Here is a 223,522-nt window from a genome sequence, read left to right as displayed (position 1 = left end):
GCAGCCGGCAGTCGGGAAGGAGAGCACATGCACGAACCAGCATCCGAGAACCGCAGCAACCGCTCCCGTGCGTCGGGATCCCGCCCAGGGCCCGCGGCGATCGCCGCCGTCCTGGCGGTGGCCCTGGGCATCGCGACGATCCTCAGCCCCGCCGCGAACCTGCTCCTGCTCATCGGCTGCGCGGCGGCCTTCGGCGCGGGCGTTGGACTGCTCCTGGACCCGCCCCTGCGCGGCTCGCTGCCCAAGGACAGGGCGGCCCTGCGGATCCTGCTGGGTGTCACGGCCGCCGGCGCGCTGCTGGTGGTCCTGCTGCCGGTCCTGAGTCGCACCGGCCTCTGGTGAGACCCCGCTCCGATGCCTCACAGGGCATCGGAGCGGGAAGGGATCAGTCCAGCCCGATCCAGTCGGCCAGGGCCCGGGTGTCCTTGGCACTGGCATTGAAGCCCACGCGGCGGGCCTGCTCCACGATCGAGGCGTGCACGGCGCTGCGCATCACGTCCTTGCTCGGCTGATCATCGCCGGCCAGGTCGATGCCGGCATCGGTGCAGCCGCGGATCGCGTAGAGCAGGTCCTCGCGGGAGATCTGGTGATGCCCCAGCTGCTTGGCCCGCTGCTGGCACCACGTGGTGGCCTCCGAGAGGCTGAAGCTCTCCGCCGTGCGCGAGTACTCCTCCAGCACCGTGAACACGGCGTTCCACTGCTTGCGCGACAGCCGCGGCGCCTTGGCCACCGTGCAGAAGCGCCCCACGGGCTCCGGGACGCGCACCTGGTGCTGCGCCTTGGACTCCACGGACGAGTTCACCGTCTGGTCATCGCGGCGCCCGCCCGAGGAGCCGGAGCCCGTCTTGGCCGGGGCCTTGTGACGGGTGTCGTCCCAGACGCAGCGGTCGTCGAAGCGGGCGTGCGGCAGCCCGACCCGCTCCAGCGCCTTCTTGAAGGACCCGGCTCCGAACCACTTGCTGGCCTTGAGGCCGTCGCCGAGCTCCTCCAGCGCCAGCCGGGACAGATGCGTGTAGGTCAGCGGCGCGGTCGAGCGGCGGTAGGCCCGCGTCACGAAGGACCGGAAGTCCTCCCAGTCCGCGTCCTGCGACCGATCCTCGCCGGAATCCCTCGCCCCGCGCTCCGGGAGCAGGCGGGGCTCGTCGTCGTCCTCGTCGTCGTAGTCGTCCTCGAGGTCTTCGTCCTCGTCGAGCACTGCGGGGTCGTCGTCATCCCAGTCCTCGGAGTCATCGTCCGCCGGGGACTCCGCGTCCGCCTCCTCCTCGGCCTGCTCGGCGCCCTCCGTGGCAGCGAGCAGATCGAAGATGTCCTGCTCGTCGAGGTACTCGTCCGCCAGGGCCTCATAGGCGATCGCGGTCGAGCCGGTGGCGATCACGCAGGTGCGCAGATCGGCGGCGCGCAGGACCTGCAGCAGGGGCGTGAAGTCCGAGTCCGACGACGCCAGGACGAACTCCTCGAACAGGGCCCCCTGGTTCAGCGCGGCCATGACATCCACGACGATGCGGATGTCCGCGCCGTTCTTCGCCTGCTTGGTCAGCGCGGGGCAGTCCACGACCTCGATGCCGGCCTGGGTGAAGTACGGGCGGAAGGCATCGAAGCGGATGCGCTGCCCGGGCTCGGTGGGATGCGGGACGCTGCCGCCCGGGTTCAGGTAGCAGCGCAGCTGCAGCCAGCGCCGCGAGGGGGCGCCGTCCGGATGCGTCAGCCCCTCGATCCACACCTGCGGGCGCTCGGCGATGCGCACGGCGGCTTGCGGGTCGGAGCGCAGGAGGCCGCCGAAGAAGTTGTCGAAGTCGATGTACAGGGCAGAGCGGCGCTGGTCCACAGGTGCCTCCGGGGGGTTGGTCATCACTCAAGCACCCTACGCGTCAGGGGCGACGACGCAGGCCCTCATGACGGGCTCCCGGGCGGAAGGCGCAGCGACAGCGAGCGTGGCTCAGCCCAGCTTCCGCTTGACGTAGCTCTCGCGCACCATCTCCACGACCTCGACGGAGACGCTGCCTGCCGGCCCTTCCGGAACTGCCCCGGCGACCGCCTCGAGGATCGCCTCCGCGGTGCGCGTCCTCAGCTCCTGGCTGCGCCCGGGCAGGACCCGCAGCTGCACTGCCACGTAGCCCGTGCCGTCATGCGGGTGATCCACGGCGAAGTCCTCGAGCACGCGCGCCCGGGCCTTGGCGGAGGACATGTCGTACTCGCCGATCCCCTGCAGGGCGCCCAGCCCCGCCCGGATCAGCTCCTGGGCGTCATAGCCCGGTGCGGCGGCGATGTCTGCGGTGGTCTCGATGATCAGATGCGGCATGAGGTGAGCCTGCCACCGGGGCCCGGCGCCGCACCAGAGCTGCCGCGCCGGTGCGGCGCCCAGCAGGTGCTCAGCCGCGGCGGATCCAGGCGGTGGAGCGTCCGCTCAGGCGGCCGTCCTCCAGCGGGGCGCTGGTCAGCAGGACCTCACCCTGGGGCAGGTCCACCGACTCGGAGCCGAAGTTCGTCACGGACTCCCAGCCGCCGGGGCGCACGAGGTGCAGGACCTCGTCCGCGTCCAGGCCGCCCCACTCGAGCACCTCATCGCCCTGCAGCTGCCGGCGCAGGCTCAGCGCCTGCCGGTACAGCGACAGGAAGGACTCCGGCTGCTGCGCCTCCTGGGCGGCCGCATAGCGGGCGAACCACTCAGGCTGCGGAAGATGGGGCGGCCCGCCGAAGCCGTTGTGCGGCTGATCCGCATCCCACGGCAGCGGGACGCGGCAGCCGTCGCGGCCCTGGTCCACCCCGGGATTGCGGAAGAACGACGGGTCCTGGCGCTGGTGGTCCGCGATCTCCACGACCTCCTGCAGGCCGAGCTCCTCGCCCTGATAGAGGTAGGCGGAGCCGGGCAGCGCGAGCAGGAGCATGACGGCCGCACGCGCCCGACGCTCGCCGAGCTCCCGGTCGAGCAGCGGCATGCCGTCCTCGAGCAGCAGCCACTGCTGGGAGGCGACCTTGAGGTTCTCGCCGCCGGCGGAGTTGCGCGGGAACTCCCCCAGGGCCTGACGCAGCCCGCCGAGGTCCAGCCCGTAGCGGGTGGCGTGGCGGACGACGTCGTGGTTGGACAGCACCCAGGTGCTCGAGGCTCCCGAGCGAGCTGCCTCCGCGAGGTTCTTCCGGATGGCGCGGCGGAAATCGGAGGCGTCGAACGGGACCTCCAGCAGATCGAAGCTGAAGGCCTGGCCGAGCCCCTCCGAGCTGGCGTAGCGGGCCAGGCGGTCGGGATGGACCCAGGCTTCGGCCACGGCGGTGCGGGGAGGGTCGTACTCGTCGAAGACCTGGCGCCACTCGCGGTAGATCTCGTGGACCTCGTCGCGATCCCAGAAGGGATGTGCGCCCAGGGACTCGAACTCGTCCGGCAGCTCGGCGCTGGCCGGCAGCTGCTCGGGCAGGTCCTTGGCCAGCCCGTGGGCGACGTCGATCCGGAAGCCGTCCACCCCGCGGTCCGACCAGAAGCGCAGCGTGGTCAGGAACTCCTGGTGGACCTCCGGGTTGGACCAGTCGAAGTCCGGCTGCTCGCTGGCGAACAGGTGCAGGTACCACTGCCCCGGGGTGCCGTCCGGCTCGGTGACGCGCGTCCAGGCCGGGCCGCCGAAAATGGAGGTCCAGTCCGCCGGCGGCAGCTCGCCGTGCTCGCCTCGGCCCTCCCGGAAGATGTAGCGGGCGCGCTCGGGGCTGCCCGGCCCGGCGGCCAGCGCCTCCTGGAACCACACGTGCTGATCCGAGCTGTGGTTGGGCACGATGTCGACCACGACCTTGATCTGCCGCTCGTGCAGGGCCGCGACGAGCTCGTCGAAGTCCTCGAGGGTGCCCAGACGGGAGTCGACGTCGCGGTAGTCGGCGACGTCGTAGCCGCCGTCGGCCAGCTCCGAGGGATAGAACGGGCTCAGCCACACGGCATCCACTCCCAGGTCCCGCAGGTAGTCCGCGCGACGGGTCACGCCGCGCAGGTCCCCCAGGCCGTCGCCGTCGGCGTCCTGGAAGCTGCGCGGATAGACCTGGTAGACGACCGCCTGCCTCCACCAGTCCGGCGAGCTCCAGAGGGGGTTCGGCTGCGGTGCCTCGGAGGCGGGGATGCTCACAGGATCTCTCCTTCATGCAGGGGATGAACGCGGATGCGCTGAGGTCGGACGACGACGGAGCCCGACAGACGGACCCGACGCGCAATCCCACCAGGCTATCGACGCTCCACGACAGCCCGGGAACGGCGACGCGCACGGGCAGAGGAACATGCCCGGGAAACCATTGTGTGGCCCCCATCACCAAACGGGCCTACTCTGGGCCTCGGACCGACAGTCCGACGCCTCGAGGGTCCTGTGCCGCCATCAGCGCAGGTCACGGCGCTCTCGCGGGTGACGACAGGCACGATCTCATCGAAAGGCACCCCATGGCTCTCCAGTTCCCCGAGAAGAAGCATCTGCGTCTCGCGCCCCTGGGCCTCGTCCTGGCCGCCGGGCTCACGCTGTCCGCCTGCGGAGGTGGCGACGACGCCTCCTCCGACTCGTCCTCCTCCGACTCCAGCGCCTCGGAGTCCAGCTCGTCCGCCTCGGGCGGGGCGTCCGAGGGAGCGTCGGGCGGTGCCTCCGACGGCGCTTCGGGTGGTGCCTCCGCTGGCGCTTCCGCCGGTGCCGAGGGCGATGCCGCCGCCGGCGGGGCGGCAGGTGCTGAGGGCGGCGATGCCGCAGCCGGCGGTGAGGGTGCCGCTGGCGGCGATGCCGCAGCAGGTGCCGAGGGCGGCGACGCGGCTGCCGGTGCTGAGGGCGACGCCGCCGCCGGCGGTGCTGCTGGCGCCGAGGGCGGCGCAGGCGCTGAGGGCGGTGCCGCCTCGGGAGCGGTCGATCCGTACAACGGCGGCGTGCCGGAGTCCGTCGGCGTCGACCCGGGCGCGGCTCCGTCGATCCAGCCCGGCCCGTACACGGTCACCCAGGGCGACACCCTGGGCTACATCTCGACGCTGTCGGGCATCACGGTCGACGACATCGCGGCGGCCAACGGCCTCTCGAACGTCGACCAGCTCGAGGTCGGCCAGACGATCACCATCCCCGAGGCCGGCTGATCCCCAGCCGACTCGATCTACGGGCCTCCCTCTGACCAGAGGGAGGCCCGTCGTGCTGCGGGGGCGCAGAACCCGCGGCATCTCCTGGTCATCGCGGGTTCGGCCTGCCTACGGTTCAGGACATGAGCACTCACAGCACCACCCCGACCCCTACCGACACCGTCGACTGGGCCTTCGTGACCGAGGGCCCCTGCGCCGAGTGCGGCTTCGCCCCGGGACTGCGCGAGCTCTCCGCCGCCGAGACCCTTCGCGCCTCCGCCGCCTCGTGGCAGGAGACGATCGAGCGCGACGACGTCCGCGAGCGCCCGTCGGCTGAGGTCTGGTCCCCGCTGGAGTACGCCGCGCACACCCGCGATGTGGTGGGGCTGTTCCACGAGCGGATCTCGCTGCTGCTCGAGAAGGACGACCCGCGGTTCGGCTCCTGGGACGGGGAGCAGGTCGCCGTGGACTCCGACTACGGAGCCCAGGACCCGGCGGTCGTCGCCGCCGAGTACGCGCAGGCCGCCGATGAGACGGCCGCCCTGCTGGACGGCCTCGACGAGCAGCAGCTCACGCGCACGGGCTCACGGGCCGACGGCCGCGCCTTCACCGTGGCCGGGCTGATCGACTACCTCCTGCACGAGGTGCGCCATCACCTGCACGACGTCGGCATCCAGGCGCCTCGCGAGGGCGTCCAGGAGGCTGCGGCGGAGGCTGCTGAGCAGGCCCACGATCAGGACGCAGGAGCGTCGCAGTGACCGCGCCCCTGCGCGAGCTCGTGCGCGTCCTGCTGGACACCGGTACGCTCAGGCGCGCAGGCGCCTCCGTGCCCGAGCAGCCGCCCGTGGGCGGCTTCCGCACCGTCCCGGTCACCCTGGACTGAGGACGTTCCGGCGCCCGCGCCATCACCGGTGCCGCCGGTGCGCGCCCGTCGTCGTGGAACGAGGACCCCATGCCCTCCGTGCAGACCGATCTCTGGTTCGACACCCAGGCCCTCGAGGCCGCCGAGTACTGGACCTCCCTGGTCCCCGGCTCGCGGATCCTGGAGGTGTTCCACGACCACGGAGGCAACCCATTCACCGACGGCGAGGGTTCCGTGCTCTACGTCCAGTTCGAGCTCGGCGGCCAGCGCTACGGCGCCGTCAACGGAGGACCGCACTTCCAGCTCGACGAGTCCGTCTCCATCTCCCTGATGTGCGATGACCAGGCCGAGGTCGACCGGTACTGGGAGGAGCTGACCCGAGAGGGCAGCGAGTCCATGTGCGGGTGGTGCAAGGACCGCTACGGCATGAGCTGGCAGATCGTCCCGCGGGAGATGATGCGGCTGCAGGCCGACTCCGACCCGGTCGCCGCGCGGCGCTCCACGCAGGCCATGCTCGCCATGCGCCGACTGGATGTGCAGACGCTGCGCCGCATCGCGCTGCGCACCGAGGACCAGGACCGGATGCCCGCACCGGCCCCGGAGCAGGGCCGGGTGTCGAACCACATCGAGGGCGCGGTGCGCATCTCCGCCCCGGCGCACGAGGCCTGGGAGCTGATCTCGCGCCCGGGGTGGTGGGTCAACGACGGCCGGATCCGCGAGCACGAGATCACCTCGGACGGCGACCGCCACACGGTGACCGACCCCGTGCACGGCACCTTCGCGCTCACGGTCGAGGACAGGCTCGACGGCGAGTTCATCGCCTACCGCTGGGAGGGCTTCGAGGGCTCCGACGATCCTCGCACCCTCACGCAGTTCTGGGTCGATCCCCTGGACGACGGCTCGTGCATGGTCCGGATGCTGGAGTCCGGCTTCCGCGACGGCGGGGCCTCCGATGCCGCGCTGCGGCCGACCTACGACGACCAGGCAGGCGGCTGGTGCCTGGAGCTGCGAGCGCTGCGCTCGGCCCTCGACGGCTCCTGATCCCCGGCCGGCGCTGACGCGGCGTCGGCGCCCGGCAGCGCAGAGAGGCGGTCGGCCTCCGTCGCCGCCTCGTCGCCGGAGGACGGCCTCCGGTCGTCGGCGGACGTCGCAGGTGACGACGGCCGGACCTGCCAGTCCTGGCGAGTGCGCCGGGTCCGCCGAGCTGCGCGCAGCGCTCCCACGGCCACCGCGATGCCGATCAGCAGCGGCACCCACACCTTGGAGTACTCCAGCAGGAAGCCAGCCCACTCGGGCAGCTCGATGCTGGGCCAGGGGATCGACGGGAGGTCGATCTCCGGCCAGGGGAGGCGGGGCAGGCTGATCTGCGGCCACGGGATGCCGAGATCGGGCAGCAGCCGGCCCAGGAAGCTCCACACCGGATCGAGCAGACGGAGGATCAGCGGCAGCAGCACGATGCCCGCGATCGCCGCCCCCGCTCGCCCCATCCCCTCCATGAGCGGGTAGACCGCGCGCTTCCAGGGCGAGGCCTCCATGGCCGCCTGGCGACGTGCGGCCCACGATCCTTCCGGCGGTGCGAACTCGGCCACCTGGCTGCCGTCCTTGAAGCGGACGTGGGCGACCCGAGTCCCGCCGCCGACCGCCTTCACCACGATGCGGGGATCGGCGAACGAGAGCAGCAGGGACTTGGCCTCCGGGGCCGGCGCCTGGTCGGGCTGCTCGTCGGAGGATCCGGTGCGGGCGTCGTCGTCCTCCGGGTGCACGGCCACGCGATGCGAGCCGAGCTGCGAGGCCCGTGCAAGCACGCGGGTCCCGCGGAAGAACACGCAGCCCTTCTGCGGGCCCTCCATGTCGTCGCTGCGGAACTGCGGATCGACCTCGGTGAGCTGGGCACGATTGCCCACCGCCACGCTGAACGGCCCGAGCTGCGGGTGGTGCAGGCGCCAGATCTCCGGCTGAGGCCGCCCCGGCGCAGGCTGCACGACGTCCTGCGGGGCCTGAGCCCCCTCTTGGTTCTGCTGCTCGCTCGTCATGCTCCAGAAGCTACTGAGGACGACCATCTCCGGTCATCGGCCCCCGGGACGACTTCGGGCGCTCATCCTTCTGGAGGGGGCCTAGGCCTCTCTTCGCCGCGGATCATCAGCCCCCTGCCCGAATGCTCCTCGCCGTCCTACGCTGGGAGCATGGATCACAGCACCGGACAGCTCACCGACCAGGAGATCGCCGAGGCTCAGCTCGCCGACTGGAGCGTGGAGGACGGCGTGCTGCGCGCGTCGTTCGACACCGGCGACTTCCTCAGCGGCCTCAAGTTCGTCACCGCGCTGGCGGAGATCGCGGAGGAGGTCGGACATCACCCCGACGTCCTGCTGACCTACCCCTCCGTGCAGCTCTCGCTGATCAGCCACGACGTCGAGGCCATCACCCAGAAGGACGTCAACATGGCGCGGCGGCTCTCGGAGCTCGCCGCGCAGCTCGGCGTCTCCGCCGCCTGAGCGCGCGCGACCGCAGCACCACGCGGACCAGGGACCCCGCCGGATCGCACCGGCGGGGTCCCTGCGTCGTCTCAGCGCCCTGCGCTGTCCCAGAGTCCTGCGCGCCCAGGCCCCGGCCGCCTCAGGCGCCCAGCACGCGGATGGCCACCTGCACGCGGTTGGTGACCTCGAGCTTGGCGAAGATGCTGGCCACGTGCGTCTTGACCGTGGTGATCGACAGGAACATCTCCTCGGCGATCTCCGAGTTCGTCAGTCCCCGGGCCACGGCCTCGGCGATCTCGCGCTCCCGGGCGCTCAGGACGTCCAGGCCCGGCCCGGAGCCGACCTCGGGGCGGGATGCAGAGCCCTGCGGCGAGGGCTGCTCCCCGTCAGAGACGGACACGGAGCCCGGCCTCGCCTCTGGAGCGCCGAGCTGCCTGCCCTGCGCCGTGGCCACGGCGATCAGCCGCGAGAGCACCTGGGGAGAGACCGTGGAGCGGCCGGCGGCCGTCTCCTGGACGGCTTCCACGAGCTGGCGCGGCGGGGTGTCCTTGAGCATGAAGCCCAGCGCCCCGGCCTCGAGGGCGTCCAGGATGAACGAGTCGGTGTCGAAGGCCGTGAGCATCAGGACCTCGGGCGGCTGCGGCAGCGCGCGCACGAGCCGACATCCCTCGATCCCGTCGACACGGGGCATGCGGATGTCCATGAGGACCACGTCCGGGCCCAGCTGATCGGCGAGCTCGGCGGCCTCCGCACCGTCGGCGGCCTCGCCCACGACCTGGAGGTTCTCGGCGCCGTCGAGCAGCAGCTTCAGACCGGCACGCATGAGGGACTCGTCGTCGACCAGCAGGATGCGGACGGGATCGCTGTCTAGCTGCGGCATGGGATGCACGCCTCCAATCGGAACATGGTCTCGGTGCGCTCAGTGCTGATCGTCCCACCCAGACCGCGAGCGCGCTCGTCGAGTCCCACCAGGCCGAAGCCGCTGGGCTCCGGATGCGCGTCGGCGACCAGCGGATTGCTCACCGTCAGGGACACCGCCCCGGCGCGACGAGACCAGCGGACGGTCACCGGCGCACCGGGCGCGTGCTTGACCGCGTTGGTCAGCGCCTCCTGCAGGATCCGGTAGAGCGTGCGCGCCGCGGTGTCGGGCACGGCCTCGGCGTCGACGACCTCCTGGTCGACCACCTCGATCCGGGCTCCTGCCGCGCGGAAGTCCGCCAGCAGCTCGGGCAGCTGCCGCAGATCGGGCTCGGGCCGGGTGTCCCCGGGGTCGTCGCGCAGGATGTCGAGCACGGTGCGCAGCTCGGCCGACGCCGTCGCGGCCGTCTGCTGCACCAGTCGAGCGGTCGAGCGGACGGTGTCGCGGTCGAGGTCCTCGCGGTAGTCCAGCGCACCGGCGTACGTGCTGATCAGGGCCAGGCGGTGGGAGAGGGTGTCGTGCATCTCCCGAGCGATCCGGGTGCGCTCCTGCGCCCGGGACTGCTCCGCGCGGGCGTGCTCCTCGCGCACCAGGGCGGCCGCCTCCCGTCGGGCCGTCAGCGCCTCGACCTGCAGGGCCCGGATCCGGCGGCGGCGGGACCACCGGTACATGCCGATCAGCACAGGCACCAGGAGCATCACGGCCGAGACCCCGCACACCAGCAGGCCTTCGAACCACCCCTCGGCGGAGCCTTGGATGAAGTACCCGACGATGGTCGCGGCCACCGTGACGACGTAGACCAGCCCCGCCCACGACCGACGTCCCCGTGAGGAGATCGAGATCATGGTGAACAGCGAGGCAAGCCACGCCGAGGCCGAGAGGGACACGCACACGCCGATGATCAGGGCGGCGATCAGCGCCGAGCGGGGCTCGGGCCGGTCCACCAGCTCCGCCGGATCGACGGAGCCGTCCTCGAGCGCCTGCGCGTCGGTGAACCCGTGCCGCAGCGCCACGGGGACCAGTGCCACCGCGATCAGTCCCAGGACCACATCCAGGACCGAGAGCAGGACCACGGGCCGGCCCGGGCCGTACACGTCCAAGGGGTCCAGCGGATCGCCCTGGGTCAGCACCACGACCAGGATCAGCCCCCAGACCACCGGCCCGAGCAGGAAGGCGAGCAGCGTGAGGATCGCGGTGAACCACGGGCGCTGCAGCCTGCGCGGACTCCAGGGCTGACGGGGCGGCTCCGGCGCCGACGCAGCCCACGGGGCGGCGGTCTGGGACGTGGTGGCGGACATGGCTCTCAGCGTAGGAGCGCGCCGCGGCCGCGTCGCCGTCCGGAAGCATGAACGGGCCCTCATCCCATCCGACGAGATCCCGCCGCTCACGGCCCCAGCGAGCGGCATCACACCGGGAGCCTGAGCCCGTCGGTATACCGTGGAGCGCTCACCGGCCCTCTCGGGCCCCTCCCTCCACCGAAACTCGAGCTTCCCTATGCCCTCCTCCAGCCCGGCTTCCGAGCAGGCTCCCGATTCCGGCGACGCCGAGTACCCCCACGGCACTCACCCGGGGCTCGTCCCCGGCGTGGCCGTCGACGAGCAGCGGGTGCGCTACCGCACCGACAAGATCACCTTCGGGGTGGCCGGCGGCCTCATCGTCGCCTTCATCCTCTGGGGCGCGCTGTCCACCAAGAGCCTCACCTCCGCCTCGACCAGCGCCCTGAGCTTCACCGTCACCTACGGCGGCTGGATCTTCACGACCCTGGCGGCCGTCGTCCTGCTGTTCCTGCTGTTCGTGGGCTTCTCCCGCTTCGGGCGCATCCCGCTCGGCAAGGACGGCGAGCAGCCGGCCTACTCCATGCGCTCCTGGATCGCGATGCTCTTCGCGGCGGGCATGGGCGTGGGCCTGATCTTCTTCGGCGCCTACGAGCCTGTGACGTACTACATGACCCCGCCGCCGGGGCGTGCTGAGCCCGAGTCGCTGCAGGCCATGCACTCGGCGATGGCGCAGACGATCTTCCACTGGGGTCTGCAGGCCTGGGCGATCTACGCCATGGTCGGCGCGGCCATGGGCTACGCCGCCTACCGCCGCGGCCGTCCCCTGCTGATCTCGGCGATCTTCGGCCAGCGGGCACCGGGCAGCGTCTGGGGGCGGCTGATCGACGCCTTCGCCGTGATCGGCATCCTGTTCGCCACGGCCGCCTCGCTCGGGCTGGGCACCCTGCAGATCGGCCGCGGCGTGGAGGTCGTGGCGGGCATCGGCCCGGTGTCCAACGCCGTGCTGATCGGGATCATCGCCGTGCTCACCGCGTGCTTCCTGATCTCGGCCGTCTCCGGCATCGCCAAGGGCATCCGGCTGCTGTCGAACGTCAACATGATGCTGGCCGCAGCTGTCGCATTCTTCCTGTTCGTGGTCGGCCCCACGGTCTTCCTGCTGAACTTCATCCCCTCCGTGGTGGCCACGTACTTCGGCGAGATGTTCGACATGCTCTCGATGTCCGCCTCCAAGGGCCCCGACGCCGAGGAGTTCATGCGCTACTGGACCCTGTTCTACTGGGCCTGGTGGGTCTCGTGGGCGCCGTTCGTGGGCGCGTTCGTCGCGCAGATCTCGCGCGGGCGCACCCTGCGCCAGTACGTGACCGTGGTGCTGCTGGCCCCCACCGCCATCTGCGTGCTCGCCTTCTCGATCTTCGGCGGCACCGCCATCTGGCTGCAGCGCTCGGGCAACGACATCGCCGGAGCGGCCTCCCCCGAGGACATGCTCTTCCAGATGCTCGACGCCCTGCCGATGTCCCAGATCAGCTCGGTGGCCGTGATGATCCTGCTGGCGGTCTTCTTCATCACCTCGGCCGACTCGGCCTCCGTGGTCATGGCCTCGATGTCCCAGCGCGGCAACCCCGAGCCGACCAAGCCGGTCGTCGCCTTCTGGGCGCTGGCCCTGGCCGGCGTGGCCGCCGTGATGCTGGTCGTGGGCGGGGCCGATGCCCTGCAGGGGCTGCAGGACCTCGTCACGGTGGCGGCCCTGCCCTTCGCCGTGATCCTGCTGTGCATCATGCCGGCGTTCTTCCGGCTGCTGTCGACCGACCCCATGATGCTGCGCGTCCAGTACGCGCGGGTGGCGATCGACGACGCCATGCGCACGGGCATGTCCGAGCACGGCGACGACTTCGCCCTGGCCGTCAAGCACGAGACCGAGGGGTCCTCCGCCGGACGCGACTTCGACTCGACCTCCCCCGAGTACACCGAGTGGTACCGCCGCACCGACGAGAACGGCGAGCCGGCGGAGTACGACTATGAGAAGGACCGCTGGGCCGACGAGGCGACAGGCGAGATGTCGTCCGTGGAGGCTGCCGGCGAGTCCGGCTCCGAGGCCCCGTCCGGCACCGAGGCGGAACCCCGGGCCGACGAGCCCGCCCGCGGCAAGGCCCCCTGGACGCGCTGAGCGAGCGCATCCCGCACGACGACGCCGTCTGGTCGCCCTGCGCCGCGGCATTCATCGTCGAGGGGACCCATCGGACGCTTTCGTCGCCGAGGGGACGCAACTGACACCCTCCCAGGTGCAGGAAGGCGTCGGACGGGTCCCCTCAGCGCGTACGGGGTCAGCTACGTCCCCTCGGCGTTCCAGTTGACGCTCGACGACGCCCGCACCGCTTCAGCCGCGGGCGATGGCGACCGCCGAGCGGATGAGCGGGATCTGCAGCGGGACGCGCCCGATCGCGACGGCCTGAGCCGGCCACGGCTTGTCCCGCCAGTCCACGGCCATCTTGATGTTGCCCGGCCACACGCCCACGAGGAGCGCGGCCGACGCCGCACCGCCCAGCCGACGGGTCCGAGGTATAGCCAGCAGCCCGGCCACACCGAGCTCGGCGACGCCCGACCACACAGCCCACTGGCGAGGCGTCCCGGGCAGCGCCTCCGGGATGATGCTCTCGTAGACGCCGGGGACCGCCAGATGCAGCATGCCGGTCACGGCATACATGCGCGCCTGGCGGCGAGCCAGCGCGTCGGGCGACCTCCCCGCCGCCCTGGGGAGGGTCGTCACCGCAGTGGTCGACGCGGTGAGAGCCGAGGTCGCGGAGCTCCCGGCTCCCGACCTGCGAAGCCTGCGCATGGTGCATCGATGCTGGGCGAGCTGGCGCCGGCGCTCGGCACGGATCTGACGGGGCCGCAGAGAACTCATCATGCTTGCCATTCTGGCCCCGCACGGCGGCCGCCGTCGATCCGGCCGCTCAGCGGCTCCGCTGACATGCATCCCCTGCCGTGCGAGACCGGCGCCTCGGCATAGGCCTCAGCGCCCTCGGCTCCGAAGGGGCCGCGTCGGAGGAGAAGGTGACGTAGACGAGACGGGCATGGCTGCTGCCCTTCCGGTCGATTCCTGGATCGGGGTGAGGGCTGCCTCAGCGGCCCCAGGCCTCGCGCAGCACGCGCAGGGAGTCGATGGCACCCTCGGAGGTGGAGCCCACCGGAGCGACCATGATCTCGTCGGCGCTGGCGCGGGCCGCGAAGTCCTCCACGTACTGCTTGACCTGGGCGCCGTCGCCCACGGCCGTGTAGCGGATCATGTTGAGGATCTGCTGCCCGGCCGGGGAGTGCATGACCAGGTCGAGCTCCTCCTCGGAGAGCTTCCGGCCGCGTCCGGCCATCTGGCGCACGCGGGAGCGGCGGTACCACTCGAGCTCCTGCGCCGCGTCGTCCGGGTCGTCGCGACCCACGACGTTGACCGCGGCGATCACGTACGGCTCATCGAGCACCTCGGAGGGCTGGAACTGCGCGCGGTAGGCCTGCGTGGCCTGCTCGAGGGCCTCCGGGGCGAAGTGCGAGGCGAACGAGTACGGCAGGCCGTAGGCGGCGGCCAGGGTGGCGCCGAACATCGACGAGCCCAGGATGTAGAGCGGCACGTTCGTGCCGGCGCCGGGGACGGCGCGCAGGCCGGGGACCACGGACTCGTCGCGCAGGAAGGCCTGCAGCTCCTTGACGTCCTGCGGGAACTCCTCGGCGGCACGGGGGTCGCGGCGCATGGCGCGCACGGCGGCCTGATCGGTGCCGGGCGCGCGGCCCAGGCCCAGATCGATGCGCCCGGGGTGCAGCTCGGCGAGGGTGCCGAACTGCTCCGCGATGATCAGCGGAGCGTGGTTGGGCAGCATGACGCCGCCCGAGCCGAGCCGGATCGACTCGGTCTGAGCGGCGATGTGCGCGATCAGCACGGCCGGGGCAGCCGAGGCGATCGAGCTCATGTTGTGGTGCTCGGTGTACCAGACGCGCTCGTAGCCCAGCCGCTCGGCGGCCTGGGCGAGCTCGACGGACTCCTGGAAGGCCTCCCCCACGGTCTTTCCGCTGCGGACGGAGGCGAAGTCGAGGACGGACAGAGGAAGGGGCATGGCGCGGGCCTTTCGGGATCGCAGGTGCTTAGGTCTCTGACCCGTACAGCGGATCCCGGGCCCGCTTGATTCCCCGCCCCGTCCGCTCAGTCCTTGCGCGGACCGCCGTAGATCTCGTTCACGACGTCCTCGTAGGTCCGCAGCACCTGGGCACGCTTGAGCTTCAGCGACGGGGTGAGGGTGCCGTCGTTCTCCGAGAAGTCCGAGGACAGGATCCGGTGCTCCTTGATCTGCTCGGCGCGCGAGACCGCCTGGTTGGCCTTGTCGATGGACTTAGCGATCGCCGCGCGCACCTGGTCGTTCTGGCGGGCGTCGTCAAGGGACATCTCCGGATCCAGCCCGTGGGCCTCCAGCCAGCCGGGCAGCGCCTCCTCGTCCAGGGTGATCAGCGCGGCGATGAACGGGCGGTTGTCGCCCACGGCGATGCACTGCGAGACCAGCGTGTGCGCACGGATCTGGTCCTCCAGGACCACCGGGCTCACGTTCTTGCCGCCGGCGGTCACGATCAGCTCCTTGATGCGCCCGGTGATGCGCAGGTAGCCGTCGTCGTCGAGCTCGCCCAGGTCGCCGGTGCGGAACCAGCCGTCCTCGAAGGCCTCCTCGGTCTTCTCCGGGCTGTTCCAGTAGCCGCGCATCACGGCGATGCCCTTGGCCTGGACCTCGCCCATGTCCGAGATCCGCACCGCGTTGCCCGGCAGGGGACGCCCGACGCTGCCGATGCGCAGCGCGGTCGGGGTGTTCACGGTCTGCGGCGCGGTGGTCTCGGTGAGGCCGTAGCCCTCGAGCACCATCAGGCCGACGCCGTGGAAGAAGTGCGCCAGGCGCTCGCCCAGCGGGCCGCCGCCGGAGACCGCGTGCGTGACCTTCCCTCCCATGGCCTCGCGCAGCTTGGCGTAGACCAGGCGGTCGAAGATCGCGTGCTGGATCTTCAGCCCGAGCGGCACCTTCCCGGCCTGCTCGGCGCGCGACCAGGCGATCGAGACGGCCGCGGCGCGGTCGAAGATCTTCCCGCGGCCGCCGGCCTCCGCCTTCTGCTGGGCGGAGTTGTACACCTTCTCGAACACGCGCGGGACGACGAGCAGGAAGTCCGGGTGGAAGCTCTGCAGGTCCGGCAGCAGGTTCTTCATGTCCGCGGTGTAGGCCATGGTGCAGCCGCCGGCCACCGTGAGGATCGAGACGTAGCGGGCGAACACGTGGGCCAGCGGGAGGAACATGACCGTGCGACGCCCCTCCTGCACCACCTCGGGGATCGACAGCCTGGCAGCGTCCGCGAGCTCCACGAAGTTCCCGTGGGTGATCTCGCAGCCCTTGGGCTTCCCGGTGGTGCCGGAGGTGTAGATGATCGTGGCGAGATCGTCGAGGCCGGCGAGATCGCGGCGGCGCTCGATCTCCTCGTCCGGGACGTCCTTGCCCCCCTCGCGCAGGTGATCGAGCGCGCCCTCGTCGAAGCACCACACGCTGTGCACGGCAGAGAGGTCCTTGTCCTGGGCTGCCCGCTCGAACACGGCCTTGTGCTCCGGGGTCTCGACGACGAGCGCCGTGGCGCCCGAGTCCGCCAGGTTCCAGTGCAGCTGCGACGGCGCCGACGACTCGTACACCGGCACGGAGACCGCACCGGCGAACCAGATCGCGAAGTCGATGAGGCTCCACTCCAGGCGGTTGCGCGACATGAGCCCCACACGGTCCCCCGGCTCAATGCCGGCGGCCACCAGTCCCTTGGCCAGGGCGGTGACCTGCTCCACCACCTCGCTGGCCCGCAGATCGATCCACTGCTCACCCACGCGGTGGGAGTAGATCGCCGGATCGGAGGGCTTGCGCGCATTGCGCAGCAGCAGCTCCGTCACGTTCGTGTCTCGGGGGGTCTCTACAGCAGACGGAATGCTGATCTCGCGCACGGGGGCTCCTGGTGATAGGGGTCAGTGACTCTACGGTAGGCGACCGTGAGACAGGTCACAAAAAGGAGATCAACCCGGATGTGGTGCAGATCTCGTCAATTTGTTGAACAATCTGTACTGTGTCCTCCACTGACCCGGACTCCCCTCTGCGAAGGGCTCCACGCCGACGGTGAACCGCACCCCCGGCGCGCACAACCTGGGGCCGCACCACGCCGCCCCGCTGATCGTCTCGAGGCAGACCATGACCCAGCACCACCCCGAGCAGGCTCCCGTGCAGGACGCCGGCTCCACCGACGCGCAGACCCCCAAGGCCGCCCCCGGCATGGTCTCGAGTTCGTCCCGTCAGGCCATCCTGGGCGCCCTCTTCCTGATGGCCACCAGCGCCATCGGACCGGGCTTCATCACCCAGACCGCCAACTTCACCGTCCAGATGGGCGCGGCCTTCGCCTTCGCGATCCTGGTCTCGATCCTGGTGGACATCGCCGTGCAGCTGAACGTGTGGCGCGTCATCGGCGTCTCCGGGCTCAAGGCCCAGCAGCTCGGCAATGCGGTCCTGCCCGGCGTCGGCTGGCTCGTCGCCGCGCTCGTGGCGCTGGGCGGCCTGGTCTTCAACATCGGCAACACCGCCGGCGGCGGCCTGGGCATCAACGCCATGACCGGTCTGGACGCCAAGTGGGGCGGCCTCATCACCGCCGTCCTGGCCATCGCCGTGTTCCTGTCCAAGAAGGCCGGCATGGCCCTGGACAAGATCGTGATCGGCCTGGGCGTCGTGATGATCCTGGTGACCGGCTACGTGGCCGTCGTCTCGGACCCGCCCGTGGGCGAGGCCATGAAGAACATGGTCCTTCCCGAGCAGATCAGCTACGTCGTGATCGTCACCCTGATCGGCGGCACCATCGGCGGCTACATCACCTACGCCGGCGCACACCGCATGGTCGACTCCGGGATCACCGGCCCCGAGAACGCCAAGCGCATCTCGAACTCCTCCGTGCTCGGCATCATCATCACGGGCGTCATGCGCTTCCTGCTGTTCCTGGCCATCTTGGGCGTCGTGGCCGGGGGCGCGCAGCTCACGGGCGAGAACCTCGCCGCCCAGGCCTTCGAGCACGCCGCCGGCGAGATCGGGCTTCGCCTGTTCGGCCTGATCCTGTGGGCCGCCTCGATCTCCTCCGTGATCGGCGCCGCCTACACGTCGGTCTCGTTCCTCACCTCGGAGAAGACCTCCGGTCGCACCCGCAACATCCTCACGGTCGCGTTCATCGCCGTCTCCGCACTCGTGTTCCTGCTGCTGGGCCAGGCCCCGTCGACCCTGCTGATCGTGGCCGGTGCCGTGAACGGGCTGATCCTGCCGATCGGCTTCACGGTGATCATGATCGTGGCCTGGTTCCGCCGGGACCTGCTGCACGGCTACAGCTACCCCAAGTGGCTGGCCATCATCGGCGCCCTGGTGCTGATCCTGACCTACATCCTCGGCTGGAAGTCCCTGTCCGGCATCGCGGCCCTCTGGGCGTGACGCCTCTGGCATCCTGAAGACCATGACCCGCGCGACGGCAGGAGCTCCGATGAACGACGACACCCCCGTCTCCCAGCTGAGCCCTGCCGCCGCTCGGGAGCTGTTCCGCGCCGGGCGGGCCGTCCCCACCTCCGGGTGGTCGGACGGCTTCGCCCAGGCCAATCTCATCGCGGTGCCGCAGGACTGGGCGTACGACGTCCTGCTCTTCGCCCACCGCAACCCCAAGTCCTGCCCGCTGCTGGGCGTGCTCGAGGCCGGTCAGCTCAGCAGCGACCTGCTGCCCGGCGGCGACATCCGCACCGACATCCCGCGCTACACCGTCCACCGCGACGGCGAGCTCGTGGGCTCCCCCGCCGACGTCACCGAGCTGTGGCGCGATGACCTGGTGGCCTTCCTGATCGGGTGCAGCTTCACGTTCGAGGCCGCGCTGCTGGAGGCCGGGCTGCCGCTGGCGCATCAGGACCAGGGCGTGAACGTGCCGATGTACCGGACGTCGATCCCGGCCGGCTCCGCGGGCCGGCTGCACGGGCCCACCGTGGTCTCCATGCGGCCGCTGCCCGGATCCATGGTCGCCGACGCCGTGCGCATCACCTCGCGCTACCCGGCCGTGCACGGTGCGCCCCTGCACGTGGGCGATCCGGCCGCGATCGGCATCGAGGACCTCTCCCGTCCGGACTACGGCGACGCCGTGGAGATCCCCGACGGATGGCTGCCGGTCTTCTGGGCCTGCGGCGTCACGCCCCAGGCGGCGATCGCGGCCAGCGGCGTCCCCTTCGCGATCGGCCACGCGCCGGGGCACATGCTCATCACAGATGCCCCGAACGCGTCGTACCAGGTGCCGTGAGGCCGCGGATCAGTCGTCCGAGACCGTGACCTCCACCGGGATGTTGCCGCGCGTGGCATTGGAGTACGGGCAGACCTGATGCGCCGCATCGGCCAGCTCCTGCGCCTCGTCGTGCGGCATGCCCGGGATGACGACCTCGAGCTCGACCGCCAGGCCGAACCCCTCGCCCTCCTTGCCGATGGAGACCTTGGCGCCCACGGAGGAGTCGCCCAGGTCCTTGCCGCGCTGCCTGGCGGTGAGCTGCAGTGCGGAGTGGAAGCAGGCCGCGTAGCCCGCGGCGAAGAGCTGCTCCGGGTTGTTCCCGTCGCCGCTGCCCCCCATGGCCCGGGGCGAAGCCAGATCGAATTCCAGGCCTCCGTCGGGGACGGTCACGCTGCCGTCGCGTCCTGCTCCGGTGGCGAGTGCCTCGGTGGTGTACAGGGGATCCATGTCATCCTCCTCGCGATCCGCGACCGGCGTCTCCGGCACGCGGTGATCTCATCGTAGGACGCCCGTCAAGACGGGGGTGCATCGGCTGCGCGAGCACCTGCGAGCCGCGCGGCCAGGACGGGCCGGGCGAGCTCAGCGGGCCGAGGCGGCCTCGGGGGACTGCACCGGGACCTGCGCGGTGTCGAGCTCGCGGCGGAAGCGCCGCGAGCGCAGGCGCAGCAGGGCGAAGCTGCCCAGCAGCATCGTGAAGCCCAGGCTCGCCACGACCAGCCCGACCACTGTGGGGGCCGCCAGGCCGAGGCCCGCGGAGATCACCATGCCGCCCAGCAACGCGCCCAGCGCGTTCGCCACGTTGAACGCCGCGTGGTGCAGCGAGGCGCCCAGCATCTCGGAGGGGCCGGCGATGCGCATGAGCCAGGTCTGCATGGCCGGGCCCAGCGTCGCGTGGCCCATGTTGGTGAGGAAGAACGCGATGCTCAGCCCGACCGGGTCCGTCACCACGGAGACCATCAGCACCATGGCCGCGATGTAGAGCGGGAAGGCCACCAGCAGCGTCCTGTCCAGGGAGCGGTCCGTCGTGAAGCCGCCGATCGCGTTGCCGATGGTCATGCCCAGTCCGGCCACCGCCAGCAGCACGGGGATGAATCCGGCGCTCATGCCGGCGGCCTGCTGGCCGATGTCCGCGATGTAGCTGAACACGGCGAACGACCCGGCGAACCCCACCGCGGCGATCAGCATGACCACCCACAGCTGGACCCGGGAGAAGGCGCGCAGCTCGTCCTGGAACCGTCGGCCCTGCGGGGCGGGCTGGGACGGGATCGTGGTGGCCACCAGGACGGCGGTCAGCGCGAAGACCGCGGCGATCGTCAGGAAGGCCGCGCGCCATCCGGCCGCCTGCCCCAGAGCCGTGAGCATGGGCACGCCCACCAGATTGGCCAGGGTCAGCCCGGACAGGGCGACGGCCGCGCCCTTGCCCTGCGAACCGGGGCCCATGAGGGAGGCCGCCAGCAGCGAGGCCACCCCCAGGTAGGCGCCATGCGGCAGCCCTGCGATGAAGCGGGCCAGCAACGTCAGCTCGAAGCTCGGCATCAGCCCGGAGGCCAGGGTGGACACGCACAGCAGTCCCGCGAACACTACGATCAGGCGGGTGCGGCTCAGGCGCACGGCCAGCAGCGACAGCAGCGGGGCGCCGACCACCACGCCCAGCGCGTAGGCGGTGATGGCCCATCCGGCGCGGGCCACGCCCTGCTCCGGGTCCGAGGCCATCATCTCGGGCAGCAGCCCCTGGGCGATCTGCGGGAGCAGCCCCATGGAGACGAACTCGGCGGAGCCGATGCCGAAGCCTCCGAGGGCCAGGGCCATCAGCGCGATGCGGCGGCGCGTCGGCGACAGCACGGCGCCGCCCTGGGTCTCATGCACAGCGGTCACAGGACACCTCCCGGGATGATGGATCGATGAAGAACTGCATCACCGCGGCGGAGGCCTCACGCTCGCGGCAGAACCCTCAACGCTAGACCTCGGCTCGCTCTGCCTGTCAGGCCTACGGGGCCATCCGACCCGCGAGAAGCGTCACACGGCCGCGACGCCGGTCACTCGCAGGCGACCCCGTCGCCGTCGCCATCCATGCGCGGCGCATAGCCGGGCATGCCGCGGTACAGGGGTGCGGCACCGGCGGCCCGGGCCTCGGAGCAGTTCGCGAAGGCTGCACCCGATGCAGCGGGTGCCGGGGCAGGTTCCTGGGCGGGCGCCGGGACCGGTTCCGGCTCAGGGGCCGGCTCGGGTGCCGGGGCGGGCTGCGGTGCGCTCTCGGCGGGCGCCCGCGTCGAGCTCTGGTCCGACCCCGAACCGGACTCGGACGACGACTCCCCCTCGCAGTCCCGCAGCACCTCCGCCATCCGGTCGTGCTCGGGCTGGGTGACCCACAGGTCGTACTTGGCCTTCACATCGACCTGCCGCGCCACGTAGGGGCACCAGTAGGAGCGGTTCGGCGGCAGCCAGGTCGCGGCGTCACCGTCGCCCTTGGACTGGTTGGTCGGGCCGTCGACGGCCAGGAGGTTCAGCGGGTCGTTGGCGAAGACCAGCCGCTGCTGCTCGGACATCTGCTGGGCGCCCTTCTGCCAGGCATCGGACAGCGCCACCACGTGATCGATCTGCACCTCGGCGGAGGTGTCCATTCCCGCGGTGAAGTCGATCGCGGTGTCCGTGTAGGGGTCCTGCAGCAGACCGGAGGACACGGAGCAGCCGTCCTCGCGCTCGATGCCCGTGAGGTCGCGGGCCAGGATGTCATTGCGGGTGCTGCACCCGTTGCCGTCGACGTCGTGCCAGGTGGGACCGAAGAGATCGCGGCCATAGCCGGTCTTCGGCGCGCGGCCCTTGATGTCGAGGGTCTCCAGCACGGTCAGGGCCTCAGCGGAGTCGGAGGCGGCGCTGTCGTCGACGGGCGCGGGCGAGCTCTCGGGCTCCGAGGCTTGCGCCGACGTCTCGACCGCCTCGGGTGCCTCTGCTGCCTCGGACGACTCGGCCCCGCCAGGCTGCTGCGCCTCCGATGACGGGGCCTCCGGCGCCTGCGGTGCAGACGACGCCGAGGAGCCCGGCCGCGGATCTTCGGCCTCCTCGGAGGACGGGCCGACGATCAGCGCGATGACCACCAGAGCCACGAAGGCGAGGACCAGCAGGCCCAGGCAGCCGCCGCAGCCGATGCCGATCTTGGCGGGGGTCGTCATCCGGGAGCGCGCAGGGGTCACATCAGCCTCGTCGTCGGGGGTCGCGGGGAAGCCCCACAGCCTACTGATCAGCACCCTGCCGACGACGGCGCCGCGCGGGCCGCTGCGTGCCCTACCCTCTCCTGGTGTCCTACCTCGATGAGCTGGCCGAGCGGCCCGACGACCACGACGACAGCCCTCCCGACGGCAGCCGGTACCAGAGCCTCAAGCACGAAGCGGTGCGCGATTCCACGCGCGCGCTCCAGCAGCGCATCCGCTCCCGCTTCCCGGATCGCGGGCTGTGGGAGGTATGCGGCGAGCTCGCGGCGCTCGTGGACGAGGTCGGCTCGGAGGGCGGCATCAGCCGCCGTCGCATCCGGTTCGCCCGCTTCATGTCGCGGCTGCTGGTCGCGCTCATCGTCGTGTTCGTGACACTGACGATCGCGCTGGCCGCGGCCGACATCTGGGCCGATCCGGAGGCCATCAGCCCGATCGACTTCCTGCCGCTGCTGGAGACCGTCATCAACAACGCGGTGTTCGCGGGCCTGGCGGTGTTCTTCCTGATCGCCGTGCCGGAGCGGATGGAGCGGGCGCGCGTGATGCGGCTGCTGCACCGCCTGCGCTCCCTGGCCCACGTGATCGACATGCATCAGCTGACCAAGGTCCCCGAGCGCCTGGAGCGGGGCTCGCGCGCCGACGGCGGCCTGGATCTCAGCCGCGAGCAGCTGCGCCACTACCTGGACTACTGCACGGAGATGCTCTCGCTCGTGGGCAAGACCGCTGCCCTGTTCGCCGAGGATACGACGGACGGCGAGATCATCGACGGCGTGGAGGGCCTGGAGACCCTGACCTCCGACATGGCCCGCAAGGTCTGGCAGAAGATCGCGGTGCTGTGACCTGCGTGAACGGCTGGCACGCCGCGGACTTCACCCTGACTCGGCCGACTAGTTGTTCAGCCCCTGCCCCTCGTAGAAGGCTCCGCCCGCATTTCGCACCGCGTAGTAGTAGACATCGGCCACCCCGAGGCACGCGTTGCGGCGGATCGTCTCGGTGGGGTAGGCCCGGGTGCAGGGCGCCGTGAGCCCGGACAGGAACACCGTGTCGCAGTCCAATCGATCGACGAAGCTCGTGGACGAATAGCACCGATCGTGATCGTCGCAGGTGGGCTTGAAATCAGCGCGCCCCCACTGATCCGGTGAATAGCTGCAGCCGTTGGTCTCGTCGGTCGCCGCTGCCAGAGGAGCAGCGGAGGCCTGAGGTATAGCGGAAGTCTGAGCCAGGCGGAGGGATGATGACCCTCCGGTGAGCCGCACGATCTCCTGGATCTCCGCCTGACTCGAGATCGCGTCGAGCTCGACGATCTCCTGGGGCGTGAAGTTGCGCAGCAGGACGTCGTACTGCTTCTTGGTGATGTCCCCGCCCGTCGGCGACGCAGTGGATGCCGCCGTGGCCGCGGATGCTCCCGCCGCGGTCGATGCCAGCAGCATCACGGACGCAAGAAGAGTGATCGGTCGGCGCGCAACGGTCTTCATGGCATGCCCCCTCGGGGGAGATTATGAGCTCCCACTAGGGGATACAGTCTCAGACTGTAGCGCAGCTCACCACGCGCGGGCCCATCTCAGCGGCCGTAGTGGTAGCGGCACTGGGCTATCAGCACACGATCCTCGAGGACCTTGCAGACCAGTCGGTGCTCATCGGTGATCCGCCGCGACCAGAAGCCGCCGAAGTCGTGCTTGAGCGCTTCGGGCTTGCCGATGCCTTCATTGCTGTTGCGCTGGATGTCCTCGAGAAGCCTGTTGATGCGCTTGAGGACCTTCCGGTATGGCATCCAGGAGACGCCGGGCATTGGCGGGCAAGCGCATGAGGTACGCCGTCTCCCGCAAGGACTCGTAGTCCTCCAGCGAGAGGATGACGGCGGACTCGCGACCCGAGCGGGTGATCACGACACCCTCACGGTCATCCACGACAGAGTCCAGCACCTCGGCGTAGCGCTGGCGCGATTCGGAATAGGTCATCGTCTTCATTCGACCTCCCTGTACAAGAATTTGTACAGCCCGAGGGGCTCGCCGACGAGGGGTGCCTCAACCCTGTCCGACGGCGGCGCGCTGGCGGCGGGCGCCGGGGCGCCCCAGGAAGAGCCAGCCCAACGAGCCCAGCAGCGGCAGGGCGATCACGAGCAGGACCCACACGGCCTTCCGCTCGCCGGTGATGGCCGGCTGCAGGAAGAGCGGCCCCACAGCTCCAGGATCATGCCCCGGGAGTCCCGCAGGTATGCCCCGATCCGGTCGGTCGCCTCGGCATCGCGCTCCTGGGCCACGAGGTCCACGAGCGCCGCGTTGCGCTCGACCCACGGCTGGTGGAACGCCGGAGTGTCATCGAGCGTGTGGAAGAGCAGGCGCAGCTCGGACTGCACCCGCTTCATGAGCTCGAGCTGCCGGTGCGAGCCGGACAGCGAGACGACGGCCCGGTGGAAGGCGTCGTTGGCCTCGGCCATGGCGGCCACCTGCCCGGCGTTGCGGGCCCAGCGGCCGGTCTCCACGGCGGCGCTCATCTGCTCGACCGCACGATGACGAGTCCCCGCCTCCGGCCAGCGCAGAGCCGCCCCCTCGAGGGCCAGCCGGGCGCGGTAGAGCTGATGGACCGTGGCCTCATCCGGAAGGCATACGCGGATGCCGCGATGGCGCTCGCGCTCGACCAGGTGCTCCTGCTCGATCTCGTCGAAGGCTGCGCGCAGGGAGTTGCGGGAGATGCCCAGGACCGCCGCCAGCCGTTCCTCGGGCAGGCGGGCGCCCGGTCGCAGGAGGCCCGTGACCACGCCGCGGCGCAGCACCTCGGCTCCGCGCGCGACCGCGCCCCGACCCTCGTGCTCCGCGTCCACCGCATCGCGCACCGGCGCGAGCACGGTCATGTCGGGCAGCGGCGCCTTGCTCTCGATGGTCATGAGCTCATCGTGCCAGTCGGCGCCAGGATGACCTCCCGTGTCATGACGTGATGCGTCCGAGCACCTGACCGGCCGTCACGGCATCGCCCTCGGCCGCGCCCCGCTCGGACAGGGTGCCAGCGCACGGCGCAGCGACCTTCGACTCGGTCTTCATGACCTCGAGCACGAGCAGGTCGTCGCCGGCCTGGACCTGCGCACCCTCCTCCACGAGCCACTTCAGGACCGTGCCGCCCACACCGGCCTTGATCGCGCCGTCGTCGTCGGTCTCCGCAGAGCCCGCCGACGACGTCTGCCCACCGGACTCGAGCGCTGCGGCCAGCGCCTTGGGCACGCCCAGCATCACCCGGCGGCCGTCGATGTCCACACTGAACCGCGAGCGCCCCAGCTCGGCGGCGCGCAGGTAGTCGGCCGCGTAGCCGTCGTCGGCGCTGAGCCGCTCGGCGAACTCGTTCTCGATCCAGGCCGTGTGGACCGTGAAGTCCTCAGCGGTCTCGGCGGCGAACTCGGGGGCCTCGACCGCCGCGCGGTGGAACGGGACTGTGGTGGCCACGCCGTGGATGCGGATCTCGGCCAGGGCACGACGGGCCCGCCGCAGCGCGGCCTGCCGATCCGCGCCGTGCACGATCAGCTTGAGCAGCATCGAGTCGAAGGTCGTGGCGACCTCCTGACCGGCGCGCACGCCGGAGTCCAGGCGGATGCCGGGGCCGGTGGGGGCGTCGATCGCCTCGATGCGCCCGCCGCCGGGCAGGAAGCCGCGGCCCGGGTCCTCCGCGTTGATGCGGAACTCGAAGGCGTGGCCCTGCGGCTGGGCGCCCAAACCCTCGGGCAGGTGCCCGCCGTCGGCCACGAGCAGCTGCAACTGGACCAGGTCGGCGCCGTAGACCTCCTCGGTGATCGGATGCTCGACCTGCAGGCGCGTGTTGACCTCCAGGAAGGAGATCAGCCCGTCGCGGCCCACCAGGAACTCGGCGGTGCCCACCCCCACGTAACCGGCCTCGCGGCATATCTCGGCGGCGGCGGTGTGGATCCGCTCGCGCTGCTCGTCGCTCAGGAACGGCGCCGGGGCCTCCTCCACGAGCTTCTGGTGGCGGCGCTGCAGCGAGCAGTCGCGCGTGCCGAGCACGGCCACGCCGCCGTGGGAGTCGCAGACCACCTGAGCCTCGACGTGGCGCGGCTCGTCCAGGAAGCGCTCCACGAAGCACTCGGGGCGCCCGAACGCGCTCTGGGCCTCGCGGGCGGCCGAAGCGAAGGCGTCCTCGACCTCGGAGAGCTCGCGGACCACGCGCATGCCGCGCCCGCCGCCGCCGTGAGCGGCCTTGATGATCACGGGCAGCCCGTGCTCCTCGGCGAAGGCGGTGGCCTCAGCACCCGAGGTCACCGGGCCGTCGGTGCCCGGCACCAGCGGGGCCCCCACGGTGCGGGCGATGTCGCGAGCCTGGACCTTGTCGCCGAGCTTCTCGATGGTCTCGGGCTTCGGTCCGATCCAGGTCAGGCCGGCGTCGATGACTCCGCGGGCGAACGAGGCGTTCTCGGACAGGAACCCGTAGCCGGGGTGGACGGCGTCTGCACCGGCGCGCTGGGCGATCGCCAGGATCGCCTCCTGATCCAGGTAGGTCTCGGTCGGGCTGGTGCCCTCGAGCGCGTAGGCCTCGTCAGCCAGGTGGACGTGCGGGGCGTCGGCGTCGGGGTCGGCGTAGACGGCCACCGAGCTCAGGCCGGCCTCGGCGCAGGCGTGGATGATGCGCACGGCGATCTCGCCGCGGTTGGCGATCAGGACCTTCTGCACGATGGTCTCCTCAGTGGTTCTCGGCAGCAGGCGCTGCGACGGTGTCGGTGGAAGCGGTGGTGGTGGCGGGGTCGACGGCGATGAAGCGCACCGTCCTGCCGGGAGCGGCCTGGGCCATGAGGTCCAGATCGGCCTCGAGCACGCAGGCGATGACCGGGTAGCCGCCGGTCACAGGGTGGTCTCTCAGGAACACGACGGGCAGCCCGGAGGCCGGCACCTGGATGCTGCCGGGCACCGTCCCCTCACTGGGCAGCTCGCGCTCGATGCTGCGAGCCAGCTCCCGGCCCTCGAGTCGGGCGCCCACGCGATCGGAGGCCGCCGCGACGGCCCACTCCTGCTCCTGGAAGGACTCCAGGGCCTCAGATGTGAACCAGTCGTCGCGCGGGCCCAGGACAACGCGGACCTCCAGCGGCCCACTCGGCGGAGTCGGCTGGGCAACCGGAGCGCCGGCGACCTCGAGCGGCCAGTCCACGGCGGTGCCGGGGTCACGGCCCACGGCCAGGCGGTCGCCGTCGGACAGCGCCGCGGGGCCGAGCCCTGCGAGAGTGTCGGTCGCACCGCTGCCGATGACCGCGGGGACGTCGATGCCGCCGCGCACAGCCACATACACGCGCAGCCCGTCCGAGGGAGCTCCCACACGCAGCGTCTGGCCGTCTTTCAGCGCGAAGGGCAGGCCGGTGCGAGGACGCCAGCCCCGCTCGGGCGTCGGAGCGCTCACCGTCTGCTCGCCCGGCTCGGACTGCTCGATCGCAGACCTGTCAGCCGATTCCGACGTCGGCGCCGGCACGACCTCGAGCTCCACGGCAGCGCCGGTGACGGCCAGGACCTGATCGCCCGCAGCGCGCACGCTCAGACCGCCGAGCACGCTTTCCAGACATGCCGTATCCGGCATATTGCCGACCAGCCGGGCTGCTCGATCAGCGGCGGCACGGTCCAGAGCCCCGGAGGAGGAGATCCCCACGTCGGAGCGCCCCGGGCGACCGCGGTCCTGGATCAGCGCCTGCAGCCCGGCGGTCTCGACCACCAGGTGATGCGCGGGATCGACCTCGCTCGGCTCCGGGTCTGCGGCCGGCTGGATCTCCACGGCCTCACGCACCGCCCGGTACGTCAGGCGGTCGCCCGGGGCCAGCAGCGCCGGCGGATCCTGGTTCAGATCGACCATGGGTGTCGTCGTGCGCCCCAGCAGCTGCCAGCCGCCCGGGGAGCTGCGCGGGTAGACCGCCGAGAACTGCCCGGCCAGCGCCACCGAGCCGGCGGGCACGGCGGTGCGAGGCGAGCTGCGGCGCGGGATCTCGGGCGTGCCGCGCAAGGCATCGGGCAGCTGGAGGCCATCCACGGACTCCAGCGCTCGAGCGCAGTAGAGGAAGCCCGGAGCGAAGCCGGCGAACGCCGCGATCCAGGGCTCGGCAGTGTGCCACTCGATCAGCCCGTCGGCAGAGACGCCCAGGGATTCGGCCAGCTCGTGAAGGTCCTCGCCGTCGTAGACGACGTCCAGCGCGATCTCCCGGCCCGGCTGATCCGCCAGTGAGCCCCGGGGGATGCGTGCGAGCGCGGCCTCCAGCGCAGGACGGTCGCTCGTGCGGATCAGCACGGTCGAGGCGCCGCCCACCCCGCGGAAGCCCTGCTCGGACAGCGCGGCATGCACAGCCACGGCGTCGGCCAGGTCGGCGCACTCGATGAGCAGCGAGTGATCGGCGACCGGCAGGAGCCGCCGCTGCGGCACCTCGGACGACGCGCGGGACTCGCTCACGAGAGGAACGACCGCTGCTCGACGCCGGCCTCGGACAGCGCCGCCGAGACCTGCCGGGCGATCTCGAGAGCTCCGGGGGTGTCGCCGTGGACGCAGATCGATTCGGCATCCACGGAGATGGTGGAGCCGTCGATCGCGGTGACCGCGCGCTGGGTGGCCATCTGGACCACGCGGGCGGAGATCTCGGCCGGATCGTGCAGCACCGAGCCCTCCTCGCGGCGTGAGACCAGACGGCCCTCCGGCGTGTAGGCGCGGTCGGCGAAGGCCTCGCGCACCGTGGGGATGCCGGCGGCTGCGGCCTGGCGCTCGATCTCGGAGTCGGGCAGGACCAGGATCGGCAGCTCGTCGCCGAGCTCCGCGAGCGCCCGCACGACGGCTCCGGCATGGGCCTCGTGGTGGCCGATCGTGTTGTAGAGCGCGCCGTGGGGCTTCACGTAGCGGACCTGCGCGCCCACCGAGCGGGCGCAGGCCTGCAGGGCGCCGATCTGGTAGATCACCTGATCCGTGAGCTCCGAGGGCACCACATCGATGAAGCGGCGCCCGAAGCCTTTGAGGTCGTCGTAGCTGACGTGGGCGCCGATGGCCGCCCCGCGCTGCGAGGCGATGCGGCAGGTCTCGCGGGCGACCGACGGATCGCCTGCGTGGAAGCCGCAGGCCACGTTGGCGCTGGAGACGACCTCGAGGATCTCGGCTCCGTCCGGCATGGACCAGGAGGTCAGCGACTCCCCGCAGTCGGCGTTGAGATCGATCCGGGGCTGCCCGGAAGTGATGGCGCTCATGGAAGTCGGCCTCCTTGCTGTGGTTGGAACAGGATGGACCATTGAGGGCGATTGTTCAACAATCGAATGTGATGTTCGCTACTGCTGACGCTTCGTCACTATGATGGCGCAGATCACATACCCCACTGCATCGACCTGCTGAGAGTCGTCGCACCCAGGAGCAGCATGACCGAGCACCCCCGCCTCTCCGCCCCCCTGAGCATCGGGAGGCTGGAGCTTCCCCACCGCATCCTCATGGGCTCCATGCACACAGGTATGGAGGACGATCCCGAGCAGTTCCCCGAGCTCGCCGCGTACTTCGCCGAGCGCGCCCGCGGCGGAGCCGGCCTGATGATCACCGGCGGCTTCAGCCCCAACGGCGAAGGCCGCCTCACCCCCGGGGGCGGCCAGCTCTCGGATCCCGCCCAGGCGGCCCATCACCGGATCCTCACCGACGCCGTCCACGAGGCCGGCGGCCTGCTGGCCCTGCAGATCCTGCACGCGGGGCGCTACGCCTATCACCCGAAGGCGGTCTCCGCCTCGGCCACGCAGTCCCCCATCAGCCCGTTCCCCGCCCGAGAGCTGACCGACGAGCAGGTCCGGGCCGCGATCCAGGACTTCGCCCGCTGCGCCGTGCTCGCCCAGGAGGCCGGCTACGACGCCGTCGAGATCATGGGCTCGGAGGGCTACCTGCTCAACCAGTTCCTGGCCCAGCGCACGAATCAGCGCGAGGACGACTGGGGCGGCGACGCCCAGCGCCGTCGTCGCTTCCCGGTGGAGGTCGTCCGCGCGGTGCGCGCCGCGGCCCCGGGGCTGCCGATCATCTACCGGATCTCCCTGATGGACCTGGTCGACGGCGCCCAGGCTTGGGAGGACGTCGTCGCCCTGGCCCATGAGCTCGAGGACGCAGGCGTCGACGTCTTCAACACCGGCATCGGCTGGCACGAGGCCCGCGTGCCCACGATCGTCACGAGCGTCCCGCGCGCTGCCTTCACGGAGGCGACCGCCGCGCTGAAGGCCCAGGTCTCGGTGCCGGTCGCGGCGTCGAACCGCATCTCCATGCCGCAGGACGCGGAAGCGATCCTGGCCGAGGGCCAGGCCGATCTGGTGTCCATGGCGCGGCCCTTCCTGGCCGATCCCGCCTGGGTCCGCAAGGCTCTCGAGGGCCGCGAGGACCGGATCAACACGTGCATCGCCTGCAACCAGGCCTGCCTGGACCACACGTTCTCCCAGAAGCGGGCCTCCTGCCTGGTGAATCCGCGGGCGGGCCGGGAGACGACCCTGGTGCTCAAGCCCACGCGCACCGCGCAGCGGGTGGCCGTGATCGGCGCCGGCCCGGCAGGCCTGTCCACCGCGGTGGCCGCCGCCGAGCGCGGTCATCGGGTGGAGCTCTTCGAGGCCCAGGACCACCTGGGCGGGCAGTTCGCCCTGGCCCAGCGCATCCCCGGCAAGGAGGAGTTCGCCCAGACGCTGCGCTACTTCACCCAGCGGCTCGACGACCTGGGGGTGGAGGTCCGCACGGGGCACCGGGTGAGCGCCCAGGAGCTGATCGACGGCGGCTGGGACCACGTCATCCTGGCCACGGGTGTGGAGCCGCGGGTCCCCGAGATCGAGGGGCTCGAGCATCCGTCGGTCATCACCTATCCGGACCTGGTCAGCGGACGCCGCCAGGCCGGCGAGCGCGTGGCCGTGATCGGCGCCGGCGGCATCGGCGTGGACGTGTGCGAGTTCCTGACCCACGGCGGCCCGCAGCCCACGCCCGTGGAGGACTGGCAGAAGGAATGGGGCGTGGCTCCGCTCAGCGGCCCCGACGCCCAGATCGGCGGGCTGCGCAAGCCCGAGCCGGAGCCGTCGCCGCGCCAGGTGCACCTCATCCAGCGCCGCACGTCCTCGATCGGCAAGGACCTGGGCGTCACGACCGGCTGGGTCCACCGCGCGGCCCTGCGGGCACGCGGCGTCCACCAGATCACCGGCGCGCAGTACGTGCGCATCGACGACGACGGCCTGCATCTCACGGTGCCCGCCGAGGACTCGTCCGGCACCGATGCCGCCGACGCCCCGCGCGAGCCCCTGGTGCTGCCGGTCGACTCGGTGATCCTGTGCGCCGGTCAGGTCTCCCAGCGCGAGCTCGTGGAGCCCCTGGAGCACTCCGGCATCAGCCTGCACATCATCGGCGGAGCGGATGTGGCCGCCGAGCTCGACGCCAAGCGCGCGATCAAGCAGGGCGTGGAGGTCGCTGCGGCGCTGTGAGCGCCCGGCGTTCGGCAGGCACGAGCCGCGCCCTCTCGCCCGGCCGTGCTGCCAGCACACCATCGGAAAACCCCTGGAACTGCCAGGATGCTGGCAGCTCCATGGGCCTGAGGCGGTGCTGAATGAGGTTCAGCCGCGCCCGGTCGGCTCCGGAGTCTCGGTGCGGTCCTCGCGCCGCTCGTCCTGCGCATCGACCTCGGACAGCGAGAACGGGAAGTACTGCTCCAGGATGCGGGCGATGCCCTCGTCGTCGTTCGTGGCGGTGACGACATCGGCGGCCTCCTTGGCCTCCGGGATGCCGTTGCCCATGGCCACGCCCAGACCCGCCGCGGAGAGCATGGTGATGTCGTTGCCGTTGTCGCCGAAGGCCATGACGGCCTCCAGCGGGATGCCCTTGGCCGCGCAGTAGTCGGTGATCGCCGAGGACTTGTCCACGCCGCGGGCGGTGGCCTCGAAGTAGATCGGCGAGGAGAACGTGCACTCGGCGCGATCGGCGAAATCCCGGTCCAGCTCCTTCTGCAGTTCGAGCAGCTCGGGGCGCTCCCCGGTGAACAGCAGCTTGGTGGCCGGCTCCGGCAGATCGGCGACCTGCGGCAGCGGACGGATGCTCAGCGCGTTGCCCTCGGCCTCATGGCGGACCTGCGGGTGCTCGGGCTCCGAGGCGAAGAGCTCCTCCCCCAGCGGGATCATCACGATCAGGCCGCGCGAAAGCACGTGGTCGATGATCTCCTGCGCGGTCTGGGCGTCGATCTCCCGGCGGGCGATGACCTCCCCGGAGGCCTGGTCCACGATGATCGACCCATTCATGCCGGCCAGGATCAGATCCTCGCCGATCTCCAGCTTCTCGGCCAGCTGCTTCAGACCGGGGATCGGGCGGCCGGAGGCCAGCATGATCTGAGCGCCCGCCTCCCGGATGGCTTCCAGCCCCAGGCGGGTGCCGGGCTGGAGCTGGCGGTCGCTGCCCAGCAGGGTGCCGTCGATGTCGAAGGCGACGAGGCGGAAGGTCATTGGGGTCTCCTGTGCTGAGGCGGGCAAGCATTCCTGCCCCCCAGCATGCCAGCTCAGCGCCCGGGACGACGGGCCTTACAGCGGCGGCCAGGGGATCCGATATCCACCGGTCTCATCGAACGGCAGGTACGGCTCAGCCAGCAGCATCTGCACCCGCAGCTGCAGCGCCATCTGCTCGACCGGGAAGAGCAGGTCCTCGAGCTCGTCGGGCAGCTGCTCGGCCAGTGGAGCCAGGTCCTCGAGCAGCCCCTCCGGCACGGGCTCGCCGGCGAACTCCCAGATCACGGTGCGCAGCTTGTCCGGGGCCGAGAAGCACAGCCCCTGATCGATCCCCCAGATGCGGCCGTCGGCGCCGTGCAGGACGTGGCCGCCCTTGCGATCGGTGTTGTTGGCGATGACGTCGAAGACCGCCATCCGCCGCAGATCGTCGTGCGTCTCGGGATGGGAGTCGTAGAGCGTGAAGTAGTGCTCCTGCGGATCGTGGTCCACGAAGCGCTGGATCGACCCGGGGCCGAACGGCCCCTCCTCGCGCAGCACCGTGGTGGGGATCAGCCCCCAACCCAGGGCCTCGGACAGCACGTAGGCTGCCCGCTCCCGGCGGTAGATGCGCGGCGGGAAGTCGCGCAGGGGCTTCTCCCCCTCCTCCGCCTTGTAGACGCCGCGGACGGTGCGGCCGTCGTCGTCGGTCACGTCCACGAGCAGCGCGGAGTTGGAGGACTCGCGGAACAGGCCCACGAGCTCGATCTCCCCGTGCTGCAGGACGTGCTCGTCAGCGCTCATGGGAGGGGGATCAGTCCGAGAGCAGGTCGGACAGGAAGCCGTCGGTCGTGTTCATGCGCAGAACCGAAGGTGCCTGTCCCGGCATATATGAGATCGCCGAGACGGAGCAGGGGTCCACGGAGATGCGCTGGAAGTGATCCAGGTGGGAACCCAGCGCGTGGTTGAGCAGCACCTTGATCGGATCCGCGTGGGAGAAGCACACGACCGTCTGACCCGGGTGCCGGTCCCGGAGGCGCTGGATGCCCTCGACCATCCGATACTGCATTTCCGCGAAGCTCTCCCCATCCGGGAAGCGGAAGGTCGAAGGAGCCTGCTGCACGGCGTTCCACTCGGGCAGCTCTGCCAGGTGCTTGAGCTTCTCGCCGGTCCACTCGCCGAAGTCGCACTCGAGCAGGTCGGTCTGCGCCTCCGCAGTGAGGCCCGTGGCCTTCTCGATCGGCTCGGCGGTCTCTCGCGTGCGCTCCAGCGGGGAGGTGTACAGGGCGTCGACGCTCAGGCCCTGGAAGCGCTCGGCCAGCCGCTCGGCCTGGGCCAGGCCCTTCTCGGACAGGTGCAGCCCCGGTGCACGACCCGGCAGGACCTTTCCCGTGGTGGGGGTGAGTCCGTGGCGGACCAGCAGGATCAGCGTGGGGCGCTCGGCGGAGGTCTGGGAACTGTCGGTCTCGGTCTGTCTGTCGCTCACGCGCTCACCGTACCGCCCGCGGCCGACTGCGGAAGAGGGGCGGAGGCACCGAGTGCGCTCAGCGCGAAAGCACCCAGCCGGGTACTGCCAGGCCACTTGTGCTGTCGCGGTGCAAGGCTAGCGTGAAGGTGTGACCGATCACCCTGACATCAGCACCCTGGGCGAGCTGCGCGCCGCCGATCTCCCTGTCCGCACCCTGCGTGAGGAGCTGCGGGCCAACCTGCTCGACGCCCTGGCGGAGGACCGCGACCCCTGGCCCGGTCTGCACGGCCTGAGCCGCACGGTCCTGCCGCAGGTCGAGCGCGCCCTGATCGCCGGGCACGACATCGTCCTGCTCGGCGAGCGCGGACAGGGCAAGACCCGTCTGCTGCGCACCATGGTGGGCCTGCTGGACGAATGGTCCCCGGAGATCGAGGGCTCGGAGCTGCACGAGCACCCGCTGGATCCGATCACCGACGCCTCCCGGACCCGCATCGCCGCCGAGGGCGACTCCCTGCCCATCATCTGGCGACACCGCGACGAGCGCTACGTGGAGAAGCTGGCCACCCCGGACACGTCGGTCGCGGACCTCATCGGCGACGTCGACCCCGTGCGCGTGGCCGAGGGCCGCCGCCTGGGCGATCCGGAGACCATCCACTACGGCCTGATCCCCCGCGCCCACCGCGGCATCGTGGCCATCAACGAGCTTCCCGATCTGGCCGAGCGCATCCAGGTCGCCATGCTCAATGTCATGGAGGAGCGCGACGTCCAGATCCGCGGCTACGTCCTGCGCCTGCCCCTGGACGTGCTGGTCGTGGCCTCGGCCAACCCGGAGGACTACACCAACCGCGGGCGGATCATCACGCCGCTGCAGGACCGCTTCGGCGCGGAGATCCGCACCCACTACCCGATCGAGCTCGCGGACGAGATGGCCGTGATCTCGCAGGAGGCCGACCTGGTCGCCGAGGTCCCCGAGGCCCTGCTGGAGATCCTGGCGCGCTACACCCGGCTGCTGCGCGAGTCGCCGGCCGTGGATCAGCGCTCCGGAGTCTCGGCCCGCTTCTCGATCGCCGGTGCGGAGACCACGGCCGCGGCAGCCCTGCGCCGAGCCACGGTGTACCGGGAGGACGCCGCCGTCGCACGGCTCGTGGACATCGACGCCGCCGTGGACGTGCTGGCCGGCAAGATCGAGTTCGAGGCCGGGGAGGAGGGCCGCGAGCAGGCCGTCCTGGACCACCTGCTGCGCCGGGCCACCGCCGAGACCCTGGCGGCACGGCTGCGCGGAGTGGACCTGGATCCCCTGATCGAGGCCCTGGACGGGACCGTCACCGTGACCACCGGTGCGGACATCCCCGCCCACGAGCTGCTGGAGGAGCTGCCCGAGCTGCCGGAGGAGAGCCAGGACCTCTACGACCGGATCGCCCAGGCCTTCGGCGCCGAGTCCGCCGGCGAGCGCGCCGCGGCCGTCGAGCTGGCCCTCGAGTGGCTGTTCCTGGCGCAGAAGATCTCCAAGGACGCCGACGACGACGGCACCATCTACGGCTGAGCAAGGGCTCCCGGCGCCGCTGACCGGGTCCGCGCTCATCGTCCCTGCACCACGGAAAGAAGGTGCGCAGTGCCTGCGTATCGCAACAGCCGCTACGGCCGCTATCGCGGGGGACCCGATCCCCTGGCGCCGCCGCCGGACCTCACGGAGGCCCTGGACGCGATCGGCCGCGATGTCATGGAGGGGTACTCTCCGCAGGATGCCCTGCGCGAGTTCCTGCGCCGAGGCGGTCGCGGCCAGCGCGGCCTGGACGACCTCTCCCGGCGGGTGAACCAGCGCCGCCGCGAGCTGCTCGGCAAGCACAGCCTGGGCGGCACGCTCGATGAGGTGAAGAGCCTGCTCGAGCAGGCCGTGCGGCTGGAGCGCGAGCAGCTGCTGCGTGACGCCCGCATGGATCCCACGGACCGGCAGCTGCGGGAGATGCAGCTCGGTGCACTGCCGTCGTCCACGGCCGCGGCCGTGTCCGAGCTGGCGGACTACGACTGGGCCTCTCAGCAGGCACGGCAGACCTATGAGCAGATCAAGGACAAGCTCGGCCGCGAGGTGCTGGATCAGCGCTTCGCCGGCATGAAGCAGGCCCTGGAGGGCGCCACGGAGGAGGACCGCCAGGCGATCTCGCAGATGCTCGCCGATCTCAACGAGCTGCTGGCCAAGCACGCCCGCGGGGAGGACACCCCTGAGGACTTCGAGCAGTTCATGGAGGAGCACGGGGAGCACTTCCCGGAGGATCCGCAGGACATCGACGAGCTGATCGACGCCCTGGCCCAGCGCTCGGCGGCGGCCGCGCGCATGATGAACTCCATGACGCCGGAGCAGCGCCAGGAGCTCATGGAGCTGTCGGCCCAGGCCTTCGGCTCCCCGCAGCTCATGGAGCAGCTCTCTCAGCTCGACGCCAACCTCCAGGCCCTGCGCCCCGGCGAGGACTGGAGCGGCTCCGAGCGCTTCGAGGGCCAGGAGGGCCTGGGACTCGGCGACGGCACCGGGGTGCTGCAGGACATCGCGGACCTGGATGCCCTGGCCGATCAGCTCTCCCAGAGCCATCAGGGCGCGGCCCTGGATGACATCGACCTCGACGCCCTGGGCCGCCAGCTCGGGCAGGACGCCGCCGTGGATGCCCGCACGCTCAGCGAGCTCGAGAAGGCCCTGCGCGACTCCGGGCTGCTGCACCGCGGATCGGACGGCGCGCTGCGGCTCTCCCCGCGCGCGGTGCGCCAGCTCGGGCGGGCGCTGCTGCGCGACACCGCCGAGCAGCTCTCCGGCCGCCCCGGCTCACGGGACACCCGCCGCACCGGCGCCTCGGGAGAGCTCACCGGCTCCACTCGGGCCTGGCAGTTCGGGGACCTGGAGTCCTGGGATGTGACCCGCACGATCACCAACGCGATCCAGCGCACCGTCGGGGAGGGCGGCGATCCGTCCCGCGGCATGCGCCTGCGTGTGGAGGATGTCGAGGTCCAGGAGACCGAGGACCGCACTCAGGCGGCGGTGGCGCTGCTCGTGGACACGTCGTTCTCCATGGCAGCCGAGGGCCGGTGGCTGCCCATGAAGCAGACCGCCCTGGCCCTGCATCACCTGATCAGCACCCGGTTCCGGGGCGATTCCCTCGAACTGATCTCGTTCGGACGATGGGCCCGCACCCTGGACGAGAACGAGCTGACCGCCATGCCGCCGGTGCACGAGCAGGGCACCAATCTGCATCACGGCCTGCTGCTGGCGGGCAGGTTCTTCCGCCGGCACCCGTCGATGCAGCCGATCCTGCTGATCGTCACCGACGGTGAGCCCACCGCGCACCTGCTGCCCAGCGGCGACGCTCACTTCGACTGGCCCACCTCCACCCCCACGCTTCAGGCGACCGTCTCCGAGCTGGACCGCGTCACCCGCACCGGGGCGCACACCACGTTCTTCCAGCTCGGCGACGACCCCGGCCTGAGCCGCTTCCTCAACGCCATGGCCCGCCGGGCCGACGGCCGCGTGGTGGCCGTGGATCCCGAGGAGCTCGGCTCGGCGGTGCTGGACGAGTACCTCTCGTCCAAGGGCGGGGAATGAAGCGACGGAATATGTCGGGCTCGTCCTGTCTTGAACCGAACAGTTCCGTCCCGCCGCCGAGGAGGCCGCTCATGCCCGATCTGTTCGACCAGCTGACCCTGGGAGCTCTCGAGATCCCCAACCGCGTGGTCATGGCACCGCTGACCCGCCTGCGCGCTCAGGCCGACGGCACGCCGTCGGACCTGAACGTCGAGTACTACGCCCAGCGCGCCTCGGCGGGCCTGATCACCACGGAGGGCACCTTCCCCGCAGCCGTCGGGCGGTCCTACCCGGGCCAGGCCGGCATCGCCAACGACGCCCACGCCGCCGGGTGGAAGCGCGTGGCCGAGGCGGTGCATGCCGAGGGCGGGCGGCTGTCCATGCAGGTCATGCACGGTGGCCGCATCTCGCATCCGGAGATCAACGGCGGCGAGCAGCCCGTGGCCCCGAGCGCGATCGCCCCCGGCACCTCCCTGCACCTGCAGGACGGGCGCAAGGACGAGATCCCCGTGCCCCGCGAGCTGAGCACCGAGGAGCTGGCCGGTGTCCGCGACGAGTTCGCGGCCGCCGCACGCCGGGCCGTCGACGCCGGGGTGGATCTGATCGAGCTGCACAGCGCCAACGGCTATCTCCTGCACCAGTTCCTGGCTCCGGCGTCGAATCAGCGCACGGACCGGTACGGCGGGACGCCTGCGGCGCGGGCGTCGTTCGTGGCGGAGGTCGTGCGCGCCGTGGCCCAGGAGGTCGGAGCCGATCGCACTGCGATCCGCCTGTCCCCGGGCAACGGAGCGCAGGGCACGGCGGAGACCGACCCGCAGGAGACCGAGGCCACCTACCGCGCGCTGCTGCAGGAGATCGGCGGGCTGGGCCTGTCCTATGTCTCGCTGCTCGTGGCGGATCCGCAGGACCCCTCGGTCGCCCTGGTCCGCGAGCTGTTCGACGGCCCGCTCCTGCTGAACACCGGGTGGGCGGAGATCACCGATCTGGAGACTTCGCGCGCGATCGTGGACAGCGGCGCCGGCGATGCAGCCGTGGTGGGCCGCAGCATGATCGCCAACCCCGATCTGGTGCAGCGCTGGCGCGAGGGCCTGCCGGTCAACGAACCCGACCCTTCCACCTTCTACACGCACGACGCCGCCGGCTACACCGACTACCCGCTGGCCGTGAGCGGATCCGCCGCACCGGAAGGCCCCGCCATGACACGGCCCTGAGCCAACCACAACGGGGGTTCGCGCCGTCAGCGAACAGCCAGGTCAGGACCAGGTCCCGCACAGACAGTCAGGGTGCTGATGTTCTAGGCTCGAAGCATGACGAACAACGAGAAGCACGACCAGCTCACCTTCCAGAACCCCACGACCCGCTACGTGCAGATCGACCCGCCGGTGCAGTCCCAGGAGGCCCCCGGCCTGGACCGCGACCTGAATCCCCGCGCCGATCTGGGCGAGGAGACCTACCGCGGCACCGGGCGCCTGGAGGGCCGCACGGCCCTGATCACCGGCGGCGACTCCGGCATCGGCGCCGCCGTGGCGATCGCCTTCGCCCGCGAGGGAGCGAACGTGGCCATCAGCTACCTCCCGGAGGAGGAGCAGGACGCCCAGCACGTCAAGGAGGTCATCGAGGGCGCCGGCCGCAAGGCCCTGCTGCTGCCCGGCGACCTGCGCGACAAGGACTTCGCCCGCAAGCTGCCCGGCAAGGTCGCCGATGAGCTCGGCGCCCTGGACATCCTGGTCAACAACGCCGGGCGCCAGTACCACTGGGAGAGCCTCGAGGCGATCACGGACGAGCAGTTCGAGAACACCTTCGACATCAAGCTGTTCTCGATGTTCCGCGTCACGCAGGCGGCGCTGAACGTGATGCCGGCGGGCTCGTCGATCATCAACACCACCTCCGTGCAGGCCTACAAGCCCTCGGAGACCCTGGTGGACTACGCGTCCTCGAACGGCGCCATCAACGCCTTCACCCAGGCCCTGGCACAGCAGCTCGTCGAGCGCGGCATCCGCGTCAACGCCGTGGCTCCGGGCCCCATCTGGACGCCGCTGCAGGTCACGGACAACAAGAACGAGGAGCAGCTGACCTCGTTCGGCCGCCAGGCCACGATCGGGCGCGCCGGTCAGCCCACCGAGCTCGCCCCGGCCTACGTCTACCTGGCCTCCCCCGAGTCCAGCTACGTCACCGGCGACGTCCTCAACGTCAACGGCGGCTCGCCCGTCGCCTGATCGGCACACGCCACCGCACGACCACGCCGGGCCGGAGCCTCCCCAGGCTCCGGCCCGGCGTCCTACGCTGAGGAGCATGACCATCAAGGCACAGCGCATCACCGATTCGATCGCCCATCACGCCGAGGGCCCTGTCTGGTGGGCGGCCACCGGGCGCCTGAGGTTCGTGGACATGCTCCACGGGGCGATCATCGAGATCGACGACGGCGGCCACCAGCGCCTGGAGGTCCCCTCCCGCATCGCCTCGATGCTGCGCCCGCGGGTGGGCGGCGGCGCCGTCGTCGGGCTGGAGAACGGCATCGGCCTGGCCCGCCAGGAGGATCTCTCGGATCTCGAGCAGATCGTGACCCTGTTCGAGGACTCCGGGCTGCGCACGAACGAGGGCGGCTGCGATCCCCAGGGCCGGCTCTGGCTGGGCGACATGGCCTATGAGAAGACCGAGGGCGCCTCGAGCGTCTACCGCTGGGACGGGCCCGGCACCGAGCCGCAGACGGCCTGGGATGGCGCGACCATCGCCAACGGCATCGGCTGGAGCCCGGGCGGGGACCTCGCCTACTGGAACGACACCCCCACGGGACAGATCACGGTCTTCAACCACGACCCGGAGCGCGGACCCGTCGACCCCCGCGCCTTCGTGCGGATCCCGGAGGACGCGGGGCACCCCGACGGCCTCACCGTGGATGCCGAGGGCGGCATATGGACAGCGCTCAACGGCGGCAGCGCCGTGCACCGCTACTCCCCCGGGGGCGAGCTCACCGAGGTGATCGAGCTGCCCGTCCGCCAGATCACCGCCTGCACCTTCGGCGGCCCGGACCTGGACCGGCTGTTCATCACGACGTCGCGGGAGAACCTCCCCGATGACGAGGAGCCGGCGGCCGGATCGATCTACGCCGTCGAGCCGGGCGTGCGCGGCATGCAGCCGCTGGCCTTCGGAGGCTGAGCCGTGCAGATCCTGCGCAGAAGCCGCTCCAGGCGCGCACCGCGCCTGGCACCCCGGCTGCTGGCCACCGGCGCCGCCGTGACCGCCACGGCAGCGATCGGCTCGCTCGCCACGGGTCCGGCGGTGCGCTCCCCCGAGTACACCCAGCTGGACAAGCCCTCATGGCAGCCGCCGGGAGTCGCGTTCCCGATCGTATGGACGGGCCTCTACACGGTCATCGCGTGCACGTCGGCGCTGGCGCTGACGAACCTCGCCCGGCACCACGAGCGAGCGCAGGCCGATGAGCACGAGCTCGTGCCGCCGCAGCGGCCGCGGGTCCCCGCGCGGCGCTCCCGCCCGCTGTCCCGGCAGCTGAGTCGTCGCAGCGCCGGGCTGGGTCGATCCCTGGCCGTGAATCTCGCGCTGAACGCCGGCTGGTGCTGGACCTTCTTCCGGGCCCGCGAGTTCGAACTGGCCTCGGTGCACGCCGCCGTGCTGACCCTCAGCTGCGCAGACCTGAGCCGACGTGCGGGCTCCGCCCATCGAGGAGCGGGGGCAGCCCTGGTCCCCTACATCCTGTGGTGCGGCTTCGCAACGGCGCTGAGCACTTCGATCGCGAGGCGCAATCCCCGCCGGTGAGCCGCTCGATCGAAGAATTCTCTGCCGTCGGCACCTCACAGCCCCAGCACAGGTCCAGGCGAACCTCGCCACATGGGCCGCTCGTAGCTTCGTGATCAGACAGCCCGGCAGCAGCGCCGGGCGGACCCCGATCACGAAGGAGCAGCCGTGCTCTTCCTGCGCCGCAGCCGCGACACCGCTTCCCAGGACTCCGCCTCTCAGGAGCCCACTGCCGAGCCGCCCGCCGACAATGAGAACGACCCCCGGGTCGAGATGATCGACGGGCGACCCCACTACCAGGGGCGCCCGCTCAAGCGGCCCGAGGACGAGGTCCAGGACCAGGGGCTGTCCTTCGACCTGCAGACGCTCGTCTCCCGTCGCAGCGCGCTCTCGGCGCTGGGCCTGGGTGCCACCGCCTTCGGGCTGGCGGCCTGCGCGCCCACCTCGAGCTCCTCCTCGGCGTCCTCGTCGGCCTCCGCCACGAGCTCGGCGACCCCCACCAATGACGCCTCGATCGACGTGGCCTCCGAGATCCCCGATGAGACCGCCGGCCCCTACCCCGGCGACGGCTCGAACGGGCCCGACGTCCTGGAGGAGTCCGGCGTGGTGCGCAGCGACATCCGCTCGAGCTTCGGCACCGGCTCCGCCACGGCCGAGGGCATCCCCATGACCCTGGAGATGACCATCGTGAACATGACCGACAGCTACAAGCCCTGGGCCGGAGCTGCCGTCTACGTCTGGCACTGCGACCGCGATGGCCAGTATTCCATGTACTCCGAGGGCATCGAGGATGAGAACTACCTGCGCGGCGTGCAGATCGCCGACTCGAGCGGCAAGGTCACCTTCACCAGCATCTTCCCCGCCTGCTACACGGGTCGGTGGCCGCACATCCACTTCGAGGTCTTCCCTGACGAGGCCTCGATCACCGATCAGTCCAACGCGGCGTCGATCTCGCAGATCGCGATCCCGCAGGCCACCTGCGATGAGGCCTACGCGACCGCGGGCTACGAGTCCTCGGTGACCAACATGGCCTCGCTGTCCCTGGACACGGACAACGTGTTCAGCGACGACGGCGGCCAGACCCAGCTGGCGACCGTGACCGGTGATGCCAAGAGCGGGTACACCCTGTCGATCACCGTGGGCGTGGACACCAACACGGAGCCGTCGATGGGCGGGATGGGTGGCGGGGCCGGCGCCCCCGGCGCTGCACCTGCGGCCTGAGCCTCCGGCGAGGTCCCGCCCCATCGGCTCCCGCAGCCTCAGCTCATGGATTCCGAGATCGGCATACTGACTGGTCCCGGCTGGTTCTCGGCCAGCCAAGATGCCAGGGTCCGCAGCCGGGCCTCGGAGTCCGAGCCCTTCTCGGTGGAGTAGAGGAACAGCGTCTGATCCTCCGCGCCGGTGACCTCCAGGGCCTCGTAGTGCACATCGATGCGGCCCACGAGCTGAGCCAGCTGGGGATCGTCGGGGTGACGCCCGGCATCCAGGCGCAGGGTGCCGGCCATGGACGAGGCGACCTTCTCCCAGTCCACGTACTTCTCGCGAGCCTCGGGGTCCAGGAAGGCCCAGTGGATGAGGCTGCGCTGCCCGGGGGCGCGGGCGGGGGTGTCCGCCAGCAGGAAGGCGGTCAGCGAGTGCTTGAGGCGCTGCTGCTCCGCCGTGGGGGGCCCTGGCCCACTGGGGCAGTACCAGCGCCCGGGCCAGATCCTGCAGGTGGCGGGCGGCGGTGGGGTCCAGCTCGAGCGCCTCGGCCAGGGCGAGCTGCACCGATTCCGACGGCCGCTTGTGCCGGCCCTGCTCCAGGCGCGTGTAGTAGTCCGTGCTCACCCCTGCCCGCGCTGCGACCTCCTCGCGACGCAGACCGGGGACTCGCCGACGGGGCCCGTCGTCGTCGGGGGCCAGCGCAGCGCGCCGGGGGGCCGGCTCTGGTGGACTGAGCGGAATCCGTCCGCCGTCCAGCCACCGGGCAGTCCCATGTCGACGCGGCAGCGTGCTCCGGTCCTCGAGCGGCCCGACCTCTCCCCCGCCGGGCCTCGGCAGCTGCTGCGCGACCTCAGTCCCGAGTACGCGGTCAACGGCCTGATCGGCCTGATCTTCTCAGCCTCCGGGCCGATCACCGAGACGCTGGCCGTGGGCGCCTCCGGCGGGCTGTCGGATGAGCAGATCGCCTCCTGGGTCTTCGGCATCTTCCTCTCGGCGGGGCTGGCGACCATCTTCATGTCCCTGCTGTTCCGCCGCCCCTTCGGCTTCGCCTGGTCGATCCCGGGAACCGTGCTGCTGGGGCCGTCGCTGCAGCACCTGTCTTTCCCGGAGGTCGTGGGTGTGTTCTTCACCACGGGTGTCCTGGTCATGGGACTGGGCATGACCGGTGTGGTGCGCAGGGCCATGGCCGCGATCCCCATGCCGATCGTGATGGCCATGGTCGCGGTGATCTTCCTGCGCTTCGGCACGGACGTCGTGGACGCCTCCACCTCTGCCCCGGCGATCGCCCTGCCGATGGTCATCGTGTTCGTCCTGCTCACCGCGGTGCCCGCCCTCGGCAAGCGCATGCCCCGGTGCTGGGGACCCTGCTGATCGGGCTGGTCATGGTGGTCGCCACGGGCCAGTTCCGCTTCGAGGCCGACGGCCGCGTGCCGGCCCAGCCCGTCTTCACCGCGCCCGAGTTCACCCTGGGCGCCCAGCTCGAGCTGCTGGTGCCGCTGGCGATGACGGTGCTCGTGGTGCAGAACGGCCAGGGCATCGCCGTGCTGCGCCAGGCCGAGCACGACCCGCCCATCAACTCGCTCGCCGTGGCCTCCGGCGCCTTCTCGATCGTCAATGCGTCGGTCGGCGCGGTCTCCGCCTGCGTCACCGGCCCCACGAACGTGCTCCTGACGGCATCGGGGCAGAAGCAGCGGCAGTACACGGCGGCTGTCACCTACGGCGTGCTCTCGCTGGTCTTCGCCCTGTTCGCCCCGGTGTTCACGCGGTTCATGCTCGCCACCCCGGAGGCCTTCGTGCTGGCCCTGGGCGGCATCGCCATGATCAAGGCGCTGCAGGGGGCGTTCGTCACCGCGTTCTCCACGCGCTTCACGTTCGGCGCCCTGGTCACGTTCGTGGTGACGGTCTCCGGGCTGGACCTGTTCAACATCCACGCCGCGTTCTGGGGCACCCTCTTCGGCTACGTCGTCTCCCGCGTCCTGGAGCCCCAGGACCACCTGGGGCTCCACTGACCCGCCGCACCTGGGTTCCAGGCGCGGCCGGCCTCGTGTGAGATCACTGCGCGCCGGCTCGACTCACTCGCCGACCGAGGTCACTCGGCGTCGGCGTGGTATTCCACGGCGTCGTCGTGGAGCATCCACAGGTCCGGGCCGAAGATCTCGTAGCGGATCTGCTTGCCCGGGATGCCGGCGCCGATCAGGGCAGAGCGCGTCTCCTTCATGAAGTCCAGGCTGCCGCAGAGGTAGACCTCCGCACCCGCGTCAACGCCCTGGGCACCGAAGTCGGCACGGCCGATGTGGTCGGCCTCGCCCTCCTCGACCGTCCAGCGCTCGAAACGCGCCTCCGGCAGCTTCTCGATGAGGGCCTTCTGCTCCTCGAGCAGCGGCGCCGCCGCGTCCGAGGAGTCCACGCGGAACGCGGTGACCTGGCGCTGCGATCCCTCGGCGACCAGACGGTCCAGGAACGCGACCATGGGCGTGACGCCGATGCCCGAGGAGATAAGAACGAGCGGGGCGGTGGAGCCGGTGAGGACCACGTCGCCGTACGGGTTCGACAGCTTGACCGTGGAGCCGACCTCCATGGCGGTCACGACCGGCGAGACCTCCCCGTCCATGTCCTGCTTGACGGCCAGGCGGCGCTGACGGGGGCTGTCGACCGGGATCAGCGTGAACTGCCGGGACTGCTCGATGCCCTCGGGCAGCCGCACCTTGATCGAGACGTACTGCCCGGCCACCGCATCGGTCATGGGGGTGTCGTCGGCGGGCTCGTAGGTGAGGACATAGGTGCCCTCCGAGGTCTCGCGCTTGTCCACGAGGGTGAACTCGTTGAACACGTTGTCGTTGGCCTGCTCGGAGTACAGGCCCTTCTCGAGCTTGATGAGGGCATCGGCCATGAGCCAGTAGACCTCGGTCCAGGCCGCGGCGATCTCGGGGGTCAGGGCAGCGCCCAAGTCATCGGCGATCGCGCCCAGGAGGTGCTTCTCCACGATCGGGTACTGCCCCTCCACGATGCCCAGCGACGTGTGCTTATTGGCCACGCGCGAGAGCAGCTCGTCGGGGTAGGACTCCGGGTGGTTGAGGATGTGGGTGGCGAAGGCGACCACGGAGCCGGCCAGGGCGAGGGGCTGCTCACCGGTGCGCTGGTTCGCGCGGCTGAAGATGCCCTCCTCGATCAGCTGCGGCTCCGCCTCGAACATCGACTTGTAGAACTTCGGCGCGATGTCCGGAAGGTGCTCGGCGATCACGGGCGCGGTGGCTTCGATGAGCGGGCGGGCTGACTCGGAGAGCATGGGCTCCTCTTCCTGTGCAGGGCTTCGCCCCATCGCCGCCTCGGTGGTCCCCCGCGGCAGGCGCTGAGCCGACGGCCGGTTCCGGCCGCACCTTGGATCGTTGCACCGCCGCCGCGGCCGGGGCTTGATCTTGGTCAAGCCCCGGCAACCGGTTGCCGCCGTCCCGGGGACGGCTCACATTCCCGCAGGCCCTCCTTCGGCACGGCGGCGCAGTGCCGGCCTCGTGGCCCGCAGGGCGATCGGGATCATGGCCGCACCGGCTCCGAGCACGACGACGACGGCCGCCAGAGTCATCGGCGAGATCAGCGCCCCTTCCCCGATCATGGGCGACAGGACGATCACGGTCGCTCCCACGGCGATGACCAGCAGGACCCGCAGCGGCCTGATCGATCAGCACGGCTCGCCCGCCGAGGAGGACGGCGAGCACCATCAGGACCGGGAGGATCACGCGCCACGTCCCCATGGCGGGGACATCGCGACGGGTCCGCACGGCCAGCGGCATGATGCTCACCCGGCGCAATCCGGCAGCCGCGGCGAGACCGGCCGTGCCCAGCAGCGCGGCGACGCACAGAGCGATCGCCCACCAGGGCAGCACCAGGGCGGCGGCCCCGATCCGCACACCGTCCACATGCAGCCCGCCCAGGGCCGGGATCAGCGCCGCGTAGATGCCCAGGCCGGCCAGCAGCCCGATCGCAGCCTGGAGAAGCGCCTCGAGGAGCACGAGGGCATGCAGCATGGCCCTCCCTGCCCCCAGCAGGCGCAGCCAGGACAGCCGCGCATCGCGCCGCCGCGCGGACAGCTTGGCCGCAGCGCCAGCGAGCTGCACGAGCGGCAGACCGAGAATGCACAGCGCCTCAGCGCTGAGGGCCCTGTACAGCATCCGCATCCCGGGCTCGGCGTAGTCGTGGCTCCAACCGGAGCACGGCCGGCGGGGGCACGGCAGAGCCGGAGCGGGACAGGGTCGCGACGCTCATCGAGCAGCAGCCCCTGCTGGAACACGAAGCCGAAGTGCTCCCGTCGCAGCCGCGCCCGCTCCTCCGCCGACAGCTCCTGGACGGCGACCGAGCTGTCCGCGGTACGGAGGCGGACCTGCCCGGAATCAGGGACCGAGATCCCGGCCAGGGCGTGGAGCAGCGTGGTCTTTCCCGAACCCGAGGGCCCGGTGATCGCCACGGACTCCCACGGGGGCGATCGTGAGGCTCACCCCGTCCAGGGCGGCCGTCGATCCGTAGTGCTGTGCGAGGTCATGGGCGTGGAGAACAGCTCTTGTCATGGCTCCACGATGCGCCGCGGGGCATCGTCGGCACATCGGACCCGGGTCTGGTCTTCGTGCCCGTCGCCGCGCCCCGTCGTGGTAGCGCGGTCTGATCGGCATCCCGCCCCGCGGATGACTCCGAGACCGTCCCCACCCGGTTCACAAAGTTATCCACAGGTGTGGAGAAAGGTGTGAAGAAGTCGAACATGTCTGCGAACAGTGCGGGCTCGATCCGCCCTGATCGGTATCCACAGGCTTGTTCACACTTGTGGAATTACACGAATGGCGTTCGTCCACCGCTGTGGACACAGTCTGTGGACAGCCGATGTGCACAGCGTCTCAGCCACGGGGGCGACGGCCGCGCCCGCGCAGTCCCAGCAGCGCGCCCATGACCACCATGCCCGTCACGATCCCGCCCAGGTGGCCCTGCCAGGAGATGCCGGGGAAGAACAGGCCGAAGGCCGTGTTGAACCCGATCAGCACGAGGATCCCGGACAGGTTCTCGCGATAGCGCCGCCCGCCCCACAGCGCCAGGGCGAGCACGGCGCCGAACAGCCCGAAGACCGCGCCGGAGGCCCCCACGGTGAACGTGTAGGCGGGCGAGAGCAGCAGCACCGCCGCCGCTCCGCCCAGCAGCGAGAGCAGATAGACCGTGAGGAAGCGCCCGCGCCCGATCTCCGGCTCGAGCATCCGGCCGAAGATCCACAGCGTGTACATGTTCAGCAGCAGGTGCGCGGGGTTGGACATCGAGTGCGAGAAACCGCTGGTGATCACCGTCCACGGCGCCTGCGAAACGAAGCCGGGGGCCAGGCCCAGCAGCACCAGGGGGTTGATCCCCATCAGGCTCAGCAGCCACTGCACCGCGTAGACCGCCACGTTGATCCCGATCAGCACCCAGGTCACGGCCAGGGCGCCCCCGCGCCGGCGAGCCTGGCGAACAGAGGGAACCGAGGGGGCGGGCCGAGCCTGACGCGCCTCAGGATGCCCCGCCTGCCACGACGCCCCCTGCAGCGGATCGCTCGGCTGCCCAGCAGGCTGCGACGGGTCCGCCATCCGCCCGTACTGCGGCCGCTGCGGGCCGCTGTCGCTGCGGGGATCGCGGGGAGATCCGGGCTCGCCGATCGGCTCGTGGGGTCCCTGGGTCATCGGTGTGCTCCTGTGCGATGGATGGTCCTGGCTGGGCGGCGGGGCGCCGTCGTCGCGGGCCCTGCGCCGTCGGATATGGCGCAGGGGCCCGGCCGATCGGCCGGGCCCCTGCGGGTCGACGATCGCCGCGAGCGCGGGATCATCGGGTGCTGCGAGTGCTGCTCAGAGCTGCTCGATGTCGATCGAGGTGATGACGGCGTCCTCGACCGGGCGGTCCATGCCGCCGGTGCGCACGCTGTTCAGCTCGTCGACGACCTTCTTGGAGGCGTCGTCGACGACCTCGCCGAAGATCGTGTGCTTGCCGTTGAGCCACGGGGTGGTCGAGGTGGTGATGAAGAACTGCGAGCCGTTGGTGCCCTGGCCGCCGCGCTTGCCGGCGTTGGCCATGGCCAGCAGGTACGGCTTGTCGAAGCTGAGCTCGGGGTGGATCTCATCGTCGAACATGTAGCCCGGGCCGCCGACGCCCTGACCCAGCGGATCGCCGCCCTGGATCATGAAGTCCTTGATGATGCGGTGGAAGATGATGTCCTTGTAGAGGGGGCCCTCGCCCTTGGAGCCGGTGTTCGGGTCCACCCACTCCTGGGAGCCGTCGGACAGACCGATGAAGTTCTTGACGGTCTTCGGAGCGTGGTTGCCGAAGAGCTCCACGACGATGTCGCCGTGGTTCGTGTGGATGGTCGCCTTAGCGGTGGCAAGAGAAGTCATGGCCCCAGTATCCCATGACCGGCTCGCTTGTCGCGGAGAAGAGACGACGACGGTTCCCGTTCCGCCGCGAGTGAAAAAGCACAGCCGTCTGCTGAAAACTCCCTGAGTGATGGGTGACCCGACGGCCTCCACCATGGGTCATCCCAGGCACAGCCCGTATGCTGGACCAAGAATCCTAGACCCCTGAGGAGGGAGCTTCCATGAGCAAGAGGGCAGAGAAGAAGGCCGCCAAGGCAGCCGCCGCGCGTCAGGCCGCTGTGGAGAACCGCGTCGTCGACGCCGGCGACTGGCTCGCCAAGGAGATCGGCGCCCTGGCGCCGCGCCTGCAGGACGGCGTGCGCTCCGGCGCGATCTCGCTGGCCGGCGGCATCCACACCGCCACCCCGTACGTCCAGCAGGGCGCCGCCAGCGCCAAGGGCGCCACCTCCGAGCTGCGCAGCCGCGCCGCCGTGCAGGCCGCCAAGTCGGCCCCGCAGGTCGCCAAGGTCGCCGCCAAGGTCGCTCCGGTCGGTGCCGCCGTGAAGGCCTCCCCGCAGGCCGCCAAGGCTCTGAAGGTCGCCGCCAAGGTCGCTCCGGTCGGTGCCGCCGTGAAGGCCTCCCCGCAGGCCGCCAAGGCTCTGAAGGCCGCCAACGACGGCAAGCTGGCCGTGTCCGAGCGCTACAACGCCACGGCCGCTCAGCTGGCCCAGCGCTTCGCCGACGCCGACACCCCGGAGCAGTTCGAGGCCGCCGTCGCGCGCCTGACCGGCAACAAGAAGGCCGTCAAGAACGCCAAGAAGGCCGCCGCGCGCATGTCCAAGGACTACGCCAAGCAGCAGAAGAAGGCGCAGAAGGGCGGCGGCCGCGGCCTGCTCGTCCTCGGCCTGGTCGTGACCGGCCTGGTCGCCGGCGCCGCCGCCTTCAAGGCCTCGCGTCCGGTCCAGGATCCCTGGAAGACCCCGGCCTCGACCTCCCCGCGCGTGACGGCCTCCCCGGTCGACAAGTCCACCACCGTGGCCGCCGGCCACGGTGTGAAGGTCGATGACGCCAAGGCCGACTCGAGCGTCAAGGACACGGCCAAGTCCGTGACCGAGGATGCCAAGCAGACGGTCAACGAGATCAAGGACCAGATCAACGGCACCCAGAACGAGAAGAAGGACGGCCAGGCCTGAGCCTGATCGCCTTCAGCGGCTGAGGCCGCACACCGCACGGCCCCCTCACCGAAAAGGTGAGGGGGCCGTCGTCGTCCTGCATGCCGGGGCCGGGGCATGAGTGCCGCCGGACCCCGGGGCGGGGATCAGCCGAAGGAGCCGATCACGTCCTGGAGCGTGTCCCAGACCTGGTAGATGCCCAGGATCGTGAACAGCACGGCGCAGATGATCAGCACGCCGTTGGTGACCCAGCCGTTGCGCCAGCGGTCGGGGGTGCGCTTGGTGTTCAGCAGCCCCAGCAGCGTGATCGCCAGGAACGGCATGAACAGCGCGCCCAGCACGCCGTAGAGCAGGATCAGGAAGATCGGACGGCCCAGCAGCAGTAGAAGCATGGGCGGGAACGTGATCCACAGCAGGTAGAACTTCACGTACTTGCCGCCCGGACGGGTGGCCGGGTGACCCGAGGGCAGATCGCGGTGGTGGCCCCAGAAGTCCGCGAACATCAGCGAGACGCCCGACCACACGCCCACGACCGAGGAGAACGACGCGGCGAAGAAGCCGATCAGGAACGCTGTGCCGATGGCCTGGCCGTAGCGATCGTTGAGGACGTCGGCCAGATCGAGCAGCCCGGCGTCGGTCGCGGAGATGGACACGCCCGCCGCATAGAGCACCTCGGCGCCCACGATCAGCATGGAGAGCACGAAGATGCCGGTGACCACGTAGGCGACCGTGTTGTCGAGCTGCATGACGCGCATCCACTTGGGACTGGCCCATCCCTTCTCGCGCAGCCAGTAGCCGTAGGCCGCCAGGGTGATGGTGCCGCCGATGCCGCCGGACAGCGCCAGCGTGTAGACCAGTCCGCCCTCGGGGATCATGGGCACCAGGCCGGCGATCATGCTCGGGATGTTGGGTGCGGCGATGATCGCCAGACCCACGACCACCACGAACATGATGCCGACCATCACGGCCGTGAGCTTCTCCACCAGCGCGTACTTGCCGAACCAGACCATGAAGAAGCCGGCCAGGCCCATCAGGATGGCCCAGGCCGGCAGCGGCATGGTGTTCGGGAACAGCGCCACGATCGGCAGGGCAGCCGAGGACATGGCCGTGGCCCCGTACACGAAGCCCCAGATCATGATGTACGGCGCGAAGTAGACCGTGGTCCACTTGCCCAGCGAGCGCCAGCCCTCGAAGATCGTGCGGCCCGTGGCCAGCGAGTAGCGCCCGGCGCCCTCCACCAGCACGATCTTCACGACGGTGCCCACGATGACCGCCCACAGCAGGGCGTAGCCGTAGCGGGAGCCGGCCGTCAGGGTCGCGACCAGGTCGGCTGCGCCCACGCCCGTTCCGGCCACGACCAGGCCCGGGCCGATGATCTTCCAGCGACGGATCGCGGTGAGCTGTTCATCCGGATCGATGTGGGGCATGGGCCCCAGGTACTCCTTCGGTGCGGACATGACTCACCCTTCTGATGACGTGATCTGCGCCATGAGTATCTCAGGTGATGCCCAGATCCTGAACATCAGCCGGCACCGCAGCTCATGCAGGTCTCAGCGACGCCCTCCTCAGGCGAACGGCCACTGCGAGGTCAGCTCCTGCTCCAGGCCCGGCTCCCGGTAGGACTCGACCCCGAAGAACGCCCGGAAGTGCTCGGCCGGCATGGCCAGCATCCCCTGCACATCCGCCTGGGACGAGTGGCACTGCATGGTGCGCCGCTTCAGCTCCAGCAGCTCGTCATCCAGCTCGAGCTGCCAATGCAGCTCGGAGGCCGGGATCCCGAAGCCGTTGCCGTCATCGGCGGGGCCGTCCGGGTCCATGACCTCGTCCGGGGAGGCCCCTGCCGCCAGGGCCTGATCGCGCAGCTGCCGGAGCCGGTCCCGGTTCATGGACTGCTCCAGCAGCCGGGGCCGCGAAGCGGCGAGCTCGGCCGCGCGGTGGGCCACGTGATGGACCTTCACGTGATCGGGATGCCCGTAGCCGCCGTGCCAGTCGTAGCCCACCAGCACATCGGCGCCCTCGTCGTCCAGGATCGCGGCGACGGCCCGTGCGGCCTCGTCGACGTCAGCACGGTGGAAGCAGGCCTCGCCGTCGTTCTGCTCCCAGCCGGTCATCCCGGAGTCGTGGTAGCCGAGCCACTCCACCCGGGAGATGCCCAGCACCTGCGCTGCGGCAGCTGCCTCCGTGCGTCGGTGATCCGCGACCGAGAGCACCTCCTGGGCGTCGTCAGCCGCCTCCAGAGGTGTGCCGAAGTCCCCGTTGGTCGCGAAGATCTCGACCACGCGGTGCCCCTCCGCCGCGGCACGGGCCATGGTGCCGGCGGTCTGCGAGGACTCGTCGTCCGGGTGGGCATGGAGGAAGACGATCACGGCCATGACGGGGCAGCTCCTGAGATCAGTGGCGGGCGCACGACGACGGCCCCGCCATCAGGCGGGGCCGTCGTCGATATGGGATCCGGTGGAGGCAAGGGGACTCGAACCCCTAACCCTCTGCTTGCAAAGCAGATGCGCTACCAATTGCGCCATGCCCCCGGAGCATCCTGTCGAGCTGAACTCAGTCGACGGGATCTGCGGCTTCGCGCCAAGCGGCGCGATCGGCATCTGCGGAGCGCAACCGCCAGGCGGCGACTCCTGCTCCGGCGGCACCGACCACCAGCACGATCGCCGTGAAAGCGTTCTTCATGCCGGTCTCCGATGCACTGGGATGCCGTTGAACCGTGGGCGTACCAGGAATTGAACCTGGGACCTCTTCGTTATCAGCGAAGCGCTCTAACCGTCTGAGCTATACGCCCGTGACCGGCGGACCGATCACGTCCACTCGAACCGACCAAGGGGTCTGTCCGTCGCGGAACGAATAGGGACTCTACACGATCGCCGCGACCGGGACCAATCGAGGATCCCCGTCATCGGCGCCGCGCAGGTCAGTCGTCGGTCAGCGTGACTCCGATGCCGCCGATCAGGCCGGCGGCCAGGTTGTAGAGCATGGCGGCGATGACCGACAGCAGCGTCAGCAGGATGACGTTGATGACCGAGAGGATGGTCGCGAAGATCGCTACCTGCCCCAGGGAGACGACCTCCTGGACCTCTGTGCTGCCGCCCGGGCCCGCCAGCATGGCGGCGAGCTCGTTGATGCCGTTGAACAGACCCGTGATGTCCATCAGGATCCAGATCAGCACGGCCGCGACGACCACCACGATGCCCAGCGAAACCGAGAGCAGGAACGCGAGCTTGAGCACCGACCAGGTGTCCACGCGCGACACGACCAGGCGCGCGCGGCGCACCTTGGCGCGCGGCGCGGGCCGCACCAGTCCCTTGGTCGAAGACCGCTGGGGCGTGCGGCTGCTGGACGACGACGCCTTGGCGCTGTCCGCCTTCTTGGCCTGGCTAGGGGAGGATCCCCGACCAGCGCCGCCGGACTTCGAACGTCCAGCCGCACCAGAGCGTGCCTCGGGGCTCATTCGTTACCTCCGTTGTTGACTTCGTCCAACGTTACGACATCCTCATCCGCAGCATCGGCTGTCGGATCCGCAATCGTAGCCGTGCCGTTCTCGACGGCTTCCTCGACCGCGTCCTCGATGTGGCGCTCGGCATTCCAGGCCACACCCACGATCGAGTCCTTGGGGGCAGGCTTGGCGAAGATGACGCCCATGGTGTCGCGGCCCTTGGCGGGGACCTCCGAGACCGCAGAGCGCACGACCTTGCCGGAGGCCATGACGACCATGACCTCGTCGGATTCTCCCACGATCAAGGCGCCGGCGAGCTTGCCGCGCTCATCCCCGACCTTGGCGACCTTGATGCCGAGCCCACCTCGGCCCTGGCGCCGGTACTGCTCGATGGCCGTGCGCTTGGCGTAGCCGCCCTCGGTCACCACGAAAACGTAGCTCTCGGTGCCCTTCGCCACGACGTCGGCGGCCAGCAGCTCGTCGTCATCGCGGAACTTCATGCCGGTCACGCCGGAGGTCGCGCGGCCCATGGGTCGCAGCGCCTCGTCATCGGCCTGGAAGTGCAGGGACTGGCCGTTGCGCGAGACCAGGAAGATGTCGTCGTCGGAGTCCACGAGCTTGGCCGAGACCAGCTCGTCGCCCTCGCGCAGATTGATCGCGATCACGCCGGCGGTGCGGTTGGTGTCGTAGTCCTCGAGCCGGGACTTCTTCACCAGGCCGCTGCGCGTGGCCAGCACCAGGTACGGGGCGTCCTGGTAGGTCGACAGCTCCATGACCTGGGCGATCTGCTCGCCGGGCTGGAAGGCCATGACATTGGCGACGTGCTGGCCCTTGGCGTCGCGACCGGCCTCGAGCAGCTCGTAGGCCTTGGTGCGGTATACGCGGCCGTGGGTCGTGAAGAACAGGATCCAGTGGTGCGTGGTGGTGGTGAAGAAATGCTCGACGACGTCGTCGCCGCGCAGATTCGCTCCGCGGATGCCCTTGCCGCCGCGGCGCTGAGCCCGGTACTGATCGATGCGCGTGCGCTTGACGTAGCCGCCGCGGGTGATCGTGACGACCACGTCCTCCTGGGGGATCAGGTCCTCCATGGACATGTCGCCGTCGTAGCCCCACAGGATCTCGGTGCGGCGGTCGTCGCCGTACTTCTCGACGGTCTCCTCGAGCTCCTCGGAGACGATCTGGCGCTGCAGGTCCTCGGAGGCGATGATCGCCTCGAAGCGAGCGATCATCTGCTCGAGCTCGGCGAAGCGGTCCTGGATCTTCTGCCGCTCCAGCGCCGCCAGGCGCCGCAGCTGCATGTTGAGGATGGCCTGGGCCTGCTCCTCGTCGATCCCGAGCAGCTCCATCAGCCCGGTGCGGGCCTCGTCCGGGGTGGGCGAGCGGCGGATCAGGGCGATGACCTCGTCCAGGGCATCCAGGGCCTTCAGCAGGCCCACCAGGATGTGCGCCTCCTCCTGCGCCTGACGCAGACGGAACGTGGTGCGCCGGACGATGACCTCGATCTGGTGGCGCACCCAGTGGTAGATGAAGGCGTCCAGGGACAGCGTGCGCGGCACACCGTCCACCAGGGCCAGCATGTTCGCGGAGAAGTTCTCCTGCAGCGGGGTGTGCTTGTAGAGGTTGTTCAGCACCACCTTGGCCACGGCGTCGCGCTTGAGCACGATCACCAGGCGCTGACCGGTGCGCCCGGAGGTCTCGTCGCGCATGTCGGCGATGCCGCCGATCTTGCCCTCCTTGACCAGGTCCGCGATCTTGATGGCCAGGTTGTCCGGGTTGACCATGTACGGCAGCTCGGTGACCACCAGGCAGGTGCGGCCGTGGATCTCCTCGACGGAGACGACCGCGCGCATCTTGATGGAGCCGCGGCCGGTCCGGTACGTGTCCTCGATGCCCTTGTGGCCGAGGATCTGCGCCCCGCCCGGGAAGTCCGGGCCCTTGACGCGCTTGAGCAGCGCCTCGAGCAGCTCCTCGCGGCTGGCCTCCGGGTTCTTCAGGTACCACTGCACGCCGTCGGCGAGCTCGCGCAGGTTGTGCGGCGGGATGTTGGTGGCCATGCCCACGGCGATGCCGGCGGAGCCGTTGGCCAGCAGGTTCGGGAACCGCGCCGGCAGCACGGTGGGCTCGCGCGACTTGCCGTCGTAGTTGTCCTGGAAGTCGACGGTCTCCTCGTGGATGTCCCGGACCATCTCCATTGCCAGCGGAGCCATCTTGGTCTCGGTGTATCGAGGGGCGGCGGCGCCGTCGTTGCCGGCGGAGCCGAAGTTCCCCTGGCCCAGGGCCAGCGGGTAGCGCTGGACCCAGTCCTGGATCAGGCGGACGAGGGCGTCGTAGATCGCCGAGTCGCCGTGCGGGTGGTAGTGGCCCATGACGTCGCCGACCACGCGGGCCGACTTGTTGAAGGACCGGTCCGGGCGGTAGCCGCCGTCGTACATCGTGTAGATGACGCGGCGGTGCACCGGCTTGAGGCCGTCGCGGACGTCCGGCAGGGCTCGTCCGACGATCACCGCCATGGCGTAGTCCAGGTAGGAGCGCTGCATCTCCGTCTGGAGGTCGACCTGCTCCACGCGATCGCCGGTGATCGTGGCGGCCTCGACCTCGGTGCCCGGCTGGTTCTCCGGCTCCTCCGGGGTGACCTGGCTGTCGTCGCTCATTCGTGCGCTTCCCGTCCTTCTCCCGACGCCCGCGGGCGTCTGTGCGTCTGCTCGGCCGCTGGGCCGTGGTGCTCGAGACTGATCCGCCGGCCACCGCCATGGAGGCGGCGACGGGCACATATGCCGCAGTCGGCATATGCTCCGTTGCGACTAGATGTCGAGGAAGCGGACGTCGTTGGCGTTCTGCTGGATGAACTCCTTGCGGGACTCGACGTCCTCGCCCATGAGCATGGTGAAGACCTGCTCGGCGGCGGCGGCGTCCTCCATGGTCACCTGCAGCAGCGTGCGGTGCTCAGGATCCATGGTGGTGTCCCACAGCTCGGTGTAGGACATCTCGCCCAGGCCCTTGTAGCGCTGGATGCCGTTGTCCTTGGGGATCCGCTTGCCCGAGGCCTGGCCCTCCGCCAGGGCGCGATCGCGCTCGGCATCCGAGTAGACGTAGTCGTGCGGCGCGTTCGACCACTTGATGCGGTACAGCGGCGGCTGCGCCAGGTACACGAAGCCGTGGTCGATCAGCGGGCGCATGAACCGGAACAGCAGCGTCAGCAGCAGCGTGGTGATGTGCTGGCCGTCCACGTCGGCATCGGCCATGAGCACGATCTTGTGATAGCGCGCCTTCTCGATGTCGAAGTCGTCGCCGATGCCCGAGCCGAAGGCCGTGATCATGGACTGGACCTCGGCGTTGGACAGCGCACGATCCAGGCGGGCCCGCTCGACGTTCAGGATCTTGCCGCGCAGCGGCAGGATCGCCTGGTGCGCCGGATCGCGGCCCTGCACGGCCGAGCCGCCTGCCGAGTCGCCCTCCACGATGTAGATCTCGGACTTCGACGGGTCCTTGGACGAGCAGTCCTTGAGCTTGCCCGGCATGCCGCCGGACTCCAGCAGCCCCTTGCGCCGGGTGGTCTCGCGGGCCTTGCGCGCCGCCAGACGAGCCTGCGAGGCGCCGATGGCCTTGCGGATGATGTCCTTGGCGTAGTTCGGGTTGCGCTCGATCCAGTCCCCGAACTCGTCGGCGACCACGCGCTGCACGAACGGCTTGGCCTCGGAGTTGCCCAGCTTGGTCTTGGTCTGGCCCTCGAACTGGGGGTCGCCGAGCTTGATCGAGATGACCGCGGTGAGGCCCTCGCGGACGTCCTCGCCGGTGAGGTTGTCGTCCTTGTCCCGCAGGAGCTTGAACTCGCGGGCCTTGCGGTTGATCACCGTGGTCAGCGCGGTGCGGAAGCCCTCCTCGTGGGTGCCGCCCTCGTGCGTGTTGATCGTGTTCGCGTAGGTGTGCACCGACTCGCTGTAGGCGGTGGTCCACTGCATGGAGATCTCCACGGAGATGGAGCGCTCGACGTCCTCGGTCTCGAAGTCGATGATCTCGTCGTGGACCAGCTCGGCCTTCTTGCCGCTGTTGATGAAGCGGACGTAGTCCAGCAGACCGTGCTCGTAGCAGTAGATGACCCGGCGGTGGCCGTCGGCGGTCACGCCCACGGTGTTCAGCGCCGGAGCCTTGGCCGTTTCCGCCTGCTCGGCGCCGCTCTCGGCCTCCGGGGACTGCGCGGTGGGGACCTCGGAGGCGTCCTGGCCCTCGACCTCGGTGATGATCTCGGTGCGCGCGGACTCGCCGGCGACCTCGTCGCCGGACTCGTCCAGGCGCCGCTGGTCGGTCAGGGTGATGCGCAGCCCCTTGTTGAGGAACGCCATCTGCTGGAACCGGGCGCGCAGGGTCTCGAAGTCGTACTCGACGGACTCGAAGATCTCCGGATCAGCCCAGAACGTCTGCGTGGTGCCGGTCTCCTCGGTCTGCTCGCCGCGCTCGAGCTCGCCCTGGGGGCGGCCGCCGTCGGCGAACTCCATGCGCCAGACGTAGCCCTGGCGGCGGATCTCGGTCTCCACGCGCGATGACAGCGCGTTGACGACGGAGATGCCCACGCCGTGCAGACCGCCGGAGACCGCGTAGCCGCCCCCGCCGAACTTGCCGCCGGCGTGCAGGATCGTCATGACGACCTCGACCGTGGGGCGGCCCTGCGTGGGGTGCATGTCCACCGGGATGCCGCGGCCGTTGTCGGTGACGCTCACGCCGCCGTCGGCCCGCAGCACGACCTCGATGTGATCCGCATGGCCGGCCAGGGCCTCATCCACGGAGTTGTCGATGACCTCGTAGACCAGGTGGTGCAGGCCCCGCGGTCCGGTGGATCCGATGTACATGCCTGGGCGCTTGCGGACCGCTTCGAGGCCCTCCAGGACGGTGATGTCGCTGGCGCCGTAGCTGCCTTCGGTGCTCTTGTCCTCTGACACGGGCTGCTGGTTCCTCCTGATGGTCATGATGGAGGCCGCAAGGGTCCTGGAGCACGGGGTCCGGGGCGCAGGCAGCACTCCCGACGACAGCGAGCGAGCGGAACGCACCGGAGCATTCGGGGGGCCGCGGGGTCTGCGCGCTCGATGCGCTGCGTCGATAATCCGGGCCCATCATACCGGATCTGCGCAGATGCCGGGTGCGGGACGGCCTGAACCCGCTGTCAGCGGCACGAGAACGCCCCTAGGAGTGCCTCCGGGGGTGCTCGCTGACCCGGAAGTCGTCTCCGGAGGTGCAGAGCACTCTGCAGGCCGTCCACGGTCTAGAGGCAGATGCCGATCGACGGCGGTCCGGATCAGCCGTAGGTGTCGCGGGGCCCGCGGCCGCGGATCGAGCGCCGGCCCTTGCGCCAGCTGGGGGCCGCCGGGCCCACGATGTCCAGGCGCGTGACGATGCCCGGGCCCAGGCGCTTCTCGATGGTCGACAGCACTTGGGACTGCAGCATCCGCATGTTGGCGGCCTGGGCGGTGGACGAGCATCGCACGCGCAGCACGGTGTCCTCGAAGGACTCCGGCACGCAGTGCTCGGCCACGTACGCCCCCACCAGCTCCGGCCACAGGGTCATGACCGACCCGACGGCGACCGGGGTCCGCCAGCCGCGTCCGGAGACCAGGCGATCCATGACCCCGCCGATGCCCTGCGGATCCCGCGGCGAGTCTCCGGCGCCCGAATAGCCGCCCAGCTGCCGCGGATCGCGCTCGGCGTCCCGGCGGCGCACGGGACTGGCGGTGAGCGCCTCCATGGCAGCGCCGAAGCTGCGCAGGTTGGCCTTGGCCGCAGCGCCGTGAAGCCGTCCCTCGCCGCGGGCCTCGGCGCCCCGGCGCACGCGCATCAGGGCGGCGGCGGCCGGATCGACGATGTCGCGGTCGCGCTCGGCGCGCGGCTGCTGGGCGGGGATCACGTGCGGGATCCGGGATCGACGACGGCCTTGCCCGGGCTCACGCGCACCAGGGTGAGCCCCGAATCGGCATCCAGCAGCTCCTGCGGGACGTCCTCCTCCACGGCGGCGGTCACCAGCACCTGCTCGGCCTCCGAGACCATGTCGGCCAGGCGGCTGCGGCGCTGGGCGTCGAGCTCGGCGAAGACGTCGTCGAGGATCAGCACGGGGGAGGAGCCCTCGGAGCGGTCGTCGTCCAGGTGCACGTACCAGGAGCCCAGCCGCAGGGACAGGGCGCAGGACCACATCTCGCCGTGGGAGGCGTAGCCGCGGGCCGGCAGATCGCCGAGCTGGATCTCGAGCTCGTCGCGATGCGGTCCCACCAGGGACACCGCCCGCTCGATCTCCTGGTCCTGGGCCTCCGCGCAGGCCTGGAGCATCAGCTCGCGCAGATCCGCGGTGCTGAAATGGGCAAGCTGATCGACCCGACCGTCTGCGCTCTCCGGGAGGATCGAGGAGCGGTACCGCAGCCGGGGCATCCGGGGACCGTCGGAGAGGCTGCTGTAGGCGCGGCGGACCTCGGGCTCGAGAGCGAGGACGAGCTGCAGACGAGACTGCAGGACCGCGGCCCCATAGGTCGCCAGCTGGTCGTTCCAAGCGCTGAGAGTGGCCTCGTGCGCCTGGGTGAAGCGCCCGGCCTTCCGCGCCGATTTCAGCAGGGCGTTGCGCTGGCGCACGGTCTTCTCGTAGTCGGAGATGACCCCGGCCAGGGCCGGACGCATGGAGGAGCCCAGCACGTCCAGGAACGCCCGGCGCCCGGAGGGCTCGCCCTTGATCAGCGCGAGGTCCTCCGGGGAGAACAGCACGGTGCGCAGGATGCCCAGGGCCTCTCGGGCGCGGACCGAGCCGCCTCGGTTGATCCGCACCGTGGGAGCACGGCCCTCGCTCAGAGTGAACTCGAGGTTCGTGCGGTGCCCGGCCCTGCGGATCCCCGTGCGGATCATGGCGCGCTCGGTGCCTGCTCGGTGCAGCGGGGCATTGCCGCTGACCCGATGCGAGGCCAGCGTGGCGGCGTAGTCGATCGCCTCGACCACGTTGGTCTTGCCCACCCCGTTGGGCCCCAGCAGGACCGTGATCCCGGGGGTCAGCTCGAGCTGGAGCTGCTCATAGCTGCGGAAGTCCGCGAGGGAGAGGGAGTCGACGTGCACGCAGGTCCGGGGCTCAGGAGCTGGGGAGGCGGACCGGCATCAGCAGGTACCGGTAGGCGACGTCGTCGTCCCCGTCCTGCTCCTTCTGCGCCGAGAGAACTGCCGGCTTGGGCGGAGCGGTGAAGGAGAAGCGCACGTACTCGGAGTGGAAGGCGTGCAGGCCCTCCGAGAGGTACGTGGGATTGAAGGCGACGGTGATGTCCTCGCCCTGGAGGTTGGCCTCGATGACCTCGGAGGCCTGGGCGTCCTCGCCGGTGCCGGCATCCAGGGCCACCTGGCCGTCCGTGAAGGCCAGACGGACCGGGGTGTTGCGCTCGGCCACCAGGGACACGCGGCGCACGGCCTCCACCAGCTCGGAGGTGCGCACCGAGGCGGTGATGGGCGTGGACTCGGGGAACAGCGAGCGGATCTTGGGGTACTCGCCGTCGATCAGCAGCGAGGTGGTGCGGCGGCCGCCGGACTCGAAGCCCACCAGCTCCGTGCTGTCCGACAGGGCGAGGTTCAGCTCACCGGCCGGGCCGAGGGTCTTGGCGACGTCGTTGAGCGTCTTGGCCTTGATCAGCGCAGCCGTCTGCAGCGAGCTGCTGTTGGGGCGCCAGGTGAGCTCGCGCATGGCCAGGCGGTAGCGGTCGGTGGCCAGCAGGGTCATCCGCTCGCCGTCGATCTCGATCCGGACGCCGGTGAGGATCGGCAGGGTGTCGTCCTTGGAGGCGGCGATGTTGACCTGCGCGACGGCCTGGGCGAACTCAGCGCCGTCGATGACGCCTGAGACCTCGGGCAGGCCGGGCAGCTCGGGGTAGTCCTGCACGGGCATGGCCGCCAGGTTGAACCGAGACGAGCGGCAGATCAGCGTCAGCTTGCCGTCATCCGTGATGACGTCCACGGGAGCCGAGGGCAGCGAGCGGCAGATGTCTGCCAGCAGGCGGCCGGAGACCAGAGCGGTGCCCTCCTCCTCGATCTGGGCGTCGATCGAGACCCGAGAGGAGATCTCGTAGTCGAATCCGGCCAGGGAGACCTGCCCGTTATCCGCCTTGAGCAGCAGACCGGAGAGCACCGGGACGGGCGGGCGAGGGGACAGTGACCGGGCGGTCCAGGTCACGGCCTCGGCCAGAACGTCGCGTTCGACGGAGAACTTCACGGTGGGGGCGCCTTTCGTTCGCAGATGTCGTCCGCGCGGCGTCCGGTGCGGAGGTCCGGACAGACGACGACAGCATGCTATCGGCGCGCTGTGCCCTGTGCCATCTGCCGGAGCAGACCGGGGAGTCGCAGAGGCGCTTCGGTGGATCCGGCTTTCTGTAATTCCAAGAATCCTGGAGGTGTGGAGCCCCGTGACCTGCTCGAGGCAGGCAGCGAACAGCTCTCGGTGCGGCTGAACGTGTAATTACACGAGCTCGCCGGGTCCGGATCGGGCGTCAGGGCATTCGTTGTCCGGCGGGAGGTATTAATGGACAGTAGTGTTCATAACCGCTGTGGATCTTGTGGAAAAAACCCTGATCGGCTGATCTGGCGCGGATCATGGCTGTGGGTCGGCTGTGCACCGCCATCCACGGACCGCCCCGTGCCTGTGTAATCACATTCTTGTCATTCCGGGCCCGTGCACAGGCCGATCCCCGGATCTGCCTCGACTGTCCACCGCGATCGCGGTTCTCTCCACAGTGCTGTCCACAACCGGTGGAATCGTGTCGTGCACAGCCTGTCCACAGGGCTTCCCACAGCTGTGGAGAACGGGTTTCGCAGCCCGCATCCGCGCCGCGCCGTCCTGTGGATGACCGGAGATCGACGCAGGCCCCGGGTCCGCTCGTGCGGGCCCGGGGCCTGAAGGGATGAGGCAGAGCGCAGCGCATGGGCTGCGTTGCGGATCAGCTGTGGCGCTGCTGCTTGATCCGGTTGGTGAGCTCGGTGACCTGGTTGAAGATCTGCCGGCGCTCGGCCATCAGCGTCCGGATCTTGCGATCGGCGTGCATGACCGTGGTGTGGTCGCGGCCGCCGAGCTCCTGTCCGATCTTGGGCAGGGACATGTCCGTGAGCTCGCGCAGCAGGTACATGGCGATCTGCCGGGCCGTGACCAGCGTGCGCGTGCGGGACTTGGACTTCAGCTCGTCCAGCGAGATGTCGAAGTAGGCGGCGGTCTGCCCCAGGATCGTGGCGGCGGTGATCTCGCCGTCGTCGTCGGTGATCAGGTCCTTGAGCACGAGCTCGGCAAGGGGCAGGTCCACGTCCTGCTTGTTCAGGGAGGCGAAGGCCGTGACGCGGATGAGGGCGCCCTCGAGCTCGCGGATGTTCGTGGAGATGTGCGAGGCGATGTACTCCAGGACCTCGGGCGGGGCCTGGGTGCCGTCGGCATCGGCCTTCTTGCGCAGGATGGCGATGCGGGTCTCGAGCTCGGGCGGCTGGACGTCGGTGATCAGTCCCCACTCGAAGCGCGAGCGCATGCGATCGGCGAATCCCGTGAGCTGCTTCGGCGGCAGATCGGAGGTGATCACGATCTGCTTCTCGTGGTTGTGCAGCGCGTTGAAGGTGTGGAAGAACTCCTCCTGCGTGTGCTCCTTGCCCGCCAGGAACTGGATGTCGTCGATCAGCAGCATGTCGACGTTGCGGTAGATCTCCTTGAAGGAGGAGCCCTCGTCGTCGCGGATCGAGTTGATGAAGTCGTTGGTGAACTCCTCCGAGTTCACGTAGCGCACCGCGATGCCGGGGTAGAGCCGTTTGGCGTAGTGCCCGATCGCGTGCAGCAGGTGGGTCTTGCCGAGCCCTGAATCCCCGTATATGAACAGCGGGTTATATGCCTTGGCCGGCGTCTCGGAGACCGCGAAGGCCGCCGCGTGGGCGAAGCGGTTGGACTGGCCGATGACGAACGACTCGAAGACGTACTTGGGGTTCAGCCGAGCGCTCGAATCCCATTCGGCCGAGGCCGCACCGGCCGTGCCGTGGTCCTCCGCAGCCGAGCGGCCCGGGACAGCGGCGGGGACGAAGGTGTCCTGAGGTCCGGTCTCCCCGACTGCGGCCTCTCCGGTGCTCTGCGCGGAGGCGGTGTCCTGCGGCGCGGGCTGCCCGGGCAGGGGGCGTCGGGCCGGCTCCGGTGCGGAGGGCCGCGGCGCCGGCGGTCGCGGCGACGGCGAGCTGAAGGTGTTCACGGCCCCTGAGTACTCGGAGCTCGTGGTGGACAGGGAGTCCTGCTCGGTCTCCTCCTGGGCAGCCGGCGGCGCGGTGTGGCCGCGCTCGGCCTCGAGCTCGTTCAGCGGCGGCAGCGAGGCCCGGGACGCGGACTCGATCTCCTGCTCGGAGACCTCCTCCAGGTCGGTGTCCACCACCAGAGCGACCAGGGTGTCCTTGCCGAAGGAGTTCGTGACCGCCTGGTTGAAGGCCGGCGCGATCTTGGACTGCAGGACCTCGCGGGTCAGCTCGTTCGGCACGGCGATCAGCAGCGTGGTGCCCATGAGGCCCCGGGGCTTGGCCAGGCGCAGGAAGCCGCGGTGACGCGGGGAGATCTGCGGGTCCTCGGTCATGGCGCGGACGCATTCGGCCCAACGGGCGTCGAGCTCCGGATTCTGCTGAGGACTCACGGTGGCGGGGACTCCGGGATTCGGGGGCGATGTCGGCTCCGGGCGGGTGCCCGGGTGCGCTCGCGACCGGTCATCCACAGAGTTGTTCACAGCGGTGGACAGCGGCTCGGGGCTCGAGCGCGAGGGTTCAGCGTAGAGCACGTTCAAAGCCCCGACCTAGCCCCGATCGGGGCCGAAAAGAACTACAATCGTGTAGTTACACGAGCGAGAGCGCACCGTTGCTGGCAAGGACGGGGATCCGGTTATCCACAGGAATTTCCGGAAGACGTGCACAGCATGTGGGCGAGAGGCGGTCACCGTCGGTTCGGTTGACCGTCCCACTCGCCGCGCCTACAATCGATCAGTCCTGTGTCTGACCTGCGCCCGGCGCCATGCGCCTCGCGGCGGCACAGCCATCGACCACCACAGCGGTGGACCCCTTCCTCAGGCGGACGGCCTGCTGCGCGCTCGTGCTCTGCACGGGCAGCGTGCGCCGGATCCGCACAGGGCAGGGGCACGCCCGTCCTGCATCCGGAGAAGATCAATGAGCAAGCGCACGTTCCAGCCGAACAACCGTCGTCGCGCCAAGAAGCACGGCTTCCGCGCCCGCATGCGCACCCGCGCCGGCCGCGGCATCCTCTCGGCGCGCCGCGCCAAGGGCCGCGCCTCCCTCTCTGCCTGAGCCCTCTCGTCGCCCTCGCGGATCCGACGGCCTCTGCTCAGCAGAGCCCCGGTCCGCAGACGCCGCCGAGACCGAAGGGGTGAGCGCGTGCTTCCCGCACAGCACAGGATGCGCACCTCCACGCACTTCGCAGCGACCACACGTTCCGGTGCCCGACAGGGGCGCCGGAACGTCGTCGTCTATGTGCGCGCCACGTCCGGGGACCAGCCGTCCCGGGCGGGCTTTGTGGTATCCAAGCGGGTCGGCAATGCGGTCTGCCGCAATCTCGTGAAGCGGCGGCTGCGCGAGCTCGTCGGGATGACGATCCAGGGCAGCCCAGCCGGCTTCGACGTCGTGGTGCGGGCCCTGCCCGCCTCGGCAGAGGCCGACTTCGCCGAGCTGCGGCGGGACTGGGAATCCGCCTGGCGCAAGGCCGCGAGCAAGGCCGAGGTGCCGGCATGAGCACCGCGCAGGGCCTCGGCCATCAGCATCCTGTCCTGGATGAGGAGCAGCTCTGGGAGCAGGCACCGTCGGACTTCGTGCGCCCCCGGGGTGCGGTCCAGGCGGTGTGGCTGCTGCCGCAGAACCTGATCATCGCGGGTCTGAAGCTCTACCGCATGCTGATCTCCCCGCTCTACGGGGACGTCTGCAGGCACTTCCCCACCTGCTCGGCCTACGGCCTCGAGTCCGTGGTTCGCCACGGGGCGGTCCGGGGCCTAGGTTTGACCGTGCGACGACTGCTCAGGTGCCATCCCTGGGCGGCGGGCGGAATCGACAGGGTGCCGCAGGGCGGCCGCCGGTTCTCCTCGGAGACCGAGCTGCCGCGGATCATCCTGCTCAACCACCCCACACCCGCCGATCGCGCAGCGGTGCTGACACCCCGCGATCCGGCACACGAGACCACGTCCGCGCGCCAGCACGGCGCAGACCCGGCTGCCGCGCAGACGGCTCAAGGAGCTTCCTCACGATGAACATCTTCGACATCATCCTCTGGCCCTTCAAATGGGTCGTCTCGGCGGTCCTGTGGCTCTTCCACGAGCTGTTCACCCTCATCGGGCTGGATGCGGCGAGCGGATGGACCTGGGTCCTGGCCATCGTGGGCCTGACCCTGGTCATGCGAACCCTGACCATCCCGCTGTTCCTGCGCCAGATCCGCTCCATGCGCGGCATGCAGGAGATCCAGCCGCAGATGGCCAAGCTGCAGGCCAAGTACAAGGGCAAGAAGGACCAGGTCTCGCGCCAGGCCATGGCCCAGGAGCAGATGGCCCTGTACAAGGAGCACGGGGTCAATCCCCTGGCCTCCTGCCTGCCGATCATCGCCCAGATGCCGATCTTCTTCGGCCTGTTCCAGGTGCTCAACGGCGTGACCGGCGCTGCCGAGCGGGACGAGGGGATCCTGGTCCTGTCCTCGGACAAGGTCCACCAGTTCTACGACGGCACCCTGTTCGGCGCCCCGCTGTTCTCCACGCTGCGCTCGCCCGGCGACGGCAACCACACCGCCACGATCATCATCGCGGCCCTGCTGGTGGTGGCCATGACGGTCACCATGTTCATCTCGCAGAAGCAGCTGGCGTCCAAGAACGTCTCGGAGGCCACCAAGAACTCTCCGATGTACCGCCAGCAGCAGATGATCATCTACATCTTCCCGATCATCTTCCTCATCACGGGCATCAACTTCCCGATCGGCGTGCTGATCTACTGGACCGTCTCCAACCTGTGGTCCATGGGCCAGCAGTACTGGGTCATCCGCAACAACCCCACTCCCGGCTCGCAGGCCGAGCGCGAGCTCAACGAGCGCCGCGAGGCCAAGGGCCTTCCCCCGGTCGGCAAGACCAAGGAGGAGCACCAGGCCGAGATCGAGGAGGCTCGCGCCAAGGCTGCCGCCGGTCAGCGCCAGCAGCCCATGAGCAAGAAGCGCCAGAAGGCCAAGGGCATCAAGGACCAGGGCCCGCTCGAGACCGGCCAGGACGATGTCCAGCAGCCTGAGAAGGCTCAGGGGCCGGTGATCAACGGGGAGTCGACCACTGGTTCGTCGTCGCCGGTCTCCAAGGGCTCGTCGGGCGGCAAGAAGTCCGGCAAGGGCAAGTCCGGGTCCTGAGACCGAACCCCTCAGGGCGCCGCTCGAGTCATACTGTCGAGACGGCTGCTGCACCACTTCCGTCAGGAGAGACGAATGAGCGAGAACCAGCACAGCGAGCAGGCTCAGGACTCCGCGCCCGAGGGCGTGCAGATCCAGGACCTGGAGCCCGGTCAGAAGGTCGACGCCTCGGCGGTCGTCGCCGGTGTGGACGTCCCGCAGGACGACGAGGCCGCTGCGGCCTCTGCCGAGCAGAGCGACCAGGATGACGACGAGCTCGACCCCCTCGTGGAGGAGGGCGAGGTCGCTGCGGACTACCTCGAGGAGCTGCTGGATCTCGCGGATCTGGATGGCGACATCGACATCGAGGTCCGCAACGGCCGCACCTACCTCTCCGTGGTGACGGAGGAGGAGGGCGATGACGGCCTCGACATGCTCGTCGGCAAGGACGGAGAGGTGCTCGAGGCTCTCCAGGAGCTCGTGCGGCTGGCCGTGCTGGCCGGCACGGAGCAGCGCAGCCGGCTGGTGCTCGATATCGCCGGGCACCGGCTGGCCCGTGCCGAGCAGCTGCGGGAGCTGGCCCGTCGTGCCGTGCAGAGCGTGCGGGGCTCCGGCGAGCCGGTGCACCTGGACCCGCTGAGCCCCTACGAGCGCAAGATCGTGCACGACGTCGTGGCGGAGGAGGGCATGCACTCCGAGTCGGAGGGCGAGGGCCCCGGACGCCACATCGTGGTCTCGGCGAACGGCTGAGGCATGACGGAGCAGCACCCAGGCGAACGCTCTGATCGCAGCAGGCAGGCGGAGTCCGACGGAGCCGTCGCCCAGCCGGCTCCCGAGCTGCAGGGGCGTGAGGCCGAGGCCGCGCAGAGCCTGTTCGGCGACCGGCTCGAGCTAGCCCAGCGCTATGTGGAGCACCTTGCCTCATCGGGCATCGTGCGCGGACTGATCGGTCCGCGTGAGGCTCCGCGGCTGTGGGGACGTCACGTCCTGAACTGCGCCGTGGTGGAGGCACTGATCCCGCAGGATGCCCGTGTGGCCGATGTGGGCTCCGGGGCGGGACTTCCCGGGCTGTGCCTGGCGATCGCACGCCCCGATCTGGAGCTCACGCTGATCGAGCCGCTCGAGCGCCGCGTGACCTGGCTGAACGAGATCGTCCAGGATCTGCAGCTCGAGAACGTGCAGGTCCTGCGTGCGCGCGGCGAGCAGGTCGAGGAGCTGCCGGGCGGTTCCGCGCCGGACGTGGTCACGGCCCGCGCTGTCTCCGCGCTCGGCGGTCTGTTGGACTTCACGCTTCCGCTGCTGCAGGGCTCCGGTGAGCTGCTCGCGCTCAAGGGCCGGTCGGCGCAGCAGGAGATCGATAAGGCACGCAAGCAGCTCAAGCGGCACCGCGTCGCGCAGACCGAGGTGCTCACCCTGGGCTCGGAGCTGCTCGAGGAGCCGACCACCGTGGTACGAGTCGTCCTCTGAATCGGTCTCGAGGCGCTGACCTCGATCGACGGTCCGGGGAAGCGTCTTGGGTAGTGTGGGGCAGGCCCCTCAGCGGCCGCGACATGTAATGTGATGCATATCACAAAGGACCGAGGAAGGCGACGTGGTGACCCAGAACGACAGGCCTCACGGCTATGACTTCGGTCTTCCCCCTGATCCGGTCTCGCAGGATTCGGCAGTGCAACCGGACCGCGGATCGCGGTTGACTGCAAGACAGGACGCCGACGCGACAGCCGCCGCACAAGGCGCGGGAGACACCCCCCTCGGAAGGAAGCTCGTGGAAGAGAATCAGCGACGTCGCCGACTCGAGCACGTGCAGCTTCAGCGGCCTGAGCGCACTCGCGTGATCACGGTCAGCAACCAGAAGGGCGGCGTGGGCAAGACGAGCACCGCCGTCAACCTGGCAGTGGGCCTGGCCAAGCAGGGTCTCAACGTTCTGGTGGTCGACAACGATCCGCAGGGCAATGCCTCCACCGCCCTGGGCGTCCCGCACAGCTCGGAGGTTGACGGCGTCTACGACGTCCTCGTCGATGAGATGGAGCTGGCTCAGGTGGTCGCGCCCTCCCCCGAGTCCGATCGGATCGTGGTGGCGCCGGCGACCATCGACCTGGCCGGTGCAGAGATCGAGCTCGTGTCCATGGTGGCGCGCGAGCAGAGGCTGTCCCGTGCTCTGGACCAGTATGCCAAGGGTCGTGAGGAGCAGGGCCTGGAGCGTCTCGACTACGTCTTCATCGACTGCCCGCCCAGCCTCGGCCTGCTGACCATCAATGCCTTCGTGGCCGCCAGCGAAGTCCTGATCCCCATCCAGTGCGAGTACTACGCGCTCGAGGGCCTGAGCCAGCTGCTGCGCAACATCGAGATGATCCAGAAGCACCTGAACCCGGATCTGGTCGTGTCCACCATCCTCATGACCATGTACGACGGCCGTACCAACCTGTCCTCCCAGGTGGCGGATGAGGTGCGGGCGCACTTCCCGGAGCAGGTGCTGGAGACCATGATCCCCCGGTCCGTGCGGATCTCCGAGGCGCCGAGCTATCAGCAGTCGGTGCTGAACTACGATCCGCAGTCCACGGGCGCTCTGTCCTATCTCGAGGCAGCCGCTGAGATCGCCGCGCGAGGCGTGCCGAAGAGCAAGTGATCCATTGATCGGGCAGGCTCTGCAGGTCCTAGCGGGCCCCGTTCCTCGTGGAACGGGGCCCGTAGTCATTCCAGCTCTTGCAAGAGGGAGACGGTGCTGTCATCGTCGGCCGGCGGATGTCGACTGCTGCCGCTCGTCTTCTGTCGGCGTGTTTCACGTGGAACGTGCGGTTCGAACCTTCTCCATACGGTCTTTGACTCAAGGTGGCGAGGGGTGCCGGCGGTCGTCCATGCGCGACGGTTGTCCGAGGAAGCGCAGGAGGAATCGGACCCCGATGACTCCGACGAACTCCGGGTCTTGCCCGCTGTCCGTCGTCCCAGGCACACGGCGATCAAGTGAGAGGCGGAAAAGCTCTTCCCTTGGGAGACGCCTCTGCATGCCCTGGTCTGCAGCACGCGATGGACGACGCGTGACGGAACGTGAGGGTCGTTACGGGAAGAGGTCCAGTCGAGAGCTGGATCCGACGTCAGGACCCTCGATGGCTCGTCGGCGGCATGGTGGCCGTCTTCGGTCATTGCGCGAGTCCATGTTTCACGTGGAACGCATTGTCTCTGGTGTCTGTCTGCTCTCCGTGCTTCGATTGTCGGGTGCTGCGGAGCGCATCGCGACGGCGAGAGTCTCCGGGGTGCGCGGCGGGACCGGGAAGGCGGGTCCCTGTACATGCTGGCGATGCCGCCAGGCGAGTGCACCATTGGTCATGGGACAAGTGCTGCCTCTGTGTGGCGACGATGCCATGCGAACTGAGAGGTCCTACTGCGCGAGCGTTGTCAAGACTGAGGCCGGGTCTCATCAACCCGTAGCAGCTCACTTGATGCGATGATCTGTGTCCAGAGCGGAGGCCAAGGGCCGAGGGCCACGGCTCTGAAAGCCAGGCTCTGCGCGCGGTAGTCAGCTCACTGGTACGCGAGGGCCAAAGGGCATACACCGGCCGGTCTGCGGTTTGAGGCGACATGCGGGTGATCCACGCGATCCACGCCCCGGAGACGGAGACCGGCTGCAGCACGCAGAGGTGATTCAGGGGTGAGGCGCACACGCCATGGACTTAGACGGAATGCAGGATGCGTGACGTCCTCCTCGTACCGATCGCGCAATGGGCGTGCGCATGCCGTGATGTTTCACGTGGAACGCTGCGGGAATGGCCCCCTAGGACACTGTCTGGACGACCAGTCGGGTGATGGGCGCGTGTCTTCAACGTCGTAACAGTCGAGGCGAAATTCCTGGATTCTATTCGGAACGTGCGCGTGGATGGCCTTGTGACTGAGCGATGTTCCACGTGAAACGAACACCTGACCGTTAGATGCAGTCCGCTTCGGGAGTGGATAGCGCCCATGGGCGCTCGATGTTTCACGTGGAACGATCGCGAAGACCATGCCTTCGCGACTGGAGTGCGTCCTGCCAGGCCAGATCGGTCACAATGTGGCCCGGAACTCCGGGTGGTTCCACGTGAAACGCGCGAATCTCTGTCGATGCTCCGTAGACTGTCCGGGTCGTCCAGTAGAGGAGTGTTGTCCATGGCGGAGCGCAAGAGGGGACTCGGTAGAGGCCTCGGAGCCCTGATTCCCAGTGCACCTGTCGAGGAGCCGTCTTCGGAGTCGAGTGTCCGGCGAAACGACGCTGGGGGTGCAGAGGCGCCGCAGGCCGGTAGCGCGGCAGCGCAGTCGGAGTCGACCGTCGCAGCTGATACCGCAGCGGTGAATGCGTCCGATGCGACGGAGAGCAACGACTCCCGTACGGATCGACCTGGGCGAGTCAAGTCGGAGGCTGCACGTTCCGGGACGGGAGCACCCCAGCCTGAGGAGTCTAAGCCGTCGTCGTCTCCCACGGGGGTTCGCTCCAAGACCGGAGCGGCGACAGGAGCGTCCTCGAAGTCTGGAACTGCCGCCTCGCGGAGTGGAAAGGCATCCACCGCCCCCAAGTCCTCAAAGAAGAAGGGGAAGGGAACGTCGACTGCGGCCGGGGCCCCCGTCTCCGAGGCGGATGCGAGGGCGACTGCGGTGGACCCCAAGCACGCCGAGTCGAGCGGTTCTGCGGAGGAGGCGACATCGTCCGTTTCACGTGGAACGGGCGGCCGTCGCCGCCCGGTCTCGGCCAGTGCTCGACAGAGCGCCATGAAGTCCCGGATGGATATGGGGGCAGCCCTGCAGAACCGCGGAGGAAGCGGCCGCCCGTCCGACATGTTCTTCACCCCTACTCCCTCGTCCGCGGAATCAGCGGAATCTGCCGATTCTCCGGACGAGGCCTCGGATCAGCAGGAGTCCGTGCAGTCGGCTGCTCCCGCCGCCTCGGACGCCACCACGGAGGTGCGCACTTCCGTCACCGAGCCCCCAGAGGGCGCGACGGACGCTGATCGGACGGCTGATGTTTCACGTGGAACGTCGAGGGCTGACGCGGAAGGCGTCGAACCAGAGGCCGTAGTCGCGGAAACCCCCGCGCCCGCTGCGGATCTGCCTGCGGATCCCGACACGTCGGACCTCGCCTCGGTCCCCGGCGCGGCGTTCGCGGAAGTCCCCGTGGGCAGCATCCACCCCAACCGGAAGCAGCCGCGTCAGATCTTCGACGAGGACGAGCTCGCGGAGCTCGCCTACTCCATCGGCGAGCTCGGAGTCCTTCAGCCGATCGTCGTCCGGCCGTCCCGAGAGCCGGACGGTCAGCCCTACGAGCTGGTGATGGGTGAGCGCCGTTGGCGGGCCACTCAGCGCGCGGGCCTCGACACCGTGCCCGCCATCGTCCGCGACACCGCAGATGATGACCTCCTGCGCGATGCACTGCTGGAGAACCTGCATCGCAGCCAGCTGAACCCTCTGGAAGAGGCTGCGGCGTATCAGCAGCTGCTCGAGGAGTTCGGGGCCACTCAGGAGGAACTGTCTCGACGCATCGGGCGCTCCCGTCCGCAGATCTCCAACACGCTGCGTCTGATGCGCCTGCCACCGCTGGTTCAGCGCCGGGTGGCGGCAGGTGTGCTCTCGGCCGGCCATGCTCGTGCGTTGCTGGCGCTGGAAGATCCTGCCGAGATGGAGCGGCTGGCCCAGCGCATTGTTGCTGAAGGCATGTCGGTGCGCGCTGCTGAGGAGGCAGCATCGCTGTCCAAGCGCGGCAAGCCGGGGCGTCGACCCGCGGCCAGGGCCCAGGAGCACCACAGGGAGCGTCTGGACTATATCGCCGACGCCTTCTCCGACAAGCTGGACACCAGCGTGAAGATCAACCTGGGTGCCCGCAAGGGGCGGATGACGATCGAGTTCGCCTCCGTCGAGGATCTCAATCGCATCATCTCGGTGCTGGATCCGCAGACGCAGGATGCGGCTCAGGAGGACTGAGCGCCTGCTGGCACCTCGCCCGGATCGGTCGTGACGACAGCTCCGGGCGGGGTGCGGCACCGCCTCGCTCCCTGACCGTCTGGTACAGCGCTGAACACGCAGAAGAGCCCCTTTATGTGATGTACGTCACATAAAGGGGCTCTTCGTCGCTCTGGAGGAGGTCAGGCCTTGGGTCGTCGTGCCAGCTCTCGAGCGATATCCGAGGTGCTGAGCGTCCCTGTGGGGTGATCCTGGGAGGACTGCGCGAACATGCGCTGCAGGCCCACGGCGATCGCCTGAGCGATATGCGCTCGGTACTCCCCCCGCTCCAGATCCTCGGACTCCCCGGGGTTGGAGAGGTAGCCCATGTCCAGGTAGATCGTGGGCGCAGGCGTGGTGCGCAGGACGATCCACTGACGGCCATGGCAGCCCAGATCCAGTGCACCCGTGCGTGCGACCATCTCGCGCTGGATCAGCGAGGCGCCGCGCTGGCCGATCGGGGAGAGGGCGTCCTGCTCGGAGCCGGAATTCCCCCAGAAGTACGAGGCCATGCCGCTGGCCTTCTCCGAGCGGTTCCAATCGCATCCGAGCACGACGACCACGGGCTGGCGCACGCCCTCGAGGGCCTCATCCAGGGTGCCGGGAGTCTCGATCACCGTGCCGTCGGCGGCCTGGAGCGGCTGATCGGAGACGACGACGGGATGGGCGCCGATGTCGGCGAGCAGCTCGTGGGCACGAGCTGCGACATCCAAGGAGAGGTCCCGACTGCGCTGCCGATCCGCAGGGGGAGCCTCCGCAGGGCTGGGGTGCTCCCCGATCATGGCGCTGGGCACCAGGATAATGCGGTGCGAGCGCACTGCGCCGTTGGCGGACTCCAGATTGTGGAAGTCGCGCAGAGAGAACGCCTTGGAGTTCGTGATGTTCTTGTTGATCCGGGCCAGGGCCTCGATGGTGCGGTGATCCACTCGGCCGCTGCGCTCCAGTCCCAGGCTCTGCTGCAGCTCCAGCACAGCGAGGTGAGTCTTCTCCTCGAACGCGCCGTTGAGATGGCCGTAGTACAGACCGAGGAGGGACAGATTGTGCTGGAGGCGCTCGACGTCGTCGCCCCGCATGGGCTCCTGGCGGTCCCACTGCAGCGGACGGTCCCCCAGGGTGTACTGGGCCTCGCTGAGGCGCCGTTCGGTCTCCGGGCCCACCAAGCCGTCGACGATCAGTCCCCGGCTCTGCTGGAAGGCCCTGACCGCCGTCTCCAGGGCGGCGTCGAACTCAGTGGCCTGAGGGCCGTCCAGGTCGGTGTCCTGGGGCAGCTGGCCGGCGCGCACGAGTCGCTCGCGCAGGACCCGTACGCGGCGGTCGCTGTGGCCGCGGCCCAGGGAGGCGGCAGAGGAGTCGGACATGGAGACCTTACGGAGTCGGGAACGAGGGAAATTCCTTGAATACTAGAGGCACTCGGTGCGTGTGTGCATCTCACCAGCGGGAAGAGGCACCCGAACGGCCCCCGGAAGCCCCCGCGATGGCGGGCTTCCGGGGGCCGTTCGGCAAGTGAGCGGATCAGGCGCCGAGGAACTCGGCGAACTCCTTCTCGAGAGCTGACTTGGGCTTGGCGCCGATGGACTGCTTGGCCACCTCGCCGTTGTTGAAGACGTACACGGCCGGGATGGACGTGATGCCGTACTTGGCGGCGATGGCCTGGTTGTCGTCGACGTTGACCTTCACGACCTTCACGGAGTCGTGCTCCTCGGCGATCGAGTCCAGGACCGGGCCGACCATGCGGCAGGGGCCGCACCATTCGGCCCAGAAATCGACGATGACGGGCTTGTCGGACTGGAGGACCTCGGCCTCGAAGTCGGACTCGTTGACGGCTGCTGCGTTGCTCATGGTGTGCTCCTTCTGGGGTGGTGAGGGTCTGTGGGAGGGCCTGGGCTCAGCCGGCGCGGGCGTCCAGGTAGTGCCCGGCGTCGATCGCCGCGGCGCAGCCGGAGCCGGCGGCCGTGATGGCCTGCTTGTAGGTGGGATCCAGGACGTCGCCGGCGGCGAAGACGCCCGGCAGCGAGGTCCGGGACGAGCGGCCGTCGACCTGGACGGTGCCGTCGGGATCGATCGCGAGCTGGTCTGCGAACAGGCCGGTGCGGGGATCGGCGCCGATCGCCACGAACAGGCCGGTCACCGGAAGCGCGGAGGCCTCCTGCGTGACGGTGTCTCGCAGGGTCAGCTCCTCGACCTTGGACTCGCCCGAGATGCCGATGACCTCCTTGTTCCAGAGGATCTCGATCTTGGGGTCCTCGAAGGCGCGCTGCTGCATGATCTCGGAAGCGCGGAACTCGTCGCGGCGGTGGATGATCGTGACCTTGGAGGCGAACTTGGTCAGGAACGTGGCCTCTTCGATCGCGGAGTCTCCGCCGCCCACCACGGCGATGTTCTGCTCGCGGAAGAAGAAGCCGTCGCAGGTCGCGCACCAGGAGACGCCGTGGCCGGACAGCCGCTTCTCGTCCTCCAGGCCGAGCTCGCGGTAGGCGGAGCCGGTGGCCAGGATGACGGCCTTGGCCCGCAGGACCTCGCCGCCCTCGACCGTGATCTCCTTGATGTCGCCCTCGAGCTTCAGCGACAGAGCGTCCTCGTAGCGGACGTCGGCGCCGAAGCGCTCGGCCTGGGCCTGCATGGTGCCCATGAGCTCGGGGCCCATGATGCCGTCCTGGAATCCCGGGAAGTTCTCGACCTCGGTGGTGTTCATGAGCTCGCCGCCGGCGGTGACCGAGCCGGCGAGCACGATGGGCTTGAGGTTCGCGCGCGCTGCGTAGATGGCGGCGGTGTAGCCCGCCGGCCCCGAGCCCACGATGACGACGTCGTGCACCGTGGCGCTCGGATCGGCAGCCACGGACTGCGCCGCGGACGTCTCCGGGGTGCTCGAGGAGAGGTCGAGGCTGATCGCGGGGCTGAAGTCTGGGCTCACGTTCGCGGTCCTTCTTCCTTCGTGTGCGGTGCTTGCGGTCCGACGGCTGCCGGGCGGACCGGGTGCGGATCGTGCGCGTGTGACAGGCGCTGCGATCCGTCGTCTGCCCGCATAACCAGGGGACAGCAGGAACTATTCCGGCAACCGCGGCAACTTGACTTGACGATGTGTCAGCAAGCTGGGCTGAGCTGCGAGCTCAGGAGACCTCGATCTCGGCGATGCGCAGACCGTAGGGGTAGTCGGCGATCGGCTCCTCGAGCGACGGCAGCTCGGTCCACTGGACGATCAGGTAGGGGTGATCGTCCTGCGCGGCCTCGTCGGAGAGCTCCACGGTGGTCTCCGGGCCGTCGAAGGAGCCCTGGCCGATCTCCACTGCGCCGTCGAGCGACGGGCTGTCCGCGGCGTAGACCGTGAAGGAGCCGCCCGTGCCGCTGGTCTGCTGGATCGTGAGCTCGTGCATGGGGGTGGACTCCTCGAAGCGCACCGCCAGGGCCACGGAGGACACGAGCTGGCCGTAGTCCGCGGCGGAGAAGCCGTAGCTGACCCATGAGGTCTCGGGATCGCCGTCGATGGCCTGGTTCAGGGTGGCGTCCTGATCGGCCATCAGAGTGGGGTCGTCCGGGACCAGGCGCGTGACGGTGGTGGGAGCGGGGACCGCCTGCTCCGTGGGCGAGGCCGACGCGGAGGGCTCCTCCTCCGGGCCGAAGACCTGCCCGGAGTTGAAGACCTTGCCGAGTCCGCCGAACACGATGCCCGCGCCCACGAGGATGAGCAGCAGGAGCAGCGCGAAGATCAGCGCGAGCCGTCCCTTGCCCCCGGAGCGGCCGGAGCGCGAGGAGCTCGAGCCGCGCGCGGCGGACGAGCCGCCGCTGGACGACGAAGCTGCGGCTGCCGCACCCGTCCCGGCAGCCGCAGCGCCCGAGCGCGAGGAGGCCCCGGAGCGCCGCGAGGACCTGGGCTCCTCGGACTTGGGCCGCGACGCGCCGGCGCTCTGGTAGTCGTACTCGTAGGAGTCGAAGCGGTTGTCGCCGTCGTAGCTGGGGTCGATCGACCCGCTGGCCGACTGCATGCGCTGCTGCGGCTCCGTTCCGCGGCCCGCGGCGGCGCGGTCGAACAGCGTGGCGCGGGTCGAGGCCTCGGAGGCGCGTCGGGGGCGGCCCAGGCGCTTCTCGACCTTGGGCGCGGCCGGGGCCGTCTCGATGTCGTCCTGATCGTCCCAGCGCCCGAAGTCCTGCTCGGCGGTGTCCTCGTACTCGGGGGCATCCGGCTCGCCGTCGTCGAGGACGTAGGCGCCGGCCGAGCTCGAGGAGCGGGGGCGGCCGAAGATGTCGTCGGAGAGGGTGTCGTCGTCCACGGTGCCCGGCTCAGCCAGCAGCTCCTCGAGCAGCACCGCGGGAGCGGCGAACGAGGTCACCAGGTACGGCGCGGCTCCGGACTGGCCGAGGTCCAGGATGTGCAGATCGGCATCCACGGCGCCGATGGCCATGGTGCGCGCGTTCTCGACCACGCGGGCCGTGTGCGCCTCCGACGGCACGAGGATGGTGACCTCGCGGCCGAGGATCTGGTCCTTGCCGCCGAGCACGTGATCGCCGTCGGAAGTGGTCTGCACCTCGTCGAGGACGATGTAGCGACCACCCAGGACGGTGCCGAGGCTGATGGGCTGGGCCACGAGGTCTCCTGTGGATCTGCGGGTCCGCCGCAGTCAGCGGCAGAACGGGGTAGGGAGCGGCGGGTCAGTCGCAGTGTACTCGGGGGTCCATGCGAGCCGATGAGGACCTCAGCGGCGCAGGCGCGCCGTGAGGGGGGCCATCAGCTCGGGCAGCTCCTTGAGCTTGAACACCTTGAGCATGAACAGGTAGATCACGGCGCTGACGAGACCGCCGATGGCGAGGGTGCCGATGGCGCTGAGCTGCGAGGACCACGGCCAGCCCTCGGGGTCCCAGCCGCCCATGGCGTACAGGACGACGGTCGCCGCGACGGCGGTGACGAGAGCAGCGGCGATCGCGCGGATGTGGGTGTCGATGACCTCGGCGGTGCGGTAGTCGCCGATCGTGCGCACCGCGATCACGTGGTACAGCAGCGTCATCAGGATGTTCTGCCCGGCGTAGCAGGCGGCCACGGCGAAGACGACCAGGTGCGGAGGCATGGTCTGGCTGATGATCACCGCGGCCGCGACCGTGAGGATCGAGACAGCCAGCTGGACCATGAACGGGGTGCGCGCGTCCTCGCGGGAGTAGAAGAGGCGGCCGAGCATGAACGCCGTGGTCATGAACGGGGCGCCGATCGCGATCACCGCGAAGACCTGCCCGATCACCGCACCGGACTCGGGGACGCCGCCGGAGAAGAGCATGCCCAGCGGGCCGGCGAACACGATCATGGCCATCGTGCAGAAGATCGTGGCGATGCCCGAGTAGCGCAGGGCCTGGGACAGCGAGGCCTTGAGGGTCTCGTCGTCGCCCTGGGCGGAGGCCGCTGCCATGGAGTTGAACAGGACCGTGGCGATCGACAGGCCGATGACGCCGTGGGGCAGCGAGTAGAGCATGGCCGCCTGGTCCAGCGATGCGCTGCCGGCGATGTGCTGCGGCGGGTCCATCTCCAGGTACTGCTCGCGGAAGCCCGTGGGGATCGAGGCGGTGCGGGTCAGCGCCAGGAAGGCGAGGTTGGCGACGACGCCCGTGGCAAGCGTCCACACGGAGAGCTTGGCCGCCTGGGAGAGCCCGATGCCGCGCCAGCCGAACTTGGGGCGCAGCCCGAGGCCCAGTCGCTGCAGGGGCCAGAACAGCACGACAGCCTGCAGTGCCACGCCCAGGGTCGTGACCCCGGCCAGCAGCAGGGTCTGGGCGCTGGTCCAGGACTCGAGGGAGTGCTCTGCCTCCGCGAAGCTGCCGAACTGCCGGATGAAGATCAGCAGGCCGGCGATCGCCACGATGTTGTTCACGACGGGCGCCCACATGTACCAGCCGAACGCGCCCTTGGCGTTGAGCACCTGGCCCACGACCGTGTAGACGCCGTAGAAGAAGATCTGCGGGAATGTGAACAGGGCGAACGTGACGCCCAGGGCCAGCTGCTGATCCGACCAGTCCTGGGTCATGACCCGGATGATCGGCACGGTGCAGGCCACCACGACCAGCGTGATCCCGGCCAGGGCGATCACGGCCAGGGTCAGCAGCCGGGAGATGTAGTCGGCGCCGTCGTCGGCGGAGGCCTTGGAGGCCTTGATCACCTGGGGCACCAGCACCGCGTTGAACACGCCGCCGGCCACGAGCACGTAGATGTAGTTCGGCAGGTTGTTCGCGATCTGGAAGATGTCCGCCACCGAGGTCAGCGAGCCGATCGCGACCGTGATGAGGATGGTCTTTACGAAGCCCAGGATCCGGGAGACGAGCGTGCCGGAGGCCATGATGGCGCTGGACATGGCACCGGATCGAGCCACGTGGTCTCCTTCGAGGACGTCGGGCGCCGGGGGCGGCCCGTGCTGGGCCGGGCAGCCCGTGGTGAGGCGCCCGAAGCGGGGGTTCAGAGCTGGTGGATGATGAACTCGCGGGCGATGTCTGCGATGCGCCGCTCGTTCGGGAAGGACAGGCGGCGGCCGAGGTCGTCGATCTTGACCCACGCGACGTCCACGGCCTCGTGATCGGGATCGTTCTCGGTGGTCAGCTCGCCGCCCACCGCCTCCAGGAGGAAGTGGTGCACGGTCTTGTGCACGCGGTGCCCCGAGACGGAGAACCAGTAGTCGATGCTGCCCAGCGGAGAGATCACCCTCCCGGCGATCCCGGTCTCCTCCTCGATCTCTCGGACAGCGGCGACGCCGTCCGTCTCCTCGTTCTCCGGGTGGCCCTTGGGGAGGCACCACTCCAGGCGCCCTCCGCGGTTGATCCGGGCGATGATCGCCACCGGCAGATCAGGTGAGTCGAAGTCGACGACGATGCCGCCGGCCGAGACCTCTTCCACCGTGGGCAGCGCAGCGACGGGCCCGGAGGGCCGTCTCTTGGGTGCGCTGGGTACGGGGAAAGCCATGCGCTCAACACTAACGGCTGAGTCTGGGAACGGGCGGAGCCGCCGACGTCCCCCGGCGGTCCGCGACGCGTCCCCGCAGGGCAGAGGCCGGGGGTCTGGAATGATGGGCGCGATGACCCAGCAGCTCGACACCTCCGCCGTCCCCTCCGTCGTCCTGGAGGCGGGCCGCCGCTTCGCCGATGCCGGCCACGACCTCTCCCTCGTGGGCGGCCCCGTGCGCGATCTCTTCCTGGGCCGGGTCGCCACGGACCTGGACTTCACCACGGATGCCACCCCCGATCAGACCCTGGCGGCGGTGCGCGGGTGGGCGGATGCCACGTGGGAGATCGGCCGCGACTTCGGCACGATCGGGATGCGTCGAGGGGATCAGCAGCTCGAGATCACCACGTACCGGGCGGAGGCCTACGACCCTTCCTCCCGCAAGCCGATCGTCGCCTTCGGGGACTCCCTCGAGGACGACCTGGTCCGGCGCGACTTCACGATCAACGCGATGGCGCTGCGGCTGCCGTCGATGGAGCTGGTGGATCCCCACGGAGGCGTGCGAGATCTGGCCGCCGGCGTGCTGCGCACCCCGGGCTCCCCGCACTCGTCGTTCGACGACGATCCCCTGCGCATGATGCGCGCAGCCCGCTTCGCCTCCCAGCTCGACCTGCAGGTCGCCCCGGAGGTCCTGGCGGCCATGACGGAGATGTCGCAGCGTCTGGAGATCGTCTCGGCGGAGCGCGTGAGGGAGGAGCTGATCAAGCTCCTGTGCGGCAGGGCCCCGCGCCGCGGGGTGGAGATCATGGTCGACACCGGCCTGGCCGACGTCGTGCTGCCGGAGGTGCCCGCGCTGAAGCTCGAGACCGACGAGGCCCACCATCACAAGGACGTCTACCAGCACTCGCTGACCGTGATGGAGCAGGCCGCGGAGCTGGAGACCGGCCCCGACGGCCCCGTGCCGAGCCCGGACCTGGTCCTGCGGCTGTCGGCGCTGCTGCACGACGTCGGCAAGCCAGCGACCCGGCGCTTCGGCCCGGACGGCGCGGTCACCTTCCGCCACCACGAGACGGTGGGGGCCAAGATCGTGAAGAAGCGCATGAAGGCGCTGCGCTTCGACAACGACACGATCGCCGCCGTCACCCGCCTGGTCGAGCTGCACATGCGCTTCTACGGCTACGGCGACGCCGAGTGGACCGATTCCGCGGTGCGCCGCTACGTGCGCGACGCCGGCCCCCAGCTCGAGCGCCTGCACCGCCTCACCCGTTCTGACGTCACGACCCGCAACCGCCGCAAGGCCGCGCGCCTGGCGCGGACGTACGACGAGCTCGAGCAGCGGATCGCGCAGCTGGCCGATCAGGAGGAGCTGGAGTCCATGCGCCCCGACCTCGACGGCGAGCAGATCATGGCGATCCTGGGCATCCCCCCGGGGCCGCAGGTGGGGAAGGCCTATAAGCACCTGCTCGAGCTGCGCCTGGACGAGGGCTCTCTGGGCGAGGATGAGGCCGAGAAGCGGCTGAGGGCTTGGTGGGAGAGCCAGTGAGCGCACCCGCGCAGTCCGAGACGGGCCGGAGGGGCTGGCGGTCGCCGCGCGGCATGCGCTCCGGGCAGTGGCTGTGGCTGCTGCTCGGGCTCGGCACCTGGACCATGATCGTGGCCTGGCTGCTGCGCTTCTCGTGCCATCAGCTGGGGTGGAACGGGGCGCACACCCAGCAGCTCGTCTGCTACTCCGACATCGGCTACCTGTTCACGACCCGGGGGATGTCCGACGGGAGCTTCGCCTACCTGTCGCAGGATCCCTCCGCGCTGCTGGAGTACCCGCTTCTGCAGAGCCTGATCGCCACGGCGACGGGTCGTGCCGCCTACGGCCTGGGCGAGGGGCTGCCCGTGCCGACGGTGCAGAACATCTACTTCGATCTCAATGCCGCGCTGCTGCTGCTCGTGTGGCTCGCCGTCGTGGTGATGGTCGCGGCCATGGGCACTTCCACGGTCCACACCGCGGCGCTGGCCGTCTCCCCGGCGGTGGCCGCCACGGCCCTGATCAACTGGGATCTGTGGCCGGTGCTGACCTCGGTCGCCGCGCTTCTGGCCTTCCAGCGCAGCCGCTGGGCCGTCGGCGGCGTGCTGCTGGGACTGGGCACGGCTCTGAAGCTGTGGCCGTTCGTGATGCTCGGGGCGGTGATCGTGCTGGCGCTGCGCCGGCGCGAGCTGCGCCCGGCGGTCATGGCGGTCGTCTCGGCCGTCGTCGCATGGGTGGTCGTCAACGTGCCCTTCGCCCTGTGGGACCGCCAGCAGTGGAGCTGGTTCTGGAGCTTCTCGGGTGAGCGCGGTGCCGGGTTCTCGTCGATCTACCACGTGTGGAACGTCGTGTGGGCGCCGGAGCTGGGCGCGCAGCCGCTGGCGGCGGAGTCGCTCAACGTGATCGCCTACGGGGTGTTCGCCCTGTGCTGCGCGGGAGTCCTGGTGCTCGGGCTGAAAGCCAGGCGCGAGCCCACCCTCGCGGAGCTGTCCCTGCTGATCGTGGCCGCCTTCGTGCTGACCAACAAGGTCTACTCCCCGCAGTTCGGGCTCTGGCTCGTCCCGCTGGTGATCCTGGCCGCCCCCCGGCTGCGGGAGTACGCGGTGTGGCAGGTCATCGAGGTCGTGCACTGGATCGCGGTCTTCACCTGGCTGTACTCGATGGTCGCGGATCAGCCGAATGCGGAGGCGATGGGCCGCTTCTACGCAGCGGCCGTGGTGCTGCACATCCTGGCCGTGGTGTGGCTGTGCGCCCGGGTGGTCGTGCGCCTCCTGCGCGGCCTGCCGGTCTACGACCCGGACCGGATCGGCGGGAGCGCCGCCGAGACCGGGTCCTCCCCGGCTATCCTGAGCGCGGATCGCAGTGCCGGATCCTTCCCTGCGCGGCCGCTGATCATCGCCGGGGAACCAGACACCCGAGCAGGAGGGGCAGGACGCCATGGCTGACGGACGCCCCGGCAGGCGCGGGACCAACGGTCTCGTGCTCTTCGTGCTCGGCATCCTGGCCGTGCTGCTCTCCTTCCTGCTGCGGGTCCCGTGCCGCGTGCCGGAGTGGAGCGTCGACTCCCGCTTCCCGGGCCTGTGCGCCGCCGAGCTGCAGCCCGGCGACCTCTCCGTGACGCCCGGGGGCATGCTCTCCGGCTTCTTCACGGGAGGCCCCACGGGCGATCAGCCGATCGTCGTGGGCATGTTCACGTCGATCCTGGGCTGGATGACCACTGGTCTGGCCGAGGCCTTCAGCTTCGAGATCACCCCGAACACGGTCCTGGACCTCACCGTCTTCCTCACGGCCCTCGTGTGGGTCGTGACCATCACCGCGGTCGCCTCGCTGTCCGGCAAGCAGCCCTCGGACCCCGTGGTCCTGGCCTTCGCGCCCACCGTCCTGCTGGTCGGATTCACCTCCTGGGACCTGTGGGCCGTGATGTTCATGATGCTCGCGGTCGCCTCCTACATCCGGGGCTCGCCGGGAGTCGCCGGCGTGTGGATCGGGCTCGGCGCCACGGTCAGCTTCCTGCCGCTGCTCGTGCTGATCGCCATCCTGTTCCTGGCCGCGCGCTACCGCTACCTGGGCGACTTCATCAGCGCGCTCGTGGTCTCGCTGGTCGTCTTCGCCATGGTCAACGGGCCGTTCATGGTCCAGGAGTTCGACCGCTGGCGCGAGCGCATGGGCGAGACCATGCGCTCGCCGGTCTCGAGCGACTCCGGCTGGAGCGTGTGGAACGCCCTGGGCGCACCGGCCACCGGACTGTCGATCGACTCCGCGAACCTGGACCAGATCTCCATGATCGCGATCCTGCTCGGGGTCGTGGCGGTGCTGCTGGTGAGCGTGCTGGCCGGCAAGGAGCCGAGCATCGTCCAGGTGCTGCTCATGCTGCTGGCCGTCTTCCTGCTCTTCAGCCGGGACTGGTCGCTGCTGCAGTCCGTGTGGCTCGTCCCGCTGGTGATCCTGGCCAGGCGCAGCTGGCTCGAGTTCTTCCTGTGGCAGGCCGTGGAGATCGGCTACTGGGCCACCATGAACGCCCCGGCCGGGGCCTGGGAGACCCAGCCGCTGTTCGGCGACTGGGGCTGGTCGCCGCAGGCCCTGCTGGCCGCGGCGCGCTACCTGTTCCTGATCTGGTTCATCGTCATCGTCGCCGTGGACATGCAGCGAGGCCGCCGCGCGACCCAGATCGGTGTGGCCGCGAGGAACGCATGAGCCAAGAGGTCGGCGCCTCCGCAGAGGCAGAGCCCGAGCTCGATCAGGACGTCCAGGAGCTCGGTCCCGCCGAGCAACGGCGCCGCCGACGCCTGCGCCGGTCGCTGTGGACCTGGCTGATCGTCGTGGTCCTGCTCATCAGCGCCGGCGGCACCGCCCTGAACTGGTTCATGGTGGATCGCGACCCGGAGGAGCCGGTCGAGGACTGGCTCGACGCCATGGTCGACGGACGCTCGCGCCAGGCCCTCGCCCTGTTCGGCGACTCACGGGGCAGAACCGGCGCGGAGAGCATGCCGAATGCGGCATACAGGCAGGCCGAGGGACGGATCAGCTCCTGGGAGATCGTGGACGTCCATCGCGACGGCGATCGGGCCCAGGTCACCGCCTCGGTGCGCTGGCCGGACGGGCAGGTCCCGGAGGGCGCCGAGCAGGGCGAGGAGCACACCTGGTCGGTGCACCAGGTCCGGCGCACCGGGCCCCTCAACGACAGCTGGGAGATGGACGGCGTGGATGCCAGCACGCTGACGGTGGCCGCTCCCGGGATCCGGGACCTCTCGATCAACGGCGAGCGGATCCGTCTGGACCCCGAGGATCGCACCGTGGCCGACGGCGCCGGGGGCAAGTGGCAGTGGGAGGCCCTGCCGGGGAGGTTCGCCGTGGATCTGCCCCGAGGCGACGACTACGTCCTGGCCGAGCCGATCGATCCGGCCGAGGTCCTGCTCGGCGATCCGCAGCCGCAGGAGGTCGTCGTGGAGCTGGAGCCCTCCCCGCAGCTGTGGGCCGAGGTGGACCAGGAGATCGTCCGCAGCGTCGAGAGCTGCATGGACTCGACCTCCGTGAGCCCCGACGCATGCCCGGCCTCGCGCCGCTGGGCGGAGGGAGGCGTGCCCCGCGCCGATGCCGCGGACAACGCGGAGATCGAGGTCCCCGAATCCGATCTGAAGGATCCCAAGGCAGGGGCCGAGATCTCCGAGGTCGAGTGGGAGCTGGTCTCGCGGCCGCCGCTGTGGCTGGTCGCCGAGGAGGACTCCGACTCGCAGCTCGACTGGGTCGCCGACGAGACGGCGCAGGCGGAGGCTCGGCTGTCCTACCTGGAAGACGGCAAGAGGGTCGAGGAGATCGTCAGCTTCCCCGTGCATGTGGACGTCACCTCCGACGGCAGGGACGCCGAGATCGACGTCGCGCTGCGCTGAGGGCCTCCCCGCAGCGGGCGGGCGCTGAGGGCCCGTCGCATGCCGCAGCGGCCATGGACCCCGGGTCGGCGGTGGTGTACAGTCGATCAGTCTGTGCGAACAGGGCCCCGTCGGGGCCGACTGCCGCAGACTCGCATTGAACCTCCTGCTGCGGAGAGACCGCAGCCGTTCCAGCCCGAAGGAGGTGGGTTCTTTCCATGCGCGAATACGAGCTGATGGTCATCATCAACCCGGAGGTCGACGACCGCGCGGTCGAGCCGACCCTGAAGAAGTTCCTCGAGGTCGTCACCCGTGAGAACGGCACCGTCGACAACATCGACATCTGGGGTCGCCGCCGTCTCGCCTACGAGATCCAGAAGAAGTCCGAGGGCATCTACGCTGTCGTGCGCTTCCACGCCGAGCCCGCTACCTCGCAGGAGCTCGACCGTGTGCTGAACCTCAACGAGGCGATCATGCGCACCAAGATCATCCGTCCCGAGGAGCAGCGGATCCACCCGCACCACGACGTCAACGGCGAGCCCGTCGCCGAGACCGCCGAGGCCTGAGCAGATCGGCGCCGGTGACGGCGCGAGCTGCATCGGGTGCGATCCCACCGACTCCGTCCTGAGCGGCGGAGGAGGATGGGGGAGCACCAGCCCCATCACCGCGAGTTCTCCGGAAGGAGAGTCCCATGGCCGGCGACACCATCATCACCATCATCGGCAATCTGACCGCTGAGCCCGAGCTGCGCTTCACGCCGTCGGGTGCGGCCGTCGCGAACTTCACTATCGCGTCGACCCCGCGCCAGTTCGACCGTCAGTCCAACGAGTGGAAGGACGGCGAGACGCTGTTCATGCGCTGCTCGGTGTGGCGCGAGGCGGCGGAGAACGTCGCCGAGACGCTGCAGAAGGGCATGCGCGTCATCGCCCAGGGGCGGCTCAAGTCCCGGTCCTTCGACACGAAGGAAGGCGACCGCCGCACCGTGATGGAGCTCGACGTCGATGAGATCGGCCCGTCGCTGCGCTTCGCCTCGGCGAAGGTCAACCGCCAGTCCCGCGGAGGCGGGTCCGGCGGCGGCTTCAGCGGCGGCGGACAGCAGTCCGGCGGCTCCGGCGGCTGGGACAATGGCGGCGGGGGCGGCTTCGGCGGCAACCGCGGCGGCCAGTCCTCCGGCGGCTACAACCAGGGCGGTCAGGGCGGTGGGCGCCAGCAGGCGGCCCCGCAGAACGATCCCTGGGGCCAGTCCGCCGGCGGCAGCTACGACTGGGGCACCGGACAGGACGACGAGCCGCCGTTCTGATCGGCGGCCCGAGCGCCTGAGCCCTCGCACCCACCCGGCGCAGAGCCGGGAGACAGAACACATTTCCATCCCGCAGAGCACTGCGGGCTCCACGCTTCAGAAGGAGCACCACGATGGCGAAGCATGAGATTCGCAAGCCCAAGCCGAAGGCGAACCCGCTCAAGGCCGCAGGCGTCACCGAGATCGACTACAAGGACGTTGCGCTGCTGCGCAAGTTCATCTCCGACCGCGGCAAGATCCGCGCGCGTCGCGTGACCGGCGTCTCCGTCCAGGAGCAGCGCAAGATCGCCCAGGCCGTCAAGAACGCCCGTGAGGTCGCCCTGCTCCCCTACGCCGGCTCCGGCCGCTGATCGGAAAGGAACACACTCATGGCAAAGATCATCCTGACGCACGAGGTCTCCAACCTCGGTTCCGCCGGTGACGTGGTCGAGGTCAAGGACGGGTACGCCCGCAACTACCTCTTCCCCCGCGGCTTCGCGACCCAGTGGTCCAAGGGCGCCGAGCGCCAGATCGAGTCCATCAAGGCCGCTCGTGCGGCCCGTGAGCTCGCCTCGCTCGAGGACGCGCAGGCCCTGGCGGCCTCGCTGACCTCGGCCACCGTCACGGTCCCGGCCAAGGCCGGCGCCGAGGGCCGTCTGTTCGGCTCGATCAAGGCCGAGCAGGTCGCCGACGCCGTCAAGGCCGCCGGCCTGGGCGAGATCGACAAGCGCAAGGTCGAGATCCGCGAGCAGGTCCGCACCGTCGGCACCTACCAGGCCACCGTGCGCCTGCACGAGGACGTCAACGCGAACATCGAGTTCGAGGTCGTCCCCGCCTGATCCTTTGGGTGAGCCGTGCTGCACGGCACGCCTGACCGACGAGCCGTCGCCCCTTTCCGGGGCGGCGGCTCGTCGTCGTTGCCGGGCCTGTCGGGCGCCGGCGGGGGGCGGCTCTGCCCCTGACAGGTCACCGTTCGGCGGATGACGACGACGGCCCTGCGCAGCGACACAGGGCAGGCCCTGATGTGGTCCCTTGCGCGGTGATCTCGCATCTGTTCCCGGCCCTCGGGGCCCGGGCGCGGCGCGGATCTGCTGCGGGCGCATGACCCGTCCCCAGGACGGCCGACTTCTGCGCCGACCAGCACCGACGCCGGCGTCGTCTCCCGTGCTACGTTCCCGGCGGCGGCTACGCCGACCCGACTTCGGAATCCGCCAGGGCACAGCAGATCGTGCACGAAGAGGTCGGCGGGGAGGCGAGCCTCGTCGTCCTGGTCCGAGCCCCCGAAGGCTCCCAGGCAGCCGACTCCGCTGACGTGGGGGAGGAGATCGCCGCGGATCTGCGCGAGCACGACGGCATCGAGTCCGTCCATGCCTTCAGCGATCCCGGCATGAGCGACCCGCTGAGCTCTGAAGACGGCCGCACGGGCATGGTCGTCGCGCACATCGAGGGCACCTTGGCCGAGCAGACTGAGATCTCCACGGAGCTCGTGGACCAACTGAGCCAGGAGCGCGGCGACGGCACCGAGGTGCTGGTGGGCGGCTCCGCGCCCATGATCGCCTCGAACAGCCAGCAGGTGATCAAGGACCTGGGGCTGGCCGAGCACATCGCCGTGCCCATCACGCTGGTGCTCCTGCCGGCGGTGCTGGGCGTGGTGACGCTCGTGTTCCAGCACGGCTGGCTCTCCGGGTTCCTGGGCTTCACGCGGGGCCCGCTGGACATGTCCATGCCCGTGCTGCTGTTCTGCATCGCCTTCGGGCTGTCGGTGGACTTCGAGCTGTTCCTGATCGGGCGCATGAAGGAGTTGTGGGAGCAGACGGGCAGCAACCGCATGGCGGTCGTGGAGGGGCTCGCGCACACCGGGCGCATCAACACACTCGCGGCGCTGGTGCTCTCGGTGTCGTTCGCGGCCTTCGGGACGAGCCAGGTGAGCTTCATGCAGCTGTTCGGCCTGGGTACGGCGTTCGCGATCCTGCTCGATGCGACCCTGGTGCGCGGCGTCCTGGTGCCCGCGTTCATGCGGATCGCCGGGCGGGCCAACTGGTGGGCACCGGCCCCGCTGCGGTGGGTGCACGATCGGATCGGGCTGGCGGAGGCCCCCGAGGATCCGCATACGGGCCCCTTGGCGCGGCGCGAGCCGGAGGAGTTCGGGGATCACATCACGCCGCCGTCGGCCCGACGACGCCGCGGTCGCCACGTGGCCGACACGGCGCCGCGGCACCGGAAGGGACCGTGGTGAGGGTCCCGTCAGTCGGTCCGCGCTCTCAGCGCGGGATGGTCTCCGACTGATCCTGAGTCAGGGCCTGATCGAAGAACGCCAGCTCGTGGCGGCAGCCTGCCAGATAGGCCCGCTGTGCTGCCGCACGGCCTGATTCCGAGCTCTGTGCGAGCTCCCGCTCGACGCGCTCCAGGGCTGCAGCGGTTGCAGCCACGAAGTCGGGATCGCGGTAGGTCTCCAGCCATGCGGCATACGGGTGATCCGGCTCCACGGACGGCAGACAGGCTCCGACCTGGGCGTAGAGCCAGAAGCAGGGGAGCACTGCAGCAGCGCCGACAGCTCGGTCCTGTCCCAGGGCGGCGGCCAGCAGGAAGTCCGTGTAGGCCGCGGTGACGGTGCTGGCGGGCTCGTCGGCGGCCTCCGGACGGGCGGCCATCCAGGTGCGGTGCAGCTGGGCCTCCTCCGTGAGGCAGCCGACCGAGGCCTGTGCCCACGCGAGCTGGTCCGGGGCGTGATCGCAGCGTGCGGACAGAGCCGCCAGGGCCCGGGCGTAGCCGGCCAGATACAGGGCGTCCTGGGCGAGGTAGAACGTGAACCGCGCGTCGTCAAGGGTTCCGTCCAGCAGGGCGCGCACGAATCTCGAGTCCTGGATCTCGGCTGCCGTCTGCGCGCCGTCATCCCACAGCGACTGCGTCCATGGACCGGCCGCTTCGACGGCGGGCTGGGGGGCGATGTTCGAGGTGGAGTTCATCAAGGGGACATCCCTTCGCCAGTGCGAGCTGGAGCAGGTTCCACGGGTCTGATCTCAGCGCCGGCGGCGCACCCCGTGTCCGCAGCCCACTATAGGCGGCAGGATCGGATGCCGACAGGGCGGTAGCCGGTTCCGCTGCGAGAGACGAGACCTGCTCATATTGCACATTCGACATATGAGCAGGTCAGGCGGCCTATGGGTCCTCCGAGAGCTCGGTGAGCCCGTCAGGAGCCGTCGTGGCCCTTGAGAAGGCTCGCGAAGTCCGTGACCGGACCCAGGTCCACGCCGCTGCGACGTGGCGCCCGCGCGGGCTCGGTGGGCAGGAAGCCCTCCACCCCAGCGGACTCGGCCACCAGTGCCGTCGCCATCTCGGAGGCGGCTCGAGCGATCCGCGACTCCAGGCCTCCGGTGTCCCCGGAGCCGAAGTCATCGGTCGCGGCGAACACGCCCGTGGGCAGCACGACCGCCCGCGAGTAGGAGAACAGCGGGCGCAGCGCGTGGTCCAGGACCAGGCTGTGGCGCGGGGTGCCGGCCGTCGCGGCGATGAGCACCGGGAGGTCGATCAGCGCTTCGTCGTCGAGGACGTCGAAGAACATCTTGAACAGCCCCGAGTAGGAGGCCCGGAAGATCGGCGTGACCGCCACCAGCCCGTCGGCCTGGGCGACCAGGCGCTTGACCTCGTCGAGCTGCGGATCGGGCAGCCCGCCCGTGGTCATGGCCTGCGCCAGCGGCAGGGCCAGGTCCCGCAGCTCCACGTGGTGGACCTCCAGGGCCTCGCCCCGGGCGCCGACCCGGGACTCGACGGCCTGGGCGATCCGGTCCGCCAGCAGGCGGGTGGACGACGGCGAGGACAGCCCCGCCGAGACGACGACGAGCTGACGGGTCATCGCTGCTCATCCTCCTTCTGCTCGTCTTGCGGCTGCGCGTTGATGACCTGGCGGTGCTTGGAGTCCGGACCCTGGGCGCGCAGGGTCTCGTGGGTGGGCGGGTCTGAGGGCACGTGCGCCGGGCGACGTGCCTCGAAGCCCTCGCGCAGGCGCGGGGCGATCTCCCGGCCGAGGATCTCGATCTGCTCCAGGACCACCTCCTCGGGCAGGCCGGCGTGATCCAGCAGGAACATCTGGCGCTGGTAGTCGCCCACCTGATCCGCGTAGCCCAGGTAGCGCTCCACGATCTGATCCGGGGTGCCGACCGTCAGCGGGGTCATCCGCGAGAAGTCCTCGAGCGACGGGCCGTGGCCGTAGACCGGCGCGTCGTCGAAGTACGGGCGGAAGACCCGCTTGGCCTCGGCCTCTGTCTCAGCGGCGAAGATCTGGCCGCCCAGGCCCACGATTGCCTGGTCGGCGGCGCCGTGGCCGTAGTGCTCGAAGCGCTGGCGGTAGAGGTTCACCATCGAGGCGGTGTGCTCGATGTTCCAGAAGATGTGGTTGTGGAAGAAGCCGTCGCCGTAATAGGCGGCCTGCTCCGCGATCTCCGGGGAGCGGATCGAGCCGTGCCACACGAAGGGCGGGGTGTCATCCAGCGGCCACGGGGTGGAGGTGTAGCTGTTGAGCGGGGTGCGGAACTTGCCCTGCCAGTTCACGACCCCCTCGCGCCACAGCTTGCGCAGCAGGTGGTAGTTCTCGATGGCCAGCGGGATGCCCTGGCGGATGTCCTTGCCGAACCAGGGGTAGACCGGACCGGTGTTGCCACGGCCCATGGTGAGATCCACACGACCGCCGGAGAGGTGCTGGAGGAAGGCGTAGTCCTCAGCGATCTTCACGGGGTCGTTCGTGGTGATCAGCGTGGTGGCCGTGGAGAAGCGCAGCCGCTCGGTCTGGGCGGCGATGTAGGCCAGGTGCGTGGTGGGCGAGGACGGCACGAACGGCGGGTTGTGGTGCTCGCCGGTCGCGAAGACGTCCAGACCGACCTCCTCCGCCTTCAGGGCGTACTTGGTCATCGACTGGATGCGCTGAGCTTCGGAGGGCGCCTTGCCGGTGGTGGGGTCCGGGGTGACGTCGCCGATGGTGAAGATGCCGAACTGCATGGTGCTCGCTCCTTGGGTGCGCATCGCGATGACCGGAGATGTCCGGTCATCGCGTGACGTTTCACGGAACAGTATGCGTCGATGTAGGTGACATGTCAACCATTAGGTCCGCCGTGCTCGAGGGACGGCGGGAACGACGAACGCGCTGTCGTCGTGATGCCCCAGGCCGTGTCCGCGCAGGGCGGCAGCTGGCCTGCGCGGGTCAGTCGATCGGTGCGCAGTCCGGGCGGCGGATGTCGAGCTTGCGGGCGATCCGGGAGGTGATGCGGTCCAGGTCCTCGATGTCCTGTGCATCGAGGGCGTCGAAGAACGACCTGCGCACGGCGCCCAGGTGGCCCGGGGCGGCTGCGGCCAGGGCCTGGCGACCGGCTTCGGTGAGCTGTGCGAGCTGCGCCCGACCGTCGTCCGGGGCGGCCGAGCGGGCGATCAGGCCGCGCTTCTCCATCCGGGTGAGGTGGTGGGACATGCGCGAGCGCTCCCAGTCCAGCAGCCCGGCGAGCTCGGTGATCCGGCAGGAGGAGCTCTCGCTGTCGTTGAGCATGACCAGGACGTCGTAGTCCTGAAGCGACAGGCCGGAATCGGACTGCAGCTGCGAGGACAGGGCGGCGGGGATGCGGCTGCTCACGGCGAGCCAGCGGCGCCAGACGGTCTCCTCATGTGCGGACAGCCAGTCGACGCCGTCGCCGGAGCCGCCCGTGCCAGCTGTCGTCGAGGGGGAGTCCCCGGGCTCGTCGGCGTCTGAGGGGAGGCTGCGGGGTTCGGTGTCGGGTGCCGTTGTCATGCCCCCAGGATAGCGACAAACGTGACGCGTCATCAGTGAGTGGCTGCGGGTTGCCGCTCACTTTCACGTGAGCCGGCATCCAGCAGGTGATGGCACCATGTCCGCCATGTTCCCCAGTTCCCGCAGCGCCCGACGTCAGCCCGCCGCCGCCCGGTCAGGAGCGGGTCGCTTCTCCGCCGCGCCTGCCTCTGCGCAGCGGAAGCGCCGCAAGGGCAAGGCCGAGCCGCGGCTGCTGCCGATCGCCGTCAGCCTGTGGATCGTGGGGCTCGCGGCCTTCGTGGCGGGCTTCGGGCTGGGCAACACCGGTTCCGGCGTGGCCATGACCCTCACGTTCTTCGGGGGGCTGATCGTGGCCACGCTGGCGGAGGTGGGGGCGTTCCTCACTGCGCTGGCCAGCACGATCTCCTATCGGCGGCACAGGCCCTGGAATGTGATCGTGATGATCCTCTCGGTGCTGATCAGCCCGGCCACCCTGATGCTGCTGCTGCAGCTGGCCATGGGGTCCTGAGCTCGGTTGCCGAGCCGCGCGACGCACGACGACACAGCCCTGTGGGAATGCCCACGTCTCGTGTGGACACGGCCTGTGGAGAGTTGTGCACACGCCGTGGAGAAACCCTGGAATCACACTCTGACCTGGTGATTCATCCTTCGTTCACGAAGTCTGAGCCTGTGGATATCCACAGCTGGGCAGGGAGATCTGCACCGGTTGCGCACAGTCCTGCACGGCGCGCCCCACAGGGCATCCACAAGTTATCCACAATCAGTGGATAAAGCCCGCGCATGTCATTGCAAGCGTTCCGGCCGAGCGGCTTATGACGTCGGCTCGGTGGGCCAGAATGGGCGGGCCGGGCGGCCGTCGTCGTCCTGGCTGCAGTCAGCGCTGGAAAGGCCCCGTCGTGTCCGAAGAGATCCGCACTCCCCCCTACGACAACGTCGCCGAGCAGTCCGTGCTCGGCGGCATGATGCTGTCCAAGGACGCCATCGCGGACGTCGTGGAGGTGCTGCGCGGCAACGACTTCTACAAGCCGGCGCACGAGTCCATCTACGAGGCCATCATGAGCCTCTACGGCAAGGGCGAACCCGCCGACGCCATCACCGTGGCCGACGAGCTGACCAAGCGCGGCGAGCTCGAGAGGACGGGCGGGCCGGCCTACCTGCACTCGCTGATCTCGTCGGTTCCCACCGCGGCCAATGCCGGGTTCTACGCCGAGATCGTCCAGGAGCGCGCCGTGCTGCGCCGCCTGGTCACCGCCGGCACCAAGATCGTCCAGCTCGGCTACTCGCAGGACGGCGAGGTCGAGGTCCTGGTCAACGAGGCCCAGTCCGAGATCATGACGGTCGCCGAGCGGCGCAATTCCGAGGACTACGTGGTCCTCAAGGACGTTGTGGAGTCCACCGTCCAGGAGATCGAGGACGCTGGCGGCCGCTCCGGCATGCAGGGCGTGCCCACCGGATTCGTCGAGTTCGACGAGCTGACCCACGGTCTGCAGGGCGGGCAGATGATCGTGATCGCGGCCAGGCCGGCCATGGGCAAGGCGCTCGCGCTGGACACCCCCATCCCCACGCCCACCGGGTGGACGACCATGGGGGAGATCTCCGTCGGCGACCTCGTCCTGGCCGTCGACGGCACTCCCACGCGGGTGAGCGCCGCGACCGACGTGATGCTCGACCGGCCCTGCTACCGGGTCAGCTTCGACGACGGCAGCGAGATCATCGCCGATGAGGAGCACCAGTGGCTGACGCATACGCGGACTGCCGTGCTTGTCGGAGCCGGTGCGGCTGATGCGGGCTCGGCCAGCGTGGTGACCACGGGGCAGATCGCGGCCTCTTCGCAGCGCCACCTCGTGCGCATTCCGGATGACGCCCGACTCCCGCTGTGCCATGACGGCGGCATTGAGCCGGGAACCGAGCGGGCGATCGTCGCCGTGGAGTCGGTGGGCTCGGTCCCGGTCCGGTGCCTGCAGGTCGATCATCCGGAGCACTTGTTCCTGGCGGGACGGACGTTCATCCCCACGCACAACTCCACGTTCGCCATCGACATCGCTCGCTCTGCTGCTATCAAGCACAACATGACCACCGCGATCTTCTCGCTCGAGATGGCGCGCAACGAGATCGCCCTGAAGATCCTCTCGGCCGAAGCCACCCTCAACCTGCAGGACCTGCGCAAGGGCACGTTGCAGGACGAGCAGTGGGGCAAGATCGCCTCCACCATGGGCAAGCTGGACTCGGCGCCGCTGTTCATCGACGACTCCCCGAACATGTCGCTGATGGAGATCCGCGCCAAGTGCCGCCGCCTGAAGCAGAAGCACGATCTGAAGCTCGTGGTGCTGGACTACCTGCAGCTGATGAGCTCGGGCAAGAAAGTCGAGTCGCGCCAGCAGGAGGTCTCGGAGTTCTCGCGTGCGCTGAAGCTGCTGGCCAAGGAGCTCGACGTCCCCGTGATCGCGCTGTCGCAGCTGAACCGTGGTTCCGAGCAGCGCACGGACAAGCGGCCGATGGTCTCGGACCTTCGCGAATCGGGCTCGATCGAGCAGGATGCCGACATGGTGATCCTTCTGCACCGAGATGACGTCTACGACAAGGAGTCGCCGCGCGCAGGCGAGGCGGACGTGATCGTGGCCAAGCACCGTAACGGCCCCACCAAGACCATCGTGGTGGCGTTCCAGGGCCATTACTCCCGCTTCGCGAACATGGCGAACGAGGGGTTCTGACCCGGAGGCCGCCTCCTGGGAGCCCTTGACGTCATCCGTGGTCAGGGCCGACCTGTGTTCAGCCCGGATCCTCAGATCTTGCGGTCCGCGGCATGGTGCGGCGGCTCTCCGGTCCCTTCGAAGGCCTGAGTCATGTCCGCCAGGAAATCGAGCACCGCCTGCCTGGACTCCTCGGGGACCCGTCGGGCCGCCTCGAGCATCCGGTCATGGGGCTGCGTCATCACAACCCGGACTCGTTCGTGGGCCAGCGGCTGGGCGATCACGGTCACAGATCGCCCGTCGCGGGGGTGGCGCACGCGTCGGAGGTGACCCGTGCTGGTCAGGCGGTTGAGCAGCTTGGCGGTGGAGGCGGTGGAGATCCCCAGCTCGGCGGCCAGGGCGGAGGCGGTGAGGGGGTCGTCGGCGCGCTCGCCGGCGATGATCAGCTGCAGAGCCTTCAGATCGGTGGGGTTCAGCTCCATCTCGGCGGTGGCCCGGTGATGCATGAGGCGACGGGCGCGCTGGAGGCGCCGCATGGCGCGCAGAAGCTCGCGCTCGGGGGCGGAGTCGTCGTACCAGTAGGAGTCGCTCGACGACCCCTGCTCTGGGGGCCGGGTCATGGGCGAAGGGTATCTGAATAGTTATCTAGGCAGGCTAGCTTTTCTATGCGAGGCTGGCCCACGTGATGAGTCAGCAGAAGTCGGCAACCGTGCAGCGTGAGCTGCAGGAAGTGTGGAGGCGCGGTGGGGAGCGCTCCGCATGTCTCGGGCCTGAGCACGGACAGCTGTGGGGCGCGCTCGATGAAGCCGCCCGAGGTGGGAAGGGGTTGCGCCCCGACCTCGTCATCGCCGTCCATGCGGCCCTTGGAGGCACTCGGTACGAGTCTGTCGCCAGTGCTGCTGCGGCGGTCGAGATGCTGCACACCGCGTTCGTGGTCCATGACGATGTGATTGACGGCGACGACACTCGCCGCGGGCGGCCGAACGTCTCCGGAGCCTTCGAGGTGCAGGCCCGGAGGACGGGTGCGAGCGCGGCAGCGGCACAGCGGCAGGGTTCCGCCGCAGGGATCCTGGCCGGTGATCTGGCGCTGGTCTCGGCCCTGCGCCTGATGGCCCGCAGCGGCGCCTCGGCCGCCCAGACCGAGCAGCTGCTCGAGCTGCTGGAGGAGGCGGTCCACGCCACGGCATCCGGCGAGCTGGCGGACGTGCGCCTGAGCCGGGTCGGCGAGGGGCAGGCGCTGCAGCTCCAGGACGCTCTCCGGGTGGCTGAGCTCAAGACCAGCGCCTACTCCTTCCAGCTGCCCATGCAGGTCGGGGCCGTCCTGGCCGATGCTCCGTGGGAGCTGCTCGAGAAGCTGGCTGTGATCGGGCGATTGGTCGGCATCGGGTTCCAGCTGCTGGACGACCTCCTGGGGGTCTTCGGCCGCCAGGAGCTGACCGGCAAGACCGTGATCTCCGACCTGCGCGAGGCAAAGCCCACTGCGCTGCTGGCCCTGGCTCGAGGCACGTCGTGCTGGACGGAGCTCAGCGCGCTGATCGGGGACCCGGAGCTGGGCGAGGAGCAGGCCGATCGAGCCCGTGATCTGCTCACCGGGTGCGGTGCCCGGCGCGCCGTCCAGGATCTGGCCGACCAGCAGCTCGAGGAGGCTCTGCACCTGGCAGCTCGACCTGCCGTCCCGGCAGAGCTGGAAGCCGTGGTGGCCCAGCTGATCGAGCGAGTGAGGGGGACAGCGATCTCAGCCATGACGACGCACAGCGCTGAAGGTCAGTTCGGTGCGGCTCCGCTTCGGGAGCAGGCGTCATGACGGCGGTGAGGCCGGTGTCGCGCTACGACCGGGTGGCCGCGGCGAGTGCCGCCGAGGTGATCGGCCGCTATTCGACGTCCTTCGGGTGGGCCGTGCGACTGCTCGCCGAGCCGACTCGCTCGGAGATCCGCAGCCTCTACGCACTGGTGCGCGTGGCCGATGAGATCGTCGATGACCCGGATCCGGGCCTGAGCCCGCAGCTGCGGTCCGAGCTGCTGGAGGAGCTCGAGGCCGACACGCTCCGAGCCCTGCAGCACGGGCGCAGCGCCAATCTGGTGGTCCAGGCCTTCGCCTCCGTGGCACGACGGCGGGGCATCGGTCCGGAGCTGATCCGCCCGTTCTTCGCCTCCATGCGCGCCGATCTGGGACTGCGCACCCACGACGACGAGAGCCTGGACGACTACGTATACGGCTCCGCCGAGGTGATCGGGCTGATGTGCCTGCACTGCTTCCTGGGGGCGGACGGCGGTGCCTACGAGCGGCTGGCTCCCGGGGCGCAGCGGCTGGGCGCTGCCTTCCAGAAGATCAACTTCCTGCGGGATCTGGCCGATGATCACGACCTGCTGGGGCGGACGTACTTCCCCGGCCTGGATCCGGAGGCGTTCACCGACAGCCGGCGCGACGAGCTGCTGGATGACATCGATGCCGACCTGGCGGTGGCCGCCGAGGCGATCGCCCAGCTGCCTCCCGACAGCCGCCGGGCGGTCCGTGCTGCGCACGGGCTGTTCGCCGAGCTCTCGCGGCGCCTGCGCCGCACCCCTGCCGCGCAGATCCGGTGCACCAGGATCCGGGTGCCCGATGCGCGCAAGGCGGTCATCATCGTGCGTGCGCTGGGAGGCCGCCCATGAGCCGGGAACGTCGGGCTGTGGTCGTCGGCGGGGGCATCTCGGGGCTGGCCACGGCCGCGCTGCTGGCCCGGCGCGGCTGGTCCGTGGACCTGCTGGAAGCGCGGGGGGCCCTCGGCGGCCGTGCCGGGACGTGGGAGGCTGACGGCTTCCGCTTCGACACCGGTCCCTCGTGGTACCTGATGCCGGAGGTCTTCGAGCGGTTCTTCGAGCTGATGGGCACGAGCGTCGACGAGCAGCTGGATCTGCAGCAGCTCGATCCGGGGTACCGGGTGTTCTTCGAGGGCCACGACGAGCCGCTGGACATCGCGGCCGATGTCCGGACCAACATCGAGCGGTTCGAGGAGATCGAGCCCGGTGCCGGCCGGGTCCTGGAGCGCTATCTGGACTCCGCTCGCTCCACCTACGAGCTGGCGCTGGCCCGCTTCCTCTACACATCCTTCGATTCGCTGCGGCCCTTCATGGATCGCCGCGTCCTGGGATCGGCGCATCGGCTCGGCCCGCTGCTGCTGCAGTCACTCGAGCGCTTCACGGCGCGACGATTCCGGGACCCGCGGTTGCGTCAGGTCCTGGGCTATCCCGCCGTCTTCCTGGGGTCCTCGCCGGACAGGACGCCTGCGCTGTACCACCTGATGAGCGCCATGGACCTCACGGGCGGGGTGCTCTACCCGCAGGGCGGTTTCGGCGAGCTCATGGCCGTCCTGGAGCGACTGGCCCGGGCTGCTGGAGCCCGGCTGCACACCGGGGCGGAGGTCACGGAGATCCGCACGGGTGCAGGAGGCCGTCGCGGGACACGTGCGCAGGCGACGGGGGTGCGCTTCCGCGATGCCGACGGCCTCGAGCGAGTTCTGGAGGCGGACTTCGTTGTGTCCACGGCGGATCTGCATCGCACGGAGACCACGATGCTGCCCCGGCACCTGCAGACCTACCCCGAATCCTGGTGGGCCCGGCGCACCAGCGGTCCGGGCGCGGTGCTCGTGATGCTGGGTGTGGACGGTCCGCTGGAGCGCATGCCGCATCACAGCCTGTTCTTCACCCGGGACTGGCGGCGCAACTTCGCCGCCATCGCGGACGGTCGAGTGCCGGAGCCTGCGTCGGTCTACGTGTGCCGGCCCTCGGCCACTGACCCGTCGGCTGCGCCGGCGGGTCAGGAGAACCTGTTCGTGCTCGTGCCCATGCCTGCCGAGCCGCAGCTGGGACGTGGGGGGATCAACGGCGGCGGTGATCCGCGGATCGAGGCCATCGCCGATGCCGCGATCGACCAGGTGGCTCGCTGGTCCGGCCACGAGGACCTGGCCCAGCGCATCGTGGTGCGCCGCACCGTGGGCCCTGCGGACTTCTCCGAGGACCTGGGGGCTTGGCGAGGCAGCATGCTCGGCCCGGCGCACACCCTCGGCCAGAGCGCCATGTTCCGCGCCGGCAACCGCTCCCGGAAGGTGGACGGGCTCTACTACGCCGGGTCGAGCACGATCCCGGGGATCGGGCTGCCCATGTGCCTGATCAGCGCCGAGATCGCCGCCGACCGGATCGCCCGGGAGCTGCCATGACGGGTCTGATCTACCTGGGCGCCCTGCTGGCCTCGACCGGCTGCATGGCACTGCTCGACCGCCGCTTCCATCTGGTGCTGTGGCGGGCGCCGCGAGCCGGCGCGCTCACCGTCATCGCAGGGATCGCTGTCTTCCTGCTGTGGGATCTCGCGGCCATCGCCTCGGGGCACTACGGCAAGGGCCAGGGGCCGATGACCGGGCTCATGCTGGCGCCCGAGCTGCCCCTGGAGGAGATCGTCTTCATCACCTTCCTCTGCTACCTCACGCTCGTGCTGCGGGGACTGATCGCGCTGGCCATCGATCGCTCCCGGGCCTTGCCGAAGGAGGGTGCGCGATGACCTATGCCGCCCTCGCCGCGCTGTTCGTGGCCGCGACGGCCGTCGTGGCCGTCCTGGTCTCCTGGCGACGCAGGCTCGGGCCTGCCTGGTGGGTGACGACGGCCCTGACGATCCTCGGCCTGCTGCTGCTGACCGTCGTGTTCGACAGCCTCATGATCGCGGTGGACCTCTTCCGCTACGACGAGGCGCAGCTGCACGGCTGGTTCGTGGGCCTGGCCCCGATCGAGGACCTGGCCTGGCCGATTGCGGCCGGTCTGCTGCTGCCGTCCCTGTGGGAGCTTCTCGCCCGGCCGGCGGATGACGGCGAACGGGAGAGGAGCGGCCGATGACGCGCACCGAGGGGACGGCGGCAGCCGCCCGGCAGCTCGTGGGCGCCTCCCGCCCGCTGAGCTGGGTCAACACCGCGTATCCGTTCGCGGCCGCCTACTTGATGGCCGGTGGAGGACTCACCGCCGAGCTGGTGGTGGGGACGGTCTTCTTCCTGATCCCCTACAACCTGCTGATGTACGGCATCAACGACGTCTTCGACTACGAATCGGATCTGCGCAATCCCCGCAAGGGCGGGGTCGAGGGCATCGTGCTGGCCTCCCGCTGGCACCGCCTGACGCTGTGGTGGGCATGCCTGCTGCCGGTTCCGTTCGTGCTCGCGCTGCTCTGGTGGGGGTCCTGGGCATCAGCGGCGGTCCTGGTGGTCACCCTGGTGGCCGTCGTGGCATATTCCGCCCCTGGCATGCGGTTCAAGGAGCGTCCCGTGCTGGACTCCATGACGTCGTCCGCCCACTTTGTGGGCCCGGCGGCCTTCGGCCTGGCGCTGACGGGCGCGCCCCTGACGACGACGGCCGCCGTCTCCCTGCTCGCGTTCTTCCTGTGGGGCATGGCCTCCCAGGCCTTCGGGGCGGTGCAGGATGTGATCGCCGACCGGGAAGCGGGGATCGGGTCGATCGCCACGGCTCTCGGCGGTCGCAGGACCGTCCGGCTGGCGATCGGGCTCTACGCCGCAGCCGGGCTCGTGATGGCCGCGGCGGACTGGCCCGCGGCGCTGGCCGGACTGCTGGTCGTGCCGTACCTGGTGAGCATCCTCCCGTTCCATGACGTGCCCGATGAGCGCTGCGAGGTGGCGCGCCGCGGTTGGCGGCGCTTCCTGTGGCTGAACATGGTCACGGGGTTCCTGCTGACGCTCCTGCTGCTGTGGATTTCATGGGGTCGGTGAGGGGGCGGCTGCCCGGAGTCACCCGCGAGGCGGCACGTCCTGCAGGCGGAACCACAGGCGGGCCTCACGGCGCCGGGCTGCCGTGAGCACCGACCAGCCGCCGGCGTCGGCACCCGACTCGGCGACCGCCTGGTCGAGCGCATCGCGGACCAGCCAGGTCGTCACGGGGTGGGCGTGGCCGTCCATCTGCAGGACGTGCTCGAGCTCGGGCGGTGACAGGTCGAGCCACTCGCACAGCTGCTGACGCGTCAGGTCCGAGACCTCGAGATGGCGGCGCAGCTCCTGACCTGTGCGCGCGGTCTGGGCGTCGGTGAGGGACATGAGGGCTCCTGGGCTCGGGGGCGGGTGCGGCTCCCGGTGGGGGCCAGGAGCGGGCGGCGTCTGTGTGATCTGGATCATAGTCGCGGCCGGCCTGCTGCGGGATGCAGACCATCCCGGGCGACCACCACTACCCCGAGGACTCGCAGTCCGAGGTGTGGATGCCGTCCGAGCCCGAGCAGCAGGGCTGACAACCGGATCAGCCGGTGACCGTGCGCAGCACCTGCATCTCCAGCAGCTCGTCGGGGTCATCGGTCAGCGGGTTCAGATCCAGCACGCAGAAGTCGGCGGCCAGCCCCGCAGCGATCCGCCCGGTGCCGTCGCGCCCGGAGGCCCGGGCCCCGGCCGACGTCAGCGCCTCCAGGGCATCGGCCGGATCGAAGACCCTCTCCGGCTGATACGGATCCCGGCCGGCGTCGAACGCGGAGCGGGCCGTGAGCGCGATGAACAGATTGCGCGCGGCCTGATGCGGAGCGGTGGGGGCGTCGGTGCCCAGGGCGATCGGCACGCCGGCCTCGCGGAAGCGGTGCCAAGGGAAGCCCTGCACGGCGCGGTCGTCGCCGAGCATGGCCCTCCAGTTGTCCAGCACGGCGGGGTCGCAGTGCACCGGCTGCATCGAGGCAGTCACGCCCAGCTGCGCCATCCGCTCGATGGTGTCCTGAGCGACCGACTCCAGGTGCTCCACGCGGGGGCGCCGTCCCTCCCGGGGCCCGTTGACGCGCACGCACTCCTCGACCAGATCCAGTGCCAGCGTGCTCGCCTGGTCCCCGATCGCGTGCAGCGCCAGCTGCAGGCCGCGGGCGTCGGCGGCGGTGGCCACCCGAAGGGCCGCCTCTCGCTCCCAGAGGGGATCGGGGAGCTCGCCGCCCACGTACGGGGCGCGCATGGCGGCGGTGCAGGCGTCGATCACTCCGTCCAGGATCAGCTTGACGCCCACGATCCGCAGCCACTGGGTGCCGAACTCGGCGGCCATCTCGTCGCGGATCGCGGCCACCCGCTCGACCTCCGCGAGATCCGCCTCCGGGTCGCCGGTGGGGCGCAGCAGCCAGTGGGCGTCGACGGGGAAGGGCAGGCGGCCGTCGCGCTCCAGCCGACGACGGAAGACTGCCAGGTCCGAGTCGCTGAAGCCCATGTCCGTGGCGCCCGTGGTGCCGCTGGCCAGGTAGGAGCGGAAGGCGTTGTCCAGGAAGCGGTCCTGATCCGCTTCCGTGGAGTGCGCGGCCTGGTACCCCCAGGCGTACTCGATCGCGGCGTTCTCGAGCAGCAGGCCGGTGGGCTCGCCCTCGGCGTCGCGCACGATCTGACCGCCCAGTGGATCCGGGGTGTCTCGGGTGATCCCCAGGGCCGCCAGCCCGGCGGTGTTCACCCACGCGGCGTGGAGGCTGTTGGCGTCCAGGATCACGGGGATGTCGGCGACGACCGCGTCCAGCATGGCGGCCGTGGGCTGTTGACCCGGCGCAAAGGCATGCGGGTACCAGCTGGCTCCGAGGATCTGGGTGGCCTGCGGATCGGCGGTCCGCGCCTCGGCGATACGCTGCTGGATCTCGTCCAGGGTGGCGCACTCGCGCAGCGAGACCTTGTCCAGCGCCTCGCCCAGCATGGTCATGTGCACGTGGGACTCCCAGAACCCCGGCAGCACGAAGGCCCCGTGCAGGCCCTCCTCCACGGCGTCGGGCCCGACGACTGCGCGCACCTCGTCCTGCGTCCCTGCCGCCAGGAAGCGTCCGTCCTGCACGGCGAAGGCCTCGGCGGTGGGGGAGGCGGCCTCTCCGGTGAAGACCGTGGCGCCGTGGAAGAGGGTGGTGCGGGACAAGGCGGGGTCGCTTTCGTCGTGCGGTTGGTCCGGCGCAGGCACAGGGGGCCGAATGCGCTGAGGCTATCCCAGGCCAGCACTTGAAGAAGGCGGAGAAGGTCGGTGCCGATCTGCCGGGTCACTGGCGGATCGCGCGTTTGCGCGGAGGCCCGATAATGGGGCTCTCCGCATTTGAGCGGGGCGTGTGCTGATTTCATGCTGCTGGTCTCTGCCCTCGGGTGAGGGCGATGTGGACCATGATGCGCCTTCGGTAGTTGTCCATGTTGGTGAAGCCGCATCCGACACGCTTGGTTTGCTTGATGATCCGGTTGAAGCCCTCGGTGCGGGCGTTGGTCACGTCCTCGGTGAGCGCGACGAGCACCGCTGGCCACCAGGTGTCGATCGTGGTCGCCAGGCGGCCGCCGGATCTGGTGCGGCTGGTGTTCGGCCAGCAGCAGGCGCAGGCGTTCCTTGACGGCATGCGCGGCGGCGATCTCGTTGGTCGGATCCTCGGCGGCGAGGGCGGCGTTGAACCGGGCCTTTTGCTTGACGGTGAGGTGCTCGTAGCCGGTGAGCAGCAGTTGCCGGCTGGCCCAGACTTTGTCGGTGGCGGTGCCGCGGCGGCCGTGCAGTTGCCGGGTGATCCGTTGACGGACCTGGGTGACCATGAGGTTGGCGAGGGCGACGAGATGCCACTTGTCGACTGCGATCCGCGCGTCCGGCAGGGCGGTGCGGATCCCGGATCGACAGGTACAACAGCGCCCGCCCGCACACCCGCCTCGGCAACGCCCCACCCGCCGAGTACGAGGCAGTGCACTGCGCTGAGCCCACCAAGTCATCGCGACCGGCAATGACACCTGCATAGACGTGGCATCAACGCGTAGATGTTTCAGTTTCTTCTGTGCTGGGGCTGTGTCAGGTGCTGGACCGGGTGTAGGCAGCGGCGCGCACCACATCTTCGTCCTCCAGTCCAGCTCCTAGTGCTCCGCCCACGGTGGCCAGGCTGGCGGTGAGCCAGCTGATCTTCGCGTAGTCCAAAGCGTTCACTGGGTGACCGGCGACACCGGCCAGTACCTGCTCGTCGATGAGCAGCAGCGCGCCGACCCAGGACAGGATGAATAAGACGAGGTAGAACACCACAACCCCGATGGCCACGGTCGCGGTGGTGGCCAAATTGAACAGGATCACCTGCTCACGTTGGGCTCGCCGCCGTGGGCGCTCCCACAAGTCGGCTCCCAGGATCAGGGTGGCACTCACCGCCCCGATCGCCATCACCGCCAGCAGGACCAGGCGCACCGGCCCGTAGGCCATGGCCAGTACCCATAGGTCCGAGGCCACCAATGTCAGCATGCCGGTGGCCGCTGCCACGACCAGCGCCCGGGAGAGCCGGGCCACGAAGGCCCAAGGCTGGTTGGCGCGGATCATGCCCAGCAGCAACCGCACGTTGCCGCTCAGCACTCGGGCCGTGAACTGCACGACGTTGTCGTCCGGGCGTTCGTCGAGATCGGTGGACAGCTGGTGGGCTCTTCGAGCAAGATCCCGCTGGGCATTGAGGTCTTCGGCGTCGTAGCCCAGGAGCTGCCCGACCACGTGCACGGTGGTCTCTTGCACCTTCTGCCGCACGTGCACGGGTCCCAGGGTTGGGACGGAGACCAGTCCTACCCCGTGCACGGGGCTGAGCTGGGTGAGCACCTGACGTCGGCCGGTCTTCAGGGGGATCTCGGTGAGCACCACGGCCAAATCCCAGTTCTCCTCCAGCATGCGGTTTCGGGCCGCCTCCAGCAGGTCCAAGGTCTCGGTGGGTGGATCGACCAGCCGGTCTTCGGCCATCTTCAGTTGCCAGCGCACTCCCGGATACCGCTGCACCAAAATCTTGCGCACCGAGGTGGTGACCTCGGGGCCGAGCACCGCACTCAGGGATGGTGAGACCACCAGGCCGATGAGCAGCTCGGCATCGGAAAGGGGTTCGGCAGGATCGGCGGTGGATCGGCAACGCTCAGCATTCACCGCTCCATGATGAGGCAACCACGGGTCGGATTGCCACTGGCTCGATGGAGCCCCCAAGGTTTCGTGCAGCACCGCGGGCCGGATTCGGTGGTCGCCTCGATCCCGGAAAGAGCGGTGCTGCTCACTGCGAAATCCTCTCCCCGCCGACGCCGCCAGCGCGAAGACATCACAGCCAGCGGGCCCGGGACCTGCCGGTGTCGAGGACGGCTTCTCGATGATGCTGCAGTGACGGATCGGTTGAAGTGCTTCGGCGGTGTGGGAGCAGTGATCAGCGTGGGGCCGGTCGATTCCGTTCGGACAGGTGATGCATCGACTGCCCAGCGGCAGGTGCGGTACTGATGCGGGGGTACCCGGTGCAGGGGTGTCAAGGCCCAGCTCCGAAGACGGCAAGCCGGGCATGTGAAAGGCGAATTATGGCCCGCCGCAACCCGAGCGGGAAGGCATGTGAAGCGCCCTGGGTTTCGTTCCGAGGTCAGGACGCAACGGGCGCTGAATCCTGGTCGTGAGTGTAGGCCGCCTCGACCTCCGCGGGAGTGCAGTAGCCGAGGGCTTCATGGAGGCGGGCCGTGTTCCACCAGTGCACCCACCCCATCGTGGCCAGCTCGACCGCCTCGACGGACTCCCAGATCCGCTTGGCGTGAATGAGTTCGGCCGTGTAGAGCCCGTTCACGGTCTCGGCCAGGGCGTTGTCGTAGGAGTCGCCCACGGTGCCCACCGAGGCGCTCACCCCGGCGGTGATGAGCGCGTCCGAATACGCCAGAGAGACGTACTGGGAGCCGCGGTCTGAGTGATGGACCAGACCTTCCCGGCCCCGGCTGGCTCCCGTGCTCAACAGCGCGTGCTCCAGGGCCAGCAACGGCAGCCCCGCAGTGTGAAGGCTGCCCGAGACGGCCCACCCGACGATGCGCCGGGAGTAGACGTCGGTGATGAACGCGACGTAGCAGAACCCGCCCAGGATCCTCACGTAGGTGATGTCAGCGACCCAGAGCCGATGCGGCCGATCCGCCGTGAAGCGGCGCTCGACCATGTCAGGGCGGGCATCCGGCTCGCGGGCAGGCTTCGTCGTGATCGGCTTGCGCCCTCGCCTCACGCCCTGCAGCCCGGCGGCACGCATGAGGCGGGCTACTTGGTCCCGGCCGATCTCCCAGCTGGCCCGACGCATGGCCTGGTGCATCTTCCTGACGCCGTAGACGCTGTAGTTCTCGACATGGACCCGCCTGATCTCCTGCCCGAGCATCGCGTCTCGCACAGACCGCTCAGAGGCGGGCCTGGTCTTCGCGGGGCGGTAGCCGCGCGAGGTGATGAACCCACAGTCTGTCGCAGCCAGCGTGCGGCAGATGGCCTCGACCCCGAACTGATCACGATGCATATCGATGAACGCGATCATCTCGTCGTGGGGCGGTCGAGTTCCGCGGCGAAAAAAGCTGAGGCGGCTTTGAGGATCGGCGGATTCAAGCGGTCAGCGCAACATCTCCTGTGAGATGGGACAGTCACTGACCACAGGAGGATCCGGATGCAGGGCAAGCACGGTCATCTCAGCCGGGAGCAGAAGCAGCTCGCGCTCAGGCTGCACGGGAAGGGCTGGCGGCTGGTCGACATCGCGAAGGAGATCAGCTGCAGCGCGCCGATGGTCGGCATCATGGCCCGCACCGGCAGGCACCTTGACGCCAGGCCGTTTGGGTGGGAGCCACGTCAGGGCTGCCTGACGATCGACGAGCGCGAGCAGATCCTGCTCGGGATCAATCGCGGCGATACCTTCACCGCGATCGCAGAGCAGCTGGGGCGTGCGGTGTCGACCGTCAGCCGTGAGGTGAAGCGCGGTGGGGGTCGCTACGGCTACTCGGCGTGGCGTGGTCATGAACGTGCCCGCGATAAGGCGCGTCGACCGAAGCCGTTCAAGCTTGCGTCGGGCCGGCTGCTCGAGGAGGTCGCCAGCCGGCTGGAGCAACTGTGGTCGCCCGACGAGATCGCGGTGCGCCTACGGTTGGATCATGCCGATGATCCGCAGATGCGTGTGAGCCACGAGACGATCTACCAGTCGCTGTTCGTGCAGGGCAGAGGCGAGTTGCGCCGTGAACTGGCCCGGTGCCTGCGGTCCGGAAGGACGGCTCGCAAGCCTCGCGGGGCCATCGAGGGTCGTGGCCGCATCCCCGGCATGGTGATGCTCAGCCAGCGCCCTGCCGAAGCCGACGACCGTGCAGTGCCCGGGCATTGGGAGGGTGACCTCATCCTTGGTCAGGGCAGCCGCAGCGCTGTCGGGACGCTCGTCGAGCGCTCGACACGGATGACATTGCTGCTGCACCTGCCCGACGGCAAGAGCGCCGAGCAGGTCGAGGCAGCAATGCGCGAGGCGGTCAGCAAGCTGCCGTCCTCCTTGGCCCGAACGATCACCTGGGACCAGGGCGCGGAGATGGCCAAGCATGCTGCGTTCACTACCGCCACGGGCATTCCGATCTACTTCTGCGATCCTCACTCGCCCTGGCAGCGCGGCAGCAACGAGAACACCAACGGCCTGCTGCGCCAGTACCTCCCCAAAGGCACCGACCTCAGCGGCCTCAGCCGCAGGGAACTCGACATGATCCAGGACAGTCTCAACGGACGCCCTCGGAAGACATTGGGCTATCTGACACCATCAGAGAAGCTCGCAGAGTTCCTTGCGCTCACCGCTTGAATCCGCCATCTCGTTCGCGCGGCGCAGCTCAAGGTTCTCTCTGCGCAGCTTGGTGATCTCCTCGGCTTCAGCGGTGCTCAGCCCTGGAGCCTCGCCCTGATCGATGCGGTCCTGCTTCCACCAGTTCCTCAGCGTGTGCGGTGAGATCCCGCCGAGGGCTTCACCGACGGCGGTGCAGGCGACCCAGCCAGAGCACTGCTCGGCACGGACGCGTTCTTCGATGAGCTTCAGGGCTCGCGCCTTGAACTCGGGGGTGTACTTCTGGGGCATGATCCGATCCTCTTTGAGGAAGTAGGTCGGAACGAAACCCAGGGCGCTTCAATGTGTGGCACGAGGCGCCGAAGACGGGCCGGGCGTTTACTGCAGAGATAAATATGCTTATCCTGGTAAGGTCCGCGACATTTTGTAAGGCCCTGAGAGCGGGCCCGTCGCTGGTCCACCACGGACCGACGGGCTCGGGGACGGGGCTGAGGACCCGGGGAGGAGCCACGGCCGTGGCCGAGCTGATGTGCCCGGACTGTTCCGCGATTTCTCTTCCTAACTTTCCGTCCACTCCCGACCCAGGTGCCCGGCAACCCCGGGTGCAGGCCACCGTCCGGGTCGGATCGTCACCACGAACAGGAAACGATGAGCATGTCCCATCCCTCCCCTCTTCCACCCACTGCTTCGGCTCATTACCAGGTCCTGCGCACAGTGCCCTCCTATGACCAGGCTCAGCGCCTTGTCGATCGACTCTCCGACGCCGGGTTCCCGGTTGAGCACGTGCGCCTGGTCGGCACCGATCTGCGCCTGGTTGAGCAGGTCACCGGGCGGATGACCTACGGCAAGGCCGCCCTGTACGGGGCCGCCTCCGGGGCCTGGCTGGGATTGCTCATTGGCTTGCTGTTGGGTCTTTTCACGGTCGTGGGGTGGCTGTGGGTAATCCTGTGGGCGGTACTCCTGGGCGCGGTGTGGGGGCTGATCTTCGGGTTGCTGGGCCACGCGGCCACCGGCGGGCGCCGGGACTTCAGTAGCGTCCAGGGCCTGGAGGCGTCCTCCTACGAGATTCTCGTGGAGGCCGAGTACGTCGAGGCGGCCACGGCCAAGCTCGACGCCAGCCGTCCCACGACTTGACCGCCAAAGGCCCGGGCCCGGACCGGGTGCTGGCCCACGCCCGAGTAAGTGCTGAGGGCCGTGGCCCTCTGCGCTCCCCCGACACTCACCGCTGGAACGGATCCAGGAGCGGATCTCGCCGGGAAGCAGGGACGTCGGCGTGCCTGTCACCACCAACCGGGAGCCTGCTCGGCCTTCGATGAGCTTCAGAGCTCGCGCCTTGAACTCGGGGGTGTACTTCTGGGGCATGATCCGATCCTCTTTGAGGAAGTAGGTCGGAACGAAACCCAGGGCGCTTCAGGCAGCCACTGGTTGGCCAGTGCGATGAGCGCCCGGTGCGCGGTCGACCACGCCACCTGGTACTCGCTGACGGCGCGGTTGCCCGACGCGATCGCCGAACCGATCTTCTCTCGTAGCCGGGTCTTGAGCCGCGACCGTGCCGGCACAGCGCGGGACTGCTGCGTGAATGTCGCTGTCCCACAGGCCGGTTCGCGGCACACCAAGCGCCGTTTGAGCCACCACAGATCGGTTCTTTGGCCGGAGGCAGGCAAGTCCTTGACTCGAACCAGTGGCCGCTCCTTGATCCTTGAGGTGAGCACCCCGCACTCGGGGCAGGCGCCCTCCGGGTCGATGACCTCGATGACGACACGCACCGTGTCGGCATCGATTCGTTCGAGCTGCAGGACGGTGAACTCGTCCTCCAGCCCGAGCAACACTGACGTACCCTCGTTCATGCTCGTGGCCTCGCTGTTGTCGCGTTGTGAGAGACCAACAGCATGTCGGGGCCACGAGCCCCATCAACTACCGGGCACCCCGCTCAAGCGCGGAGGCCTGATAATGGAGGGGTGATCGTCGAACGGAAGGAGCAGGTCATGAGCGAGACCAGTGCATCGCAGAACCCGCAGGAGCCCGCCGATCAGGAGCATCCCGCCCAGACGGAGTCCGAGCGCGAGGAGCAGCTGGTGGAAGAGGAGGAGCGGGAGTCCTTCCCGGCTTCCGACCCGCCCGCCAACTACTGAGCGCGAGAGCACCGACGACGACGGCCCCGGCATCTGCCGGGGCCGTCGTCGTGTCTGCGCGGATCAGTCGGCGCTCACTCGGAGTCCGGGCCGACGGGGTAGTGGCTGCGGATCGCGATCCGGTTCCACGAGTTCATGACGATGGCCAGCCAGCTGATCGCGGCGACCTGCTCGTCGTTCAGGGAGCCGTCGTCCCAGTCGGTGCGCTCGGGGACCGAGAGGCGGGTGATCTCCTCGGCCAGCCCCAGCGCGGCCTGCTCCTGCCCGGTGAAGTACTGCGACTCCCACCAGGCGGCCACCACGGACAGCCGATCCGTGGTCTCGCCCATCTGCAGGGCATCGCGCGTGTGCATGCGCAGGCAGAAGGCGCACCCGTTGAGCTGGGAGACGCGGATCTTCACCAGCTCGGCCAGCAGCGGGTCGAGGCCCGCCGCGGCGACGGCCTTGGCGGCCTCGCCGTCCATGCGCAGCATGGCCTTGTAGGCGGGGTGCTCGGAGAGATCGATGTGCGACATGCGGCGGAGCCTACTCGAGTGCCCGGTCACTGCTCCGAGGGCAGGGGGATGCCCTGCTCCTGCATGAGCTCCTCTACCTCGGCGCCCTCCATGTACTCGAGCTGGAGCTCACCGCTGGTCTTGCAGCGGCCCAGATCGGCATCGAAGCACTCGGAGCCCACCTGGTACTCGAAGCCGGGCTCTACATAGCCGTTGTAGCCGTAGTACTCCTCCGAGGGGCCCACGTAGCCGTCCGCGTCTGCTTCCGGGCGCTGGTAGCCGCTGCCGTCGTCGGTGGCGTAGTCCGTCTGATCCGTGGTGTCGGGGTACATCGGGTAGTTGTCGATGGAGCCCGGGCCGGCGTAGCCCGGCTGATCCCCGGCCTGGGCCGCGCAGATGGTCTGTCGCTCGGCCATGAGCTCGGGGCTCGGGGCGCCCGTGGGGAAGGTATCCGAGTTGCAGGCGCCTCCGGCGTCGAAGAACGCCTGCGCCTCAGCGGACATGCCTGAGCTCGAGGCTGCGTCCGCCTCTGCGGGGGCATCCACGGGCGCCTCTGCGGCAGTCGGAGCGGCGGGGGCGGGCTCAGCCGGGGCGGTGGCTTCCTCGGAGGCCTCTGCGGAGGGAGTCGTCGAGCTGGTGGCTGAGGGGCTCGACGTGGTCTCGGGGGCCGAGGACGTCGACGAATCCGAAGCGGATTCGGCGTCGTCACCGCCCGAGCAGCCGGTCAGGGTCAGGCTCAGGAGGGCAGCGGTGCAGAGCAGGACAGGGCGCTTGCGCATGGAGGGGGCCTCTTCTCGATAGCGAACGATCGAGAATCTAGCGGGTCGGACGGCCTTGCGACCTCGGCACGCGCCGAGGGGTCGCTGATGCCGTCTTCCAGTGGCTGAAAGACGGCGTCAGCGACCCCTCGCGGGCAGGGTGCGATCTCTCGCGGGCTCCTGAGCCCGGTCTCAGCCCTTCATCAGCCGAGCGATGGCCTGGGAGGCCTCCTGCATCTTGGCGTCGGCCTCCTCGCCGCCTGCCTGGGCGGCGTCGACCACGCAGTGGCGCATATGGTCGTCGAGCAGGCCCAGGCCCACATTGCGCAGGGCCGAGTTCAGTGCGGAGATCTGCGTGAGGATGTCGATGCAGTACTTCTCCTCGTCGATCATGCGGTGGATGCCGCGGGCCTGGCCCTCGATGCGCTTGAGGCGGGCCAGGTAGCGCTGCTTGTCCGACATGTACCCGTGGTGGGCGTGGCCGTCCTGATCGAGCTCGCTGTCCGGGGCCATGTCCGCGGTGGCTTCCGCCGTCTGCTCCACGAGGGCCTCGTCGGCGGCGTCCTGATCGGTGCTCATGGTGCTGATCTCCTGGTCGTTCGGGATGCTCATGCGGCGGCGGGCTCGCGCTCGTCGGCCGTCGCGGCGGCAGGTGCGGCGCCGGAGCGGCTGCGGAACCCGCGCAGCCGCAGGCTGTTGGCCACCACGGACACGGAAGAGAATGCCATGGCCGCGCCGGCGAGCATGGGGTTCAGCAGTCCGAAGGCGGCCAGCGGGATCGCGGCCATGTTGTAGGCGAAGGCCCAGAACAGGTTGGACTTGATCACGCCCAGGGTCTTGCGCGACAGGCGCACCGCATCCGAGGCCGCGCGCAGATCCCCGCGCACCAGTGTGATGTCGGCGGCCTGGATGGCGGCATCCGTGCCGGTGCCCATGGCCATGCCCAGATCGGCCTGGGCGAGGGCGGCGGAGTCGTTGACGCCGTCGCCGACCATGGCGACCACGCGGCCCTCGTCCTGCAGCTGCTGGATGGTCGTGACCTTGTCCTGCGGCAGGACGCCGGCGATGACCTTCTCGATCCCGACCTCCGCGGCCACCGTCTCGGCCACGGCCTGGTTGTCGCCGGTCAGCAGCACGGGCGTCAGACCCAGGTCGCGGAACTGGCGGATGGCCTCGGCGCTGGTCTCCTTGACCGCATCGGCGACCGTCAGGACGCCGCCCACGGCACCGTCCCAGGCCACGACGATGGCAGTCTCGCCATCGGACTCCGCCTGCTCCTTGGCGCGGGCGAGGGCCTCGGGCAACTGCAGGGACCACTCCTGGAGCATGGTCTCGCGGCCGATGACCGCCAGGCGTCCGTCGACGACGCCCTGCACGCCGCGGCCCTCGAGGTTCTGGAAGCTCTCCACAGTCGGCAGGGCGCCCACGCGCTCGCGGGCGCCGCGGGTGATGGCACGCGCGATGGGGTGCTCCGAGGAGTCCTCCAGGGCGCCGGCGATGCGCAGCAGCTTCTGCTCATCCGTTCCATCGGCGGCATATGCACTCTTCAGCGTCATGCGGCCGGTGGTCACGGTGCCGGTCTTGTCCAGCACCACGGTGTCGACCTTGCGGGTGGACTCCAGGACCTCGGGGCCCTTGATGAGGATGCCCAGCTGCGCGCCGCGGCCGGTGCCGACCAGCAGCGCGGTGGGAGTCGCCAGTCCCAGGGCGCAGGGGCAGGCGATGATCAGCACGGCCACCGAGGCGGTGAAGGCGGCGGTGATCGGGAAGCCCGCGCCCAGCCACACGCCCAGGGTCGCCACGGCGATCGCGATGACGATCGGGACGAAGACGCCGGAGATCCGATCGGCCAGGCGCTGCACCTCGGCCTTGCCGGACTGCGCGTCCTCGACCATCTGGGCCATCTGCGCCAGCTGCGTGTCGGAGCCGACGCGAGTGGCGCGCACGACCAGGCGCCCGCCGGTGTTGACGGTCGCGCCGGTGACGTCGTCACCCTCGGAGACCTCGACCGGGACGGACTCGCCGGTCAGCATGGAGGCGTCAACGGCGGAGGAGCCGGAGACCACGGTGCCGTCGGTGGCGATCTTCTCGCCGGGACGGACGACGAACTCGTCGCCCTCGGCGAGATCATCGATCGAGATGAGGGTCTCGGCGCCGTCGCGCAGGACGGCGACCTCCTTGGAGCCCAGCTCCATGAGCGAGCGCAGCGCAGCGCCGGCCTGGCGCTTGGAGCGCTTCTCGAAGTAGCGCCCGCCCAGGATGAAGAAGATGACGCCTGCGGCGACCTCCAGGTAGATCGAGCTGGCGCCGTCCGTGGGCTCGACCGACAGCTCGAAGGCGTGCGTCATTCCCGGCATCCCGGCGGTGCCGAAGAACAGGGCGTAGAGCGACCACAGGAACGCGGCGATCGTGCCCATGGAGATCAGCGTGTCCATGGTGGCCGAGCCGTGGCGCAGGTTGGTCCAGGCGGCCTTGTGGAAGGGCCAGCCGGCCCACACGATCACGGGGGCGGCCAGGGTGAGCGAGAGCCACTGCCAGTAGGTGAACTGCAGTGCGGGGATCATCGCCAGGATGATGACCGGAACGCCCAGCACACCCGCCCCGATGAGGCGATGGCGCAGGGAGGTCAGCTCGGGGTCCTCGCCCTCGTCGTCATCCTTCTGCGGCTGCGCGCCCTTGGGCCTGGGCAGCTCGGCGGTGTAGCCCGCCTGCTCGACCGTGCTGATCAGCTGCTGGCTGTCATAGCCCTCCGGCACGGAGACGCGCGCCTTCTCGGTCGCGTAGTTGACCGAGGCGCTCACGCCGTCGAGCTTGTTCAGCTTGCGCTCGATGCGGTTGGCGCACGACGCGCAGGTCATGCCGCCGAGCAGCAGCTCGACGTCGGGACCCGACGACTGCGGCTGGGCGCTGGAGTCCGTGGGCGCGGAGGTGGTCATGGGTGCTTCTTCCTGGAAGTCGGTGCTCTCCCCGGCCCGGTGCGGCGGATCGGGGGGGTCAGTGATCGGAATCGGCGGGGTTCTCAGGCTCGTCCGGGGTCTGCGAGTGCGAGGACTCCTCGGCCTGCTGGGTCCAGGAGTCCACGGTGCTCTGAGGCACGACGGCGCGGCCGATGAAGAAGGCGGCGACGAAGACCGCCGCCAGCGCCGCGAGGTAGGCCCCGAGGCGGGCGGCGGCGCTCACGCTGCGCGCTCGGCCGAGTAGCCGGCCTCCTCGACGGCGGCCTTCACTGCGGCGTCGTCGACGGGCTGGTCGCTCTCGACGACGAGGCGGCCGGTCTTGTGGCTGACCTGGCTCACGGAGGCTCCGGGGATCTCCTCGACCTCTTCGCGCACGGACATCTCGCAGTGGCCGCAGGTCATGCCGGTGACGTTGAACTCGGTGGTCGCCATGGTGCGCTCCTTCGCTGGTGGTGATACCCCTAGGGGGTAGGTGATGACTCCATGTATACCCCCTTGGGGTATGGCGGTCAAGGGGTGCAGGGGGCTTCCTCCGGCGGTCGTGGCCGTGCTAGATTCACAGCATCACGGCTAGCCGCTTCCTCGTTTGCTGAGGGGCGGCTAGTTTTCTGCCATGGTCCAGGTGGAGAGTTCGTACGCGAAGCCCTTCCTGTCCATCGGCGAGCAGGTGCAGCTCCTGCGGGACCGCGGCATGACGACGGGTGCCGCTGACGAAGCCGGGGCGGTCCTGCGGCGCATCGGGTATTACCGGCTCTCCGGCTATTGGTATCCGCACCGGGTCAGACGCACTTTGGATTCTGGCGAGGTCGAGGTGACCTCGGAGTTCGAGGCGAACACCTCGTTGCGGATGGTTGTGCGGATCCACGACTTCGATGGACAGGTGCGCTCGCTGCTGCTGGAGGCGATCGAAGCCGTCGAGATCGCGCTGAGATTCCGCGTCGGGCACACGCTCGGGTTTCGCGATCGCTTCGCTCACCGTGAGTCGGCATCCCTGGATCCGGCGTTCACCAGCTCTCCAGCAGCAGGCTCTTCATCGCGCAGCCCGCATGCAGAGTGGCTCGAAGAGTACGACCGCCAGGAGGCCCGCTCACAGGAGACGTTCGTGCGCCATTTCCGCCAGGAGTACGGACCGCACCTGCCGGTGTGGGTCGCCACCGAGGTGATGTCCTTCGGCACTCTTCGCCGACTGTTTCTCGGAGCAGCAGAGCAGGACCGGCGGCTCATCGCGGCAGCCTTCGACTTGTTCACCTCCACTGGTCAAGGGGACTCAGCACTGCTCAGCAATTGGCTGGAGCACATGAGGCACCTCCGAAATCTGTGTGCACACCATGCGCGCGTTTGGAACCGATCGTTCACCGCGGAGCTTGCTCGCAGCAGGACTGTGCCGGAACTGGAGCACGTCGATGGACGTGGTCGGCGGCACCTGTATGGAAGCATCGCCGTTCTCTCCTACCTGCTCGAGCGCATCGATCCGGGGGATGCCTGGAAGGACCGGGCGATGGAGCTCATCGCGGGTGGACAGAGCCGCCTCGGAATTTCGCCGGAAGCGATGGGATTTCCGGACGGGTGGGCGGGCCGAGCAATCTGGCGGGCCGACTACCGACGGGATCCTGAATTGGCCCGGCGTGCTCAGCTGCTCGCGAGCGCACCTGTCGGCACGAACGATGTGACACGGCAGCTGCTGAGTGTGAAGCCGGCGCGGGAAAGACAGAGCTGGCTGAGATATCTGACGAAGAACTCCGCGCTCGTGGCCGTGTCATACGGAGGGACGAAGCTCTACCCGCGCTTCCAGTTCCGGGACGGTGACGTCATCCCAGCGGTGGCCGACCTGAATGAGAAGCTCTTCCGCCGTCTTGCCGGCGATACGGAACGCGCTGAGGTCAGCTGGGACGTCCTGGAATGGTGGATCACGCCGATCCCGGAGCTTGGTGGCGCACCGAAGGACCTGATCGGCGCAGGTGATCTGCTCGAATCCGTGGGGGACGAGCATCTTCCGGGGCCTCATCCCGTCTCATAACACTTGAGTCGATCCAGTCAGCGCATGCGTCCGCATCACAGGCGCTTAGAGTGGATCCGTAATCATCAGACTCCGGAAGGGCCGACGGATGGCACCCAGCGCGCTTGACTTCACTGCCATTGACTTCGAGACGGCGAATCGCGAAAGGGCCTCCGTCTGCGCGGTCGGGGTCGTGAGGGTTCTCGGCGGGCAGATCATCGCCAAGGACTCGTGGCTGGTCGTTCCGCCGACAGGTGCTGACGCTTTCGATTTAGGCAACATCCGCATCCATGGGATTCGCCCACAGGATGTTCGGCGTCGTGGCATCAGCTGGGAGGAGAGCCTGGCGCGCATCGAGTCCTTCCGCGGCGGCTCACCGCTGATCGCGCACAACTCGAGCTTCGATCAGTCTGTCTATGCCGAGTCCTGTCGACGGGTGGGGATCACACCGCCGTCGGCGCGGTGGGAGGACACGCTGAAGCTTGCACGCCAGCACCTGAGGCTTCCGGACTACAAGCTCCCGACCGTGGCGAAACATCTGCGGGTCAAGGGATTCAAGCACCACGATGCGGCCGCAGATGCGGCAGCGTGCGCGCAGATCGCCATCAGCATCGGCAAGCAGATCGGTGCTGAGACCATCAATGGTCTGTGGCCGTTGCAGCAGACGCGGACGGGATCTTCGAAGTGGAGCTCGGACCGTGTCTCCAAGGCGAAGGTCGCCGATCTCCCGAAGCCGGATCCAGAGGCAGACGAACGGCACCCGCTCTTCGGGCAGTCAGTCGTGCTCACCGGGGACCTGGGTTCCATGGACCGGTGGAGAGCCTTCGAGCGCATTGCAGCGGCCGGAGGGACTCCCCAGAAGAATGTGACGCTCAAGACCACCATGCTTGTGGCGGCCTCCCATCGGCGGCTTCCGGATGCGTACCGCCCCGAACTCGGCAGTAGCAAAGAGCGGAAGGCCTCGGAGTATCGAGACCGTGGCAACGCGATCATCTTCGTGGGTCGGTGGGACTTCTTCGACCTCATGGAATGGAAGCCGACTGAGGCCGACTTCATCGAGGCTCCCTCACCTGCTTGTCGCGAAGCGCCTGCGGAGACCCCGCCGGTCGTGAAGCCGACTGTGCCAATGGCGGCCTCTGCCCCCTCGGAACCTCCAGTACAGGAGCATCCAGCCCCGGCGACGCTTCCTCCCGAAGCGCCTGTGTTCGGTGTAGACCACAGGTCGGATGGTGCTGCTGCAGCGGCCTCCGAGAGTTCACAGGCCCCCATCTGGCAGGCGCCATCGCAGGCATCTGCTGAGCAAGCAGCTCCGAGCACTCCGCGATGGGCCCCTGTCGCACCGGATGCGCACGTTCAGACGCCAGGTCGTCGAGGGACCCGCGGGTCCTCGATCAGAGGCGAGGGAGCCTCGCTGGGCGGACCGGGGCCGCGTCCTGCGATGTGGCGGAAAATCCTGGGGTGGGTGCTTCTGGTCCTCGGCGCGCTCGCGGCCCTCTTTCTCCTCACCGTGGCTCTCGTGGGCGTGTTCACGCCATCGGAGTCCGTCGGGGTCACAATCGCAGCCGTGATGGTGACACTTCTGATGGCGCTGACGGCCCTAGGGATGGCCTTCCTAGGGGTCTATCTCATCTGGCTTCGGGGCCGTCGCCGTCCTCAGAGCACCTGACGCTCTGGAGAGGTCAGGGCATCCTGAAAGGTGACTCGGCATCGACTGTCACATCTGCTGCAACGTTGCTGTTGCAGCAGATGTGACAGTCCGAGCCCACCGGGCTCACCCCACCAGCGTCGCGAACCTCTGCAGGTCCACGTTCCCGCCGCTGAGGATCGCCCCCGCCCGCAGCCCGTGGACGTCGTGCTCCTGAGCCCAGGCGCGCAGTCCTGCCAGCCCCAGGCAGCCGGTGGGCTCCACGACCGTCTTCATGCGCTCGGCCAGGAAGCGCATCTCGGCCACCAGGGCGTCGTCGGGGACGGTGATGACCGACTCCACGCGCTCGCGGATGATCGCGAACGTCGTGTCGCCCACCCGGGTGGTCTGGGCCCCGTCGGCCAGCGTCTCGGGGACGTCGATCGTGACGGGGCGCCCCAGAGCCAGGGAGCGCTGGACGTCGTCCCCAGCGGCGGGCTCCACGCCGATCACGCGGCAGTCCGGAGCCAGCAGGCCGGCGGCCAGCAGTGACCCTGAGAGCAGGCCCCCGCCGCCCAGCGGCACGAAGAGCAGATCGAGCGGCCCGGTCTCCTGGAGCAGCTCGAGGGCGGCCGTGCCCTGCCCGGCGATGATGTCCGGGTGGTCGAACGGCGGGATCACATGCGCCCCGCGCTCCTCGGCCAGACGGGCCGCCAGCGCCGCGCGATCCTCGGCGCGGCGGTCGTAGGCCACCACCTCGGCGCCGTAGCCGCGCGTGGCCGCCGACTTCATCGCCGGGGCATCGGACGGCATCACGATCGTGGCCGCACGCCCCTGCAGCGCAGCGGCCAGGGCCACCGCCTGGGCGTGGTTGCCCGAGGAGAAGGCGACGACGGCGTCGTCGTGCGGCAGCCGCGACAGCGCGGTGAACGCCCCGCGGAACTTGAAGGCCCCCGCTCGCTGCAGGTTCTCGGCCTTGAGGTGCGCGGAGCACCCGAGCTGCTCGTCGAGCGTGCTCGAACTCAGCACCGGGGTGCGGTGCGCGACGCCCTCGAGGATGCGGGCGGCGGCCAGGACGTCGTCGGAGGTGGGGCTCATGGCCCCAGTATCCGTCTCAGCGCAGTGGATCGAAGGCCTTGATCGCCGGGTGGATCGCTCCGGTGGTGATCTGATCGGCCAGAAGGCGCCCGGTGATGGGTCCCAGGACCATGCCCCACATGCCGTGCCCGCCGGCCACGTAGACATTGGGGACCTGCGTGGCGCCGATCAGCGGGAGGCCGTCCGGGGTGACGGGGCGCGAGCCGACCCACTCGTCCTGGCGCGCGTCGAGGTCCACGCCGGTCATGAGCTTCCGCGCCTCGTTGACGATCGCGGTGATGCGCCCCGGGTCGAAGGGCTCATCGGCGTGCTTGAACTCCATGGTGCCGGCGATGCGGAACCGCCCCTGGTAGGGGGTGCAGGCCATGCGCGCGTGCGGCAGGTACACGGGGTGCTCGGCGGGCTGGTCGGTGGCCACTGAGAACGAGTACCCGCGCCCGGCTTGGACCTTCACCTTCACGCCCAGCGGCGCCGCCAGCCGGGGCAGCCAGGCGCCGGTGGCGATCACGACGGTGTCCGCGGTGAGGTGCTCGCCCGTGGACAGAGTCACCGACGGGGTCCGCGTGGAGTTCACGTCGGTGACTTCGACACCCGTGCGCAGGGTGCCGCCGCGCTGGACGAAGGCCTGCCCCAGCGCCTCCATGAACGGGCCGGGCTCGAAGTAGCGCTGGCCCTCCAGCCGGTAGGCCACCTTCACGTTCTCGGAGAGCATCGGCGCGAGCTCGCGGGGGTTCTCGAGCGGCTCGAACGGCACGTCCTGGCCGTGGCGGACCGCTCCGGCCACCTCGCCCAGGAACCCCTGGGACTGCTTCTCGTTCTCGAACCCGACGACGAACGGGCTCTTGCGCGTCCAGGACTCGATGCCGCCGTCGGTCAGCTCGTCGAAGCCCTCCAGCGCGAGCTTGTCGATCGGCGTCAGCGCGGCCATGGTGCGATCCCACGACTTGGTGGTCGCGTGCGCCATGAACCGGGCGAAGAAGCTCCACAGCGTGGGGTCCACGCGGGCGGGGACGTGCAGGGCGGCGTCGGGGTCCAGCAGCGCCTTGGGCCCGTAGCCCCACAGGCTCGGGTGCGACAGCGGGATGGTCTTGCCCGGGGAGAGCCAGCCGGCATTGCCCCACGACGACCCCGCGGCCACGCCCTCCTTGTCGATCACGGTGACCTCGAGACCGCGCTCCTGGAGGTGCCAGGCGGTGGCCAGACCGACCATTCCTGCTCCGATGACGATGGCGTGGCTCATGCCTCTCCTCCTGGGGGACCGTGCGGTGCGGATGGCCGCGGGCGCTGCTGATGATGTGATCCGGAACACTAGAAGGACTCTGCCGATTCCTCCATGGTCCATGGAGGAATCCGTGCGCATTCAGCGATAATCGACGGAATCCGCTGACCGACCCTCAGGAGAGCCCATGGTCACCGCAGAATCCGCCTCGCCTCGTGCCCTGGATGAGCTGGATCAGGCCCTGCTGCGCGAGCTGCGCGGCAACGGGCGAATGGCGATCAGCGAGCTGGCTCGTCGAGTGGGGGCGGCGGAGTCGACCTGTCACAAGCGGGTGGGTGCGCTGGTCGAGTCCGGGGTGATAACCGGCTTCCGCGCCGAGGTGGATCCTGCTGCGCTCGGGCTGTCGATCGAGGTGCTCATCAGCATCCGCGTCCACCCGCACGCCCGTCGTTCCCTGACGCGATTCCAGGCCTACCTGACGGATCTGCCCGAGTCGCGGCAGGTTTACTTCCTCGCCGGGGACCGCGACTTCCTGGTCCACGCGGCGGTGCGCGACACCGAGGCCCTGCGCGCTCTGGTCTCGGACCGGATCAGCATGCGCGAGGAGGTCGCGTCCACCAACACGAGCCTGATCTTCGACCACTCGCCGCGATGAGATCTGCGCACTGGCTGCTGCCCATCGACCCCGCCGCCCACGCCGAGCACCTGCCCGGCGACTGGCGCACCCGCGCAGATGCCACGGCCGTCTGGGACGCGATCGGGCGCTCGCAGCCGATCCGCCGCTGGTGCCTGCGCACGGGCTTCCGGATCATGCGGCCCGGGGATCTGGTCTGGGCCTACCTCTCCCGGCGGCAGGAGCTGTGCGCCGTGGGGACGGTGGCCGAGATCGTCCAGGAGGACGGTGCGTGGTTCGTGCACATCGACTGGGATGGGCCGCGCACCGCGCAGCTGTGCCGGGATCCTCTGCCGCGCGGCGCCTTCGGCCAGGTCCCCATGTCCACCTGCCGGGCGGGGGAGCCGGCGACGGAAGTGCTCGCGGCGTGCCACGGGGCGCTGGCGGCCCGGGGGATGTGATGCGCAGCACGAGGCCGTAGGCTCGCCGCAGGCCTGCGGAGGAGGCCTCATGAGCAAGCGGATCGCCATCATCGGAGCAGGGATCGGCGGCCTGACCCTGGGCATCGAGCTGCAGCGCCGCGGCCTGGACGTCCAGCTCTACGAGCAGACCCCGGTGCTGCGGGAGGTCGGGGCGGCGGTGTCGCTGTCGGCCAACGCCACCCGCTTCTACGACCAGCGCTTCGGCTTGGCCGAGCCCCTGGGGGCCGTCTCCGCGGAGGTGGACGGACTGATCTTCCGGGAGGGCCGCACCGGCGAGCGGATCGCACGGCTGTCGTCGCACGACGAGTACCGGCGCCGCTTCGGCGCCTCGTTCCTGGGCATCCACCGCGCCGATCTGCAGTCGATCCTGTTCAGCGCACTGGACCCCGACTCGCTGCACCTGGCCAAGCGCGTGGTGCAGATCGACGGCTCGGGCTCCGCCGCCGTCCTGCGCTTCGCCGACGGGGACGCAGCCGAGGCCGACCTGGTCATCGGCGCGGACGGCGCTCGCTCGCTGACCCGGCGCACGCTGCTGGGCTACGACGACGCCCGCTGGTCCGGCTGCTCCGCCTCCCGCGGGATCGTGGCGCCCGAGCTGATGCCGTCGCTGCCAGATCCGGAGGCGATCCAGTTCTGGATGGGCCCCGGCGGGCACCTGCTGCACTATCCGATCGGCAGCGGGGACCAGAACTTCTTCCTGGTCCGCCGCGAGCGGCTCCCGTGGTCCGAGAAGGGCTGGGTCGTGCCGGTGGAGGAGGGCCATCAGCTCGAGGGCTTCGAGGACTGGGCCGCACCCGTCGTCGAGATGGTCACCGCGGTGCCCGTGACCGAGCGGTGGGCGCTGTTCTTCCGACCGCCGCTCACGCACTGGTCCGACGGCCGGATCACTCTGCTCGGCGACGCCGCCCACGCGACCGTCCCGCACCACGGGCAGGGCGCGAACCAGTCCATCGAGGACGCGATCTTGCTCTCGGACCTGCTGGCCGGCTCCGACGACTGGGATGCCGCTCGCCTCGAATACGAACGACGACGGCGCTTCCGGACCCGTCGCGTCGTGGACGCCTCGGTCGCGGTGGGCGAGATGCTCCACCTGCCCGACGGCCCGCCCTGCCGGCCGAGCCCGCCGCTCGCACCGTGTGCTCCTACGGCGTGCGCGCCGGCGACGATCTGCACATCTCCGGACTGGTGTCCTTCGCCTCGGCACGATCGTGGGCGAGGGCGACAGCGACGTCCAGGTGGAGCAGGTCTTCACGAACATGCGCGCGGCGGTGGAGGAAGCCGGCGGGTCCATGGACGACATCGTCTCCACGACCACCTACCTCACCGACGTCACCCAGGCCCCGTCGATCAGCGCGGCCCGCGCCCGGCATTTCACCGGCGACGTCCTGTCCACGCATACCGTGATCGGGGTGGCCGCCCTGGCCCGCCCGCAGTTCCTGGTGGAGATCTCGGCGATCGCGCACCTGGGCTGAGCCCACGCTCCTCCGTGCTCCGCCGATAGGCTCGACGGATCGCACACGGAAGGGGAGGGCGAGCATGGCCCAGCACTCGCAGACCGCACCCGGCGGAGGATCGACCGGCGGATCGAGCAAGGAGCAGCGCAGCAGTCGACGCGCCGTGACGGTGTTCCCGCTGCTGATCCTGGCCGGAGCCGCCGTCGCCCTGCTGTTCCCGCAGGCCTTCGCCGGCTGGGGCGCGGGGGTGACGCCGGCGCTGATGATCATCATGTTCGGCATGGGGCTGACGCTGTCCCTGCCGGACTTCGCGCTCGTGCTGAAGCGGCCGCTGCCCGTGATCGCCGGAGTCATCCTGCAGTTCACGATCATGCCGCTGCTTGCTCTGGGCATCGCGACCGCCCTCGATCTGCCGCCGCAGCTGGCTGCGGGCATGATCCTGGTGGGCTCGGTGCCGGGCGGCACGTCGTCGAACGTCGTGACCTACCTGGCCAAGGGTGACGTGGCGCTTTCGGTGACCATGACGTCGCTGTCCACGCTGCTCTCGCCGCTGCTGACGCCGCTGATCACCCTGGCGCTGGCCGGTCAGTTCCTGGAGGTGCCCACCGGGAGCCTGGCCCTGTCGCTCGTGCAGATTGTCCTGGTCCCGATCATCCTGGGGCTGATCATCCACTCTCTGCTGCCCGGATTCGTGCGGAGGGTCGAGTCGATCCTGCCGTGGGTCTCGGTGCTGGGCATCACCTACGTGGTGATCGCCGTGGTCTCCGGCTCCGGCGAGGTGCTGGCCGCTGCCGGCCTGGGTCTGATCGTGGGCGTCATCCTCCACAACCTGCTGGGCTACGGCCTGGGGTATGCAGTTGCAGCGCTCGTGCGCTTCCCGGTGGCTTCCCGACGCGCGGTCTCCGTCGAGGTCGGCATGCAGAACTCGGGGCTGGCCTCAGGCCTGGCCGCGCAGTACTTCACGCCCGAGGCGGCCCTGCCCGGGGCCATCTTCTCGGTGTGGCACAACATCTCCGGCGGGATCCTGGCCTCGATCTGGGGCCGTCGTCGTCCGGACGATCACGCGGAGCCCACGCACCGCTGAGGCAGTCGCGTCACCCGTCGTCGTCACGAGTGGCCAAATCGCCACCGCCCCTCCCTCGAGTGGCCGATTGCTCACCGTTTCAGCGACGAAACGGTGAGCAATCGGCCACTCGATGAGGTTGAGGTGTCGTTTCGGCCAGTCGCAGAGGCCCTCAGATCCGACGCAGTGTCAGGATCTGCTCGGCCGTGCCGACGGGTCCGCGGGCGTCGTGCAGCGTGGAGCTGGTGAGTCCCACGCCGTCCGGGCCCCAGATGACCTCGGTGTCCAGGCCGGTCCAGGTGCCCTCCGGGACCCGGTGCAGATGGGCGGTGAGATCGACGTTGGGGAAGGTCCACCGGTCCGTCTGCTGGCGGACGGCGATCCCGTTGGCGGCGTCGATGCTGGAGAAGAACCGGGCGAGGTCGCCGGCGGTCTCCTCGGCCACGATCTCCGACGGGCTGTGCAGCCACACGGTTGCCCGCCCCGGACGCTGCTGCACGACCCTGGCCTGGATCTGGGCGATGTAGCCGCCCGGCCACCCGTTGCTCATCTCCCAGGGCTCGACCTCCTCCGGAGAGGGCATCGGCTCGGCCTGGCCGCCGACGACATCGGCGGTGTCCGCGTGCGAGAGGTACCAGGCCCGGGCGATGACGACGGCGCGTCCGGCGATGGTCACGGTGGCCTGCAGCAGCTCGATGGTCCGCCCGGGTCGCAGGACTTCGACGTCGACGGTCAGCTCGGACATGGGCAGACGCCCCAGGATGTCGTAGCTGATCCGGCCGAGCTGCAGCTGCGAGTCGCCCTGGTCGGAGCGGAAGCGCTCGAGCTCGTGCACCACGAGGCCGGCGATGGAGGCGAAGTGGTGATCCTCCTCCGACCAGGCGCCCGAGGCGTGCTCGGTGGGCTCGAACGTGGTGGGGCCGGTGCGATGGAAGAAGGCCTGCTCGGCGGTCATGGGTCTCCTGGGTCGGCGAGGGAGCGGGGGAGTCGTCAGGGGGAGTGAGGGATCAGGGTACGAAGACGCACAGAGGGTGACCGGCCGGGTCTGCCACGATCAGCAGCCGCTCCTCCGGATCATCCAGGGAGTCCTGCAGCATGACGGCACCGAGCTCGAGCAGGCGAGGCTTCAGGGCCCGCAGCTCGTCGACGGTCTCGAGAGTCAGATCGAGGTGGATCTGCTGCGGCACGTCGGGACTCGGCCAGGTCGAAGGCGGGAGCGCCTCCACCCGCTGGAAGGAGAGCCTGACGCCGCCGGGTCCGAGCAGCGTGCGCCACTCGCCGGAGTCCTTCTCGGTCCCGGGCGCGTAGTCCCAGCCCAACAGCGAACGGTAGAAGTCAGCCAGCGAGGCCACGTTCTGGGTGTCCAGGACCGTGGTGTGCAGGGCGGGGCGGGGTGCGGTGTCCATGAGGCCAGTCTGCGTCGATGTCGCGCACGTCACAACATGGACGCGAGTGGCGAGCGGGTGTTCGCGTCGAGGAGAAGGCCTCCCGCAGATGCCCTGCCGCAGAGCATGATGGACAGATGACCGATCTGCAGAATCCCGCCAGCACGTTCATCCTGAACAACGGCGTCGAGATGCCCGTGATCGGGCTCGGCGTCTACCAGTCCGAGCCGGAGGAGACGGCCCAGGCCGTCGAGGCCGCGCTGCGCGCCGGATACCGCCTGATCGACACCGCCGCGGCCTACGGCAACGAGCGCGAGGTCGGGCAGGGCCTGCGCGATTCCGGCGTCCCGCGCGACGAGGTCTTCCTGGAGACCAAGGTCTGGATCAACGACTACGGCTACCAGGAGACGCTGCACGCCTTCGACAAGGCCGCCGGCAAGCTCGGTGTGGAGCAGCTCGACCTGCTGATCCTGCACCAGGCCCTCGAAGGCGAGTTCGAGCGCACGATCCAGGCGTACATGGCCCTCGAGCAGCTGCTCGCAGACGGCAAGGTCCGTGCGATCGGTGTCAGCAACTTCGAGGTCCGCCACCTGGAGGAGCTCATGCAGCGCACCACCGTGGTGCCTGCCGTGAACCAGATCGAGTACCACCCGTACTTCGCTCAGACCGAGGTCGAGGAGTTCGGGCGCGAGCACGGCATCCTGACCCAGTCCTGGTCCCCGATCGGCGGCATCACCAGCTACCGCGGTCTCGACGGCCAGGAGCACACGACCTTCGACGACCCGACGATCACGCAGATCGCCCAGGCTCACCAGGCCACCCCGGCGCAGGTCATGCTGCGCTGGCAGCTGCAGCGCGGCCGTCAGGTGATCCCCAAGTCGGTGAATCCCGAGCGCATCCGCGAGAACCTGGACGTCTTCGGCTTCGAGCTGACCGGCGACGAGCTGGGGCAGCTCGATGCCCTGAACACCGGCAAGCGCGGCGGACCGGAGCCGCACCAGGTGACGCTCGAGGACTTCGGCAAGGAGATCCCGGAGGCCTGAGCCGCCGGCCGGGCCACCATGGCGCACCTCGAGCGGATCGGCTCCACCCTGGTCAAGGGACTGGGGTGGAGTCAGCATGAGCGGATCGGGGTGGCGGTCGGCGGGCTGGACCGGGACCGTCGCTGGACGCCGGTCTGGGCCGATGACCTGATCTGCCTGCGGGCCCCGCAGTTCCCGGCCATGGTCCGACTGGTGGTCGAGCCGGGGGATCTGCCCGGTGATGACCAGCACGTGGTCCATCAGGAGGCACGGATCCGCTACTACGACCGCCGGATCCCTGCGCGCGTGCACGACGGACCTCTCGCACGGCGACTCTCGGACGAGGCCGGGAGACAGGTCCTGCTGGCCCGCACCCTGTTCTCGGACGCGATCGTCTGGGGCGCGCCTGTGAGCGTGCTGCTGCGCTCCGAGCTGGCGGGGCTGCCGTCGGACACGCACCGCTACCGTCCCAATCTGGTGATCGACGACCGCGACGCCCCGCTGGCGCTCGCGGCCGGATCGCGCCTTGAGGTCGGTGCGGTGACGCTGGGGGTCGTGGGGGAGTTGGAGCGCTGCGTGATCATCGACCATGACCCCGTCACCGGGGCAAAGGACCATTCTCTGCTGCGGTGCATCCGTCCCGGGGCGCTGCTGGCCTACGGCTGCATGGTCGTGACGGAGGGCGAGCTGGCAGTGGGGGACCCCGTCAGGGCCATGCTCGCGGCCTGAACCGGGCAGGACACAGCGAAAGACGCCGAAGGAGCACACCGTGGAGCGCGACGAGCTGCTGGAGCGGATAAGCCGAGGGGAGGTCATCCGCGGCGGATCGGACCTGCATGCGGCCATGCACGAGATCAGCCAGGAGGCGCTGCGCATCACCGCCGCGCTCAACACCGGTTACCAGGACCCCGGCGAGGTCCGACGTCTTCTGGGTGCGCTGACCGGTCAGGAGATCGACGCCTCCGTGACCGTCTTCCCGCCGCTGCGCTCGGACTTCGGCAAAGCCCTGCGCATCGGCTGCGACGTCTTTATCAACTCCGGCTGCGCGTTCCAGGATCAGGGCGGGATCACGATCGGCGACCGCTGCCTGATCGGGCACAACGCGGTGATCACCACGCTGAACCACGACATGGATCCGACCAAGCGCGGCGACATGCACCCCGCTCCGGTGGTCCTGGGCGACGACGTCTGGCTCGGCGCCAACGTCACGATCCTGCCCGGCGTCACCATCGGCGATGGGGCGGTGGTGGGCGCCTCCTCGACCGTGACCAAGGATGTGCCCGCGGGCGCCGTGGTGGTGGGCACTCCCGCGAAGCAGATCAGCTCAGTGCCCGGGTACGAGCGCTGAGGAGCTTCATGATCCGAGATCGCAGACCTGAGGACCTCGACCGGCTGAGCGAGGTGCTCGCCGAGTTGGCGGAGCGTGCCGAAGTGCTGCCGCAGCATCGGCAGCGAGCGTGGTTGGAGTCCACGGACGCGGAGTGCTCCTGGGTCTTCGATCAGGCGCCCGTGGTCGTGACGCCGACCCGGAACATCGTCGGCCACGTGCAGTTCCGGCCGTCTCCGGACACCGATTGGGCTCGGGAAGCGGCCGCGCAGCTAGGTGAGGATCACGCTGCGCTCATGATGATCGGTCGGCTGTTCGTGAAGCCTTCAAAGCACGATCAGGGCATCGCCAGGTACCTGTTGAAGGAGTCGGTCAAGCATGTCCAGGGGCAAGGGTCAACGCCTCTGCTCGATCCTGATGACCCTGTGCTCATTCCGTCGTCGCTACCAGCCCGACTTGGATTCGCGCCCTTGCGCACTTCCTGTGGTGCCGTCCTCGTTGCGGCACAGAGGAGGTGACGAATCGCCCAGTCTTCTCCAAGTCCCAATCAGGACTTGGAGAAGACTGGGAGCTGGCGGATCCACTCAGTGGGAGGAGGGCGTCTTCGGTGCCCGGACCAGCACCGTTGCGATGGCCGCGACGGCCAAGGGGACAGCGAGGACGGCGAAGTAGCCGTTCGGGCCGAAGGCCGCCAGCAGAGTTCCTCCCAGCGCGGAGCCCACGATCGATCCGAGCCTCCCGACACCGATCGAGAACCCGGTGGCCACACCTCGCAGCTCCGTGGAGTACGTCCCAGCGACGAGGTAGTTCAGCACGAGCTGCTGGCCGCCGATGCCCAACCCCGCCAGTGCGATGAGCACGAAGATCACCGTCCACTGGCTGCCTGCCAGCCCGAGCCCCAGGCTGACGAGGATGCCCACCGTGAACATTCCGAGCAGCAGTTTCCGCAGCTGGACTCGGGGCAGGAGGAAGGAGATCGGGAACGAGAAGAGGATGAAGGCCCCATTGACGACGATCGTTCCGAAGGCTGCGTCCGACGTCGAGAGCCCGAGCATGTGGAGGGCGGTCGGCATCCACTGCAGGAGCAGGAACCAGGCGATCCAGTTTGCGAGATAGACAGCGCCCACGGCGATCGTGGTGGCGCGGTACTTCTGGTCGAACAGGGCGGCGATGGAGCCTCGGGACCGCCCGCCGAGCTCCGGCACGAGCGCGGTGCTCTGATCGACAGGGACCTTCGTCGCTTGGTGGATGAGCATTCGAGCCTTCGTCTGGTCGCCGGGGCGGCCGCGAGCCACGAGATATCCGGGGGACTCAGGGCAGAAGAACATCACCGCGATCATGATCACGGGCAGGACGCCGCCCAGCAGGAACATGCCGCGCCACCCCAGGATCGGCAGCCACTCTGCTGCGACCACGCCGCCGAGCAGTGCCCCTCCGGGGAGGCCGGGCAGCACGAGGCTCAGGGACAGGCCGCGGCGTTTCTGGTGGCTGTACTCCCGCCACCAGTGCGAGCAGGGCGGGCGTGGCTCCGCCCATGCCGAGGCCGATGAGGAATCGCAGCGCGATGATCTGCCATGTGGTCTGGGCGAAGGCTCCGAGGATCGAGAACACCCCGAAGATCGTCAGGGCGACGATGATCGTCCGCTTGCGTCCGAAGCGATCCCCCGCAGAGCCGAGCGTCATGGCGCCCAGGGCCATGCCGATCGTGCTCGCGGTGATCACCCACGTCATGTCCGTCGCGGCCATGCCGAAGTCCGCGGCGATCGAGGAGCCGATGAAGGCGATCGACTGGGTGTCGAATCCGTCCAGCAGGGCCACCACGAAGCACAGGAGCACGATCAGCCAGCGCCGGCTGTTCATCGGCCGGTCGTCCATGACCTGCTGAAAGGTCATCCGAGGCCCGGTGGAGGGTGAGGCGGTGTTCATGGATGCGCTCCAACACTGAAGTGATGCTCAGCACAATGTAGTCCAGATCTATCAATAGACCAGATTGATATGCGGCTCTGCGGCTGCTCGCCAAGCGGAAGGCGGTTCCGGTGAACCTGCAGGTTCACCGGAACCGCCTTCGACGTCGGTGTTGTTCGGACGCCCCGCTCAGACCTCCAGCAGCACCTTGATGGCCTCGCGCTGGTCCATGAGGCGGTAGGCCTCCGCGGCCTCCTCGAGCGGCAGGCGCTTGTCGAAGACCTTGCCGGGCTCGATCTTCCGATCCAGGATCAGCTGGATCAGCTCCGGGAGGTAGCGGCGCACCGGGGCGGGGCCGCCGTGCAGGTGGACCGTGCTGCCGAAGAGGAGGTCGCCGGGCAGCTCCACGCCGTGGGAGACGCCGACGAAGCCCACGTGACCGCCGGGGCGGGTGGACTTGATGGCCTGGAGCATGGCCTCCTGGGTGCCCACGGCCTCGATGACGCTGTGCGCGCCGAGGCCGCCGGTGAGCTCCTTGATCTTGGCCACGCCGTCGTCTCCGCGCTCGGTGACGATATCCGTGGCGCCGAACTCGCGGGCAAGCTTCTGCCGGGACTCGTGGCGGGACATGGCGATGATGCGCTCTGCGCCCATCTGCTGGGCGGCCAGGATGCCCATGAGGCCCACGGCGCCGTCGCCGACCACGGCCACGGTCTTGCCCGGGCCGGCGGCTGCGGCGTCGGCGGCGAACCAGCCGGTGCCCAGCACGTCCGAGGCTGCGAGCAGCGACGGGATGAGGTCATCGTCCGGGTGCTCCGGCGTGGCCACGAGCGTGCCGTCTGCCTGGGGGATGCGAGCGAGCTGCGCCTGCGTGCCGATCCCGCCCATGGGCGTGGTGTCCACGCAGCGCGACTGGTAGCCGGCCTGGCAGATCTCACAGGTGCCGTCCGAGGTCATGAACGACCCCACCACGAAGTCCCCGGGCTTCACCGTGGTGACGCTGTCGCCGACCTGCTCCACGACGCCCACGTACTCGTGGCCCATGGGCTGATCTTCCACGTCCTGGGCCCCGCGGTAGGGCCACAGGTCCGAGCCGCAGACGCAGGCGGCCGTGACCTTGATGATCGCGTCCGTGGGCTCGACGATCTGGGGGTCGTCGCGATCCTGGACCCGGACCTCGCCGGGGCTGTGCATGATGACGCCGCGCATGGGTGCCTCCTGATGAGTCGTGTCGTGCCTTCCTCTGGAAAGCGTAGAACGGGGCTCCGACGACACAGAGGCCCTGTCGGGACACCTCTGGCAGACTGCTCACGAACCGATCCGCGGCCGGTTGGCCGCCATGAGACTGAGGAGGCAGCCATGAAGGCGCGCCGACGCCTCCTTCCGTGGCGAAGCCGCTCGCGGCGCTGGATGGCCGGCGTCCTGGAGATCATGCCGGGCTCGGCCGTGGACGATCCGATCTCCGTCGTCGTGGGCGCGATCGCCATGATCCTGCTGCTTCCGCTGCTGGTGCTGTGGCTGCTCGAGTCCCTGGCGCAGTGGATCGCGATGCCGTTCGTCCTGCTCGCCCGTGCGTCCGGGATGGCCGCCGTGCCGCTGGTCGTGACGGAGCGCGGGCACGTGGCCCACCGTGAGAGCGTTCTCGGATGGGCCGAGGCGGATCACCGCCTGGTCGAGATGCGCCGTGAGATCGACCACGGCAGCCCGCATCCGTGGCGCGATCGCAGCGACCCGTGGACCAGCAGCAACCAGCCGGGATGGTGAGGACGAATGGACAGGATCGAGCTTCCGGGAACTGACGTCGTGCTGGAGGAGGCGACGGCCGAGGACCTGCCGGCGCTGATCGAGCTGATGTCCGACGACATGCTGGGCGCCTCCCGCGATGGGATCCGCTCGGAGGACAGGCAGCGCAAGGACGCCCACCGCTTCTACGAGCGGCTGGGCTTCGAGCGCAACCACGAGGGGTTCAAGCTCATGTTGGGAACGGCCTAGCCGTGCCCTTCCTGGACCGTCTCTCCCGCTGGGCCGAGCAGCGTCCGCAGGACACGGCCGTCGTCTGCGCCGACGACCGGCTGAGCTGGAGCGGGCTGCGCTCGCGGGCTGCCGAGCTGGCGGCTTCAGGGGAGGTTGTCGGGATCCTGCAGCAGGGCACCGGCACGGAGTTCGTCGTGCGATGGGCCGCGGGGGTGGCCGAGCGGCGCGTGTGCGCGGTCCTGGATCCGGCTCTGCCCGAGAGCATCGGCGGCGCGGTGAGCCAGCGCTGCCGCGACGTGCTCCCGGAAAGCGCAGCACCGGCACACCTGCGCGACGGGCCCGACGACTCCGCCTTCCTGGTGGGCCTGACCTCCGGCACCACCTCGGTGCCCAAGGGGTTCCTGCGCAGCCGCGGCTCCTGGCGACGCTCCTTCGAGGCCTCGACCCGGCATTTCGACCTGCGCAGTGAGGACCGGGTGCTGGTGCCCGGCCCGCTGTCGTCGAGCATGAATCTCTACGCTCTCTCCGAGTGCCTGCACGCCGGCGCCGCCGCCGTCGTCCTGCCGCGCTTCGACAGCGCGGCGGCCCGTGCGGCGATCACCGCCGAGGGCGTCACCCGGGTGGTGGCCGTGCCGACGATGCTGCGCCTGATCGCCGAGCGCGCCCTGGCTGCCGGAGAGTCTGCGCATGGACTGCGTGCAATCGTCTGCGCGGGGCAGAAGCTGGATCCGCAGACGCTGGCCGCGGCCCGCCGATGGGCGCCGAATGCCGTGATCTGGGAGTACTTCGGCGCCGCGGAGCTCGGCTTCGTGGCCGCTCAGGAGCATCCGCCGGGGGAGATCCGGACGCTCGACCCGACGGCGGTGGGGCTGCCGTTCCCCGGCGTGGAGGCGGTCATCGTGGACCACGACGGCCGTGTCCTTCCGGAGGGCAGCACCGGCAGCATCGCCGTGCGCTCCGATCTGGTGTGCGACGGCTACCTGTGGGGCGATGACGGCCGGGCATTCGCGCGGATCGCAGACCTGGCGACGGTGCGGGATCAGGGCTTCCTGCGCGATGGGCGGCTGCACGTGCTGGGCAGGGCCTCCGAGATGATCAACACGGGCGGGCTGAACATCTACCCGCAGGAGGTGGAGGCCGCGATCGGCTCTGTGCCGGGGGTGGCCGAGGCCGTCGTGGTGGGCCTGCCGGATCCTTCTCGCGGACAGCGCCTGGTCGCCGGCGTCCTTCTCGAGGACGAAGGGGCGGATCGGCAGAGTCTGCGGGCCGCGCTGGAGACCATGCTGGCCTCGACCAAGCGGCCCCAGCAGTACTGGCGTCTGGGTGAACTGCCCGTCACCGGCGGAGGGAAGATCAGTCGAGCCGTGCTGCGATCCTGGATCGAGGAGGGAGATCCCCGTGCCCGACCGCTCGGCTGATCCCTCAGCGCCTCTGCTCCTGCTCGGGCGCCGGACCCCGCTGACACGAGCAGGGACCGCGCTGGCCGACGTGCCCGTGCACCGTCTGCTGGCGCCGATCCTGCAGCGGCTCGTGACGGAGACGGGCCTGGCGCCGGAGTCCGTCGCGGACGTCGTGATGGGCAACGCGGTGGGCGCCGGAGGCAACCTGGCACGGCTGTCGGCCCTGGAGGCCGGGCTGCCGCTGTCGGTCCCGGGGGTCACGGTCGATCGGCAGTGCGGCTCGGGGCTCGACGCCGTCGTGCTGGCCTGCCGACTGGCGCAGGCCGGAGCGGGAAGCGCCTTCCTGGCCGGCGGCGCCGAGAGCATCAGCACGGCTCCGCTGCGAGGCCGTCGCGGCGCGGACGGGGAGGTCGAGTTCTACCGGCGCGCCCGCTTCAGCCCCGAGCACCTGGGGGATCCGGGCATGGGTGAAGCCGCGGAGACCGTGGCCCGGGAGCACGGGATCGACCGTCAGCGCCAGGACGCGTTCGCGCTCCGCAGCCATCGCAGGGCGCTCGAGGCGGCCGCCGCCGGCCGGTTCCGTGACGAGCTCGTGCCGGTGACCGGTGCCCGCGGCGAGGTCACGGCCGACAACGGCCCGCGTCCGCGCTTGAACGCCGACCTGCTGGCCCGCTTCCCGGCGGCATTCGTCGACGGAGGGACCGTGACCGCCGGGAACTCCTGCGCCGACGCGGATGGGGCCGCTGCAGTCCTGATCGCGACCCCGGCGGCGGCGCACGGCCTGCGAGCGACGACGGCCCTGGCCTTCCGCGGCGCGTCGACCCTGGGGGTGGACCCCACGCGACTGGGCCTGGGAGCGGCTGCCGCGGCGGCTCGGCTGCTGGCGGAGCAGGGGGTGGCCGCGCGGCAGCTCGCGGCGGTCGAGTTCAACGAGGCCTTCGCCGGGCAGGTGCTCGCCTGCACCGACCTGCTGGGCATCGACGAGCGCGTGCTCAACGCCGACGGCGGAGCCCTGGCCCTCGGCCACGCCTACGGCGCCTCCGGGGCAGTCTCGGTGGTCCGGCTGCTGGCCCGAGCGTGCGATCTGCCGGAGGGCAGCCTGCTGCTGGCCATGATCAGCTCGGCCGGCGGCATCGGCACGGCGGCGCTCTTCGAGAAGACCGCCCTCCCCGGGCCCACGCGCTGAGCCGGGAGCTCAGCCCCCGTACGTCTCCGGATCCACGGGGCGGACGCTGCGCGGCAGCTTCTCGAGCACCAGGCGGTAGGAGTCCACGACGAGCTCGCGGACGAACCTCCTGCTCAGGGCCTCGCCGGCGCGCACCGAGACCCAGTGCCTCTTGTTCATGTGGTAGCCGGGGGTGATCTCGGCGTACTCATCGCGCAGGGCCTGTCCGTCCTGCGGCTCGACCTTGAGGTTCACCATCCACTGGCCGCGCAGCTCCAGGCGCATGAGGAACATCCGCCCGCGGACCTTGAACACGTCCGTCTCCGGGCCGAAGGGGTGCTCCAGCTCAGCGCCGGGGCACTGCAGGGCGACCTCCTCCGCCCAGGACAGCAGCTCCTGCTCGTCCACGGGGATTCAGCTGCCGAAGGAGACGAGGGCGTCGCCGGTCAGCCGGTAGACGTCCCAGCCGTCCATGGGGACCGCGCCGAGGGAGCGGTAGAACTCGATCGACGGCCGATTCCACTGCAGCACGGACCACTCCACGCGCTGATAGCCGCGCTCGCGGGCGGTGCGGGCCAGGGTGCGCAGCAGCGCCTTGCCGTGCCCCGCACCGCGGGCCTCCGGACGCACGTAGAGATCCTCCAGGTAGATGCCGTGCGTGCCCTCCCAGGTGGAGTAGTTCAGGAACCACAGTGCGAAGCCGTCGATCCGCCGCCCGGACCCCTCCGGGGCGGCCGCCACGTGGGCGAAGATCGCCGCACGCTCGCCGAACAGCTGCTCCCGTAACACGTCGGGGGTCAGCTTCACGGCGTCGGGCTCCTTCTCGTACACGGCCAGATCGTGCACGAGCTCGACGATCTCGTGGACGTCATCGGGAACTGCGGCGCGGATGGTGGTCTCGGTCATGGCCCGAAGCTAGCACCGCCGCCCGACGACGTTGGGCCCGGTCACCGTCACTCCCAGGCCGCGGTCTCCGGGTCGATGCCCAGCGATCGGGCCCGGGCATCGATCACCAGCGCGAGCCAGTCAACCAGACCCTTGGCCAGGCGGTCGCAGCGGACCCGGAAGGATGGATCCGTCGGGTACATCCGGCCCAGCAGGACATGGCGCTGCGGCGAGACGAGCCCATTGCTCAGGGCCGCGCCGTGCGCCGCGCTCCGCCTGCTCCGTCCAGGCGTCGGTGCCGCCCCAGCGGTCACGGGCCTCTCGGGTCCACTGCGGATCCCAGTCGGGACCGAAAGCCTCCGCCTGCTCGGTCTCGGAGAGCAGGATGCCCTGCTCGAGGGCATCGGCCAGGCGGTCGAGGTCGTCCTGCGCGGCCTGCAGCCGTCGGGCCTCCGCCTCCGCGGCGCTGCGGCGCTCGCGCAGTCGTCGAACCGTCTGCTGTGCGGGCTCGTGGAGCAGGGCCGTCACCTCGTCCAGGGAGAAGCCCAGCTCCCGATATGCCAGGATCCGTCGGCCGCGAACCACATCATCTGCCGAGTAGAGCCGGTATCCGCTCGCTGCCCGCCCGGCGGGACGCAGGATGCCGAGGTCATCCCAGTGGCGCAGCGTGCGCACGGAGACGCCCAATGCCGCTGCGGCGGGGCCGATGGTCAGGTCCTGCTCGGTGGTGCTCATGCCGTCCTCGGAACAGATCGACGTGCTCATGCGGACTCGGAGATGCCCATGGCCCGCAGCGCGTGGTCCTCCGGCGAATCGTGCACCAAGGGCTTCGCTGCTGTCATGACCACGCGAGTCCTCTCGGGTGTGATGACGGCGAGCTCGCGGGCGTTCCACGGGCGATCATGCGGGCCGTCGACCGCCCCGCCGGCTGAGCGGCAGGCCTCGGCGATCACGTCGAGCTGGTCCAGGACGCACGCGAAGCTCACCGTCGGAGGCTGGGAGGAAGCCTCGAGCGGCTGCGCCTCGGCGGGGATCAGCAGGACATCCTGGAACGCCCAGCGCCGCAGGTGGATCAGCTGGCCCGGGATCGCGAACAGCTCGAAGAACCCGAGCCCCTCGGTCCAGAGCGCGGACGAGGCGGTCAGGTCCCGGCAGGGGATCGAGACGAACATCGGCATCCCGTAGATCTCGCGGCACAGCGCCGGTGGCTGGGCACTGCTGTCGGGGGTGGGAACGGGGCTCGCCGGTGCGGAAGTGCGGTTGTCATCCATGGAGATCAGCGTGGGACCTCACGCGATGAGAGGGTCAAGCGCCGACGGCGAATCCCGGACGAACATCGCCTCGCGCAGACAGGCTCTTCTGGGGTTCTGCCCAGCATCCCGTTAGCCTCGGACGCCGCCGATAGATCAGGGAGCTTCAGATGAGACACCGAGCCTCGGACAGCGAGTCCGATTCGGAGATCCAGATCGAGAACAGGATCCATGACCAGAAGGCGCCCGAGAGCGTCCAGACCACCATGCGCTTGGCAGCCGGCGGGCACCGCACGATCCATCCGGCGCTGATCCCCGGGCTGGACGTCGAGGATGCCAGGGACCACTTCCCCACCGACAAGGTCGTCTTCGCCGCCGCCGCCGTGCTGGTCATCGGCGTGCTGGGCTGGGCGATCATCGCCCCGGAGAACCTGGGCGCGATCGGTCCGCAGATGCAGACCTGGGTGGTCACGCACTTCGGCTGGCTGCTGGGCTCTCTCGTCGCACTCGTCGTGCTGTTCATGCTGGTGATCGGATTCGGCCCCACCGGCAAGATCAAGCTCGGTGCGGATGACAGCGAGCCGGAGTTCTCCACGGGCTCCTGGATCTCCATGCTCTTCGCGGCGGGCCTGGGCATCGGCCTGGTCTTCTACGGACCGCTCGAGCCGCTGAGCCACTTCATGACCCCGCCCCCGGCCTTCGACGTCGAGGCCGGTTCCATGGACGCGGTCCCCGCCGCCATGGCCCAGACCAGCCTGCACTACACGATCGTCCCCTGGGGCGTGTACTCGTTCATCGGCGGCGCCCTGGCATATGCGGCCTACCGCCGCGGCCGTCTCCCGCTGATCTCCGCGCTGTTCGACCCGATCTTCCCGAACGCCACGAACCGCATCCCGGGCAAGATCATCGATGTCTTCGCCCTCATGGTCACGCTGTTCGGCACCGCGACCTCGCTGGGCATCGGCGCGCTGCAGATCCGCACCGGCACCTCGATCATCACGGGGCAGCCGCTGGAGGGCGACGGCATCCTGGTCGTCATCATCAGCGTGCTCACCGTCGTCTTCATCATCTCCGCGGTCTCCGGCGTGAAGCGCGGCATCCGCCTCCTGTCCAACACGAACATGGTCCTGGTGATCGGCCTGACGATCTTCGTGGCGGTGACCGGACCTCTGCTGTTCCTGCTCGATCTGATCCCCACCACGTTCTACGCGACCGTCCAGAACGCCTTCGCCATGCTGTCCGTGGCGCCGAGCCAGGGTGAGGTCGAGTCCGAGTTCTCCGCAAGCTGGACGATGATGTACTGGGCCTGGTGGACCTCGTGGTCGCCGTTCGTGGGCATGTTCATCGCCAAGATCTCCAAGGGCCGCACTCTGCGGGAATTCGTCACGGTCGTGATGTTCGCCCCGTCGGCGATCTCCGTGCTGTGGTTCGTGGTCTTCGGCGGCACGACCATGTGGATGGAGCTCAACGGCCATCCGATCGGCGTGGAGGGCAGCGGCGAGAACGTCATGTTCGACATGCTGGGCAACCTGCCGCTGACCGGGCTGACGTCGTTCCTGGTCCTGGTCGCGATCCTGATCTTCTTCACCACGGCAGCCGACTCGGCGACCAACGTGATGGGCTCCATGTCGCAGTCCGGGCGGTCGAATCCGTCGACCCCGGTCACGATCATGTGGGGCCTGGCCCTGGGCCTGGTCTCGATGTTCCTGCTGCTGGCCGGCGGCCAGTTCGCCCTGTCGGGCCTGCAGTCGGTCATGGTCACCTGCGCCCTGCCGTTCGGCCTGATCATCCTGGGGATCATGATCTCCTGGGCCAGGGACCTCCGGAACGACCCGTACATGATCCGGCGCCGCTACGCGCGCGAGGCGATCTACAAGGGCGTCCACCGAGGCATCGACGAGCACGGCGACGACTTCGTCTTCGGCGCCACGCACGTGGACGACGACGGCGCCGGAGCCGACTTCGAGAGCACCGACCCCGCGCTCACGGAGTGGTACAACCCGGTGGCCGAGGAGCCCGAGACGGACATCGACGGCGAGCCGAAGAAGGACTGAAACCCTTCGATACGGCCTGTGAGGGCACGCTGACGCCGTTCATCCCGCTGGGAAGGACGGCATCAGCACCCCTCCTCACGGATCACGGGCGACGACGAACGCCGGAGCTCCGTCGGCTCAGCTGCTGTGGTCCTCGAACCGCCGGGCCAGCCGCGCCATGACCTCGTAGTCGTCGTCGACCCCGTGGGCCAGGCGCTGCAGCTCGGCGCCGGTCAGCAGGCCGAGTTCGTACGGGTCGGCACCGGCGCGACGGAGCCCCGCGGTCGAGTCCTGCAGCCAGGCGGCGGTCACGGAGGCGTCCATGGTCTCGCCGAGCGCGTCCTGGGCCTTCTTGGCGGCCTTGCCGATCTTGCGCACGGGTTTGGCGGGGCGGAAGCCGGAGGCCTTGAGGACCTTGGTGACGTAGCGGACCCGCTTGGTGGCCTTGCGGACGGTGTGCAGGTGCTCGAGGCGCTGCTCGGCATCCAGCTGCTCGTCGCGGTCGGCCGCCAGGGCGCGGTCGGTCTCCTTGGCTGCGTTGCGCAGTGCGCGGCGCACCAGCCGATCGCTCATCTGCCGCGGGCTCAGCTCCTCGGCCTTCTTCCGGCCCTTGTCCGTGAAGGGCGGGTTCTGTGCTGCGCAGCGGGCGAGCTCCAGAGTGGCAGCCCGCTCCGGCTGCGCGCCGCCGCGCGCCTTGGCGGCCGAGGCCTCGGCGTCCTTGAGAGCCGTCTGCGCCAGCGCCTGCACCGTCTTCTCGCCCACGCGCCCCTGGAGAGCCTCGGCACGTGCCGGAAGCTGTTCGGCCATGACCTCGGCATCGCGGGCCGCGGACAGGGACCGGCCCAGCTGCTGGAGACGATCGCCGAGCTCGTCGGCGGCTTCGCGGTCCAGGAACGGTCGCGCGGACTTGAGCAGCCCGCGCAGGGACCGCGCGGCGACCCTCAGCTGATGCAGGGCGTCCGGCAGGTCCAGCCGCGCCTTCAGGTCCCACAGCTCCAGGGCCGCGGCCTGCTGAGCCAGCACCGCCTGCAGGACGTCGACGCCCGAGGGCTCACCGCCCGTCGCCACGGCCTTGCGGTTCTTCGCCTTGCCCTTCTTGCTCGGGGCCTTCTTGGCAGGCCTCGCCGATTCCTTGGCGCCGGTCTCGGACTCCGCGGTCTGGCCGTCGTCGTCGATCTCGATCAGCTCGTCCTGCCCGACGATCCCGCTGAGCAGCTGCGCCACTGCGGCAGGCAGGCGCTCCGGTGCGCTGCGCAGCCGCGGGACCTCCACGGCCCAGTGGTCGTCGCCCTCGGGGACGCTCAGCAGCCAGCCGCGCTCGGGGTCCGCGCTGCGGCTCAGGGTGATGCCGCGGCGGCGCAGTGCGCGGTCGTCGGTGTCGTGGAAGACGGCACCGGCCATCTCCTCTCCGGATGCCGGCGACGGCAGCGGAAGGCGCTGGATCTGCGCGCTCGCCCGCCCCGACAGGCGGACCGTGCGCGGTTCGGAGGTCTCTGCGGCGGGCATGTCGGTCCTCTCGGACGGGAGCCGGTGACGAATCGCTCCCTCATCGGTGAGTGGTTCCGATCCTATCGGCGCGGAGGCCCGGATTCCTGGGGAAGGCGACGCCCGCCCGGTCGCAGGAGGCGACCGGGCGGGCGGTGGAGGCGTCGGGCGGACCCGCGTCAGAGGCGGTTGCCGCGGTCCACCAGGATCGACGTGTTCTGGGCCGTGCGGACCATGGCCACGTAGAACTCGAGCATCAGGCGGAACAGCACGATGTAGATGAACAGGACGATCAGACCGAAGATCAGCGTCGCCATGCCGGCCAGCATGCTGTCCGTGGCGAAAGCGGCGACCGTCATGATGAACCAGCCCAGCGTCAGCAGCACGATGCCCGCGATGTAGAGGATCGAGGCGAACTTGATGGTGATGTAGTTCTTGAAGGAGAAGTCGAACAGGGCGGCGAAGAACCCCTTCTCCTGCCCCGGCTGACGGCCGGGACGACCCTGGGGCTGGCCGCCGGGCTGGGTGTAGCCGCCCTGGGGTGCGGAGTACGAGGGCTGCTGGTGCTGACCCGGCTGCTGAATCGGCTGGTTCGCCCCGCCGTACGTCGGCCCGCCGTAGCTGGGCTGCTGGCCCTGCGGGTTCGGCTGGCCGCCCTGCGGGTTGTGCTGCGGACCGTGGGGGTTCTGCGAGGAGAAGGACATGGGGAGCTCCTGGGGTGGTGGTGCGAGGACGGGATGTTGTGGCGTTCCCCTCGCCATCGTAGGCGGGCAGGCCTCACGCCGCGGAGTCGACCCGGACCGTGCTGGTCACCGCGGTGAGCGACGGCTGCCGAGGGGTGGAGCTGAATCCGAAGCGCGGCGGGGGCAGCATCTCGCGCATGCCGCCCAGGTTCTGCCCCTCCCAGATCGCGGTGCTGCCCCTCAGCCGGTGGAGATCGTCGGCGGCGTACCACTCGGTGCGGCCCGGGGCGGCCTGACCCAGAGTGCGGACCCCCGGCATCGTGGCCCGGGCGATCGGATCGCTGAGCTGCGCGAAGGCGAGGCTGCGGCTGATCGGTCGGGGGATCAGGCGCAGCAGATGTCCCAGCGGCGCCCGCGCCCCGATCCGGAAGCGCCACTCCAGAGGTCCTGCCTGGACCGCCCACTGCCCCGTCCGGCCCAGGCCCGTGCGGGACACCGAGACGGGGACGAGGCGCACCTCGTCGAAGGTGTAGGTCGCGGAGACGAAATCGGCCACCCAGCGATCGGGTGCCAGCAGGATTCGATAACCGTTACGGTCCTCGACCATGACGTCGGCGAACGGCCCGTGCGGCGTGCGGGTCCAGCACCCCAGGACCAGGCGAGTCCCCTCGGCGGTGCCAGCTCCTGCGATGTGCCCGGTGAAGCGGTGCAGCTGTGGGGAGGACATGGGAGGCACCGTACTCGCGATACAGGAGCGGGACGTCTGGATAGTGTGGAGTCTCGCGATGCCGCTCACGGACAGGAGGCCCCACCTGTGCACCAGGACCTCTCGCCGGCCATGGCGGCCGTCCGCTCTCCCGACGGCCGCCTCACTCTCGGGCTGATGACCCCGCCGCCGCAGCCCCAGGGCTCCATGGCCGATCCCGCCCAGGCTCGGGAGCTGGCGCAGCTCGCCGAGGCGCAGGGGATCGCCGCACTGTGGACGCGCGACGTCCCCTTGGTGATCCCGCAGGGACAGGACCGGCTGGCGTCGTCGCTGGACGACCCCTTCCAGTGGCTGTCGATGCTCGCCGGCGCCACGTCGACGATCGCGCTGGGAACGGCCGCCGCCGTGCTGCCGCTGCGCCACCCGCTGCACCTGGCCAAGACCGCGCTGTCCCTGGACCGGATCAGCGGCGGCAGGCTCCTGCTGGGCGTGGCCACGGGAGATCGCCCGGAGGAGTTCGGGATCTTCGGCACCTCCCTGGACGATCGCCGCGACGCGTTCCGCGATCGCTGGGCCCTTCTGCGCTCCGCGCTGAGCCCCGACGAGCAGGAGCGCGAGCACCTTCTGCAGGCCACCGACGGGTACGAGCTCATGGTCCCGCCCGCTCACCGCATCCCGCAGGTCATCGTGGGCTCGGCCAAGCAGACCCTGCAGTGGAACGCCGCCCACGCCGATGCCTGGGCCACCTACTACCGCCCGTTCGAGGAGCAGAGGGGCCGTTTCGGGCTGTGGCGCCAGGCCGTGGAGCAGCGCGGTCAGGGCAACGACCCCGCGCTGATCCAGTCCATGAGCCTGGACCTGCTCGAGGATCCCGACGCCCCCGCGCAGGAGATGAGCCTGGGCCTGCGCACCGGGTCTAAGGCCCTGGTGGAGACCCTGCGCCGGTACCGGGGGATCGGGCTGGAGCACTGCATCCTGGCCAAGGCGAGCGATGACCGCCCCACCGCCGAGGTCATCGAGCAGCTCGGCCAGGAGGTCGTCCCGCACCTGTGAGCTGCTCCCGTGTGGGCCACTGGTCCGCGACGACGAGTGGACCTGCCGCCGCAGGTCCCGTGGAGCACAGGAGGGTCAGCGCATGACGAAGCAGGATCGGGATCTGGACATCCGCATGGGGCACCACGAGCTGGTGATCCGGCAGCGCTACGAGGTGCTGTCGATCGCCAACGACTTCGTGCTGGGACTGGTCTTCCTGGTGGGCAGCATCCTGTTCTTCGGGGACGACACCGTCTACCTCGGCACCTGGCTGTTCGTACTCGGCTCGGTGCAGATGATGCTGCGCCCCACGATCCGCTTCGTGCGCCGCACGCATCTGCAGCGCATCCGCCCCGTCCAACCGCACGAGACCTCCATGGACTTCTGAGCTCGGGCGGGAGATGGGTCGGCTGCTGCCCTGGTCGCCCTGACGGTGCCGCCGTACCGTGGAGTGCATGGCACTTCCACCGCTGAGCAGGCTGTACGCGCCCCGGACCCTGGCCTTCGCGGCCGGCTCAGGGCTGGGCGATGGAGTACTTCGACGTCGACAGCGACGACGCTGATCCTCACCCTGCCGACGCCTCTGGGACGGACGCGCGGACAATGGCGGGTCCGCAGTCGGCGGACGATGACGCGCAGCCGTCGCAGAGCGACGTCGGCAAGCACCGCGACGACCGCTCGGTCGACGCCCCGCCGCGCGCCTGAGCGCGCTGGCCGACGACCGCAGAGTCGACGACCGCGGATCAGCGCCTCACTCGAAGAGCCGCTGGCCCACCATGGTGTCGCCCTCGCGCAGTCCCGGGGGCACGGCGAACAGCGCCGAGCCCACGTGCTGCAGGTACTCCGTGAGGGCGTCCTTCAGGGTCATCCGCTCCAGGACCGGATAGAAGCCGGTGCGCGGATCGCGGGTGAAGGCGAGGAAGAACAGTCCCGCGTCCAGGCGGCCCAGGGAGTCGTTGCCGTCCGTGTAGTTGTAGCCGCGGCGCAGCATCCGGCGGCCGTCGTTGTTCTCGGGCGCCACGATCGCCACGTCCGAGTCCGCGGGGATCGCCTGGCCGTCCTCGCCCTGGGCGCTGAGGTCCAGAGGCTCGAACTCGGCCTCCGTCACCGACAGCGGCGCCCCATAGCGCTTGTCCCGGCCGATGATCTGCTCCTGCTCCGAGAGCTGGACCCGATCCCAGATCTCCAGGGTCATGCGGATCTTGCGCGCCATGAGGTAGCTGCCGCCGGTCATCCACGCGGCTGCGTCGTCGTCGCCGTCCTGGACCCACACGTGCTCGTCCAGGGTATCCTCGCCGTCCTCGGCCTTGAGGTTCGCGGTGCCGTCCTTGAAGCCGAACAGGTTGCGCGGCGTCTCCTGCTCGGTCGAGGTGGACGACGTGCGCCCGTAGCCGATCTGGCCCCACTTCAGCACGGCAGTGCCGAAGCCGATGCGCGTGAGATTGCGGATCGCGTGGACGCAGACCTGCGGGTCGTTGGAGCAGGCCTGGATCATCAGGTCCCCGCCGTCCTCGTCCTCGCAGAACGAGGCCCCGAAGCCGAAGGTGATGGTGAGCCCGGCGGGCGGGTAGCCCCAGGCCTCGCCCGTGTCCTTGGGCGGGCGGTTCGGATTGGCATCCGGCTCCCCGCCCACGAGCTCGCCGGCGCACATCTGCTCGGCGGCCACGGTCCACTCGCCGAGCAGCTCCTTCACGTCCTCGACGTCGTCGGTGTCCAGGTCGAAGGCGGCGAAGTACATGTTGTCCTGCGCCAGCGTGAGGATCCCGGCCTGGCGATCGCCGCGGAATGGATAGGTCAGCTCGGTGTGCCCGCTGCGGGTCCGGGCCGGTCGGCTGCTGGTCGCTCATCAGTGCAGGACCGTCCCGGCGACCTCGGACAGCCCGTTGACGGCATCCGAGAAGTCGCGCTGGGTCTCGGTGTAGTCCTCCCCGGTGGGAGCCTCCCCGGTCGCATCCTCCTGCACGGCGGCGATGTCCGCGTACGACGGGTAGATCGGGTTGCCGTCGGCGTCCTCGCCCGTGGCCTGGGCATCGATCAGCACGTTGACGTCGCCGAAACCGCCCTCGATCTCATCAGCCAGGTCCGGGTCCTGAGCGCGGACCAGGTCCTGGACGTTGCCGTAGGCGACCAGGATGCCGATGATGAGCGAGGTTTCGAAGCCCTCGCGCAGCGCGATCAGCAGGTTGGCGGTGAGGATGGGGATCCTTCGGGGGATCGATGCGTCATCGGGAACTCGGGCGATGCTCTTCACAGCGGGCGGCGGCGCAGCCCCACCATGGCCGCGCCGATCATCCCGGCACCGATGTCCAGCACGGTGTCCAGGGGCGGGTTGTGGATCTCGGGGGTGACCAGCACGGATCCCGCGGCCTCCATGAGCTCCCAGATCACCGCCAGGCCCAGGCCCACCGCGGCGCAGACCCGGACCCTGCTCGCCGTCGCCCCTCCCTCCCTGCCTCGCGGCCGGTCGGTCGGGTCGCCATGACCGCGCAAGCTGCGCCACAGCGCCGTCAGCACACCCGTGGCCAGCAGATGGATCACGAGGTCCCACAGGAGGATGCGCTCGTAGAGCAGCTCGGCGGCGCTCACCCCGGCGACGAGCAGGATCAGGCTGCCCGTGGCCCTGGCTCCTGCGGTGCGGAAGGCCAGTAAGCACAGGACCTGCCCCAGCCCCACGAGCAGCAGCACCGCGACGTCCACCCAGCGTGCCTGGAGCGCGTAGACCGCGGCGACGGCGATGCCCGTGAAGCACAGCGGGGAGGCCGTGAGGCGGGCGAGGGCGCTCACAGGGGCGACCTGCGTCTCGCCCATCGGCGTCGATGCCGCTCCCAAGGCGGCTCCTGCTCCCAGCGCCGCAGCAGCAGCCGACGGGCCATGCGCTGCTGGGCCAGCAGTCGACGGGGGGAGACGGCCGCCCGCCACGACACCGGCATGACGCTCCCGCGGTCCAGCGCGATGGCCTCGTGGGGCTGCAGCTCGAAGCTCAGCTCGAAGTCGTCATGGATGCCCGGGCGCGGAGCGAGTCGTGGGCTGACCCGGTTCCACCATGAGGTGCGCATGGCCATGTTGGAGCCCCACAGCGGCGGGTGGGCCAAGGCCAGTCCGGAGGCGAGGCGGTAGAGCCCCAGGTAGAGGCCGCACAGCGATCGGCCCAGCGCGCGCGGCCCAGGGGCGAAGCGACCGCCCCCGGTGATGGCGACCAGCTTGTCGTCCTCCGCCGCCAGCTGCCGCTCGATGCGTGCCAGCCACGACGACGGCGGGATGCTGTCGGCATCGCAGCGGGCGATGATCTCGTGGGAGGCCGCGTCGTAGCCGGCGTGGGCGGCGAATGAGACCCCTGGACGCGGCTCCTGCAGGAGGCGCAGTGGCAGGTCCTGGTCCCGTTCGGCGGCGGCGATGACGGCGAGGAGGTCGTCGCTCGACCCGTTGTCGACGACCACGATCTCGTCGGCGGGGCGGTCCTGGCGGGCCAGGGCCGCCAGGCAGCTGCGCAGGGCGGGGGCGTCGTCGCGCACAGGCAGGACCACGCTGATGCCGGGTCTCGGAGCGGCGGGGCCGGTCACGGTGGGGGTTCCTCCTGGTGGCATCGCGAAGGACGGGCTGCGATGCGGGCATCCAGCGTATCCGCGGGGCAGGGGCCCGCAACGGCGCAGGAGGCGGGTCTCGATGTGAGACCCGCCTCCTGCGGAGGGGCGTTCAGCGCTGCCGTCGGCTCAGAAGATGCCCCTGTTGGCCCTGCCGCCGTCGGTGACGGTGTGCTGGCGCGAGTCCACGTTCTGGTCATTGCCCGTGGAGGTGTCGCCCGGCAGACGACCGGTCTGGGTCACCGTGATGTAGTTCTTCAGGCGGCCCTCCTTGGTCAGGCCGTCGCCGAAGTTCAGGTTGGCGATCAGCTGCTTCTCGTCCTTCTCGACCGGGTTGGACAGGGTGACCTCGAACGAGCGCGTTGAGGTCTCCGGGTCGAAGCCCAGATCGCGGGTGTACGCGCCGTTGAAGTAGCCCGGGGTGATCAGGCGATCGACGCCCTCGGGGCCCTCAGCGGTCTTGACGTCCACACGGAAGGTCACCAGCGGGGAACTCGCCGTAGTAGCGGTCGCTGCCGACGTTCTCGGCGTAGATCGCCGTCAGGCCGGCGTAGCCCGGGGCCTTCATGGCGGAGCTGGAGTAGCTGACGGTCAGGTCCTGCTTGGGCTTGGCCGGGGTCTCGGCGGCGTTCGCGGCGGCGGTGCCGATCTGTCACTAACCGGAGGGCGGAGGCGCAGGGGGTGCGTCGTCGTGACGCTCAGCGGGCCGAGCTGGCTGCGATCAGGGTCAGGACACCAGCCCGTAGATGATGCCGCTGACGGCCACCAGGCCGGCGATCGTGACGAACACGTTGGAGAGACGGCCGCGGTACGGCTCCAGCGCGGGCATCTTCCGGATCGCGTACATGGGCATGAGGTAGAGGATCATCGCGATGACCGGGCCTGCGATCGACTCGATCATGGACAGGATCGAGGGGTTGATGATCGCGGCGGCCCAGGTGGTCAGGAAGATGAACGCGGCGATGCCGATGTGCAGGGCGCGATCGCTGATCCGGGAGCCGTCGGAGTCGACCATCGAGCGGACGATGCCCGCCGCGCCCTCCGCCGCGCCCAGGTAGTGCCCGAAGAAGGAGGAGGCGATCGCCGCCAGCGCCACGACCGGGCCCAGGTAGGCGATGAACGGGCTGCCGTGCACGTTGGCCAGGTGCGACAGCACCGGGAGGTTGGCGTCCTTGGCGTCCTGGAGCCCGTCGATCCCCAGGGACAGTACGCAGGACCACACGAAGCCCATGGTGAAGATGACCAGCAGGGCGGCGGTGCGGCGCAGCACGACGGAGGCGCGCTCGCTGGCGCGGGGGCCGTACTGGCGCTGCATGGCCAGGGAGAACTGCGAGATCGCCGGGGAGTGGTTGAACGCGAAGACCAGCACGGGGATCACGAGCCAGATCGACATCAGCAGATCGCCGGCGCTCGGGGCGGCGGTGAGGCCGTCGAGCTTCCAGCTGGGGATGAGGTAGAGGGTGACGAAGAGCAGGATCGCGATCAGCGGGTAGACCAGCCACTGGGTCACGATCAGCATGATCCGCTGGCTCGAGACCATCACGAGCATCATCAGCGCGATCAGCACGCCGGAGAGCAGCCAGCGCGGCAGCGAGCCCATGCCCAGCTGGTTGACCATCAGCGAGTCCACCGTGTTAGTGATGCCGATGCCGTAGATCAGCACGATCGGGAAGATCGCCAGGAAGTACAGGACGGTGATGACGCGCCCGACGCCCTCGCCGAAGGCCTTGCGCGCCACGACCGTGATGTCCGCACCCGGATCCGGGGAGGCGCACACGAAGCGCGAGAGCGCCCGGTGCGACAGGTAGGTCATGGGGCCGATGAGGATCGTGACGATCAGCAGGGGCCAGATGCCGCCGAGGCCTGCGTTGATGGGCAGGAACAGGACGCCGGCGCCGACGGCGGTGCCGAACAGCGAGATGGTCCAGCTCAGCTCGAAGCGGGGGCTCGATTCCTGCGTCTGGGGGCTCTGGGGGTCCTCGGGTTTCGCGGTGCGGGTGTCCGCGCTGTCGGCCGCGGTGGATCCGTGGGGCACCGTGGTCTCCGTCCTGTGGGGTGCGGGCGCTGTGGCGCGCGACTTCAGTGATACGGCTCACGGTATATCAGGCACGACCGTGATTGTTCAACAATTCAGGCGTCATGCGGTGCCTTCGGGTCACTCCGCGGCGGCGATGATCCCCTGGCGTACGCGGAACGGCCGGCACATGCCGTTCTTGGTCGGCCCGACCACCTGCACGAGCTCGGCGGGCAGGAACTCGGAGCGGTCCTTGTAGCCGAGGAGGTACTCGTCGAAGGCCGGCAGCTCGAACTCCGTCTGCAGGGCCGAAGCGAGCTGCTCGTCGCTGATCTGCTCGGCCTCCGGGGGCGCGTACAGGGTCTCGGTCCGGCCCTCGATCGTCACCTTCTCGGCGTGGTCCCCCGCCAGCTCGACGGCTCGTTTGGCGTCGCGCACCGTCAGCCCCGACCACCAGGAGAGGTCCTGGACCGTCGCGGGCCCGTGCGAGGCGAGATAGCGGACGGCCAGCTCGCACAGGGCGTCGTCGCCGTCGAGCTCCCGCTGAGGCGTGGGCAGGTGCTCGACGAGCAGGAAGGTGTCGTCGCTGCCCTCCCGCGGGCCCTGGGCGATGTCGCCCCGGCCGCCGAAGCTGCGCAGCAGGTGCTGACCGGGTCCCTTCTCGGGGGTGATTCCGATGGTGCGGAAGAGGTCGTAGGCCTGCGGGCGGGTCAAGGGGCCGTCGGCCAGGCGCTCGCGGAAGGCGGCGTGGGCGCGGTCGTAGTCCTGCGGGGTGAGGCCCAGGCCAGGGCGCCGCTTGGCCGCGGCGGCCTCCACGCGCGGTGAGCACAGCCGCGTCAGCCAGCTGACATCCGGCGCGGCGACCAGGTGCACCGTGCCGCGCTGCGTCCAGGCGCGCACGATGCGGTGCTCGCGGATCTCCTGCAGGACGTCTGAGCCGGAACGGATCTGCAGAGCGGTGACGCCTGCGGCGTAGATCTGATCCTGCGTGGCGAGCATGTGCGCGGCGGCATCCGCGCGCGGGGTCACGAGGGCCTGGGCGATCAGCCGGTGGGCCAGGACATCGCGGAAGCTGCGCAGGTGCATGGGACCAAGATACTGGCGCGTGCATCGGCTGCGTCCTGCCCGCTGCCCCCAGCTGCCCGCCACCTCCCGCCTGCTCCCAGCCCCAGTCACCGGCCCTTCGCCGCGAGGCCGCACTAGCGCAGCTGATCGGGGCTGATTGCCTGCGCAGGTGCGGCCTCACAGCAGGGGCGATGGTGACGCCGCACCAGCGCAGCCCAAGGGCGGTGATGGGGCTCAGGTATGCGGCCTCAGCGGCAGGGGGCGGTTGTCGTCGTCGATAGCCTGGGTGACATGGTCGCTTCCCCATCCTTCGAGCACACCTACGCCGCAGCCCTGCCCGATCTCTCCCGGGAGTGGTCGGCGGCTCCGGTGCGGGACCCGCGCGCTGTCGTCGTGAACGACGAGCTGGCCCGGGAGCTCGGACTGGACCCGGACTGGCTGCGCTCGCCGGAGGGTCTCGCGCTGCTCAGTGGCGACACCGCCGAGACCATGTACGCGCAGGCCTACTCGGGGCATCAGTTCGGGCAGTTCAATCCGGTGCTCGGCGATGGCCGCGCGCTGCTGCTCGGCGAGCTCGTGGACTCCGACGGCCGCCGTCGCGACCTGCATCTGAAGGGCTCCGGGCGCACCCCGTTCTCCCGCGGCGGCGACGGCAAGGCTCCCCTGGGACCCATGCTGCGCGAGCACCTGATGGGCGAGGCCATGCACGCCCTCGGCATCCCCACCACGCGCGGGCTGGCCGTCGTGAGCACCGGCGAGCGGATCCAGCGCAACGGGCCCGACCCGGAGCCCGGAGCGATCCTCACCCGCGTGGCCGCCAGCCACCTGCGGGTGGGGACCTTCGAGTTCGCGGCCACGCAGCGCTCGGTCGAGACCCGGCGGGAGCTGGCGGACTATGCGATCCAGCGGCACTGGCCCGAGGCGGCGTCGTCGGAGAATCCGCCGCTCGAGCTGCTGCGCAGCGTGGTGCACGCGCAGGCGCGGCTGATCGCGCAGTGGATGCTCGTGGGGTTCGTGCACGGGGTCATGAACACGGACAACATGACGATCTCCGGGGAGACCATCGACTACGGGCCCTGCGCATTCGTGGACGAGTTCTCCCTGGGGGCAGTGTTCAGCTCGATCGATCGCGGGGCGCGCTACGCCTACGGGCGCCAGGCGGAGATCGGGCTGTGGAACCTGTCGCGGTTCGCGGAGTCGCTCGTGGACCTTGTGGCGCCGGATGATCCCGACGCCGGCGTGGAGGCCGTGACCGAGGTGCTCCACGAGTACGCGCCGGCCTTCCGGGAGGCGCTCTCGCGGGGGATGGGGCGCAAGATCGGGCTCGACGTCGACGGGCTGCCGGATGAGGAGCGCGATGCCGCGCTCTCGGCGCTGGACGCGTTCGTGGAGCGGACCTTCGGGCTGCTGCAGGAGAACCGGCAGGATTTCACGGCGTTCTTCCGCGCGCTCGCCTTCGGGGCCGCGGAGTCGCTGTTCGACGACGCCGCGGCCTTCCGGGCCTGGGACTCCGAGCGCCGCGACCTGCTGACCCGGTTCGGCGATCCGTCGGCGGAGCAGCAGCGCGACCTCATGGCCTCGGTGAACCCGGTCTACATCCCGCGCAACCACCACCTGCAGCACGCTTTGGATCGCGCGGAGGCGGGGGATCTCACTGCGTACGAGCGGCTGCTGGCCGCGGTGCGCTCTCCGTTCCAGGAGCACGTGGACTTCGCGGGCCTGGAGTCCTCGGGCACGGCCCCTGGCGCCCGCCCGTTCACCACCTACTGCGGCACCTGACCCTCCCCCTCTCCCGCCGAGTGGATACCCAGTTGCGTTATTCGGCTCGATAGCGCAACTGGGGATCCACTCGGCGGGGACACTGGGCGCATGGGGTGGACTGAGATCGCAGCCGTCGTCGCGGCGACGCCGATGCTGCTGGGGCTGGGCCTCGTCGTGGGGTTCAGCCCCACGCTCTACGGGGCCACCTTGAGGGCGCTCACGCGCACGAACCGGCCCGAGCCGCCGATCGCCGCCATGGCCGCGGGGCTCGCGGTCGGCTCCACGGTCATGCTGCTCGCCTTCCGCACCGTGGATCCGAGCACCTGGATCGACGACGCCCGCAGCGATGTCGAGGCCGTGCTCATCCGCCGCGCCGTGGACCTCGTGGCCGCCGCCGTGTTCCTGGTGGCCGGGGCAGTGGTGCTGCGATGGGCCCGACGGCCGCGTGCCTCCAAGCCCGCGCCGAGCACGGTTCCGCATGAGGACCGGCTGCGCATGGCCGGGGTCGGGTTCGTGAACACGTTCCTGGGCTTCAGCGGCTTCGCGACGATGTATGTCGTGGGACGCATGCTCACGGGGCTCAGCCATGACATCGCGTGGCAGGCCGTGGCGTACCTGCCGTTCCTGCTGACGCTCGTGGGCCCGTATCTGCTCGCGGCCTGGGCGTGGCCGCGCGTCCCGACGGCCGCACGGAGGGTCACCGCGGTCTACGACTGGGTGACGCACCGCGATCTGCGCCCGCTGCTGGGGTGGGGGCTGGTGCTGGCGGGCCTCGCCTTCGCCGTCGTCGCCCTCTTCCCCCTCCTCCTGCCGAGTGGACACTGAGTTGCGCTGTTCGCTGCTATAGCGCAACTGGGTACCCACTCGGCGGGGTGGGGTGGGAAGGTCTCAGGGAAGCGGGGCGGCCTTGGGGATGAAGCGCTCCAGGTGGCGGCGCAGCTGCGGATCGCAGACGTAGACGATCGTTCCTCGCATGCCGCGGGTCAGCAGCACGGCATAGGCGTTGGTCACGTAGTGCAGGAGATCGTCGTCGGTCGTCGTCTGGCCGCGCAGCCTGTTGTCGATCTTGCCGTTGCGGTCCGCGTAGTGCGCCCGATCGACCCACAGCCGCTGCTCGTCGGGATCGAAGCGCAGCTCCGGGCCGATGATCACCCCGGCGTAGTTGAGGTCGTAGCCCTGCAGGGTGTGGATCGAGCCGACCTCCGACGGGGCCTTGGGGGAGTTGACCCAGTCCGTGGTCACGGAGTTCCAGCGGAACGCTGTGCCGTCCAGTTCGAAGTCGTGATCTGCCCGGATCTTGCCGCGAGGATTCGAGCGCCACGGCCAGGCGAATCCCGCAGTCATCCGGCACAGCCCGTATTCGGGCTCCAGCGCTTCGATGCGATTCTTGAGGGCCCCGGCGTCGTCGAACATGGTGAACTCGTACTCGCCGAAGCTGAGCCGACGCTCAGGGGACCGCCCGGCCATCAGATCCCGCACGTAGGCGATGTAGTCGTTGCCGCCTGCGGCCCGCATCTGGGTGTGCAGGGGGTGGACCCGGCCGCGCTCGCGCGCCTGCCCGACGACGGCCTCCAGCTCGGCGCGGGGGATGTCCGCAGGCCGGACGCTCTGGTGCAGGTCCAGCATCAGCACCACGTGCCTGGACTTGGCGCGGACCCAGTCGAGCTGGTTCTTGTCCTCATCGAGATGCCCGAAGAGCTTCGTGGTGATATCCCGGAATCGCTTCAGCTGCGTGCCGTGGGCCTGCATGGCGTACTGGTTCAACCGGTGCGCCTCGTCCACGATCACGAGATCGAAGTCCTCCTCGCTCTCGCCGACCTCGAAGGCCGTCAGGACCTTCACCTCGGACATCGACGGAAGCCGGGAGAACACGCTCTGAATGGCGTGACGCAGCGATTCCTGCGGGACGACGAACGCCATCCTCCGATCAGCCATGAGATCCCGGGTGCTCTCGTCGAAATGCTCGGAGAACATCTCCTCAGGGTCGGCCTCATCGCCGTCCTGATATGCGGCGATATCCGACAGGAGCTTGAGCAGATAAACCGCGACGATGGTCTTCCCGGTCCCGGGATCGCCCTGGATGATGCTGATGCCGCCGTCGTCGGACTCGAAGTCCTGCAGCAGGGATTCCACGATCTCCCCGACGGCGACCGCCTGATCCGCGGTGAGCGTCTTGAACGGCGAGAACTTGTAGAGCTCGCTGTTCTCGATCTGCGGGATCGTCCGCTGGAACATGCCGCCGGCGCGCAGCTCCTCGAAGATCTCGCGGAAGGCCTCTCGGTAGCGCTCGCGCTGGTAATAGCCGGCGTCGACGATCCCGATATTGCGATTGACGACGTGGAAGCTGCCGTCGCCCTGGAAGAGGCGGATCAGCGTGGACTCGAGATCCAGGCACACGGACTTGTTGAACATCTCGCTGAGCACCAGTCGCAGGGTGCGCATGCCCTGCTTGGCCTCGGAGGCCTGGTGCTGGCGCATCCTGGAGACGCCGTGCAGGGATTCGCCGACGTAGACCCGGCGGGCGTCGTCCAGCAGATAGACGATCGGCCAGTCCCGGAACATCTCCATCTCCAGGCCGCCGCGATCGATGGCCTGGGCGGTGAACGGCATCCGCTCGATCGTGAACGGAACGACGGAGCCCTCAGAGCCGGTCATGCTTGGTGCTCCTGCCGCGGGCCTTCTCGACCGGGTACTTCTGCTCGGTCACGGCCAGCTTCTGCCGCATGATCTCGTGCGGATCGACCCCCAGGCGATCGGCTAGCAGATACGCGTACGTCAGGACGTCGGCGAGCTCGGCCTCCACCTCGGCCTGGTCCGCCTGGCCGGACCACTGGAAGCACTCGAGCAGCTCGGCGGCCTCGATGCTGATGGACTTGGCCAGGTTCTCGGGGGAGTGGAACTGCGCCCAGTCGCGCTCGCGGACGAATTCCCGCAGCTGCGGCATCACGTCATCGGCAGGCATGCGGTCAACGTAGCAAACCCCCGCCGAGCGGATCCCCAGTTGCGCTGTCCGCCCGAACAGCGCAACTGGGGATCCACTCGGCGGGGTGAGGAGGGGATGGCGACGGAGGAGCGATGACGGTCGCACGCCATCGGCCAAGATGGAGGGCATGACACCACCGGGCGGCTGGACGCAGGCATTCATCGACCACCTGGGGATCGAGCTGTGGCGCATCCCCGTGGTCGTGGCCTCGGCGATCGGAATCTACCTGATCTTCCTGCTGCTGGTCCGCGTGTTCGGCGTGCGGGTGCTCTCGGGCTGGACGGGGTTCGACGCCGTCGTGCTGATCATGCTCGGATCGGTGGCGGGACGCGTGATCATCGGCCACCCGCCCACGCTGGCGGCAGGGGCGATCGGGCTGCTCACTCTCCTGCTGCTGGAGGCGGCCTTCGGCGCGGTTCAGCAGGCCGCCGGCGTACCCGGGTTGCGCACGCGGCCCCGGGTGATCATGGCCCACGGCCGGTTCGTGGACTCCGCCCTGCGGCGCACCCACCTCACCCCGCGCGAGGTGTACGGCGTGCTGCGCCATCGCGGGATCTCGCACCAGGACCAGGTCCAGTGCGTGATCCTGGAGTCCACCGGCGGCCTCAGCGTGATCCGCACGGGCGACCCGATCGGGCCGGGGATGCTCGACGGCGTGATCGGGTCGGAGCTGGTGCTCTCCGAGACGCCTCCCGGACCAGGAGCCCCCTGATCCGCGCCCCACCTCGCCGAGCGGATCCCCAGTTGCGCTGTTCGCCCCGATAGCGCAACTGAGCATCCACTCGGCGGGAGGGGAAGGGGTCAGAGCAGGGCTGCCAGCGCGAAGCTCCACAGGCACATGAACCCCAGCATGCCCAAGCTGTAGCCGATGGAGCCGCGCAGGATCTCGGCCTCGCGCCCGGAGAGCCCCACGGCGCCGGCGGCGATGGCGATCGACTGCGGCGAGACGACCTTTGCCGTGGTGCCGCTTGCGGTGTTGGCGCCGACCAGGGTTGCTGGAGCCGCTCCGATGCCCTCCGCCGTGGCGAACTGCAGCGGCCCGAACAGGGTGTTGTTGTTGGTCACCGAGCCGGTGAGGAACACGCCGATCCAGCCGATGATCGGGGCAATCAGCGGGAAGATCGGGCCGACGGCGGCCAGCGCCTGCCCCATGGCCGTGGAGCCGCCGGAGTAGTTGGCCAGGTTGGCCAGCACCAGGATGACGGCGATCAGCGCGATCGCCGGGCCGAGCGAGGTCAGCGTGGTGCGCAGCTCCTCGAAAAGCGCCTTGGCGTCGACCTGCGGGGTGCTCAGGAAGCTCAGGATCACGGCGATCAGGATCGCGGTGCCGGTGGCGCCCAGGATCGAGAACGACCAGGTGGCCTCCACGACCGCACCGGAGGCGGCGATGACCTGGCCGGTGAGCCCCGGCATGGGCACCTGGAAGGTGGTGGCGCTGAGCGCGCCGGTCGAGAACAGCGCCTTCACCGCCGGGACGGACCAGATCAGCATGAGGATCGAGAGGATGTAGAAGGGGCTCCAGGCGACCAGGACGTCGCGGGCCGTCGTCCGGGTGCCGTCGGGCTCCGGGGCGCCCTCCGGACGGGAGATCCGCGACGGCTTCCAGATCCGCGACAGCCCCATGAGGGCCACCATGCCGACCAGTCCGGCCGCCAGGTCGGCGAGCTCGGGACCCACGAACCACAGCAGCCCGCCCTGAACCAGATTGAAGGCCAGCGACACCACGAGCGCTGCGGGCCAGGTCTCGCGCAGGCTGCGCAGCCCGCCGAGCATGAGGACCATGAGGAAGGGGACCAGGAAGGTCAGGGGCTGCAGCAGCAGCACCAGGGCTCGGGACAGCTCGTGGACCTCCAGCCCGGTGACCTGCGCACCCACGAGCACGGGGAGGCCGATGGCCCCGTAGGCGCCGGCGGCCACGTTGCCCACCAGGGACAGGACGGCGGCGCGCACCGGCTTGAAGCCCAGCTGCACGAGCAGCGCTGCGCAGATCGCGATCGGCACGCCGAAGCCGGCCACGCCCTCGAGAAAGCAGCCGAAGGCGAAGGAGATCAGCAGGACCTGGACGCGCTGGTCATCGGAGACGCCGGCGATCGAGGAGCGGATGACGTCGAACCGTCCTGAGCGCACGGTGATCCGGTAGAGCCACACGGCCATGACCACGATGTACGCGATCGGCCACAGGGCCGTGAGCAGCCCCAGCAGTCCCGCGCCGCCAGCGGCGGAGACGGGCATTCCGAACACGGCCACGGAGACGATGACCTGCAGGACGAGCGCGATGATCCCGGATGTCAGCCCGGAGAGCTTCAGCGCCATCATGCACAGCAGGAAGACGAGGATGGGCAGGGCGGCCACGATCGCAGACAGGGCGAGGCTGCCCAGTGGGTCGATGTTCTGGGTCCACATGGGAGAGGTCTTCCGGGTTGGAGGGAGGGCGCGATCGAGTGCGGGGGCGGTGGGCGTCGAACCCCCACCCCCACCCCGCCGAGTGGATACTCAGTTGCGCTGTTCGCTCGGATAGCGCAACTGGGTATCCACTCGGCGACGGGGGTGCGGCTCAGCCGGCACTGAGGCCGTCGACGACCTCGCGCAGCGTCTCGGCGGAGTCCCGCAGCTTGGTCAGCTCGTCGTCGGAGAACGGGGTCTCGCGGATGGGGAAGGCGCCGTCCTCGCCGACGATGCACGGCACCGACAAGGCGACGCCGTCGATCCCCTGGAAGTCGGAGAGCACCGGGGCCACGTTGAGCACGGCGTTCTGCGCCCCGAGCACGGCCTCGACGATGCGCGCGCTCGACAGCCCGATCGCGTAGTTGGTGGCGCCCTTGCCCTGGATGACCTTGTAGGCCGCGCCCCGGACCTCGTCGGTCAGGGCGTCGAGGGATTCGCGGGTGAAGACTTTCTGCCCGTCGCGGGTCCACTCCAGGATCGGCACGGTGCCGATCGAGGCAGTGGACCACAGGGCGAACTCGGAGTCGCCGTGCTCGCCGACGATGTGCGCGTGCACGCTCGTGCGCGACACATCGGCCCGGTCCGCCAGCAGCCACCGCAGTCGGGAGGTGTCCAGCGTGGTGCCGGAGGAGAAGACCTGGTTGGCCGGCAGACCGGAGAACTCCTGGGCGACCATGGCCATGGGATCGCACGGGTTGGTGACGATGACGTAGACGGCCTCCGGGGCCACCGACAGCAGCTGCTCCATCAGGGTGCGGGTGATCCGGGCGTTGGTGTCGGCGAGCTCGCGGCGGGACTGCCCCGGCTTCTGCTTGGCGCCGGCGGTGATGACGACGATGTCCGAGTCGCGAGCGACCTCGATATCGCTGCTGCCGACGATGTCGGTTCCGCCGGTGAACTGGCTGCCGTGGGCGAGGTCGAGCACCTCGGCCTCGGTCTTCTCGGCGGCGATGTCGTAGAGGGCGATGTGGCGGGCGGATCCGCGGATCATGGCGGCGTAGGCCACGCTCGATCCGACGGCTCCGGCTCCGACGACGGTGAGTTTCGAGTTCCTGTTCATGCCTTCACGCTACGAGGAGGGCATGTCGTTTCGTGTGGGGTTGTCGTGGTTTTCTGTCAGCTGTGCGGAGGGATTATGTCCCGTTCACGTCTCATTCAAGCATGAACCCACACTGCGCCCCGCTCCCGCTCGGCCGAGTGGATACCCCGTTGCGCTATCAGCCTGAACAGCGCAATTGGGTATCTACTCGGCGAGGAGGGGGCGGGGTGGGCGGGGCTGGGGTCAGCGGAGGTCGCGGGGGAGCTCCTCCAGCAGGCGCAGCCACAGCTCCGAGACCGTGGGATAGGCCGGGACGGCATGGCGCAGCAGGGACACCGGAACCCGGCCCACGATCGCGATCGTGGCAGCGTGCAGCAGCTCGGCGGCCTCCGGGCCCACGAAAGTCGCACCCACCACGACTCCCGCGCCGCGGTCGACCACGAGCTGGGCGGTGCCGTCGACGTCGTCGCGCAGCAGCGCCGATCCGGCCGCGGATCCGTATGGCACCTGCGCGACCACGACATCGAGACCGCTCTCGCGGGCCTGCGCCTCGGTGCATCCCACGGCGGCGACCTGCGGGTCGGTGAAGACCACCTGCGGCACGGGGACGTCCTGGGGCTCGGGCGTCTCGGCGGGCGCCATCCCGGCCTCAGCGGCCAGGCGGGAGCCGAGCACACGGGCGTCGTGCTTGCCGGTGTGGGTGAGCATGGCGGCGCCGGAGGCATCGCCCACGCTGTGGAGCCACGACGGCAGGCGCCCTTCGAGCACGTCCTCGGCGCTCAGGCCCACGGCCTCGAGCCCCACGGCTTCCAGCGCCGGTCGGCGCCCGGTGGCCACGAGCAGCTCGTCGACCTCGAGCTCGTGGTCGCCCAGCGACAGCGAGACCGGGCCGCCGTGGATCCTGCCCAGGCCGGTGTCGCGGACGTCGGGACGGGAAGCCGCAGACACCGAGGCCCCGAAGCGGATCTCGACCCCCGCCCGGCGCAGCCCGTCCGCCACGTGCTCGCCGGCGAACGGCTCCATGCCGCCCAGCAGCGTCTCCCCGCGGACCAGCATGGTGACTTGCGAGCCGAGCCCCGCCATCCAGGCGGCGGCCTCGCAGGCGACCACACCGCCGCCCACGATCGCCAGGCGCTGCGGGATCTCGCGGACGCCGGTCGCATCGCGCGAGGTCCAAGCACCGAGCCCGTCGTAGATCGACGGGATCGACGCGGTGCTGCCGGTGGCGATCACCACGGCGCGCTCGGCGTGCAGGGTCTGCTCGCTGCCGTCGCCGGCCCGCACGCGCACCCTACGCTCGCCGCTCAGCTCGCCGTGACCGCGCACGACGGCCGCCCCGACGCCTTCGGCCCAGGAGGCCTGGCCGGCGTCGTCGTAGTGGGAGACGAAGCTGTCGCGGCGAGCCAGCATCGCGTCCGCGTCCGTGTGCGCGCCGGTCACCCCGGGCAGGTGCTGCGCGGCGGCCACGACTTCCAGCGGGCGCAGCAGCGCCTTCGAGGGCATGCAGGCGTAGTAGGAGCACTCGCCGCCCATCAGCTCGTGCTCCACGATCGCCGCGGACAGCCCGCCCTCGATCGCGTACTGGGCCACGTTCTCGCCCACGGATCCGCCGCCGACCACGACGACGTCGACACTTCGCTGCATCTCAGACATGCCTCCCACGCTACGCCCGCCACACCCCGCCGAGTGAATGCTCAGTTGCGCTATCGGGGCGAACAGCGCAACTGGGTGTCCACTCGGCGGAGGTGTCAGGCGGTGGTGAGCTGCTGCTCCCCGTGGAAGCTCAGGTGCACCCAATGGTGGTCGTCTACGGGGCCGTCGTCCTTCATCCTGCGGCCGACGACGCCAGCGTCCATCAGTGACTCCAGGCGCGGGCCGAGCTCTTCGGATGGGATCGAGAGGTCCACCGAGAGGGCGTCGACGCGCATCATCTGGGTACGGGACAGCAGATCGCACAGAACGTCGTCGGGGGTCCCTCGGGGATCCGCACGGAGTGAGGATGCAGGCCCAGGGGACTGGGCGATGTGCTGAGATCGCGCGGCAAGCCATCGGCGGCCGGTGATCAGAAGTCCGAAGGCAACCGCGAAGGCCAGCGCGCCCCGGCTCCACGCCGGCCACTCCTGCGGGTCGAAGACCACCCCCAAGACGAAAATGGCGACAGCGGCTGTCAGCCAGATCGCGGCGATCCCCCAGCCCAGCCGGCCATTCATGCCGAAGCGCTGGTGCGCCACCGCGCCGTCGCGGCGATGACGGAGGAACTGGCCCAGGCCTCCTGCGATCAGGGCGACGGTGGATGCTGCCACCATGAGCCATGGGGAACCCGCCCAGTTCGCCAGGAGATACCAGAACCCCGCCAGGGTGAAGACCAGGAAGTCGAACCGCCCCGGCATGAGCCGCTGTCCGAGCCGTTGCGCGGGAGACGGGTTGGGCTGAGCGGTGGTCATTCTGCTCCTCTCTGGATGGCTGCCAGGTGCGCCTCCAGCACTGTCTGGCCGCGGCCCATGGAACTCGCCCAGAGACGGTCGGGGCCGTCGACGATCTTCCTCCGGAGCGTGACCAGCCCCTGACCAGCCAGGTCCTCGACAACGGCCTCTGCGCGGTCACGGTCCAGCTCCAGGTCGGCGGCCAGCTGCGTCACTCGCATCTTCCGTGTGGGGTGAAGGATCACCATGGCCCGCAGGACAACCGGGTCACGAAGTGCCGGATGCAGTTCGGGTCGTCTGGCCAGGGAGGCCCACCGCCGACCGGCACTGGGCATCGAGGTGGCCAGCATCCGCTGGGTGAGCAGCTCGAGAATTCCGACGACAGTCACGGTGAGGAGTGCCAGCGCGAAGGATGTGCCCAGCGGGCGGCCTTCCGGCACGCTCCAGATGGCCCAGATGATCCAGATCAGCGCGAGGGACTTCGACACAAGGAGCGAGACGGAGGCCGGGCCATACGCGGGGTAGCGGTGTTCGGCCCCCACCAGAGCAGGGCGCATGCGTCCGAAGATGATCAGGATGCTGATGCAGACCAAGATCAGCCATCCCCAGGCAACGGAGCTGAGTATGGCGGTGAGTGCGACCAGGAGCAGAGCGGCCTCGGGCAAGCCGGCCCACCAGCGAGGATGCAACCGCCGTCGCGCCTGCTCCAGGGCGACGTCGACGTCAGCCCACGAGCTCTCGCGCGGTGCTGTCAACGCATCTCCCGCGGCGGATGGCATGTGCTCACGCATGGGCGTCCTGCCTCATGGCCGCCAGATGGCCGGCCAGCGCGGATTCGCCCACAGGGGTGCTCCGATACCACCGGTTCTCCTCTCGGCGACTCTCGAGGAATCGCCGATACCCCTTGATCAGATCGAAGTCCTCGAGCTCCCGGAGCCGTTCGAGGGCCTCGTCCGCGCTGATCCCGAGGTCATCATGCAGGGCCCAGCCCCGGGCCTCCTGGGAGGCGCCCAGGGCCGCCATGTGCTGCACGGCGCGCAGCGCATTCGTCACCCGGTCTGCCGTCGGAGTCGCAGGAAGTGTCTCCATAGCCCCACCGTGCCCAGATGAGTACTGCACTTTCGAGTCCCGCGATGTGATCGTGATCAAACCGAAACACTCCTGCATCCACCCCCACCACCGAGTGGATACCCAGTTGCGCTATCCGCCCGAATAGCGCAATTGAGTATCCACTCGGCGTGGGAGGGGAGGATGGGGGAATGGAGATTCCGGACGGGTATGAGCTGCACTTGGCCGCGCCGTCGGCGGAGGACTTCGCGATGCTGCGTCGGGAGGCGGGGCTCTCGCCGGTCACTCCCGAGCAGGCGGCGATCGCGGTCGCAGGCGGCTGGGCCGCCGCCCATGTCACGCACCAAGGAGCGGCCGTGGGCATGGGCCGTCTGATCGGCGACGGCGGCTGGATGTTCCAGGTGACGGACATGGCCGTGCATCCGCAGCATCAGCGTCAGGGCCTGGGTGATGCGATCCTGACCCGGCTGCTCCAGGAGATCGCCGATCGCGCACCAGCCGGCGCATACGTCTCCCTCATGGCCGATCCTCCGGGCCGGAGGCTGTACGCGCGTCACGGGTTCCAGGACCGGCACGACGTCTCCACCGGAATGTTCCGCCGGATGCCCTGAGGGCCACGCGGGGTCGAGCCCTCAGGCAGGATCTCAGCCCTCCAGCAGCTCCCGCAGCCGCTCGAGATCCGCGCGCACCATGGCGACGTCCCGCGCGTGGTCGTCCGCCGAGGCGCCGGCAGCGGGCTCCACCAGGAACACGAGCTCGGTTCCGCCGGCGCAGGACGAAGCCCGGAACCGGTTCAGCGTGGTCGATCCGTCCGGCAGAGTGACCTCGTGATCGAGCACGCCGGGGTCGTCTCCGCCGGTGAAACGCACCAGGGCGCGGCCCATGGGGGACTCGGTGACCCACACCCCGGGCTGCTCGCTCGGTGTAACCTCTGCTCCGGCCAGGCCGGCGGCCCATTCGGGCAGCCGGCGCGGGTCTGCGGCCACGGCGGCGACCGCTGCGAGCGGTCGATCGACGACGACGCAGACCCGCGCCGGCTCAGCGGGCAGGGCTCAGCCCTCGCCCTGCATCTTGCGCACCTCGACGGCGCCCTGGCAGGCGGCGGAGGCCTGCGCCCCCAGGTTCAGCGCCTCGTCCAGGTCGGCCGCCTCGAGGATCCAGAAGCCGCCCAGCTGGATCTCCGCACCGGAGGCCGTCTCCTGCGCCACGAGGGCTTCGCCGCTGGTGGCATCCACCAGGCGGGCGTCGGAGGCGGGCTGCTCGAGGGCTCCCACGAAGACAATGCGCTGCTCTGCGGCCATCTTCTCGTTGAAGGCCATGACGTCCGTGTGCAGCTGCTCGATGGAGACGCCCTCGGGCATCTGGAAGTCATCGGAGTGGTTCACGGAGATGAAGAACTGGGGCACGGCGGGTCCTCTCGACAGGGATGCGGAGCACCGCTGCGGTGATCCGGGGCCACGTTACGGCGAGCAGCTCAGCCCGACGAGACCTCCCGCACGACGTCGTACCGTGTGCTCACCATCCCGCCGTCCAGCACCCTGCTGCCGCGCAGCCGCAGCGGGAGATCGTGCTCGAGCGCCCCGAACAGGGCGATGCCGCCGCCGATCAGCCGGGGCAGCGTGGTCACCACGAGCTCATCCACCAGGTCGGCGCGCAGAGCCGCCTGGATCGTGGCGCCGCCGTCCCAGTAGACGCCGCGGGCGCCGCTGGACTCCAGCAGTGCGACGGCGGCGGACAGGTCCGGTGCGACGAGCGCGCCGTGGGGCTGCGGGCCGGTCAGGGTGGAGCTGAGCACGATGACCTGGACGGGGTCGTAGGGCCAGAAGCCGATCTCCAGGACCTTCTGGAACGTGGCACGGCCCATCACCAGGTGGTCCACGCGCGCCAGCAGGGCCTCGAAGTCCGGGACGGCCTCGGCGCCCGAGCCGGAGGGCGCTGCCTGCCCGGCAGGAACCGGCGCCTCCAGCCAGTCAATGTCCCCGTCGGTCCGCGCGATGAAGCCGTCCAGGCTCACCCCGCAGAAGACGGTGCCGCTCCAGCCGCGGCCGGGTCCGGGAGCCGGTGCGTGCGTGTCCATGTCAGCAGGATGCGCCGAGGGTCCGACAGCACAAGCCCGCTTCTCACCCCGCCACGACCAGCCGCAGCGCGACCAGCAGCATGACCACGCCCACCCCGATGTCCACGGCGCGCCAGGTCCCGGGGCGGTTCAGCGGCTTGGCCAGCGCCCGCGCCCCCAGCCCGAGCGCGGGGAACCACAGCACCGACCCGGTGATCGCGCCCAGCGTGTAGGTCCAGCGCTGGTCCCCGTGCTGATTGGCCAGGTTGCCGAGCATCACCATGGTGTCCAGGTAGACGTGCGGGTTGAGGAAGGTCAGCGCCAGGGTGGTCAGGGCGACCCTGCGCAGCGACCCGCCGGGGCCGACCGCGTCGTCGGCTGTGAGGGAATGGGAAGACAGGGCCGAGCGGAACGACCCGATCGCGAACCAGACCAGGTATGCCACCCCGCCCCAGCGCAGCGCGGTGAGCAGCCACGGAGCCCGCTCCACGACCGAGCCGATGCCCAGCGTGCCCACCGTGATCAGCAAGGCGTCGGCCGCCGTGCAGATCGCCACGACCACCAGCACGTGCTCCCGGCGGATGCCCTGCCGCAGCACGAATGCGTTCTGGGCGCCGATGGCCACGATCAGGGCCAGGCCGGTGAGCATGCCGGTGAAGTAGATGTCCATGGCCAGGAAACCTACGGTGCAGCTACCCTTCAGGCCAGCGAAAGATCCTGAACACAGATAAGAGATTCAAAAGTGGACATCGAGCAGCTGCGCACCCTGGTGGCGGCCGTGGACGAGGGCGCCTTCGATCGCGCCGCCGCGCGCCTGAGCATCTCCCCGCCGGCGGTCAGCCAGCGGATCAAGGCCCTGGAGTCTCAGACGGGCCGCGTGCTGCTGCGCCGCAGCGCGCCCGTGCGCCCCACCGAGCCCGGGGAGGCCGTGCTGCGGATGGCCCGGCAGGTGTTGTCCCTGCACGACGCCGCCCGGGTCGAGCTCGGCATGGATCAGGCCGAGTCCACGCCGCTGGACGTAGCGGTCAACGCGGACTCGCTGGCCACCTGGTTCCGCCCTGTCCTGGCGGAGTTGGCCGCACCCGGCACCGGGATCAGCGTGCGCCTGCGCGCCGAGGATCAGGACCACTCCCGCCGGCTCCTGCTGGCCGGTGAGGTGGCGGCGGCGATCACCACGTCCTCGGCTCCGGTCACCGGCTGCCGCACGATCCCCCTGGGCGCCATGGTCTACGAACCCCGCGCGGCGGCCTCGCTGCTGGAGCACGCGGGACCGCAGCCTGACCTCGCCCGTCTCCCCGTGGTGGTCTACGACGACAAGGACGACCTCCAGTCCGCCGCGCTGCACCGGGCCGGCATCACGGGCCGCCCGCCCGAGCACCGGGTGCCCTCGGCGGAGGCCTTCGTGCGAACGATCGCCGACGGCATCGGATGGGGCATGGTGCCGCGGCTCCAGCTGCCGGGGGCGCCCTTTGCCGCCGCCGACACCCCGCTGCTGCCCGTTCCCGGCCTCCACCCGGAGGCGGTGAGCCTGCACCTGCAGCGCTGGTCCACGGCGCTTCCGGCCCTGGCTCAGCTGGAGGACGCCGTGCGCCGCGGCGCGCGGGCGCTGCTGTAGTCCCTTTCGGGTCGATCGGGCCCCGGTGGGACCTGCGCCGCTGTGCCGGACGGGCGGGAGTGCGAAGATGCCGGACATGGACACCGCGCGTTCCGAGCAACTCCCGCAGGGCCCCGTCGTCGACGCCGACTGGCTGGCCGATCACCTGGACGACGTCGTGGTCGTCGACGCCTCGATCATGGGCGAGCGCGGTGCCGCCACCGGTATCCCGGGTGCGCGTCGCTTCGATCTGGACGGCCCGCTGTCCGATCAGGAGGCCGACATCCCGCACACCATGCTCGACGCCGACGACTTCGCGCAGTGCCTGGGCGAGCTGGGGATCGGCAACGAGACCGTGGTGGTCGCCTACGACCGCCAGGGCCTGTTCTCCTCGGCTCGCGCCTGGTGGATGCTGCGCGCCGCCGGGGTCGGCACGCCCTACGTGCTCGACGGCGGCCTGCCCGCCTGGATCGCCTCGGGCCGCCCGGAGGGTCCTCTCGACGACAGCCCCGAACCCGTCGCCGCTCCGCGCGTGCAGCTGGATCCGCGCGCCTTCACGGATGCCGACGACGTCGCCCGTCGCCTGGCCGAGCACGACGGCGCCGTGGCCGACGCCCGCTCCGCCGAGCGCTTCGCCGGCACCGCACCTGAGCCACGTCCGAGGCTGCGCGCCGGTCACATGCCCGGAGCCGTGAGCCTGCCCTTCAGCGAGCTGGCCCCCGGCGGTCACCTGCTGCCGCCCGCCGAGCTGGACGACCTGCTTCAGCAGCGCCTGGGCGGGAGAGGCCCCGTGGCCTTCAGCTGCGGCTCGGGCGTCTCCGCCTGCGTCGGGGCGCTCGCGGCCGTGGCGGCCGGGTGGGAGGACCGCGACCTCACGATCTACGACGGCTCCTGGTCCGAGTGGGGGCGCGAGACCGAGGACCCCGCCCTGCGTCCCGTGGTCCGCGGGTCGTGAACGGCGCGCAGCAGCCGCGCCCCGAACCGGGATCCAGGCGAGAGGCGCGCGAGCTGGCAGCAGAGCAGGAGCGCCGTCGGCTCCAGGAGCGCGCCGAGAGGGCCGCAGCGCCGGGGGCGATCCGACGTCGCCGCCTGCTGCAGGCGCTCGGCGGTCTGGCCGTCGCCGTCGGGGTGGGAGCAACCGTCACCACGCCGGTGGGTCAGCAGCGCGCGCAGACGTGGCGCGACCCCGCGGATCGCGAGCCCGCCGGCACCCCGGTGGACCGCGGCCGCCACACCTGGGGCGCGGATGAGAAGCGCCAGACCGGCTGGCTGCTCGTGCCCGATCCGGAGGCCTGGGGTGACGGCTCCTCGCGCCCCACGCATCCCGTGGTCGTGATGCTGCACGGCGGCTCCTGGCACGACGCTTCGGATCCCTCGTATATGGCGGATCTGGCATGGGACCTGGCCGCCTGGGGCGTGGCCGTGTGGGTGCCCACCTACCGCGGGCTCGACGGCAGCGACGGCCCTGGCGGTTGGCCGGAGACTTTCCAGGACGTCTCGGATGCCGTGGACTACGTGGCCGAGCTCGGGAAGCCCGGGGAGTTCACCCCGGATCTGGAGCAGGTCCACCTGCTGGGCCACAGCGCCGGCGGGCACCTGGCGGCATGGGCGCTGGGGCGCGATCTGCTCCCCGAGGGCGCTCCGGGGAACGACTGCCGCGTCATCGCCCGTTCGGCCACCGCCATGGCCGGGGTCTACGACCTCGAGCTCGCGGAGCGCTCGCAGCGAGGCTGGCTGGTGCGCTCCCTGCTCAGCGGCGCCGACCCGGACGAGGATCCCGAGCGCTACGAGATGGCCTCCCCGATCGACCAGCTGCCCCTGGACCGGGCCGTCAACGTCCTGCACGGGCGCAACGACGCCACCGTCCCGGAGTCCACGACCCGCAGCTACGTGCAGCGCCACGAGGAGACGGGCAACACCGGACGGATCGTGATCCTGGACGACGCCGATCACGACGCGTGGGCCGACGTCCACGGCGAGCCCTGGTTCCGGGCGCGCCAGGCCCTGCTCGAGCAGATCCCCTCCGGCTCCGCGTGAGCGCCCGGATCCCGCGGCGGCTGCTGCTGCGCGGTGCCGGCCTCTCGGCCGCGGCCGTCGCCTGCCTGGCAGCGAGCACCCCGGTGCGCCCGGGGAAGGCGCAGTCGCTCGTGGTCGCCGGGCGCGCCCGGGCCAGAGGCTGGGACGACGTCGGCGTGATCGTCTGGGGCTCCCCGGATCGGGGTCAGTACGGGCATCTCGTCCTGCCGCAGCGCCGGGCATGGGGGCGGGAGCGGCTGCCCGTGATCGTCTTCTTCCACGGCGGGGGATGGCGGGAGGCGTCGAGCTGGGACTACGTTCTGGGCGCGGCCCGCGACCTGGCGCGCTACGGCGTGGCCGTGTGGCTGCCGGCCTATCGCGGGACGCCGTCCCCGGGCGGGTGGCCGGGGACGTTCGCGGATGCGTTGACCGGTGTGCAGGCGGTGGCCCGCCTCAGCGAGCACGCTCCCTTCACCCCGGATCCGCAGCGGATCCACCTGGTCGGGCACAGCGCCGGCGGGCACCTGGCGGTCTGGGCGGCGGGGGCACTGTCCGGGGCCCTGGGGGCGGCTGCGGCGACCGGCGACGACGGCCCCGCAGAGCTGCTCGCCTCCCTGGCCGCGCAGAGCGAGGTCTCCGTGGCCAGCGCGATCTCTCTGGCCGGCGTGCTGGATCCGGTGCGCGCCGTGGAGGAGGACCAGGATCAGTTCGTGGTGGACCTGCTGGGCGGGACGCCCCAGGAGCAGCCCGAGCGCTACGCGCTGGCCTCGCCGCTGGAGCAGCTGCCCACGGGCTTCCCCGTGCATGTGGTGCACGGGATCGATGATCGGACGGTTCCTGTGCAGACCGTCGAGCCGTACCTGGAGCGGCTGCGCTCGCAGGGGCAGGCCGGGCGGATCGAGCTGGTGCGGGGCGCGCAGCACAACGACCTGATCCAGGTCAGCGATCCCGCCTGGCCGGTGACGCGGGAGGTCTGCCTGGCGGCGGTGGGGGCGCCCGACGGACGCTGAGACTCAGCCGCGCTGCGCCATCTCCTCAAGGTGCGCCAGGTGATGCAGGATCGCCTGCTCGCCCTGGAAGCTCAAATGCACCCGCTGTCCGGAACCAGGACGCTCGGAACCGGGCCGCTTGTCCTCCCGGACGAAGACCAGCCGGCTGTCCAGCAGGGCCAGCGCGGTCTCGAAGCGCGCCGGGTCCAGGCGCGCATCCCGAGCCACAGGGCCAGGTCGAACACCACCGCCAGCCCGATCTGGGGCAGCAAGCCTGCACCGGAGTCGGCCAGGATGCCGGAGAGAGTCTGAGCGACGAACAGCCCGCCGAAGAGACCCAGGAACCCCAGGCAGCCGGTCTGGCCGGACCACTGTTCGCGATTGAGCTTGAAACAGGCGGATCTGCCGCGATACCGCCAGGCGGCCAGAAGAGCGACAGCCGCACCGTGGGCGAGGAGGCCGGCGCCGAGCGCCCAGCGGCCTGCGATCCCGAGTCTGCTGCCCAGCCACATCAGCGTCAGGGTGAGGCCTTCGGCCGCGCCGCTCCCACCGGACGGCCACAAGCGCCGGGCCAGGGAATCCAGGTCGGCCTGGATCAGGGCGAGTGCCATGAGCATCTGCCGGTCGTCGGGGTGAGGACGACTGCCAGCCTGATCAAGCCGCGTCGTGGAGCAGGGCCTCGTCCTGCGGACGCAGGCTGATCCAGGCGGCGGCGGTGATCGCGGCCAGCACAGGCATGGTGGCCACAACAGCCTGCAGCCGGCTGTCCGCGTAGAAGTAGTAGTCGGCGTTCAGATCTCCCAGAACGTGGGCTGCGATCAGGGCGGGGTTGTTGGCGAAGAGGAACCACAGTGCCGCGAAGAGCGCCAGGGAGACGGCCCAGCCCACGGGCGTGCGCTGGGCGGGGGCATGCGGAAGGACTGCCGCTGCCAGAGGCAGTACCCAGACCCAGTGGTGCTCCCAGGAGATCGGCGAGATGAGCAGCATCACCATGGCTCCGATGCACACGGCCGAGAACAGGTCGTCATGGCGGGCGAGACGACGGATCGCCAGGCCCCCGGCCATGATCAGCAGCAGCGACAGCACCAGCCACAGGGGGCGGACGGATGCCTCTGGGAAACCCCACTGATACAGCGTCCCCGTCAGCGACTGGTTGGACAGCCGGGTGGCATCGCCCACTCTGTCCGTGGACCACAGCTGCTCGGTGAAGTACGAGAACACCTGTCGGGGCAGGAAGAGGGCGGCAATCACCACCGTGGTCATGAACCCGACGGCCATGCCGGCGATCGTCCGCCACTGCTGCAGAGCCAGCGGAACGAGGCCCATGGCGGCCGGCGTGATCTTCAGCCCGGCGGCAAGCCCCGTCAAGAAGCCCGCGGCACGGCGACGGGTGCTCTGGCGTGTGAGATCGGCGAGGATCAGCACCGCCAGGAGGGTGTTGATCTGCCCGTAGAAGAACGTGAAGCGCACGGGGTAGAGGTGGCTGGCGGCCAGGCAGCCCAAGGAGAACGCCACGAGAGTGGGAACCACCCGGAGACCGAACCACGAGCGTGAGAAAGGCGCGAGACGCAGGGCCTGCCACACCAGAACGACCATCGCCAGCGAGCCGCCGAGGCACATCACATGCCATGCCTGTTCGAGGCTCATCCCGCCCAGGGGATAGAACAGCAGCGCGGCCGATGGAGGGTAGGTGAAAGGCAGCTCGAACTTCCGCGTCTCCACCAGCGACGGGGCATAGAGCTCGTCAGTCGCGGGGTTCAGGCCGTGGAGGACCTGCGCCGCCCGCCAGTAGACCTCCATGTCCAGTCCCGGTGCATCCCAGTAGATCGCAGACATATAGGCCGCGAAGAGCACCGCGATCACTGCCATCCCGGCTCGCATCACCCACCGCGAACCCGGATGGGTCGACGAGGCCGTGCTGGGGGCTCGCCAGAGGGTGCTCGACATCGGTCTCCTTCGGAGTTCGGGCACAAGGCCTCGAACGGGTCCTCGCCGCCTGCGGCAGCAACGGGGATATCCTAGAAGGCGCTTGGATGACCATGGTCTCGCGGAGAGTTCTGCGCGGGGGTCGCCCCCGCCCCGCCGTTCCCGAGGACTTGGAGGATCATGCTCTCGAGCACTGCCGCCCCCGACAACGGCGATCGGCGAGAGACCTCTGAGTCGAAAAATGGAGCCGCGGACCGACTGCCGAGATGGCCCATTGCTCTTGCGCTGGCCCTGAGCTTCGGGACAGCCTTCTGGGGCATCGCCCAGCCGGAGTTCTGGCACGACGAAGTCGCCACGATCTCGGCGGTGACTCGTCCTTTCCCTGAGCTTCTGCAGATGCTCCGCAACGTCGATGCCGTGCACGCCCTGTATTACGTGCTCATGCACCCGTGGGCGGCCGTCTTCGGGACGTCCGAACTGGCCATGCGGACTCCTTCCGCCATCGCGCTCATTCTCATGAGCGGGTTCCTCACCAGGACCACCATGAGATGGGCCGTCTCCGTGACAGGGGAGGGCGTCTCTCGATCTGTGATCTCCGGAGTTCTGACCGCAGTTCTCGCTGCGGCACTCCCGGGCCTGACGTGGGCCGGGCAGGAGGCCCGGGGCTATGCGATGGGCATGCTCGCCTGCGTCGTGGCGCTGTGGTGCTTCGAGAACTACCTGCGGGGGTATCGCAGAGCTGATCTGCTGGGATTCGGAGTCGCCCAGATCCTCGCGGTCGGCTTCGCCATGTACTCGTTGCTCGTGGTGCCGCTGTTCGTGCTGAGAGCTGTCCTGGCCGGCAGGAAGCCTGGCCTGCACACGCTGATGGCGGCTGCTGGTGTCGGCGTCGCAGCCGCCCCGCTGGCCGTCCTCGCCTATTCGCAGAGCGAGCAGGTCGCCTGGATCAATCGCGGGATTCCCGAGATGCTGCAGAGAATGGCGGCGCAGTACTTCTTCAGCCCGGCGAACGCCGATGGGCATTGGGGTGGCATCGGCCACGCCCTGGCTCCGTGGCTGGCGCTGCTGAGCGCAGTCATCGTGATTGTCGGGCTTATCCGATCTCGGGACCGAGGGCTGACGAGGTGGCTCCTGGCCTATGCCCTCTTGCCTGCGGTCGCTCTTCTGCTCGCTCGAATCGTGGGCATGCAGCTCTACACCGAGAGGTATCTGGCCTTCGCGGCACCAGTCGTCGTCGCACTGCTTGCGCTGAGCCTGACGACGCTTCCGTCTCGCGCACTTCGCATGGTCTTGATCGGGGTGCTGGTGGTGGGATTCATCCCCTCTCTGGTCGGGCAGAAAGAAGCGGAGGCCAAGATCGGCCATGAGTACCGCACGGCCGCAGAGTTCTTGGGCGACCCCGAATCGGTGATCTTCATGGAAGCCGTGGACCGGAGCCTCATCTACGCGTATCCGTTGGACCATCCCATCGAAGACCCCATGCTCGCGGAGGATCGACTGTCCTCGGACACTCTCTGGGGCATCAACCGGGAGGGATGGATGGCGTGGGAAGTGCCTGTTCACGGAAGGACGGCTGTCGTCTCCTATCACTCGAACGAATATCACCAGACGGTGGTCGAGTCTCTCGAGGCTCGGGGCTGCTCGGTGACGGGCCATGATGCGAGCACGCGGTTCGGCATCACCGCTCTGGACTGCTCGGGTTGACGTTTGACGCCAGATATCTGTGTCGTTCCCAAGGGCGCAGGGAATTTCTGGGGGTTGTGAAGGGCGCTCAGTGAGACCTGTCTCCCACCTTCGTGGTCAAACCTCTTCCACGGGCGTTGACTGTCCACTGGGTCAGATCCCGTGAGCCCTCGCCTTGGGGGCATCGTGACGCACCCTCCTTCTCTGATGGGCGGTTCTGATGCCTGTACTGTTGGTTCCTCATCGATATTCGACGCCTAGCTCTCGAGTGCAGCGGGCGCATTCCGTCGAGACGGCAAAGCCTTGAGGCGCGCAACTATCACAAATGCCATATATATGGCGCTTGGCGGGCTGGGATTTATTGCATACGCCATCTATTCTCAGCTTTGGCTTGGGGTCTCATCAGGGTTTGGGGTCCTGGTGTTCACGGCCATATTCGACTTTGTCGAGAAGCGTTCACAGACAGGACAGACAGGGCGGGGTCGAAGGTGACGTAGCTGCCACTGCAGTAATTCTGATCAAGACTATCGTGGGTTGTGCTGGCTGATGGATTGTCTTGGGTGGAATCGCCGCGAGGGTCGCATGGGCGCAAGGGGGGGTGTTTGAAAGTGCGCAATCATCCGGGCAGGAGAAGATATTCGGGATCGACTGCGGTGTGGATGCTGCAGTCTGTGTTCCTGGTGGTAGCGGGTGTTGTGGTCGGTGACTGGCGAATAATCGCCCTGGTGCTGTGGGTATCGCCGGAACTGTTGGCTTCTTTATGAGCAATGAGCGCAATTCAAAATAGTTTCGGCAAATCCTGTTCGCACGTGATTGAGGAAAAATGATCGACCCGTTCGGAGTCCCTCTCCTGGCTATCGGCTGCCTGTCGGTGGTCATGGCCTACCTGTTCCAGAAGCACTTCATCAACAAGGGGATTGCGCGCGGCGGTCCGCGGATCATGCTCCCCATGGGCGTGATGGGCGCCCTGCTCGCTGTGGTGGGGCTTGTCCTCGTGATCCGCGGGCTGCTGTAGCGCCGAGCCGGCCCAGGCTGCCCAAGCGCAGCCCGGTCGGCCCCTGACCGCCAGCATCTAGACTTCCCGCGATGACCCCGAACGACCAGTCGCCGCATCCCACGCCTGAGCCCGAACCGAGCCAGGGCGGGCGTCGTCGGCTGGCGGGAGCCTCCCGGGCCGCGCGGCGGGCCGTGGCCCCCTTCAGTCATGCGGGCTACCCGCGGCTGGCTGCGGCCATGCTCGCCGTGGTGCTCGCGCAGGGCACCTGGGCGCTGACCATCGTCTTCCAGGTCATGGCCCAGGGCGGCTCCCCGGTCGAGCTCTCCGTGGTCTCGGCCACCGGCGCGGTGGGCGTGGTGATGTTCGCGCTGATCGGCGGGGTCGTGGCCGACCGCTTCCCGCCGCACCTGGTCCTGCGCGGCGTGCTGATCTCCTCCACGCTCGTCACCGCCGTCACCGCGATCCTCAGCGCCACGGGGATGCTGAGCGTGGGGCTGCTGGCGGCGTCGTCGTTCCTGATCTTCGCGGGCGTAGGGATCTTCTACCCGTCCTACTCCGCCTCGCTGCCGCGGCTGCTGCCGGCCGAGGCGCTGCTGGCGGCCAACGGCCTGGAGGGCTCCGCACGGCCCCTGCTGCAGACGGCCGCCGGGCCCGCGCTGGCCGGTCTGCTGGCCGCGGCGCTCTCGCCGACCGCCGGCTTCGCCATGGTCGCGCTGTGCTATGCGGTGGCTGTGGCGATCATCCTGAGGCTGCGCGTGCCGGAGCTGGTCCCTGACCCGGTCACGGGCCAGCTCCCGCAGCTGCCGTCGGCGGACCCGCTGGTCACCGGGGCCCAGGCTCATCGGCAGGACGGCGACGACGAGCCCGTCACCCTCTTCCCGCCCGATCCCGCCGCAGCCCCGTCCGGCGGGCTGCGCTCCATGCTCGCCGACATGATGGACGGCGTCTCCTACGTCCGGCGCACCGCGTGGCTGATGGGCACCCTGATCTTCGCGGTCATCTCCGTGTTCTGCTTCATCGGCCCGCTCGAGGTCCTGCTGCCGTTCGTGGTGCGTGACTCCTTCGGCGGCGGCGCCGCTCAGGTCGGGCTGCTGCTGGGCATCACCGGGGCGGCCTCGGCCGTCGGGGCGCTGGTGATCTCCGGGATGCCCCTGCCGCGGCGCTACCTGACCTGGATCATGGTGGCCTGGGGCTTCGGCACGCTGCCGCTGCTCTTCGTGGGCTCCACCGAGTCCTGGGTGGTCCTGGTCGCGATCATGATCGTGGTGGGCGCCACCGACGGCATCGGCCAGGTCCTGTGGGGGACCCTGCTGCAGCGCCGCGTGCCGGCACGGATGCTCGGACGCGTCTCCAGCCTGGACTTCTTCGTCTCCCTGTTGCTCATGCCGGTGTCCATGGCCGTCGTCGGGCCCCTGTCCACGGTGGTGGCCGTGGAGATCATCTTCGCGGCCGCGGCGATCGTGCCGGCGGTGATGGCCGTCGTCGTGTGGCTCGCCTTCCGCATGGCGCGCGACGAGGCCGCGCACCCGCTGAAGGATTGACCCGCGCGCGGGTCGCTCAGCGCAGGTCGAGCACCTGGCGCAGCCGCGCGAAGGCCTCGGGCACCACGCTGTAGTGCGCCCAGCGGCCCCGCTGCTCCCGGACGATCAGGCCGGCCTCCACGAGGCGCTTCATGTGATGGCTCACCGTGGGCTGGCTGATCCCCAGTGGCTCCGTGAGATCGCAGGCGCATACGGACTCGCAGCCCTGCGCGGCCACGTGGGAGAGCAGTCGAAGGCGCATGGGATCGCCCAGTGCCTTGAACATGGAAGCGGAGCGCTCGGCGTCCGCGGAGCTCAGCGGACCGGCGGACAGCGAGCAGCACTCCTGGCCGGATGCCATGGCCTGTGTGCCCTCTGTGCTCTGCTCGCGTGCGATGGCGCTCATGCCCTTACAATACATTGACGAACGTCGATATGAAGACGTAGCCTTCCATCGACATCCATCGATCTGAGAGGCCCGCGCTCCATGGCTGCTGACGCTGCGACGACCGCCCCCGACCAGCCCGTCATGCAGGCCATGTCCTTCACCGATCGCTGGCTGCCGGTGTGGATCCTGCTGGCCATGGCGCTGGGCCTGGCCCTGGGGCGGCTGATCCCGGGTCTGGACACCGCGCTCGAGTCCGTCTCGATTGCAGGCGTCTCCCTGCCGATCGCGGTGGGGCTGCTCGTGATGATGTACCCGGTGCTGGCCAAGGTCCGCTACGACGAGACCCGCCGCATCGCCGCCGACCCCCGCCTCATGGGGACCTCGCTGGTGCTGAACTGGGTCGTGGGCCCGGCGCTGATGTTCGCCCTGGCCTGGCTGCTGCTGCCCGATCTGCCCGAGTACCGCACGGGCCTGATCATCGTGGGGCTGGCACGCTGCATCGCCATGGTGCTGATCTGGAACGACCTGGCCTGCGGCGACCGCGAGGCCGCGGCGGTCCTGGTGGCGGTCAACTCCGTCTTCCAGGTCATCGCCTTCGGCGCGCTGGGCTGGTTCTATCTGCAAGTCCTGCCCTCCTGGCTGGGCCTGGCGACGACCTCCGTTGAGTTCTCGGTCGGGGCGATCGTGCTCAGCGTGCTCGTCTTCCTGGGCATCCCGCTGCTCGCCGGCTTCCTCACGCGCGTGCTGGGGGAGCGGGCCAAGGGGCGGCAGTGGTACGAGGAGTCGTTCCTGCCGCGCCTGGGCCCCTGGGCGCTGCGCGGGCTGCTGTTCACCATCGTGCTGCTGTTCGCGCTGCAGGGCCAGGCGATCACCTCTTCCCCGTGGGACGTCGCGCGGATCGCGCTGCCGCTGCTGGCCTACTTCGTGGTCATGTTCGCCCTGGCGCTGCTGGCCTCCCGGGCCGCGGGCTTGGACTACGCCCACTCGACGACAGTGGCCTTCACCGCCGCCGGCAACAACTTCGAGCTGGCCATCGCCGTGTCGATCGGCACGTTCGGCGTGACCTCGGGCCAGGCGCTGGCGGGAGTGGTCGGCCCGCTGATCGAGGTGCCCGTGCTGGTGGGCCTCGTCTACGTCAGCCTCTGGGCAGGGCGCAGGCTCTTCCCCGGGGACCCCACCGCGCCGGCCTTCCGCGCCTGAACCGACCCACCTCCAGGAGCGTCCGATGAACGACGACACCCGTCCCGAGATCCTCTTCGTCTGCGTCCGCAACGGCGGCAAGTCCCAGATGGCCGCAGCGCTGATGGACCACCGAGCCCAGGGCGCCGTCCGCGTCAGCTCGGCAGGCACCGAGCCCGGCAGCAAGCTCAACGCGCAGTCCGTGGAGGCCGTCGCCGAGCTCGGCGCGGACATGTCCCAGGGGCGGCCCAGCCCGATCGATCCCGAGCTCCTGCGCCGCGCCGACTGCGTGGTGGTGCTGGGCACCGAGGCCAGGCTCGACACCGAGATCCCGCTCGACGGTCGGCTGGAGACCTGGGAGACCGACGAGCCGTCTGCGCGCGGGATCGAGGGCATGGAGCGCATGCGCCTGATCCGCGACGACATCGACGCCCGCGTCCAGCACCTGCTCCAGGAGCTCACCGCAACCCCCGAGAGCTGATCTGCAAGGACGGGGCGCGCGGGCGTCGTCGTCCTGCGAGTCCCCCGCACGACGAGGGCCCGACGCCCGCGCACCGTCTCAGGTGCGCGGGCGTCGGGCCCTTGCGGAAGGTCAGCCGCAGATCAGTTCTGCATGTCCTCCAGCTCGACGCCCTTGGTCTCGCGCACCGCCTTGGCGGTGAAGATCAGCGATACCACCGCGAAGAACGCGTACAGGCCGTAGGCCAGCACCAGGGAGGCCTCGGAGAGCACCGGGAAGGACGCGGTGACGGCCCAGTTGGCCAGCCACTGCACCAGACCGGCGACGGCCAGCGCGGCGCCGCGGATCTTGTTGGGGAACATCTCGCCCAGCAGGACCCACATGACCGGGCCCCACGAGACGCCGAAGAACACGACGTACAGGTTGGCGGCGACCAGCGCGATCGGGCCGGCGGTGTCGCCCAGGACGGGGCCGGCGTCGGTGATCGTGGCGGTCGAGAACACGACGGCCATGGTGCCCAGGGTCAGCGCCATGCCGGCCGAGCCGATCAGCAGCAGCTTCTTGCGCCCGATCCTGTCCACCAGGGCGATGGCCACGAGAGTCACCACCACGTTGGTCACCGAGGTGATCGTGGAGATCGTGAAGGCGTCCGACTCCTGGAAGCCCACGGACTGCCAGAGCTGGTTGGAGTAGTAGAAGATCACGTTGATGCCGACCAGCTGCTGCAGCACGGCCAGGCCCAGGCCCACCCACACGACGGGCTTCAGGCCGGCCACGGCGCCGCGCAGATCGGAGAAGCGCGGCTTGCGCTCCGAGTCGAGGGTCTTGTCGATGATTCCCAGGCGGTGCACCGCGGGGCCCTCGCCCTGCAGGTGCGTCATGATGCGCAGGGCTTCGTCGCGGCGGCCCTGGCCCACGAGCCAGCGCGGAGACTCGGGGATCATGAACGCCCCGATCAGGTACAGCGCGGCAGGCAGGGCGCAGACCAGGAACATGAGGCGCCAGGCATCCATGCCGCCCAGGACATGACCGTCGGCGGAGCCGGCGATCCCCACGATGATGCGGTTGACGATCTGGGAGGCGAAGATGCCGGTCACGATGCCCAGCTGCTGCAGCGAGCCCAGGCGGCCGCGGACATCCGCCGGTGCCACCTCGGCGATGTAGGCCGGGGCGATGATCGAGGCCACGCCCACGCCCACGCCGCCGACCACGCGCCAGAAGATCAGCCACGCAAACCCGGCGGTGTCATCCGTGAAGAACGGGTCCCAGGCGCAGAAGATCGCTGAGACCAGGAACAGGATCGCCGCGATCCGCATGACCTTCACACGGCCGATGCTGTCCGCCAGCCGCCCGCCGAAGAACGCGCCGGCGGCCGCACCCAGCAGAGCGGAGGCCACGGCCGAGCCCAGGGCGCCGGGGGAGACGTCGAAGTACTCCTGCATGGCGCCGGTGGCGCCATTGATCACCGCGGAGTCGTAGCCGAACAGGAAGCCGCCCATGGCGGCCACCAGGCTGATCCGCAGGACAGCACCCATGTTGGCCGTATGCCCTCCCAGGGACATCGGTGAGGTGTAGGTGGACATCGCAGCTCCTTTGCTGTGCCGAGCCCCTGGTGCAGCGGGCTCGCCCTGGCGCTCTGGCCGGGGCCTGTTGCGCGGTCCGCCGAGGCTGGGCGAGGAGGGTCGCCCATGATGAACCGCCGGTGAACAGTGGCCATAGAGTAGGCCTGGCCACAGGTGATGTCCATCGGATGAGTCACCGAGATGGCAACGACCGAGCGCGCCGCCGATGGGCGACGCGCTCGGGCGGTCCAGGGGACCGGGCGCCATGATCGCGGGGTCATCGACGGAGGTGCCTCCGGGGCTGCGCCCTCGCCTCGGCGGCTGCTCAGGCCGCGGGCGTCGCCTGCTCCAGCGCCGTCGCGGCCAGGGCGCGCTCCTCCGGCGTGGCCACCACGAACCCCGCCTGCGTGGTCACGAAGGTGGGCACGGTCGCGTTCCCGTCGTTGATGTCCTCGACGTAGCCCTTGGCGGCGTCGTCCTCCCAGATGTTCACCCACAGGGCGCGGTCGCCGGTCTCGCCGAGCGAGCGGTCCAGCGCGGCGCAGAAGCCGCAGCCCGGGCGCCAGTAGACGACGGCGCCGCCGTCGGCGATGTGCTGCAGGGCGGTGGCCTGGTCGGCGCTGGGACGGGATTCGAGGGCCATGAGGGTCTCCTTCAAGGGTGATGCGGGTCCGGGTACCTCAGCCGCCGAGGCCGATCCGTTGTTCCCCCACCATGACAGCGGCTGTGGGATCGGCGAAAAATTCCTGCGGATTCTTGTCATTCCACGCTGTGTCTCCAGGTCCAGGGGCCGATGGATGCCAGAATCGAAGAATGTCTACCCCGGCGCAGTCTTCTTCCCCCTCGCCGGACCGGGCTACCTGGCACCTGCCCCAGCTTGAGCACTGGATCATCGTCCCGCTCATCGTCGTCCTGGCGATCGGCGCGATCGGACGGATCGTGAGTCTCACACCTGAGGTCGGCGCCGCGGAGTCCCAGGTCCTCGCGGCCCTCGACCCTGTTCGCTCCGGCCTTCTCCTGGCCGTCGCGGGCTTCGTCCACGGCATCTTCTCCGCACCCTGGGTCTACGGCATCATCGCCGCACTCACCGCGTGGCTGGCGCTCGTCAAGCGCAGCGGCCGCGATGCCGCGGGCTTCGCCGTGACCGCAGTGACCATGGTCGTGGTCGCGAGCACCGCCCAGCAGATCATCGGCCGCCCGGCTCCCGGGCTGGGCGACGGCGTCCTGACCGCCGAGGTCGGCTCCTCGCTGCCCTCCGCTGCCGTGTGCGCCGCCATCGGCATCTCCCTGTCCTTCCTGGTGGCCTCGCGACGCCACATCTCCGGCATGGCGGTCCTGCTCGCCGGTGCCGGTGTGAGCCTGGCCGTGGCGCTGTCGGCGCTGCTGACGTCATCCGCCTACGTGCTGGACGTCGTGCTGTCCCTGCCGGTCGCCTGGGCGGGCGTGGTGCTGGGGTGCGGCCTGGCCAACCGGGTCGTCCCGGCCATGGCAGAGCGCTTCGGCTGGGGTCTCCCGCGCGCGGACCGCAAGCTGGCTCACCGCCAGGCTCCGCGCTACAGCGACGCCGAGACCGCCTACGCCCGCTCCGAGTCCCGCAGCACTGCGGCGGCCTCCGCGCACCGCGACCTCGACGACGGCCCCATCACCGAGGAGCTGCCCGTCATCCGCGAGGACGACGCCGCCGCCTGACCCGGCCCCTGCTGCTCCGCGAAGGGCGCCTCTCCCGCCAGGGGGAGGCGCCCTTCGTCGTCGCCGCCTCTCCCGCCCCGCGCCTAGGTGCCTCCCTGCGCTTTCCCGCACCCAGAGCGCACATGCGCACGCCGGGCCCCCGCGCTTACGTGCTTCCGGGTGCAGCCGGCGCAGCGCGCGCAGAGACGCGATGCAGCACGTAGGCGGGGGAAAGAGTGCGGCTCAGGGGGCCAGGCGGCGGTGGCGGGGCCACCAGATGATGCGGCCCAGGTCATAGGTCAGCGCCGGGACCAGCAGGGAGCGCACCAGCAGGGCGTCGAGCAGGACGCCGAAGGCCACCATGAAGGCCAGCTGCACCATGAACACGATGGGGATCACGGCCAGCGCGGCGAAGGTCGCAGCCAGCACGATGCCGGCGGACGTGATGACACCGCCGGTCAGCACCGTTCCCCGCAGCACGCCGGCGCGCGTCCCGTGCTCCAGGGACTCCTCCCGCACCCGCGACATCAGGAAGATGTTGTAGTCGATGCCCAGCGCCACCAGGAACACGAACGCGTACAGCGGCACCGAGGGATCCGAGCCCGGGAACTCGAGCACGTGGTTGAACACCAGCGCGCTGACGCCCAGCGCCGAGGCGTACGAGATCACCGTGAGCACGACCAGCAGGACCGGCGCGAGCACCGAGCGCAGCAGCAGCATGAGGATCACCAGCACGACCGCCAGGATCATGGGGATGATCACCTCACGGTCGCGCTCGGCGGCGTGATTGGTGTCCAGCGTGCTGGCGGTCTCGCCGCCGACCAGGATGGTGTCGTCGATCCCGTGCAGCTCGGAGCGCAGGGTCTCGACGGCCTGGAAGGTCTCATCGGCATCCGGGTCGGTGGTGGTGGTGATCTGGATCTGGACGTCGCCGTCGACGACGGTCGGGGAGACCCCCTCGAACGGATTCGCGCCCGGGGGAGCGGACTCGAGCTGAGCGGCCGCCGAGCCCAGCGGGATGGAGCCCTGCGGGGCATCGAGCGCCGTGACCGTCACGGAGCCCACGGGATCCAGGGCCTCCGCCTCCTCCGCGACCTGATCCATGCGCGACTCCGGGGCGATGACCGTGATCGGGGATCCGGAGCCGCCGGGGAAGTGCTCGGAGAGGATGTGCTGGCCGTCGGCGGCCGGGGACTCGCCGATCAGCGTCTCGGACTGCTTGAGGCCCGAGGCCTGCAGCTGCGGGGCGAAGGCCGCGGCGATCAGCAGGACCAGGGTGGAGAGGATCCACACCGGGCGGTGGCGTCTGGCGATGAATCGCCCGATCCGCGCCCAGAGGCCGCTGCCCTCCACGGCATGTCCGCGGTCGTCGGGAACGACCTTCAGGGCCTGCGGACCCTGGTCCTGGAAGCGGGGGCGGGCCGGCCAGAAGGCCGCGCGCCCGATGAGCATCAGCGCCGCCGGCAGCAGGGTCAGCGCGGCCAGCATGGAGAAGACGATGCCGGTGGCGGCGGCCGGGCCCAGCGCTGCGGTGGAGCCCAGGTCCGAGACCAGCAGGCACAGCAGCCCGGCGATCACCGTGCCGCCCGAGGCCAGCACCGGCTCGATGGTGCCGCGCAGCGCCTCCCGGGTGGCCTGGCGCGTGCTGCGATGAGCATGGAGGGCGTCCCGGTAGCGGGCGGTGTAGAGCAGGCAGTAGTCGGTGGCGGCACCCACGACCAGGATGAACAGGATGCCCTGCACCTGGCCGTTGATCTGGATCAGCCCCGACGACGCCAGCAGGTAGACCACCACGATCGCCGCGCACAGCGCCGCCATGGCGGTGATCAGCACCAGCACCGGCAGCAGCGGGGAGCGGTAGACGACCACCAGGATCACGAACACGACCGCCAGGGCCACCAGCAGCAGGATGCCGTCGATCCCGGAGAATCCCTCTGCCAGCTCGCTGGCGAAGCCCGCAGGGCCTGTGACCGCCGTTGTCAGCCCCTGGGGTGCCTGGCCCTCCATGGCGCTGCGCAGCTCGGGGACCTGGTCCCCGAACTCGTTCTCGTCCATGGGCACGAAGAGCTGCAGCGCCTTGCCGTCCTCCGAGACCACGGGAGGGGAGGGCTGCTGCTCGGCGATGCCGCGGTCCACGAGCGAGTCGGAGATCTCCTGCGCCCACTGCCTGTCCTGGTCGGTGAGGCCGTCGTCGCGCTGGGCCACGGCCACGGCGGGCAGGAAGGGGTCCTCCGTGAAGTCGTCTGCCCGGTCAGCGACCTGGGTGGATTCGGCGGACTGGGGGAGGAACGAGCTCTGCTGATTGGTGGAGACGTCCGAGATCCGCCCGAAGAACGGCCCGCCGAGCATCAGCACGGCCAGCCAGATGAGGATCAGGGCAGGAGCGATCAGGGTGCGCGCCCACGGGCGGCGGTGCTCTGCTGGAGTGTTCACTGGTCCTGCTCGATTCGCTGGGGAGACCTCACTGTCTCATGGCCCTGTGGCGCGACAGCGGCCAGGGGCCCGTCGGATCGATCCGACGGCCCCCCGGCCGGCAGCTGCACCCCGCGCGGCGGGGCGCAGATCACTTCCTGTGGTGCTCGTGCGTGGAGTAGTCGCCGAGCGGATCGTGCCCGCCCGGCTCCTCGCCCAGGGTCGCGATCGCCTGCGTGTCCTCGAAGCCCATGGGCTCGTGCTTCACGAAGCGCTTGTACGCCCAGTTGACCGCCGAGAGCAGCAGGCCGATGCCCAGCAGGACGGCGGCGATCTGGTACTCGATGACGTCCTGCGCCCACGGGCCGATCAGGAACAGCGTGGTGGCCGCGCCGATGAAGGGGATGAACGCGGGAGCCCGGAAGTAGCCGGTGCCCTCGCGCGACTTGTCCTTGCGCAGCACGATCACGGCCACGTTGACCACCGCGAACACGCCGAGCAGCAGCAGCGCGGTCGTGCCGCCGAGCGCGGCAGCGGTCTCCTTGGCCATGATCTGCCCGACCACCAGGATCAGGGCGGCGGCCAGGACGGTCGTGAAGACCACCGAGGCCCACGGGACGGAGTGCTTGGAGCTGACCTTGGCCAGGAACCCCGGGAGCACGCCCTGGGAGGCCATGCCGTAGAGCAGGCGCGAGGCCATCAGCATGTTGATCAGCGCCGTGTTGGCCACCGCGAAGATGGTCAGGAACGGGTAGATCGCGCCGACCGGGATGCCGGGGGCGCCGGCGTTGACGACCTCGAGCAGCGGGGTCGTGGACTCGCCCAGCACGCCGATCGGGACGATCGCGACGGCCAGGATGGAGACCAGGACGTAGACGACGCCGGTGATGCACAGGCCGATGAGCATGATCCGCGGGAAGTTCTTCTGCGGGTCCTTGGTCTCCTCGACCATGTTGACGGAGTCCTCGAATCCCACGAAGGAGAAGAAGGCCAGGGAGGTCACGGCGGTCAGCGCCAGGAAGATCGACTTGTCGCCCTGGGTCTCGAAGATCATGGTCCGGGAGAAGTCGGCATTGCCCTGGGTCGCGGCCCAGAGGCCGATGAGGATCACGATGGCCAGGCCGGAGAGCTCGATGCAGGTCAGCACCACGTTGAGCATCAGGGATTCCTTGACGCTGCGCAGGTTGATGAGCATGAGCAGGACCATGAAGCCGACGGCCATGAGGGTCACCGCCGTCATGGGCGGATCCTCCCAGCCGAAGCCCGCCACGAGGTTGGAGGCCACGGTGCGAGCGGCGGTGGAGGCGGAGGTCAGGCCGGAGGCAAGCACGGCGAAGGTGACCATGAAGGTCAGCAGGCCGATCCCGAACGCCTTGTGGGTGTAGAGCGCGGCGCCCGAGGCGCCGGGGTACTTCGTGACCATCTCCAGGTAGGAGAAGGCGGTCACGGCGGCCACGAAGAAGGCCAGCAGGATCGGGGCCCAGGCGGCGCCGCCGATCTCGCCGGCGATCGTGCCGGTCAGGGCGTAGACGCCCGTTCCCAGGATGTCGCCGACGATGAACAGCAGCAGCAGGCCGGGGCCCATGACCTTGGCCAGGTCGCTGCTCTCGACAGGTGCGGTGCCGTCGGTGGAGGTGCCGCGGGGATCTGAGGGCGCGCTCTCGCGCGAGTTGGTGCTCACTGGGTGCTCCCGAGGACGGATGCGGACGGGACCCGGGGCGTCAGGTGGTGCGCTGTCGCCGCTATCACAGGTGGCTGTGACTGGCCCCACAGGGTGCGCCCACTGTACGGCCCTTCCGGCCCGGATGCGCCACATCCGCCGTGTCCTGCGGGGATGAATTCCTCCGCATGGGGCTGCGGGGACAGCCCGGCCCCACGGGACCGTGCTCGAGCGCTCGGCCCCCGACGACGGCTGCGCTGCGCTCCGGCGCCGGAGAGGGCCGGTCAGGCCCTGCCGGGGCTGCGACGGGCCGCCGAGAGCATCAGCGGAAGCGCGGTGCCGGAGGCCAGCTGCACCGAGTGATCGGCGTGGGCGGAGAATCCGGTCGGCTCGGGGTTGATCTCCACGACCGGGACACCCAGGCCCATCGCGGTCAGCGGCAGCGAGGCGGCCGGCTGCACGAGCCCGGACGTGCCGATCACGAGCACGAGCCCCGCCGAGGCCATCGCGGACTCGGCGTCGTCGAAGGCGCCCTCGGGCAGGGCCTCGCCGAACCACACGACATCCGGGCGGATGGGGCCGTCGCACTCCAGGCACTCCGGCGGCGCCTCGGGACGCGGCTCGTCCAACGGCGGCTCGTCCAGGCGCAGGTCGGCGACCTGCCACTGATCCGCCGGGCGGCCGCACAGCGAGCAGCGGAACGAGTACAGGGAGCCGTGCAGGTGCGACACATCGGAGGACCCGGCGCGCTCGTGGAGGTCGTCGATGTTCTGCGTCGCGATCCTGACGTCCGCGTACTCGCTCCACGACACCAGCGCCCGGTGCCCGGCGTTGGGCGCGCACTGCCGGACATATCGCGCTCGCTGCATATACCAGGCCCAGACCAGCTCCGGATCGGCCTCCCAGGCCTCCGGGGTGGCCAGCTCCTGCGGCGAGTAGCGGGCCCACAGCCCGGTCTCCGGGGCGCGGAAGGTGGGAACGCCGGACTCGGCCGAGATGCCGGCGCCAGAGAGCACCGCGACCCTCGAGGCCGAGCGGCACAGATCCAGCACCTCGGGACCGATCGCCTGCAGCTGGGCGTTGAGCCGGCCGGCGCGCTGGGACAGGGACTCGTCGGGATCCTTCTCGGTGCTCATGGCCTCCACGGTAGGCGACTGACCCCGACCCGCGGGGCCGTGCGAGCCCGGCACTCCGGCACCGCCGCGGTGCCTGTGATGGAATGGACGCATGAAGTACGACTTCCGACGCCTCACCCCCGCCGTCCTGACCTCGCTCGGGCTGATCTTCCTCGCGCTGCTCTTCGTGAGCTTCGGCTGGGCCGTCCTGGGCTGGATCCTGGGGCTGGCCGGTCTGGCCCTGAACGTGGTGGCCGTGGCGGTCATCGCGGTCCCGGGTTCCGCAGGCGACGGCGCCCGCCGCGTTCCGGCGCGTCCGGGGGCGGCTCAGCGCTCCGAGCGCGAGCGCCTGGCGCTGCGCGATTCGGCGGCGCCTTCCCGCGGCGTCGAGCACGACGACGAGCGCGAGGCCGAGGCCGAGGTCATCCGCGACGCGGACGGCCAGCCGGTCCAGGCGCAGCTCTCCCGCACGGTCTCCGCCCAGCGCGACGGCAAGGCGGGCAAGGGCGACAAGCGCGCCTACTCCCGCTCCGGCTCGACCGCCGTGCCGGGCTCTGCGCGGGCGTCGTCCTCCGGTGGGAGCTCGAACAAGCGCCGCTGAGGCGGAGTCGACATGACTGAGGGGCCGGGACAGATGTCCCGGCCCCTCAGTCATGTCCGCTCAGCTGCCCTGCGAGGAGGCGTCGTCCTGCGTGGCCTCGTCCGAGGAGCTCGTGCCGAGCTTCTTGTAGTGGCGGTTGCGGATGGCCAGCAGGGCGCCGCCCACGACGGCGGCGAGCCCGGAGCCCGTCAGGATGCCGACCTTGGAGGTGGCGCCCAGATCCGACGAGGGCCCGAAGGACAGCTCGCTGATCAGCAGCGAGACCGTGAAGCCGATGCCGGCCAGCGCGGCCAGGCCGACGACGTCGATCCACTGGATGTCCGGATCGAGGTTGAACCTGCGCAGACGGGTGAGCAGCCAGGTGGTGGCGGTGATGCCGACCGTCTTGCCGACGAGCAGGCCCACGATCACGCCCAGCGCCGCGACCGAGGTCCAGGACTCGACCAGGCCGCTCCAGCCCTCCACGAACACCCCGGCCGAGAAGAAGGCGAAGATCGGGACGCACAGCGCGGCGGAGAACGGGCGCACCAGGTGCTCGAGGTGGGATGCGAGGCCCACGGCCTCGGGGTTGCGCTCGACGGTGCGGCGGTTCGGGCGGACGGGGACCATGAAGGCCAGGACGACGCCCGCGATGGTGGCGTGGATGCCCGAGTTGTAGAACAGCGCCCAGGTGATCACGCCCAGCGGGAACAGGCTCAGCCAGGTCAGCCAGGTCTTCTCGGCGAACGTGGCCTGCCCCTTGTAGGCGATCAGCGCGAAGACGGCGATCGGGATGATCGCAGCCCCCAGGTGGGCGAGGCTCAGATCCGACGTGTAGAACAGCGCGATGATCGTGATGGCGATCAGATCGTCGACGACGGCCAGCGTCAGCAGGAACGTGCGCATGGCCACCGGAAGGTGCGAGCCGACGATCGCCAGCACTGCGGTCGCGAAGGCGATGTCCGTGGCGGTGGGGATCGCCCAGCCGCCCATGAGCTCGCCGCCGCCGCTGCTGGCGGCGAAGGCCACGAAGATCAGGGCGGGGACCGCGACGCCGCCGAAGGCGGCTGCGATCGGCACGGCGGCCTTGCCTGGGTTGCGCAGCTCGCCGTCCACGAACTCCTGCTTCAGCTCCAGGCCGACCAGGAAGAAGAACACTGCCAGCAGGGCGTCGGCCGCCCAGTGGCTCACGCTCAGGTCCAGGGTGAGCAGAGGGCTGTCGGGGTCGCCCAGGACGGGGCCGAAGTGGAAGTCGCTGACCGATTCGTAGAGCTCGCGCAGCCCGGGTGCATTGGCCGCGCTCAGGGCGAGGACCGTGGCGATCAGCAGCAGGACGCCGGCGACCGTCTCCGAGCGAAGGAGCCGACCGATCCCGCTCGAGGAGGGAGTGTCGGAAGCGCCGTAGATGGGGTCGTGGTGCGGCTCGGCGTGATGATCGGGCTTGGCGGAGCTCTCCGCAGAGCTGTGGGGCGTGGTCATCGGTCTCCTGTGGGATTCGGCCTGCATGAGGGCAGGTACATGCGCATTCCGCTCTCGCGGGCCGACCAGACTTCCCGGCTCACCGCTTGCCACGTTAGCAAAGCGATGCGCCTGGCCCCAGCGCTCGGTCTGTGCGGCACAGGGTGCGGATCTAGGATTCCGGCATGAGCGCGCACGAGCACAGAGGGAACGCGACGGGCAGGGTCCGCAGCCTCAACGTGGGCACCGAGCGGGAGAATCCGGCGCCCCGTCGGGTCTCGACCGGCATCTTCAAGCAGCCCATCGACGGACCCGTGGCGATCGCCGACCCCGGCCCCAGGGACCCCGACGCCCCGGTCGCCTCGGGGGTCTCAGGCGACTTCGTGGGCGATCGGGCCCACCACGGCGGCAGGTTCCAGGCCGTCTACGCGTTCGACCGCGCCGAGCTGGACTGGTGGGAGGAGCAGCTGGGCCGTCCGCTGCACGACGGCATGTTCGGCGAGAACCTCACGCTCGAGTCCGTGGCGGTGGACGACGCCGTGATCGGCGAGCTCTGGCAGATCGGGACCGCGCGGCTGCGCGTCACCGAGCCCCGCATCCCGTGCGGCACGTTCGCCGGCGTGATGGAGGAGCAGGGCTGGATCAAGCGCTTCACGCAGCGAGCGCGCTCCGGGGCTTACCTGGCCGTCGACGCCCCCGGGGAGGTCCGGCGCGGCGACGAGGTCCGGGTGATCTCCCGTCCCGAGCACGGGATCACGGTGGCCGAGGCCTTCCGGGCGCGGACCCTGGAGCGCGACCTGGCGCCCCGAGTGCTCCAGGCGGGCGAGGACCTGAGCCCCAAGCTGTTGGATCGGCTGCAGGCGCTCATCGGCGGCGCCGACCCGAACCTGCCCAGCTGATCCGCCCGCCCGGGCCTGCGGATCAGCCGTTCAGGGCGGCGGCGCGGTAGAGGCGCTGGACGGCGTCGGGGCTGAGGCTGGCGTCGACGGCCGCCGTGGTCTCGGGGGAGCGCAGCAGGTAGCGCACCGGACCGTGCTGGCCGCGCTCCAGGCGCAGGGCATCGACGGTGGCGTAGCGCTGGGAGAGCTGGGCCGTGAAGGGCTTGCCCCGCCCCGGAGTCACGGACAGGGTCAGCTGGACCTCGACCGAGGAGAGGTCGTCGTCCTCGTCCTCCGACAGCTCGGACTCGTCGGCCGGGTCGGCATCGCGGATCGGGCCCGTGGTCGAGGAGCCATCCTCGGCGGGGCCGTCGGAGGTCTCGTCGGCCCCGGCGGCGTTCGGGGCCTCTTCAGCGGCGTGGTCCGCGGGGTCGTCGTCGACGCCGGCCGCGTCCCCGCCGATGCGCAGCTCGCGGATGATGCCGATCCCGTAGCCCACCGAGCCGGTGGCTGCCTGGCCCAGCACCTGGCGGGCCTGGCCCATGACCGCGCGCAGGCGCCCGATCCACACGACGCCTGCCACGATCAGCACGACCGCCAGGATCGCGGGCCAGACCCAGGAGCCGTCGCGCATCCACTGCAGCAGCAGCACCACAGCGGCGATCGCAGCCAGCAGCGGCACCAGGACGATCAGCACATTGCCCTTCACGCCGCCGATCTCCTGCAGCGCCTGCGGGTCGGAGCGGATCTCGTCCATCATCTGGCGGTCGAAGGCGCGTGCGTCGGTGCCGTCCTGAGCGGACAGGGGCACGGGCCAGGTTCCCTGATCATCCATGCCCACCATCCTCGCAGAGCAGCGGGGGGCCGGTGTCAGCTCATCTCGATCGAGCGCTTCGACAGCCCGATCTTGAACCCCTCGATCCTGGTGCGGACCTCGGCATCGGGGGACGAGGCCGCCCCCAGGGTGATGAACAGCGGCGTGAAGTGCTCCACGGTGGGGTGGGCGTGCGGCATGCCCGGGGCCTGGCGGCGGAAGTCGGCCAGGGCGTCCACGCGGCCGGCGTCGAGCATCTCGGCGGCCCACAGGTCGAAGTCGGAGGACCAGTTCTCGGCGGTGCCGTCGTCGGCGCGCAGCAGCTGGACCGAGGGGCGCCCGTGGGTCATGAATCCCGACCCGACGACCAGGTACCCCTCCGCGCGCAGCTCGCGCAGGCGCCGTCCCAGGTCCATCAGTCGCTCGGGATCGTGCGTGGGCATGGAGACCTGCAGGGCGGGGACGTCGGCCAGCGGGTACATGGCGCGCAGCGGCACCCAGGCGCCGTGGTCGAGTCCGCGCATGCGGTGCTGGTAGAGGGGCTCGTCGTCCGGCATGGTCGCGGCGATCCGGCGGCCCAGCTCGGTGGCATCCGGGGTCGCGTACTGCAGCTGGTAGAAGCGCTCCTCGAAGCCGCCGAAGTCGTAGACCAGAGGGGTCCCCGCCGCCGGGGCGGTGATCATGGTGGGTGCCTGCTCCCAGTGGGCGGAGACGATCACGATGCCCTTGGGCTTGGGCAGCGAGACCGCCCACTCGAACAGCTCCGACATCCACAGGCCGTCGTCGAGCAGTCCGGGGAAGCCATGGCCGATGTAGAAGGTCGGCAGCGGGGCGTCGCCGTCCTGCCAGCGCGGCTGCATGGCGCTGCGCGGCACGGCCGTGAGGTCGTGGCGGTCCAGGGCGGTCATGCCGGGTGCGGTTCCTGCCGAGGTGGGCTGGGTGGTCATCGGGGGCTCCTGTTCGAAGAGGCAAGCCTTCTGCCGGTTGCGTCGGAAAGTATTTCTACGCCTCATTACGTGATGCGTCAAGTACCCAGAATGGGCAGTAAGGTGACAACCATGGTGGAACCGCAATGGCTCAACGACGACGAGCGGGAGGCATGGCTTGCCCTCGTCGCGCTGATGTTCAAGATGCCCGGCACGATCGAGCGCCAGCTGGTCGACGACGAGGACCTCAGCCTCGCCGAGTACCTGGTCCTGGCGATGCTCTCCGAGGCCCCGGATCGCAGCCATCGCATGTCGGATCTGGCCGCAGCCACCTTCACGGGGCAGTCCCGGCTCTCGCGCATCGTCGCGCGGCTGGAGCGCCATGACTACGTCCGACGCAGCGCCAACGCCCAGGACCGCCGAGTGGTCGTCGCCCAGCTGACTCAGGACGGCTTCGAGAAGGTCCGCAGCGCGGCGCCGGGGCACGTCGCCCACGTCCGCGAGGAGATCTTCGATCGCCTCAGCGCCCAGCAGGTCGAGCAGATCGCCCGGATTGCCCGCGACCTCACCGACGGCGTCGAGCCCCCGCGCGTCTGAGCGTCGTGGTCCGGTTGTTCGCTGTCTGATGACCTCGCTCTGATCCGGCCCGCGAGCAGCGGAGCGGGTCTAGCGTGGGCGGGATGAGCATGAACGCCTCCCCCTGGGCCCTGATGCGCTCGGCTACGCAGAGCGAGAGCCTCAAGGGATCGCGCATCTCCCGCGAGACCGTCGGCCGCGTGGTGCGCTTCGCCCGCCCGCACTCCCGGATGCTGCTGGGCTTCCTGCTGACGTCGGTGGTCGTGGCGGTGCTCGGCGTGATCACCCCGGTGCTCGCGGGCCGCGTGGTCAATGCGATCACCGGCAGCGGCTCGGTGGATCTCGTCGTGCGCCTGGCGCTGCTGATCGCGCTGATCGCCGTGCTGGATGCCGGTTTCGGCATACTCAACCGCTGGCTGTCGGCGACGATCGGGGAGGGGCTCATCCTCGACCTGCGCACCGCCGTCTACGACCACGTGCAGACCCTGCCGGTCGCCTTCTTCACCCGCACCCGCACGGGAGCGCTGATCTCGCGGCTGAACAACGACGTCCTGGGCGCCCAGCGCGCGTTCTCCAACACGCTGTCCGGGGTGGTCTCGAACCTGGTCTCGCTGATCCTCACCGTCGGGGTGATGGTCTCGATCTCATGGCAGGTCACCCTCCTGTCGGTCCTGCTGCTGCCCATCTTCCTGATCCCCGCGCGGCTGATGGGCGGGCGGCTGGCCAGGCTGCAGCGCGAGGCGGCCCAGCACAACGCCTCGATGTCCACGCAGATGACCGAGCGGTTCTCCGCCGGCGGGGCCACGCTCATCAAGCTGTTCGGCAAGCCGCAGTCCGAATCCGACGAGTTCGCCCGCCGCGCAGGTCGCGTGCGCACCATCGGGGTGCGGGTGGCCATGCTCCAGGCCACGTTCCTCACCGCCCTGACCCTGGTCTCGGCGCTGGCGCTCGCGCTGGTCTACGGCGTGGGCGGCGTGCAGGCGATCGTCGGGAATCTCGACGCCGGCCAGGTGGTCACCCTCGCCCTGCTCCTGACCAGGCTGTACACCCCGCTGACCATGCTCGCCAATGCCCGCCTGGACATCATGAGCGCGCTGGTGAGCTTCGAGCGGGTCTTCGAGATCCTCGACCTCGAGCCCCTGATCCGCGAGCCCGAGAACCCCCGGGCGATCCCCGACGGTCCCGTGTCCGTCGAGTTCGACCAGGTGCGCTTCACCTATCCCTCCGCCGAGCAGACCTCGCTGGCCTCGCTCGAGGACGTCACCGCCCTCGACTCCCGGGTGGGCGAGGAGGTGCTGCACGGTGTGGACTTCACGGTGGAGCACGGTCAGACCGTGGCGCTCGTGGGGTCCTCCGGCGCCGGCAAGTCCACGATCGCCTCACTGGTCCCGCGCCTCTACGACGCCACCTCAGGGGCCGTGCGCATCGGCGGGGTGGACGTGCGCGAGACCTCGTTCACGGATCTGCAGGGCGCCGTCGGGATGGTCACGCAGGACGGGCACCTGTTCCACGAGACCATCCGGCAGAACCTCGCGCTGGCCGCGTCCGACGCCGACGACGAGCAGATGTGGTCCGCGCTGTCCCGCGCGCGCATGGACCATGTGGTGCGCGAGCTCGGCGACGGGCTCGACACCATGATCGGGGAGCGCGGCTACCGGCTCTCGGGCGGCGAGCGGCAGCGGCTGACCATCGCGCGGCTGCTGCTGGCCTCCCCGCGCGTGGTGATCCTGGACGAGGCCACCTCCGCGCTCGACTCCACGAGCGAGGCCTTCGTGCAGGCCGCGCTCGACGAGGCCATGGCCGAGCGCACCGCCCTGGTGATCGCCCACCGGCTCTCGACCATCCGCCGCGCCGACCGGATCCTGGTGATCGAGGGCGGCCGCGTGGTCGAGCAGGGCCCCCACGACGAGCTGCTGGCCGCCGGAGGCCGCTACGCCGAGCTCTACGAGACGCAGTTCGCCGACCAGGAGTGATCGGTCGCGTCGTCGGGCCCGCGGGGCCACTCAACGGGGCACAGCACACTGCGGTGCCACTCGATGCGGGTGGGTTGAGGAAACGGCTGACGGCAGCGGGCGTCAGTGGGCCGACTTGCCGCGGGCCTTCTGGATCAGCGTCACGACGACCACGATGATCGCGCCCCAGATCAGTCCGAGCACCGCCGAGAAGAAGGTGTTCACGATCCAGGACACGGCGGCCTGGAGGACGGGCACGACGTGAGCGGCGGCTTCGCCCATGTGGTGCACGAAGCCGTAGAGGGCGTGCCAGCCGAACTCGTCCAGGCCCACGAGGATGATGTGCCCGCCCACCCAGAGCATGGCGACGGTGCCGACGACCGAGATGACCTGCAGGATCTTCGGCATGGCCTTGACCATGCCGCGCCCGATCGTCTGCAGCGCCCCGGAGCCGGTGGAGGCGAGCTTGAGCCCGGCGTCGTCCATGCGGATCAGCAGCGCCACGACCCCGTACACCACGCCCGTGATGACCACGGCCACGATCGCCAGGATGATCAGGCGGGAGAGGAAGCCCTCGGAGGCGACCTCGTTGAGGGAGATGACCATGATCTCCGCCGAGAGGATCAGGTCGGTGCGCACGGCGCCTGCGACCATCTTGTCCTCGGCGGACTTGCCGTCGGAGGCCGCGTCCTGGTCGACGGCCGGCTCCTCGTGGGAGTGCCCGGACAGCGCTCCCCAGATCTTCTCGGCGCCCTCGAAGCACAGGTAGGACCCGCCCAGCATGAGGATCGGCGTGAGCGCCCAGGGCGCGAACTGGCTCAGCAGCAGCGCGATCGGCAGGATGATCAGCAGCTTGTTGCGCAGCGATCCCTTGGTGATCCGCCAGATGATCGGCAGCTCGCGCGAGGCCTCCACGTCCTTGACGTACTGGGGGGTCACGGCGGTGTCGTCGACCACCACACCGGCGGCCTTGATCGAGGCGCGGCCGGTGGCGGCGCCGATGTCGTCGACGGAGGCCGCGCTCACCCGGGCGATCGCCGCCACGTCGTCCAGCAGCGCGATCAGACCGCCGCTCATCGCGCGCCTCGGCTCGGCAGGACGGCGACGGCCGCGAGGGGGCACAGGGGGCGCGGGGGCGCGGGGGTCCGGGTCATGCCAGCAGGGTAAGCGCCGCGGCCGCGAATCGTCCGATGCCACGAGGGCATCGCCCGGAACATCCGATGAACTGCCAGCTTGCTGAGGGAACTCGGGCCGGACTGGCTTACAGTGGAGCTCCCCGACGTCAGGACCTCCTGTGAACGCAAGCGATGAGATCGCGATCGCCTTCCGCGGTGTGCGCAAGACCTACCCGGACGGCACCACTGCGGTGGACGACCTCGATCTTGAGGTCCCCCGCGGCTCCCTGACGGTCTTCGTGGGCCCGTCCGGCTGCGGCAAGACCACGTCGCTGCGGATGATCAACCGCATGGTCGAGCCGAGCTCCGGGGTCGTGGAGGTCGACGGCCGCGACGTCTCCACCGTCCCCGCCCACCGGCTGCGCCGCTCGATGGGCTATGTCATGCAGGCCTCGGGCCTGATGCCGCACCGCACCGTCAGCGAGAACATCATGACCGTGCCTCGGCTGCAGGGCGGCTCGCGGGCCTCCGGGCGCAAGCGCGCCGAGGAGCTCATGCAGATCATCGGGCTGGATCCCGCGCTGGGCTCGCGCTATCCCTCGCAGCTGTCGGGAGGACAGCAGCAGCGCGTGGGCGTGGCCCGCGCACTGGCCGCCGACCCGCCGATCCTGCTCATGGACGAGCCCTTCTCCGCGGTGGATCCGCTCGTGCGCGCCGATCTGCAGCGCGAGGTGATCGAGCTGAAGCACCGTCTCGACAAGACGATCGTGTTCGTCACCCACGACATGGACGAGGCGGTCATGCTGGGCGACCGCGTGGCCGTGATGGCCCAGGGCGGCCGCCTGGCGCAGTACGACACCCCCGAGCAGGTCCTGCGGGCGCCGGTCGACGGCTTCGTCGCCGAGTTCGTGGGCCGCGACCGCGGCTTCCGGGCGCTCGAGTTCGATCAGGCGGACGTCGTGCTCAGCGGCGTGCGGGTCCGCGATCCGCAGGGCAGCACGACCACGCTCGGCGGCCACGCCGCGGCCGGGGAGTGGACGCTCGAGGTCGACGACGACGGCCGCCCCATCGGCTGGCTCGCCCCGCTTCCGGGCGCAGGCAGGACCGCTCCGTGGGGCGGCGGCGAGTCCGAGCCGGCGCTCGCCGACCGCTCCGACGCGCAGCGCGTGGGCGGCTCCCTCCATCGCCGGGGCGCCCCGCTGCGCTCGGCGCTGGACGCGGCGCTGTCGTCGCCGTCGGGCCTGGCCGTGGCGGTGGACGACGACGGACGGGTGCGCGGCGTCCTGCGGCCCGAGGACGTGCTCGCGGCCATCGAGGACGCGCGCCGCGAGCGGGAGGCCGGCCGGTGAGCTGGCTGCAGGACAACCTCGAGTGGGTGGGCCAGCTGCTGCTCACCCACCTGGTGCAGTCGATCGTGCCGGTGGTCGTGGGGCTGCTGGTGTCGATCCCGGTGGCACGCGCGGCCGTGGGCTCCCGGTGGCTGCGCCCGCTGCTGATCAACGGGTCGGCGCTGCTCTACACGATCCCGTCGCTGACCCTGTTCGTGCTCCTGCCGCTGATCCTGGGCACACTGATCACCTCCGTGTGGAACGTGATCGTGGCCCTGAGCCTCTACGTGATCGCGCTGCTGGTCCGCTCGTGCGCCGACGCCTTCGATTCGGTGGATCCCCACGTGCGCCAGGCCGCCTCGGCGCTGGGGTACACCCGGTGGCAGCGCTTCTGGGCTGTTGAGCTGCCTCTGGCCGTGCCCGTGATGCTCGCGGGCGTCCGCACCGCGCTGGTGGCCAACATCTCCATGGTCTCGGTCGGCGCGGTCATCGGCATCCAGTCGCTGGGCACGCTGTTCACGGACGGGCTGCGCCGCGGGATCGTCGAGGAGATTGCGGTCGGCGTAGTGCTCACGGTCGTGCTCGCCCTGGTGCTGGATCAGCTGCTGCGCCTGCTCGGACTGGGCCTGACGCGCTGGCAGCGACCCGGTCGCCGGGTCCACGCGCGCGTGGCCGCCACGGGAGGTGCGGCATGAACCTGATCGAGCTGACCTGGTCCTGGCTGTCGGATCCCGAGCAGTGGAGCGGCAGCGCCGGGATCCCCATGCGGATCCTGGAGCACCTCGAGTACTCCGGGCTGACCATGCTGATCGCCGTCGTGCTGGCGGTGCCGCTGGGAGCGGCGATCGGGCACACCGGCCGCGGGGCCGCAGCGGTCATCGGCGCGGCCGGCGCCCTGCGCGCCCTGCCGACCCTGGGCCTGCTGACCCTGTTCTCGCTGCTCATGGGCCTGGGGCTCGTCCCTCCGCTGCTGGCGCTCGTGATCCTGGCCGTCCCGCCGATCCTCAGCGCGGCCTGCGTGGGCGTGGCCGAGGTCTCCCCGCGGGTCCGCGACGCCGTGATCGCCCAGGGCATGACGCCGTGGCAGGTCCTCACCCGCGTGGAGCTGCCCCTGGCGGTGCCGGTGATCATGGGCGGGGTGCGCAACGCCGCCCTGCAGGTCATCTCCACGACCACCGTGGCCGCCTACATCAACCTGGGCGGACTGGGCCGCTACCTGATCGACGGGCTCGCCGTGCGCGACTACGGCCGGATGCTCGGCTCGGTGCTGCTCGTGGCCGTGCTCGCGCTGCTGGTCGATGCCCTGCTCTCGCTGCTGCAGCGCGGGCTCACCTCGCCCGGCATCCGTCGTCCCGAAGGAGGCACACCGTGACCGGACCCGCATTCCGACCCTCCCCGGCCGAGCGCAGCCGTCGTCCGGTCCTGGCCCTCGGCGCGGCGCTCATGCTCGGGCTGACCGGCTGCGGGCTGAACTCGGACCCGCTGGCCACCGGTGGGGGAGCCAGCACGCCGGACGGCTCCGTCACCGTGGGCTCGGCCGACTTCCCGGAGTCGCAGATCATCGCCGAGATCTATGCCGGGGCCCTGCGCTCCGAGGGCATCGAGGCGGACACGGAGCCGGGGATCGGCGCCCGCGAGGCGTACATCGGAGCCCTGCAGGACGGCTCGATCGACGCCGTCCCGGACTACACGGGCAACCTGCTGACCTACTTCGATCCGGAGGCCACGGCCACCGGGGAGGAGGAGATCCTGCAGGAGCTTCCCGAGGCCATGCCTCCGGGGCTGTCGGTGCTCGAGCCGTCGCCGGCCCAGAACAAGGACTCGATCGTGGTCACGCGCCAGACCGCTGACGAGCACGGGCTGCGCAGCCTCGAGGATCTCGCCCCGCTGTGCGCGGACATGACCTTCGCGGGCGCCCCGGAGTTCCAGGAGCGTTCCTACGGCCTCGACGGCTTGGCCTCCGTCTACGGCTGCGAGCCCGCGTCCTTCCAGCCGATCAACGACGCCGGCGGCCCGCTCACCGTCGACGCCCTGACCAGCGGCGACGCCGATGCCGCCGACATCTTCACGACCACGCCGGCCATCGTGGAGGAGGACCTGGTGGTGCTCGAGGACCCGCGCAGCAACTTCGCCGCGCAGCAGGTCATCCCGCTCGTGTCCCCGCAGCGCCTTCCCGACGGGGCCGAGGAGGTGCTCGACGGCGTCTCGGAGAAGCTGAGCACCGAGGACCTGCTCGAGCTCAATCAGGAGATCAGCGGCGATCAGGCGATCTCCGCACAGCAGGCGGCTGAGGGCTGGTTGGCGGACAACGGCTATCGAGTCGGCTGACGGGCCGCTCCACAGGCTGGGGACGCCGGGATCAGCATGCTGGCGGCCTTCACAGCCGCTCTGGCTGCGTTCTGTCCCCAGGGCAAGCCCTGTTCTCCACACTCTCAGACGGGCTTTCCACAGAGTGGACGGTGGATTCCACAGCTTCGCGAGTGCGGCCCGACTGTGCTACGTGACCTTTCACGGAAGGGGATCGTTGCAGAGTAACGGCCCCTGACCTGGGGATTCAGTGCGCATTGGGCCGAATGCGGCTGCTGCTGACCCCTGAACGCCCTTCCTGGACGCGCTTCGCCTGTGGATAACCCGGTGGACAACCTGTGAGCGACACGGAGGACTATCCACCAGCTGTGGAGACCTCTGTGGATCACCGTGTGGACCGGCTGTGGACGGTGGTGGATGGGTGCGCAGGGGCGAGTGATCTCCGCGTCATCTGCCGAAATGCCCCCCCAGACCGCCCACAGTGTCACAGCGCTTCCTGGAAGTGGCTTCCTGCTATGTGCTGACTATGCTGGCGGCGTCCCGACTCGAAGCGACCTGCGGACCTCGTGCCCGCGCCGCTCGCCGGGGCAGACGCACCTACTCGGAGTCGATGGAGATCCTGAGCCGTTCCCGCTGCTGCCCACGCGGGTTGACCTTTGGGAGAAGACATCACTCAGCTCGCGATCTCCGCACCCGACCACCCCGACGACGACCGTCCCGGCGCCTCCGTCCATGGGGCAGGATCCGGGACCGTCGGCCGACGTCGGCGCCCGGTCGCACGGCCGCATGCGGACCTGAGCGGCGGCGACGCCGCCGCGGCCCTCGCATCCGCCGAGAGCCCCGAGGGCCTCACCGCGCATCGACCGGCCGAGCGGTCCGTCGAGGCCTTCGCACCGAGCCCCCGCGAGCGGGAGCTCCCCGAGCGGGCCGAGGCTCCGCATGCCGACCTGCTGCGCGTGGCGCGGACGCGCCTCGATGACGACGCCCTGCGGCACCTTCCCGACGCCCCGGCCTTCCGCCGCCGCGCCGAGGAGCATCTGGGGCGGCTCGTCGAGCTGATCGTGGAGATCTACGGAGACCGGGCCGAGCACCAGGAGCTGGCGGTCGTCGTCGGGGATCTCGCCGTCATGCTGGCAGGGTCCTGGGCCGCCCGCTCCAGTGCGCTGCGCCAGGCCGATGCGGCGGCCGAGGGGGCTCAGCCCTGGTGGCTCTCGCGCGGCTCGTTCGCCGCGGCCGCCTACGCCGATCGCTGGGCCGGAGGATTCGCCGGCGTGCAGGAGCGCATCCCCTATCTGCAGCAGCTGGGGATCACGCACCTGCGGCTCATGCCTCCGTTCCGCGCGCACCCCGAGCGCCCGGATGGGGGCTTCGCCGTCTCCAGCCACCGCGAGACCGATCCCCGCCTGGGCGGTGCCGACGACCTGCGGCGGCTCGCCGATGCCCTGCGCCGGGCCGGGATCTCGCTGATGCTCGACGTCGTGACGTCGAGGACGTCGTCGGACCACGACTGGGCGCGGGCCGCGGCCGATGGCAGCGAGTACTTCGAGCGCCTCTATCAGGTGCGGCGGGGGACGCGTCGGGGGTCGTCGCGGCCTCTGACGCTCGACGAAGCCCAGGCCCGCTCGGCCGCAGGCCAGGAGTGGGTGCCGCTGAATCCGGGCAGCCGGTTCGATCCCCGGCTCGTGCGCTCCACCGCCGCACCGGAGCAGTGGGATCTCGACTGGACCTCGCCGCACGTCCTGCTGTGCGTGGCGGGCGAGCTGCTGCACGTGGCCGGGCTGGGGGCGCAGGTCCTGCGCGTCGATCCCGCCAGCCGCCTGTGGAGCGGCGACGACGCCCGCGAATCCCACCGCCGCGGCCTGCTGGTCCTGGAGGCGCTGGCCGAGGTGCTGCGCATCGCCGCGCCCTCGAGCGTGCTCGAGACCCAGGATGCCGATGATGTCCGGTCCGAGGGCGCCCCGGTGGGGCAGGGGCTCGGGCGGACGTCGCTGATCTGGAGCGCACTGGCCACCCGCAGCGTCGAGATGCTCGAGCGCGCGGTTCCGCAGCCCGGGGCGAGCGCGGGCACCGGGCGGCTGCTGCCGGTGCGCCAGCACGACGCCCTGAGCTGGGGCTTCGGCCCCCAGGACGTCCCCGAGGGCATCGACCCCCAGGCGCATCGCGAGTTCCTGGACCGGTTCTACACCGGCGGCTTCCCCGGTGCCTTCGCGGCCGAGTCCGGATGCGTGCGCACCGAGCACGGGGTCTGCGGCACCTCGGCCTCGCTCAGCGGCATCCGCGAGGAGCCCGGAGCCGGCGCCGCGCGCCTGCTGCTGGCCCACGCGGTGGCCTTCAGCATGAGCGGGGTGCCCGAGCTGTGGCTCGGCGATGAGCTCGCCGTGCTCAACGACGTCGACTGGCAGCGGGAGCCCGGCCATGCCGACGATCCGCGCTGGCTGCACCGACCGCGGCTCGAGGCCTCGGCGCTCGAGAGCCGCCATGACTTCTTCGCGACAGCCGGGCAGGTCTACGGCACCATCCGCCGTCTGGCTGAGATGCGCGCGGCTGCCTTCGAGTTCGAGGGACAGGAGGTCGTGGACTTCGACACTCGGAATCCCGCCGTGCTCGGGCTCCAGCGGGTGGGGCTGCGCCCCGACGGCGAGCTGCCGCAGACCGTCGTCCTGTGCCTGGCCAACTTCTCGGACTGGGCCCAGTTCGTGACCGGCGAGACGCTGTCTGGCTTCCTCCCGCGAGGCACGCGACTGCGCGACGACGTCGAGATCGACCTGCGCGAAGGCATCCTGCTCGAGGCCCACGGCTGGTCCTGGGTCCGCGTCATCCCCCGGTGATCAGCACACTGAGATTTTCCTCAGCCCTTGGCTGAACCACCTTGACCTGAGTGACTCAGAACTATTGGATGGAAGAGTCACTTCGACGAAGGAAGGAAGTCTCATGGCTGAGAAGTTCGTTCTGCCCGACCTGCCCTATGATTTCGCCGCACTGGAGCCGCATATCTCCGGTCGCATCATGGAGCTGCACCACGACAAGCACCACAACACCTACGTGACCGCGGCCAACAAGGCCCTCGAGTCCATGGAGGAGGCCCGCGCCAACGGCGACGCCGCCGGTGCTGCCAAGCTCTCCAAGGACCTCCAGTTCAACCTGGGCGGTCACATCAACCACTCGATCTTCTGGAAGAACATGTCCCCGGACGGCGGCGACAAGCCCACCGGCGAGCTGGCTTCCGCAATCGATGACGCCTTCGGCTCCTTCGACAACTTCCAGGCGCAGTTCACCGCTGTGGCCACCACGATCCAGGGCTCCGGCTGGGCGATCCTCGCCTACGAGCCGATCGCCGGCAACCTGGTGATCGAGCAGATGTACGACCAGCAGAACGGCGTCCCCGTCGCCACGTTCCCGCTGCTGCAGCTGGACATGTGGGAGCACGCCTTCTACCTGGACTACCAGAACGTGAAGCCGGACTACGTCAAGGCCTGGTGGAACGTCGTGAACTGGGAGGACGTCGCCCAGCGCCTGGAGAAGGCCCGCGCCGGCGCCTCCTCGCTCGTCTGAGACCGACCGTCTCCGAACAGCAGCTGACTCCGACCGCCTGAGCGCGGCCGAGTCCGCCCGCACCGCCCCCGTCGCCCGCAAGGGCACGGGGGCGCTGCCATGCCCCGGCCCGTCCCCGCCTGCCTTCATGCACCCCAGAGCCGGCCAGGCGCGTAGGTTTCCGTCCCACAGACCGGGTGACTTTGATGTTTCTCCATGTCAGACTGGTTTCTACTGCTTCGGCTCACGGGGGTGGGTCGCTCGGGCATCGTCTACTACCGGGGGTTTCTATGCACCGCATCGGGCGTGCTGCCGTTCTCACATCCAGTCTGCTCCTGCTCACCGCCTGCGGCGGGGCGGGTGGGGGAGAGGGTGGCGAGTCAGAGCCGGCCGAGACTGTCACGGTGACGCAGACGGCGGAGGCCCCTGCAGCCAGCGAGGCCTCACCCGAGCAGGAGACGGAGTCGGCACAGCTGTCGGAGACCTCGTCGCCCACCCCGACTGAGCCGTCCGATTCCGTCGCCTCCGATGTGCCCTCGAGCAGCTCCGAGTCGTCGGATGATGAGGACGACGCCCCCATCTTGGGAGAGGACCAGAAGGGGGAGCTGCTGACCCTCTCGAACTTCTTCAAGCCCAGTGAGGTGTGGGAGGAGAACCGCTACGACGTGGCCGACCAGCAGGATCTGACCGGAATCGCCGGGGAGATCGATCAGTGCGGCGTTGAGACGTACTCCGACCCCGACGAGCTTGAGCTTCGTCTGGCGAACAACTTCGACACGCTGACCTTCTCCGCCGGCCAGGCGAATGAGTCCCCGTCCAGCGATCAAGTCTTGGTGGTCCGGGTCGAGGGCAATGGGGGGCAGCTGGATATCAAGCGCGTTCCCTTCAACGAGGTGTCCTCCTTCGACCTCGATGTGGCCGACGTCAACTCCCTGGTCGTCCAGGTCTACCTGGACGATGAGGTCGAGGACTGCTCGAGGAACGGGGCTTCCCAGGCAGTGCTCTGGGACTTCGAGTTGCAGTGAGCCGGAACGAAAAGGTTCCTGACGACCAACGTTCGGGGGGCACAGCTAGTCGGGCATTTCGAAATTGGTTGGGGAGAGTCCGGCGGAAGGTCTGGGGCAAGGCGCTAGCCATCTTCGGGGGTATCGCCGCCGTCGCTGTGTTCATTGCGCCGTTGCTCAGTGGCTACTACCCGCCTCTCAAGGATTTCGTTATGTGGCTCACGGCTGACGAGGCGACCGACACGAATTCGGATGATCCAGTACCGGAGAGTTCTCCCGACGTGGAGCCCTCGGGGCGGATACCTGCGGAAGTCTCACCTACTTCGCCCTCGGTGCTCAAGCCCGGAGCCTGTTTGGCTGATCCCGCGGACCTCGACTCGGTGGTCGCCTGCAACGTCGAGCACAGAGCAGAAGTAGTCTCGACGGCAGGTGACGAATGCAACATGGCCACGGTAGTTCAGTACGCCGGGGGCGACCCCGAGACTGACCTGCTCAGCGATGTAGTTCGACCAACCACGGTCTCCGAAAGCTGTGTCGTGCAGCTAGAAGGGAATCTTGCTGCTGCATCCCTGGAGGGGGCTCTGACGACCGGTCGGGGCGACGGGCTCCGTGAGTGCCTCGACGGACACTCTCGTAGGTTCGTGCCCTGCTCGGAGAGCCACACGGGGGAGGTTGTCGCTCGAGTGGACGCAGAGTCTGCTGATTCCCTTGACTGTGATTCTGCGGCCGCGCACTACCTAGGGCAGGGGTTGTCGGAGCGCTACTCGGACCTTGAGGTGGAGGAGGTCGCATCTGACTCGGCCCGTCGCTGCGTCGTCAGCCTGCGTTCCGACACGAGCTGGCTGGAGACTCCGCTCAGGAACCTCGGCAATGCCGAGATCCAGACATCGCCCATGTGACTAACCGTGTGCACTGGTCGCCGAGTCGACGCCAGAATGCTCCGGATCGCTGGTTCTGTGTGGTGAAGCGTTGATGCGGCGCTGGGGTATCCGGGAGGTACCAGCTCGCCGCCTCCGCTCTCGCGTCTGCGCACGCAGGCGCGCGGGGGGCGGTGGCGCGGAGCGCGGTGCGGCTGAACGCGGACGACGGGTCCGCGGGTGGCTGGGAAGCCGACGACTGCGCGCGGTGGACTCGCGCGGAGATCCGGGCGACGATGGGAAGGATGCGTGTGACACGGGCCGCACGCGACCGCTGGCCCCAGCGGACAGCCCTGGCCCGTGCGTCGAGAGCCCGTCGAGAGGAAGCCCCATGCCGAAGTTCCTGTGCACGTTCACCGTCCCCGGCCCCGCCGAGGACATGCTGCGCGAGGTCGGTGAGCTCGAGGTCATCGAGGGGATCTCCCCCGAGGACTTCGACGCAGCGGTGAGCGGCGGCGAGTACGACGCCGTGATCCAGCAGCTGTCCCAGAAGGTCGACGCCGACCTCATGTCCCGAGCCAAGGTCAAGGGCTTCGCGAACTTCGGCGTGGGCTTCAACAACTTCGACGTCGAGGCCGCCACCGAGCGCGGCCTGCTGATCGGCAACACCCCGGATGCAGTCACGGATCCCACGGCGAACATCGCCATGCTCCTGCTGCTGGGCGCCGCCCGTCGTGCCTATGAGATGCAGCAGATCGTGCGCGAGAGCGGCGGGCAGTTCCAGCCGTTGGCACCCAACGAGATGCTCTCCGAGGACGTCTCGGGCACGCGTCTGGGCATCGTGGGCCTGGGTCGGATCGGCAAGGCGATGGCCCGTCGTGCCCTGGGCTTCGGCATGGAGGTCGTGTTCGTCCAGCGCGCCCCGGAAGACCGCGAGGTCTCCGACGACGAGCTCGGCGATCTGGCCGGCAAGGTGAAGCAGGTCCCGTTCCAGGAGCTGCTCGAGACCTCCGATCACATCTCCCTGCACGTCCCGCTCAGCGACGGCACCCGGCATCTGATCGGCCAGAAGGAGCTCGCGGCCATGAAGCCCACCGCGGTGCTGGTCAACACCGCCCGCGGACCGGTGGTGGACGAGAAGGCGCTCGTGGCCGCGCTGCAGGACGGCGAGATCTCCGCTGCCGGTCTGGACGTCTTCGAGAACGAGCCGGTGCTCGAGCCCGGGCTGATCGATCTGCCCAACGCGTACCTGCTGCCGCACATCGGCTCGGCGGAGAAGTCCGCCCGCGCCCGCATGGGCGAGATGTGCGCCCAGAACGCGATCGCGATCGCCGCCGGCGAGGTCCCGCCCTACGCCGTGAACCCGGAGGCCAAGAAGAGCTGAGGCCCGATAGGACCGATCGACGACGGCGCCGCTCTCCTCTCGCGAGGGGGCGGCGCCGTCGTCGTGCGTGCTGGCGGGCGACACCTCGTCGCCAACCAGCGGCTCGGCGCGCTTGTAGCCTGGCGGGATGGACGACCAGGCCCCCTCCTCCCTCGAGGCGATGGGGCAGTGGATCGAATCGCTGCCCGTCGTGGGCACCATCCTCTTCTTCTGGGCCGTGGGCATCCTGCGGACGTCGATCATGTACGGGATCGCGCGCGCGGCCGGCAGCGGGGGCCGTCGTTCGCTGCTCGTGCAGCGCGTCGTCGCCTCCCCGGCGTACCTGCGCGCCGAGGCCTTCGTGAACCGGTGGGGCGTGCTGGCCGTCCCGGCATGCTTCCTCACCGTGGGATTCCAGACGGCGGTCATCGTCATGACCGGGCTGACCCGCATGCCCCTGGTGCGATGGATCCCGGCCATGCTCGCGGGCACCTTCTTCTGGGGCTGCATCTACGGAACGGTCGGGATGGCCGTGCTGCAGGCCTGGCTGCGCCAGCCGGTGGTGACGGCCGCGGTGGTCGTCGTCGTGATCGCGCTGGTGCTGGGGCTGCGCGCCTACTGGAGGCGCCGCGACGCCCGTCGGCGGCTCGACCCGGAGGTCGCCGCGCCCCTGGACTGACACGGGCGTACCCTCGACGGCGATGACCCGTTCCCCGCGCTCCCTCATGTGGCTGTGGCTGCTGTGCCTGGCCGGGGCGCTGACCCAGACCGGGCTGAACCTGCTGCGCCCCATCACGAGCTACAAGCTGATCGCCCTGGATGCCGGCCCGCTCACGATCGGCGTCACCACCGCCGCGTACGCGATCCTGCCGCTGATCACCGCGCTGTGGCTCGGGCGGGTCTCCGATCGCATGTCCTCGCTGCGGCTGATGCTCTGCGCCGGCGTGGCCATGCTGGGCATCGGCGGCGCCGGGCTGGCTCTGCTCCCGTCGGTGCTGGGCATCGCCGCCGCCAGCGCGGTGCTCGGGCTGGGGCACCTGGCCTTCACGATCGCGGGGCAGACCTCGATCGCGCGCATCGCTCCCGACGACCGCCTGGATGCCGGCTTCGGCTGGTTCACCGCCTCGTATTCGGTGGGGCAGATGCTCGGGCCGCTGCTGGGCGGGGCGCTCGTGGGCTCGCAGTCGGTCACCGGCTCCGCCTACGGCCTGGCGCGGATCGAGCTCGCCCTGTGGGTCGGGGCGGGACTGGCGCTGGCCGCGCTGCTTCCGGTCCTCCTGCGCACGAGCTCCGGGACGCTTCGGCCCGCTACCTCCTCCGACGACGACGCGCCGCGCGCCTCCATCGCCCGCGTCATGCGCGCCCCCGGTGTCACGCCGCAGATGACCGCCTCGCTCGGGCTGCTGGCCATGCTCGACATCCTCACCGCGTTCCTGCCGCTGGTCGGCGAGCAGGCGGGGGTGGCCCCGGTGGTCGTGGGTGCACTGCTGGCCATCCGCGGCGGGGCCTCGATCCTCTCGCGCGTGGTGCTGCCCAAGCTGGTGGTCCGCTTCTCCCGGCCCGGACTGCTCAAGGCCAGCCTCCTGGGCTCGGCGATCGCGCTCGCCGTGCCGCCGTTCGTGATGGGCCACGTGTGGCTGGCGGGACTGCTGCTGGCGATCGGCGGCTTCTTCCTGGGGCTCGGCCAGCCGCTGACCATGTCCATGATCACCACGGCCGTTCCCTCCAGCTGGCGCGGCTCGGCGCTGGCTGTGCGGCTGATGGCCAACCGACTGGGACAGGTGGGGATGCCGCTGATCGCCGGCGCGGTCGCCGCCCCGCTGGGGCCTGCGAGTGCGATCTGGCTGTCCTGCGCCGTGCTGGCCGCCTCCGGCGCGGAGCGCGCGCTGCGCAGCTGATCCGCCGCTGTCGTCGTCCTGCACCTGCCGCCCCGCGCACCTGCCGCCCCGCCCCCTCGGTTGAGGCCGCACGTATTCCTCTGATCCCGCCCCATGGCATGCGATGCTGCGGCATGAGCGAAGACGCCGCGCCGAGGCCGCACTTCTGCTGCTGATCGGACGTGATGACATGCGGTGGTGCGGCCTCGATGAGGGCGCATGACTGCAGGCCGCCCATCCTTCGCGGCTCCACAGCGACACATTTCCAGGGTGCGCCCGTCGCAACATCCTCTTCGGAGGGGCAGAGAGCTGGAGCCGACCGTCGGTCGGAGTGAGATGGGGTCCATGCCCACACCACCGCATCATCCGCCGGCGTCTCTGCAGGCGCGCACATTCACCCTCGACGACGCACGCGCCGCTGGCCTGACGCGAGGACAGCTCTCCGGCAGGGCGTATGGCAGCGAAGGGCGCAGCCTCTGGTCCTGTACGGAGCATCGGGCACCGGAGACTCCGCCGGGGCACGCCCCGTCGCTGGCGCTGCCGGCTCAGGTGGTGACTCCAGGAGCTGTGATCAGTCATGTCACCGCGGCGCAGGTGCTCGGTCTGCGACTCTCGAAGCGCCTTCGCGGCTCCACAGCGGTCCACCTCACCCAGACGGCTGGCCGGAAAGCCCCGAGACGGATCGGCGTCGTCGGGCACCGAGCACTCCTGGTCCCTGAGGATGTCGTGATGCGCGCGGAAATGCTGGTCACCGGGCCCACGCGGACCGCCGTCGATCTGGCCGGGATGACCCGCGGCCGGGGCCGACCGCTGCTCACCGACGACGACCTGCTCGTTCTGCTGGAGGGCATCATCGATGAGCACTCGACGGGCCCTCGAGCCGGCCTGGGGTGCCTTCGTCCGCTGGAGGCGATGGCGACCGATCTGCGGCGGATGTCGCGTGTGCGCGGCGTCGCGCGGGTGCGGCAGGGACTCGAGCGTGCGCTCTCCGCCGTGGACTCGGCACTGGAGACGCGAATGCGCCTGCTGCTGGAGGCCTTCGGTCTCCGGGGGTGGGTCACCGACATCGAGCTGACGGCGCCCGGGCATCGACCAGTCTGGCCCGATCTGGCGGACGTGGGGAATCGTCTTGCCTTGCAGATCGAGGGCCCCCACCACGACGGCATCGATCAGCGAGTCCGAGATATCGAACGCGAGCGGGCGACCGTCGCCGCCGGCTGGCGCGAGATCCGCCTGAGCTGGAAGGACATGCGCCAGGAAGTGCCTGGGACAGCTCCGGAAGCGGTCCGACTGGTACGGGCTGCGAGAGCGGGTCGCTGAGCTTCGAAGCCGCATTTGCGCACCTGATCAGAGTCGATTGGAGTCATTGGTGCGGCTTGAACTGACGCGTGGGACGAGGCCGCACCACCGCAGGCCATCAGCGCTGAGCGGTGGTGCATGTGCGGCTTCAACGGGAGTCGACTGAGGAGAGCCTCTCTGACCTCGGCGACGGCGAACGACCTAAGGTGAGAGCGGCCCCGACCTCAGGAGTTCTCCATGCCCTTCCGGCAGATGCTTCCCTCGCCCGCGCTCCAGGCGATCGGCCGCGACTTCCTCGCCGATGACGCCACCGTCGTCCGCAGCCCCCGTCAGCCCGGCGATCTCACGGGCGGGACGCGCGTGACGACGATCCACGGCGAGCACCTCGCCGTGCTGGCGCGCATGCCCCAGGATCCCGTGGCGAGCCATCTGGGAGTCGCCGCGGACATCTCCGTGGCCCAGGGCATCCGGGAGGGGCTGGGGAAGGGCGAGTCCATGCTCACGCTGTCGCTGCGGGTCGAGCAGCTCAGCGCGCCGCGCTCGGGGGAGACGCTGCGCGGTGCGGGCCAGCTGCTCAGTGCGGGGCCGACCGGCATCGTGGCCCGCGGCGTGCTGGTGGGCGAGGACGGGCGCGCGGTCGCCGAGGCGCTGGGACGCTTCATGGCGGTCGATGGCCAGGGCGGCTACGCGGGCTCCAGCCCGGAGTCCACACAGCAGTGGGGAGAGGTCGCCGAGCCCCAGGACTGGGCGCGGCTGCTGCCGCTGGAGCCTGTCGGGAACGACGACGGCCGCTTCAGCGTGATCCCCTCCGCCGACACGGCCAACAGCGCCGGGATCATGCACGGCGGGATCCAGATGCGCCTGCACGAGCTGGCGGCAGGACGGATGCTTGCGGCCAAGGCCGCGCACGAGGGCCGTGGCGAGGCGGCCCAGGCGCTGAGCCGGCCCGGATCAGCGGACGGCGCACGCAGGGCCGTCTCGATCGGGACGACCTATCACCGCCCGGTGCCGGTTGACGGCCCACCCCTGAGCGTGGGGGTCGAGGTGCTCAAGGACGGCCGCCGGATCGCGATCACGCAGTCGCAGGTCCGCGATCCGCAGGATCGGCTGCTGGGCTCGAGCGAGATCGTCTGGGCCCGCGGCTGAGCAAGAACGACCTCATTGGTCGCAGTGGCTGTCCATTCCGGCAACGCCGGTGACCGTGGTGAGCAGGAATACCGAGTCCTCCTGGGCGAGGACCCCGTGGCGGTGGTGCGTCAGGGCTGCGATCTCGCCCTCGGAGAGCTCGTCGTGCTCCTGGGCCGTGACGTGGACCCGGCCGCGCAGCACCTGCATGGAGGCCGCGGGCGGCGAGTTGTGCTCGGCGAGCTCCGCGCCGGCTCGCAGGGCCACGAGGGTCTGCCGCAGCGGGCCGTCGTGGACCAGCAGGCGAGCGGCTCGTCCGTTCTCCTCGCCCCGCGCGGTCTCCAGCAGGTCGTCGGCGATGCGGTGCAGCGGCTCCATGGCGGTCCTCCGTCTCGACAGGATGCGGCTCCGGTGAGCCGATGCCTTCAGGATGCCCGCTGGACGCGCCAGGCGCCTTGATCCCGGTCAACGAGCGGAAGTGCAGCGCGCCCCGGAACCACGGCGTCCTCGTCGCGCTCCAGCGGCCGCGACGAGGACCGCGGGGACCTCAGACCGCCTGGATGATCTGGAAGCTCGCGCCCTGCGGATCCGCCACGGTGGCCAGGCGGCCGAAGGGCGAGTCCATGGGTCCGTCCAGGACGGTGCCGCCCAGGCGGGTCGCGGTCAACAGCGCGGCGTCCACGTCCTCCGCGCCGAAGTACACGCGCCAGAACGACGGGGTGCCCTCCGGCAGGAAGCTCGCGGCCTCGCACAGACCGGCGGCAGCGGCCTCGCCTGCGCCGTGGGTCGCGTAGCGCACGCCGGAGGGTGCGTCCTCGGACTGCTCCGCCTCGTCTTCGCCCATGCGCGCGATATCCCAGTCCAGTACGTCGCGGTAGAAGGCCTCGGAGGCGTCGTAGTCGGTGGACATGCACTCGAACCAGCAGGGCAGCCCGGGCGCGGCGGCGGCCTGGATGCCGTCGAACGTTCCCGGCTGCCACAGGCCCACGGCGGCCCCGGCCGGATCGGAGAGCACGGTCATGGAGCCCAGATCGGACACGTCCATGGGCGGGAAGAGCACCTGCGCCCCGGCGGACTCCGCGCGGGAGACCGAGGTGGCGATGTCCGACGTGCGCAGGTAGACGGTCCACGTGGTGGGGCCGTTCGGCTCCTCGGTGGGTCCGTCGGGACCCATCAGCGAGGACATGGCGCCGCCGATCGCCCGTCCCTCGTGAGTGATCGTGTGGTAGTGCCCGAACTCCTCGCCGCCGTCCTGGAAGGACCAGCCGAGCAGCTCGGAGTAGAACCTCTGGGCGCCGTCGAGATCGTGGGTGGACAGGTCGATCCAGATCGGTCCGCCCTGGACGGGATTCAGCTTCTGCTCGGGCACGTGCGCTCCTCTGGCAGGGCCCGGGCCGTTCCCGGGCGTCCGCACGGAGTGTAGGTCCGGGCCTGTGACGGCGGAAGGGTCTGCCAGGATGGACGCGGACGTCGGAAGGAGAACCGTGAGCCTGTCGTCCCTGAACCTCCCGCCGCTGAGCCATCCGAACGGCTCGCCGGTGCGCGTGCTGGTCGTCGACGACGAGCCGGCGCTGGCCGATCTGGTCGCCATGGGCTGCCGCATGCTCGGCTGGGACACCCGCCTGGCCCATCGCGGCCGCGAGGCGGTCGAGATCGCCCGCGAATGGACCCCGGACGTCCTGGTCCTTGACTGGATGCTCCCGGAGTACGACGGCCCCGAGGTCCTCGAGCGCATCCGTCGCACGCAGCCGGCCGTCCCGGCGCTGTTCCTCACGGCCAAGGACGCGGTCGAGGACCGCATCGCGGGGCTGGCCGCCGGCGGCGACGACTACGTGACCAAGCCCTTCTCCATCGAGGAGGTGCTGCTGCGCCTGCACCGGCTGCTGGAGCGCACGGGCATCGCCTCGAGCTCCTCCGACGAGCTCGTGCTGGGCGATCTGTCCCTCAACGTCGTGACGCGGGAGTGCTCGCGCGGCGGGGGCCCGATCGAGCTGACCGACACCCAGTTCCAGCTGCTGCGCTACCTCATGGAGAACCCGCGCGCGGTGCTGTCCAAGGCCCAGATCCTGGACGCGGTGTGGGACTACGACTTCCAGGGCCGGGCGAACATCGTGGAGCTGTACATCTCCTATCTGCGCAAGAAGATCGACGCCGGCCGCGAGCCCATGATCCACACCGTGCGCGGAGCCGGGTACGTCATCCGCCCGGCCGCATGAGCCCGCGCCTGCGCTGGCGGCACAGTCTGGCGCTGCGCACCGTCATCGGGGTGGTCGTGCTCGTCGCCCTGGTGCTGGCGGCCATGGGGACGACGACCGCGCTGATCGCCCAGCGCACGCTCAGCGCACAGCTCGACGACTCCGTGCGCCAGGCCATGAGCCGGTCGTGGAACTTCCTGGGCGATCAGGGCGGCGGTCCGGGCGCCGCGCAGCCGTCGAGCCCGGCTGAGCCGTCCGAGGCGCCCGAGCCCTCCGGAGCCGCCGAGCCCTCCGATGTCGCTGACCCGACGAGCGCCGCCGATCCCGCCGACGACGGCCAGCGCGACCCCCTGGCTGCCCCCGGACAGCCTGTCGGGGTGCTCGCGCTCGTGCAGGAGGACGGGCGGACGACGAGCGCGCGCTACCTGGGCGAGGACGGCGAGATCCGGGAGCTGCCGGCCGAGGACGTCGCGGCGATCGAGGACTCCGGCGTCCTGAACGAGGCCGCCGATCCCCAGCAGGACTCCGACGCCCCGGTCCGAGCCCTCGAGCTGTCCATCGGCGCCTATCGCATGGGCGCCTCGCAGGCCCCATCCTCCGCGCAGGACGGGGCGGAGAAGGCCCCGGACGGCCAGGCGCAGGCATCGCAGGCCCCGGCCCCGTCGGCATCGCCGCAGGACGCACAGGTGAAGACGCAGGACCGCGTCGTGGTCACGGGTCTTCCCGCGGCGCAGATCGAGCGCACCACCGCCACGATCGTGACCACGGTGGTGCTGGTCTCGCTGGCGGCGCTGGCCGTCATCGCCGCGGCCGGGCTGTGGTGGGTGCGCCGGTCGCTGGAGCCGCTGCGGCGCATCTCGCGCAGCGCCTCCGACGTCGCCCAGCTGCCGCTGGCCCAAGCCCGGGTACCGGTCGCGGATCACCTCGTGCGCGGCGATCTGGCGCAGGAGGGATCCGAGGTCGGGGAGGTCGGCCGGGCGCTGAACACCCTGCTGCTCAGCGTGGACCATGCCATGACCCGCCGCGACGCCTCCGAGGCCCAGCTGCGCCGCTTCGTGGCCGATGCCTCCCACGAGCTGCGCACCCCGCTGGCCTCGGTGCGCGGGTACGCGGACATGCTGCGGCTGCGCGAGGAACTCACCCCGGACGGTCAGCGGATCCTGGACCGGCTGCTCGCGCAGGCGCAGCGCATGAACGGGCTCGTGGAGGACCTCCTGCTGCTGGCCCGCCTGGATGCCGACGCCGGAGCCCAGCAGCAGCCGTCCGGAGACCCCGTGGATCTGGGCGAGATCACCGCCGAGGCCGTCATGGACGCCCAGGCCGCCGGCCCCGAGCACGCCTGGGAGCTCGACGTCCCGGACGAGCCCGTCCCCGTGCGAGTCCCGGCCGCTCAGCTGCAGCAGACCGTCGCCAACCTGCTCTCCAACGCCCGCAAGCACACGCCCGCCGGGACCCGCGTCACCACGAGCCTGGGGATCCGCGACGGCCGTGCAGTGCTTGCCGTGGCCGACGACGGCCCCGGCATCCCGGAGCACCTGCAGCCCACGGCCTTCGACCGCTTCGCCCGCGGCGACGATGCCCGCACCGCCGGTGCCGAGGGCTCCTCGGGGCTCGGGCTGGCGATCGTGCGGACCATCGCGGAGTCCGCCGGCGGCAGCGCCCGGCTGAAGTCCCCGGCGCCCGGGCATGCGCACGGCACCGTCGTGGAGATCGAGCTGCCGCTGGCCTGAGCGGACCCGCTGCCTGCCGCGCTGCGAGTGCTGCCGGGCCCCAGTGCCGACAGCTTGGCCCGGTCTGCCTGGGCAGCAGCTGTCGGAGCATCGGCAGCGCTGTCAGGCAGCGCGGGTGCCTGCTGCGGCGCCGTCCCGTCGGTCGCCGTGGTCCAGGCGATCCAGCCGGTAGCCGATGCCGCGCACCGTGCGCAGCGCCGACCCGGAGCGCGGCAGGCGCGCGCGCAGCCCGGAGATCGACTGCTCGACCACATTGGAGCTGACCTCCTGGGCCGGGTCCCAGGCGGCGGCCAGCAGCTGATCGCGCGACATCACCCGGCCCGGATTGCGCATCAGGACGGTGAGCAGGCGGAACTGCTGGGCGGTGAGCTCGAGCTCCTGGCCGTCATCCGCAGCGCGGTGGCCCAGCACGTCGACCTGGAGCGGGCCGTTGGTGAGCAGGTCCGGCATCCAGGTGCGGGGGCGTCGGGCCAGGGCGCGCAGCCGGGCGCGGATCTCGATCGGGGTCGAGGGGGAGGGCACCACATCGTCGGCTCCTGCCTCCAGGGAGGCGGCCAGCGATTCGCCGTCGGCCTCGGCGGCGATCACCAGCACGGGCACGCCCACCTCCTCCTCCCGCAGGGAGCGCACCAGGAAGGCGTCGGCGCGGCCCGCGGAGTCGGTCGTGACCACCACGGCCTCGGGCTGGAGGTCCGCGCAGGCCCACGCGAGCTCGGAGGGGCGCACGGCCTCGATCAGGAGGTCATCGGCGGCCCATCCGGGCGGCACGGGCTCGTCGGTGCGGCGGGATCGGGCGGTCAGGTCCACTGTCAGGATTCTCATAGCCGCGAATATCCGGGCCGAGCCTGTGCTGGGACTGTGTCGGATGCCTGCTCGCGCTGAGACCTGCCTCGGCCCCTGTCCCCGGCGCACGCGGCGGATCCAGGGACGGGCCCGGGGCCCCGCTGTGCGTTCCGAGCCCCACATGCCGCTGTGAGCGCTACAGCCTCCGCACAGACTCGGATCACGGAGGAGGCGCAGGGTTCTGGTCATCGGCAGCCGAGACCGGCCGCCGGAAAGTTCCTGTCAGCGACGAAAGCAGAGAAGACCTTGACCACCACGACGACCTCCACCCGACGCCGCGGCCTGTCCCGCTTCGCCCTGGGCGCCGGCGGTGCGGCCCTGGCACTGACCGCTGGGCTCTCCGCTGTGCCGGCCAACGCCGCCGACACCGGCAACGCCACCCTCGAGGCCATCAAGCAGTGCGAGTCCGGCGGCGACTACACCGCCGTCAACGCCTCCTCCGGAGCCTCGGGCGCCTACCAGTTCCTGGACTCCACGTGGCAGTCCCTGTCGGCCTCGGCCGGCTACTCCACGGCATCCTCGGCCCCCGAGTCCGTCCAGGATGCTGCGGCGCTCGAGCTCTACGCGGCACAGGGCAGCACCCCGTGGGCCGCCTCCGAGTCCTGCTGGTCCGGGGCCGTGGGTACGACGGACGCCTCGGACTCCTCGGACGAGGACACCACCGCCGAGGACACCACGACCGGCACCGAGACCACGACGGAGACGGCTGCGACCGAGACCGCCACGGAGACGACCGGCACGGTCGCGGCTCAGTCCGGCACCGCGCTCGCAGTCCAGGCGGCTCCGGCCGATGCTCCGGAGGCTCCCTCGGACATCCCTGCAGATCTCCTCGGCGGCGCACCCGCGGCTCCGAACGGCGCCGAGCAGGTTTCCGCCCCCAGCGGTCAGGCTCCCGCCGGCCAGGTCCAGGGCAGCCAGGGCAGCCAGGGCCTTGCCGCTCCCGCGATGGCGGGCGCTCCGGCAGGCTGCTGAGCTCGCCCGAGCACTTCCTGAAGGACAGGGCTGCGGCCCCGCACCGTGCGGTGCGGGGCCGCAGCCCTGATCCGCGCCCAGAGCGCGGATCCTCTCGGCCTCGGTCCTCCTGCCGGGGGGGGGGGGGGGGGGGAGTGCCGGCTCGGCCTCTGCCCTCCTGCCGGGCAGCGCCGGCTCAGACCCGGACGATCCGCAGGGAGAGCGTGGGATCAGCCCTCGCCCAGGAGGCGTCGCGCTCGGGCGATCACGGGGGCGTCGACCATGGCTCCGTCCACGGCGCTGGCTCCGTCGACGGCCTCGACCACCGAGCGGGCCCAGGCGATCTCCTCCTCGGTGGGCGCGAAGGCCTCAGCCGCCGCCTCGACCTGCGCGGGGTGGATGCACAGCTTCCCGGTGAAGCCGTCCTCCCGGGCGCGCAGAGCCGCCCGACGCACCGGCTCCAGATCGCGGAACTCGGGGGTGGGGGAGTCCAGCGGGCCGGCCAGGCCGCGGGCTCGCGAGACGGTGACCACGCGCGCCATCGCCGCAGCCATGGTGCGCGAGTCCGCGCCGCAGCCCAGGTCGAAGGCCAGATCCAGCGCTCCGACCGCCAGGCGCACCACGCCGGGCTTGGCCACGATCTCCTCGAGGGTCAGCAGTCCGGCGGCCGACTCCACGGTGCCCACGATCCCGACCTCGAAGCCCAGGCCGTCGCGCACGTCGCGGACCTGATCGGGCGACTCCAGCTTGGGGATCAGCACGGCGTCGAGCAGCTCGGGGGCCTCGGTGCAGCCCGGAGCGGAACCGCCCACGGCGGCCGCGGCGGCACGGGCCGACGCGCTGTGCTCGTGGGCCCGAGCGGCACGGCGCAGAGCATCCAGATCGGCGCGCCCCGCCTTGGTCTGCGGTCCGTTGATCCGCACGGCCACGGGCCCTGCGAGGGCGCCCGCCTCATGGGTCCCGGTGAGCAGAGCGATCAGGTGCTCGCGGGCGGCGTCCTTGTCCGCGGCGGCCACGGCGTCCTCGAGGTCCACCACCACGCAGTCGGCTCCTGAGCCCTGGGCCTTCAGCACGCGATCAGGGCGCAGCGCGGGGCTGAACAGGGCAGTGCGGGCGGTCGCCAGCTGGGCGGAGGACGTCATCATGGCTCCAGGGTAGAGCGGGCCGCGCGTCTGAGCCCGTCCCAGGTCGGACGGGCCGGGGCCCTCTCCGAATTTTCATCCAGCGTCATGTACCGACATGTTGACTTCTCATTCCATCCGGTGTGTGCATTCGTGATTTCCTGGAGAGGTCTTGAGCCCGCGAGGTCACCTCATGGCCCGCGCACCATCTGGTCGCCGTTTCCCAAGGAGCACAGCATGAGCCTGGATCGTCATCTCCGCACCCCCCTGACCGTCGGGCTCCTGGCCCTGACGGGCGTCATCGGCCTGTCGGGCTGCGTGCCCACCGTCGAGGACGACTCCAGCGACTCGGGCCAGAGCGAGGAGACCGAGGCCGCGTCCTCGGAGGAGACGCAGGCCGAGGAGACCCAGGCCGAGGAGACGCCGTCGGAGGAGGCCTCCGAAGAGGCCTCGGAGAAGCCCTCCGGCGACGCTTCCTCGAAGTCCAAGGATGCTGCTCCGGCCGGCGATCTGGTCGATGCCTCCAAGCTCTCCGGCGAGCCCATCGAGGTCGTCGAGGGCGAGGGCGACGGCACCGTCGAGATCCCCGAGCACGACGAGCCCCTGGTGGTCGTCTTCGAGAACACCTCCAAGGACGAGTTCAGCTACCTCTACGGCACGGCCGATCCCGGGCAGAGCCTCGACGGCGCCGAGACCGGCGAGACCGTGATCTTCCTGCTGGATCCGTACGGCTACAACGGCGGCCTCGACTCCAACACCAAGAAGTGGAAGATGGAGGGCGACGCGAGCGACACCTTCAAGATGAGCTTCTACCCGCTGGATTCCATCCCGGAGGTCAAGGACGGCCAGGGCTCCGAGGCCGAGGGCACCGGCATCTTCCGCTGGAACCTCGAGGATGACGGCTACTACGCGGTCAAGCACGACGGCGAGTCGAACTTCATCGTCCACGGCGAGTCCCCGGAGGACAACGGAGAGACCTCGCAGCTGGCCTTCAACGAGATCGGTGCGATCGACGGCGGCCTCGAGGTCGAGGACGGCGAGTACATCATCACCGTCGACGCCGACGGCAAGTGGAGCTTCTCGCCCATCACCGAGGAGGACTACGAGAAGAACTACGAGCCGGTCGAGGAGTGATTGCTCACCAGCGGGCCGCCTGAGCCGGCTGGCCCCGCTGACCGCTGCGAGAGCCCCCTTCGCGTGCATGCGAAGGGGGCTCTCGCGCGTCGTGGACCACCGGGTCACGTGTTTGCGGATGTAAAGATTCGTCACAATGAGCTGTTCGGACGACATGGGTTTGCACATGCACATTTGCAGTGGTTAACTCTGAGGTGTCGGAACGAAGAGGACCGGCAGGCACCCCAGCCGAGCACCACCAATGACACGATCTCAGGAGGTCGTCATGAGCACGAATCGCACTCTCCGCACCCCGCTGACCGTCGGCATGCTGGCGGTGACCGCAGCCTTCGGGCTCTCTGCCTGCGTCCCCACCGAGGAGCCGGCAGTCGAGGAGACCGAGGCCACGCAGCCCGCCGAGACCGAGACCGAGCAGTCCGCCGAGACGGAGCGCCCGAGCGAGGAGTCGAGCGACTCCGGGCAGGACTCGAGAGAGGCTCCCTCGGAGGACGCCGATGACAGCGCCGCGAGCACCGACGCCAAGGGCGCCCCCACGGACGGCGACGACGCCGAGGCCAGCGGCAAGGCCACCGAGGACTCGGACTCCTCGGACAGCAAGGCCTCAGGCGACACGGTCGATGCCGGCGCCATGAACGGCGAGCCCATCGAGGTCATCGAGGGCGAGGGCGGGGGCACCGTCGAGATCCCCGAGCACGACGAGCCCCTGGTGGTGGTCTTCGAGAACACCTCCGAGGACGAGTACAGCTACGTCTACGGCTCGGCCGACAAGGGCCAGACCCTCTCCGGCGTGGAGACCGACGAGTCCGCAACCTTCCTGCTGGACCCGTACGGCAGCAGCGGCGGCCTGGCCTCGAACACCTCCTCGTGGGACATGGAGGCCGAGGAGGGCGACACCTACACCCTGAGCTTCTATGAGATGGACGCGCTGCCCGAGGCGGGCGACGGCGACACCATCGAGGCCGACGGCTCCGGCGTCTTCCGCTGGAACTCCGAGGAGGACGCCTACATGGGGGTGGAGCACGACGGCGAGTCGAACTTCATCGTCCACGGCGAGTCCCCCACGGACGACGGCACCGGCACCCAGTACGTCTTCAACGAGATCGGCGCCGTGACCGGGGGCCTGGAGATCGAGGAGGGCGAGTACATCATCGCTGTCGACGCCGACGGCAAGTGGAGCTTCACGCCCATGACCGAGGAGGAGTACGAGTCGGCCAGCTCCGATTCCTGAGCCGCAGGAAGCGCCCGGTCGCCTGATCGACGCGCACACGACGACGCCGCGCCGCGATCCCCACCACGGGGGCCGCGGCGCGGCGTCGTCGCGCGTCCTGCGGGCGAGGGTCAGTAGCCTGGCGGGCATGTTCAGTCACCCTGCCGCACCGATCCCGCCCCAGCAGCCGCAGGACTCGAAGGTCGCCGGCACCCCCGCCCTCGACGCCGACTGGGCAGCGGCGGCCACGCGCTGGGAGCCGGAGATCCGTCCGGCGTCGCCGGCGCACTGGTCCTGGCTGCGCTGGGCGTGGGAGCAGCTCGACGGAGACCTGCCGTCGTCGGCGGCACCTGCTTCTGGCGCGGCGGAGGGGTCCGAGGCGGCTGCGCAGGGCGACGCTGCGCTGCTGGATGCGTCCCTGGCCCTGCTGACGGCGTTCCTGCAGGCCGCCGACGGCGACGCCGAGGTGCTGTCGGGGGCGGAGGCCGAAGCCCCCGACGGCACCACCCTGCGCGGCGCACCCCGTGCGGCCGCGGTGGCGGAGGAGCTCGCCGCGCGCTGCGGCACGACCCTGGGCTTCGCCCAGCTGTGGAGCCTGGCTCGACCCGAGGAGCTCCAGGAGGATCCCTGGGTGGAGCTGGGCGCGGATCCTGCGGAGGCGGATCAGGAGACGGAGGTCGTCGATGTGCCCGGCGAGGAGGCCCAGCGCCGCCCCCTGTTCCCGCTGGACAGCGATGACATCGCCTGGATCGTCTCCGGGTCCATGGCCGCGGCCAAGGACAGCACCTGGCGGTGGTTCTCCGGCCTTGCCGCCGGAGCCGCGCAGAGCTGACTCGCGCAGGGCTGACCCGCCCTGAGCTGCTCCGCGCTCAGGGGCGCTTCCGGCCTGTCCGGGCGCCGCGCCCTGGCGCGACTGGGACTGCGGTCGGCAGGCCCGGCGGCCGGGAGGGCCTCAGAAGCCGATCGTCCAGCCGCTGTCCACGAGGCTGCGGGCGTAGGCGGCCTGTCCCAGGTGGGTCGAGGCGTCCTCGAAGGTCGAGACCAGGCGCACGCCGCGGGTCACGGGCGGGTCGTAGGAGTCGTCGATGACCTCGGCGATCTCGTCGTCCGACAGCGAGGCCGCGTACCGGGCCGATGCCTCCGTCACCTCGGTGAGGTAGGCGGCCAGCTCCTCGAGAGAGCTGGTGGTGACCGCGCCGACGTCCTGGGCCGAGTCGCCGAAGCCGAAGTCCTCGGCCCCGCGCTCGATCCCCAGGCGCTGCGCCCAGCCGCCTTCGCTCCATACCTGCTCCCGGCCGCTGAGCTGGGCGACCTGGACGTCCTCCTGGCGGGCGGCGTGCCAGATCAGCCACACGATCGAGTTGTGGATTCCACCCGGCTGGGTGTGCGCCTCCTGGAGGCCCAGGCCGTCCAGCACCAGTCCTGCGGTGTCGGCGGGGCGGCGGGCGAGGTCCTCGAGCAGCTGCTGAGCGGCGGTCATGATTCCTCCTGCGGTCGGCTGGCCCCTGCCTCCGGGGCCGTTCTCACGACCCTATGACCGCGCCCCGACAACACGAGAGGCCCGAGCTGCCGGCGTCACGCAATGTCATCACGACGCAGGTGTGTGCTTTAGGGAACGCATGAGGCAGGATGGAGGCGGAGCCGGATCCACCGGCATCCGTCGCACCACCGCGGAGAAGGAGCACCCCCATGGGCTTCCGGAAGTCACAGACCACTCAGTCGTCGTCCGCCGAGCACGAGGAGCTGGACACCCAGCCCGCCGAGCAGCTGCGCTCGGGCGCGCCGAAGCGCCGCCGCTCGCCGCTGATCCTCGGCGCCCTGTCGCTCAGCGCCGGGCTTGCCCTCAGCGGCTGCGTCGCCACCGGCGGCGACGACTCCTCCGACGACTCGTCGTCCTCCTCGTCCGAGGAGACGTCGAGTGAGGAGAGCGCGGAGGACTCCGCGGCCGCCAGCGAGTCGCCCTCGGAGGAGTCCACGGAAGGGGCCTCCGAGGACTCCTCGGACGACGCCTCGTCGGAGTCTTCGGATGATGCTTCCGAGGGCGCTTCGGAGGGCCCTTCGGAGGACGACTCCGAGGGCTCGGGCGGCGGATCGGCCTCCGCCTCGGGCGATGTGGTCGAGCTGTCGGGCCTGCCCGATGTGGAGCCGGTGCAGTCCGAGTCCGGCTCCGGCAGCGGCGAGTTCGCCCTGGAGCACCCGGACGGCGAGGATGCCCCGGTCTACACCAGCCGCTCCGCCAGCGGGGACAGCTCCATCTACGCCTACTTCACCGGGCAGCGCACCGACGGCTCGTCCACCTCCATGGGCGGCGTGGTCCCCGGCACCACCGGCGTGGGCTTCGAGGACCCGTACTGGATGGACGATCGCATCACGGACGTGTCGGTCGAGGCTCCGGATGACGTCGAGTGGCAGTTCGACGTCTACTCGATCGACGAGATCCCCGATGTCAGCCCCGGTCAGTCGGTCAAGGCCGACGGCTCCAAGGTCTTCCACTGGACGGGCGAGGAGGCAGGCGCCTTCGACGTCAAGGTCGAGGGCGACGGCAACTTCATCGTCAAGGCCGAGACAGCCGATCCCGACGGCCCCACCGCCCAGACGATCTTCAACGAGATGGGCCCCGGCGAGGGCACCATGGAGCTGCCGGCCGAGGAGTACTTCATCACGGTGGAGTCCAGCGGCCCGTGGGAGTTCACCGCCCAGTGAGGCCCCTGATGATCATCGTGGCCCTCAGAGGATGATGGCCACGATGATCATCACCAGGACCAGCGCCAGCGCGAAGATCCCCCAGTTGCGCAGCGTGGTGCGGAACTCGGCCTTCTCGGCCTCCGTGGTGGGCTTGGGGGTCTCATCGCCCAGGTAGCGGAAGTCGTAGGAGCGCGGCGGCTGGCCCTCGGTCGTGCCGCTGCCGGGGCCGTAGCCCGGTCCGCTGCCCTGCCGAGCCCGCGGGACGTCCTCCTCCGAGCCGGAGGGCTGCCCGAAGGCAGCAGCATTCCCGCCGTCGAAGCCCACGGGCCGGCCGAAGTCCGGGGCCTGCGGGGGCTGGCTGCTTCCCTCGCCCGACGGACGCGGCTCCTCCGTGGCCGGCTCGTCGGCCGGATCGCGGCCCAGCATGGAGGTAAGGGCGGCGTCATCGGCCGAGGACCATGACGGCGCGGGGTCGTCCTGGGGCTCGGGAGCCTTCGGTGCGGCCTCGCCCTCCGCGGTGGTACCGGAGTCGGTTCCTGCGGCGGTGCCGGCGTCGGGTCCTGCAGCGGTGTCGGCACTCGCGGGACTGTGCTCGGCGCGCTGGCGTCGGGCCTGCTGATCGGCAAGGCCCAGGGCATCGGTGAGTCGGCGCAGCCGATCCTTGAGGGCGCGGCTGAGGCCCTTCTGCTCGGAGATCTGCACGGCTCGCTGCGACACGCGGCCGTAGATGCGTCCGTCGTCGTCCACGCCCAGGTGCGCGGCCGCCTCGGCCGCCTCCACGGGAGGCGCCCCGGGGCTGGACTGCGCGGCCCAGCTCAGCAGCTGCACGGTCGCCGGCGTGCCGAGGGCCTGTGCGGCGGCGGGGCGCAGCGCCGGCGCGAACCGCAGCTCGAGCGCCTGGGTGCTGGCAGCGGCCTCGTCGTCCAGGGCGTCGATCGCGCCGCTGTCCGAGAGGACGGCCTCGAGCAGCACCGCGGCAGCCACGCGATCCCGGGGTTCGGCCCCGGCGTTCGACAGGACGGCCCTCAGCGTCTCGCGGGAGGCCTCCGCATCCCGGGTCAGCGCGGACAGGCGCTCCGGATCCGCCTGCGTGAGCTGCGAGGGATGCGACAGCGCGCCGCCCGGCTGCTCGTCGGAGCCTCCGGAGGAGCCGCTGGAGCGATTCGGGGACACGATCAGCACCTCTTTCATCGGACGGGGTGTGTCTCCGAGCCTACGCGGGCGAGCGCGCCCGCGCTCAGGCCTCCGCCAGGCGCAGCGTCCCGTGCACCGGCGGGACCCGCAGCGGCTCCGGCGCGCTGAGCCCGGCGGCCGCCGCTTCATCGGCCAGGGAGGCCCTCAGGACCGTCGACGAACCCAGCCCTCCGCCCAGCACGATCGGACCCGTGAGGCTCAGCTGCTCGGCGACCCCGGCCGCCATCTCGATCAGGTGCCCTGCGGCGGCCTCGAGCAGCTCGCGGGCTCCCAGGAGGCCGGCGCTGGCGCAGCGGTCCACGTGCGTGGCCAGACCCGCCCAGGCGGTGCGCTCGAAGCGGTCGTGGAAGTCCGCGATCAGCTCCGAGCGCTGGGCCAGGCCGCGGGCCTCGAGCACGGCGCGGTCGAGCTCATCGGCCGGCTTGTCGGCGTCTGCCCGGCGCAGAGCCCGGCGCACGGCCTCGCGTCCGACCCAGAAGGAGCTGCCCTCATCGCCCAGCAGGTAGCCCCAGCCGCCTCGGCGGGCCTCGGAGCCTTCGGCGGTGCGGCCCCAGGCCACGGACCCGGTGCCGGCGATCAGCGCGATGCCCTCGTCCGCCCCGGCGGCGGCCAGCAGCAGACGGGTGTCGTGCACGATGCGGAACCGCGCTGCGGCCAGAGTCTCCGCGGCCTCGATCACGAGCCTCCGGAGCCGGCGGGCGTCGTCGTCGGTGTCCACGCCGCCCGCCCCGATCACCACGTCCACGTGCTGCGCGGCCGGATCCAGTCCGGGGGCGCCCAGCTCCTCGAGCACGGCGGCCAGCCTCTGCCGGGCCTGGTCGCGGCTCACGTTCTGCACGTTGGAGCTGCCGCCGGAGGCCTCGGCGCCGATGACGAGCTCGGCCCCCGGTGCGGCGGCGGGGCCGTCCGCGCGCAGGCCGCGGGTGGAGGTTCCGCCGATGTCCAGGCCGATCACGGTGCGCTGGTGCATGCCTCCAGGCTAGCCAGCGGCTCTCGGCACTTCCTCTGGGGGAGAACGGCGTTGTGATCCGGGCCGCAGTCTTCCTACTGTGGTCATACGAAAGTCCCCTGATGAAAAGGAGCACTTCAGCATGACGACCACTGACACCTCCGTCACCGTCACCCGCGAGATCGATGCCCCGGCGGCCGAGATCTTCCAGATCCTGTCCCTGCCTGCCCGCCACGTCGACTTCGACGGCTCCGGCAACATCAAGAACGGCTCGGACCAGCGCATCGAGAAGGCCGGCGACGTCTTCACCATGGACATGCACCGCGAGGACCAGGGCGGCGACTACAAGACCGACAACACGGTCACAGGCTTCGACCCCAACAAGCTGATCGCCTGGAAGCCCGCCAGGCAGGGCACCACGGTCGAGGACAACGGCTGGGAGTGGGTCTGGGAGCTCGAGTCCCTGGGCGAGGACCAGACGCGCGTCACCCAGACCTACACGTGGAAGGACGCCAACCCCGAGATCCTCAAGAAGGTCCACTTCCCCATGATCTCGGAGGCGGAGCTGGAGGAGTCCATGAACCGCCTGGCCTCCGTCGTCGCCTCCTGATCGACTGACGCATGATCCCGCACTCGGGATCGGCGGACCACGGCGCCCCGGCTCTTGCGAGCCGGGGCGCCGCGCCGTCCGGGTGCCCGTCTTGCGACCCGGGGTGACTGAGGGGCCCGCGAGGAGTCGCTCACGCAGGGCTTGGGCGAGCGATGGTCTGCGCAGGCGACTCCTCGCGGGTGCGAGGTGCCCGTGCGGCTGCGTCGGTCCTTGAGATCGGAGGAGCCCGGGCATGCGAGGACCCCGGGGCGTCGCGATCGCCTCCGGGGTCCTCGTCTGGTCTGCGCGGTCCTACTGCGGGGTCGGCTTGCCACCGTGCTCTTCTCGATGGTTATCGCCTGCGCCGCATGCGCGCCGCCGGTGTGTTGATGACCCGTCTCCCGTTGTGCTGGGCTCGATCGTCAACCGGCTCGGCTGCTGCGGTCTGCTCCGGCCTTCACTGCGCGGCTTCTGCAGCCTTGCCCGTGTCGGTCCCGCTGATGGATGCCTTCTCCATTCGCACTCCCGTCTGTCGACCTGTGGTGCGCCAGACGCTACTCCCGTCCAGGGATGTGAGCAAGACCACTTTCCAAGAATTCCCGATCGCCCCCGAATGGGAGGATGGCTCCATGAGCACCGCCCCTGACAACGGTCAAGCCTCCGTCCGCCTGGACGTGTGGCTATGGTCCGTCCGGATCTTCAAGACCCGCTCGGAGGCCACGACGGCCTGCCGGGCCGGGCACGTGCGGCTCAACGGTGCTCCCGCAAAGGCGGCGCAGGCGCTGCGCGTGGGGGACACGGTCACGGTCAGGCGCCCGGGCTGGCAGCAGGAGCTCCTGGTCCGCAGGCTGCTGCTCAAGCGCGTGGGCGCCCCGGTGGCCCGGGAGTGCTACGAGGACCGCTCGACCCCGCCGCCGCCCCAGCTGCGCTCCGCGGTGCCGCAGCGCGACCGGGGTGCAGGGCGGCCGACCAAGAAGGATCGCCGCAAGATCGAGCAGCTGCGCGGGTACTGAGCGTTCGGTGCAGCCGCTGGCGCGCGTCAGTCCCCGTGCGGGGTGCTCGGACTCGAGCTCTCAGCGGGCGTCGTCGTCGCGGCGGCGGGAGAGGTAGGACAGCAGCGAGGGCGCGTGGTCGTCGTGGCCGTAGATCTCGTCCATCGCATCGGCCGCCGTGGGCGCGCCGCCGCGGCGTGAGGGACGGTCCTGGTCGAAGGGCTCGTCCGAGCGCGTCGGCCGCGACGTCGGACGGGGGCGCGGGGCCGGGACCCGGTCCTCGCGGCGGATGCGCTGGCCCGCGGATTCGTGCAGGGCCCGCGTCCCGGAATCCTCCTGTCCCTGGTGACTGCGCTGGCCCAGGTAGGCGCGCAGGCCCTGGGGCTGCTCGTCCGCGGCCGCCGGGCCCGGGCGCTGAGACCCCCGGCCGCTTCTTCGACCGCGCCCGGAGCGGCCGCGCGCGGGCTCCTGCTGCTCCACGGGTGCGCCGCGACGGGCCTGCTTGGCGCGGATCGCGCGCTGCACGGAGCGATCGACCAGCACCTCGGGAGGGCCGTCGTCTTCGGAGCCGGACCCGGAGCCTCCTCGTGCCCGACGGCTGCCGCGACGCCCTCGCCGCAGGGGCTCGTCGCGGGGCGGAACGGTCTGCAGCGGGGCGGTCTGCGGGCCGTCCTCGGAGCGATCATGGGGATCCTCGTCGTCCACGTAGAGCGGCAGCGCGGCGGCGGGGTCATCGGCCTCGGCGCGATCGACCCGCCGGGTCGCGGCGATGCTCGCGGCGGTCGGCCGATCCTCCCGGTAGCGGGGCATCACGGCGGTGGAGTCGAGGTCCTCGGCGCGGCTGCGTGCGGGCTCGGGCCCCTCCTCCCAGACCTCGTCCGGGGTGGAGTCCGGTTCCTGGGAAGAGCGCGGGCGGGCTCGGTGGCCGCGGACGTCGCTCCAGGCCTGCCAGCCGCGCAGCAGCCGCCAGCCCAGCCATAGGATCGCCGCGATCAGCGCGATCACTCCGGCGCCGTAGCCGCGGGCCATCCAGGCCAGCATCACGAGCAGCGTGAGGATCCCGCCGCCCAGTGGTGCCAGGGCGTACGGGGAGAGCTCGGGGAGCCAGCCCAGCGTGGGGGCGGAGACGCGACGGCCGGCGAGCAGCCCCAGCCGCCAGCGGCGCACGCGGACGCCGCGCAGGACGTCGTCCTGGGCCCCGGGCTCCCACTCGGCGGAGCCGTGGGCGAGCAGGACGCGGTCGGAGCTGAACATCGCGGCCACCAGCAGGTGCAGCCCAATGGCCAGCCAGGCGATCGGCAGCCCGACCGCGAACCACAGCGCGATGACCCGCACGGGAGCCGGGACCCCGGAGGCGTCGTAAACCGTGAAGTCCAGGGCTCCCCAGGTCAGCCACAGCAGCCCGATGCCCGCCGCGGCTGCGACCAGTCCGTTGAGCACAGCGCGCACGCGCAGCGGGGGCCACGACGGGTGGGAGGAGCGCACGGGGCGTCCGCCGGACGAGCGGGCCATCGCGAGACCTCCTGGGGGGATGCGGGTCAGGCCGAGAGGCCCTGGATGGATACTGTGGAAGGCTAGCAACGGGGCGCGACGAGCAGGCGCTCGAAGACGGCGGAAGACGACGGAGGCAGGACAGGTGCAGCGCAGCGATGTGCCGGGCGGCAAGGGGCTGAATCGGCGCATCCTCGGACTCGCCGTGCCTGCCTTCGGCGCCCTCATCGCGGAGCCGCTGTTCCTGCTGGCGGACACCGTCATCGTGGGGCGGCTGGGCACCGAGCCGCTGGCCGGCGTGGCCCTGGCCGGGGCGGTCGTCCAGACGGCCGTGGGGCTCATGGTGTTCCTGGCCTAC

General features: G+C 70.0%; 218 protein-coding genes, 2 tRNA genes, 8 pseudogenes, 1 riboswitch and 1 other annotated feature (1 of these 230 only partly in view). Of the genes and pseudogenes, 108 read left to right on the top strand and 120 right to left on the bottom strand.

Translation table 11 applies throughout. The features are described from left to right. Positions 1-27: 27 nt before the first annotated feature. Positions 28-342, top strand: coding sequence for a hypothetical protein (locus tag JOE55_RS07650; protein WP_053446658.1), 315 nt, complete (start codon positions 28-30; stop codon positions 340-342). A gap of 43 nt (positions 343-385) precedes the next feature. Here the strand turns inward: JOE55_RS07650 and JOE55_RS07645 are convergent, their stop codons facing one another. The 3 genes from JOE55_RS07645 to JOE55_RS07635 all read right to left on the bottom strand — a co-directional run bounded on the left by JOE55_RS07645 (position 386) and on the right by JOE55_RS07635 (position 4,100). Then, entirely contained in the window at positions 386-1,849 is a 1,464-nt protein-coding gene (locus JOE55_RS07645; protein WP_081609558.1) for an NYN domain-containing protein, read from the bottom strand. A gap of 87 nt (positions 1,850-1,936) precedes the next feature. Continuing rightward, positions 1,937-2,299 carry a tautomerase family protein gene (locus JOE55_RS07640; RefSeq protein ID WP_053446657.1) on the bottom strand — a complete coding sequence of 121 codons (363 nt, stop codon included), beginning with the start codon at positions 2,297-2,299 and terminating at the stop codon, positions 1,937-1,939. A gap of 70 nt (positions 2,300-2,369) precedes the next feature. Continuing rightward, on the bottom strand, positions 2,370-4,100 hold the full coding sequence (locus JOE55_RS07635) for an alpha-amylase family glycosyl hydrolase (RefSeq protein ID WP_204782522.1): 1,731 nt from the start codon (positions 4,098-4,100) through the stop codon (positions 2,370-2,372). Between the two features lie 305 nt (positions 4,101-4,405). On the opposite strand from JOE55_RS07635, the gene JOE55_RS07630 reads away from it, so the two are divergent. The 4 genes from JOE55_RS07630 (at position 4,406) to JOE55_RS07620 (ending at position 6,956) form a co-directional block, all read left to right on the top strand. Continuing rightward, entirely contained in the window at positions 4,406-5,074 is a 669-nt protein-coding gene (locus JOE55_RS07630) for a LysM peptidoglycan-binding domain-containing protein (RefSeq protein ID WP_204782521.1), read from the top strand. Positions 5,075-5,196: 122 nt separating this feature from the next. Continuing rightward, positions 5,197-5,811: a DinB family protein gene (locus JOE55_RS07625; protein WP_204782520.1), complete on the top strand. Its 615-nt coding sequence runs from the start codon at positions 5,197-5,199 to the stop codon at positions 5,809-5,811. After that, on the top strand, positions 5,808-5,936 hold the full coding sequence (locus JOE55_RS13335; RefSeq protein ID WP_275580801.1) for a hypothetical protein: 129 nt from the start codon (positions 5,808-5,810) through the stop codon (positions 5,934-5,936). Before JOE55_RS07625 ends, JOE55_RS13335 begins: the two co-directional genes overlap by 4 nt. Before the next feature lie 69 nt (positions 5,937-6,005). Continuing rightward, the gene (locus JOE55_RS07620; protein ID WP_204782519.1) at positions 6,006-6,956 is read left to right on the top strand and encodes a VOC family protein; all 951 of its coding nucleotides are present in this window, start codon (positions 6,006-6,008) and stop codon (positions 6,954-6,956) included. Here the strand turns inward: JOE55_RS07620 and JOE55_RS07615 are convergent. Continuing rightward, positions 6,887-7,948: a hypothetical protein gene (locus JOE55_RS07615; RefSeq protein ID WP_204782518.1), complete on the bottom strand. Its 1,062-nt coding sequence runs from the start codon at positions 7,946-7,948 to the stop codon at positions 6,887-6,889. The two genes, JOE55_RS07620 and JOE55_RS07615, sit on opposite strands and share 70 nt — an antisense overlap. Positions 7,949-8,098: 150 nt before the next feature. Between JOE55_RS07615 and JOE55_RS07610 the strand changes: the two genes are divergently transcribed. Next, positions 8,099-8,407: a 4a-hydroxytetrahydrobiopterin dehydratase gene (locus JOE55_RS07610; protein ID WP_061712490.1), complete on the top strand. Its 309-nt coding sequence runs from the start codon at positions 8,099-8,101 to the stop codon at positions 8,405-8,407. Positions 8,408-8,528: 121 nt separating this feature from the next. Here JOE55_RS07610 and JOE55_RS07605 read toward each other — a convergent pair whose 3' ends face one another. Both JOE55_RS07605 and JOE55_RS07600 read right to left on the bottom strand, forming a co-directional pair. Beyond that, entirely contained in the window at positions 8,529-9,269 is a 741-nt protein-coding gene (locus tag JOE55_RS07605; protein WP_204782517.1) for a response regulator, read from the bottom strand. Next, positions 9,257-10,606: a sensor histidine kinase gene (locus tag JOE55_RS07600; protein ID WP_204782516.1), complete on the bottom strand. Its 1,350-nt coding sequence runs from the start codon at positions 10,604-10,606 to the stop codon at positions 9,257-9,259. The genes JOE55_RS07605 and JOE55_RS07600 overlap by 13 nt, the downstream gene beginning before the upstream one ends. Before the next feature lie 196 nt (positions 10,607-10,802). Here JOE55_RS07600 and JOE55_RS07595 point away from each other — a divergent pair, with 196 nt between their 5' ends. Next, positions 10,803-12,749, top strand: a complete 1,947-nt coding sequence (locus tag JOE55_RS07595; RefSeq protein ID WP_204782515.1) for a BCCT family transporter — start codon at positions 10,803-10,805, stop codon at positions 12,747-12,749. A gap of 210 nt (positions 12,750-12,959) precedes the next feature. Here the strand turns inward: JOE55_RS07595 and JOE55_RS07590 are convergent, their stop codons facing one another. The 3 genes from JOE55_RS07590 to JOE55_RS07580 all read right to left on the bottom strand — a co-directional run bounded on the left by JOE55_RS07590 (position 12,960) and on the right by JOE55_RS07580 (position 16,580). After that, positions 12,960-13,286, bottom strand: a complete 327-nt coding sequence (locus tag JOE55_RS07590) for a DoxX family protein (protein WP_006215366.1) — start codon at positions 13,284-13,286, stop codon at positions 12,960-12,962. A 418-nt stretch (positions 13,287-13,704) separates the two neighbouring features. Beyond that, on the bottom strand, positions 13,705-14,685 hold the full coding sequence (locus JOE55_RS07585) for an LLM class flavin-dependent oxidoreductase (protein WP_204782514.1): 981 nt from the start codon (positions 14,683-14,685) through the stop codon (positions 13,705-13,707). An 86-nt stretch (positions 14,686-14,771) separates the two neighbouring features. Further along, positions 14,772-16,580: an AMP-binding protein gene (locus tag JOE55_RS07580; RefSeq protein WP_204782513.1), complete on the bottom strand. Its 1,809-nt coding sequence runs from the start codon at positions 16,578-16,580 to the stop codon at positions 14,772-14,774. Between the two features lie 322 nt (positions 16,581-16,902). Here JOE55_RS07580 and JOE55_RS07575 point away from each other — a divergent pair, with 322 nt between their 5' ends. Both JOE55_RS07575 and JOE55_RS07570 read left to right on the top strand, forming a co-directional pair. Next, the gene (locus tag JOE55_RS07575; RefSeq protein WP_204783238.1) at positions 16,903-18,093 is read left to right on the top strand and encodes an NRAMP family divalent metal transporter; all 1,191 of its coding nucleotides are present in this window, start codon (positions 16,903-16,905) and stop codon (positions 18,091-18,093) included. 49 nt (positions 18,094-18,142) lie between these two features. Then, the gene (locus JOE55_RS07570; RefSeq protein WP_204782512.1) at positions 18,143-18,937 is read left to right on the top strand and encodes a putative hydro-lyase; all 795 of its coding nucleotides are present in this window, start codon (positions 18,143-18,145) and stop codon (positions 18,935-18,937) included. A gap of 9 nt (positions 18,938-18,946) precedes the next feature. Here the strand turns inward: JOE55_RS07570 and JOE55_RS07565 are convergent, their stop codons facing one another. From JOE55_RS07565 to JOE55_RS07555, 3 genes are all read right to left on the bottom strand, one after another. After that, complete coding sequence (locus JOE55_RS07565) at positions 18,947-19,366, bottom strand: organic hydroperoxide resistance protein (RefSeq protein WP_040561313.1); 420 nt, start codon at positions 19,364-19,366, stop codon at positions 18,947-18,949. Between the two features lie 132 nt (positions 19,367-19,498). Further along, a complete protein-coding gene (locus tag JOE55_RS07560; protein WP_204782511.1) occupies positions 19,499-20,794 on the bottom strand; it encodes an MFS transporter in 1,296 nt (431 codons plus the stop codon). 161 nt (positions 20,795-20,955) lie between these two features. After that, the gene (locus tag JOE55_RS07555) at positions 20,956-22,164 is read right to left on the bottom strand and encodes a GmrSD restriction endonuclease domain-containing protein (protein ID WP_204782510.1); all 1,209 of its coding nucleotides are present in this window, start codon (positions 22,162-22,164) and stop codon (positions 20,956-20,958) included. Between the two features lie 50 nt (positions 22,165-22,214). Here JOE55_RS07555 and JOE55_RS07550 point away from each other — a divergent pair, with 50 nt between their 5' ends. Further along, entirely contained in the window at positions 22,215-22,964 is a 750-nt protein-coding gene (locus tag JOE55_RS07550) for a hypothetical protein (RefSeq protein WP_006215357.1), read from the top strand. 48 nt (positions 22,965-23,012) lie between these two features. Here JOE55_RS07550 and JOE55_RS07545 read toward each other — a convergent pair whose 3' ends face one another. The 8 genes from JOE55_RS07545 to JOE55_RS07510 form a co-directional block, all read right to left on the bottom strand. After that, positions 23,013-23,600 (bottom strand): phospholipase A2, encoded by a 588-nt coding sequence (locus tag JOE55_RS07545; protein ID WP_204782509.1) that lies wholly within the window; start codon positions 23,598-23,600, stop codon positions 23,013-23,015. Positions 23,601-23,686: 86 nt separating this feature from the next. Continuing rightward, positions 23,687-23,896: a Txe/YoeB family addiction module toxin gene (locus JOE55_RS07540; protein WP_275580800.1), complete on the bottom strand. Its 210-nt coding sequence runs from the start codon at positions 23,894-23,896 to the stop codon at positions 23,687-23,689. Beyond that, positions 23,829-24,083 carry a type II toxin-antitoxin system Phd/YefM family antitoxin gene (locus tag JOE55_RS07535; RefSeq protein ID WP_425545655.1) on the bottom strand — a complete coding sequence of 85 codons (255 nt, stop codon included), beginning with the start codon at positions 24,081-24,083 and terminating at the stop codon, positions 23,829-23,831. Before JOE55_RS07535 ends, JOE55_RS07540 begins: the two co-directional genes overlap by 68 nt. 66 nt (positions 24,084-24,149) lie before the next feature. Then, positions 24,150-24,257 carry a hypothetical protein gene (locus JOE55_RS07530; protein ID WP_204782507.1) on the bottom strand — a complete coding sequence of 36 codons (108 nt, stop codon included), beginning with the start codon at positions 24,255-24,257 and terminating at the stop codon, positions 24,150-24,152. Beyond that, positions 24,239-25,009: a GntR family transcriptional regulator gene (locus JOE55_RS07525; protein ID WP_204782506.1), complete on the bottom strand. Its 771-nt coding sequence runs from the start codon at positions 25,007-25,009 to the stop codon at positions 24,239-24,241. Before JOE55_RS07525 ends, JOE55_RS07530 begins: the two co-directional genes overlap by 19 nt. 40 nt (positions 25,010-25,049) lie before the next feature. Beyond that, positions 25,050-26,795, bottom strand: coding sequence for an ATP-binding protein (locus JOE55_RS07520; RefSeq protein ID WP_204782505.1), 1,746 nt, complete (start codon positions 26,793-26,795; stop codon positions 25,050-25,052). A gap of 10 nt (positions 26,796-26,805) precedes the next feature. Beyond that, on the bottom strand, positions 26,806-28,545 hold the full coding sequence (locus JOE55_RS07515) for a 5-oxoprolinase subunit B/C family protein (RefSeq protein ID WP_338125459.1): 1,740 nt from the start codon (positions 28,543-28,545) through the stop codon (positions 26,806-26,808). Further along, positions 28,542-29,324: a LamB/YcsF family protein gene (locus JOE55_RS07510; protein WP_204782504.1), complete on the bottom strand. Its 783-nt coding sequence runs from the start codon at positions 29,322-29,324 to the stop codon at positions 28,542-28,544. The genes JOE55_RS07515 and JOE55_RS07510 overlap by 4 nt, the downstream gene beginning before the upstream one ends. 165 nt (positions 29,325-29,489) lie before the next feature. Here JOE55_RS07510 and JOE55_RS07505 point away from each other — a divergent pair, with 165 nt between their 5' ends. Further along, positions 29,490-31,553 (top strand): NADPH-dependent 2,4-dienoyl-CoA reductase, encoded by a 2,064-nt coding sequence (locus JOE55_RS07505; protein WP_204782503.1) that lies wholly within the window; start codon positions 29,490-29,492, stop codon positions 31,551-31,553. Positions 31,554-31,682: 129 nt separating this feature from the next. Here the strand turns inward: JOE55_RS07505 and JOE55_RS07500 are convergent, their stop codons facing one another. From JOE55_RS07500 to JOE55_RS07490, 3 genes are all read right to left on the bottom strand, one after another. Continuing rightward, positions 31,683-32,561: a Cof-type HAD-IIB family hydrolase gene (locus JOE55_RS07500; protein WP_006215349.1), complete on the bottom strand. Its 879-nt coding sequence runs from the start codon at positions 32,559-32,561 to the stop codon at positions 31,683-31,685. A gap of 75 nt (positions 32,562-32,636) precedes the next feature. Continuing rightward, positions 32,637-33,341, bottom strand: a complete 705-nt coding sequence (locus JOE55_RS07495; protein ID WP_204782502.1) for an SCO1664 family protein — start codon at positions 33,339-33,341, stop codon at positions 32,637-32,639. Positions 33,342-33,351: 10 nt separating this feature from the next. After that, positions 33,352-34,023 (bottom strand): MSMEG_4193 family putative phosphomutase, encoded by a 672-nt coding sequence (locus JOE55_RS07490; RefSeq protein ID WP_204782501.1) that lies wholly within the window; start codon positions 34,021-34,023, stop codon positions 33,352-33,354. 130 nt (positions 34,024-34,153) lie between these two features. Here JOE55_RS07490 and JOE55_RS07485 point away from each other — a divergent pair, with 130 nt between their 5' ends. The 7 genes from JOE55_RS07485 to JOE55_RS07455 all read left to right on the top strand — a co-directional run bounded on the left by JOE55_RS07485 (position 34,154) and on the right by JOE55_RS07455 (position 42,544). Further along, entirely contained in the window at positions 34,154-35,548 is a 1,395-nt protein-coding gene (locus tag JOE55_RS07485; protein ID WP_204782500.1) for a sigma 54-interacting transcriptional regulator, read from the top strand. A gap of 69 nt (positions 35,549-35,617) precedes the next feature. Further along, positions 35,618-37,591, top strand: coding sequence for a vWA domain-containing protein (locus JOE55_RS07480; RefSeq protein ID WP_137802655.1), 1,974 nt, complete (start codon positions 35,618-35,620; stop codon positions 37,589-37,591). A gap of 71 nt (positions 37,592-37,662) precedes the next feature. Further along, positions 37,663-38,781 (top strand): alkene reductase, encoded by a 1,119-nt coding sequence (locus JOE55_RS07475; protein WP_204782499.1) that lies wholly within the window; start codon positions 37,663-37,665, stop codon positions 38,779-38,781. A 96-nt stretch (positions 38,782-38,877) separates the two neighbouring features. Then, positions 38,878-39,786, top strand: a complete 909-nt coding sequence (locus JOE55_RS07470) for an SDR family oxidoreductase (protein WP_204782498.1) — start codon at positions 38,878-38,880, stop codon at positions 39,784-39,786. 76 nt (positions 39,787-39,862) lie between these two features. Continuing rightward, positions 39,863-40,726 carry an SMP-30/gluconolactonase/LRE family protein gene (locus JOE55_RS07465; protein WP_204782497.1) on the top strand — a complete coding sequence of 288 codons (864 nt, stop codon included), beginning with the start codon at positions 39,863-39,865 and terminating at the stop codon, positions 40,724-40,726. Between the two features lie 3 nt (positions 40,727-40,729). Continuing rightward, on the top strand, positions 40,730-41,344 hold the full coding sequence (locus JOE55_RS07460) for a TspO/MBR family protein (protein WP_338125458.1): 615 nt from the start codon (positions 40,730-40,732) through the stop codon (positions 41,342-41,344). A gap of 147 nt (positions 41,345-41,491) precedes the next feature. Further along, the gene (locus JOE55_RS07455) at positions 41,492-42,544 is read left to right on the top strand and encodes a dioxygenase family protein (RefSeq protein ID WP_204782496.1); all 1,053 of its coding nucleotides are present in this window, start codon (positions 41,492-41,494) and stop codon (positions 42,542-42,544) included. A gap of 38 nt (positions 42,545-42,582) precedes the next feature. Here the strand turns inward: JOE55_RS07455 and JOE55_RS13110 are convergent, their stop codons facing one another. Then, on the bottom strand, positions 42,583-42,897 hold the full coding sequence (locus JOE55_RS13110) for an MmyB family transcriptional regulator (RefSeq protein WP_338125491.1): 315 nt from the start codon (positions 42,895-42,897) through the stop codon (positions 42,583-42,585). Positions 42,898-43,093: 196 nt separating this feature from the next. Next, positions 43,094-43,150 (bottom strand): annotated as a pseudogene (locus JOE55_RS13435) (hypothetical protein); the annotation flags it as partial. Positions 43,151-43,297: 147 nt separating this feature from the next. Between JOE55_RS13435 and JOE55_RS13330 the strand changes: the two are divergent. Then, complete coding sequence (locus JOE55_RS13330; RefSeq protein WP_275580799.1) at positions 43,298-43,897, top strand: benzoate/H(+) symporter BenE family transporter; 600 nt, start codon at positions 43,298-43,300, stop codon at positions 43,895-43,897. Then, on the top strand, positions 43,879-44,535 hold the full coding sequence (locus JOE55_RS13325; RefSeq protein ID WP_338125457.1) for a benzoate/H(+) symporter BenE family transporter: 657 nt from the start codon (positions 43,879-43,881) through the stop codon (positions 44,533-44,535). Before JOE55_RS13330 ends, JOE55_RS13325 begins: the two co-directional genes overlap by 19 nt. Before the next feature lie 80 nt (positions 44,536-44,615). Here the strand turns inward: JOE55_RS13325 and JOE55_RS07440 are convergent, their stop codons facing one another. The 6 genes and pseudogenes from JOE55_RS07440 to JOE55_RS07420 form a co-directional block, all read right to left on the bottom strand. Next, a complete protein-coding gene (locus JOE55_RS07440) occupies positions 44,616-45,812 on the bottom strand; it encodes a globin domain-containing protein (protein ID WP_204782495.1) in 1,197 nt (398 codons plus the stop codon). A gap of 174 nt (positions 45,813-45,986) precedes the next feature. After that, on the bottom strand, positions 45,987-46,154 hold the full coding sequence (locus JOE55_RS07435) for a hypothetical protein (protein ID WP_204782494.1): 168 nt from the start codon (positions 46,152-46,154) through the stop codon (positions 45,987-45,989). A 169-nt stretch (positions 46,155-46,323) separates the two neighbouring features. Continuing rightward, positions 46,324-46,692, bottom strand: a pseudogene (locus JOE55_RS13580) (FtsX-like permease family protein); the annotation flags it as partial. A 158-nt stretch (positions 46,693-46,850) separates the two neighbouring features. After that, a pseudogene (locus tag JOE55_RS13575) lies at positions 46,851-46,985 on the bottom strand (ATP-binding cassette domain-containing protein); the annotation flags it as partial. Positions 46,986-47,406: 421 nt separating this feature from the next. Continuing rightward, positions 47,407-48,213 carry a rhomboid family intramembrane serine protease gene (locus JOE55_RS07425; protein ID WP_239546511.1) on the bottom strand — a complete coding sequence of 269 codons (807 nt, stop codon included), beginning with the start codon at positions 48,211-48,213 and terminating at the stop codon, positions 47,407-47,409. Between the two features lie 162 nt (positions 48,214-48,375). Next, positions 48,376-48,918, bottom strand: a complete 543-nt coding sequence (locus tag JOE55_RS07420; RefSeq protein ID WP_024289487.1) for a peptidylprolyl isomerase — start codon at positions 48,916-48,918, stop codon at positions 48,376-48,378. A 200-nt stretch (positions 48,919-49,118) separates the two neighbouring features. On the opposite strand from JOE55_RS07420, the gene JOE55_RS07415 reads away from it, so the two are divergent. Continuing rightward, positions 49,119-50,069, top strand: a complete 951-nt coding sequence (locus JOE55_RS07415) for a hypothetical protein (RefSeq protein ID WP_204782493.1) — start codon at positions 49,119-49,121, stop codon at positions 50,067-50,069. A gap of 125 nt (positions 50,070-50,194) precedes the next feature. On the opposite strand, the gene JOE55_RS07410 is transcribed toward JOE55_RS07415, so the two are convergent. The 12 genes from JOE55_RS07410 to dnaA all read right to left on the bottom strand — a co-directional run bounded on the left by JOE55_RS07410 (position 50,195) and on the right by dnaA (position 64,127). Beyond that, positions 50,195-51,475, bottom strand: coding sequence for an Nramp family divalent metal transporter (locus JOE55_RS07410; RefSeq protein WP_239547301.1), 1,281 nt, complete (start codon positions 51,473-51,475; stop codon positions 50,195-50,197). A gap of 138 nt (positions 51,476-51,613) precedes the next feature. Beyond that, entirely contained in the window at positions 51,614-52,420 is an 807-nt protein-coding gene (locus JOE55_RS07405; protein WP_204782491.1) for a PIG-L family deacetylase, read from the bottom strand. An 83-nt stretch (positions 52,421-52,503) separates the two neighbouring features. Next, positions 52,504-52,576, bottom strand: a tRNA-Ala gene (locus tag JOE55_RS07400). Between the two features lie 22 nt (positions 52,577-52,598). After that, positions 52,599-52,727 carry a DLW-39 family protein gene (locus JOE55_RS13100; RefSeq protein WP_235444544.1) on the bottom strand — a complete coding sequence of 43 codons (129 nt, stop codon included), beginning with the start codon at positions 52,725-52,727 and terminating at the stop codon, positions 52,599-52,601. A 35-nt stretch (positions 52,728-52,762) separates the two neighbouring features. Further along, a tRNA-Ile gene (locus JOE55_RS07395) sits at positions 52,763-52,836 on the bottom strand. Between the two features lie 129 nt (positions 52,837-52,965). Further along, complete coding sequence (locus tag JOE55_RS07390; protein WP_204782490.1) at positions 52,966-53,502, bottom strand: DUF3566 domain-containing protein; 537 nt, start codon at positions 53,500-53,502, stop codon at positions 52,966-52,968. Beyond that, the gene (gyrA, locus tag JOE55_RS07385) at positions 53,499-56,138 is read right to left on the bottom strand and encodes a DNA gyrase subunit A (RefSeq protein WP_053446627.1); all 2,640 of its coding nucleotides are present in this window, start codon (positions 56,136-56,138) and stop codon (positions 53,499-53,501) included. The genes JOE55_RS07390 and gyrA overlap by 4 nt, the downstream gene beginning before the upstream one ends. 150 nt (positions 56,139-56,288) lie before the next feature. After that, the gene (gene gyrB / locus JOE55_RS07380; protein WP_204782489.1) at positions 56,289-58,448 is read right to left on the bottom strand and encodes a DNA topoisomerase (ATP-hydrolyzing) subunit B; all 2,160 of its coding nucleotides are present in this window, start codon (positions 58,446-58,448) and stop codon (positions 56,289-56,291) included. 326 nt (positions 58,449-58,774) lie between these two features. Next, entirely contained in the window at positions 58,775-59,380 is a 606-nt protein-coding gene (locus tag JOE55_RS07375; RefSeq protein WP_006214388.1) for a DciA family protein, read from the bottom strand. Next, entirely contained in the window at positions 59,377-60,564 is a 1,188-nt protein-coding gene (gene recF, locus JOE55_RS07370; protein ID WP_006214387.1) for a DNA replication/repair protein RecF, read from the bottom strand. The genes JOE55_RS07375 and recF overlap by 4 nt, the downstream gene beginning before the upstream one ends. A gap of 13 nt (positions 60,565-60,577) precedes the next feature. Next, positions 60,578-61,702: a DNA polymerase III subunit beta gene (gene dnaN, locus JOE55_RS07365; protein ID WP_006214386.1), complete on the bottom strand. Its 1,125-nt coding sequence runs from the start codon at positions 61,700-61,702 to the stop codon at positions 60,578-60,580. 721 nt (positions 61,703-62,423) lie between these two features. Then, on the bottom strand, positions 62,424-64,127 hold the full coding sequence (gene dnaA / locus JOE55_RS07360; RefSeq protein WP_204782488.1) for a chromosomal replication initiator protein DnaA: 1,704 nt from the start codon (positions 64,125-64,127) through the stop codon (positions 62,424-62,426). Between the two features lie 523 nt (positions 64,128-64,650). Between dnaA and rpmH the strand changes: the two genes are divergently transcribed. The 8 genes from rpmH to JOE55_RS07320 all read left to right on the top strand — a co-directional run bounded on the left by rpmH (position 64,651) and on the right by JOE55_RS07320 (position 72,784). Further along, a complete protein-coding gene (rpmH, locus tag JOE55_RS07355) occupies positions 64,651-64,788 on the top strand; it encodes a 50S ribosomal protein L34 (RefSeq protein ID WP_006214384.1) in 138 nt (45 codons plus the stop codon). A gap of 87 nt (positions 64,789-64,875) precedes the next feature. Next, positions 64,876-65,229 carry a ribonuclease P protein component gene (rnpA, locus tag JOE55_RS07350; RefSeq protein WP_006214383.1) on the top strand — a complete coding sequence of 118 codons (354 nt, stop codon included), beginning with the start codon at positions 64,876-64,878 and terminating at the stop codon, positions 65,227-65,229. Further along, positions 65,226-65,738 carry a membrane protein insertion efficiency factor YidD gene (gene yidD / locus JOE55_RS07345; RefSeq protein WP_024289494.1) on the top strand — a complete coding sequence of 171 codons (513 nt, stop codon included), beginning with the start codon at positions 65,226-65,228 and terminating at the stop codon, positions 65,736-65,738. Before rnpA ends, yidD begins: the two co-directional genes overlap by 4 nt. Continuing rightward, positions 65,735-66,865 (top strand): membrane protein insertase YidC, encoded by a 1,131-nt coding sequence (yidC, locus tag JOE55_RS07340; protein WP_204782487.1) that lies wholly within the window; start codon positions 65,735-65,737, stop codon positions 66,863-66,865. Before yidD ends, yidC begins: the two co-directional genes overlap by 4 nt. Positions 66,866-66,940: 75 nt before the next feature. Next, complete coding sequence (locus tag JOE55_RS07335) at positions 66,941-67,594, top strand: Jag family protein (protein WP_006214380.1); 654 nt, start codon at positions 66,941-66,943, stop codon at positions 67,592-67,594. 3 nt (positions 67,595-67,597) lie between these two features. Beyond that, positions 67,598-68,311 (top strand): 16S rRNA (guanine(527)-N(7))-methyltransferase RsmG, encoded by a 714-nt coding sequence (rsmG, locus tag JOE55_RS07330; protein WP_235586777.1) that lies wholly within the window; start codon positions 67,598-67,600, stop codon positions 68,309-68,311. A 298-nt stretch (positions 68,312-68,609) separates the two neighbouring features. Beyond that, a complete protein-coding gene (locus tag JOE55_RS07325; RefSeq protein ID WP_024289498.1) occupies positions 68,610-69,470 on the top strand; it encodes a ParA family protein in 861 nt (286 codons plus the stop codon). 2,126 nt (positions 69,471-71,596) lie between these two features. Continuing rightward, positions 71,597-72,784: a ParB/RepB/Spo0J family partition protein gene (locus JOE55_RS07320; protein WP_204783234.1), complete on the top strand. Its 1,188-nt coding sequence runs from the start codon at positions 71,597-71,599 to the stop codon at positions 72,782-72,784. 161 nt (positions 72,785-72,945) lie between these two features. On the opposite strand, the gene JOE55_RS07315 is transcribed toward JOE55_RS07320, so the two are convergent. The 6 genes from JOE55_RS07315 to JOE55_RS07290 form a co-directional block, all read right to left on the bottom strand. Continuing rightward, on the bottom strand, positions 72,946-74,160 hold the full coding sequence (locus JOE55_RS07315) for an N-acetylmuramoyl-L-alanine amidase (protein ID WP_024289500.1): 1,215 nt from the start codon (positions 74,158-74,160) through the stop codon (positions 72,946-72,948). Between the two features lie 154 nt (positions 74,161-74,314). Beyond that, on the bottom strand, positions 74,315-74,641 hold the full coding sequence (gene trxA, locus JOE55_RS07310) for a thioredoxin (protein WP_006214374.1): 327 nt from the start codon (positions 74,639-74,641) through the stop codon (positions 74,315-74,317). Between the two features lie 46 nt (positions 74,642-74,687). After that, positions 74,688-75,713, bottom strand: coding sequence for a thioredoxin-disulfide reductase (gene trxB / locus JOE55_RS07305; protein ID WP_058871631.1), 1,026 nt, complete (start codon positions 75,711-75,713; stop codon positions 74,688-74,690). Positions 75,714-75,909: 196 nt separating this feature from the next. Continuing rightward, positions 75,910-77,382, bottom strand: a complete 1,473-nt coding sequence (locus JOE55_RS07300; protein ID WP_204782486.1) for a hypothetical protein — start codon at positions 77,380-77,382, stop codon at positions 75,910-75,912. A gap of 108 nt (positions 77,383-77,490) precedes the next feature. After that, positions 77,491-79,146, bottom strand: a complete 1,656-nt coding sequence (gene murJ / locus JOE55_RS07295) for a murein biosynthesis integral membrane protein MurJ (protein WP_024289503.1) — start codon at positions 79,144-79,146, stop codon at positions 77,491-77,493. An 83-nt stretch (positions 79,147-79,229) separates the two neighbouring features. Beyond that, positions 79,230-79,730: an NUDIX hydrolase gene (locus JOE55_RS07290; RefSeq protein ID WP_024289504.1), complete on the bottom strand. Its 501-nt coding sequence runs from the start codon at positions 79,728-79,730 to the stop codon at positions 79,230-79,232. A 112-nt stretch (positions 79,731-79,842) separates the two neighbouring features. Between JOE55_RS07290 and JOE55_RS07285 the strand changes: the two genes are divergently transcribed. The 9 genes and pseudogenes from JOE55_RS07285 to JOE55_RS07245 all read left to right on the top strand — a co-directional run. Then, positions 79,843-81,252, top strand: coding sequence for a CCA tRNA nucleotidyltransferase (locus JOE55_RS07285; RefSeq protein ID WP_204782485.1), 1,410 nt, complete (start codon positions 79,843-79,845; stop codon positions 81,250-81,252). Further along, positions 81,249-82,673: a glycosyltransferase 87 family protein gene (locus JOE55_RS07280; RefSeq protein ID WP_204782484.1), complete on the top strand. Its 1,425-nt coding sequence runs from the start codon at positions 81,249-81,251 to the stop codon at positions 82,671-82,673. Before JOE55_RS07285 ends, JOE55_RS07280 begins: the two co-directional genes overlap by 4 nt. Then, a complete protein-coding gene (locus tag JOE55_RS07275; RefSeq protein ID WP_239546500.1) occupies positions 82,666-83,922 on the top strand; it encodes a glycosyltransferase 87 family protein in 1,257 nt (418 codons plus the stop codon). Before JOE55_RS07280 ends, JOE55_RS07275 begins: the two co-directional genes overlap by 8 nt. Further along, positions 83,919-85,115, top strand: a complete 1,197-nt coding sequence (locus tag JOE55_RS07270; RefSeq protein WP_204782483.1) for a hypothetical protein — start codon at positions 83,919-83,921, stop codon at positions 85,113-85,115. The genes JOE55_RS07275 and JOE55_RS07270 overlap by 4 nt, the downstream gene beginning before the upstream one ends. Positions 85,116-85,312: 197 nt before the next feature. After that, positions 85,313-85,660 carry a 30S ribosomal protein S6 gene (gene rpsF, locus JOE55_RS07265; protein WP_024289509.1) on the top strand — a complete coding sequence of 116 codons (348 nt, stop codon included), beginning with the start codon at positions 85,313-85,315 and terminating at the stop codon, positions 85,658-85,660. A 125-nt stretch (positions 85,661-85,785) separates the two neighbouring features. Then, on the top strand, positions 85,786-86,394 hold the full coding sequence (locus JOE55_RS07260) for a single-stranded DNA-binding protein (RefSeq protein ID WP_006214362.1): 609 nt from the start codon (positions 85,786-85,788) through the stop codon (positions 86,392-86,394). A gap of 113 nt (positions 86,395-86,507) precedes the next feature. Continuing rightward, positions 86,508-86,744, top strand: coding sequence for a 30S ribosomal protein S18 (rpsR, locus tag JOE55_RS07255; protein WP_006214361.1), 237 nt, complete (start codon positions 86,508-86,510; stop codon positions 86,742-86,744). Between the two features lie 18 nt (positions 86,745-86,762). Beyond that, on the top strand, positions 86,763-87,212 hold the full coding sequence (rplI, locus tag JOE55_RS07250) for a 50S ribosomal protein L9 (protein WP_006214360.1): 450 nt from the start codon (positions 86,763-86,765) through the stop codon (positions 87,210-87,212). Positions 87,213-87,586: 374 nt separating this feature from the next. Then, positions 87,587-88,609: pseudogene (locus JOE55_RS07245) on the top strand (MMPL family transporter); the annotation flags it as partial. Between the two features lie 25 nt (positions 88,610-88,634). Here JOE55_RS07245 and JOE55_RS07240 read toward each other — a convergent pair. The 4 genes from JOE55_RS07240 to JOE55_RS07225 form a co-directional block, all read right to left on the bottom strand. Then, positions 88,635-89,339, bottom strand: a complete 705-nt coding sequence (locus tag JOE55_RS07240; RefSeq protein WP_204783232.1) for a thiaminase II/PqqC family protein — start codon at positions 89,337-89,339, stop codon at positions 88,635-88,637. After that, a riboswitch (TPP riboswitch) is annotated at positions 89,333-89,425 on the bottom strand. Its footprint overlaps the gene before it by 7 nt. 138 nt (positions 89,426-89,563) lie before the next feature. After that, positions 89,564-90,226 (bottom strand): FMN reductase, encoded by a 663-nt coding sequence (locus JOE55_RS07235; RefSeq protein ID WP_204782481.1) that lies wholly within the window; start codon positions 90,224-90,226, stop codon positions 89,564-89,566. Continuing rightward, a complete protein-coding gene (locus tag JOE55_RS07230; RefSeq protein ID WP_204782480.1) occupies positions 90,223-91,365 on the bottom strand; it encodes an LLM class flavin-dependent oxidoreductase in 1,143 nt (380 codons plus the stop codon). Before JOE55_RS07230 ends, JOE55_RS07235 begins: the two co-directional genes overlap by 4 nt. 202 nt (positions 91,366-91,567) lie before the next feature. Beyond that, positions 91,568-92,146: a MarR family winged helix-turn-helix transcriptional regulator gene (locus tag JOE55_RS07225; protein ID WP_204782479.1), complete on the bottom strand. Its 579-nt coding sequence runs from the start codon at positions 92,144-92,146 to the stop codon at positions 91,568-91,570. Between the two features lie 106 nt (positions 92,147-92,252). Between JOE55_RS07225 and JOE55_RS07220 the strand changes: the two genes are divergently transcribed. Together JOE55_RS07220 and dnaB are read left to right on the top strand one after the other, a co-directional pair. After that, positions 92,253-92,654: a hypothetical protein gene (locus JOE55_RS07220; protein WP_204782478.1), complete on the top strand. Its 402-nt coding sequence runs from the start codon at positions 92,253-92,255 to the stop codon at positions 92,652-92,654. A 388-nt stretch (positions 92,655-93,042) separates the two neighbouring features. Beyond that, positions 93,043-94,857, top strand: coding sequence for a replicative DNA helicase (gene dnaB, locus JOE55_RS07215; RefSeq protein WP_053448129.1), 1,815 nt, complete (start codon positions 93,043-93,045; stop codon positions 94,855-94,857). A 71-nt stretch (positions 94,858-94,928) separates the two neighbouring features. Here the strand turns inward: dnaB and JOE55_RS07210 are convergent, their stop codons facing one another. Further along, positions 94,929-95,456, bottom strand: coding sequence for a MarR family winged helix-turn-helix transcriptional regulator (locus JOE55_RS07210; RefSeq protein ID WP_204782477.1), 528 nt, complete (start codon positions 95,454-95,456; stop codon positions 94,929-94,931). Between the two features lie 65 nt (positions 95,457-95,521). On the opposite strand from JOE55_RS07210, the gene JOE55_RS07205 reads away from it, so the two are divergent. From JOE55_RS07205 to JOE55_RS07180, 6 genes are read left to right on the top strand one after another with little or no spacing between them, the layout of a single operon-like run. After that, on the top strand, positions 95,522-96,640 hold the full coding sequence (locus tag JOE55_RS07205; RefSeq protein WP_239547293.1) for a polyprenyl synthetase family protein: 1,119 nt from the start codon (positions 95,522-95,524) through the stop codon (positions 96,638-96,640). Beyond that, the gene (locus tag JOE55_RS07200) at positions 96,637-97,488 is read left to right on the top strand and encodes a phytoene/squalene synthase family protein (RefSeq protein WP_204782476.1); all 852 of its coding nucleotides are present in this window, start codon (positions 96,637-96,639) and stop codon (positions 97,486-97,488) included. The genes JOE55_RS07205 and JOE55_RS07200 overlap by 4 nt, the downstream gene beginning before the upstream one ends. Beyond that, a complete protein-coding gene (crtI, locus tag JOE55_RS07195) occupies positions 97,485-99,032 on the top strand; it encodes a phytoene desaturase family protein (protein WP_239546491.1) in 1,548 nt (515 codons plus the stop codon). Before JOE55_RS07200 ends, crtI begins: the two co-directional genes overlap by 4 nt. Beyond that, a complete protein-coding gene (locus tag JOE55_RS07190; protein ID WP_204782475.1) occupies positions 99,029-99,370 on the top strand; it encodes a lycopene cyclase domain-containing protein in 342 nt (113 codons plus the stop codon). Before crtI ends, JOE55_RS07190 begins: the two co-directional genes overlap by 4 nt. After that, entirely contained in the window at positions 99,367-99,699 is a 333-nt protein-coding gene (locus tag JOE55_RS07185) for a lycopene cyclase domain-containing protein (RefSeq protein ID WP_204782474.1), read from the top strand. Before JOE55_RS07190 ends, JOE55_RS07185 begins: the two co-directional genes overlap by 4 nt. Then, positions 99,696-100,580 carry a prenyltransferase gene (locus JOE55_RS07180; RefSeq protein WP_204782473.1) on the top strand — a complete coding sequence of 295 codons (885 nt, stop codon included), beginning with the start codon at positions 99,696-99,698 and terminating at the stop codon, positions 100,578-100,580. Before JOE55_RS07185 ends, JOE55_RS07180 begins: the two co-directional genes overlap by 4 nt. An 18-nt stretch (positions 100,581-100,598) precedes the next feature. On the opposite strand, the gene JOE55_RS07175 is transcribed toward JOE55_RS07180, so the two are convergent. The 5 genes and pseudogenes from JOE55_RS07175 to JOE55_RS07150 all read right to left on the bottom strand — a co-directional run. Beyond that, on the bottom strand, positions 100,599-100,901 hold the full coding sequence (locus JOE55_RS07175) for a DUF2316 family protein (protein ID WP_204782472.1): 303 nt from the start codon (positions 100,899-100,901) through the stop codon (positions 100,599-100,601). Positions 100,902-101,097: 196 nt separating this feature from the next. Next, complete coding sequence (locus JOE55_RS07170) at positions 101,098-102,711, bottom strand: amidohydrolase (RefSeq protein WP_204782471.1); 1,614 nt, start codon at positions 102,709-102,711, stop codon at positions 101,098-101,100. 193 nt (positions 102,712-102,904) lie between these two features. Next, a pseudogene (locus JOE55_RS13570) lies at positions 102,905-103,529 on the bottom strand (ISL3 family transposase). 76 nt (positions 103,530-103,605) lie between these two features. Beyond that, a complete protein-coding gene (locus tag JOE55_RS07155) occupies positions 103,606-104,697 on the bottom strand; it encodes a hypothetical protein (protein ID WP_204782469.1) in 1,092 nt (363 codons plus the stop codon). 472 nt (positions 104,698-105,169) lie between these two features. Then, positions 105,170-106,123: pseudogene (locus JOE55_RS07150) on the bottom strand (IS3 family transposase); the annotation flags it as partial. Beyond that, positions 106,016-106,123: a sequence feature (AL1L pseudoknot), on the bottom strand. It overlaps the preceding pseudogene by 108 nt. A gap of 87 nt (positions 106,124-106,210) precedes the next feature. Here JOE55_RS07150 and JOE55_RS07145 point away from each other — a divergent pair. Beyond that, entirely contained in the window at positions 106,211-107,368 is a 1,158-nt protein-coding gene (locus JOE55_RS07145) for an IS30 family transposase (RefSeq protein ID WP_204782467.1), read from the top strand. Here JOE55_RS07145 and JOE55_RS07140 read toward each other — a convergent pair. Beyond that, the gene (locus tag JOE55_RS07140) at positions 107,330-107,638 is read right to left on the bottom strand and encodes a transposase (RefSeq protein WP_204782466.1); all 309 of its coding nucleotides are present in this window, start codon (positions 107,636-107,638) and stop codon (positions 107,330-107,332) included. The two genes, JOE55_RS07145 and JOE55_RS07140, sit on opposite strands and share 39 nt — an antisense overlap. Before the next feature lie 363 nt (positions 107,639-108,001). Between JOE55_RS07140 and JOE55_RS07135 the strand changes: the two genes are divergently transcribed. Beyond that, positions 108,002-108,481 carry a YflT domain-containing protein gene (locus JOE55_RS07135; protein WP_204782465.1) on the top strand — a complete coding sequence of 160 codons (480 nt, stop codon included), beginning with the start codon at positions 108,002-108,004 and terminating at the stop codon, positions 108,479-108,481. A 185-nt stretch (positions 108,482-108,666) separates the two neighbouring features. Here JOE55_RS07135 and JOE55_RS07130 read toward each other — a convergent pair whose 3' ends face one another. Further along, the gene (locus JOE55_RS07130; protein ID WP_204782464.1) at positions 108,667-109,194 is read right to left on the bottom strand and encodes a transposase family protein; all 528 of its coding nucleotides are present in this window, start codon (positions 109,192-109,194) and stop codon (positions 108,667-108,669) included. A gap of 138 nt (positions 109,195-109,332) precedes the next feature. Here JOE55_RS07130 and JOE55_RS07125 point away from each other — a divergent pair, with 138 nt between their 5' ends. Continuing rightward, on the top strand, positions 109,333-109,479 hold the full coding sequence (locus JOE55_RS07125) for a hypothetical protein (protein ID WP_200860733.1): 147 nt from the start codon (positions 109,333-109,335) through the stop codon (positions 109,477-109,479). 74 nt (positions 109,480-109,553) lie between these two features. Here JOE55_RS07125 and JOE55_RS07120 read toward each other — a convergent pair whose 3' ends face one another. The 6 genes from JOE55_RS07120 to JOE55_RS07095 form a co-directional block, all read right to left on the bottom strand. Then, positions 109,554-109,994: a carboxymuconolactone decarboxylase family protein gene (locus tag JOE55_RS07120; RefSeq protein WP_204782463.1), complete on the bottom strand. Its 441-nt coding sequence runs from the start codon at positions 109,992-109,994 to the stop codon at positions 109,554-109,556. Positions 109,995-110,020: 26 nt separating this feature from the next. Next, positions 110,021-110,752 (bottom strand): hypothetical protein, encoded by a 732-nt coding sequence (locus JOE55_RS07115; RefSeq protein ID WP_204782462.1) that lies wholly within the window; start codon positions 110,750-110,752, stop codon positions 110,021-110,023. A 171-nt stretch (positions 110,753-110,923) separates the two neighbouring features. Continuing rightward, entirely contained in the window at positions 110,924-111,244 is a 321-nt protein-coding gene (locus JOE55_RS07110; protein WP_036307642.1) for a metal-sensitive transcriptional regulator, read from the bottom strand. 95 nt (positions 111,245-111,339) lie between these two features. Further along, positions 111,340-113,667, bottom strand: a complete 2,328-nt coding sequence (locus JOE55_RS07105; RefSeq protein WP_204782461.1) for a heavy metal translocating P-type ATPase — start codon at positions 113,665-113,667, stop codon at positions 111,340-111,342. A gap of 58 nt (positions 113,668-113,725) precedes the next feature. Next, positions 113,726-113,911: a hypothetical protein gene (locus JOE55_RS07100; protein WP_204782460.1), complete on the bottom strand. Its 186-nt coding sequence runs from the start codon at positions 113,909-113,911 to the stop codon at positions 113,726-113,728. Beyond that, positions 113,908-114,120, bottom strand: a complete 213-nt coding sequence (locus tag JOE55_RS07095; protein ID WP_024289530.1) for a heavy-metal-associated domain-containing protein — start codon at positions 114,118-114,120, stop codon at positions 113,908-113,910. Before JOE55_RS07095 ends, JOE55_RS07100 begins: the two co-directional genes overlap by 4 nt. Positions 114,121-114,301: 181 nt before the next feature. Here JOE55_RS07095 and JOE55_RS07090 point away from each other — a divergent pair, with 181 nt between their 5' ends. Further along, entirely contained in the window at positions 114,302-115,705 is a 1,404-nt protein-coding gene (locus JOE55_RS07090) for an Abi family protein (protein ID WP_204782459.1), read from the top strand. A gap of 88 nt (positions 115,706-115,793) precedes the next feature. Further along, positions 115,794-117,350, top strand: a complete 1,557-nt coding sequence (locus JOE55_RS07085) for an exonuclease domain-containing protein (RefSeq protein ID WP_204782458.1) — start codon at positions 115,794-115,796, stop codon at positions 117,348-117,350. A 105-nt stretch (positions 117,351-117,455) separates the two neighbouring features. On the opposite strand, the gene JOE55_RS07080 is transcribed toward JOE55_RS07085, so the two are convergent. Both JOE55_RS07080 and JOE55_RS07075 read right to left on the bottom strand, forming a co-directional pair. Next, complete coding sequence (locus tag JOE55_RS07080; RefSeq protein WP_204782457.1) at positions 117,456-118,406, bottom strand: pyridoxal-phosphate dependent enzyme; 951 nt, start codon at positions 118,404-118,406, stop codon at positions 117,456-117,458. 16 nt (positions 118,407-118,422) lie between these two features. Further along, a complete protein-coding gene (locus JOE55_RS07075) occupies positions 118,423-119,646 on the bottom strand; it encodes an NAD(P)/FAD-dependent oxidoreductase (RefSeq protein ID WP_204782456.1) in 1,224 nt (407 codons plus the stop codon). 166 nt (positions 119,647-119,812) lie between these two features. Here JOE55_RS07075 and JOE55_RS07070 point away from each other — a divergent pair, with 166 nt between their 5' ends. The 5 genes and pseudogenes from JOE55_RS07070 to JOE55_RS07055 all read left to right on the top strand — a co-directional run bounded on the left by JOE55_RS07070 (position 119,813) and on the right by JOE55_RS07055 (position 123,258). Further along, positions 119,813-120,280, top strand: coding sequence for an Lrp/AsnC family transcriptional regulator (locus JOE55_RS07070; protein ID WP_006214312.1), 468 nt, complete (start codon positions 119,813-119,815; stop codon positions 120,278-120,280). Then, positions 120,277-120,699, top strand: a complete 423-nt coding sequence (locus JOE55_RS07065; protein WP_006214311.1) for a hypothetical protein — start codon at positions 120,277-120,279, stop codon at positions 120,697-120,699. The genes JOE55_RS07070 and JOE55_RS07065 overlap by 4 nt, the downstream gene beginning before the upstream one ends. A 49-nt stretch (positions 120,700-120,748) precedes the next feature. Then, positions 120,749-121,771, top strand: a pseudogene (locus tag JOE55_RS07060) (FAD-dependent monooxygenase); the annotation flags it as partial. Continuing rightward, positions 121,722-122,192 carry a RidA family protein gene (locus JOE55_RS13565; RefSeq protein WP_420871003.1) on the top strand — a complete coding sequence of 157 codons (471 nt, stop codon included), beginning with the start codon at positions 121,722-121,724 and terminating at the stop codon, positions 122,190-122,192. The pseudogene JOE55_RS07060 and the gene JOE55_RS13565, both read left to right, overlap by 50 nt. 64 nt (positions 122,193-122,256) lie before the next feature. Further along, a complete protein-coding gene (locus JOE55_RS07055; protein ID WP_204782454.1) occupies positions 122,257-123,258 on the top strand; it encodes a bile acid:sodium symporter family protein in 1,002 nt (333 codons plus the stop codon). Positions 123,259-123,409: 151 nt separating this feature from the next. Here JOE55_RS07055 and JOE55_RS07050 read toward each other — a convergent pair whose 3' ends face one another. Continuing rightward, complete coding sequence (locus JOE55_RS07050; protein WP_204782453.1) at positions 123,410-124,192, bottom strand: thioesterase family protein; 783 nt, start codon at positions 124,190-124,192, stop codon at positions 123,410-123,412. A gap of 52 nt (positions 124,193-124,244) precedes the next feature. Beyond that, on the bottom strand, positions 124,245-124,643 hold the full coding sequence (locus JOE55_RS07045) for a VOC family protein (protein WP_204782452.1): 399 nt from the start codon (positions 124,641-124,643) through the stop codon (positions 124,245-124,247). 116 nt (positions 124,644-124,759) lie between these two features. Here JOE55_RS07045 and JOE55_RS07040 point away from each other — a divergent pair, with 116 nt between their 5' ends. From JOE55_RS07040 to JOE55_RS07025, 4 genes are read left to right on the top strand one after another with little or no spacing between them, the layout of a single operon-like run. Then, on the top strand, positions 124,760-125,665 hold the full coding sequence (locus tag JOE55_RS07040) for an aldo/keto reductase (protein WP_204782451.1): 906 nt from the start codon (positions 124,760-124,762) through the stop codon (positions 125,663-125,665). A gap of 18 nt (positions 125,666-125,683) precedes the next feature. Then, a complete protein-coding gene (locus JOE55_RS07035) occupies positions 125,684-126,373 on the top strand; it encodes an MOSC domain-containing protein (protein WP_204782450.1) in 690 nt (229 codons plus the stop codon). A 40-nt stretch (positions 126,374-126,413) separates the two neighbouring features. Then, entirely contained in the window at positions 126,414-126,992 is a 579-nt protein-coding gene (locus tag JOE55_RS07030; RefSeq protein ID WP_204782449.1) for a DapH/DapD/GlmU-related protein, read from the top strand. Positions 126,993-127,000: 8 nt separating this feature from the next. Beyond that, complete coding sequence (locus tag JOE55_RS07025) at positions 127,001-127,489, top strand: GNAT family N-acetyltransferase (protein WP_204782448.1); 489 nt, start codon at positions 127,001-127,003, stop codon at positions 127,487-127,489. A gap of 66 nt (positions 127,490-127,555) precedes the next feature. On the opposite strand, the gene JOE55_RS07020 is transcribed toward JOE55_RS07025, so the two are convergent. The 3 genes and pseudogenes from JOE55_RS07020 to JOE55_RS07010 form a co-directional block, all read right to left on the bottom strand. Then, positions 127,556-128,425 (bottom strand): MFS transporter, encoded by an 870-nt coding sequence (locus tag JOE55_RS07020; RefSeq protein WP_338125451.1) that lies wholly within the window; start codon positions 128,423-128,425, stop codon positions 127,556-127,558. A 52-nt stretch (positions 128,426-128,477) separates the two neighbouring features. After that, positions 128,478-128,831 (bottom strand): annotated as a pseudogene (locus JOE55_RS13315) (MFS transporter); the annotation flags it as partial. 234 nt (positions 128,832-129,065) lie between these two features. Beyond that, positions 129,066-130,085, bottom strand: a complete 1,020-nt coding sequence (locus JOE55_RS07010) for a zinc-dependent alcohol dehydrogenase family protein (protein WP_204782445.1) — start codon at positions 130,083-130,085, stop codon at positions 129,066-129,068. 150 nt (positions 130,086-130,235) lie between these two features. Between JOE55_RS07010 and JOE55_RS07005 the strand changes: the two genes are divergently transcribed. The 4 genes from JOE55_RS07005 to JOE55_RS06990 are packed head-to-tail and all read left to right on the top strand — an operon-like array spanning position 130,236 to position 133,436. Then, positions 130,236-130,640, top strand: coding sequence for a hypothetical protein (locus tag JOE55_RS07005; protein WP_204782444.1), 405 nt, complete (start codon positions 130,236-130,238; stop codon positions 130,638-130,640). Between the two features lie 6 nt (positions 130,641-130,646). Next, positions 130,647-130,868, top strand: coding sequence for a hypothetical protein (locus tag JOE55_RS07000; protein WP_204783312.1), 222 nt, complete (start codon positions 130,647-130,649; stop codon positions 130,866-130,868). Positions 130,869-130,870: 2 nt separating this feature from the next. After that, a complete protein-coding gene (locus tag JOE55_RS06995; protein WP_204782443.1) occupies positions 130,871-132,268 on the top strand; it encodes an AMP-binding protein in 1,398 nt (465 codons plus the stop codon). After that, positions 132,249-133,436: an acetyl-CoA C-acyltransferase gene (locus tag JOE55_RS06990; RefSeq protein WP_204782442.1), complete on the top strand. Its 1,188-nt coding sequence runs from the start codon at positions 132,249-132,251 to the stop codon at positions 133,434-133,436. The genes JOE55_RS06995 and JOE55_RS06990 overlap by 20 nt, the downstream gene beginning before the upstream one ends. 9 nt (positions 133,437-133,445) lie before the next feature. Here the strand turns inward: JOE55_RS06990 and JOE55_RS06985 are convergent, their stop codons facing one another. From JOE55_RS06985 to JOE55_RS06970, 4 genes are all read right to left on the bottom strand, one after another. Continuing rightward, the gene (locus JOE55_RS06985) at positions 133,446-133,823 is read right to left on the bottom strand and encodes an MmcQ/YjbR family DNA-binding protein (RefSeq protein WP_058871666.1); all 378 of its coding nucleotides are present in this window, start codon (positions 133,821-133,823) and stop codon (positions 133,446-133,448) included. Between the two features lie 6 nt (positions 133,824-133,829). After that, complete coding sequence (locus JOE55_RS06980) at positions 133,830-134,321, bottom strand: GNAT family N-acetyltransferase (protein ID WP_204782441.1); 492 nt, start codon at positions 134,319-134,321, stop codon at positions 133,830-133,832. Positions 134,322-134,441: 120 nt separating this feature from the next. Then, complete coding sequence (locus JOE55_RS06975) at positions 134,442-135,035, bottom strand: MerR family transcriptional regulator (protein WP_204782440.1); 594 nt, start codon at positions 135,033-135,035, stop codon at positions 134,442-134,444. Between the two features lie 26 nt (positions 135,036-135,061). Continuing rightward, on the bottom strand, positions 135,062-135,571 hold the full coding sequence (locus tag JOE55_RS06970; RefSeq protein WP_204782439.1) for a VOC family protein: 510 nt from the start codon (positions 135,569-135,571) through the stop codon (positions 135,062-135,064). Positions 135,572-135,720: 149 nt separating this feature from the next. Here JOE55_RS06970 and JOE55_RS06965 point away from each other — a divergent pair, with 149 nt between their 5' ends. Beyond that, the gene (locus JOE55_RS06965) at positions 135,721-137,604 is read left to right on the top strand and encodes a BCCT family transporter (protein WP_204782438.1); all 1,884 of its coding nucleotides are present in this window, start codon (positions 135,721-135,723) and stop codon (positions 137,602-137,604) included. Between the two features lie 117 nt (positions 137,605-137,721). Here JOE55_RS06965 and JOE55_RS06960 read toward each other — a convergent pair whose 3' ends face one another. The 3 genes from JOE55_RS06960 to JOE55_RS06950 all read right to left on the bottom strand — a co-directional run bounded on the left by JOE55_RS06960 (position 137,722) and on the right by JOE55_RS06950 (position 140,478). Further along, on the bottom strand, positions 137,722-139,089 hold the full coding sequence (locus JOE55_RS06960; protein WP_204782437.1) for a CHAD domain-containing protein: 1,368 nt from the start codon (positions 139,087-139,089) through the stop codon (positions 137,722-137,724). 158 nt (positions 139,090-139,247) lie between these two features. Next, positions 139,248-139,772, bottom strand: coding sequence for a DUF4282 domain-containing protein (locus JOE55_RS06955; RefSeq protein WP_204782436.1), 525 nt, complete (start codon positions 139,770-139,772; stop codon positions 139,248-139,250). 73 nt (positions 139,773-139,845) lie between these two features. After that, positions 139,846-140,478 (bottom strand): hypothetical protein, encoded by a 633-nt coding sequence (locus JOE55_RS06950; RefSeq protein ID WP_204782435.1) that lies wholly within the window; start codon positions 140,476-140,478, stop codon positions 139,846-139,848. Positions 140,479-140,565: 87 nt separating this feature from the next. On the opposite strand from JOE55_RS06950, the gene JOE55_RS06945 reads away from it, so the two are divergent. Both JOE55_RS06945 and JOE55_RS06940 read left to right on the top strand, forming a co-directional pair. Beyond that, positions 140,566-141,510 carry a TIGR03571 family LLM class oxidoreductase gene (locus JOE55_RS06945; RefSeq protein ID WP_204782434.1) on the top strand — a complete coding sequence of 315 codons (945 nt, stop codon included), beginning with the start codon at positions 140,566-140,568 and terminating at the stop codon, positions 141,508-141,510. Between the two features lie 82 nt (positions 141,511-141,592). Then, positions 141,593-141,877, top strand: a complete 285-nt coding sequence (locus JOE55_RS06940; RefSeq protein ID WP_204782433.1) for a YrhK family protein — start codon at positions 141,593-141,595, stop codon at positions 141,875-141,877. A 363-nt stretch (positions 141,878-142,240) separates the two neighbouring features. Here the strand turns inward: JOE55_RS06940 and JOE55_RS06935 are convergent, their stop codons facing one another. The 7 genes from JOE55_RS06935 to JOE55_RS06905 form a co-directional block, all read right to left on the bottom strand. Then, a complete protein-coding gene (locus tag JOE55_RS06935; RefSeq protein ID WP_338125490.1) occupies positions 142,241-143,251 on the bottom strand; it encodes a Dyp-type peroxidase in 1,011 nt (336 codons plus the stop codon). An 84-nt stretch (positions 143,252-143,335) separates the two neighbouring features. After that, positions 143,336-143,740, bottom strand: a complete 405-nt coding sequence (locus JOE55_RS06930; RefSeq protein WP_204782432.1) for a hypothetical protein — start codon at positions 143,738-143,740, stop codon at positions 143,336-143,338. Further along, the gene (locus tag JOE55_RS06925) at positions 143,737-144,273 is read right to left on the bottom strand and encodes a hypothetical protein (RefSeq protein WP_338125450.1); all 537 of its coding nucleotides are present in this window, start codon (positions 144,271-144,273) and stop codon (positions 143,737-143,739) included. Before JOE55_RS06925 ends, JOE55_RS06930 begins: the two co-directional genes overlap by 4 nt. Next, on the bottom strand, positions 144,270-145,049 hold the full coding sequence (locus JOE55_RS06920; protein ID WP_338125449.1) for a glycosyltransferase: 780 nt from the start codon (positions 145,047-145,049) through the stop codon (positions 144,270-144,272). Before JOE55_RS06920 ends, JOE55_RS06925 begins: the two co-directional genes overlap by 4 nt. 150 nt (positions 145,050-145,199) lie before the next feature. Then, positions 145,200-145,553 (bottom strand): hypothetical protein, encoded by a 354-nt coding sequence (locus tag JOE55_RS06915; RefSeq protein ID WP_204782430.1) that lies wholly within the window; start codon positions 145,551-145,553, stop codon positions 145,200-145,202. Positions 145,554-145,797: 244 nt separating this feature from the next. Beyond that, positions 145,798-147,105 (bottom strand): aromatic amino acid transport family protein, encoded by a 1,308-nt coding sequence (locus JOE55_RS06910; RefSeq protein WP_204782429.1) that lies wholly within the window; start codon positions 147,103-147,105, stop codon positions 145,798-145,800. Positions 147,106-147,225: 120 nt separating this feature from the next. Further along, positions 147,226-148,170 (bottom strand): winged helix DNA-binding domain-containing protein, encoded by a 945-nt coding sequence (locus JOE55_RS06905; protein WP_204782428.1) that lies wholly within the window; start codon positions 148,168-148,170, stop codon positions 147,226-147,228. 270 nt (positions 148,171-148,440) lie between these two features. On the opposite strand from JOE55_RS06905, the gene JOE55_RS06900 reads away from it, so the two are divergent. Further along, positions 148,441-149,928: a protein adenylyltransferase SelO gene (locus JOE55_RS06900; RefSeq protein ID WP_204782427.1), complete on the top strand. Its 1,488-nt coding sequence runs from the start codon at positions 148,441-148,443 to the stop codon at positions 149,926-149,928. Between the two features lie 90 nt (positions 149,929-150,018). After that, a complete protein-coding gene (locus JOE55_RS06895; protein ID WP_204782426.1) occupies positions 150,019-150,735 on the top strand; it encodes a hypothetical protein in 717 nt (238 codons plus the stop codon). A 63-nt stretch (positions 150,736-150,798) separates the two neighbouring features. Here JOE55_RS06895 and JOE55_RS06890 read toward each other — a convergent pair whose 3' ends face one another. Together JOE55_RS06890 and JOE55_RS06885 are read right to left on the bottom strand one after the other, a co-directional pair. Next, entirely contained in the window at positions 150,799-152,565 is a 1,767-nt protein-coding gene (locus JOE55_RS06890; RefSeq protein ID WP_204782425.1) for a DUF2075 domain-containing protein, read from the bottom strand. Next, a complete protein-coding gene (locus JOE55_RS06885; protein WP_204782424.1) occupies positions 152,552-152,872 on the bottom strand; it encodes a nucleotide pyrophosphohydrolase in 321 nt (106 codons plus the stop codon). The genes JOE55_RS06890 and JOE55_RS06885 overlap by 14 nt, the downstream gene beginning before the upstream one ends. Before the next feature lie 148 nt (positions 152,873-153,020). Between JOE55_RS06885 and JOE55_RS06880 the strand changes: the two genes are divergently transcribed. Next, positions 153,021-153,605, top strand: a complete 585-nt coding sequence (locus JOE55_RS06880) for a DUF421 domain-containing protein (protein WP_053448347.1) — start codon at positions 153,021-153,023, stop codon at positions 153,603-153,605. An 89-nt stretch (positions 153,606-153,694) separates the two neighbouring features. Here JOE55_RS06880 and JOE55_RS06875 read toward each other — a convergent pair whose 3' ends face one another. From JOE55_RS06875 to JOE55_RS06850, 6 genes are all read right to left on the bottom strand, one after another. Next, on the bottom strand, positions 153,695-155,296 hold the full coding sequence (locus JOE55_RS06875) for an L-lactate permease (protein WP_058871916.1): 1,602 nt from the start codon (positions 155,294-155,296) through the stop codon (positions 153,695-153,697). A 151-nt stretch (positions 155,297-155,447) separates the two neighbouring features. Further along, on the bottom strand, positions 155,448-156,398 hold the full coding sequence (locus tag JOE55_RS06870; protein ID WP_024289564.1) for an L-lactate dehydrogenase: 951 nt from the start codon (positions 156,396-156,398) through the stop codon (positions 155,448-155,450). A gap of 222 nt (positions 156,399-156,620) precedes the next feature. Then, on the bottom strand, positions 156,621-158,021 hold the full coding sequence (locus JOE55_RS06865) for a dihydrolipoyl dehydrogenase family protein (protein ID WP_204783229.1): 1,401 nt from the start codon (positions 158,019-158,021) through the stop codon (positions 156,621-156,623). A gap of 104 nt (positions 158,022-158,125) precedes the next feature. Continuing rightward, positions 158,126-158,821, bottom strand: a complete 696-nt coding sequence (locus JOE55_RS06860; RefSeq protein ID WP_204782423.1) for a hypothetical protein — start codon at positions 158,819-158,821, stop codon at positions 158,126-158,128. Next, positions 158,818-159,591: a hypothetical protein gene (locus tag JOE55_RS06855; RefSeq protein ID WP_204782422.1), complete on the bottom strand. Its 774-nt coding sequence runs from the start codon at positions 159,589-159,591 to the stop codon at positions 158,818-158,820. The genes JOE55_RS06860 and JOE55_RS06855 overlap by 4 nt, the downstream gene beginning before the upstream one ends. Then, positions 159,584-159,853, bottom strand: a complete 270-nt coding sequence (locus JOE55_RS06850) for a hypothetical protein (protein WP_204782421.1) — start codon at positions 159,851-159,853, stop codon at positions 159,584-159,586. Before JOE55_RS06850 ends, JOE55_RS06855 begins: the two co-directional genes overlap by 8 nt. Before the next feature lie 206 nt (positions 159,854-160,059). Here JOE55_RS06850 and JOE55_RS06845 point away from each other — a divergent pair, with 206 nt between their 5' ends. Beyond that, positions 160,060-160,479 carry a GNAT family N-acetyltransferase gene (locus JOE55_RS06845; protein WP_204782420.1) on the top strand — a complete coding sequence of 140 codons (420 nt, stop codon included), beginning with the start codon at positions 160,060-160,062 and terminating at the stop codon, positions 160,477-160,479. A gap of 33 nt (positions 160,480-160,512) precedes the next feature. Here the strand turns inward: JOE55_RS06845 and JOE55_RS06840 are convergent, their stop codons facing one another. The 4 genes from JOE55_RS06840 to JOE55_RS06825 all read right to left on the bottom strand — a co-directional run bounded on the left by JOE55_RS06840 (position 160,513) and on the right by JOE55_RS06825 (position 162,594). Further along, positions 160,513-160,854, bottom strand: coding sequence for a hypothetical protein (locus JOE55_RS06840; RefSeq protein WP_006214005.1), 342 nt, complete (start codon positions 160,852-160,854; stop codon positions 160,513-160,515). A 66-nt stretch (positions 160,855-160,920) separates the two neighbouring features. Continuing rightward, positions 160,921-161,274, bottom strand: coding sequence for a YciI family protein (locus tag JOE55_RS06835; protein WP_006214006.1), 354 nt, complete (start codon positions 161,272-161,274; stop codon positions 160,921-160,923). Between the two features lie 68 nt (positions 161,275-161,342). Beyond that, a complete protein-coding gene (locus JOE55_RS06830) occupies positions 161,343-161,945 on the bottom strand; it encodes a dihydrofolate reductase family protein (RefSeq protein WP_204782419.1) in 603 nt (200 codons plus the stop codon). A gap of 43 nt (positions 161,946-161,988) precedes the next feature. Beyond that, entirely contained in the window at positions 161,989-162,594 is a 606-nt protein-coding gene (locus JOE55_RS06825; protein WP_204782418.1) for a LysE/ArgO family amino acid transporter, read from the bottom strand. Positions 162,595-162,666: 72 nt separating this feature from the next. Between JOE55_RS06825 and JOE55_RS06820 the strand changes: the two genes are divergently transcribed. From JOE55_RS06820 to JOE55_RS06805, 4 genes are all read left to right on the top strand, one after another. Beyond that, entirely contained in the window at positions 162,667-163,539 is an 873-nt protein-coding gene (locus tag JOE55_RS06820) for an ArgP/LysG family DNA-binding transcriptional regulator (RefSeq protein ID WP_204782417.1), read from the top strand. 76 nt (positions 163,540-163,615) lie between these two features. Continuing rightward, positions 163,616-164,473 carry a sulfurtransferase gene (locus JOE55_RS06815; protein WP_204782416.1) on the top strand — a complete coding sequence of 286 codons (858 nt, stop codon included), beginning with the start codon at positions 163,616-163,618 and terminating at the stop codon, positions 164,471-164,473. After that, positions 164,470-165,555, top strand: coding sequence for a prolyl oligopeptidase family serine peptidase (locus JOE55_RS13090; protein WP_204782415.1), 1,086 nt, complete (start codon positions 164,470-164,472; stop codon positions 165,553-165,555). Before JOE55_RS06815 ends, JOE55_RS13090 begins: the two co-directional genes overlap by 4 nt. Beyond that, complete coding sequence (locus JOE55_RS06805) at positions 165,552-166,544, top strand: alpha/beta hydrolase fold domain-containing protein (protein ID WP_204782414.1); 993 nt, start codon at positions 165,552-165,554, stop codon at positions 166,542-166,544. Before JOE55_RS13090 ends, JOE55_RS06805 begins: the two co-directional genes overlap by 4 nt. 71 nt (positions 166,545-166,615) lie before the next feature. Here JOE55_RS06805 and JOE55_RS06800 read toward each other — a convergent pair whose 3' ends face one another. Beyond that, positions 166,616-167,134 carry a hypothetical protein gene (locus JOE55_RS06800; protein ID WP_204782413.1) on the bottom strand — a complete coding sequence of 173 codons (519 nt, stop codon included), beginning with the start codon at positions 167,132-167,134 and terminating at the stop codon, positions 166,616-166,618. 43 nt (positions 167,135-167,177) lie between these two features. Further along, entirely contained in the window at positions 167,178-168,470 is a 1,293-nt protein-coding gene (locus tag JOE55_RS06795; protein WP_204782412.1) for a glycosyltransferase 87 family protein, read from the bottom strand. 159 nt (positions 168,471-168,629) lie between these two features. Here JOE55_RS06795 and JOE55_RS06790 point away from each other — a divergent pair, with 159 nt between their 5' ends. The 3 genes from JOE55_RS06790 to JOE55_RS06780 all read left to right on the top strand — a co-directional run bounded on the left by JOE55_RS06790 (position 168,630) and on the right by JOE55_RS06780 (position 172,670). Then, the gene (locus JOE55_RS06790) at positions 168,630-170,153 is read left to right on the top strand and encodes a glycosyltransferase family 39 protein (protein WP_024289579.1); all 1,524 of its coding nucleotides are present in this window, start codon (positions 168,630-168,632) and stop codon (positions 170,151-170,153) included. Positions 170,154-170,955: 802 nt separating this feature from the next. Further along, positions 170,956-171,147, top strand: coding sequence for a hypothetical protein (locus tag JOE55_RS06785; protein ID WP_204782411.1), 192 nt, complete (start codon positions 170,956-170,958; stop codon positions 171,145-171,147). Positions 171,148-171,218: 71 nt separating this feature from the next. Continuing rightward, positions 171,219-172,670 (top strand): MFS transporter, encoded by a 1,452-nt coding sequence (locus tag JOE55_RS06780; protein ID WP_204782410.1) that lies wholly within the window; start codon positions 171,219-171,221, stop codon positions 172,668-172,670. 16 nt (positions 172,671-172,686) lie between these two features. Here JOE55_RS06780 and JOE55_RS06775 read toward each other — a convergent pair whose 3' ends face one another. Further along, positions 172,687-173,055, bottom strand: a complete 369-nt coding sequence (locus tag JOE55_RS06775; protein ID WP_006214016.1) for an ArsR/SmtB family transcription factor — start codon at positions 173,053-173,055, stop codon at positions 172,687-172,689. Positions 173,056-173,136: 81 nt separating this feature from the next. On the opposite strand from JOE55_RS06775, the gene arsB reads away from it, so the two are divergent. Both arsB and JOE55_RS06765 read left to right on the top strand, forming a co-directional pair. Continuing rightward, on the top strand, positions 173,137-174,237 hold the full coding sequence (gene arsB, locus JOE55_RS06770) for an ACR3 family arsenite efflux transporter (protein ID WP_204782409.1): 1,101 nt from the start codon (positions 173,137-173,139) through the stop codon (positions 174,235-174,237). Between the two features lie 25 nt (positions 174,238-174,262). Beyond that, entirely contained in the window at positions 174,263-174,697 is a 435-nt protein-coding gene (locus tag JOE55_RS06765; RefSeq protein ID WP_024289583.1) for an arsenate-mycothiol transferase ArsC, read from the top strand. A 122-nt stretch (positions 174,698-174,819) separates the two neighbouring features. On the opposite strand, the gene JOE55_RS06760 is transcribed toward JOE55_RS06765, so the two are convergent. Beyond that, on the bottom strand, positions 174,820-176,259 hold the full coding sequence (locus JOE55_RS06760) for a sugar porter family MFS transporter (protein WP_204782408.1): 1,440 nt from the start codon (positions 176,257-176,259) through the stop codon (positions 174,820-174,822). A gap of 304 nt (positions 176,260-176,563) precedes the next feature. Further along, entirely contained in the window at positions 176,564-176,881 is a 318-nt protein-coding gene (locus JOE55_RS06755) for a glutaredoxin domain-containing protein (protein ID WP_053448067.1), read from the bottom strand. A 170-nt stretch (positions 176,882-177,051) separates the two neighbouring features. On the opposite strand from JOE55_RS06755, the gene JOE55_RS06750 reads away from it, so the two are divergent. Beyond that, the gene (locus JOE55_RS06750; protein ID WP_024289586.1) at positions 177,052-177,927 is read left to right on the top strand and encodes a hypothetical protein; all 876 of its coding nucleotides are present in this window, start codon (positions 177,052-177,054) and stop codon (positions 177,925-177,927) included. A 222-nt stretch (positions 177,928-178,149) separates the two neighbouring features. On the opposite strand, the gene JOE55_RS06745 is transcribed toward JOE55_RS06750, so the two are convergent. The 3 genes from JOE55_RS06745 to JOE55_RS06735 form a co-directional block, all read right to left on the bottom strand. Then, positions 178,150-180,339 (bottom strand): MMPL family transporter, encoded by a 2,190-nt coding sequence (locus JOE55_RS06745; protein WP_204782407.1) that lies wholly within the window; start codon positions 180,337-180,339, stop codon positions 178,150-178,152. Between the two features lie 130 nt (positions 180,340-180,469). Further along, positions 180,470-181,999: an amino acid permease gene (locus tag JOE55_RS06740; RefSeq protein WP_204782406.1), complete on the bottom strand. Its 1,530-nt coding sequence runs from the start codon at positions 181,997-181,999 to the stop codon at positions 180,470-180,472. A 263-nt stretch (positions 182,000-182,262) separates the two neighbouring features. Continuing rightward, a complete protein-coding gene (locus JOE55_RS06735; RefSeq protein WP_239546479.1) occupies positions 182,263-183,114 on the bottom strand; it encodes an SIR2 family NAD-dependent protein deacylase in 852 nt (283 codons plus the stop codon). 91 nt (positions 183,115-183,205) lie between these two features. Between JOE55_RS06735 and JOE55_RS06730 the strand changes: the two genes are divergently transcribed. Continuing rightward, positions 183,206-183,694 carry a hypothetical protein gene (locus JOE55_RS06730; RefSeq protein WP_204782405.1) on the top strand — a complete coding sequence of 163 codons (489 nt, stop codon included), beginning with the start codon at positions 183,206-183,208 and terminating at the stop codon, positions 183,692-183,694. Positions 183,695-183,754: 60 nt separating this feature from the next. Here JOE55_RS06730 and nhaA read toward each other — a convergent pair whose 3' ends face one another. Continuing rightward, entirely contained in the window at positions 183,755-185,152 is a 1,398-nt protein-coding gene (nhaA, locus tag JOE55_RS06725) for a Na+/H+ antiporter NhaA (RefSeq protein WP_204782404.1), read from the bottom strand. A 164-nt stretch (positions 185,153-185,316) separates the two neighbouring features. Here nhaA and JOE55_RS06720 point away from each other — a divergent pair, with 164 nt between their 5' ends. Continuing rightward, a complete protein-coding gene (locus JOE55_RS06720) occupies positions 185,317-186,030 on the top strand; it encodes an MOSC domain-containing protein (RefSeq protein WP_204782403.1) in 714 nt (237 codons plus the stop codon). Between the two features lie 22 nt (positions 186,031-186,052). Here the strand turns inward: JOE55_RS06720 and JOE55_RS06715 are convergent, their stop codons facing one another. Beyond that, positions 186,053-186,844, bottom strand: a complete 792-nt coding sequence (locus tag JOE55_RS06715; protein ID WP_204782402.1) for a DMT family transporter — start codon at positions 186,842-186,844, stop codon at positions 186,053-186,055. A 35-nt stretch (positions 186,845-186,879) separates the two neighbouring features. Continuing rightward, a complete protein-coding gene (locus JOE55_RS06710; protein WP_024289594.1) occupies positions 186,880-187,770 on the bottom strand; it encodes a dioxygenase family protein in 891 nt (296 codons plus the stop codon). A 111-nt stretch (positions 187,771-187,881) separates the two neighbouring features. On the opposite strand from JOE55_RS06710, the gene JOE55_RS06705 reads away from it, so the two are divergent. Further along, positions 187,882-188,346, top strand: coding sequence for a MarR family winged helix-turn-helix transcriptional regulator (locus JOE55_RS06705; RefSeq protein WP_006214035.1), 465 nt, complete (start codon positions 187,882-187,884; stop codon positions 188,344-188,346). An 83-nt stretch (positions 188,347-188,429) separates the two neighbouring features. Then, positions 188,430-190,298 (top strand): ABC transporter ATP-binding protein, encoded by a 1,869-nt coding sequence (locus JOE55_RS06700; protein WP_204782401.1) that lies wholly within the window; start codon positions 188,430-188,432, stop codon positions 190,296-190,298. Positions 190,299-190,400: 102 nt separating this feature from the next. Here the strand turns inward: JOE55_RS06700 and JOE55_RS06695 are convergent, their stop codons facing one another. After that, complete coding sequence (locus JOE55_RS06695; RefSeq protein ID WP_204782400.1) at positions 190,401-191,354, bottom strand: DUF808 domain-containing protein; 954 nt, start codon at positions 191,352-191,354, stop codon at positions 190,401-190,403. Positions 191,355-191,571: 217 nt separating this feature from the next. Here JOE55_RS06695 and JOE55_RS06690 point away from each other — a divergent pair, with 217 nt between their 5' ends. The 13 genes from JOE55_RS06690 to JOE55_RS06630 all read left to right on the top strand — a co-directional run bounded on the left by JOE55_RS06690 (position 191,572) and on the right by JOE55_RS06630 (position 206,104). Continuing rightward, complete coding sequence (locus JOE55_RS06690; RefSeq protein WP_061710924.1) at positions 191,572-192,741, top strand: ABC transporter ATP-binding protein; 1,170 nt, start codon at positions 191,572-191,574, stop codon at positions 192,739-192,741. Next, a complete protein-coding gene (locus tag JOE55_RS06685; protein WP_006214040.1) occupies positions 192,738-193,415 on the top strand; it encodes an ABC transporter permease in 678 nt (225 codons plus the stop codon). Before JOE55_RS06690 ends, JOE55_RS06685 begins: the two co-directional genes overlap by 4 nt. Beyond that, positions 193,412-194,092: an ABC transporter permease gene (locus JOE55_RS06680; protein ID WP_006214041.1), complete on the top strand. Its 681-nt coding sequence runs from the start codon at positions 193,412-193,414 to the stop codon at positions 194,090-194,092. The genes JOE55_RS06685 and JOE55_RS06680 overlap by 4 nt, the downstream gene beginning before the upstream one ends. Then, positions 194,089-195,048: an ABC transporter substrate-binding protein gene (locus JOE55_RS06675; protein ID WP_024289597.1), complete on the top strand. Its 960-nt coding sequence runs from the start codon at positions 194,089-194,091 to the stop codon at positions 195,046-195,048. Before JOE55_RS06680 ends, JOE55_RS06675 begins: the two co-directional genes overlap by 4 nt. Before the next feature lie 635 nt (positions 195,049-195,683). Next, on the top strand, positions 195,684-197,855 hold the full coding sequence (locus tag JOE55_RS06670; RefSeq protein ID WP_204782399.1) for an alpha-amylase family glycosyl hydrolase: 2,172 nt from the start codon (positions 195,684-195,686) through the stop codon (positions 197,853-197,855). Positions 197,856-197,958: 103 nt separating this feature from the next. Beyond that, complete coding sequence (locus JOE55_RS06665) at positions 197,959-198,579, top strand: superoxide dismutase (protein ID WP_006214046.1); 621 nt, start codon at positions 197,959-197,961, stop codon at positions 198,577-198,579. 269 nt (positions 198,580-198,848) lie between these two features. Further along, on the top strand, positions 198,849-199,583 hold the full coding sequence (locus JOE55_RS06660; protein ID WP_204782398.1) for a hypothetical protein: 735 nt from the start codon (positions 198,849-198,851) through the stop codon (positions 199,581-199,583). Then, positions 199,580-200,461, top strand: a complete 882-nt coding sequence (locus JOE55_RS06655; RefSeq protein WP_204782397.1) for a hypothetical protein — start codon at positions 199,580-199,582, stop codon at positions 200,459-200,461. Before JOE55_RS06660 ends, JOE55_RS06655 begins: the two co-directional genes overlap by 4 nt. Before the next feature lie 349 nt (positions 200,462-200,810). Continuing rightward, entirely contained in the window at positions 200,811-201,803 is a 993-nt protein-coding gene (locus JOE55_RS06650) for a 2-hydroxyacid dehydrogenase (protein ID WP_204782396.1), read from the top strand. 127 nt (positions 201,804-201,930) lie between these two features. Next, the gene (locus tag JOE55_RS06645) at positions 201,931-202,461 is read left to right on the top strand and encodes a DedA family protein (RefSeq protein ID WP_204782395.1); all 531 of its coding nucleotides are present in this window, start codon (positions 201,931-201,933) and stop codon (positions 202,459-202,461) included. Between the two features lie 22 nt (positions 202,462-202,483). Then, on the top strand, positions 202,484-203,680 hold the full coding sequence (locus tag JOE55_RS06640) for an MFS transporter (protein WP_239546477.1): 1,197 nt from the start codon (positions 202,484-202,486) through the stop codon (positions 203,678-203,680). Positions 203,681-203,995: 315 nt separating this feature from the next. After that, positions 203,996-204,979 carry a PDDEXK family nuclease gene (locus tag JOE55_RS06635; protein WP_204782394.1) on the top strand — a complete coding sequence of 328 codons (984 nt, stop codon included), beginning with the start codon at positions 203,996-203,998 and terminating at the stop codon, positions 204,977-204,979. A 216-nt stretch (positions 204,980-205,195) separates the two neighbouring features. Then, the gene (locus tag JOE55_RS06630) at positions 205,196-206,104 is read left to right on the top strand and encodes a PaaI family thioesterase (protein ID WP_204782393.1); all 909 of its coding nucleotides are present in this window, start codon (positions 205,196-205,198) and stop codon (positions 206,102-206,104) included. Positions 206,105-206,116: 12 nt separating this feature from the next. Here the strand turns inward: JOE55_RS06630 and JOE55_RS06625 are convergent, their stop codons facing one another. Both JOE55_RS06625 and JOE55_RS06620 read right to left on the bottom strand, forming a co-directional pair. Next, positions 206,117-206,461, bottom strand: coding sequence for a cupin domain-containing protein (locus JOE55_RS06625; RefSeq protein ID WP_053448052.1), 345 nt, complete (start codon positions 206,459-206,461; stop codon positions 206,117-206,119). A 169-nt stretch (positions 206,462-206,630) separates the two neighbouring features. Next, entirely contained in the window at positions 206,631-207,452 is an 822-nt protein-coding gene (locus tag JOE55_RS06620; protein ID WP_204782392.1) for a VOC family protein, read from the bottom strand. A gap of 88 nt (positions 207,453-207,540) precedes the next feature. Here JOE55_RS06620 and JOE55_RS06615 point away from each other — a divergent pair, with 88 nt between their 5' ends. Further along, entirely contained in the window at positions 207,541-208,299 is a 759-nt protein-coding gene (locus JOE55_RS06615) for a response regulator transcription factor (protein WP_343884069.1), read from the top strand. Continuing rightward, complete coding sequence (locus JOE55_RS06610; RefSeq protein WP_204782391.1) at positions 208,296-210,008, top strand: sensor histidine kinase; 1,713 nt, start codon at positions 208,296-208,298, stop codon at positions 210,006-210,008. Before JOE55_RS06615 ends, JOE55_RS06610 begins: the two co-directional genes overlap by 4 nt. A gap of 102 nt (positions 210,009-210,110) precedes the next feature. On the opposite strand, the gene JOE55_RS06605 is transcribed toward JOE55_RS06610, so the two are convergent. Continuing rightward, positions 210,111-210,830 (bottom strand): response regulator transcription factor, encoded by a 720-nt coding sequence (locus JOE55_RS06605; protein ID WP_204782390.1) that lies wholly within the window; start codon positions 210,828-210,830, stop codon positions 210,111-210,113. A gap of 267 nt (positions 210,831-211,097) precedes the next feature. On the opposite strand from JOE55_RS06605, the gene JOE55_RS13310 reads away from it, so the two are divergent. After that, positions 211,098-211,823: a transglycosylase family protein gene (locus tag JOE55_RS13310; RefSeq protein WP_275580797.1), complete on the top strand. Its 726-nt coding sequence runs from the start codon at positions 211,098-211,100 to the stop codon at positions 211,821-211,823. A 209-nt stretch (positions 211,824-212,032) separates the two neighbouring features. Here JOE55_RS13310 and JOE55_RS06595 read toward each other — a convergent pair whose 3' ends face one another. Continuing rightward, positions 212,033-212,947 (bottom strand): HpcH/HpaI aldolase/citrate lyase family protein, encoded by a 915-nt coding sequence (locus JOE55_RS06595; protein ID WP_204782389.1) that lies wholly within the window; start codon positions 212,945-212,947, stop codon positions 212,033-212,035. A gap of 213 nt (positions 212,948-213,160) precedes the next feature. Between JOE55_RS06595 and JOE55_RS06590 the strand changes: the two genes are divergently transcribed. The 3 genes from JOE55_RS06590 to JOE55_RS06580 all read left to right on the top strand — a co-directional run bounded on the left by JOE55_RS06590 (position 213,161) and on the right by JOE55_RS06580 (position 216,096). Beyond that, positions 213,161-214,057, top strand: coding sequence for a hypothetical protein (locus JOE55_RS06590; protein WP_204782388.1), 897 nt, complete (start codon positions 213,161-213,163; stop codon positions 214,055-214,057). A 265-nt stretch (positions 214,058-214,322) separates the two neighbouring features. Beyond that, positions 214,323-215,285 (top strand): hypothetical protein, encoded by a 963-nt coding sequence (locus JOE55_RS06585; protein WP_204782387.1) that lies wholly within the window; start codon positions 214,323-214,325, stop codon positions 215,283-215,285. 127 nt (positions 215,286-215,412) lie between these two features. After that, entirely contained in the window at positions 215,413-216,096 is a 684-nt protein-coding gene (locus JOE55_RS06580; RefSeq protein WP_204782386.1) for a hypothetical protein, read from the top strand. A 120-nt stretch (positions 216,097-216,216) separates the two neighbouring features. Here JOE55_RS06580 and JOE55_RS06575 read toward each other — a convergent pair whose 3' ends face one another. Next, positions 216,217-216,744 carry a mycothiol transferase gene (locus JOE55_RS06575; protein WP_058871950.1) on the bottom strand — a complete coding sequence of 176 codons (528 nt, stop codon included), beginning with the start codon at positions 216,742-216,744 and terminating at the stop codon, positions 216,217-216,219. Positions 216,745-216,953: 209 nt separating this feature from the next. Here JOE55_RS06575 and JOE55_RS06570 point away from each other — a divergent pair, with 209 nt between their 5' ends. Then, a complete protein-coding gene (locus JOE55_RS06570) occupies positions 216,954-217,967 on the top strand; it encodes a hypothetical protein (protein WP_204782385.1) in 1,014 nt (337 codons plus the stop codon). Positions 217,968-217,991: 24 nt separating this feature from the next. Here the strand turns inward: JOE55_RS06570 and JOE55_RS06565 are convergent, their stop codons facing one another. Together JOE55_RS06565 and JOE55_RS06560 are read right to left on the bottom strand one after the other, a co-directional pair. Next, positions 217,992-219,122 (bottom strand): hypothetical protein, encoded by a 1,131-nt coding sequence (locus tag JOE55_RS06565; RefSeq protein ID WP_204782384.1) that lies wholly within the window; start codon positions 219,120-219,122, stop codon positions 217,992-217,994. 64 nt (positions 219,123-219,186) lie between these two features. Beyond that, positions 219,187-220,113, bottom strand: a complete 927-nt coding sequence (locus tag JOE55_RS06560) for a BadF/BadG/BcrA/BcrD ATPase family protein (RefSeq protein ID WP_204782383.1) — start codon at positions 220,111-220,113, stop codon at positions 219,187-219,189. A gap of 121 nt (positions 220,114-220,234) precedes the next feature. On the opposite strand from JOE55_RS06560, the gene JOE55_RS06555 reads away from it, so the two are divergent. After that, positions 220,235-220,702 carry an SRPBCC domain-containing protein gene (locus tag JOE55_RS06555; protein ID WP_058871954.1) on the top strand — a complete coding sequence of 156 codons (468 nt, stop codon included), beginning with the start codon at positions 220,235-220,237 and terminating at the stop codon, positions 220,700-220,702. A gap of 608 nt (positions 220,703-221,310) precedes the next feature. Continuing rightward, on the top strand, positions 221,311-221,694 hold the full coding sequence (locus JOE55_RS06550; RefSeq protein ID WP_204782382.1) for an RNA-binding S4 domain-containing protein: 384 nt from the start codon (positions 221,311-221,313) through the stop codon (positions 221,692-221,694). A 60-nt stretch (positions 221,695-221,754) separates the two neighbouring features. Here the strand turns inward: JOE55_RS06550 and JOE55_RS06545 are convergent, their stop codons facing one another. Continuing rightward, a complete protein-coding gene (locus JOE55_RS06545; protein WP_204782381.1) occupies positions 221,755-223,185 on the bottom strand; it encodes an MFS transporter in 1,431 nt (476 codons plus the stop codon). 124 nt (positions 223,186-223,309) lie between these two features. Between JOE55_RS06545 and JOE55_RS06540 the strand changes: the two genes are divergently transcribed. Continuing rightward, on the top strand, positions 223,310-223,522 hold the beginning of the coding sequence (locus tag JOE55_RS06540; RefSeq protein ID WP_204782380.1) for an MATE family efflux transporter. The gene runs 1,155 nt beyond the window's last position; the window shows 213 of its 1,368 coding nt (coding positions 1-213); the start codon lies at positions 223,310-223,312; its stop codon lies off the right edge, out of view.

Source organism: Kocuria palustris, assembly GCF_016907795.1.
Classification (GTDB): Bacteria; Actinomycetota; Actinomycetes; order Actinomycetales; family Micrococcaceae; genus Kocuria; species Kocuria palustris.
This window is presented reverse-complemented; position numbering and strand designations above follow the sequence as displayed.

Excerpts from the sequence above, each read along its gene's own strand:
- JOE55_RS07650 (WP_053446658.1), top strand. The coding sequence starts at position 28 with ATGCACGAACCAGCATCCGAGAACCGCAGCAACCGCTCCCGTGCGTCG.
- JOE55_RS07645 (WP_081609558.1), bottom strand. The coding sequence starts at position 1,849 with ATGACCAACCCCCCGGAGGCACCTGTGGACCAGCGCCGCTCTGCCCTG.
- JOE55_RS07640 (WP_053446657.1), bottom strand. The coding sequence starts at position 2,299 with ATGCCGCATCTGATCATCGAGACCACCGCAGACATCGCCGCCGCACCG.
- JOE55_RS07630 (WP_204782521.1), top strand. The coding sequence starts at position 4,406 with ATGGCTCTCCAGTTCCCCGAGAAGAAGCATCTGCGTCTCGCGCCCCTG.
- JOE55_RS07625 (WP_204782520.1), top strand. The coding sequence starts at position 5,197 with ATGAGCACTCACAGCACCACCCCGACCCCTACCGACACCGTCGACTGG.
- JOE55_RS07620 (WP_204782519.1), top strand. The coding sequence starts at position 6,006 with ATGCCCTCCGTGCAGACCGATCTCTGGTTCGACACCCAGGCCCTCGAG.
- JOE55_RS07615 (WP_204782518.1), bottom strand. The coding sequence starts at position 7,948 with ATGACGAGCGAGCAGCAGAACCAAGAGGGGGCTCAGGCCCCGCAGGAC.
- JOE55_RS07610 (WP_061712490.1), top strand. The coding sequence starts at position 8,099 with ATGGATCACAGCACCGGACAGCTCACCGACCAGGAGATCGCCGAGGCT.
- JOE55_RS07605 (WP_204782517.1), bottom strand. The coding sequence starts at position 9,269 with ATGCCGCAGCTAGACAGCGATCCCGTCCGCATCCTGCTGGTCGACGAC.
- JOE55_RS07600 (WP_204782516.1), bottom strand. The coding sequence starts at position 10,606 with ATGTCCGCCACCACGTCCCAGACCGCCGCCCCGTGGGCTGCGTCGGCG.
- JOE55_RS07595 (WP_204782515.1), top strand. The coding sequence starts at position 10,803 with ATGCCCTCCTCCAGCCCGGCTTCCGAGCAGGCTCCCGATTCCGGCGAC.
- JOE55_RS07590 (WP_006215366.1), bottom strand. The coding sequence starts at position 13,286 with ATGTATGCCGTGACCGGCATGCTGCATCTGGCGGTCCCCGGCGTCTAC.
- JOE55_RS07585 (WP_204782514.1), bottom strand. The coding sequence starts at position 14,685 with ATGCCCCTTCCTCTGTCCGTCCTCGACTTCGCCTCCGTCCGCAGCGGA.
- JOE55_RS07575 (WP_204783238.1), top strand. The coding sequence starts at position 16,903 with ATGGTCTCGAGTTCGTCCCGTCAGGCCATCCTGGGCGCCCTCTTCCTG.
- JOE55_RS07570 (WP_204782512.1), top strand. The coding sequence starts at position 18,143 with ATGAACGACGACACCCCCGTCTCCCAGCTGAGCCCTGCCGCCGCTCGG.
- JOE55_RS07565 (WP_040561313.1), bottom strand. The coding sequence starts at position 19,366 with ATGGATCCCCTGTACACCACCGAGGCACTCGCCACCGGAGCAGGACGC.
- JOE55_RS07545 (WP_204782509.1), bottom strand. The coding sequence starts at position 23,600 with ATGAAGACCGTTGCGCGCCGACCGATCACTCTTCTTGCGTCCGTGATG.
- JOE55_RS07540 (WP_275580800.1), bottom strand. The coding sequence starts at position 23,896 with ATGCCATACCGGAAGGTCCTCAAGCGCATCAACAGGCTTCTCGAGGAC.
- JOE55_RS07535 (WP_425545655.1), bottom strand. The coding sequence starts at position 24,083 with ATGACCTATTCCGAATCGCGCCAGCGCTACGCCGAGGTGCTGGACTCT.
- JOE55_RS07525 (WP_204782506.1), bottom strand. The coding sequence starts at position 25,009 with ATGACCATCGAGAGCAAGGCGCCGCTGCCCGACATGACCGTGCTCGCG.
- JOE55_RS07510 (WP_204782504.1), bottom strand. The coding sequence starts at position 29,324 with ATGAGCGCCATCACTTCCGGGCAGCCCCGGATCGATCTCAACGCCGAC.
- JOE55_RS07505 (WP_204782503.1), top strand. The coding sequence starts at position 29,490 with ATGACCGAGCACCCCCGCCTCTCCGCCCCCCTGAGCATCGGGAGGCTG.
- JOE55_RS07500 (WP_006215349.1), bottom strand. The coding sequence starts at position 32,561 with ATGACCTTCCGCCTCGTCGCCTTCGACATCGACGGCACCCTGCTGGGC.
- JOE55_RS07495 (WP_204782502.1), bottom strand. The coding sequence starts at position 33,341 with ATGAGCGCTGACGAGCACGTCCTGCAGCACGGGGAGATCGAGCTCGTG.
- JOE55_RS07475 (WP_204782499.1), top strand. The coding sequence starts at position 37,663 with ATGCCCGATCTGTTCGACCAGCTGACCCTGGGAGCTCTCGAGATCCCC.
- JOE55_RS07470 (WP_204782498.1), top strand. The coding sequence starts at position 38,878 with ATGACGAACAACGAGAAGCACGACCAGCTCACCTTCCAGAACCCCACG.
- JOE55_RS07465 (WP_204782497.1), top strand. The coding sequence starts at position 39,863 with ATGACCATCAAGGCACAGCGCATCACCGATTCGATCGCCCATCACGCC.
- JOE55_RS13330 (WP_275580799.1), top strand. The coding sequence starts at position 43,298 with ATGTCGACGCGGCAGCGTGCTCCGGTCCTCGAGCGGCCCGACCTCTCC.
- JOE55_RS07440 (WP_204782495.1), bottom strand. The coding sequence starts at position 45,812 with ATGCTCTCCGAGTCAGCCCGCCCGCTCATCGAAGCCACCGCGCCCGTG.
- JOE55_RS07425 (WP_239546511.1), bottom strand. The coding sequence starts at position 48,213 with ATGACCCAGGGACCCCACGAGCCGATCGGCGAGCCCGGATCTCCCCGC.
- JOE55_RS07420 (WP_024289487.1), bottom strand. The coding sequence starts at position 48,918 with ATGACTTCTCTTGCCACCGCTAAGGCGACCATCCACACGAACCACGGC.
- JOE55_RS07415 (WP_204782493.1), top strand. The coding sequence starts at position 49,119 with ATGAGCAAGAGGGCAGAGAAGAAGGCCGCCAAGGCAGCCGCCGCGCGT.
- JOE55_RS07410 (WP_239547301.1), bottom strand. The coding sequence starts at position 51,475 with ATGCCCCACATCGATCCGGATGAACAGCTCACCGCGATCCGTCGCTGG.
- JOE55_RS07405 (WP_204782491.1), bottom strand. The coding sequence starts at position 52,420 with ATGGCCGTGATCGTCTTCCTCCATGCCCACCCGGACGACGAGTCCTCG.
- JOE55_RS13100 (WP_235444544.1), bottom strand. The coding sequence starts at position 52,727 with ATGAAGAACGCTTTCACGGCGATCGTGCTGGTGGTCGGTGCCGCCGGA.
- JOE55_RS07390 (WP_204782490.1), bottom strand. The coding sequence starts at position 53,502 with ATGAGCCCCGAGGCACGCTCTGGTGCGGCTGGACGTTCGAAGTCCGGC.
- gyrA (WP_053446627.1), bottom strand. The coding sequence starts at position 56,138 with ATGAGCGACGACAGCCAGGTCACCCCGGAGGAGCCGGAGAACCAGCCG.
- gyrB (WP_204782489.1), bottom strand. The coding sequence starts at position 58,448 with ATGACCATCAGGAGGAACCAGCAGCCCGTGTCAGAGGACAAGAGCACC.
- rpmH (WP_006214384.1), top strand. The coding sequence starts at position 64,651 with ATGAGCAAGCGCACGTTCCAGCCGAACAACCGTCGTCGCGCCAAGAAG.
- yidD (WP_024289494.1), top strand. The coding sequence starts at position 65,226 with ATGAGCACCGCGCAGGGCCTCGGCCATCAGCATCCTGTCCTGGATGAG.
- yidC (WP_204782487.1), top strand. The coding sequence starts at position 65,735 with ATGAACATCTTCGACATCATCCTCTGGCCCTTCAAATGGGTCGTCTCG.
- JOE55_RS07335 (WP_006214380.1), top strand. The coding sequence starts at position 66,941 with ATGAGCGAGAACCAGCACAGCGAGCAGGCTCAGGACTCCGCGCCCGAG.
- rsmG (WP_235586777.1), top strand. The coding sequence starts at position 67,598 with ATGACGGAGCAGCACCCAGGCGAACGCTCTGATCGCAGCAGGCAGGCG.
- JOE55_RS07320 (WP_204783234.1), top strand. The coding sequence starts at position 71,597 with ATGGGGGCAGCCCTGCAGAACCGCGGAGGAAGCGGCCGCCCGTCCGAC.
- JOE55_RS07315 (WP_024289500.1), bottom strand. The coding sequence starts at position 74,160 with ATGTCCGACTCCTCTGCCGCCTCCCTGGGCCGCGGCCACAGCGACCGC.
- trxA (WP_006214374.1), bottom strand. The coding sequence starts at position 74,641 with ATGAGCAACGCAGCAGCCGTCAACGAGTCCGACTTCGAGGCCGAGGTC.
- JOE55_RS07290 (WP_024289504.1), bottom strand. The coding sequence starts at position 79,730 with ATGGCTTTCCCCGTACCCAGCGCACCCAAGAGACGGCCCTCCGGGCCC.
- JOE55_RS07285 (WP_204782485.1), top strand. The coding sequence starts at position 79,843 with ATGACCCAGCAGCTCGACACCTCCGCCGTCCCCTCCGTCGTCCTGGAG.
- JOE55_RS07275 (WP_239546500.1), top strand. The coding sequence starts at position 82,666 with ATGGCTGACGGACGCCCCGGCAGGCGCGGGACCAACGGTCTCGTGCTC.
- JOE55_RS07270 (WP_204782483.1), top strand. The coding sequence starts at position 83,919 with ATGAGCCAAGAGGTCGGCGCCTCCGCAGAGGCAGAGCCCGAGCTCGAT.
- rpsF (WP_024289509.1), top strand. The coding sequence starts at position 85,313 with ATGCGCGAATACGAGCTGATGGTCATCATCAACCCGGAGGTCGACGAC.
- JOE55_RS07260 (WP_006214362.1), top strand. The coding sequence starts at position 85,786 with ATGGCCGGCGACACCATCATCACCATCATCGGCAATCTGACCGCTGAG.
- rpsR (WP_006214361.1), top strand. The coding sequence starts at position 86,508 with ATGGCGAAGCATGAGATTCGCAAGCCCAAGCCGAAGGCGAACCCGCTC.
- rplI (WP_006214360.1), top strand. The coding sequence starts at position 86,763 with ATGGCAAAGATCATCCTGACGCACGAGGTCTCCAACCTCGGTTCCGCC.
- JOE55_RS07240 (WP_204783232.1), bottom strand. The coding sequence starts at position 89,339 with ATGAACTCCACCTCGAACATCGCCCCCCAGCCCGCCGTCGAAGCGGCC.
- JOE55_RS07235 (WP_204782481.1), bottom strand. The coding sequence starts at position 90,226 with ATGACCCGTCAGCTCGTCGTCGTCTCGGCGGGGCTGTCCTCGCCGTCG.
- JOE55_RS07230 (WP_204782480.1), bottom strand. The coding sequence starts at position 91,365 with ATGCAGTTCGGCATCTTCACCATCGGCGACGTCACCCCGGACCCCACC.
- JOE55_RS07225 (WP_204782479.1), bottom strand. The coding sequence starts at position 92,146 with ATGACAACGGCACCCGACACCGAACCCCGCAGCCTCCCCTCAGACGCC.
- JOE55_RS07220 (WP_204782478.1), top strand. The coding sequence starts at position 92,253 with ATGTTCCCCAGTTCCCGCAGCGCCCGACGTCAGCCCGCCGCCGCCCGG.
- JOE55_RS07210 (WP_204782477.1), bottom strand. The coding sequence starts at position 95,456 with ATGACCCGGCCCCCAGAGCAGGGGTCGTCGAGCGACTCCTACTGGTAC.
- JOE55_RS07205 (WP_239547293.1), top strand. The coding sequence starts at position 95,522 with ATGAGTCAGCAGAAGTCGGCAACCGTGCAGCGTGAGCTGCAGGAAGTG.
- JOE55_RS07200 (WP_204782476.1), top strand. The coding sequence starts at position 96,637 with ATGACGGCGGTGAGGCCGGTGTCGCGCTACGACCGGGTGGCCGCGGCG.
- crtI (WP_239546491.1), top strand. The coding sequence starts at position 97,485 with ATGAGCCGGGAACGTCGGGCTGTGGTCGTCGGCGGGGGCATCTCGGGG.
- JOE55_RS07190 (WP_204782475.1), top strand. The coding sequence starts at position 99,029 with ATGACGGGTCTGATCTACCTGGGCGCCCTGCTGGCCTCGACCGGCTGC.
- JOE55_RS07185 (WP_204782474.1), top strand. The coding sequence starts at position 99,367 with ATGACCTATGCCGCCCTCGCCGCGCTGTTCGTGGCCGCGACGGCCGTC.
- JOE55_RS07180 (WP_204782473.1), top strand. The coding sequence starts at position 99,696 with ATGACGCGCACCGAGGGGACGGCGGCAGCCGCCCGGCAGCTCGTGGGC.
- JOE55_RS07175 (WP_204782472.1), bottom strand. The coding sequence starts at position 100,901 with ATGTCCCTCACCGACGCCCAGACCGCGCGCACAGGTCAGGAGCTGCGC.
- JOE55_RS07145 (WP_204782467.1), top strand. The coding sequence starts at position 106,211 with ATGCAGGGCAAGCACGGTCATCTCAGCCGGGAGCAGAAGCAGCTCGCG.
- JOE55_RS07140 (WP_204782466.1), bottom strand. The coding sequence starts at position 107,638 with ATGCCCCAGAAGTACACCCCCGAGTTCAAGGCGCGAGCCCTGAAGCTC.
- JOE55_RS07135 (WP_204782465.1), top strand. The coding sequence starts at position 108,002 with ATGTCCCATCCCTCCCCTCTTCCACCCACTGCTTCGGCTCATTACCAG.
- JOE55_RS07130 (WP_204782464.1), bottom strand. The coding sequence starts at position 109,194 with ATGAACGAGGGTACGTCAGTGTTGCTCGGGCTGGAGGACGAGTTCACC.
- JOE55_RS07125 (WP_200860733.1), top strand. The coding sequence starts at position 109,333 with ATGAGCGAGACCAGTGCATCGCAGAACCCGCAGGAGCCCGCCGATCAG.
- JOE55_RS07120 (WP_204782463.1), bottom strand. The coding sequence starts at position 109,994 with ATGTCGCACATCGATCTCTCCGAGCACCCCGCCTACAAGGCCATGCTG.
- JOE55_RS07115 (WP_204782462.1), bottom strand. The coding sequence starts at position 110,752 with ATGCGCAAGCGCCCTGTCCTGCTCTGCACCGCTGCCCTCCTGAGCCTG.
- JOE55_RS07110 (WP_036307642.1), bottom strand. The coding sequence starts at position 111,244 with ATGGCCCCGGACAGCGAGCTCGATCAGGACGGCCACGCCCACCACGGG.
- JOE55_RS07105 (WP_204782461.1), bottom strand. The coding sequence starts at position 113,667 with ATGACCACCTCCGCGCCCACGGACTCCAGCGCCCAGCCGCAGTCGTCG.
- JOE55_RS07095 (WP_024289530.1), bottom strand. The coding sequence starts at position 114,120 with ATGGCGACCACCGAGTTCAACGTCACCGGCATGACCTGCGGCCACTGC.
- JOE55_RS07090 (WP_204782459.1), top strand. The coding sequence starts at position 114,302 with ATGGTCCAGGTGGAGAGTTCGTACGCGAAGCCCTTCCTGTCCATCGGC.
- JOE55_RS07085 (WP_204782458.1), top strand. The coding sequence starts at position 115,794 with ATGGCACCCAGCGCGCTTGACTTCACTGCCATTGACTTCGAGACGGCG.
- JOE55_RS07080 (WP_204782457.1), bottom strand. The coding sequence starts at position 118,406 with ATGAGCCCCACCTCCGACGACGTCCTGGCCGCCGCCCGCATCCTCGAG.
- JOE55_RS07075 (WP_204782456.1), bottom strand. The coding sequence starts at position 119,646 with ATGAGCCACGCCATCGTCATCGGAGCAGGAATGGTCGGTCTGGCCACC.
- JOE55_RS07070 (WP_006214312.1), top strand. The coding sequence starts at position 119,813 with ATGGTCACCGCAGAATCCGCCTCGCCTCGTGCCCTGGATGAGCTGGAT.
- JOE55_RS07065 (WP_006214311.1), top strand. The coding sequence starts at position 120,277 with ATGAGATCTGCGCACTGGCTGCTGCCCATCGACCCCGCCGCCCACGCC.
- JOE55_RS13565 (WP_420871003.1), top strand. The coding sequence starts at position 121,722 with ATGCCGCTCGCCTCGAATACGAACGACGACGGCGCTTCCGGACCCGTC.
- JOE55_RS07055 (WP_204782454.1), top strand. The coding sequence starts at position 122,257 with ATGGCCCAGCACTCGCAGACCGCACCCGGCGGAGGATCGACCGGCGGA.
- JOE55_RS07050 (WP_204782453.1), bottom strand. The coding sequence starts at position 124,192 with ATGACCGCCGAGCAGGCCTTCTTCCATCGCACCGGCCCCACCACGTTC.
- JOE55_RS07045 (WP_204782452.1), bottom strand. The coding sequence starts at position 124,643 with ATGGACACCGCACCCCGCCCCGCCCTGCACACCACGGTCCTGGACACC.
- JOE55_RS07040 (WP_204782451.1), top strand. The coding sequence starts at position 124,760 with ATGACCGATCTGCAGAATCCCGCCAGCACGTTCATCCTGAACAACGGC.
- JOE55_RS07035 (WP_204782450.1), top strand. The coding sequence starts at position 125,684 with ATGGCGCACCTCGAGCGGATCGGCTCCACCCTGGTCAAGGGACTGGGG.
- JOE55_RS07025 (WP_204782448.1), top strand. The coding sequence starts at position 127,001 with ATGATCCGAGATCGCAGACCTGAGGACCTCGACCGGCTGAGCGAGGTG.
- JOE55_RS07010 (WP_204782445.1), bottom strand. The coding sequence starts at position 130,085 with ATGCGCGGCGTCATCATGCACAGCCCCGGCGAGGTCCGGGTCCAGGAT.
- JOE55_RS07005 (WP_204782444.1), top strand. The coding sequence starts at position 130,236 with ATGAAGGCGCGCCGACGCCTCCTTCCGTGGCGAAGCCGCTCGCGGCGC.
- JOE55_RS07000 (WP_204783312.1), top strand. The coding sequence starts at position 130,647 with ATGGACAGGATCGAGCTTCCGGGAACTGACGTCGTGCTGGAGGAGGCG.
- JOE55_RS06980 (WP_204782441.1), bottom strand. The coding sequence starts at position 134,321 with ATGACCGAGACCACCATCCGCGCCGCAGTTCCCGATGACGTCCACGAG.
- JOE55_RS06975 (WP_204782440.1), bottom strand. The coding sequence starts at position 135,035 with ATGAGCACCACCGAGCAGGACCTGACCATCGGCCCCGCCGCAGCGGCA.
- JOE55_RS06970 (WP_204782439.1), bottom strand. The coding sequence starts at position 135,571 with ATGGATGACAACCGCACTTCCGCACCGGCGAGCCCCGTTCCCACCCCC.
- JOE55_RS06965 (WP_204782438.1), top strand. The coding sequence starts at position 135,721 with ATGAGACACCGAGCCTCGGACAGCGAGTCCGATTCGGAGATCCAGATC.
- JOE55_RS06960 (WP_204782437.1), bottom strand. The coding sequence starts at position 139,089 with ATGCCCGCCGCAGAGACCTCCGAACCGCGCACGGTCCGCCTGTCGGGG.
- JOE55_RS06955 (WP_204782436.1), bottom strand. The coding sequence starts at position 139,772 with ATGTCCTTCTCCTCGCAGAACCCCCACGGTCCGCAGCACAACCCGCAG.
- JOE55_RS06950 (WP_204782435.1), bottom strand. The coding sequence starts at position 140,478 with ATGTCCTCCCCACAGCTGCACCGCTTCACCGGGCACATCGCAGGAGCT.
- JOE55_RS06940 (WP_204782433.1), top strand. The coding sequence starts at position 141,593 with ATGACGAAGCAGGATCGGGATCTGGACATCCGCATGGGGCACCACGAG.
- JOE55_RS06905 (WP_204782428.1), bottom strand. The coding sequence starts at position 148,170 with ATGCACCTGCGCAGCTTCCGCGATGTCCTGGCCCACCGGCTGATCGCC.
- JOE55_RS06900 (WP_204782427.1), top strand. The coding sequence starts at position 148,441 with ATGGTCGCTTCCCCATCCTTCGAGCACACCTACGCCGCAGCCCTGCCC.
- JOE55_RS06895 (WP_204782426.1), top strand. The coding sequence starts at position 150,019 with ATGGGGTGGACTGAGATCGCAGCCGTCGTCGCGGCGACGCCGATGCTG.
- JOE55_RS06890 (WP_204782425.1), bottom strand. The coding sequence starts at position 152,565 with ATGACCGGCTCTGAGGGCTCCGTCGTTCCGTTCACGATCGAGCGGATG.
- JOE55_RS06885 (WP_204782424.1), bottom strand. The coding sequence starts at position 152,872 with ATGCCTGCCGATGACGTGATGCCGCAGCTGCGGGAATTCGTCCGCGAG.
- JOE55_RS06880 (WP_053448347.1), top strand. The coding sequence starts at position 153,021 with ATGACACCACCGGGCGGCTGGACGCAGGCATTCATCGACCACCTGGGG.
- JOE55_RS06875 (WP_058871916.1), bottom strand. The coding sequence starts at position 155,296 with ATGTGGACCCAGAACATCGACCCACTGGGCAGCCTCGCCCTGTCTGCG.
- JOE55_RS06870 (WP_024289564.1), bottom strand. The coding sequence starts at position 156,398 with ATGAACAGGAACTCGAAACTCACCGTCGTCGGAGCCGGAGCCGTCGGA.
- JOE55_RS06865 (WP_204783229.1), bottom strand. The coding sequence starts at position 158,021 with ATGCAGCGAAGTGTCGACGTCGTCGTGGTCGGCGGCGGATCCGTGGGC.
- JOE55_RS06860 (WP_204782423.1), bottom strand. The coding sequence starts at position 158,821 with ATGACCACCGCTCAGCCCAACCCGTCTCCCGCGCAACGGCTCGGACAG.
- JOE55_RS06855 (WP_204782422.1), bottom strand. The coding sequence starts at position 159,591 with ATGCGTGAGCACATGCCATCCGCCGCGGGAGATGCGTTGACAGCACCG.
- JOE55_RS06845 (WP_204782420.1), top strand. The coding sequence starts at position 160,060 with ATGGAGATTCCGGACGGGTATGAGCTGCACTTGGCCGCGCCGTCGGCG.
- JOE55_RS06830 (WP_204782419.1), bottom strand. The coding sequence starts at position 161,945 with ATGGACACGCACGCACCGGCTCCCGGACCCGGCCGCGGCTGGAGCGGC.
- JOE55_RS06825 (WP_204782418.1), bottom strand. The coding sequence starts at position 162,594 with ATGGACATCTACTTCACCGGCATGCTCACCGGCCTGGCCCTGATCGTG.
- JOE55_RS06815 (WP_204782416.1), top strand. The coding sequence starts at position 163,616 with ATGGACACCGCGCGTTCCGAGCAACTCCCGCAGGGCCCCGTCGTCGAC.
- JOE55_RS06800 (WP_204782413.1), bottom strand. The coding sequence starts at position 167,134 with ATGGCACTCGCCCTGATCCAGGCCGACCTGGATTCCCTGGCCCGGCGC.
- JOE55_RS06795 (WP_204782412.1), bottom strand. The coding sequence starts at position 168,470 with ATGTCGAGCACCCTCTGGCGAGCCCCCAGCACGGCCTCGTCGACCCAT.
- JOE55_RS06790 (WP_024289579.1), top strand. The coding sequence starts at position 168,630 with ATGCTCTCGAGCACTGCCGCCCCCGACAACGGCGATCGGCGAGAGACC.
- JOE55_RS06785 (WP_204782411.1), top strand. The coding sequence starts at position 170,956 with ATGATCGACCCGTTCGGAGTCCCTCTCCTGGCTATCGGCTGCCTGTCG.
- JOE55_RS06780 (WP_204782410.1), top strand. The coding sequence starts at position 171,219 with ATGACCCCGAACGACCAGTCGCCGCATCCCACGCCTGAGCCCGAACCG.
- JOE55_RS06775 (WP_006214016.1), bottom strand. The coding sequence starts at position 173,055 with ATGAGCGCCATCGCACGCGAGCAGAGCACAGAGGGCACACAGGCCATG.
- arsB (WP_204782409.1), top strand. The coding sequence starts at position 173,137 with ATGGCTGCTGACGCTGCGACGACCGCCCCCGACCAGCCCGTCATGCAG.
- JOE55_RS06765 (WP_024289583.1), top strand. The coding sequence starts at position 174,263 with ATGAACGACGACACCCGTCCCGAGATCCTCTTCGTCTGCGTCCGCAAC.
- JOE55_RS06760 (WP_204782408.1), bottom strand. The coding sequence starts at position 176,259 with ATGTCCACCTACACCTCACCGATGTCCCTGGGAGGGCATACGGCCAAC.
- JOE55_RS06755 (WP_053448067.1), bottom strand. The coding sequence starts at position 176,881 with ATGGCCCTCGAATCCCGTCCCAGCGCCGACCAGGCCACCGCCCTGCAG.
- JOE55_RS06750 (WP_024289586.1), top strand. The coding sequence starts at position 177,052 with ATGTCTACCCCGGCGCAGTCTTCTTCCCCCTCGCCGGACCGGGCTACC.
- JOE55_RS06735 (WP_239546479.1), bottom strand. The coding sequence starts at position 183,114 with ATGAGCACCGAGAAGGATCCCGACGAGTCCCTGTCCCAGCGCGCCGGC.
- JOE55_RS06730 (WP_204782405.1), top strand. The coding sequence starts at position 183,206 with ATGAAGTACGACTTCCGACGCCTCACCCCCGCCGTCCTGACCTCGCTC.
- nhaA (WP_204782404.1), bottom strand. The coding sequence starts at position 185,152 with ATGACCACGCCCCACAGCTCTGCGGAGAGCTCCGCCAAGCCCGATCAT.
- JOE55_RS06720 (WP_204782403.1), top strand. The coding sequence starts at position 185,317 with ATGAGCGCGCACGAGCACAGAGGGAACGCGACGGGCAGGGTCCGCAGC.
- JOE55_RS06715 (WP_204782402.1), bottom strand. The coding sequence starts at position 186,844 with ATGGATGATCAGGGAACCTGGCCCGTGCCCCTGTCCGCTCAGGACGGC.
- JOE55_RS06710 (WP_024289594.1), bottom strand. The coding sequence starts at position 187,770 with ATGACCACCCAGCCCACCTCGGCAGGAACCGCACCCGGCATGACCGCC.
- JOE55_RS06705 (WP_006214035.1), top strand. The coding sequence starts at position 187,882 with ATGGTGGAACCGCAATGGCTCAACGACGACGAGCGGGAGGCATGGCTT.
- JOE55_RS06700 (WP_204782401.1), top strand. The coding sequence starts at position 188,430 with ATGAGCATGAACGCCTCCCCCTGGGCCCTGATGCGCTCGGCTACGCAG.
- JOE55_RS06695 (WP_204782400.1), bottom strand. The coding sequence starts at position 191,354 with ATGAGCGGCGGTCTGATCGCGCTGCTGGACGACGTGGCGGCGATCGCC.
- JOE55_RS06680 (WP_006214041.1), top strand. The coding sequence starts at position 193,412 with ATGAACCTGATCGAGCTGACCTGGTCCTGGCTGTCGGATCCCGAGCAG.
- JOE55_RS06665 (WP_006214046.1), top strand. The coding sequence starts at position 197,959 with ATGGCTGAGAAGTTCGTTCTGCCCGACCTGCCCTATGATTTCGCCGCA.
- JOE55_RS06660 (WP_204782398.1), top strand. The coding sequence starts at position 198,849 with ATGCACCGCATCGGGCGTGCTGCCGTTCTCACATCCAGTCTGCTCCTG.
- JOE55_RS06650 (WP_204782396.1), top strand. The coding sequence starts at position 200,811 with ATGCCGAAGTTCCTGTGCACGTTCACCGTCCCCGGCCCCGCCGAGGAC.
- JOE55_RS06645 (WP_204782395.1), top strand. The coding sequence starts at position 201,931 with ATGGACGACCAGGCCCCCTCCTCCCTCGAGGCGATGGGGCAGTGGATC.
- JOE55_RS06640 (WP_239546477.1), top strand. The coding sequence starts at position 202,484 with ATGACCCGTTCCCCGCGCTCCCTCATGTGGCTGTGGCTGCTGTGCCTG.
- JOE55_RS06635 (WP_204782394.1), top strand. The coding sequence starts at position 203,996 with ATGGGGTCCATGCCCACACCACCGCATCATCCGCCGGCGTCTCTGCAG.
- JOE55_RS06630 (WP_204782393.1), top strand. The coding sequence starts at position 205,196 with ATGCCCTTCCGGCAGATGCTTCCCTCGCCCGCGCTCCAGGCGATCGGC.
- JOE55_RS06625 (WP_053448052.1), bottom strand. The coding sequence starts at position 206,461 with ATGGAGCCGCTGCACCGCATCGCCGACGACCTGCTGGAGACCGCGCGG.
- JOE55_RS06615 (WP_343884069.1), top strand. The coding sequence starts at position 207,541 with ATGGACGCGGACGTCGGAAGGAGAACCGTGAGCCTGTCGTCCCTGAAC.
- JOE55_RS06610 (WP_204782391.1), top strand. The coding sequence starts at position 208,296 with ATGAGCCCGCGCCTGCGCTGGCGGCACAGTCTGGCGCTGCGCACCGTC.
- JOE55_RS06605 (WP_204782390.1), bottom strand. The coding sequence starts at position 210,830 with ATGAGAATCCTGACAGTGGACCTGACCGCCCGATCCCGCCGCACCGAC.
- JOE55_RS06595 (WP_204782389.1), bottom strand. The coding sequence starts at position 212,947 with ATGATGACGTCCTCCGCCCAGCTGGCGACCGCCCGCACTGCCCTGTTC.
- JOE55_RS06590 (WP_204782388.1), top strand. The coding sequence starts at position 213,161 with ATGAGCCTGGATCGTCATCTCCGCACCCCCCTGACCGTCGGGCTCCTG.
- JOE55_RS06585 (WP_204782387.1), top strand. The coding sequence starts at position 214,323 with ATGAGCACGAATCGCACTCTCCGCACCCCGCTGACCGTCGGCATGCTG.
- JOE55_RS06580 (WP_204782386.1), top strand. The coding sequence starts at position 215,413 with ATGTTCAGTCACCCTGCCGCACCGATCCCGCCCCAGCAGCCGCAGGAC.
- JOE55_RS06575 (WP_058871950.1), bottom strand. The coding sequence starts at position 216,744 with ATGACCGCCGCTCAGCAGCTGCTCGAGGACCTCGCCCGCCGCCCCGCC.
- JOE55_RS06570 (WP_204782385.1), top strand. The coding sequence starts at position 216,954 with ATGGGCTTCCGGAAGTCACAGACCACTCAGTCGTCGTCCGCCGAGCAC.
- JOE55_RS06560 (WP_204782383.1), bottom strand. The coding sequence starts at position 220,113 with ATGCACCAGCGCACCGTGATCGGCCTGGACATCGGCGGAACCTCCACC.
- JOE55_RS06555 (WP_058871954.1), top strand. The coding sequence starts at position 220,235 with ATGACGACCACTGACACCTCCGTCACCGTCACCCGCGAGATCGATGCC.
- JOE55_RS06550 (WP_204782382.1), top strand. The coding sequence starts at position 221,311 with ATGAGCACCGCCCCTGACAACGGTCAAGCCTCCGTCCGCCTGGACGTG.
- JOE55_RS06545 (WP_204782381.1), bottom strand. The coding sequence starts at position 223,185 with ATGGCCCGCTCGTCCGGCGGACGCCCCGTGCGCTCCTCCCACCCGTCG.